Origin of the sequence: Streptomyces sp. NPDC059906 (assembly GCF_042730645.1) — a bacterium.
Lineage (GTDB): Bacteria > Actinomycetota > Actinomycetes > Streptomycetales > Streptomycetaceae > Streptomyces > Streptomyces rubrogriseus.
Genome location: NZ_JBHWKU010000011.1, coordinates 1 through 223,078, shown reverse-complemented (window position 1 = coordinate 223,078; position 223,078 = coordinate 1). Strand labels below are relative to the sequence as shown.

Sequence of the window (223,078 nt, the reverse complement as noted above, 5' to 3'; positions counted from 1 at the left end):
TGACGACCTTGGCGCTGTGGCCGAAGCCGCGGATGACCGCTTCGGTGGGGGGTTTGCCACGGGTGTACTCCTCGCGCATGCGGGAGACGAGGAAGACTTCGTAGTCCATGGCGAGGCCGAACAGGATGCCCACGAGCAGCATGGGCAGGAAGCTCAGGACGGGCCCGGTGTCCGCGATGCCGAGAGGACCGGCCAGCCAGCCCCACTGGAAGACCGCCACCAGGACGCCCAGGGAGGCCCCGAGGGAGAGCAGGAAGCCGAGTGCGGCCTTCAGCGGTACGGCGACGGCCCGGAAGACGACGGTGAGCAGCAACAGGGCCAGGCCCATCACCAGCAGGCAGTAGACGGGCAGGGCGGCGGAGAGCTTGTCGGCCACGTCGATGTTGACCGCGGTGTTGCCGGTGACGTTCAGCTGGGTGCCCGTTTGCCGCTCGATGCCGTCGCGCGCGCTGCGGATCTCGGACAGGACGGTGGCGGTGGCCTGCGTATCGGGGCCGGAGGAAGGGGTGACCTGGATCAGAACGGAGTTGCCCGAGTCTGAGGCGACGGGCGAGGAGACGGAGGCGACGCCGGGGAGGCTTTTGATCCGGTCGGCTGTCTGCTGTGCGGCGGCGGTCGTGGTGGTCTTGTCGGGTCCCTGGGCCAGGACGACCAGGGGGCCGCTGTGACCGGGACCGAAGCTGTCGTCGATCAGTTGCTGGGCGCGGCCGGCGGAGCTGTGCGGGTCAGGGCCGCCGCCGAGCCCGAGTTGCAGATCGGTGACCGGGACGCTGAGGAAGCCCAGGCCCAGGGCACAAAGGATCAGCACCCGCCAGGGCCGACGGGTGGTCGCCGTGGCCCAGCGGCGGGCCGCGGGGGTCCGCCGGGGATCGGCCCGACGCCGTTCGGCGCGTGCGGCGGAGCGGGCCAGCGCCGGAACGCGGCTGGAGGTGATGCGCTGTCCCATGAAGCCCAGGAGGGCGGGTAGCAGGGTGGTGGCGATCAGGACGGACACGACGACGGTGACGGCGGCGCCCAGGCCCATGACGGTGAGGAAGGGGATGTTCACCACGGCGAGGGCGGCCAGGGCGATGACGACGGTGGCTCCGGCGAAGACCACCGCGCCGCCGGCGGTGCCGGTGGCGAGGGCGGCCGACTCCTGCGGATCCATCCCCTGACGGACCTGGGTCTGGTGACGGGAGACGATGAACAGGGCGTAGTCGATGCCCACGGCCAGGCCCAGCATCACCGACAGGGTGATGGAGGTGCTGTCCATGGTGATCACGCTGGTCGTGGCGAGGAGGGACAGCACACCGATGGCCACGCCGACCAGGGCCGTCGCGATCGGGATGAGGGCGGTGCGCAGGGACCGGAAGACGAGGATGAGAACGGCCAGGGCGATCAGAACGCCGACGATCTCCGTCGGACCCATGATCGCGGTCGAGGGGGAGAAGGCGTCCCCGCCGGTCTCGACGGCGAGTCCCGCGGTGCGGGCCCGCTGCGCCGCGTCCTCCAGGGTGAGCAAGGTCGTATCAGGGATGTCGTCGGCCTTTTCGGCGTCGAAGACGATCTCGGTGATGCCGGTGCGGCCGTCGGAGGAGACGGTGCCGCTCTGGGCGGCGGGGCCGGTCACCGAGACCACGCCGGGGGTGCCGTCGGCCGTTTCGGACAGGTCGGCGACCGCCTGCGCGGGGACAGCATCGGTGATCTTCTGTCCGGCGGGCGCCTGTATGACGATCTTGCCGGTGACATGCGACTCGTCGGTCGAGGGGAACTCCTCCTCCATGACGTCGAGGGCGCGTTGGGCTTCGGTGCCCGGGATGGTGGTGGCGGAGGTGAACGGCTTCATCACGCTCAGCGCGGTGATCGCCACCACCGCGAGCAGACCGAGCCAGGCGGCGAGGACGGCCCTTCGGTGCCGGAAGCACCCACGGCCGAGCCGGTAGAGCAATGTGGACACGCAAAAGCCCCCAGATGATGTGCTGACGAGGAGAAGGACGAGGAGGCCCGGTCGGCTCATCCCCTGAACCGACCGGGCGAGGCCCGCTACGAGGCGTCACTCACGCTAGAACGGCGGTTCGGGCGACAGCGCCGGATCGGCGCCCGGACTGCCCTCTTCCCATGAAACTCACATGGAAGACGGTGCGGAGATCGGACACGATCGAAGAGAACACCGATGCTCAGCAGGAAGCGAAGCCCCCGATGCCAGGCGATGCCACAGCACACACCGGCGCCGGCCGTGCTCCCGGCCCGGCAGTCGAAGGAAAGCTGCTCGTGGTCGATGACGAACCGGCGATCCTCGACACGCTCAGCCGGTTCCTGCGCTTCGTCGGCTACGACGTGCGCACCGCGGCGACCGCTCACGAAGCACTCGCCGCCGCGCGGGGCTTCCTCCCCGAGCTGATCCTGCTGGATGTGATGCTGCCCGACGGAGACGGCTTCGAGGTCATGCACCGTCTGCGCCAGGACGGACTGCCGCATGCCGTGGTCTTCCTCACCGCCCGTGACACACGCAAGGATCTGGTCCACGGACTGACAGCGGGAGGCGACGACTACATCACCAAGCCCTTCGGTCTGGACGAGGTCGCCGCCCGTGTCCAAGCCGTGCTGCGCCGCACCCGCCCCCGGGCCGGCACCGATCCGGTCCTGCGCGTCGCGGACCTGGAACTCGACGCCGCGACCTACACCGTCCGCCGGGCGGGCAGCGTCGTCGACCTGTCACCGACGGAGTTCCGCTTGCTGCGCTACCTCATGCTGCACCGCGGGCGCGTCGTCCCCCGCGCTCAGTTGCTCGACCACGTGTGGTCCTACGACTTCAACGGCGACGACACCGTCGTCGCCACGTACGTGAGCTACCTGCGCCGCAAGATCGACAGCCTCGGCCCCGCCCTGATCCACACTCAGCGCGGCGTCGGCTACAGCATCCGGGAACCCCGATGACTCCTGCGGCCCGTCCCTCCCGTACTCCCCCTCACAGGGGGATCGCGCGCCTGCGTGCCGCTGTGGCCGCGGGGCGGGGCAGGCGGCTTCTACGGCAGCGGCCGCTGCGGACCCGGATCGGCGCGCTCGTCACGGCCCTGTGCGCACTCGCCCTCGCCGCCACCGCCCTGGCCTGGCTCGCTACGGCCAACGGGGTCGTCATCGTGGCGACCGAACTGACCGGCCTGTCCATGGTGGCCGTGGTCAGCACCTTGGCGGTCCGGCGGGCGCTGCTGCCTCTGGAGCACGCCGCCGATACCGCGGACACCATCGCCTCCGGCGATCTCACCCGCCGGATCACCGCGGCCGACACCGCCCCCGCCACCGAGGTCGGCCGTCTCGCCCACGCGCTGAACGCCATGCTCGACCAGATCCAAAGCGCCATGGCCGCACGCGAGGCATCCGAAGAACGCATGCGCCGCTTCGTCGCGGACGCCTCCCACGAACTGCGCACCCCGCTGCAGGCCCTGCGCGGCTACACCGAGCTCTACCGGCACGGCGCACTGCCCGACAAGGCCTCCGTCGACGACGCCGTCGACCGCATGCACGGGGAGGTACGGCGCATGGGCAAACTCGTCGAAGCCCTGCTGATGCTCGCCCGCCTCGACGAGGAAGGCGAAGCGCCCCTGGGCCCCGTCAACCTCAGTCGCATCGTCACCGACTCCGTCCGCGACGCCGCGGCCGTCGAACCCGGCCGCTCCTACACCCTGCACATCCAAGACGGCGTCACCGTCCTCGGCGACGAGGCGCAACTGCGCAGCCTGCTCGCCAATCTGCTGAGCAACGTCCGCATGCACACACCGCCCGCCGCACCCTGCACCGTCGAACTGCGCGCCGGAGACAGCCAGGTCACCCTCGCCGTCCAGGACCACGGACCCGGCATCCCCGCCCACGCCGTCGGCCATGTCTTCGACCGCTTCTACCGCGCCGACGAGGGCCGCAGCCGCACCCACGGCGGCACCGGCCTCGGCCTGGCCATCACCGCCGCCATCGTCGAACACCACCACGCCTGCATCGATCTCGACAGCCGGCTGGACCACGGCACGCGCATCAGCGTCGCCTTCCCCGAGCAGCCCGAAGCCGATCACGGCTCCGCGACCTGACCGCGCCCGTGCGCCGGTTCCCGGCCGCTCCCGGCGATGCCTCGTACGTATCCGCCGTACGGGGTCCACCGCGCAGTTGACCATGGCAGCTCCGTGCCGTGTGCTCAGCCGGTGTCCCGGGTGCGCCCGGTCGGTGCCTCGGGCCGGGGGACTGTCCAGCTGGCGAGGAGTCTGAAGTGTTCTTCGGATCGGGTGCCGGGTTCGGCGGTGTAGATGGTCAGGTCGTGCCTCGCCCGGTCGGACAAGGGCAGGTCGAGTGATTGGTAGGTCAGCTCCAGGTCGCCCGCCTCGGGGTGGCGCAGCCGCTTGACGCCGTCGTGGCGGATACGGACGTCGTGGGCGGCCCACTGCTTGCGGAACTCGGGGCTGAGTGTGGAGAGTTCACCGATGAGTTCCCGCAGGGCACGGTCGACTCGCTGGTCGTGGCGCTGTCGAACATCGGCGCGTGGACGGCCCGTGCGAGTGTGTTGTGGGCGATGACGTCCATGCGGCCGTTGCGTACGAAGGCGGAGGACATCGTCATGGAGTCCAGTAGCCACTGAACGCGGGGCGGGACGGGGACGTCCTTGCGTCGTGCGGGGGTGCGGCCTGCGGGCTGGGCGGCGCGGGCCAGGTAGAAGAGGTAGGTGCGTTCGTCCTCGTCGAGCTTCAGGGCTTCGGCGACGGCGGCGAGAACGTCTTCGGAGACACCGCCGATATAGCCCCTTTCCAGCCGGATGTACCACTCGGTACTGACGCCGGCGAGGACGGCGACCTCTTCACGGCGCAGGCCCGGGACGCGGCGTCGGCCGCTGGTGGGCCGGCCGGCCTGTTCGGGGGCGATCCTGGCACGTCGGCCGGCGAGGAAATCCCGGATGTCGGCGCGGTTGTCGGCGCTGTCGCCGGGGGATCGGTCCATGCCTTCAACGGTAGCGACCGGGCGGCTGTGAGGGAGGGAGAGTCTGTCCCCCGTATAGGCCCTGCCTTCCTCACACGCGACGAGGGCGTTTTCGTGGAGTGGCAAGACAGATCGCGAGCCCCGTTGAAGGAGGAAGATGAGCACGCGAGGAGGTGTCCTCGACGCTGCCACGGAGGTGGGTGCCCAAGTGGGCGGGCGGGAGGCTGCTCGGCTTCCGGTCGTCGTCCATGTGCTGGCGCTGGGCACGTTCCTGATGGGAACGACCGAATTCGTCGTGGCGGGCCTTCTGCCGGAGATGGCGGTCGACCTCCACGTCGGCGTGGCCCGCGCCGGACTGCTGATCACCGTCTTCGCGGTCGGCATGATCATCGGGGCGCCGCTGATGGCCATGCTGACGCTGCGCCTGCCCGGGCGACTGACCCTGATGCCGGCCCTGGCGGTGTTCGCTCTCGGTCATGTGGTTGTCGCTCTAGGTTCCGGTTTCGCGCTGCTGCTGGGGGCGCGGTTTCTGACGGCGGTGGCGACCGGGGCGTTCTGCGCGGTGGCCAATGTGGTGGCCGCCCGGGTCGCCGGGTCCGCCGCCGGTTTCCCGGGCCCTGGGGGCCGTGGGGTCCGGCGCGATGCTGGCCAACGTGGTCGGTGTCCCGCTCGGCGCGTTCGCCGGGCAGGCCATGGGCTGGCGCGGTCCGTTCCGGGCTCTCGCCGTCCTGGGCGCGGGCTGCGTCGTCTTCATCGCCCGGCATGTCCCACCGGACGGGCCGAGCCGGCAGACGGTGTCGATCCGCTCCGAACTGACCGCGGTACGCTCCGGCCGGCTCTGGCTGGTCCTGGTCGGGTTCGGCGTCGGCGCCCTGGCGGGCTTCCTGGTCAGAGCAGCACCCGACGATTCCGCCGGGCCGTCCACGATGGAGGGCCCGGCGGATGGAGTGAGGGGGCGGGCTCGGCACGTGGTGAGAAGGTCACGGGTCAGCGCGCCCGAGAGGACGGGGTGTCGGCCTGGGCGTGGGCGCTCAGGAAAGCGAGTAGGCCGCTACTGGGGCCACTTGCGCCGATGGCGCGTACACGCGTGGACGCTTTCTCGCTTCCCGGCGCTGGGCTCAGAGCTGGGAGCCGCCGCCGTCCACGGCGAGTTCCGCGCCGGTGGTGTAGGTGGCGTCGAAGGCCAGGAAGACCACCGCCTGGGCGACTTCGGTGGGGTTTCCCATGCGCAGCATGGGGTTGTCGGCCGCCATCTGTGCCTTGGTCTGTTCGGCCGCCTCCCGGGGCATCGACTTCTCCAGGATCCCGGAGTCGATCGGGCCGGGACTGACCGCGTTGACCCGGATCTTCCGGGTGAGCAGTTCCCGCGCCAGGCTGCGGGTCATCGAGCGGACCGCCGCTTTGCCCGCCGCGTACGCGCTGAGCATCGGGAGTCCCAGCACGTTCGCCACGGATGTGGTGAGCACGACACCGCTGCCTTCCGCCAGTAGCGGAGCGAGCTTCTGCACCGTGAAGTAGGGGCCCTTGGCGTTGATGGCCAGCAGTTGATCGAAGAGCGCCTCGCTGGTGGTCTCGAACGGCGCGAAGCCGTTGACGCCGGCGTTGGCGAACAGGGCGTCGACCGTGCCGAACTCGGTCTTCACCCGGTCGGCCAGGACCTCGATGTCGGGCAGCGAGGCGGCATCGCTGCGGACCGCGATCGCCCTCTCGCCGAGCCGGTCGCGGGCGGCGTCCAGAGTGGTCTGGTTCCGCCCGGTGATCAGCACGTGTGCCCCCTCGTCCACGAGCAGTTGCGCGGTGGCCAGTCCGAAACCGCTGCTGCCTCCGGTGATCACCACACGCTTGCCTGCGTACTTGTCCATTTCGGACACACTCCATCTGTTGCAACGGTGATTGGCTTTCGTCCGAGCGGTCGAACCTCGCTGGACTGGTTCGAGTCAACAACCGTCCGAATCAGGTGTCCAAGACCCGTTCTGCACCCCGTCATGCAGAATCTGCATGACGGGTAGGCTGTCGGTATGTCCGACGAAGTCCTGCCCTCGATCGTGCGCAACCCTGGCCCTGACCTGGATCTGAGACTGGTGCGGTACTTCGCGGTCGTCGCCGAGCATCTGAACTTCGCGCGGGCGGCCGCCGCGCTCCACGTTGCCCAGCCCTCCCTGAGCCGCCAGATCCAGCGACTCGAAGACGCTCTCGGTGTGCGCCTGCTGGAGCGCACAACTCAGGGCAGTCGCCTCACCGCCGCCGGCGCGGCCTTCCTCCCGCAGGCCCAGACCCTCCTGCACACGGCGCACCGGGCAGTGCTCAGCGCACGCGCCGCCGCGCCGCCCCGTACGGTCACCATCGGCTACGTGGAGGACCTCGTCATCACCCCCGCAGTGCGGGACCTGCGCCGCCGTCACCCCGACGCCCACGTCCGCACCCTTCACCTGGACTGGGACGAAGCCCGCGCCCTGCCCGAGGGGCGGGTCGACGCGCTCGTCCTGCGCACGCCGCTGCCGATCCCGGGCGACGGCCTGGACGTGACCGTCCTCTACGACGAGCCCCGGGCGCTGCTCGTGCCCGCCTTCCACCGTCTCGCCCGCAAGAAGTCGGTCACCCCGGACGACTTCACCGACGAGCCCCTCGTCGCCTGCGCCGGTATGGCGGCGCTGTGGACCGGGTTCTGGCGGCTCGACCCGCGTCCGGACGGCAGCTCGGCTCCGCTCGGTCCGATGCTCGTCGACACCTTCGAGGACAAGCTGGAAGTCGTCGCCGACGGCCGGGCCATCGCCCTCGTGCCGGCCGACGACCGGCGCTGCACACTCCGCGACGACCTCTCCACCGTCCCCGTCGAGGGAGTGGAGCCCTGCCAGGTGGTGGTCGCCACTCGACTCGCGGACGCCAACCCGCTCGTCGCCCACTTCCGTGAATCCGCGCACGACCTTCTCGTGCGCGAAGCCTGACGTTCACACCGCGGCGGCCGGTCCGGAGGGACGCGGGCTCTCCTCGGACTGAGCGATGGGGAACTTCACCCCGGTGAGGTCTTCGGAAGCGGCCCAGAGCCGCTGCTGGACGGCTGCCTCGTACGACTCCGCACTGGAGGTGACCGGCTGCGGGTGGCCCTTGACCTCGTAGCGTCCGCCGGGGCCGTAGTACTGCCCGCCGAGCGTGGCGGGGTCGGTGGCGGCGCGCAGGGTCGGCAGCGCGCCCATCGCCGGTGTCTGGGTGATCAGCGGCGCGAGCCAGGTGAGCGGGAGCCTGAGGGCCGCGGGGGTGTTGCGGGCCAGCTCGGTGCTCGACATTCCGGGGTGTGCGGCCACCGCGACGATCGTGCCACGCGTGGCGAGCCGGCGCTGCAGCTCGTAGGTGAACATGAGGTTGGCCAGCTTGGACTGACCATAGGCGGCGACGCGGCTGTATGAGTGCTCCCATTGCAGGTCGTCGAAGTGGATCGTGGCTCGGATGCGGTGGCCGGTGCTGCTGACCGTCACCACGCGCGAGCCGGGCACCGGCAGCATCAGGTCCAGCAGCAGCCCGGTGAGCGCGAAGTGGCCCAGGTGGTTGGTGCCGAACTGCGACTCGAAACCGTCCTGGGTGACCTGCTTGGGGGTGTACATCACGCCGGCGTTGTTGATCAACAGGTCGAGCCGGTCGAGTCGGGACCGCAGCGCCGCCGCGGCGCTGCGGACGGAGTCGAGCGAGGTCAGGTCGAGCGCTTGTACGGTCACGTCGCCGGTCATGCGGGCCGCGGCCTGTTCACCCTTCTCGATACTGCGCACGGCGAGCACCACGGAGGCCCCGCGCTCGGCGAGCGCCTTGGCGGTCTCGTAGCCCAGTCCGGTGTTGGCCCCGGTCACCAGGGCCACGCGCCCGCGTTGGTCCGGGATGTTTGCCGTCGTCCATTTTTCACTCATGCCGGGCTCCCATTGATTACGTACCGGAGGTATCTTGCATAGCGGGAGATCCGCCGACGCGCGATCCTCGACGCGGCCTCGGCGATGCTCGACGAGATGCCTGTGGCCGCGGTCACCTTGAACGAGCTCAGCCGCCGGGTGGGGCTGGCGAAGCCGAACGTGCTCCGCTACTTCGAGTCTCGTGAGGCGGTGCTGCTGGAGCTGCTGGACCGCTTCCTGCAGGAGTGGCTGACGGATCTGGCAGGCGAGTTGGCAGCGGGGGGCGACGAGAACCTTCCCATGGCCGAGCGGGCGACAGCGGTGGCCGAGGTTCTCAGCCGGTCGCTCTCCGACCGAGTGGTGCTGTGCGACCTCTTCGGCGCACAGGGCGGCGTCCTGGAACACAACGTCTCCGTCGAGGTCGTAGCCCGCTACAAGCGCGCCTCCCTGGACCGCCTCACCACCATGACCGGCCTGATCCGGAAGCACCTGCCCGAGCTGGGCGAGAACGCCACGCTGTTCAGCCTGCAAACCATGGTCATGGCCGGCGCGCTGTCGGCATACAGCACACCCCCACCCAGCCTGCAGGCGGCTTACGAGGCCGAGCCCGACCTGGCCCGCTTCCACCTGGAGCTCAAGGACTCCTTGAAGCCGGCCCTGACCGCGACCCTCCTGGGCGTACTCCCCCGCCACTGACCTCCGCGCAGCGGGCACGGACAGCGCACTTCGCCCAGTTCGGAGATCGGGCAGAAGGCCCTCAACGTCCAGGTCTGCACGCCCGGGTCGATCGTGACCATCCTCGGCACCTGGCCGCGCAGCTCGGCCGGGCAGTAGCCCGTGCCGCATCCCAACAGACCGGTGTAGCCGTGGCGGGCGAGGTCGAGGGTGTGGCCCCACCGAGCAATGCAGCGCGCCGGGGCCGGGGTTCAGGCGGCGCGTGTGGCAGGTGGCATCGGCGGAGCCCCGCGCTTCCGGGCCCGCCCGCAAGAGTTGGGAGAGGCATGATCTAGGACGGGCGCCCGCCGAACTGCCAGTTGTGCACCTCGATGTCGGCGTACCGGTCCGGGGTCAGGATGGCGCGTGCGGTGTCCGCGTCGGGCGCTCGGACCAGCGCCGCGGTGCCCAGCCAGGTCTCGCCGTTGTCGGACAGCAGCGGTCCGTAGGCGATCAGCTCGTTCCGGTCCTGCGGCACTTCGAGGTCGGCGGCCTGTCCGGTGCCGAGGCCGATCACCAGGTACCGGTTGCCGCCGGTCCGGCCGCCGGGGAGCTCCCACATGGTGCGTCCCAGCGTGTTGCGCCACCGTCGTAGCAGCACGTCCCGGTAGGCGCCGGCCTGGTAGTTCGGCTCGTCGAAGGCGAACGCGCGGGCGGCGGCGGGATCGGGCAGGTCGAGGATGTGCACGCTCCCGGTGAGTGTCTCGCCGTCGTCCGCGAGAGTCGGGCCCCGGGCGATCATCTCCTTCGCGTACTGGTCCATGTAGGACCAATGCGCTTCCCCCAGCTCGTAGCGCAGTGAGAGGGAGGCGGGCCGGTCGCGGTGGTAGCAGAGGAACTCCATGCCTAAAGATCTCTTCTGGAGGGGACCAGGTCGAGCGAATTTCATGGCTCACCGAGGAGTGGCCGGCCCTGCGTCGGCTCGTCCATGCGGCCGAGTAGGGACAGCCACCCCACGCCTGGCCTGCCCCTACGGGATGGCCGGGCAGGTGGCCACACACCTTCTCCCCGCTCGGTCAGACGGCAGGCTCAGGGAGGTGACCGAGGTACTTGATGACGCGCTGGCGCAGGAGGAGGTACTCCTCCCAGCGCCGGGGCAGAGGCCCCGGCGGGCGCTCGACGACCCGGGCTGCGGTGACGGTCTGGCCGTCCTTGAACTGCTCGCGCGTCAGGTCGAGTTCCACACCGCTGGGCAGCCGGTTCCACCAGTGGAAGCCCTGTTGTTCCCCGCCGCAGTGGACCTCCCCGACCATGAGGTCGCCACCCAAGATGTCGTTCACGATCAGAGCGGTGATGTCACAGTGGCCCCACGCAGGGTTGCCGGGCTCCCAGTTGCGGCGAGCGAGGTCGTCCGGAGAACAGGTGTCGGCGGCCCAACTGGCGCGCAGGCCTTTGTCGATGTCCAGCAGGTTCCAAGGGATCATCCCGCCAGCTTCGCAGCCGCCACTGACAGTGGCAGACCGCCGAGGAGCGCCTCGTCAGCTTTCGGGCCCGGACTGTTGGCAGCCGGATCAGGAGGGGCGGAGTGAGAGGTGGCTGCGTTCGCCGTTGTGGTCGAGGATGACCAGGATCCCGGCGGGGCCGTGGTCGCTGCGGAGGGCGTGCGGGGTCATCGTGGAGAACGAGGCGGCCTGGCCGGTCTCGACGCGCATGACGCGTTCGCCCAGGCATTCGTCTCGACCACGCCCAGGCGGGGCCGTCCGTGAACGCCTACGCCCAGGGGTTCCTGGCCAAGCTGCGCTCCCGGTAATCCGATCCGCGCCACTGACCATTGCCCCGCCCTGAGCAGTCGGACCCCGACACGCTCGCCCGTGCCGGGGTCCGACGCAGCGCACGCCCCGGCAGCCTGCCGGTACGGGGGCCGTCCTCCCGACCCCCGTGGCGGGAGGACGGCCCCGGCTCTTTCCGGTGGCCGCCCGGTCAGTACAGCTTGTTGACGGCCGTGCGCGTGGTCTTCTTGAAGGCGGCCACCGGCGCATCCTGGAAGTCGCCCATCTGTCCCCACTTCACGACGGTGACGGTCCTGCCGTCCCGCCCGACCGACAGCAGAGCGACGTCGGTGGCGCCCCAGGACGTCTCGGTGTGCAGGCCCCGGACGCGGGCGCCCTCCTCGACCGGCAGTGTGCCGTAGTTGCGGCCCTCGGCCTCGACGTCGGGCGAGGACTCCTCGATGCGCTCGGCGCAGGTGCGGATCAGGTCGTCGTAGTGCTGCGCCAGCGCCTTGGCCTGGGCGGATGTGCCCGCGACGACGGTCAACTGCACGGCGCCGGCGTCCAGGTCGGTCCAGAACCGGCGGTGCCGGTAGTCGTGGCCGGGCACGCCCTCCGTGCTCACGCACAGGCCGAGTTCGTCCGGGAAGCCGTCGGTGACCGGCCCGGCGGTCCAGGACGACGTCGGGTGCGGCGGCAGCTGGGACGCCGACAGGAACGCGGGCGTGGCGGCCAACGTGGGAGCAGCGGACAACGTGGGCGCGGCGTCCTTCGGAGTGGCGCCGGCGGCCGGTGCCGTCAGGACCGCGCCCGCCGCGAGGGCGGTGACGGTGAGTGCGCGGAGCGCGCTTGCTGGGAGGTGCAGGGACATGGGTGTTCCCCCCGTGGACGGAAGCATGGAACGTGAGTGCCGCAGGGATGCCTGCTGGGTCGGCCCCGGGCCTGGTCGGTGCGGCACCAAGAGCATCGACGGACACAGGGGGCGGGCGCAACAGCCGACGGCCCGTCCCGCACGGTGGAACCATCCCAGCCCGTCTGACGTGCAGGTACATGGGATGCCTGGGATGCCGTCCCGGGCTGGACAGGGGCCTTACGAGGACGGGGAGACCGGTGCCGACACAGCACGACGGCGACAGCACCGACGAGGTCGCCGAGTTCGCGGCGCTGCTCAGGGAGCTCAAAGAGCACACGGACCGCAGCTACGGCTCGCTGGCACGCCGTCTGGGCATGAACACCTCGACGCTGCACCGCTACTGCGCCGGTGACACGGTGCCGCTCGACTTCGCTCCCGTGGAGCGCTTCGCCGCCCTGTGCGGGGCGACCTCGGGTCAACGCCTCGAACTCCACCGCCGTTGGCTGCTGGCCGTAGCGGCCCGCCACCGGCCCCGCACGGCGGAACCGGGGCAGGGCACGCCCGGCGCCGCCGAAACGGGCTCCACGCCTCCGCCCCCGCGCCACCCCTGGTACCGCCGTAGGCCGCTCGTTGCGGGGACGGCCTGTGTCTGTGCCGTACTCGCAACGCTCGGAGCACTGTCCGCATTGTCCGCAGTGCCGGACGGACAACGGGCGTCCGCCGACGGTCCCGGACACGTCTCCGGCCCGACGGCGTCCGGCACGGCCACGGCCCGAGCGTCCGAGACACGGGACGCGTCGCCCAGTCCGCGCGACTCCCCCACCGCCGACACCTCCGAGCAGCCGCGCGGCCCCGCCGCCCCGAAACAGCAGCCAGGCACCTCCCGTCCGCACGGAACGACCACCGCCCCGTCCCCCGGCGAACAGCCGGCCGGGCTGCCGCTCACCTGGTCCGTCAACTCCCAGGCCTGGAAACTCGGCTGCGGCCACGACTACGTCATCGCCAAGCCACCGAGCCAGGTCCCCCCTCCCCCTGCTCCGCAGGACGCGGCACCCTGGGCGGCGACGCAGAACGCGGTGCACGGCAAAGAGACGCTCGTGCAGTTGTCGGTGCAGGGGCGCAGCGACACCGCCGTCGTACTGGAGGCTCTGCGCGTGCGGGTGACCGGCCGTGCGGCTCCGGTCGAGGGCAACGCCTACGCCATGGACCAGGGCTGCGGCGGCTCGATCACTCCCCGGTCCTTCGCCGTGGACCTGGACAAGGACCGCCCCATCGCCCGCGCGGTCGCCGGGAACGACTCCGGCACGCCGATCCCGGCCGTGCGCATGCCCTACCGCGTCTCGGCGAAGGACCCCGAGGTCCTGCTGGTCACGGCCACGGCCGGCTCGTGCGACTGCCGCTGGTACCTGGAGCTGGACTGGTCCTCCCAGGGCCGTACGGGCACCGTGCGCATCGACGACGACGGCCGCCCGTTCCGCACCACCGCCATCGAGGGCCTGCCGCGGTACATGTACGACACCCTGGGCCGCAGGTGGGGGGCTTACAGCTGACGGGCCTCCCGCCGGCGGACGGCGGCACCGGCCGCGTCCCCGCGCACGAGACGGGCGTTGTCAGTGGGTCCTGGCAGGGTGCGTGCATGACGAACAGTGAGCGTGCCCGCATGACACGGATCCTCAGCGGGTTGCCGGCAGCGGCTCGAGAACTGCTGTTGGAGACGGACTGGGCTTCCCACCGGCACGCCTACGGCTCCGGCGAGGACATACCCGTCTCCCTGTGCTCCCTCGTGGACCAGGATGCCGAGGTGCGGTCCGAGGCGTTGGCCGTGTTGGACATGGGCGTGCTGCATCAGGGCTCTCTGTACACGGTCACCGCGCCGGCGGCGCTGTTCGTCGCCGCGATCCTCGACCATCCCCTGTGCCTCGCCGAGCACGAGGGACACTTCCCGTGGGACGACGGGGCGCCGCGCAGCTTGCGGGCCGCCCTGCTCGACTGGCTGGGCCAGGTGGCCGAGTCGGCTGCCTACGGGGAGGATCCGGCGCGGGACCGAGCCAACTGGGAGTGGCAGCCCTGGCACGAGGACGCGCGAGGCGAGCGCGGCCCCGACGAGCTCGCGGCACTGCGAGCGTGCCGGGACATCCGTCCCGCCCTGTACGACGCCGTCGAGCCGTTCCTCTCCTCCCTCGACCCCCACATCTGTGAGTCCGCGCTCGGCGTCGCGATTCCGCTCCTTTCGGCCCCGGCCCTCGCCGACCGGGTACCGCGCGCCGCCGCGCTGCTGCGGGACCGGCTGGGCACCATGACGGGCCGGCGGGAACGAGCCGCCGTGGCGCGGGCACTGAGCCGTTGGGGAATGGACACCTCCGACCTGCTCGCCGACTCCGACCCGGCCGTGCGGGTCTGCGCCGCGCTCGGTCCCGTCCGAGTCGACCGGCCCCGCGCTCTCGCCGTGCTCCTCGACGCGCTGCGGAACCCCCGAAGGACAGACGGATGGTTCCCCGAGCCGCTGCGTGGGGTCGACGGGCGGTTCCGGTTCACCGTGCTGCGTTCCGCGCTCGATCTGGCCGCGTCGTTCGATGAGGTGGCACCGGTGACCATCGCCATGGTGGCCGCCGGCCGCGGATCCGTCGTCGACCACGAAAGCGGGCCGATCCTGTTCAGGGCCTTCCCCGGTGGCTACGACCCGACCCACTCGCTCACCTCGGCCCAACGCGCGCTGCTGCGGGCGTTCGTGGACACCGACGAGGCGACGGGCAGCATCGGCGGCAATTGGTTGTGGTTCCGCGCGGCCGGGCTGCCGGAGAACCGGGAGGGGGTCGCCGCGTTGCTGCGTAGCTACCCGTGACCCGTGACGCCGTCCCCGGTCAGGCACGGTGCGTGGATCGGCTGCCTGAACTCGCTCTGACCCGCCTGGCGCGGGAGGTCCCCGGTAGCCCAACGGCGATGGGCGGTGGCGGGCGACGTCAGGCCTTGAGTGTGGCGGCCGACCTTGCGGCCTGTTCGATCCTCGCGCGGTGGGCGGCGCGGGCTTCGTCGTCGATCTTCTCCTCGTGTTCGGCGCGCAGGCCGGTCCGGCCGTCGAGGCCCTCGCGCAGGATGTCGGCCTGCCCGGTGTGCCGGACGGACTCGCCGAGGACGTGGACGATGACGGCGAACAGGTTGGTGTTGGACCAGGGCTCCGGCCACCACGGCACGTGGCCGGGGGCGTCGAGGGGAAGCTCGTTGATCGTCGCGTCCGAGTGCTGCCACGTGCGCCGGTAGAACCCGATGATCTGATCGCGGGTCTCGTCCGCGGCCGCCCACTGGTCACTGCCGTCGGAGTCCTGCCACCGGCACAGCGGTTCCGGGCAGGGGCGGCCGAAGACCTCGCCGAAGTACCTGGCCTCGACGGTCGCGACGTGTTTGACGAGGCCGAGGAGGTTGGTCCCGGTCGCCGTCAGGGGTCTGCGGGCGTCGTACTCGGACAGGCCGTCGAGTTTCCACAGCAGCGCCTCGCGGTCCCGCCGCAGTCTCCCGTGCAGGTTGTTCTTCGCGAATTCATCGATCATGCGGCATGAACCTTCCATGAGCTGTTCGTATGCTCAGGATCCCGTACGTGGTCCGGCGACCCGACCCATGACAGTCGATGCGCAGGCGTACCAGGTGTGGATCCAGCCGGCGGTGAGCACCGCCGCGCCGCCCGCCAGGGCCATCGCGCCGCCTGTTCCGATGCCTGCGGCCGCCGAGCCGAAGCAGGCCGGCCCGACGCCCTGCAGCGTCATGCTGCCGGAACCGAGCAGACCGAAGGCCTGGCCCTGGCCGTCCGGCGGCAGGGCGTCCAGGAACGGCCGTTGCAGGCCCAGGCCGTAGGCGAAACCGAAGCCGCAGAGCAGCAGCAGACAGGACGAGACGCCCTCCCCGGGCTCGGTGGCGAAGCCGATCAGCGGCAGTCCCGTCAGCACGGTCAACGGGACCACCAGCCGCTCCCGGGCGGACGGCCGTAGCAGTCGGCCCACCAGCAGGTCACCGACCAGCATGCCGACCGGCAGACAGCCCATCAGCACCGCGTACCAGCCGGGCGCGAAGTGGTGTCCTCCCGCATAGGCGACGATCAGACCTTCCGCTCCCGCGACGAACGCGGGCGGCAGCCACTGGGCCAGCATCAGCCGTCGCACCGCGCGTCCCCGCAGCAGCAGCCCGGCACCGTGCACGCTTGCCCGGACGGCACCGCCGTCGCCCCGAGCCCTGCCGGGCGGGCCGCCGGACACTGCCGGCTCCAGCCGGGGCAGCCGGATGCGGACAGCGAGCGCGCAGCCGAGGTAGAGGGCGGCGCTCAGCGCGAGCGCCCGGTGCGCGCCGAGTACCGCGACGACCGCACCTCCCAGCGCCAGGCCGAACAACTGCGCGCCGGAGGAGGCGACATTGTTCAGTGAACGGCCGAGCACATAGGCGTCGCCCTCCAGCCACTGCGCGACCAGCCGACTCGACGCGCCGCCGAACACCGGTGTGGCGAGGGCGACCAGCGCCATGACACCGAGGCTTGCCGCGATCGGCATCCGCACCAGGGCGAGCAGCAGGGCGGCGGCGCACTCCAGGGCGTAGCCGCCGGCGATGAGCGCGCGGGGCGGCAGCCGGTCGGCCAGTGAGCCCAGCAGGAGCGAGCCGAACAGCTGCGGGAGAAAACCGATACCGAAGGCCAGTGCGCTCAACAGCGCGGAGCCCGTGGCGGCGAAGACCAGCACCGAGAACGTGGTGATCCGCAGTGCGCCCGCAGTGATCGCGACGGTGCGGGTCGAGAACAGCAGCCTGAATCGCGGCTCGGCCAGCACCTCCCGGTAGGTGGCACGGGCGTGGTCCTTCGCGGGCTCGGCGGTCGGGGTCATGACGCCAGCCTCGCCGCGCGCGCAGAGGGCTCACCAATGATTCGTCGCTGGACGAATCGGAGCGACGTCCCGCGGTAGCATGGCCGCGTGCTGCGCTTCGAAGTCTCGGTTGAGGATCTGCTGCGCAGCCGCTTCGCACTGTCGCCCGCGCTGGACCTCTGCCTCCTGCTGCGCTCGCTCGCCGGCCAGGACCGGCCGCTGCCGCGAGCCTGGGCCGCCCGGCTCCGGCCTGCCTTTGAACGCCTTCGCCGCGAGACCGAGCTGAACGCCGCCCTCGCCCTGCAGACCCCGCAGTCCGGACCGAACTTCGTCGCTCCGCCCCCGCGCGGCCTCAACCAGACCTGGGCAGACGACCTGGCCATGATCCGGGCCACGCCTCTGGAGGCGGCCCGGCACGAAATCGCCGCCTCCGCGACCGGCCCGTTTTTCCGCGATCCGCGCGTACGCGCAGTGCTGGAGTCGACGGACGCGGTCGCCAGGATCGCCAGGGTGATGGACCAGGCGTGGCACGAGCTGCTCGCCACGGACTGGCCGCACCTGCGCGCGATCTGCGAGCGCGATGTCGTGCACCGGGTGGGTGTGATCGGCGAACACGGATGGGCCACGACCATCGAGAGCCTGCACCCGGGCATCGCCTGGCAAGCGGGCGGCATCGAGATCGGCTTCTTCCGAGGCGGAACGGTCCGCCTCGCCGGCGACGGGCTACTGCTGATCCCTTCGGCCGTCGTCGGGCACATCGCCGCCCAAACGGAAGACCCCTGGCCCAGGACCCTGGTCTACCCCGCCCGCGGCACCGCCGCCCTGTGGGGCGAACAGGAGGCCGCTCCCCCACCGGACGCGCTGACCGCTCTGGTCGGCCGGGCCCGAGCCCGGCTGCTGTTGGCGCTGGACGCCCCGGCCAGCACCAGTCACCTCGCCCGGAGCCTCGCCATGGCGCCCGGCGCGGTGGGCGACCACCTTGCCATCCTGCGGGGAGCGGGTCTGCTCGTCCGCGCCCGGTCCGGACGGTCGGTACTCTACCGGCGCACCCCCCTCGGCGAGGCCTTGGTCGCCGGCTCGGGCTGACCGGCTACTCCTCGGGCTCCCACGCGATCAGCCGCTCGAACACCTGCTGGTCGCCCTCGGTCTTCAGGTCGCTCAGTGTGAGACGGCCCCAGACGAAGAGGAGCAGTTGCTCGGCCGTGCCCGTGGCCGAAGCGGAGGGGGGCGCGGCGCTGTCCGTGAGGGGTGCGGGCCAGGCGCCGGTGGCGTCCAGCTCGAGGAGCCAGGAGCGGCCCTCGGTGGCGTGGTAGTGGATGGTGGCGGCCTCGTGCGGCCAGGCGGCCGGGGTGGAGTTGCAGGTGTCGAGGAACTCGGCCACGCCGTCGATCGCGACGTCGGGCGGCATCGGCTGCACGGTGCCTGCGGCGAGCTGGGCGTCGTAGGTGTGCACCAGCACCTCGTGCACCCGGCGCCGTGCAACACCCCGGGCATTCGCCGGCGACACACCGGCGCCCCACCATGTCCAGCACTCGCGCTCCGGGCCGGCCTTGCGAAGCGCCCTCAACAGCAGCTCGTTCGACTCGGAGTACCAGGCCAGCAGCGCCTCGGGCTCGCGCGGCACCTCCGCGGCGTGCTTGGCCGGCGGAGCCTCGGCCGGGCCCGCGGCGACGATCTCGGCCCACCAGCGCTGGCCGGTACCCAGGTGCCGCACCAGATCGAACAATGTCCACTCGGGGCAGGACGGCACCGGCGCGTCAAGGTTCGGCCCGGCGGCGACCGCACTCCGGAACGCGGCCGACCGCTCGTCGATCAGTTGCAGCAGGGCTGCGTACTCAAGACTCTCTGTCACATCGCTTACCTATCACCACGGATCAGCCGACCGCGCCCTATTTTCCAGGCCGCTAGTCTCTTCCCGAACGGCGCTAAGAGCCGCTTCGCGCGACTGGGACTGTCACCGTCTGTACCGCTGCGCGACGGCCGTGAAGGCGGCCTTGGGTTCCCATTCCATGTCGGGGCAGGTCTGCCCCCGGCGTCCTTCGAGGAGTTTGACGATGCCCAGGCCGGCCCGGTCCAGGTCGTCCCTGGGGTCGCCGTCCGGGCGGTGCGGGTAGCCGGGCAGGGCGAACAGGAACACGAACGCGCTGTCCACCCCCTCGGTCTCGAAGATCTCCAGCAGTTCGCTCAGATACGCGGCCTGGCCGGCCTCGTCACGCTCGTACACGCCGGTCAGCCGTACCGGGGCCCTGGTCGCCGGGTCGTGCTCGACCACTTCCAGCACCCGGCCGCCACGGTCCCCCGCACCGCGGTATGCGGCGGTGCCGAACCCGGTGATGGCGAGCGGCTTGGAACCCTGGGCCAAGGTGCGCACCGCGTCCCGGAACCGGTCGGCGACCTCCGCGGAGCGGATCAGTTCGTACGTCACCATGTCGAAGGGGGTCCAGTCGATCTGCTCGAACTGGATGGCCGCGTAGGTGAGTTTGCCCCGGAAGTGCTCGCGGACCGTGGCCGCGGCCTCGCGGAGGAATGCGTTGACGCGCACGCCGAGTTCGCGCATCGCTTCGGCTCGCCGCTCGGGGCGGCGCATCAACTGCTCGACCCGCTCCTCGGGGCTGTCCCCCGACAGGAACCCGCGGTTCATCACGCTCAGTTCGACCCCTGCGACGAACACGACGGCGGCCCCCTGCTGCCGGAGCCGTTCCGCTCGCTCGGCGCAGTCGCGGAACAGCGTGAGGATCGGCTCGGGGTCCAGTTCCAGCGGGTAGGGCGAGAACCAGACCTCCAGGCCGAGCTCGGCGGCGGCACCGGCGGCCAGCTCCAGGCGGTCCGGGTCGCCGCCGATGATCTGGACCGCGTTGCAGTGCAGGTCGTCGCGGATGATGGCGAGTTCGCGCCGGACCACCGCGGGGTCGAAGTGCTCGCGGGACGTCTGGCCGTGCACGACGAATCCGGTGTCGTAGGTCATTCCTCTTGCTCGCATGGTGCCGCTGTCCTCTCCGTCGGTCCGGGCGGATCGAGACTGACAGGAAACATGCGTGCACGCAAGTTTACGCCTGGGCAAGTTTACGTGCGCGCAAGTTTGCGGGCACGCAGTCGCGCATGGAAAGCTGACACGGTGACGACACCACCACCAGGGCTGCGGGAGCGGAAGAAGCAGGCCACGCGCGAGGCGCTGCGCGCAGCGGCTCTGCGCCTGGCCGTGGAGCGCGGACCGGACCAGGTGCGGGTCGAGGACATCGCCGAGGCGGCCGGGGTCTCGCCGCGCACCTACAACAACTACTTCGCCAGCCGCGAGCAGGCCATCGTCTCCGCCGTGACCGCGGACCGGGAGGCGCGCATCGCCGCGGCGGTCGCGGCCGGGCCCGCGGGAGTACGCCTGGCCGAGGCCGTCACCGAAGCCGTGGTCGAGCAGTACACGAACACCGGCGAGCGTGAACACCGGGCGCTGCTGCTGATCACCAGCCGGACCGCGCTGCGCGACGCGTTCCTCGACACGACGGCCGGCATCGAACTCCCTCTCACGGCGGTGCTCGCCGAACGGCTGGGAAACGCCGAAGCCCACACGCCCCGCGTCCTCGCGGCAAGCGTGACCGCGGCGGTGCGCATCGCGCTGGAAGGGTGGCTGCGGCCTGCCGGGAGCGCGGAGTCCGACGGGAGCCTCGCCGCCGGAGGACTGCTCGTGCCCTCCGGTTCGCTGGCGGACCGGCTCCGCACGGTGCTGGCCCCGCTCGCGCCCGCGTTCGACGCCGCGGAGCGACGCGCGCAGCCGTGACACCGACACGGCCGCGGTTCGGTCATCCGAGTATGGCGGACGAACCGGCGCCGTTCTCGTGATGTGGGAGAGCGGCTGGAAGACGGCCTCCGGTGTCAAGGCCGCGACCGTCGCCGCGGCCGGCTGGGGCGACAACGACATCGGGTTCGATGTGGACCCCTCGGCCGGCGCGGACGGCATCAGCCCCGCTGAAGGGTGCGGTCGTGCTCGCGGACCGCGATCCGGGCCAGCTTGGTCAGCATCATGCCGTTGCGGACCTCGACCAGGTAGTCCACGGGCAGTCCGTGCATCCGGATGCCCGGGCCCCGCAAGGCGTGCCAGTCGAGTACGAAGAGCGTGGCGTCGCCCCAGGGCACCAGCTTCATGGCGATGCGGGCCGCGCCGAACGGTTCGGCCCGCGCCTCCAGTTCCAGGCGGCGTTCGGGTTCGCAGACGCGGACGACGCAGGTGTCGTCGAGGACCAACGGGCCGGCCCCGACCCGGACGCGCAACCGGGCGCCCACCTGGGGCCAGTGCGGGTCCGCGGCGAGGACCCGCTGGGTTCCGGTCACCCATTCCCCGTAGCGGTGTCCGTCGGACAGCAGGCTCCAGACCTCGGACGGGGTACTCAGGATCAGACGACGGTTCCGGGCCAAGCTGAACGCTCCCTCGGGACGACGGCGACGACAGGGCGACGGGCGACGGGGCGGGGGCACTAGGTGATCCCCGGTCTGCGGCGTGCCCGTCGACACTAGCCCGGTGCTTCGGCGGCCCAGGGGAACGCGCCGACGCATGGGTCCGTCCGGGCGAGGCACCCCCGCGACGGCTGCGGCCGGCGGCATGGTGCGTCAGTTCTTGACCGCGACCCCGCAGACGGACACGTCGGCCGTGGGCTCTTCGTGCCCGCCTGCGTCCGGGCGCCAGGAAGCCGTGGCGACAACCCCGGGCTCCACCAGGTCCAGTCCGGTGAAGAAGGCGGCGATCTCCTGCGGGGAGCGCAGGTGGTAGGTGTTGGCCGACTGGCCGTTGTAGACCTGGACCGCCCTGTTCAGCGCCTCGTTGTCGTCGGTGCCGTCGCTCAGGGCCAGATAGCTGCCCCGGGGCAGCGCCGCCATCAGTGTGTCCAGCAGCTCCGCGGGACGGTCGGCGTCGGAGATCTGCCCCATGATCCCGAGGGTGGTCAGCGCGACGGGGCGGCTGAGGTCCAGGGTTCTGGCGGCTTCGGCCAGGATCCGCTCCGGGTCCCTGACATCGGCGTCGACGTAGGCGCAGGCACCCTCCGGCGCGCTGGTGAGCAGCGCCTGGGCATGCGTGAGGACGAGGGGGTCGTTGTCCACGTACACGATGCGGCTCTCGGGCGCGATGCGCTGGGCCAGCTCGTGCGTGTTGTCGGCGGTGGGCAGTCCGGTGCCGATGTCGAGGAACTGGCGGACACCGGCCTCGCCGGCCAGGAAGCGTACCGCGCGTGCCAGGAACCGCCGTTGCAGGCGGGCGACGGCGGCGAACTCCGGGAACGTCGTCAGGATGACGTCGCCGGCCTCGCTGTCGACGGGATAGTTGTCCTTGCCTCCCAGCAGGTAGTTCCAGACCCGGGCGGAGTGCGGCCGGTCGGTCTGCAGTCGCGCCCTGACTTCTTCACGCGGATCAGTCATAGGCAAAGCTTCACACACCGCCGTACGGCTGGGCGCGCAGTACTGAACTTCCCCGCGCCGCCCGGCTCAGACGGACGGCGTGAGCGGGGGCCGCAGGCCCAGCCACTGCTCGGCGTCCCAGGCCCGGAACCGCTCCACCTCGGTGAAACCCAGCTTCGCCGCCAGGCGCATCGAGGCGGTGTTGGCGGTCTGCGTGTTGAGCACCACCGGCTCGCCCGGAAGGACGCCGTCGAGCCAGTCCAGTGCCGCCGCGCACGCCTCGGCGGCGTACCCGAGTCCCCACGCCCGCGGCAGGAACAGGTAACCGAGGTCGACCTTCCCCACCGCAACCGGGCAGCGGTGCTCCCGCGTTCGCCTGAGCAGGACCTGGCCGATCATCTCCCCGTCGAGGTCGACGACGAAGCTCCCGGGCCATCGCTCGGGGGTCCCGGGCAGCTCACGCTCCAGTTCCGCACGGGGGCGTGGACCGCCGAGGTAAGTGTGCACCTCGGGCGACGCCAGCAGCTCGACGAACGCCGGCCGGTCCGCGGCCCCGGGCTCCCGGAGCACGAGCCTCGCGGTCCTGATCGCTGCGGGCGGCCACGCGACGGGTCCCAGATCTGACATGCGCGCAGACTAACAAGTCCTGGTTCCTGTGCGAGAAGAGATCACTCAGGGGCGATGACTTCGCTCCGGACCGGGAGTCTCCTTCAAGAACGCCTCCGCCGGACGCCAACTGGTCGGGCCAGGGGACACAGAGAGCGACCTTGACAGGAGCCCAGACCACATGACCGATCCGGCACCGACGGCAGACCCTCATCGCGAGACCGGGGTCTGGCCCGCGATCCACACCGAGCGAGCGGCGCTGGCGGCCGATCTCGCAGATCTGACGGACGAGCAGTGGGCCGTGCCGTCGCTCTGCGCCGGTTTGTCGGTGCGTGAGGTGCTGGCGCACCTGACGGCGGGTGCGAGTCTCAACACCGTGCGCTGGCTGGTGGGTGTGATCCGGTGTCGGTTCGACTTCGACAAGCAGGTGGCCGTGCGGCTGGCCGAGCAGCTCGGCGCGACCCCGGGCGAGACCCTTGAACGTTTCCGCCGCGTCGTCCCGAGCACGACCAAGCCTCCCCTGCCCGCCCTCGCCATGCTGGGCGAGACCATCGTGCACGGAGAGGACATCCGGCGCCCGCTGGGCATCCACCGCGACCACCCGATCGGTGTCGCCACCGAGGCGGCCGAGTACTACGAGGGTTCCGACCTCGTCGTCGTCGCCAAGGGACGCATCGGCGGCCTGAAGCTCGTCGCGGACGACGGCCCGTTCGTGACCGGTTCCGGGCCTCTCGTGTCCGGTCGCACCCTGGCCCTGGTGATGGCCATGACGGGGCGCGCGGCCTACTGCGACGATCTCGAGGGCGACGGCGTGGCACTCCTCCGGAGCCGTATGCATCTCTGACCTCGGCGAGTTGTCAACCCCGACGATCGTCAGGGCCCGGGGCTGCCGTTCGGCCCGGGTGTCCGGGTGGGCGTGCTTCTACGTTTCCGCTCATGGAACGAGAACCGCGAAAGAAGGTCCCGGGCGGCCGGTGGCTCGCCGTACCGGCCGTCCTGGGTACGGGAGCAGGAGTGATCGCGTGGCTGTCCCCCGGCGGGCTGGGCCGGCCCGGCCCCGTCGAGGTCACCGGCGGGGCTTCGGCGTCCGCGTACCGGTCGGTCACGGGGGCGTTGGCGGACGCGCCGTCATGGGCGGGGGCCGCTCTGGAAGTCGCCACCGAGGGCACGCTCGTGGTCCTCGGAGCGCTGCTGCTGTGGGCGGCGTGGACGGCAGTGCGCCGCAAGGACGCCCGAGGGGTCGCCGGGGCCGTGCTGACCGGCCTCGGCACCGTCGTGGCCTACGCGGCAAGTGAGGCGCTCAAACTCGTGGTGGACGAGGAGCGCCCCTGCCGTGCGCTCGGTGCCGGGGCCGAGGCGGTCGCGGAGTGCCCGGGCGTCGGGGACTGGTCGTTCCCGAGCAACCACGCCACCCTGGCCGCCGGGCTGGCCGTCGGTCTCGCCGTCCTGCGCCCCCGGCTCGCCGTGGTCACGCTGCCGTTGGCCGGGGCGGCCGCGCTGCTGCGCGTGCTGGTGGGGGTGCACTACCCGCACGACGTGCTCGCCGGTGCGACGCTCGGCGGCGCCGTCGTGGCGGCGGTGCTCCTGATGTTCTGGCCGGCGGCCCAGGGTGCGGCCTCACGGCTGGGGAGTCTGCGGCGCGATGATGCCGGCCTCGTGAGCCACGACCGCGGCGGCGGCCCGGTTGTCGACGCCCAGCCTCGCCAGGAGGGAACTCACGTGGGCCTTGACCGTTCCCTCCACCACATGCAGTCGCCGGGCGATCTGACCGTTGGACAGACCGCCGCCGAGAAGGGCGAGTACGTCTCGTTCCCGGGCGGTGAGGGCCGCGACCCGGTCACGGGCGGCGGAACGCCGGCCGGCCAGGGTGCCGGCACCCGTGGCGGCGAGGTGCGCGACGACCCGGGCCGCGACCCGCGGTGACAGGTAGGCGGCGCCCCCGGCCACCGCACGGACTCCGGTGAGCAGTTCCTCGGGCTCGCCCGACTTGATCAGGAAACCGGCCGCGCCGCCGCCCAGTGCCTGCAGGATGTAGTCGTCCTCGCCGAAGGTCGTGAGCATGATGACGCCGGTGCCCGGCACGGCGGTGCGGATCTCCGCGGCGGCGTCGATGCCGTTGAGGCCCGGCATGCGGATGTCGAGTACGGCAACCGCGGGACGGTGGCGTCGCACCAGTTCCACGGCGTCGTGCCCGTCGGCGGCCTCGGCGACGACGTCTATGTCCGCGGCGGTGGCGAGGACGGCGCGCACCCCGGCACGCATCATCGGCTCGTCGTCGGCGATCAGCACCCGGATCATCGCGCGCTCACGGGACGACCGTACCCAGGGACACCAGGGTGTCCTCCCGGAAGCAGAGCCGGTAGGCGTCGCCGGACCGGTCGTCGAAGCGGTCGGCCGTCATCGCGTAGTACTCGCACGTCGTGCCCTCTCCCGTCGGCTCGTCGGCCGGCGGCCGGTAATCGGTCTGCCGTTCCGGCACGAGTCGCCTCACCTCGGAACGATCTTGCCCCACGTGCAGGCGGGCGTAGTCACGCGGGTCCAGAACCGACTGTGCCGCCGACCGGGTCTCCCAGACCATGAGCGCCCCGCTCAGCAGCGCCGCCGTCACCAGGGGCACCATGGCCGCGGCGACCAGGGCCCGGCCGGCCCTGCGCCGGGCGCGGCGGTGTTCCTGCGGCACCGCGTCGCCGCGGGAGGCCGGGAGCGCGGGCGTCGTGAGCGGGGGTGGCAAGGGGTGCTGCGGGGGCGGCGAGGGGTGGTGCGGGATGCGGGCGACGACCGCGTACCCTCCGTCGCGCGACCCGTGACGGAACGAGCCGCCGGTCAGCCGCACCCGTTCCCCGAGGCCGATCAGGCCGAGCCCCCCGATGCCGGGCCGGGTCCGCACGCGGTCGGCGGACGGCGGCGGGCCGTTCTCCACGACGACGTCCGTCCCGGTTGCCGTATGCGTCACGTGAACGGTGGTCCTCGCGCCCGGTGCGTGTTTGGCCACGTTGGTCAGGGCCTCCTGCACCACCCGGTGCGCCGCCCGCGCCACCACGGGCGGCAGGTCGTCCGCCTCGCCGTCGACGCGCAGCTCCACGGGCAGGCCGGCCTCGGACGCCTCGGAGGTCAGCCGGGTGAGGCCGGGGTCGTCCGGCTCGACCGGCGTCGCGCCGGTCTCCTCCCGCAGGACACCGATCACCTCGCCGAGGCGTTCCACCGCGGCCGCCGCCCTGGCCCGGATGTCGGCCGCCGCCCTCTGGTGGTGTTCCGCGAGGTCCGGCGCGAGCTTGAGCGCGCCGGCCGACAGGGCGATCAGGCTGAGGTCGTGGCCCAGCACGTCGTGCATGTCCTGCGCGATGCGCGTCCGCTCCCGCAACCTCGCCTGGTCGGCGATCAGTTGCTGCTCGCGTTGCAGTTGACCGGCGCGCTCCCACCCGGCCCGGACGAGCTGGCGGTACTGGCACCAGAACCGGCCCGCGAACCAGGGCAGCATCATGGCGGCGACCACCACGGCCACGAACCGGCCGGCCAGCGGGAGCCAGGCGGGAACGACGGACAGGGCCGTCACACCGGCCGCGAGGACCGCGAGCAGGGCGAGCGCCGTCGGGGCCGTCCGCCCGGGCCGGCGTCCCGCGAGGAACGCGGTGACGGCGGCCGGAACCGCCCACCACAGGGTGGTCACGCTCAGGCCGGCGGCCACGGCGGTGGCCGCGTTGAGGAGGGTTCCTGGATCACGTAGCCGCCGCTGGAGCGTGTGCTGGGGCGTTGCTGCCGCCCCGCTGTCGGTCAGTGTGCTGTCCACGGAGGTGACGGTACGGACCTCGGGCGGCGGCCGACCACTGCCGAAAGTCTCATTCCGTCCAGTCGATGATGCCCGTGACCTCGTCGCCGTCGACGAAGACGTGCGCGATCTGCAGGTCGGCGGGCAGGACGCCGTCCGCCACGAGCGACGCGCACTCGTCGTCGAGTTCCGCCGCCGGCGTCCCCGGCAGTGCGGTGATCGCGAGCACGGGCGGCTTGTGCCACAGGACCCGCGGGGTCGGGACCGGCACGCGGGACAGCGCCTCGATCTCCTCGCAGGGTCGCACGCTCGGAATATCCCGGGAGTGATCGCCGGTCCCCCCGGTTTTCCGCGGACCTGCCGACGACTGCCGTTCAGGGGTGAACTCCGACCGACTCCTCGAAGGCGGCAGCCTGTCGGCGTCCGGTGAGGTGGGTCGTCAGGCGGGACAGCAGGGCGACCGACTCGCTCAGCCGCCGTCTTTCGTCCGGGTCGAAGGTCTCGCGGATGGCGGTGCCGAGGGCGCCCGCGCGGAGGGTGCGCTCTCGCCGGAGACGGGAGCGGCCGGCGTCGGTGAGGCGCAGCAGGAGCTTGCGGCCGTCGTCGGGGTGCGGCTCCCCGCGGACCAGGCCGGCGGCGGAGAGGTCCTTGACCGACTTGGCGGCCGACTGGTGTGTGACGCCGCGCAGTCGGGCGAGGTCGGCCGTGGTCAGCGGGCCGTCGCGGTCGAGGAATCCGAGGATGGCGGCTTCGCCGGGGGGCATGGTGTCCACGGCTCTTACCGCCCGGACCAGCTCACCGATCGACCGCCGCAGCTCTTCGGCCAGCGCGTCTTCGTCCATGGAGCCATCCTAGCCGGAGGTATCGCACTTGGTTGTACAGTTAGGTTGTACCTATGGGCAGGAGTGCTGCTCGATGAAGGCGGAAGGACGAAGGACATGGCGGTCGTGGAACTCACCAAGTTCGGTCATGCGTGTGTGCGGCTCGAGAAGGACGGGCGCCGCCTGGTCATCGACCCGGGCGGTCTGACCGGCCCCGAGGCGCTGGACGGCGCCGACGCGGTGCTCGTGACGCACGAGCACTTCGACCACTTTTCGGAGGAGGCGCTGCGCCGGGCGGCCGCGGCGCGTCCGGGTCTGCGCATCTGGACCAACTCCTCCGTCGCGAAGCGGCTGGACGGCCTCGGCGCTCAGGTCTCCACCACCGGGGACGGGGACGCCTTCAGCGTCGCGGGCTTCGACCTCACGGTGCACGGAACCTGGCACGCGGTCATCCACCCGGATGTCCCGCGCATGCCCAACATCGGGTTCCTGGTGGACGAGTCCCTGTTCCACCCCGGCGACGCCCTGACCGTCCCCGGCACTCCGGTCGGCACGCTGCTGCTGCCCGTGCACGCTCCCTGGTCCACGGTCGGCGATCTGATCGACTACGTGCGCGAGGTCGCTCCCCACGACGCCTACGCCGTCCATGACGGCGCCCTCAACGACGTCGGCACCGCGATGGTCGAGGGCTTCCTCGGCGAGCGGGGGCCCGGGGTCCCGGCTCGCTACCGTCGGCTGGCCCCGGGCGCGAGTGTCCGGATCGGGTGAGGTCCGGCGGCGCCGGTCACGGCGTGCCGACGCCTACGTGGTGTCGTCGACGTAGTCGAGGTGGTCGCCGGTCACCGTGTAGCGGCCCGTGTACGCGCTGCGCCGGTCCCCCCGGGCCTCGTCGTAGCGCCCGTCCGGCAGCAGCTCCTGACGGATGTGGCCGTCCGCGGTCACCCACATGCCGACCACGTCGGCGTTCTCACGGTTGCGCCGGTCCCGCGCGTTCGCTGCCTGGGTGCGGCACACCCGGGCGGCGCACCGGAGCACCGCCTAGCCTTGGCGGCATGGACGACAACCACCTCGGGGAGTTCCTGCGCGCGCGCCGCGCCGGTCTGCGGCCGCAGGACGTCAACATGGCGAGCCACGGCCTGCGCAGGGTCGCCGGACTGCGCCGCGAGGAGGTCGCCGTCCTGGCCGGGGTCAACGCCGACTACTACACCCGGCTGGAACAGGGCCGCGAGCGTCACCCGTCCTTGCAGGTACTCGACGCTCTCGGCCGCGCGCTCCACCTGGACCCGGAGGCCCGCGCCCACCTGCACCGCCTGGCCGGGGTGTCACCGGCCGGCCGGGACCTGCTGCACGCGACCGAACGGGTCGGTCCCGCGCTGCGTCAGCTGATGGACGGCTACGCCCACACCCCCGCCTTCGTCATGAGCCGCACCCTCGACGTCCTGGCCGCCAACGCCCTGGCCGACGCGCTCTTCGCCCCCTTCACGCCCGCGGACAACCTGGCCCGCATGATCTTCCTCGACCCGGCGGGCCGGGAGTTCTACCAGGAGTGGGACCGAGCCGCCCAGGCCGTCGTCGCCAACCTGCGCCAGGCACACGGATTTGATCCGGAGCACCCGCGTCTGAGGCGCCTGGTGGACACGCTCACCGAGCACAGCGCCGTGTTCCGGCGCCTGTGGACGGAGCACTTGGTGCGCGGCAAGACCCAGGACGCCAAGCGGCTCCTCCACCCGGACGTCGGCGCCCTCTCGCTGACGTACCAGTCCTTCGACGTCCGTGACGCTCCGGGGCAGCAACTCGTCATCTATCACGCCGAGCCGGGCGGCCCGTCGGCCCATGCCCTGGGCCTTCTCGGCTCGCTGCACGCCGGTGAGCGGCGGCAGGGCGCGTCCGACTCGGCCACGAGCTGAGCGTCGCGAGCGGGATCCGTGAGTGCCTGGTCACGCTTCTGCGCGGCCGGAGCCGAAGAACCCGATCATCTGCTCCAGGCCGTCCGGGCTGAACATGGTGTCCAGGCTTTCGGCGGACTCGACGGCGGACGCTTCACTGCGGGGAAAGAGGCCCTCCTCGTACTGAGTGAGCGCGGCCTCGGTGTCGCCGGGGTGAGCGGCGAGGGCGAGGGCGAGTTCGGCACCGTCGTACATGGCGAGGTTGGCGCCCTCACCGGCGAACGGGGACATCAGGTGGGCCGCGTCACCGAGCAGGGTGACGCCGGGGGTCCGCTTCCAGCGGTGCCCGACGGGCAGAGCGTGGATGCGGCGCGCAGTGATGGTCTCCGCGTGGGCGACCAGGCCGCGCAGGCCCTCGTCCCAGCCGTCGAAGTGGGCGAGGACCGCGGCTTTGGCGGCGCCGTGGTCGGTGAAGTCGATGGTGTCGATCCAGTCCTCGTCGGCCCTGAGCGCGGTGTAGACGTGCAGGCTGCCGTCGGTCTCGCGGTGGGCGAGGAAGCCGCGCCGGTCGGCGAGGCAGATGAAGAAGCCACCGCCGACGAGGGCCGCGCTGCGCGGGTGGCGGGTGTCGGCCTCGTGCAGGTCGGTCTCGACGAAGGAGATGCCGGTGTAGGCGGGCTCGGCGTCCGAGAGCAGCGGCCGGATGCGGGACCATGCGCCGTCGGCACCGACGAGCAGGTCGGTGGTGATGGCCGAGCCGTCGGCGAAGGTGACCTCGTGCCGGCCGTCGTCCAGTGCCCGGGCGCCGCCGGTGGCCTTGCGCCGCCACTGGACCGTGCCGTCGGGGAGGGAGTTCAGCAGCAGGCCGCGCAGGTCTCCTCGGTCGACCTCGGGGCGGCCGCCGTCGCCCTCGTCCCCGGTGGCGACACGGACCGTGCCGTCGGGGCCGACCAGGCGCATCGCCTGGCCTCCCTCGTGGATGATCTCGCGGAACTCGTCGTGGAGGCCGGCGGCCCGGATCGCCTCCTGGCCGTTCTCCTCGTGGATGTCGAGCATGCCGCCCTGCGTGCGGGCCTCCGGGCCCGACTCCAGGTCGAAGACGGCGGATTCGATTCCGTTCACGTGCAGGACCCGGGCGGCGGTGAGGCCGCCCAGGCCGCCGCCGATGATCGCGATGGGGTGGTGGGGGGTGCTCATGGTGGCCTCCAGGGGGCGCGGTGGGACACCTCCAGGGTAACGAACATGTTCGTAGCGAACAAGTTCGCCCGTGCGCTCACAGAGGTGCTGGACAGCGAGCGAGGGGTTCGGCAGCCGGAATGCGGCCCTTCAGCCGGCCGTGCCCGGCGCCTGGCCGGGGACGGGCGTGCGGGTGATCCCGTTGACGAGGACGTCGAACGACCAGCGCAGGCGGTCGCGGGCGGAACCCCCGATGAGCAGGGGCATGTGGGAGGCGATCGCGGGATGGGTGGCCTCGTCCACGTCACGCAGGGCCCGGACGGTGGCGCTCCAGTCCTCGTGGGACGCCGGATCGTGTTCCTGGGTCGCCTGCTCGGCGGCGGTGGCGGTGGCGTCCTGCAAGAGCTTGTCCACGCCCCAGGCGACCTGCGCACCGGGGGCTCCACTGCGGGCGAGCAGTTCGAGGACCCGTTCCACGAGACGCAGGTAGTTCTCCCCGCTGGGGCGGGCGACCAGGGCCGACCGGGCGAGCTGCGGGTGTGCGAACAGTACGAGGGTGTACGAGGTCAGCACGGCCCGGAGCTGCTCGCGCCAGCCCTCCTCGGCGCCCGCACCGGTGAGGTCGACCTCGCCCAGCAGCGCGTCCAGCACGGCCGCGTGCAGTTCGGCGGTGTTCGCCACGTACACGTAGAGGGAGGCGGGGCCGGTGTCCAGCTCCTGCGCCAGGCGGCGCATGGTGACCTTCTCCAGCCCCTCCGCACGCATGAGCGCCACCGCGGTGTCGACGATCCACCGCCGGGACAGTGCGGGCTTCGCCGGACGGTCCCGGCGGCTGATCGGGGCTCTTCTCGCTGCCATGTCCCCGATCGTAACGAACACGTTCGCCCCGTGGTCGGGACCGTGTCAGCGGGGGTCCTGACGGAGATGCCGGTCCTGCCCCGCCCCGTGTCCGGCGACTGCCGTGGCGATCCCGAGGACGGCCAGGACGGTGAGCGGAAGCGTCCAGCTGTCCGTGGTGTCGTGCAGGATGCCGAGCAGGAGGGGGCCGGCCGCCGCCACGAGGTAGCCGATGGACTGGGCCATGCCCGCCAGCGCGGCGGCTTCGCCGGAGCTGCCGGCGCGCTGGCTCTGGAAGGTCAGCGCGAGGACGAGGCAGGCGCCGCCGCCGAGTCCGAGCAGGGTACACGCCAGGACGGACAGCGCGGGAGCGGAGACCAGTACGGTGAAGCCGCCCGCCACGAGGACCGAGGCCCCGGCCGCGGTCCATCGCTGATCGTGCCGGCCGCGGGTGAGCAGGGGCAGTAGGCTGCTGGAAGCCAAGGACACCACCTGGTAGTAGAACAGCATCCACCCGGCCGTGGTGCTGCTCGTGCCGCGGTCGATCAGGATGCTGGGCAGCCACGCGACGGCGGTGTAGAAGGCCAGGGACTGCAGGCCCATGAAGAAGGTGACCTGCCAGGCGAGCCGCGACCGCCAGGGCACCGGGCTGTGCGTCCCACCGGTGGACGCCTGGGGCTTGTCACCTCGCATCCGGGGCAGCCAGGCGAGGAACGCGGCGACGGTGAACGCGACACCCCAGGCGAGCGCCGTGCGCCAGGAACCCGGCACGGTGTGGGCCAGCGGCGCGGACACGCCCGAGGAGACCGCGGCCATGAGGCCCATGACGGTCACGTAGAGGGCGCTGACGCCCTGGATGCGGTGCGCGGGCACGCTTCTTCTGATCAGGGCGGGCAGCAGCACGTTGCCGAAGGCTATGGCGGCGGACAGGATCACCGTTCCGGTGAACAGGAAGACGACGGAGGGAAGGGAGCGGACCACCGTTCCGACGGCCAGCACACCGAGCGACGCCACCAGCAGGCGGGCGCTGCCCCATCGGTGGGAAGCCCGGGCGACCAGCGGCGACGTCGCGGCGAACGTCAGCAGTGGGAGCGTGCTCAGCAGCCCGCCCCAGCTCGATGTGAGACCACTGCCGTGCTCGATCTCCGGCAGCAGTGCGCCGACACCGGTGAGAGTGGTGCGCAGGTTCGCCGCCACGAGACAGATCGCGACGACGAGCCCGACCGACACGGCGGGCCGGGCGGACTGGGCGCGGTCGGCGGCCGGTATTTCGGAGGTGGAGTGCTGGCGGGGGGCCGAAGCCGGCTGCGGACTCACTGTTCCCCCGCAGCTCGCGGCGTGTCGGTCTCGTGGTCGCGGGTGAGCCGGACGATCGCCGCCGCCGCGTCCCGGGCGCCGCCCGCGTCCCGGGCCTCGATGGCGTCGACCAGCCGCCGGTGCAGACGGGCGTGCTCCCCGGCGTGGACGGCGTCCCAGGGCAGGCCCCCGAGGGACGCGGTGAGCGCCGTACCGAGGTGGTCGTACACCTCGATCAGCAGGTCGTTCCCGCTGGCCCGGACCACGGCCCGGTGGAACAGCGCGTCGACGCCCGTGGCCGCGGCCGGATCCTCACCGGCGCAGGCCGCGTCGGCGTCGGCCAGCAGCTCCCGCAGCTGCCGCAACTGACGCTCGCTCCGGCGCAGGGCCGCGGCTCCCGAGGCGTACTCCTCCAGAACGGTCCGCAGTTCCAGCACCTTGTCCCGCTGCGTGGAACTCGCCCGCCGCACCATGACCGACTGCAGCTCGCTCGACGAACAGACATACGTGCCGTCCCCGGCTCGTGGCTCCAGCAGACCCAGGTGCACCAGTGCGCCGATCGCCTCCCGCAGCGTGCTGCGTCCGACCCCGAGCTCCTCGATGAGGGCGTGTTCCGGCGGAATCCGCGTCCCCACGGGCCAGCCCCCCGCCTCGATGTGTGAGCGGAGGCTGTCCACCAGTTGCGCGGACAGGCTGGCTGTCCGTCGCGGTGCGCTGATGCGTTTCATGGCGGCAGCCTACACAAACATCAGACATTTGAACATCATGCTTTTGTCCAGGCGATGCGGCCGCGAACGGGCCGCATCGTGCTGGGACCAGTCGTTCAGTCGGAGTCCGCGTCGCTCACACGCGGTCGGCCGCGATCAGGACGTACTGGAAGGAGCCGTCACGGTAGGACTCGATGAACGCCTTCTCGATTCCGGTGACCAGCGAGGACGTGGCCCGCAGCTCCCAGTAGGGCAGCGTGTCCGGGGTGAGGTCGACGATGGTGTGCGGCACGAGCCGGTTGTCGGCCATGGCGCGCAGGTACTCGCGGCGGGAGTGGATGTTGCACTCGAAGTGGGCGTTGATCTGGGAGACCCACTTCGACGGCTGGCCGTAGCGGGGGTTCCAGCAGCCGGTGATCGTCACGTAGCGGCCGCCGACCTTCAGGAAGCGGGAGTGCTCGCTGAACAGGTCGTGGAGGTCGACGTACATGGTCGACTCGTTGTTCCACGAGGCCGAGATGCCGCCCTTGTCGAAGGGCGTGTCGAGCATGTTGCACACGCGGGAGCGGACGTGGTCGTCGATACGCAGTTCCCGCGCGCGCCGGTTGCCGAAGTCGGCCTGGGCGGCGGACAGGGTCACTCCCTCGACCCGGCTGCCGAAGCGGCGGTGGGCCATGACCATGGAACCGCCGCGTCCGCAGCCGGCGTCGACGAGGGTGTCCTCGGGACCGACCTGGCCGAGGTGGTCCATGAGGAACTCCGCCTGCGCCGACTCCAGCCGGTGCAGCTCCGCGATGACCTTCTTCTCGTACTCGCTGTGCTCCGGGTCGCCGACCGCGGCACGGTCCACGGCGCCGATGCCGTAGTGGTGGTGATAGAGCCCGTCCACGTCACCGAGGCGGAGGTTGACCGGCCGCGCCTCGTTGTTCCAGTAGCGGGCGATGTCCTCCTGGTACGGCGTCGCCGGGGCCGGGATCCTCGCGGTGGCGGTCGCCGTGGCGGGGGTTTGGGTGGCGGTGGTCTCAGTGGTCACAGATACGTCCGTTCTCTACCAGAAGTCGGGCAGGCTGTAGCGGTAGGTGTTGGTGCGGTGCCAGTCGTGGTTGCCGTCGACCCAGGCGGCAACGCCCTTGAGGAAGCGCAGCACGGGGGGCAGGGGGCAGGCCTCCGCGAGATCGGCCGCGGCCGCCTCGAAGGAGTGCTGGAGTTCGTTGTGGACCTCGACGGCTTTGAGGTAGGCGTCGCGTTCGCAGAGCTGCTCGCGCTCGGCGATCACCACCGGAAGGTTCAGGTGGCGGCCTGGGCTGTTGAGTTCCTTGGTGTAGGAGTAGAGGTCGTTGACGATGGTCGTCGCGTTGCCGGCGAGGGCGATGACCCGTTGCATCTCCGGGCGGGCGTGCAGGTCCGCGGGCAGTTCGTAGCCGCCGACGGTGTCGGTGATCGTGGGGCAGGGGCGGAAGTTGTTGAACTGGCGCATCGCCAGGTACTCCCACACCTCCGGGACGTGTCCGGTCTGTGCCCAGGCGCCCTCGGCGAGGTAGCCCAGGTGCAGCCGGGCCATGTCGTGGCGGTAGCGGTCGGACTGGGAGGGCGTCGCCGCCCGGACGAAGTAGCCCATGGCGCTGTCGTACGCCCGGCGCGGGGCGTCCGATGCGAGGGACTCCTGCCACATCGGCGTGTATTCGGCCGTGGAGTGGAAGTGGTCGATCGCGGTGTGCGCGAGCAGGAGGCGTCCGCCCAGACCGACGGGTGAGCCGCCGTGGTCCTCGCAGTAGCAGTCGTCCACCGCGTTCTCCGCGACCATCAGCCGGGTCGCGAGCATCAGGTGGTCGACGGTCGGCGCGTCGGGGTGGCAGGCGACCATGTAGCGGCCGACCGAGAAGCCGTCGAACTGCCCCTCCCATTCCTCGGGGTACAGCTGGACCTCGTCCTCGGCCCAGCGCTTGATGCGGCGGCTCACCTCCTCGACGCGCACGGGGTCGGGTTCCGGGACGGGGTGGTGGTAGAGGCCGGGGACGGCTCGCCCGGCGGCGGGCGGAGCGGACGCCGGGGCCCTTGGATCCGGTTGCCGTCCGTACCTGTCGGCCGGGGTGAGCGAGGTCGTGCCCGGCCCGGTCGGCCCGCGCAGGATCCGCTGGAGGGCGGTGCCGCCCGTGGCCGTGTCGAGCGTGTCCCCTGCGGCGGGGGCGGGCGCCGGGGGTGGTGCCGGTTCGGGCATCGTGACCGGCGGATGCAGCGCGGCCAGGAAGTCCGACGCGGCCGGCGTGACCGAAGCGCTCGGGATCACCGGGGCGGGGACGTCCGGCAGGGTTGTGGGCGGCGTCGGCCCCTGCTCGGGGGGTGGTGTTCCGAGGGTCCCGGAGTCGGGCATCGGCGGCTCCTTGCTGCGGCGGGGTGGGCGTGCTGTTGCGCGTGCGGCGGGTCGGGGCTGGCCCTGTGGACGGTGCGGGGCTTCAGCGCGACACCGGGGCGATCTGGACGTTCTCCATCACTCCGAGGGCGTCGGGCAGGAGCACCGCGGCGGAGTAGTAGGTGCTGACCAGGTAGGAGATGACCGCCTGTTCGTTGATGCCCATGAACCGCACGGAGAGGCCCGGCTCGTACTCGTCCGGCAGTTCTGTCTGACGCAGGCCGATCACGCCCTGGTTCTTCTCGCCGGTGCGCATCGCGATGATGGAGCTGGTCTGCTCCTTGCTGATCGGGATCTTGTTGCACGGCAGGATGGGGACGCCGCGCCAGGCGGGGACGGACTGCCCGCCCAGGTCGACGTGGTCGGGGTAGAGACCGCAGGCGTTGAAGCCGCGTCCGATGGCGGCGATGGTCCTGGGGTGGGCGAGGAACAGTTTCGTGCCACGTCGGCGACAGAGCAGCTCGTCCATGTCGTCCGGGGTCGGCGCGCCGGTGCGGGGTTGGATGCGCTGCTTGAAGTCGGCGTTGTGCAGCAGTCCGAACTCGCGGTTGTTGACGAGTTCGTGTTCCTGGCGCTCGCGCAAGGCCTCGACCGTGAGCCTGAGTTGCTCCTCGCTCTGGTTCATCGGCCCGTTGTAGAGGTCGCCGACCCGGGTGTGGATCCTCAGGACGGTCTGTGCGACGGAGAGCTCGTACTCGCGCGGCCGCAGTTCGTAGTCGACGAAGGTACCGGGCAGTTCGGCCTCGCCGACGTGACCGGCGGACAGGGCGATCTCGGCCTCGCCGTGCTTGGTCTGCCGCTGCCGCGCACGCGTGTGGAAGTCGTCGACGTGGGCCCGCAGCTGCGGCGCGGAGGCCTGGACCGCGGTGAAGTCGGCGCGCGTGAGGGTGAGGAGGGTGCCGGAGGTCTCGGCGGTGAAGGTGCGGTCGTGGCGGGCGTCGGGGTCCGCCAGCGCCTGCTCGCCGAAGTGGCTGCCGTCCGCGAGCACCGCGGTGGTGATCTCTCCTCCGTACTTGCCCTCGGTGGTCTGGCTGACGCGACCGTGGGCGATGAGGTGGATGCGGTCTGCGGGGCCGCCCCGTTCGACGAGGACCTCATCCGCCGCGAAGTCCCGTTGCGTGCAACGGTCGGCGAGGGCGGTGAGGACGCCCGTGTCGGTGAAGCCGCGCAGCAGGGCCAGCTCGGTGAGTTCTCCGGGGATCACCCGGACCCGGGCGCCCTCCTGGACGAACTGGATGCGGCCGTCGCCGAGGGTGTGGCGCAACCGTCGGTTGACCCGGTAGGCGCCGCCTGCGGCCTCGACCCAGGGCAGCATGCGCAGCAGCCAGCGGGAGGTGATCTCCTGCATCTGCGGGACGGACTTGGTGGTGCCGGCGAGGTTGCGGGCAGCCGCGGTACTCAGGGACTGCTGCGGTGCCTCGGGTGGGGTCTGAGCTTCCGGGATGCTGTCGACGGACATCGGGAGGCCTTCTCCTTGCACGACGGGTCGACCGGCGCACACAGCTGCGCCGACGGGCGGACGGGAGGGGTGGACAACGAGCCGGAGGGACCACGTGAATCCGCCCGCTTTTCAGAAAGCTAGCTGCTGGAACGGCCGCATCCACCAAGGTGACGGGAGGCTTACCCCGAAGCAGTGACAATCGGTCGAATGCGGTTTATCGGCCCGTTGGTTGAGATCTCTCCGTGGGAGAAGGGCTGGACCCTCACGTGGCGTCAGGCGGCATAGTCGGGGCCGTGGAAGATCACTGGACCGTGGGACGCGTGGCCGAGTTGGCCCACGTGAGCGTCCGCACGCTGCATCACTATGACGAGATCGGGCTCGTTCGGCCGTCGGGGCGCACCGCGGCCGGGTACCGGGCCTATTCGGCGGACGACGTGGAGCGACTGCGGGAGGTACTCGGCTATCGACGGCTGGGCTTCGGACTGCGGGAGGTCGCGGAACTCGTCGGCGACCCGTCCGCCGACGCCGTCGCGCACCTGCGCCGGCTGCGCGGCCTGCTGCTGGAGCGGCGTGAGCGCGCCGACGCCATGGTGGCGGCCATCGACAGGGAACTCGACGTACGGGCGAAGGGACTGAAGGTGACACCGGAGGAGCAACTGGAAGTGCTCGGTGCACGGTTGTACGACGAGATCGGCGGCGCGTACACGACGACACGGCGTACCGAGCCGCGGATCGCCGCGCGGATCTGGGACGCGCTCGGGGACGCGCGGACGGTGTTGAACGTCGGTGCGGGCACCGGCTCCTACGAGCCCGCCGATCGCGACGTGACCGCGGTGGAGCCGTCGGCGGTCATGCGGGAGCAGCGGCCTGCCGGGGCGGCGCCGTGCGTGGCCGCCGCCGCGGAGAGGCTGCCGTTCGCGGACGGCTCCTTCGACGTCGCGATGGCCGTCTCCACCGTTCACCACTGGGGGGACCCGATGGCGGGGCTGCGCGAGATGCGGCGCGTGGCCCGCCGCGTGGTGGTGCTCACGTTCGACACCGACGAGCCCGGATGGCAGGACCGGTTCTGGCTCACCCGCGACTACCTTCCCGAGTTCGCCGCCGTCCTCGCGGAGTTTCCCTCGCTTGCCGGGATGGCCGACGCGATCGGCGCCCGCGCCGAGCCGGTGCCCGTTCCGTGGGACTGCGCCGACGGTCTGTTCGAGGCGTACTGGCGCCGGCCCGAGGCGTATCTGGAGGAGCGTGTGCGCCGGGCCGCGTCGGTGTGGACGAGGGTCGGGCCCGAGGCCGAGCGGCGGGCGGTGCGCAGTCTCGGCGACGACCTCGGCTCCGGCCGGTGGGCCGAGCGCAACAGTGACCTCGCCGCCCTCGACGCGGCGGATCTCGGCCTCCGCCTGCTCATCGCTTGACCTGGGCGCCGGCCCTGGCCTTCGGGGAGTTGACGGGGGCTACACGCCCTCGTCGTCGCGCAGGGAATGGATCATGCTCTGCAGGATCCGGAACGCGCCCGCCTGCTCGCTCTCCGTCATACCGGCCAGCATTCTGAGCTCGACGGCACGGACCGCCACGGTGGCCTTCTCCAGGCTCCGCCGGCCGCGAGGAGTGAGTCGCGCGGGAAGCGCCTTCCCGACGGGTGCCGCCGCGGGCCGGGTCACGTAGCCGTCCCGTTCCAGGGCCTGGAGCAGCACGTTCATCGACTGGCGGGTCACGAACGCGCCCCGCGCGAGCTCCGAGTTCGACAAGCCCGGCCGTTGGGCCAGCAGTTCGAGGCAGGAGTAGTGCGTCACGCTCATCCCGAGTGGCCGCAGCACCTCCTCCATGGCCGCGCGCAGGGCACTCGAAGCCTCTTTGAGCAGGTAGCCCAGTGATTTGTCCAGGTCGATGCCGGCACCCTTTTGACTCATGTCAGCATTCTGACATACCTTGACCTGTGTCAGGAATCTGACACGAAGGTCCGACATGCCGACATGCAGATCAGGAGCATCACCATGCCCGTCACCGGTCCCGACTTCGTCTCCCTCCAGGTACGCGACCTCGACGCTTCGCGGGCGTTCTACGAGCAGTACCTCGGCCTCGTCCGCTCGCAGGCCGGGCCCGCGCACGCCGTCGTCTTCGAGACGAAGCCGATCGCGTTCGCACTCCGCGACGTCGTTCCCGGCACCGATCTCGCCTCCGTCACCCAGCCCGGCATCGGTGCCGCGATCTGGCTCCACGGCACCGGCGTCCAGGCCATCCACGACGCCCTCGTCGCCGACGGTCACACCATCGTCTCCGCACCGATCGACGGCCCGTTCGGCCGGACGTTCACCTTCGCCGACCCCGACGGCTATCACGTCACCCTCCACGACCGCGCCTGACCGGCGGAACGCCGCAACCATCGACGCCCAGCGGGGGTGCCACCGGAGCGTTTCAGCGCAGCAGGAGACCGACGGCCACCGCCAGGCGTTCGAGGTACGACTCCCTCGACCCGACCTGGTGCTTGAGTCCCGTCGATGCGCTGATCATCGTCTGCGCGATCCGGACGGCCTCCTCCCGTCCCGTCGCGACGGTGATCGCGTCCGTGATCAGCTCCTCGAAACGTCGCGGCAGGACCTCGACGACCTCTCCGAGGATGCCGGGATTGTCCTCGATCACCGTCGCGACGTCGCGCGCCAGCGGGCCGACATAGCGGCCCGCCCAGTGGTCGAACGCTTCGACGAGGCGCTCCGGAAGGGGGCGGTCACCGTCGGCCAGGGCCTGTTCGGCCGCGGTGATGTCGCGATGCAGGGCCTGGGTGGCGGCGGCACGGAACAGACTCTCCTTCGAGGAGAAGAGGAAGTAGAGGCCGGGCCGGGAGATGTGCGCGGCCCGCGCCACCTCCTCCATCGACGTCTTCCGGTAGCCGAAACGCGCGAACGCCGCCATGGCGGACTCCAGAACCATGGTCCGGCGGTCGGCATCCGCGCCTGTCGGGGTGGTCGGGTGGCCCGCGTCGCTCCTGCTCATGCGGCGAGGATACGAACATGAGCCGCACTATACAAATCATGTTCAGTTCGTATAGTTGAGCCATGGATACCCGCCCGCTCATCTCCACGCCGTTCACCGCCTCCAGCACCGCGGGCGAGGTGCTGGAGGACATCGACCTCACCGGTGTCCGTGCGATCGTGACGGGAGCGTCCTCCGGCCTCGGCATCGAGACGGCTCGCGCGCTGACCGCTGCCGGGGCGGAGGTGACGCTCGCCGTGCGCAACACGGCTGCGGGTGCCTCCGCCGCCGAGACCATCGCCGGGTCGACCGGAGCGGTCCCGCCCCGCGTCGTCCGGCTCGACCTCGCCGACCGGGCCGGCGTCACCCGGTTCGTCGACGCGTGGGACGGCCCGCTCCACCTGCTCGTCAACAACGCCGGCGTGGTCACCGGCGGGCTCGAACGGACACCAGAGGGCTGGGAGCTGCACTTCGCGACGAACCATCTCGGCCACTTCGCCCTGGCCACCGGGCTGCACCGGGCCCTGGCCCGCGGTGCGGCCGAGCGCGACGGAGCACGGATCGTCTCGGTGAGTTCGACGGCGCACATGCGGTCCGGCATCGACTTCGACGACCTCCACTTCGAGCGCCGCGGCCACGACCCGCAGACCGCCTACGCACAGTCGAAGACGGCGAACTCCCTCTTCGCCGTCGAGGCGACCCGCCGGTGGGGGTCCGACGGCATCGTCGCCAACGCGGTCAATCCCGGCGGTGTCGCGACGGGTCTGCAGCGGAACTTCACCCCGCGGCAGAAGGCATCGCTCGACGCGGCCGAGGCTGCCGGAGTCTTCACGTACAAAACGGTCGAGCAGGGAGCCGCCACCAGTGTCGTGGCGGCCGTCAGACCCGAGTTCGCCCACTCCGGGGGCCACTACCTCGACGATGGGCAGGAGGCCTACCGGGTGCCGAACGATGCCGACCTCGCGCAGCATCCGCACGGTGTCAAGGAGTGGGCGCTGGATCCCGCCGCCGCCGAGCGCCTGTGGACCGTCTCGACCGATCTGCTGCGCTCCTGACCTCTCGGTACCGAGTGCCGACGGTGAGCCGAACCTACGCGACTTCCCTCCCGACCTCCCCCGAGCACGACCGTGGCAGGGCGCGGTTCCGGTCAGGTGGGGGAGAACCGCAGGTACGGGGCGACGCTGCGGAGTTTCTCGCGGGTCTCCTCGGTCTCCCGCTCGGGGCTGGACTGGGCGGTGACCCCGGCGCCGGCTCGCAGCCACGCCTCGTCGCCCGCGCCGATCAGGGTGCGCAGGACGAGGGCGGCGTCGAGGGTGCCGCCGGTACTCCCCCAAAAGACCGCCCCGCCGTACAGGCCGCGGGGCCCTTCCTCGTGGCGGGCCAGGGCCTGGAGCGCGGCGCGTTTGGAGACGCCGGTGGCGGTGATCGCGGGAAACAGGGAGGCGAAGGCGTCCCAGGGACCGGCGTCCGGCCGGAGCCGGCCCGTCACCCGCGAGGCCAGGTGCTGCACCGATCCTCGTGGGCGGACCGCCATGTACTCCTCGACCACGACGGAGCCGGGGCGGCACACGGCCGCCATCTCGTCCCAGGCGAGACGTACGGACACGGCGTGTTCGTGTATCTCCTTGGGGTCGCTGAGCAGTTCCGCGCGCCGGCGCTCGTTCTCCGCCGGGTCGGCACCCAGGGCGCGCGTGCCCGCGAGCGGCTGGGTGCTGACCCGCCCGTCGTCCCCGACCTCGAGAACGGTCTCGGGGCTGAATCCGGCAGCCCGGTATCCGCCGAGGTCCAGCACGTAGGAGCGGGCCGGTGTGTTGGCCCGGCGGCCTGCGAGGTAGGTCGCGGGAAAGTCGGGGCGCGGCTCGGCGGGCAGCGGGACCCGCCGGGAGACCACGGCCTTCTCCAGCAACCCGGCTCGGATGTCCCGGACCGTACGGGAGACCGCTCGGCCGTAGGCGGCGGTGCCGACGGCGATGACGTCCTCGGTCCGGTCCCGCGCCGGTTCGTCGTGGACGGTCTGCCCGGCCGCGGGCTCCGCGAGCAGGTCGGCGACCTTGCGCGCCCATGCCTCGTCCACCGCGCGGACCACCGTCGTGTCGCCGGTGAGGGTCACTTCGACGGACGGGATCAGGGCGTGCAGCAGCGGCTGGTCTCCGGCCGTCGCGGGGTCCGCGTGCAGGAGGTGGGCGAGTTCGAAGGCCGCCCAGCCGTAGAAGCGGCGCTCTTCGCCGCTCTCGTCGGGCAGAGCGGCTACGGGCGACAGGGCGGCCAGGGCGTCGGCGAACGCCGTCAACGGCCGCCGCTCCGTGCGCGAGGTCCAGGTACGGCCGGCGGCCCGCGCGGTGATGCCGGTGGCGTCCGCGGTGACGCTCGCGTCGGAGCCCGCCGCGAAGTGCCAGACTCCGCCCTCCGACTCGTACACCACGTACTGGCCCGCGAGGCCCGCCCGTGCGAGGCGGGTGGCGGTGGCGGCCGGGTCGTGGCAGGGCTCGCGGGTGCTCGCGCACGCGAGCGGTGGGACGGACCTCGCCCATGCCTCCCAGATGTGCCGGGATCCGGTGCTCATCGTGTCGTGCCTTCTCTCTGCCGCTGGGCCGGGGTGGTCGTGGGTGGTCGGGTCGGGGGTCATGACGGGGCCGACTCCAGTCGCCAGCCGTGGGCCTGCGCTCGCCGTTCCCAGAAGGAGGCGTACGTGCCTGCCGCCGCCACCAGGTCGTCGTGCGTGCCCCGTTCTGTGATCTCGCCGTCCTCCAGGACCAGGATCTGGTCGGCGCTCACGACGGTGCTCAGCCGGTGCGCGATGACCAGGAGGGTCCTGCGGGCCGCCAGGGCCCGCACGGCCCGGGCGAACAGCGCCTCGCTCTCCTGGTCGAGGGCGGCGGTGGCCTCGTCGAGGACGAGGATCGGGGCGTCCTTGAGGAGCGCACGGGCGATGGACACGCGCTGCCGCTGTCCGCCGGACAGTCGCGCGCCGCCCTCGCCCACCTTCGTGGCCCACCCCTCGGGCAGTTCCTCGATCACGCGGTCGAGGCCGGAGAGCGCCGCGGCCTCGGCCAGTCGGCCGGTGTCCGCGTGCGGGTCGGCGATGCGGACGTTCTCCTCGATCGTGCCGTCGAAGAGGTAGACGTCCTGGAAGACGAGGGACAAGTGGGCCGCGAGGTCGTCGGCGCCGATCTCGCGGACGTCGACGCCGCCGATGCGAACGGTGCCCTCGGTGGTGTCCCGGAAGCGGGCGAGCAGCCCGGCGACCGTGGTCTTGCCCGCGCCGGAGGGCCCGACCAGCGCCGTCATGCTGCGCTCGGGCAGGCGGAAGGTCACGTCGTTCAGGACCGGGCGCGCTGCTGCTTGGGCCACCGGGTCGGCGCCGCCGTCGTAGCGGAAGCCGACCTTGTCGAACTCCACGCTCGCGTCGTACGGCGTGCGCGGCTCGGCGGGCTGGGGGAACGGCGGTTCGTCGAGGACCGCGCCGAGGCGTTCCAGGGTGTTGCGGGCGATGCGCATCCCGGCACCGGCCTCGGCGGCCGACGACACGCTGTCGATCAGGCGGACCAGCAGCACCAGGAGTGCCAGCAGGGTGGGCGCGGTGAGGGAGCCGTCGAGGTGCCAGGACACCCCGAGGGCGAGCAGCAGGGCGAACACGAGCCGGGTGGCGAAGGAGAACGAGACCAGTCCGGGCAGCCCCCGCGCGATGAGCCGCCGGTCGGCGCGCGCCTCGGCCACCAGGGCGTCGTCGAGGGCTCCGTATCCCTCGGCGGTCCGGCCGAACGCCCTCAGTACCGGCTGGTTGCGCGCGTACTCCAGGACCCGGTCGGCGGACTCGCCGATCGCGGCGTCGCGGCCCAGGTCGAGCCGGCGCATCACGGCGCTGCTCGCCGCCTGGACGGCGAACAGCACGGGCACGCAGACCAGCAGCACCAGAGCGGTGCGGACGTCGAAGAAGAACGTGGCGGCCACCAGCGTCGCCGGGGTGAGCAGGGAGCTGATGAACGGGCGCAGCAGGTGGGCCGGTGTGCTCATCACCTGGATGACGTTCTGTCCGGCGAGCCTGCTGAACTCGGCCGTGCGGCCGGCGTCGAACCAGCCGAGGGGCAGGCGCAGCGCCTGGTCCGCCATACGGTGGTGCAGCACCCGGGAGAGCCGGGAACCGACGGTGAACCCGCCGCTGACGGCCGCGCCCTGCAGCACGGCGTGCGCGAGCGCGCAGCCGGCGAACGCCGCCAGCCGGGGCCACACGTCGTCGGGATCGGGGCCGAGCAGGGCACGCAGTACGGGCACCAGGAGGGCGAAGGCCACGCCCTGGAGGACGACCGCGCCGCACTGGAGGACGAGCAGCCGGTTCAGCGGACGGGAGCCTTCCGGCCCGAGGACCCGGTAGAGCTGACGGATCATCGTGCACTTCCTTCTCGGATGTCGTCCGTGCTGCTGCTCTGGGCGTCCCAGAGGGCGGCGTAACGGCCCCCCGCGGCGACGAGGTCGTCGTGGCGGCCCTGTTCGGTGACGCGTCCGTCCTCCAGGACCACGATCCGGTCGGCGGAGCGGACGGTCGACAGCCGATGGGCGACGACGAGCAGGGTGCGGCCGGCCGCGAGCGCGGACAGCGCGTCCTGGATCAGTGCCTCGGAGTGCGGGTCGGCGTACGCGGTCGCCTCGTCGAGCACCAGGACGGGTGCGTCGGCGAGCAGGGCTCTCGCGATGGAGAGGCGTTGGGCCTCACCGCCGGAGAGGGTGACGGCCGTGCCGAGTTCGGTCGCGTAGCCGTCGGGCAGTGCCGTGACGCGGTCGTGGATGCGGGCGGCGCGGGCGCACCGCTCGACTTCCTCGTCGGTGGCCTCGGGGCGGCCCAGGCGGATGTTGTCGGTGACGCTCGCCCGCAGCAGCCGTACGTCCTGGAGGACGAAGCCGACCCGGCGGTACAGCTCGGTCGCGGGGATGTCGCGGAGGTCGGCGCCGCCGAGGGTCACCGTGCCGGCGGTGGCGTCGTGGAAGCGGGGCAGGAGCGAGGCCAGGGTGGACTTGCCGGAGCCGGAGGGTCCGACCAGCGCGGTGACCGTGCCGGGCGCGAGATCGAGGTCGATGTCGCGCAGGACGTCGGTGTGCCCGTCGTAGGAGAAGCTGACCCCGCGCAGGCAGACGTGGTGGCCGTCGGGCAGGACGGGGGTGGCGGGCTCGGGGAGGGTCGGGGCGTGCAGCAGCTCCGTGATGCGTACGGCGGCGGCCTGGCCGGCCCGGATCTGCTGGATGCGGGGGCCCACGACGCCCATGGGGGCGGCGACGGCGGGGCCCAGCAGCAGGAAGGGGACGAGTTCGGCGCCGGTCAGCCGGTCCTGGGTGACGAACACGGCGCCCACCACGGTCAGGAGCAGCAGGACCACGGCCGGGGCGACCACCAGCACGGCGGCGGTGGAACCGACCAGGGTGGTGCGGACCCAGCGGGAGAAGAAGTCGGCGAAGCCCTCGGTTGCGTCGACGAATCGCTCGTGGGCCTTGCGGCCGCGGCCGAAGCTCTTGAAGACGGCGATGCCGGAGGCGAATTCCACGGCGGCGGCGGAGATCCGCCCCAGCGCGGCGCCGAACTCGGCCATCCGGGCCGCGGCGCCCGCCATCGCCCGGCTGAACAGGAGTACGCCCAGCAGCAGGGGGACGACACTGACCAGGGCCAGGCGCCGGTCGACGGTGAACAGGTAGGCCAGGGCCAGGACCGGTGCGGTGAGCACGGCGACGACGTCGAGCAGGGTGTGGGCGAACAGCGTGTGCAGTGCGCTCACGTCGTCCTGCACCGCCTGCTTGACCTCGCCCGTGCCCCGGTCGGTGAGCCGGCCCAGTGGCAGCCGTCCGATGTGCCGGGCGAGCCGGCGGCGGAGGGCGAGCTGGAGGTCGTTGTCGGCGAGGTGGGCGAGGGCGCCGGCCGCGGTGCCGCACGCCAGGGCGAGGAGCCCCGCCGCGCAGGCCAGCGCGACCAGCGGCCACAGGGTGTCACCGTCGGCGGGGGTCCCCGTCGTGAGTCGGCCGGCGATCTCGGAGACGGCGATGAACGGCACCGCTGTGGCGAGGGCCGCGAGGGTCTGGAGGCCGACGGAGACGGCCAGTCGGCTCCGGACGGGGTCCGTCAGCTCGCGCAAGGGATGCGGTTGTGACTTCACTTGACGAGTACTCCGATTTCGGGGATGGGCCGGCCGCCCGCCTCGGTGATGCGGCGGCTGGTCATGCCTGCCTCACGGGCCAGGCGGGCGACGTCGAAGGTGTGCCAGTCGTAGCTGTCGGCGACCTCGCGCACGGTGCGGCCGTCGCGCAGGACCTTCCAGGTCGTGGTGAACCGCATGGCGTCGCCCACGGCGGGTTCGCCGCCGATCCACCACTCGTAGCTCTGGCGGCCGATGGTCTCTCTCAGGGACATCACCGGGGGGATCTGGCGGGGCGAGGAGACCCCCATCAGTTCCACGACGATGGGCGCGCCGTCCGGCAGGCGGTCCGCCAGACGCTTCCACAGCGCGACGCGTTCGGGGACGGTGAGGTGCCCGGCCACGCCGAAGATGACGACGGCGGACAGCCGTTCGGGCAGGACGAGGTCCTGCGCGGCGCCGTCGACCACCGTCACCCTGCGCCGCAGGTCCGGGTCGCGGGCGACCCGGGAGGTGAGCATGGCCCGCATGGTGGCCGACGGTTCGGCGGCGAGGATCTCCGCCTCGGGCAGCGCGGCGGCGACGACCTCGGTCACGCGTCCGGTGCCCGCGCCGATCTCCAGGACCGGGCCGTGCGTGACGTCCAGGCCCGTCAGGACGCGGGTCAGCGGGGGGCCGCTGCTGGCGGTGTGCCGGGTGGCGACCAGTTCGTAGAATTCGGCAGAGGCCGAGTAGTAGTCGATCACGGCAGTCTCCTCACGGGGTGCTCGGCCAGGTGCGCCGGGCGTCCGTGGTCAGCGAGGGGTCCATCCTGCGCAGCACGGTGGTGACCACCTCGCGGCGTCGCGGGGTGAGGTAGAAGTGGTCGCCGGGGAAGACCCGGACCTCGGTGCGGGCGTTGGTGAGGTCCGCCCAGCCGCCGGCCCCCGCCCGGCTGCGCCGCTCGCCGAGTTCCGGGTCCGCGTCGCCGGTCAGCACGTGGATCGGGCAGGACAGCGGCGGCCGCGCCCCGGGCCGGTGGGTCTCGATGATCCGGTAGTCGTGGCGGACGGCGGTGAGGACGAGGGAGCGCAGCTCCGGGTCGTCGAGGACCTCACGGCTGGTGCCGCCGAGCCGGGCCAGTTCCGCGCACAGCACGTCGTCGTCCTGGCGGTGCAGTTGCCCGGTCACCGCCGTGCCGGGGGCGGCCCGGCCGGAGGCGAAGAGCCGGCGCGGGCCGGGGGCTTGGCGGCGGTCCAGTTCGTGGGCCAGTTCCCAGGCCACGGCGGAGCCCATGCTGTGTCCGAAGAGGGCGTAGGGCCGGTCGAGCAGCGGCAGTACGGCGTCCGCCACCGCGGTCACCAGCTCGCCCATGCCGGCGCTCTCCGGGTCGTCGAAGCGGTCCTCGCGGCCCGGGTACTGGACGGCGACGAGTTCGACCTCCGGGGGCATCAGTGCCGCCCAGGGCCGGTAGAAGCCCGCGCTGCCGCCGGCGTGCGGCAGGCAGATCAGCGTGAGCCGGGAGGCGGAACCCTCGTTCCACCGTCTGATCCACGGGCTGTCGGCACGCCCGGCGCGGGCGGCGGAGTTCGACGGGGAGGCGGCGGTCACCAGGTCACCATCAGTTCTTCGAGGCCGAAGGTGGCCGAGTCGTGCTTGACGACGACCCGGTCCCGCTCCCCCGCGAGGCGCAGTGTGGGGACGCGGCGGACGAGTGTCTCCAGGGCGACCTCCAGCTCCAGCCGCGCCAGGTGCTGGCCGACGCACTGGTGCACTCCGTAGCCGAAGGCCACGTGGTGGTTGTCCGTGCGGCGGAAGTCGACCCGCTCGGGGTCGTCGAACTGCTCGGGGTCGTGGTTGGCGCCGGCGAGGAGCGCGATGACGCCGTCGTCGGCGGGGACGGTGCGGCCGGACAGCTCGATGTCGGCGGCGGCGACGCGCAGCGGAATGGAGTCGGCGACGGACAGGACGCGCAGGAGTTCGTCGACGGCCGCGGGCATCAAGGAGGGGTCCTTGCGCAGTTCCGCCCACAGCTCCGGCCGGTCCAGGAGGAGCAGGGTGCTCAGGGCGATCATGCTGGTGGTGGTCTCGCGGCCGGCGTTGACGGTGATGCCGAGGGTGGACAGCAGCTGCTCCGTCGTCACGTGCCCGGGGACGAGGTGGTCGGTGACGAGCTTCGAGATCAGGTCGTCGCGGGGTTCCTCCCGGCGCTCGGCGACCAGCCCGGCGAGCAGGCCGAACAGACCGCCGAGGGCCTCGGAGACCTGCTCGGCGGTGCTGTTGCGGGAGCCGGAGATCCTCGTGACGTCCCGGAAGAACTCCAGGTCGTGCCGCGGGATGCCGAGCAGTTCGCAGATCACCGACGTGGAGACGGCGTTGGCGTACCCGCTCACCAGGTCCACCGGACCGCCGGCGGCCAGCATGCCGTCCAGGATCTCGTCCACCCGTGCCTGTACGGCGGGCCGCATCGCGCGGACCCGGCGCACGGTGAACGCGGGCAGGAGCATGCGCCGGTAGCGGGTGTGCTCGGGGGCGTCGGTGCGGATGAAGGGTCGGAACCTGGCCCCGGCCTCCTGCTCGCCCTCTCCGAGGGCGGGGAAGCCCGGGTGGCGGATGTCGGCGCTGACGCGCGGGTCGGAGAGCAGTTCCCGTACGTCGTCGTAGCGGGTCACCACCCAGGCCTCCCGCCGGGTCGGCAGGGTGACGCGGGCGACCGGGTCGTCGGTGCGCAGCGCGGCGTACTCCGCGGGCGCGGCGAAGGGGCAGCCGCGCCGCATCGGGAAGTCGCGGGGCGGGGTGGCGCCGGGGGTGTGGGCGGCCGTCGGGGATTCGGGGGGTGTCATCGTGGTCCTCAGCCGTGGGTGGGGGTGGAAACAGGGACAGGGGTGTTCGGGGTGTCCGGTGCCCGGGTGAGTACGGCCAGCGGGGGTGCTCCGGGGCGGGTGGGCAGGGCGCGGGCGGTCATCCCGGACTCGGCCGCCACGTCCTTCAGCCCGAAGGGCGCCCACCGGTAGGAGTCGTGCACCTCGCGCGCCGCCTCGGTGGCGTCGTCGCGGTAGACGCGCCAGGTGGAGTGCAGGCGCATCACGCCGTCCTCGGTCTCGTCCGGCGCTCCGCCGAACGACCACTCGTAGCGGTGCCGCCCGGCGGTCGCGGTGGCGAGCCTGGTCTCGGGGAGGGTCAACGGCTCCTCGAACTGCATGAGTTCGACGACCACCAGTCCGCCGGGTGCCAGCCGCCGGTTCAGCCGTCGCCAGAGCCTGGCCCGTCCGGCGGCGTCGAGGTGGCCGAGGACACCGCACAGCAGGACGGCGCTCACCCGGTCCGGGAGCTCCAGGTCGGGAGCGGCGTCCGCGGTGACGGTGACGCGGGCGCGCAGGTCCGGGTCGCTGAAGACCCGGCTGGTGAGCACCGCGCGCATGCCGACCGCCGGTTCGCAGGCGAGGATCTCGGCGTCCGGCCGGGCCCGGGCGACGGCCTCGGTCACCAGGCCGGTACCGGCGCCGATGTCGACCACCGGGCCGCCGCTCAGGTCGGCGTCGGCCAGGAGCTCGGCGACGGCGGGTGCGCTCGCGGTCGCGGTGTGCCCGGCGGCGACGAGGTCGAAGAACTCGGCCGACGGGGTGTAGGGCGAGGCACTCGAAGGGACCTGGGCGCGGTGTGGGCCGGCCCCGTCTTCCGGGTCGATGCGGTGCACGTCGGTACGAGCCGGGTCGGTACGAGCCGGGTCCGGGGCGGGGAAGACGTCGCTGACCGCGAGGGGCCGCGGGGTGGCCGGACGGACGATGTCGGGCGGCCCGAGCCGTGCGGCGAGGTCGGTCCAGATGCGGCACACGGCCAGGTCGTACTGCCCCGTGCGCAGGGCGTCGCCGCCCTGCTCGACGGCCGCGCGGAGCCCGTCGAGAGCATGGCCGACCGCTTCCGGCCACAGGTCGGAGAAGACGGTGCGGAAGGTGCCCGTGGTCCCCACGACGGCCGTGGTGCCCAGGCCCAGGCGGCCGGTGCCGGGTCCGTCGAGGACGAAGCGCCGGTCGGCGTCACGTCCGACGTGCAGCCTCGGACTCCACAGCACGGGGCCGTGGGTGTCGGCCAGGGTGAGGACTCCGCCTTCCGTTCCGATCGAGATCCGGTGCCAGTGCAGGGCGTGGTTGTCCCGGTCGGACGGGTCGAGTTGGTGGTGCACGCGCAGGGTGAGGGGTACACCCGCCAGCATGCCGTGCAGGGAGCGGAACGGCTGCGGGCCGATGTCGGCGGGCAGTGGCGCCGGGTCCGCGAAGCGCCAGGGCCGCAGGGTGCCCATCGCCCGTCCGAGGATGTCGATCAGGGGGTGCATCAGGTGGACCGGGGTGGCGGCGTCCACGAAGAGCGGTCGCTGTTGTGCGACGAGCCGGCGGGCGGCCTCGACGAAGTCGCGGACCGGGGCGACGTGCGGGTAGTGGGTGTTGAGGCGGTACTGCACTCCCCGGCGGCGTGCGTGGGTGAGGTTGTCGGTCAACTCGGTGAGGTGGACGGGGTGTTCCTGGAGGACGTGGATGCCCCGGTCCATGAGCGCCCGGGCCAGCTCGGTGCCCTGCCCGCCCGAGATGGCGGAGCTCACCGCCACGCACGCGGCGTCGATGCCGGCCGGGAGGTCGTCGACGTCCGTGTAGTGGGGGACGCCGAGTCGCTCCGCGCAGGCCCGCGAGGCGGCCGAGCCCCGGCTCAGGATGCCGGCCGGCGCGTATCCGGGGCGCCGGTGGGCCGCCTCGGCGTAGAAGCGGCCGAAGTTGGTGCCGCAGACCAGCACCCCGAAGGGCGTCGAGGTGTTCACAGCACGCCCTCTTCCACCCGGTCGGCGCCGGCCGCCGCTCCGGTGAGCCGGAGGTCGGCGACGTTCCCCTCCCGCAGGTGCCGCACCACGGCGTCGGGGTCGAGTACGTCGCGGGCGAAGTGCACGCCCGCCGGTACCCCGGCCCGCAGCACCGCGTCCACCGCGAGCGCGCCCACCGCCGCGGTGAGCCGGTAGCTGCTGGCCGCGCGCAGGGTCAGCCCCGCGGTGGCCGGCCGCCCGGACGCGGTGCCGGACAGCTCGAAGTCCATGACGTACCAGGGCTTGCGTCCGGCCAGGTCCAGGTCGGCGGCGAGGATCAGCCGGCCGGCCGGCTCCGCCGGGTCGCCCCCGGCGGCGAGGCGGCCCGGCAGCTGGTTGAGCAGCGTGCGTACGGCGGGGCCGGGGTGGACGTTGTACCAGTCGAGCCGGTCGAGGCCGAGGACGGTGGCAAGGCGTTCGCTCTCCTGGCTGAGGTAGGGCTGAAGGGCCACCCGGCCGGGGAAGGACCGGTGTTCGGTGTCCTCGGCCGTGCGCAGGGCGCGCGGGACGCGCCGGCCGCCGCGGACGGCGGCGAGGGCCTCGCCGTAGGCCGCGCCGTCCGCGCCTCCGGAGGTGAGGGAGAGCATGAGGTCGTGCGCCACCGTCGGCGAGCAGGTCTCCAGACCGCCGCAGTACGCGGTGAGCGCGGACGCGCCGTCCAGGCCCTGCCCGGCCAGCCAGCGGGGCAGGAGGCTGGACAGGCCGGGCAGGGCTCCGGCGGACAGGACGACCGTGCGGCCGTCGCGGGCCGGATCACCGGCCTTCAGGAGGTCTTCGGCGGCCGGGTCGTCCCCGGCCACGTCGACGCAGTGCGCCGCGGCGGCGAGTGCGGCGGAGGCCACCGTGGCGCGCAGCCGGTAGGTGGGCCCGACGCAGTTGAGGACGATGTCGCAGCCCTCGGTGAAGGCACGCAGGCCGTCCGGTGCGTCGGCGTCCGCCCACACGGTCTCGTCGTGGCCCGCGGGTTCCTCCTCGGCGACCGCGCGCAGGGTGGCGACGGTCCGGCCGCCCAGGCGGAGCCCGGTGTGGCCGAGCGCGCGCAACTCGCGTACGGCGGCGCGGCCCACCGCCCCGGAGGCGCCCAGGACTCCGATCACGGGCTTGGTCATCGGGTGATCGCCCCCTGGGTCAGCTCGCCGAGGGTCTTGAGGATCCCGGGGGCGTGTTCGACGGACAGGCAGCTGTAGTGGTCTCCGCCGATGTCGACGATGTCCAGGTCCCCCAGGGCCAGTTCCTCCCAGTAGGCGGTGACGGCGTCCTTGCTGCCGGGGAAGGGGTAGGCGCCGTCGTGGCGCAGGAAGGTGATGTCACCCGCGTAGGGCTCCGCCCGGTAGCGGGTGATGGCGAAGACGCTCTGGCGGAAGGCGAGGAAGAGCCGTGTCATGTGGTCGGGTTCGTAGGTGCCGGCCGACGCGGGCACCGCCTCGCACATCCGGGCGATACGCGTGGCGCGTGGAACGTCGGCGAGTCGCCGGAAGCAGCTCGCGACGTCCTCGAACTCCTCGGCCGGTGCGGCGAGTCCGCCGTCCGGCAGGACGCCGGGACTGGCGGCCAGGACGGCGTCGGCCGCGGCGGCCACCCGGTACTGGTCGTCGGGGAACCCGAGGTCGGCCGGGTCGATGCCCATCATGACGGCGAAGGAGTACTCGGCGAGGAGTTCGTCGTCCAGGCGGAAGCGGGGGCTGTGGCTGCTGATGACGGTGAGGCTCTCCACCTCCGCGCCCGACTCGGCCAGGTTGCGGGCCACTTCGGTGGCGATCAGGCCGCCCAGGCAGTAGCCGACGACGTGGAAGCGGTGGCGGCCGTCCGCCGTCAGCGCCCGCGCGTAGTCGGCCGCCATCCGCTCGATGAGTCCGTCCGGCGGTGCGGCGAGGAATCCGCTCAGGTCCGGGACCTCCACCCCGACGACCTCGGCGAGGCCCGGCGAGCGGCGCCTGATCTCGGTGATCAGCGCCCGGTACGGCATGATCGTGGCGGTTCCGGCGTGCACCAGCACGGTCGTCGGCTCGTCCTCGGAGCGGGAGCCGTGCAGGTGGATCACCGGGTCCGTGCGTACGGCACCGGACGCGGGCGCGTCCTCGGGACCGGCCAGGCCGCGCAGGAACCCGGCGAGACCCGCGACCGTGGGGCGGCGCAGCAGGTGGCGCAGGACGACCTCCCACTCCAGGTCCGCCGTCTGCGGTACGCGTTCTCGCAGCCGGCCCACCATCCGGGCCACCAGGAGCGAGTCGCCGCCCAGGTCGAAGAAGTCGTCGTTGCGGGTGACGCGTTCGACCGCGAGGAGTTCCGTCCACAGGTCGGCCAGGCTGTTCTCCAGCTCGTCCTTCGGCTGCTCGTCCACGACGACCGGTGCGCTCTCCCGGGGCAGCCAGGACCGCAGGCGCGCGCGGTCGGTCTTGCCGTTCGCCGTGCGGGGCAGGGTGTCGACGACCTGCCACACCGCGGGGAGCATGTACTCCGGGAGCCGGGTGGCCGCTGTTCGGGCCAGTTCCCCCACCGGCACGTGGTGCCGGTCGTCCTTCATCGTGGCGATGAACACCTCCTGCCCGGTGCGGGCCAGGGCGTCCCCGGCGTCGGGCAGCGAGGTGACCCCGGACGCGTCGTGCCCGTCGAGGAGGGCCCGCCACTGGGTGTGGCTGAGCAAGGACTGCCCGGTGTGCTCGCGCACGTCGGTCCAGGTCCGGCCGGCGACCTCCAGGAACTCCATGGAGACCAGCAGCGGGAGGTTCTCGTCGCGGGTGTTCTCCACGAACACGAGCTGTCCGCCCGGTACGAGCAGTTCCCGCAGCCTGCCCACGGCGGCGTCCGCGTCGGCGGCGGCGTGCAGCGTGTTGGCGCAGACCACGACGTCGAAGGTGTTGGGCAGCAGGTGCTGGGCGCGCGGGTCCTCGTCGACGTCGAAGCGCTGGTAGTGGACCCAGGCGTGGTCCGCGAAGCGCTCGCGGGCCTCGTTCAGGAAGAACGCCGAGGGATCGGTGAACAGGTAGTCGACGCCGTACTCGGCGAGGACGGGCACCAGTTCGCCGGTGGTGCCGCCGACGCCGCCGCCGACCTCCAGCACGCGCAGCCGCTCCTCGCCGGTGTGGCCCGCGGCGATCTCGCGCAGCGCGGCGACCACGGCGCGGTTGAGGTGCCGGATGGCGAGGTTGTCCCGGTAGGCGGCGTCCGCGGCCTCCGTCGCCGCGCCCGGGAAGAGCAGGTCCCGGATGCCGACGTCGCCGCAGACCAGCTCGGGCAGCCGCTCGGCGCAGGTGCGCATGACGGTGAGCAGTTCGGTGCTCCACCCGATCTCGTGCTCCAGGTCGGCGGCCCGCCGCCACCGGCGCTCGGCCTCGGGCGCGGGGACGGGGCGCAGGCCGGTGTAGGTCGCGTCGGCGTCCCGGTGGGTGAGCCGGTCCCGGGCGGCGAGGGCGCGCAGCCAGCGGCGCACGATGTGCCGGTGGCGTGGTGTGGCGCGCAGTGCCGTGCCCACCTCCTCCGCCGTGCGTGCCGCGGCCGAGTCGAACACGCCGGAGGCGGCGAGGACCCGGGTCATCTCGGCGACGGCCACGTCGTCGAGGGCGGCGAGGAAGCCGGTGATCCGTGCGGCGTCGACGGCCGCGGCCGCTTCGCGTACCGCCTCGGCGGCTGCCGTGCGCGCCTGTTCGCGGCTCGCCACGGCGGGCCCGCCGTCCTTGCGTGCCGTCTCGACGAACGCGGCCAGGCGCCGCCCGCCCGCCGCCGAGTCGTCCACGACGACCGCGCCCGCCGCGACCGCGGGGTGGGCCTGTACGGCGGCCTCCACCTCGGCGAGCTCGACCCGGTAGCCGCGGATCTTGATCTGGGCGTCCTCCCGGCCCAGGAACTCGATGGTCCCGTCGGGCAGGTAGCGGCCGAGGTCGCCCGTGCGGTAGAGCCGCTGACCGGTGGCGGAGTCGGTGAGGAACCGCTGTGCCGTGCGCTCGCCGTCGCCGAGGTAGCCGAGGGCGACGCCCGCACCGCCGATGTACAGCTCGCCCGGGACCCATTCGGGCCGCGGCCGCAGGTGCCGGTCGAGCACGGCGAACGTCTGGTTGGTCAGGGGCGTGCCGTACGGGATGCTGGGGCGGGCGGTGTCGACCTCGCCGATCGGGTGGGCGATGGACCAGATGGAGCCCTCGGTGGCTCCGCCGAGGGAGACGATCTCCAGTCCGGGCAGGAGTGCACGGGCCTGGTCGGGCAGCGAGACCGGTATCCAGTCGCCCGATATGAGCGCGAGGCGCAGTGAGCCGTCGTCGGTGGGGGGCTCGGAGCGGAGCCAGTCGCACAGCATGTGGAGCTGGCCGGGCACGGAGTTCCACACCGTGACGCCGAAGTCGCGGACGAGTTCGGCCCAGTGGGAGGGGTCGCCGCGCCGGTCGGACCGGGGCAGGACGAGGGTGGCGCCCACGGCGAGCGGTCCGAACAGGTCGTAGACGGACAGGTCGAAGCCGAGTCCGGCGATGCCGAGGACGCGGTCGCGCTCGTCGACGGCGAAGCGGCGGTTGATGTCCTCGACGGTGTTGAGGGCGGCCCGGTGGCTGATCATCACGCCCTTGGGTGTGCCGGTGGAGCCCGAGGTGTAGATGACGTAGGCGAGGTCGTCCGGATCCCGGCGGTCGGCGGGCGGGCGGTCCGCGGTGGCCTCCCCGACGAGGTCCACGGCGACGGGCGACACCGTCGCCGGGAGGTCCTCGAGTTCGGCGAGCCAGGACTGGGTGAGGACGGTGCGGGCGCCCGCGTCCGCGAGGATCGTGTCCCGGCGGGCCGCCGGCTGGGCCGTGTCGACGGGCAGGTAGGCGCCGCCCGCCATGAGGATGCCGAAGACGGCGACGACCTGTTCCCAGCCCTTGTCCATCCAGATGGCCACCGGTTCCCCGGGGCGCAGTCCGCAGGCCGTCAGCTGCTGGGCGAGTCCCGTGGCGCGGGCGGCGAGCTGCCGGTAGGAGAGGGCCAGTTCGGGGGTGCGGACCGCGATCGCGTCCGGTGTGGTCCGTGCCCGGGCGAGTACGGGTTCGTGGAGCAGGGCGTCCGGGAGGGGGCCCTCGGTCGCGTTGACCGCGTCCCGGCGCGCCGCCTGCGCCGCGGGCAGCGGGATGCGGACGGGGGCGTCCCAGGCCTGCTCGCCTGCCTCGCCTTCGGCCGAGAGCGACCGCACGAGCGCCGTGTACGCCTCGAACATGGCGTCGGCGCTCCCGTGGGCGAGCGCGCCCTCGCGGATGTCCCAGGACAGGCTGAGGGTGTCGCCGCGGTGCATGACCTGGCAGTCGAGCCATACCTGCGGTGTCCGGGTCGCGGCGTACTCCACCTCGGGGGGCACGCCCTCGGACGTGGCGCCCGCGCCCAGGGCGCTGGTGAAGACGACCGGCATGAGGACCGGACCGCCGGCCCTGCGGGAGAGTTCGGCGAGCACCTCCGAGCCGGTGAACAGCGGGTGGGCCAGGTCTTCGAGGAGCTGTTCGCCGACGGCCCCGGTCCGTTCGGCGAAGGTGGCCGGGGTGTCGAGTTCGACGGCGAGGAGTTCGAGCGAGGTGAAGTCGCCGACGAGGCGGTCGATGTCCTCGTGCAGGGCGGGCCGGTCGACGGTGGGCACGTTGAGCGTGAACCGGCTGGAGCGCGACCAGGCGCCGACCGTCTCGGCGTACGCGGCGAGCAGGGCCGTCGACACGGTCAGCCCGCGCCGTGCGGCACGTTCGGTGAGCCGGTCCCGGTCGGCCGCGGGCAGCAGCACCTCCAATCGGCGGAACGCCACCGCGTCGCCGCCGGACGCCGGGCCGCGGCCCGCTTGACCCGGGTCGCCCACCGCGGCCTGCCAGGCTTCGGCGAGGGGCAGTTCGGGGGCGGGCGGCAGGGTGTCGAGCCGTTCGGTCCAGTAGGCGCGGTCGCGGGCGTGGCCGTCGGTGTCGGCAAGGGCGCGGCGGGCCAGGACGTAGTCGCGGAAGGTGATCCGCGGCGCGTCGGCGAGGGCGGTGCCGCCGTAGCTCCGCCGGAACTCGGCGAGCAGGATCCGCAGGCTGGCGTGGTCGACGACGAGCATGTCGAAGGAGAGGTGCAGTACGGCCCGCCGGCCGGTCCGGGTCACGTGCACGTCGAAGAGGGGCCACTGGTCGGTGGGCGCCTCGCGGGCGGACAGCCGCGCTCGGGTGTGCCGCATCCGTGCCTCGGCGGTGGCGTCGGGCAGCGCGGTCAGGTCGTCGGCCCCGACGGACAGCGCGGGCACCTCGGGCAGGACCCGCTGGTGGCCGTCCTGGTGGATGACGGCCCGGAGCATGTCGTGCCGCTGGACCAGTTGCCGCCACACGGAGGTGACGCGGTCGACGTCGAGGTCGGGGTATGCCAGCTCCACGTAGGCGTGGCAGCCGACGCCCCCGTAGGCGTAGGCGTCGGTGCGGCCGATGAGGTAGGCGGCCTGGATGTCGGTCAGGGGGAAGGGGTCGTGGCGGTGGCCGGGGTCGGCCCGCAGCGCCGGTTCCGCCGCCTCCAGGTGGCGCAGGACGGCTTCCTTGTGCGTGCGCAGTTCGGCTCGGTGCGTGTCGGTGAGCCGGCCCTGCGGGGCCCGGAACCGCAGTTGTCCGTCCTGGGCCCACAGCGTCACGCCTTCGTCCGCGTATCGGGCCAGCAGTTCAGCGATGTTCACAGCTCTCCGGTCTCGTAGGCGGTCCCGTGGGCCGCGAGCGTTCGGGTGATGTCCGCGGCGAGCGCGGCGATGGTCGGTGCGGCGAAGAAGCGGCGGGCGGGCACGGCGGCCCCGAAGCGGCGCTCGATCGCCGTGAGCAGGCGCAGCGCGGTGAGGCTGTCGCCGCCGGCGGTGAAGAAGTTGGCGTTGCGGTCCGGCGACCCGTGCGGCAGGCATGCGTGCCAGAGGGCGGCGAGGGCCGTCTCGTTCTCGCCCCGTGGCTGCTCGGCGACTGCGGAGACCGCCTCGGGTCCCGCGAGGCCGGTCAGGGCGGCGCGGTCGACCTTGCCGTTCGCGGTGAGGGGCAGGGCGGGCAGGAACAGGATGCGGGACGGGACGGCGTAGACCGGTACCCGCTCGGCCAGCAGGCCGAGGAGGTCCTCGGTGAGTTCGGGGTCCTCGACCGGCTCGGTGGCGGCGGCGGGCGGTGGCTCGTGCGGTACGGCGAACGCCACCAGGCGTCTGGCGGTGCGCTCCCCCACGGCCAGGGCGGCGGCGCGCGCGACGGCCGGGTGGGCCTCCAGCGCGGCCTCGACCTCGCCGGCCTCGATGCGGTGGCCGGCGATCTTCAGCTGGCCGTCGAGCCGGCCGAGGAACTCCAGCAGTCCGTCGTCCCGGAAGCGGCCCAGGTCGCCTGTCCGGTACCAGCGCCGTCCGTCCCGTTCGACGAACTTCTCGGCGGTGCGGGCCGGGTCGGCCAGGTAGCCGCGGGCCAGTCCCGCGCCGCCGATCCACAGTTCGCCGGGCGCCCAGTCGGGGCAGTTGCGGCCGTCCCGGTCGACGACCCGGTAGTGCTGGCCGGTCAGGGGGCGTCCGTAGGGGATGGACACCCACCGGGGGTCGGGTTCCGTGACGGTGAGGGTGTTGGACCAGATGGCGGCTTCCGTGGCTCCGCCCATGGCGACGAAGGCGCAGGGCCGCCCGGTTCGGGCTCGCAGCCGGGCGGGCAGGTCGAGACCGATCCAGTCGCCGGAGACCAGGGCGGTCCGCAGCCCCGCGATCCGGCGGTCCTCCCGCCCCGCCTGTCCGTCGGCGTCGAGCAGCAGGTCGAGCAGGGCGGGGACGGTGTTCCACACGGTCACGCCGTACCGGTGCAGCAGGTCCGGCCAGCGGGCCGGTTCACGGCGTTGGTCCTCGGTGGGCAGCAGGAGGGAGCCGCCCGCGGCGAGCAGGCCGAAGACGTCGTACACGGACAGGTCGAAGTCCAGTGCCGACAGGGCGAAGACGCGGTCGTCGCCCCGGATGCCGTGGCGGGCGTTGATGTCCGCGATGGTGTTCCAGGCGGCGGCGTGGGTGATCTCGACGCCCTTGGGCTCGCCGGTGGAGCCCGACGTGAAGATCACGTAGGCGAGCGCGTCGGGGGCCGTTCCGACCGGCGTGGACAGCGGCTCGCCGCCCTGCGTGCCGGCCGGGGACAGGGTGCGGGGGCCGGTGCCGTCCGTGGCGGGCCAGCCGCCCAGGACGACGTCGAAACCGGCCGTGGCACGCACCCGCTCCAGCCGTGCGGCGGGCTGTTCGAGGCTCAGGGGGACATAGGCGGCACCCGCCGCGAGGGTGCCGAGGACCGCCGCGACCTGTTCCGGGCCCTTGGGCAGGGTGACCGCGACCAGGTCGCCCGGCCGCACCCCCGCGTCGCCGAGCGCGGCGGCGGTGCGCAGCGCCCGTCCGGCGAGGGTTGCGTAGGTCACCTCCTCCCCCGCCGTCGTGACGAGGGCGGTGCGGTCGGGAGTGGCCGCCGCGTGGGCGAAGAACATCTGGTGCAGCGGGCGCGGCGTCACCGGCTCCAGGGCGGCCTCCCGTGCCGCGGCCTCCCGCCGTTCGTACTGGGAGGCGGGCACCGGGTCGGGGAGCGGAGCCTCCCAGTCACCGTCCACGAGGTGCCGCAGCAGCCGTTCGTACGCGGAGAACATGGCGTCCAGCACGCCCTCGGCGAACGGTTCCTCGACGGCGTCCCAGGTGACGACGAGGTTTCCGGACTCCTCGGTGACCTGGTTGTCCAGGCAGACCTGCGGGGACTGGGAGATGCCCCAGACCTTCGGGGGGAGTCCGGTGCCGGGTCCGGCCAGCGTCGCGTCCCCGACGCCGATGGCGCTGGTGAACACCACGGGTGCGGCGGCGTCCACCGTGCCCGTGCGCCGGCCGAACTCCCGCAGCAGCCAGTCGACGGGTACGTCGGCGTGGTCGAGGTCCTCGGCCTGGCGGCGTTGCAGCCCGGCGGCCGCCGCGGACCAGTGGGCGCCCTCGCGCCGGTAGCCGGCGAGGGACAGGGAGGTGAAGTCGCCCAGTACCCGGTGGATGTGGGGGTGGACGTCACGCCGGTTGAAGAGGGTGAGCGTGACGGTCACGGCGTCGGTCCCGCTCCAGGCCGCGAGGACCTCCGCGTACAGGGCGAGCAGGACGGTGGACGGGGTCAGGCCGTGCCGGGCGGCGTCCCGCTTGACGGCCGCCCAGTCCCCGGCGGGCAGGCTCAGCCGGCGCCGGGTGAAGACGGGTGTGTCGATCGTCGCCGGGTCCCGGTCGAAGGGCAGGGCGGGCGGCGGGGGCAGTTCCGGCAGGCGGGCCTGCCAGTGGGCGCGGGCCCGCGCGGTCGTCTCGGGGTCGGCCGGGAGGCGGGTCAGGTAGTCGCGGAACGACACGTCGACGGGGGGAAGTTGGTGTTCCGGGTCGGCGTAGAGCGCGTTCAGTTCGGCGTAGAGCGTGGTGATGGAGAGCGCGTCGAGCACGAGATAGTCCAGGCCGATGCCGATCCGGGTCCGTGTCCCGCCGCCCTTGTCGTCGGTGTCTTCGTCCGCGGGGCGGCGCACCGCCTCGATGGCGAACAGCGGCCAGCGGGCGGGGTCGCGGACCTGCTGGGACAGGCGGGCGCGCAGGCCGGCCAGGGCCTCGGCCGCGCCACCGGCTCGGGCGTCGTGCACGGGTATGCGCACCGGCGCCACGTCGGGCAGGACACGCTGCTGTCCGTCCTCGACGACCGCGCGGAGCATGCCGTGCCGTCGCACCAGGGTGTTCCAGGCGCGCTCCAGCCGGTCCAGGTCGACGTCGGTGCCGTCGAACTCCGTGTAGTGCCAGGTGCCTACGCCGCCGAGGGTGAATCGGGGGTCGCGGCCGGTGTGGTAGGCGGCCTGGACGTCGGTCAGCGGGAACGGCTGGTGCGCGTGGTCGGGATCGGGCACGAGGACGGGAGAGGTGCCCGCGGCGGGCTCCTCGTCGGTGGTCGTCGCGGGGTGCAGCGTCTCGCAGAAGTGCCGGAGTACGGGGCGGGCGAACAGGTCGGCCACGCGGGCGCCCGGGAAGCCCGCGGCACGCAACCGGCCGATCATGCGCGTCGCGACGAGTGAGTCGCCGCCCAGCAGGAAGAAGCCGCTCTCGCGTCCCACCTCGGCCACACCGAGCAGGTCGGCCCATTCGGCCGCGACGGCGGTCTCCACCGGGCCGGCCGGCGCCGACGTGACGGGTCCGGGCCGGCCGGCGGCCTCGGCCTCGGCCTCGGTCAGCGCCTGCCGGACGGCCGTCCGGTCGAGCTTGCCGTTGGCGGTCAGCGGCAGGTCGCGCAGGACGAGGACGCGCTCGGGGACCATGTGGGCGGGGAGGCGTTCCGCCGCGCGCTCGCGGATCTCGTCCGGGTCCGGTGCTCCGGCGGGGGCGGAGACGGCCGCGGCGAGGTGGCGTGCGGGGGTGTCGAGGGCGGTCGCGGCGAGGTGGCGTGCGGGGGTTTCGAGGACGGTCGCGACCGCGTGCAGGACGGCGGGGTCGCCCTCCAGCGCGGATTCGACCTCGCCCAGTTCGATGCGGTGGCCGCCGATCTTCACCTGGTGGTCGGCGCGGCCCAGGAACTCCAGCACGCCGTCGGGCCGGTAGCGGGCCAGGTCGCCGCTGCGGTACCAGCGTTCGCCGTCGTGGTCGACGAAGCGTTCCGCCGTGCGTTCGGGGTCCGCGCGGTAGCCGTTGGCCACGCCGGGGCCGCCGATCCACAGCTCGCCCGGGACGTGATCGGGGCAGTCGCGGCCGCGTCCGTCCACGACCCGGGCCCGCATGTTGCGCAGCGGAACGCCGTAGGGGACGGACTTCCAGGCGGGGTCGGTCTCCGCCACCTCGAACACCGTGGAGTGGACGGCGGCCTCGGTCATGCCGCCGAGCGCCACGAAGCGGCAGCCGGGGACGAGCGCGCGGAGTCTGCGGGGCTGGTCGAGCCCGATCCAGTCGCCGCCGAGCAGCACCATGCGCAGCGAGTCCCCGAGGCCTTCGTCCTCCCCCGCGGCCATCAGCAGGTCCAGCAGGGCGGGCACGCACTGGACCAGCGTCACCCCGTGCGTGCGCACCAGCCCCGCCCAGTGGTGGGCGTCGCGGCGGTGTTCCTGTCCTACGGCCACCACCTGACCGCCGAGGGAGAGCGGGGTGAAGACGTCCCAGGTGGCGAGGTCGAAGTCCAGCGCGGAGATGGCGAGCGTGCGGTCCGCCGGGCCGAGCCCGAACTGCGCCTCCATCGCCTCGACGGTGTTGACGACCGCCCGGTGCGACACCTCGACGGCCTTGGGCCGTCCCGTCGAGCCGGACGTGAACAGCACGTAGGCGGCCAGTCCGGGGTCCGTCCTGACCACCGGCGCGGGACGGAGCCCCGAGGCGTCCGCCACGAGCACCACCGGCGCCGGGGAGACGTCCTCGCACAGGTGGGCGTGGTCCCGGTCGGTGAGTACGGCGCAGGCGCCGGCCACCGCGTGGATGCGTTGCCGGCGCACGGCGGGCTGTTCCACGCCGACGGGGGCGTAGGCCGCGCCCGCGGCCAGCACGCCGAGGACCGCGGTGATCTGGTCCTCGCCCTTGGGCAGGGTGACGGCGACGGTGTCGCCCTCCCGCACGCCGTGGTCGTGCAGCAGTGTGGCGATCCGCCGTGCGGCGTGGGCGAGTTCGCCGTAGGTCAGGGTGTCGCCGGTCGTGCGGACCACCGCGGTGCGGCCCGGCTCGGTCTCGGCGAGCCGGAAGAAGCGGGTGTGCAGGGCGCGGTCCGCGACGGGCGTGGCGGGCAGGGCCGCCACCGCGCGCCGGGGCAGGACGTCGGGGGCGAGCAGGCCGTCCACGGGCCGGTCCCAGGTGCGGGGGTCGGTCACCAGGCGGGTGACGAGTCTGCGGTAGGCGTCGAACGCGGCGTCGGGCACGTCGGTCTCGAACACCCCGTCCCGCACGTCCCAGTTGAGAAGGAGACCGCCGTCGAGTTCGGTGACCTGGGCGTCCAGATACACCTGCGGGCCCTGCGAGATGATCCAGGAGGGGTGGCCGAAGGACTTCTGGACGTCCTGCTCGAAGATCTCCCCCAGTCCGATCGCGCTCGTGTACACGACGGGGGCCAGTACCGGGGATCCCTCGGCGCGGGCGAGGTCGCGCAGTACCTCGACACCGCCGTACGCGCCGTGGGAGATTCCCGCCTGCAGCCGCTCCTGGAGGCCGCGGGCCTGCCGGGAGAAGGGAAGGGGCGCGCTCAGGTCCGCGTCGAGCAGGACCGAGCTGCTGAAGTCGCCGACGAGTGCGGCGACTTCGGGTGCGAACATCTCCCGGTCGAACAGCGGCAGGTTGAGGAGGAAGCGCCGGCTGTCGCTCCAGGCGGCGATCACTTCGGCGAAGGCGGTGGCGAGGGCGGCGGCGGGGGTGACGGCGTGCCGACGGGCGGCGCCGAGGAGGGCGGCCTTGTCGGCGGGGCCGAGCCAGTGGTGCAGGCGGCGGGAGTGGGTCAGCGTGCCGTCGTCCGCGCTGACCGGGGTCAGGGGGTCGACGGTCGTCGGCAGGCGCGGAGCCCGCGGCAGGTCCGGCAGGCGCTCGCGCCACCAGGCGGCGTCCCGCTCACGCTCGGTCCGTCGCCGGGCGTCGTGCTCCGCGAGGTAGCGCCGGTAGTCGAGCCCCAGTTCGCGCGGCGGTTCGTCGGGACACTCGTAGAAGCGGCGCAGGTCGGACAGGAGGACCCGCAGGCTCAGCGCGTCACCCGCCATCATGTCCAGGTCGATCTGGAGGCGGGTCCTGCCGTCGGGGAGCAGGCACAGGGCCGTACGGAAGACGTCACCGGCGCCGATGTCCGGGCGGGAGTGGGTGTTGCGCTCGCGCAGCCGTTCCAGCTCGGACTCGGCCTCGACGGGGGCGAGTTCTCGCAGGTCGTGGACGGTGAGCGGTGCCCCGGCGGCACCGAAGCGCTGACGGCCGTCCTCGTCGAAGACGGCCCTGAGCATGCCGTGCCGCAGCACGAGCGACCGCACGGCGGTGTCCAGCCGGGCCGGGTCGACGCCGTGTCCGTCCAGTTCGACGTAGAAGTGCGCGGCCACGCCGCCGAGGGGCTGTCCGTCCTGGCGTCCGATCCAGTAGGCGTGCTGCATCGTGGCCAGCGGGAAGGAGTCGGTGTCCGGCTCCGCTCCGGTCACCGGCGCGAGCGGCCCGGGCGGGGCGGTGGCGGCCGTGTCGTCCTGCGCGGCGTGCGCGGCGTGCGCGAGCAGGGTCGTCCAGTCCCGCAGGGTCGGCCTGCTCGTGAGGTCCTGGAAGGTGACCGTGCTGCCCTCGCGCCGCCAGGTACCGACCAGGGACATCAAGGCCAGTGAGTCGAGGCCGAGTTCGAAGAGGTCACGGTCGTCGTCCAACTCCTCCGGTGCGATCTCCAGCGCGCCTGCCACGGCCTCCCGCACCGCGGCGGCGGCGTGGCGGTCGCGGCTGCCGACGTCTCCTTCCGCTGTCCGCGCCTGGACGACTGCTTCATCGCTCACTGGTGCTGCCTTCCGGTCGGACGATGCCTAGATAGAAATGATTATCATTTCTATAGTTCACATCGTAATCACACGACGGGGCTCGGCGCCAGAGCCGGAGGCCCGGCAAAGAATGGGAGGCGCAGCCCGTGAGCGAGACTCAACGGACCTGGTCCGAAGCCGAATCGGCGCACTACCGGGCCGCCGGGCACTGGCAGGGGGTGACCTTCGCCGCCCGGCTGCGGGAGAGTGCGGCGGTCCATGGAGGGCGTGTCGCCCTGGTCGACGGCGACCGGCGATGGACCTACGCGGAGCTGGACGCCGAGGCGGACCGTGTCGCCCGCGGGCTGAGGGGACTGGGGATCGGGCGGGGTGACCGGGTGGTGGTCCAGCTCCCCAATCGCGCGGAGTTCGTGCTGGTGTGGTTCGGGCTGCAGCGCGTCGGTGCCGTTCCGGTGCACGCCATGCCGGGCCACCGGCGCCTGGAGATCGGCCACCTGGTGCGCGTGGCGGGCGCCGTGGCCTGCGTGGTGCCGGACCGGCACGCCCGGTTCGACCACCGCGAACTGATGCGCGAGGTACGGGCGGAGCAGGGGCCGGGCGGCTCGCTGCGGCACGTCGTGGTGGTCGGCGATCCCGGGACCGACGAAGGCTTCGTCCCCTTCGAGGCGCTGCGGACGGGCACACCGTCCGCGTCGGTCCCCGGGTCCGGCCCCGCATCCGGCGAGGAGGCGTCGGACGCCGCCGATGTCGCCCTCCTGCTGCTGTCCGGCGGCACCACGGGGCTTCCCAAACTCATCCCGCGCACCCACGACGACTACGCCTACAACGCGCGTGCCTGCGCGGAGGTCTGCGCACTCGACGCACGCACCGTGTACCTCGCGGTGCTGCCCCTCGGGTTCAACTTCGCCTTCGCCTGCCCCGGTGTGCTGGGCACCCTCATGGCCGGGGGAACCGTCGTCGTCGCACCCGACCCCAGCCCGCAGACGGCGTTCGCGCTCATTGAGCGGGAGGGCGTGACCCTGACCTCGCTGACGCCCCCGCTCGTCCCCCACTGGACGGACGAGGCCGCGTCCGGCTCCTGGGACCTCGGCAGCCTCTCGGTGGTGCAGGTCGGCGGGGCGCGACTGCCCGAGGACCACGCCCGCAGGCTCGGACCGGCCCTCGGGGTGACCGTGCAACAGGTCTTCGGCATGGCGGAGGGCCTGATCAACCTCACCCGCCTCGACGACTGTGAGGACCTGGTCTGCGCCACCCAGGGCCGGCCGGTCTCGCCGGACGACGAGGTGCTCGTGGTGGACGCCGACGGCAGGCCCGTGCCGGACGGTGCGGCGGGTGAGCTGCTCACCCGTGGCCCGTACACGTTGCGTGGCTACTACCGCGCCGAGGAGCACAACCGCACCGCGTTCACGCCGGAGGGCTACTACCGCTCCGGGGACGTGGTGCGGCGCCTGCCGTCCGGTCACCTCGTGGTGGTGGGACGGCTCAAGGACCAGATCAACCGTGGCGGCGAGAAGGTCGCGGCGGTGGAGGTGGAGGAGCAGTTGCTGAAGCATCCCGCGATCACGGCGGCGGCGCTGGTCGGGGTGCCGGACGAGCGGTGGGGTGAGCGGTCGGTCGCCTTCGTCGTCTGCACGGGCGCGGCTCCCGGCGTCCGGGCGCTCGCCGCCCATCTGAAGGAGCGCGGGCTGGCCGGCTACAAGGCTCCGGACGACGTGGTGCGGGTTCCCCGGCTTCCGCTCACCGCCGTCGGGAAGGTCGACAAGGCGGCACTGGCACGGCAGTTGCCCCGGCCGTGAGACCCGGCGCGGAGGAGCGCCCGGTGACCGGGGCGCTCCTCCCGCCTGCCGTAAGACGTCCTTCACCGCCGCCGATCCGGTACGGCGAGGACAGCGCCGTCGGCATGGGTGAGCAGTGCCCTGGTGACGGGATGTCCGGGGGCGGTGAGCACCCGGACCGCGGGACCGGCCTCGGCCACCCGGCCCGCGTCCAGGACGACGACCCGCTCCGCGTGATGGGCGGCGGCCGTAAGGTCGTGCGTCACCATCACTACCGTCACTCCCAGCGTCCGGCGCAGCGAGTCCAGCACGGCCAGGATCCCGCTCGCCGTCTCCCGGTCCAACGCGGAGGTGATCTCGTCACAGACCAGGACACGTGGCTGCGCGGCCAACGTCCGGGCCAGTGCGACGCGTTGGCGCTGTCCTCCCGACAGCTCCCCCGGCCGGCGGGCCAGTACGTCGGCGTCCAGCGAGACCAGGCCGAGCAGCCGTGCGGCTTCGCGGGCGGCGTCGGCGGCGGAATGGCGCCGCCCGAGGGGCCGCATGAGCGCGGCGCGCACGGACTCCCGTGGGTTGAGGGCGCCGCGCGCATCCTGCGCGACGAGCTGTACCGGGGCGCCGTGCCCTCCCTCCGCACCGTCCTCCCGCCACTCGACGCTCCCCCGCACGGGCCGGTGCAGCCCCGCGAGGCACCGGGCGAGGGTGGTCTTGCCGGAACCCGAGGGACCCACGACGGCGGTGCAGGAACCTGCCGGGACGGTGAGGGAGATGCCGCGCAGCACTGACACACGCCCGTGGGCCGCGTCCAGCCCGCGCACGGACAGCGCGCCGCCGGAGCCGGTACGCGGCGCTACGCCGGAGCCGGTACGCGACGCGCCTCGGGAGCCGGTACGCGGCACGCCGCCCGGGCCGGGGCCGCCGGCGGTCGGGAAGCCTGCGGACGACCGCGGTGCGGGCACCGGCGCGTCGGTCTTCCCGGCACCGGCGATCCGGCCTCCGTCCAGGCGGACGACTTCATGCGCCACGGACGCGATCCACACCGGGTCGTGGCTGACCAGCAACGCGGCACGGTCCCCGTCGGACAGGACCTCGGCCAGCAGGCCGCGCATCCGGTCCGCCAGGACCGTGTCCAGACCGCTGGTGGGCTCGTCGAGGACCAGCAGGGCGGGCCTGCCCGCCAGGGCGAGGGCGAGGGCGACCCGTTGCGCCTGCCCTCCCGACACCTGACGCGGCAGCCGCCGCCGGAACGCCCGGTCGGCCGGCAGCCGCACGGACAGCAGCAGTTCCTCGACCTGCGCACGGACCTCGTGCGCACGCCTGGCGGGCGAGCGCAGTCGGACCGCTTCGCCGATCTGCGTGCCGATCCGGAGCGCGGGGTTGAGCGCGGAGGCGGGGTCCTGCCCCAGGAACGACACCACGCGGCCCCGCAGCCGGCGGGCGTCCGCGCGGTCGAACGGGTCGAGGCCGGCCACGCGGACGGTTCCGGAGCGCACCTCCAGGCCGGGGCGGACATGCCCGAGCAGGCTGTACGCCAGGCTGCTCTTGCCCGATCCGGACCTGCCGACCACCCCCAGCACCTGTCCGCGCGGCACCGTGAGGCGGGCGTCGTGCAGGACGGGCGGGCCGCCCTGCACCGGTCCGAGGGTCAGCCCTCTGATCTCGGCCGCCGGGTCCGCCCCCGACGGGCGGGCGGTCGCGTCCCCGGTCATGCGGCTCCCTTCCCCACCGTGTCCGCCAGTCGTCCGGCCAGCAGACCTACGCAGACGGACAGCAGTACGAGCAGCAGGGCGGGCGCGAGGAAGGGCGCGGCGGCCAGTGTGGCCCCCGGGGCGTTCTCGCTCACCATGCGTCCCCAGTCGGACTCTGCTCCTCCCCGTCCCAGACCGAGAAAGCCCGCGGTGGCGGTGAGGTGCAGGGAGGCGACCAGGCGCAGCGCGGTGTCCATGAGGGCCGGTCCGGCGATGTTGGGCAGCACGTCGTGGCGCAGCACGGCCCTACGGGTGTCGCCCCGGGCCAGGGCGGCCTCGACGTACCCGCTGTGCAGCACCGTGTCCGCCGCGGCTCGCAGCACCCGGGTGGAGAAGGGGGCGGTGGCCAGGGCGACGGCTGTCACGAGGGCGGCGTCGCTGCCGGGGAAACCGGCGGCCAGCACGAGGACGACCAGGAGGGCGGGGAGCACGGCGAGAGCGTCCACACAGCGGACCGTCAGGTCGCCCAGCCGAGGGGAGACCATGGCCGCCAGGACGCCGGCGGTCATGCCGACGGCGCCGGCCGCCGCCGTTCCCGTCAGCGCGGTGAGGACGATGGCGCGGCCGCCGCCGAGCACCCGGCTCGCCACGTCCCTGCCCAGCACGTCGGTGCCGAGCAGGAACCGCCCGTCCGGCTGCTGGAAGGGCGCGGCGAGCTGCGCGGTGGGGCTGTGCGGCGCGACCAGCGGCCCCAGGAGGGCGAGGAGGAGTACGAGCAGCGTGAGCGCCCCGGTGAGCAGCGGCGGTCGCCGGCGTCCGGCGGTGCGGGCCGGGCGTGCCCGCCTCCGCGGTGGTGTCAGTACCGTCGTCATCGGCCGTGCCCCTCCCGCGCCCCCAGCAGGCGCGCGCAGACGTCGCCCAGGAGCAACACCGCGAGCATGACCGCGACCAGGGCGGTGGCGATGCCCTGCACCATCGGCACGTCCCGGGCCGCGACGGCCAGTTGCAGCTCCCGGCCGATGCCCGGGTAGTCGAAGACGTTCTCCACCACCACCGCGGAGCCGACCAGGGCCCCCGTGGTGAGGGTGAGCGCCTGCACGGCCGGTCCTGCCGCGTTGGGCAGGATGTGGCGTACCGCGAGCCGCACGCCGCGCACGCCGTTGAGCCGTGCGGCTTCGCAGTACGGCGTGGCCGCGATGTCCGCGACGGAGGCCCGCAGCAGCCTGGTGGCCACCGCCAGGCCGACCGCGCCGAGCGTCAGTACGGGCAGCACCAGCGCGTCCGGGACGTCGAGCGGGGTGCCTCCCAGGGGGATGACGGAGACCCGCGGCAGCACCTCCAGCCACACCGCCAGTACCGCGACGAGCAGTGCGGCGACGACGAACTCCGGTACGGCGGCCAGGATCTGGGCGGACGTCGAGACGACCCGGTCGGCGACGCCGCCGCGCAGCCCCGTCCACAGGCCGAGCAGGGTGGCGAGCGGCGCGGTGAGCGCGAGTGTCAGTCCGGCGAGGAGCAGGCTGTTGGGCAGGCGGGTGGCGAGAACGTCGGCGACCGGCCGCTCCCCCACGAAGCCGCGGCCCAGATCCCCCCGGAGCGCGCCCGCCGCCCAGTCGGCGTACCGCTGGACGGCGGGCCGGTCCAGCCCGAGTTCGGCCCGGACCTCGGCGCGTTGCGCCTCGGAGGCGTCCACGCCGGCGACCGCGCTGACGGCGTCTCCGGGGAGGACCGCCGTGGCCGCGAAGACCGCGGCCGACAGCAGGACGAGCAGGACGGCGGCCCCCGCGAGGCGGCGGGCCGCGAAGGCGAGCAGGTTCACGCCAGCGACGCCCGGGAGAAGCCGGGGAACTGTTCGAATAGGTCGTCGGAAATCCCGTCGACCCCCTTGGCCTGGGCGTTCAGGTTCGGCTTGAAGACCGGCACCACCTGGTTGCCCTCGTCCCAACGCGTGCGCTGGGCCCGCGTGCCCAGTTCCCTCGCCCGCTCCGGGTCGCGCTCGGCGCGCGCCTCGGCCACCAGGGCGTCGGTCTCGGACCTCTTCCAGCCGAACGCGGACGGCGATCCGCCCGCCGTGTTCATCTGGTAGGTCGACAGCGCGGGAACGGGCATCTGGTACGAGCCGGCCAGCGGCAGTGCCGCGTACCCGGGGAAGTCGGCGTAGAGCTGGCCCGGGGGCAGCTCACGGACGGACGCCCGCACGCCGATCTTCTTCAGGTCCTCGACGAAGAGGGTGGCCGTCTCCACCATGCCCGGCGTCTCGGGGCCGGTGGTCAGCCGGACCTTCATGCCGTCGGCACCGGCCTCCTCGAGGAGGGCGCGGGCGCGCCCGGGATCGTGGGCGCGCTGGGGGATGGTGTCGGCGTAGTCGGGGAAGCCGAGGGAGGGCAGGTCGTTGCCGATCTCGGCGTTGCCGTAGAACACGGTGTTCACCATGGCCTCGCGGTCGACCGCGAGTTTGAACGCCTCCCTGACCCGCGGGTCGTCGAAGGGCTCGGTGCTCATGTTCAGCTGGAAGGAGAGACCGACCAGGTAGGGGCTCTTCGTGGGCGCCAGTTCGACCTTCGCGTCGTCCGCGAGGGTGCGCGCGGTGACGGGTGAGAGGTCGTGGGCGAAGTCGACCGCGCCGCCGGTGAGCGCCCCCGCCCTGGCCGTCGAGTCCGCGATGGACCGCAGCTCCAGGCCGTCGAGGTGAGGCACGTGGCCGTAGTGGTCGTCGTAGCGCTCGAACGCCGAGCCCTGGCCGGCCGTGAATCCGGTCAGCCGGAAGGGGCCGCAGCTGGGCATGCCCTCGCGGAAGTCCTTGGTGCCGTCCTTGACGACGAGGAAGTTTCCCTGGCAGAGGATCAGGCGGCCGTCGGCGATGGGCCGCAGGGTGGGCAGTACGACCTTCAGGTCGCCGTCGGCCTTGGCGTGCGCGAGGTCGAAGTTGGCGGCGGCCAGCCGGTACACGGGCAGTTTACTCCGGGCCGCGAGCGTGCTGAGCGAGTGCAGGATGTCGGCGGAGGTCAGCCGGGAGCCGTCGGTGAAGCGGACGCCGGACCGCACGTGCAGCGTGTAGGCCGACAGGTCGTCGGCGATGTCGATTCCCGCGAGCACGCCGTAACGCACCCCGTCGGGACCGCCGGGATCGAGGTTGCCCAGCGTGCCGTGCCAGGCCCGGGCCCGTACGAGGTCCAGTGCGGAGGGGCCGTTGAAGAAGTCGAGGGTCTCGGATGCGCCGCCGCCGACGAAGGCGGCGCGGAGCGTGCCGCCGGAGCGGGGCGAGGACCCCGGTCCGGGCTTTCCGGCGGACCCGGGCTCGTCGGTGGAGCACGCCGCCAGCAGGCCGGGCCCCACCGCGAGGGCCGCGGCGCCCGCCGCGCCGCGGCGTAGGAAGGCACGGCGGTCGATCTGTCTGGACATGCTTCTCCTTGACGTTCTGCTGAGCTGAACCGGGCGCCGCGAGACCCCTGCGGCGCGTGAAGTGAGGCGGTAGGACGAGGCGGTAGGACGGGCGGGGGGGCCGGAAGACGGGCGGCCCGCGCGGGCTACCGAAGAGTGAGCGCTCCGGACGGGCAGGACCGCACGGCCACGCGCACGGCGTCCGACTCGGCCGCGGAGGGCCTCTCGGCGAGGACGCGCACGAGCCCGTCCTCCTCGTCCTGGTCGAAGACCCCCGGCGCGGCGAGGACGCACTGCCCCGCCCCGACACACCGATCCCGCTCGGCGCCGACTCTCCAGGCGCCGAACGCCTGGCCTGCCAAGGTCATGAGGGCCCCTCCCCTGCGGCCGCGGGCGCGGCCGACACGCGATGGTCAGACGTTAATCGAAAACGACATTCATCTTCAACCATTGCTGCGCACTACTGCTCTCCCCGCCCGGGGGACGACGGCTTCGGGAGGGTTCCGGCGGCGTGCCCGCGGGCTCCGTGGCCGCGACCGCGTGGGGGCCGTGGCGGCATCCACCTCCGGCGCCATGTGACGCACGATCACGTCCGCCAGGCGCTCGCGGCGCTCCGCCGGCCATCCGGCGCCCGCCGCGAAGACGCGGGCGACGTGGCCGCCGGCCTCCTCGAACGCCACGGTGTGGCTGTCGAACGCCGGGACCAGCCCGATGTCGTGGTGGAGCGCGGCGACCTAGAGGAGTTCCGGGTCGAAGGAGAGGCCGTCCGCCGTGCCGCGGGCGGCGGCCCACGCGTGGGCGCGCAGCGAGTGGTTGAGCGGCGCGGGCGGAAGGTAGGCGGTCGCGACGTCCAGGGCGGCGGCCGATGCCGGGCACGGGCAGGGCGTCGAGCGACATACGGGTCACCGGCGGCCCGCCGCCTCGTCAGGTCACCCGGTCACGACCCGGATGATCGTCCTGCCGTGCCTGCCCCGGCCGGTCGCGAAGGCGGCGGGTGCCTCGGCGAGCGGGCGCACCTCTGCGACGGACACCCGGAGCCGCCCGTCCCTCACCCGCTGCGCGAGGTCGGCGAGCCTGACCCGGTCGGATTCGACGACGAAGAAGACCGCCCGCCCGTTCTCCGGCCTGACGACGGGAGGCGCGGCGATGGTGACGAGGGTTCCGCCGGGACGTACCAGGGCGGCCGAGCGGTCCAGGATCTCGCCGCCGATGACGTCGAACACGACGTCGGCCTCTCCCGCGTCCTCCAGCCGGTCCGACTGGAGGTCCAGGAATACCTCGGCGCCCAGGCCGAGAGCGGTGTCCCGGTCGGCGGCGCGACCGGTGGCGATCACCCGGGCACCGGCCTCGCGGGCGAGTTGGACCGCGATCGAACCGACGCTGCCGGCAGCGCCGTGGACCACGACCGTCTGCCCCGTCGCGAGCCGTCCGTGGTCGAACAGACCTTGCCACGCGGTCAGCCCCGAGACGGGCAGCGCGGCGGCCACGGTGTGGTCGACGTCGGCGGGAAGTGGGGCCAGGTTGCGTGCCTCCACCGCGGTGTACTCGGCCAGCGAACCGTTGCGCGTCCAGTCGGCCAGGCCGAACACCCGCTGGCCGACGGTGAGGCCGGTGGTGCCGTACCCCAGTTCCTCGACCACGCCCGACAGCTCGTGCCCGGGCACACTCGGTGTGCGGTCGCGTCCGGCACGGTCGGTCCAGGTACCCGGCCAGGTGAGTTCCCCGCGGGTGAAACCGGCGGCATGCACACGCACGACGACGTCGTTCTCGGCAGCGTGCGGGGAGGGCATTTCCGTCAGGGCGAGCCCTTCGGCGCCCGCGTCACGGTCATGGACGGAGACGGCTTGCACAGCGGATCCTCGGGTCGAGCGGCGGTCATCACGCACACGGTGCCCACGCACGGCCGCGGGGGCACGCGATGCGCCCTGCCCTCGACCGTATGCTCCTGCCACTGGGCCCAGGTGGGCCACTTCGCCCCCAGGGGACTGAGCCAGTCACCGGATGGCCGCCACCCCGCACACATGAGACTCTGGACCGCATGGCGGACGACTTTTCCGTGGGAGACCACGTGCGCTGGAACTCCGAGGCCGGGTACGTCGAGGGCGTCGTCATCAAGAAGCACACCCGCGACGTGCGGTTCAAGGGCCGTACGCGGCACTGCTCGGCGGACGATCCGCAGTACGAAATCAGGAGCGACAAGACCGACCATGTCGCCATGCACAAGGGTGGAGCGCTGAAGAAGGCGTAGGGGCCGAGGTGAGCCGGGTCCACACGATCGGGCATTCGACGCGTGCCTTCGACGAGGTGCTGGACATGCTGCGCAGCCATGACATCACCTGCCTGGTCGATGTGCGCTCGTACCCGTCGTCGAGAAAACATCCCCAGTGGAATCAGTCCGCTGTCGTGGAGAATCTGCCGCCCGACATCGAGTACCGCTGGATCCCTCGGCTCGGCGGTCGGCGGCACACCCCCAAGGGGGTCCCCAGCGAGAATGGTGCGTGGCGGGTAAAAGCGTTCCGCGATTACGCCGACTACATGGCGGGGGACGAATTCGCGGAGGGCCTGGACGAGCTGATCGGGCTGGCGCGGCACGAGCGGCCCGCGATCATGTGCAGCGAGGCGGTGCCGTGGCGCTGCCACCGCCGGCTGATCACTGACGCGCTGCTGGTCGCCGGGGTGGGGGTCGTGCACATCATGTCGCGGACGGCCACGAAGCCGGCGGTCCTGAACGAGCACGCACGGGTCCGCGACGGCCACCTCACCTACCCACCGCCCGCCGCGGAGGTGCCGTGACCTTCGTCGACGAGGTCCGGGACGCGGTGTGCTCGATCCCCGCGGGTGCCGTGGCCTCCTACGGTGACGTCGGTCAACGGACCGGTGTCGGTGCACGGCAGGTGGGTCGGGCCATGAGTCTGCTGGACGAGGACGTGCCGTGGTGGCGTGTCGTGTACGCGGACGGGACGCCGCCCTCCTGCCACGGCGGGCGGGCGCCGGTCCTTCTGCGGGACGAGGGAACGCCGATGCGCGGGGCACGCGTGGACATGGCCCGAGCCCGCCACCACTGGACGCCGTGACGTCCGAGCCCCCTGATCAGCTCCACGGCCAAGGCGTCCTTCGCCTCCCCTGCGGTTCGGGCAGGCCGAGGTGGGCGAGGGCCGACGAATGCGCCGAGGCGATGTGACCGCACCCGGGTGGCGGTTTCATCGGGTCGCGTCGGCGGGTGCGGCAGTTGTGATCGCCGTGCGGAAGGGGAACGCGACGAGCAGCGCGACGGCGACCAGGAGCCCGCTCGCCCACAGCGGGCCGAGGTTGCCGGTCGTGGTGCCGAGGGTGGTCGCGGCGAGGAACGGTCCGACCGCGGCGCCCACGTTGAGGGCGGCGGTCGCGTACGAACCGGCCATGGTGGGTGCTCCCGCCGCTTCGTAGAGGACCCGCGTGATCAGCGTGCTGCCCAGCGCGAACGACAGGGCGCCCTGGACGAACACCAGGATCAGCAGGGCGACCGGCCGGTCGGCCAGCATCGCCAGCGCGGGCCAGCCGACGAGCAGCAGGGGACCGGCGACGGCGAGGACCTGGGCGGGGCGTCGGTCGGACAGCCGTCCGGCGACGGTGACGCCGACGAAGGAACCGGCGCCGAAGAGCACCAGGGCGGCAGAGATCCACAGTTCGCCCAGCCCCGCGGTGTCGGTCACGACGGGGGCCAGGAAGGTGAAGCTCGCGAAGGTCGCCGCGTTCACCAGCGCGCCCAGCAGCATCGCCAGCAGCAACCGGGGGGTCTTGAGCAGGGCGAGCTCGACTCGCAGCGGCGGCCCACCGGTCGCCGCCGCCGTCGCACGTCCCGCGGGGATTCCCTTCAGCACGCCGAGCGCCGCGGGCAGGCAGCAGACGGCGACGGCCCAGAACGTGGCCCGCCAGCCGAGCCATGTGCCGAGGAGTGACCCGGCGGGCACGCCGACGACCGTGGCCACCGTCGTGCCGGACAGCAGCACGGCCAGCGCGCGTCCCTTCTTGTCGCCAGGGACCAGTGCGGCGGCGGTCGTCAGTGCGACCGCGAGGAATCCCGCGTTCGCGAGCGCGGCCACGACCCGGCAGGCCATCAGGACGGGGAAGCTCGTGGTGCCGGCTCCCACGGCGTGTGCCGCCGCGAAGGCGAGGATGAATCCGAGGAGGCTGGAACGCCTGGGCCAGGTGCGGGCCAGCGCCGCCACAAGGGGAGCGCCGACGATCATGCCGGTCGCGAAGGCCGAGGTGAGTGCGCCTGCGGTCCCGACGGTGATGCCGAGATCCGAGGCGATGTCCGGCACGAGGCCGGCGAGCATGAGCTCCGAGGTGCCCATGGCGCAAACGGCCACGGCGAGCAGGTACAGCGGAAGAGGCATCGAGTGGCTCCGAGGCGAGGAGAAGCACGAGAAGGGTCATCTCGTCACCACGGCCGGCCCCCGTGCGCGCTCGTCCGACCGGCGAAACCGGTACGACGACGCGGGGCTGCGAACTCAGTGATTCAGGGGGCTGACGGGGTGACCGAAAGCCCCCACCCTGTCCGACTCGGGACTCGACATGAGCCGCACGGTACCGGACCCCGGCCCGTCGGGGCACCTCGGTTCCTCCGGCGTCCTAGTAGCTGTCGTAGCGGGGCTCACCGCTCGGCCGGTAGACCCCGACGACGGTGCCGCCCTTCGTCGTCGAGACGCTGACCGGCTGCAGCGCGGTGGGAATCGCTCCGTCGGCGAACAGCCGTTTGCCGGTCCCGATGATCACCGGGTGGATGGTCAGCCGGTACTCGTCGACGAGGCCGTGCCGCATGAGGGTCTGGGCGAGGTCGCCGCTGCCGACGACGTTGATGTTCCCCCCGTCGGACGCCTTCAGCCCGCGTACGGCGTCGACGGTGTCGCCCTCCAGCAGTGTCGAGTTCTGCCAGTCGAGGGACGTCAGGGTCCGGGACGCCACGTACTTGTGCATGCTGTTCATCCGCTGGGTGAACGGGTTGTCGGGGTCGGCGGTCGGCCAGTACGACGCGAAGATGTCGTAGGTCTTGCGGCCGAGCAGCATGGCGTCGGAGTCCTCGTACCAACCGGCGATGGCCGTGCCGACCTCGTCGTCGTCCACCGGCTTCTGCCAGCCGCCGTGCTCGAAGCCGCTCTCGGCGTCCTCGTCCGGGCCGCCCGGCGCCTGCATGACGCCGTCCAGCGTCAGGAACGTGCAAACGATGATCTCGCGCATGGTGCGCTCCCTTCGTCGACGGGTAGACCGCACGACCGCCGCGGACTCATCGGCGGTTGTCGTCGAGCATCCGCTCCAGCCGGTCGAAACGTTCGTGCAGCGCCCGGGTCGCCTCGGTGTACGCCTCCTCGGCGGCCTGCTCGGTGTGGCGCACGAAGTGGCCCTGGCGCTCTTGTTCCCTGCCGACGAACCAGGTGGCCAGCGCGGCGGTCACCAGACCGAAGGAGGTGATCCCGGCGACCATCACCACCACAGCCACGAGCCGGCCCCACAGGGTCACGGGGTACAGGTCGCCGTAGCCGACGGTCGTCGCGGTCTCCACGGACCACCACAGCGCCCGCGGATACGTGATCAGCTGCGCCCCCGGTGCGCCGCGCTCGGCCAGGACGGCCAAGTACGAGCCCACGAGGAGGACGATCACCAGGAGGACCGTCGCGGCACCCGCGGCCCTCCAGTGCAGCGCACTGCCGTGGCGCCCGAGCAGCAGTTTGACCAATCTGGCCAGAAGACCGGACAGCATGGGTGGCATGCTCCGCCACCGGCCGGGACGACGATGCGGCAACGCGCCGGTGCCCGAGGTACTCCGCTACGCTCCGTGACCGATCTTCACTCCTTCGGCACTCCTACGCCGGAGCCGTCATCACCGACTCCGCCGCCGGCAACCCCGACGTCAAGTCCCTCGTCCACATCGCCGGGTTCGCGCCCGACAAGGCAGAGGCCGCGGTGTCGGTGTCATGTCGGCACCGCGTAGGAGCGATGTCGGGGGCTGTCGGTCGGATGTCGGGGGCTCGTCGGCGGCAGCTGGCACCTTCGAGATGCGGCCGGCCGGAGAAGAACCGGACGGCCCGATCCCGAAGGAGCCAGCATGCACACCCCTGTCACGATCATCGGCGCCGGGCTCGGCGGACTCACCCTGGCCCGCGTCCTGCACGTCCACGCGATACCGGTCACCGTCTACGAGGCCGACTCGTCCTCCACGGCGCGCGCCCAGGGCGGACTGCTGGACATCCACGACTACAACGGGCAGCTCGCGGTCGAGGCGGCCGGGCTGACCGACGAGTTCCAGGCCATCGTTCTGGAGGGCCGCCAGGCCATGCGGGTCCTCGACACGGACGGCACCGTCCAGCTCGACCAGCCCGACGACGGGACCGGTGGCCGCCCGGAGGTGCAGCGCGGCGACCTGCGGCAGATTCTGCTCGACTCGCTCCCGGCCGGCACCGTGCGGTGGGGTCACAAGGTCAGCGGTGCCCGTTCGCTCGGCGACGGCCGTCACGAGGTGACGTTCGCCGACGGTGGCACGGCCGTCACCCGTCTGCTGGTCGGGGCGGACGGCGCGTGGTCACGTGTCCGGCCGCTGCTGTCCTCCGCCACACCCGAGTACGTCGGCAAGTCGGTGGTCGAGACCTATCTGTTCGACGCCGGCACCCGCCATCCGGTGGCCGCCAAGACGGTCGGTGGCGGGATGCTGATCGCGCCCGCACCGGGCAAGGAGATCTTCGCCCATCGGGAGAAGGACGACACCCTGCACGCCTACGTGGGGCTGTCCCGGCCGCTGGACTGGTTCACCGGGATCGACTTCACCGATGGCGCCGCGGCAACCGCACGCATCGCCCGGGAGTTCGACGGCTGGGCGCCCGAGCTCACCGCGCTGATCACCGACAGCGATGTCGCACCGGCCCTGCGCGCCCTCCACGCCCTGCCGGCCGGACACCGGTGGGAGCGGGTGCCGGGGGTGACCCTGCTGGGCGATGCGGCCCACCTCACCGCTCCCAACGGGGAGGGCGCCAACCTGGCGATGCTCGACGGGGCGGAACTGGGTACGGCCCTCGCCGCGCACCCGGGCGACGTCGAGGCGGCGCTGGCCGAGTACGAGCGGGCCATGTTCCCCCGCAGCGCCGAGGCGGCGAGCGACGACATGGTCGGCATGGACTCCCCCGACAACACGGCCCAGGGCCTGATCGACCTGATCACCGAGAACGGCTTGTGAGCCGCCGGTAGGCCACTTGCCGCTGCGCAGCCGGCCCTACGCTCCGTCGGCGAGGGAGCCACGGGGGCGATCGCCGCCCGGATCGCGAAGGCGCGCGGCGCTCGCGTGCTCGGCATCGCGGGCGGCGAACTCCTGGAGGCGGTCCTGGACCGCCTCGCGCTGCACACCCGCATCGTGGTGTGCGGCGAAGTCGCCTCCGGCTACCGGGGCGAGTCACCCGCGACCGGCCCCGCAACTACCTCCAACTCGGCCTTCGCCGGGCCCGCATGGAGGGCTTCGTCTTCCTCGACCACGTCGACCGCTTCCCCGAGGCGTTCGGCGCGCTCGCCACCTGGTCCGCGCAGGGCGACATCGTGCGCGAGTGACCGGCGCCTCAAGGGTCGGGACGCGTTCGGTGCGTGGAGCCGACGGCCGCCGCGGATGGCGGCCGTCGGCGCCCCGGGCCGGGTCAGTTCGCGTTCACCAGGTCGTGTGCCGGTACGGTCACGGTCCGGGCGTCCGGCTTGCCGCCGAGCACGATCTTGCGCAGCGCGCTGTTGTTGTCGAGGTTGGTCTCCTTGAGCCGCTTCTCGGGGTTGGCCAGCACCTGGATGTAGTACGTGCCGTTGGGCACGTCCGTGATGTCGAAGGACTGGCCCGGCAGGTCCTGGGAGTAGGTGTCGCCGGAGCCGACGTCGAGCACCTCGCGGACGGAGATGGAGTTCTCCTCACCGCAGGCGGTGGAGAGATCGGTGTTGAACGGGTGCCAGTTGGCGTTCTTCACCGTGTAGTCGATCGCGTCGGTGTTGGCCAGGCAGAAGGCCTCCTTGCCGCTGCGCACGGCCTCCTTCTTGTCCGCCTTCAGCAGCCGGTAGCTGGCGAAGTCGGTGAAGTGCCAGTGCACGTGCCCCGGACGCGGGTCCCATTCCATGGTGCCGGTCGGGGCGTAGCCGACCTGCTTGCCCTTGGCGTCGTAGAAGTACTGGTAGGCGTCCATCTTGGCCTTGCCGGGCGACCGGAAGCCGTCCACCACCAGCTGGGCCGGGCCGGCGTTCCACACGTTGGCGCTGAAGGCCAGGTAGTCCTTGCCGGGGACGTCCTGCTCCCCGTCGCTGACGACGATGCCGTAGGCCGGCAGCGAGCGCAGATCGGGCTTGGGCACGTCCGGCACGGAGGCCTTGCCCGCGGGTCGCTCCGCCAGCGGCTGGAGTGCCGGGGCCTTGCGCGAGCCGTCGGTCTGGCCTCCCTTGTCGCCGACCGGCGCGGAGCGCGCGGCCTGCTGCTTCTTCAGCGCCCACGGCAGGGCGGGCGGCGCGGCCTTGAGGGGCCCGTGGCCCACGTTGTACGAGGCGCCCGCCCCGCTCGTGACCGGCGCGGCGGCCTGTGCGGGGGTCGGCGCGTGCCCCGGCCCGTGGCCCGCGTGTGCGGCCGGAGCCTGGGGGGCGGCCCCGTGACCGGCGTGTTCGCCCGCCGTCGCGGACCGGGACGCGGCCGACCCGGCGGCACCCTGGTCGTCCTCGTAACTCCGTTCCACGACGGTCACCTTGACGGCGGCCGGCTTGTTCGCGATGCCGAAGACGTCGCGGTACTTCTTGGCGACCCCGACCTTGGCGGTGTAGGTCCCGGCCGCCAGTGCGACCGGCTCGGTGTAGGAACCCGCGTAGGTGTTGGCCGCCCAGCCCTGCTCGACGCCCCACACCGAACCGAGGGTGAAGGGGTTGGTGGGGCAGCTCTCCGGATACTTGGAGGTGGCGGGTGCGTCGGGGCGTACCCGGCCGCTAGCGTTGTTCGGGCAGAAGTCCTCGGTCCGGTTCAGGACCTTCTTGCCCGCCTTGTCGGTGACCGTGATCTCCGCGAAGCCGGGCAGTCCGGAGAAGTCCTTCACCGTGCCCTTGGGGAGCGTCTTGGCCTTGGCCTTGCCGCCCTCGTACACGGTCTGGGTGATGGTCACCGGGTCCTTGTAGGACTTCCGGGTCACCTTCAGCTCCAGCGGCCTGCCCTCGGCGGTGAGGTAGGTGCCGAGGTCGAGGTAGACGCCCGGGTCCTCCTTCCAGGAGGTGAGCGTGAGTGAGTTGGTCGCGGCGATGAGGCTCAGCTTGGGCCCTGTCGCCGCTTTCGCCGGCTCCGCGGTGGCGGCCACGAGTCCGGCGGTCACGGCCATGGCGGCGACCGCCGTGGTGCCTGTGAGCAGTGGACGCCGCAGCCGGGTGGTGCGCGTTCTGGTCATCGATCCCTCGTCCTTCAGGTGCTGGGGGGGTGCGGTGGGAAGGAAGCAGGCGGGCACTTGCTGTGCCCGCGCTGTGAGAGGGAGCGCTCTGATGCCCGGTTGTCCAGAAGGTGGGAAAGGGCCGGAGCTTGGCCGGATCGCAGCGCTTTCGAAGCACCCTGATGGGGTGCACCCATGTCAGGTCAAGAATCGGGTGCCAGGGGTTGCCGCTCGCCGCGCCAGTGGCTGAGGGGCAGTTCCGCGAGGCCCCGCCACCCCGTCCGGGCGAGGGTGACCACGTGCAGGGTGCTGACCGCCGTGGTGATCGGCAGGGCGGCGGCGGTACGGCGGGCGATGCCTGCGGCGGCCTGCGGTGCCGCGTCCAGGGCCACGGTGACGTGCACCTGGGGGCGCGGGCCGAACCGGCCGCCGTAGGGCACCTGAGCCGGAAACGCCGTGCGGACCGCGTCGGCCACCTGGCTCAGTCCGGGCACCGGGACACCGACGAACCCGCCGGTTCGTTCGACCGTGGCCAACCTGACGGGGACCGGGCCGACCGGTAGGGCGGCCCGCAGCCGCCGCAGCTCCGGCTCCCCCACCTCGTCGGCGGGCAGCCAGGGATAGAGCAGGGTGGCGTGTGCGGGCAGGCCCGGCCGCACCGCCGACCCGTCCACCGCGGCGGCCGCCCCCAACAGCGGCTCGGCGTCCGGCAACAGCGCCAGCACCGCCGTCGTTCCCGTCCGGGCCACCCCGTTCCTCCCGTCCTCCCGCGCCTCGCCGTCCCCTGTGGCCGCGCCGTCGGTTACGGCACCGTGTAGCCGGCGGCGCGGAACAGTTCGTACCACTCGGGCCGGGTGAGCGGGAGCTCCGAGCCGAGCGCGGCCGCCGCGACCCGCTCCGGCGTGGTGGTGCCGAGCACGACCTGCATCCGCGCGGGGTGGCGGGTGATCCAGGCGACCGCGATCGCCTCGGCCGGCACTCCGTACTTCTCGCTCAGCCGGTCGATCACGGCGTTCAGTTCGGGGTAGCGGGGTGAGCCGAGGAAGGGGCCGTCGAAGAATCCGGCCTGGAAGGGCGACCAGGCCTGCACGGTGATGTCGTGCAGGCGGCAGTAGTCGACGATTCCGTCGTCGCGCACCACCGACTGGTCGAGACCCTGCATGTTCGCGGCGATGCCCTGGGCGATCATCGGCGCGTGTGTGACCGAGAGCTGGAGCTGGTTCGCGACGATCGGTTGCCGCACGTACTTGCGCAGCAGGTCGAGCTGGCGCGGCGTCTGGTTGGAGACGCCGAAGGCACGCACCTTGCCCGCCGCGGACAACTCGTCGAAGGCGCGGGCCACTTCCTCCGGTTCGACCAGCGCGTCGGGACGGTGCAGCAGCAGGATGTCGAGGTACTCCGTGCCCAGTGCCTCCAGCGAGCCGTTCACCGACTCCACGATGTGCTCGTGGGAGAAGTCGAAGTACGGACCGTCCTTGACGATGCCGGCCTTGGTCTGGATGACGAACTGCTCGCGCTCCGAGGGACTGAGTTTCAGCGCCTCGGCGAAACGGCGCTCGCAGCCGTGACTGCCCGTGCCGTACACGTCCGCGTGGTCGAGGAAGGTGATACCGGCGTCGCGTGCCGTGTGCACGAGCGTGCGCACTTCGTCGTCGTTCATGTCCTGGATGCGCATCAGGCCGAGGACGATGTTGGGCACGACCATGTCGGTGCCGGGCAGGGTGAAGGTCTTCATGCGGCTCTTTCGCTGTGGCTCGGGCGGATCGGGAGACGGATCGGGCGGAGAGGATCGGGAGGAGACGGATCAGGCCGACAGGAGCGCGACCTGGTCGCTGGTGAGTTCGAGGTCGGCCGCGGCGGCGGAGTCGCGGATGCTCATGGGGCGAGAGGCGCCGGGGATCGGGATCACCACCGGCGCGAGCGCGAGCTGCCAGGCGAGCGCGACCTGGTGGACGCTGGTGCCGGTCTCGTCGGCGACCTGCTGGAACACGCCGTGCCGCGCCGCCAGTTCCTTGGCGTTGGCGATACCGCCGAGCGGGCTCCACGGCAGGAACGCGATCCCGAGCCCGGCGCAGTGTTCGAGTTCGGACCGGCTGGAGCGGAAGGCGGGCGAGAACTGGTTCTGCACCGACACGAGCCGGCCGCCGAGGACTTCGCGGGCCTCGTCGATCTGCGCGATGCCGGCGTTCGAGATGCCGGCCATCAGGATGACGCCCTCGTCGAGCAGTTCACGCAGCGCACCGACCGAGTCGGCGTACGGGACGGCGGGGTCGGGGCGGTGGAACTGGTAGAGGCCGATCGCGTCGACGCCGAGCCGACGGGCGGACTCCTTGGCCGCACGCTTGAGGTACTCGGGGTCCCCGTTGCGGGTCCATGTGCCGTCACCGGGACGCAGGTGGCCGCCCTTGGTGGCGACGAGGACGTCGGCGGCGTCCGCACCGTACTCGCGCAGCGCGCGGGCGACGAGTTCCTCGTTGTGGCCCACCTCGTTCGCGTCGCGGTGGTAGGAGTCGGCCGTGTCGATGAGGGTGACTCCGGCGTCGAGCGCGGCGTGGACGGTGGCGATCGACCGCTCCGGGTCCGGGCGCCCTTCGATCGACATCGGCATCCCGCCGAGGCCGATCGCGGAGACGGACCGGTCGCCGATGGTGCGCTGCTGCATGGCTCTCCTCGTCCTGGACGCTCTCGTGAGCGCGGGTGCCGCGCGAGTCCCCCGCGCTCACTCTAGGAACCGCTGATCCAGAAATCCAACAGCTCTGGTTTCTTGGATTCAGCAGTACGGGATGTGGATGAGGGACGTCGCGCCCCCTCCTGCTCCCGGGCCGGAAACTCGGATGCGGGGCCGGCGCGGCCACCCCTAGGCTGCGGCCACGGGACGGGCGCACCACGTCATGGATCGAGGTTGCACGGCGTATGACCAGTCAGCTGTTCGCGATCTGCTTCAACACCTCCGTGCCCTCGGACCTGGCGCGATTCTGGTCCGGGGTCCTGGGCTGGGAGCTGTCCGGCGGCGCGGACGACGACCTCGCGGTCCTGCCCCCTGACGGCGCCGGGTACCGCATTCGGTTCCTGCCGAGCCCGGAACCGAAGACCGGACAGAACCGGGCGCACTTCGACCTCACGAGCGCGTCCCGCACGGACCAGCGGGCGACGGTGGCCAGGGCGCTGCGACTGGGCGGACAGCACATCGACGTGGGCCAGCTCCCGGAAGAGGGGCACGTGGTGCTCGCCGACCCGGACGGGAACGAGTTCTGCGTCATCGAGGCGGGCAACAACTTCCTCGCCGGCACCGGTGCCGTCGGAGCGCTGGCCTGCGACGGCACACAGGAGGTCGGCTACTTCTGGAGTGCGGCGCTGCGCTGGCCGCTGGTCTGGGACCAGGACCAGGAGACCGCCATCCAGTCCCCGGCCGGCGGCACGAAGATCACCTGGGGCGGTCCCCCGGTGGCGCCGAAGTCCGGCACCAACCGGCTCCACCTCGAGCTCGCGCTGCCCGCCGACGGCGACCTCGAGGCGGAGACCGCCCGCCTGCTCTCGCTCGGCGCGACCCGCTCCGCAGCCGCTGAGGGGGCCCGCGGCCGGGCGTTCCTGCTCGACCCGGACGGCAACGAGTTCACGGTGACACACGTCGGCTGACGGACCGTGTGTCCAGCACCCCACGGCGCGGGCGGCTTCGCGCGGTCGTCCGCCGTCTGCCCTTTGCGGTCGCCCGCCTACCGTGCCCGTGACCGCCGGTCGGCGGCCAGGATCGCCCAGACCTGCTTGTCGTAACGCACACCCTCGTACGGCCACGCCTCGCGTCGCACTCCTTCCAGTGTCATGCCGAGTCTCTCGGCCACCGCGGCGCTGCGGTCGTTGTCCGCCCGGCAGTGCCATTCGGCCCGGTGCAGGCCTCGGACCGTGAAGGCCCAGTCCAGCAGCAGGTCGCAGGCCCGCGTGATCAGTCCCCGGCCCTCGGCCGACGGCTCCAGCCAGCAGCCGACCTCGCAGTTGCCGAAGGCCGCGTCGAACTGGGTGAACATCACGCCGCCGACCAGTACTTCCTCGCTCCACAGGCCGTACAGACGGGCGCCGTCGGCGGCCTGGCGTGCGGCATACCGCTCGAGCGTGGCCCGCGCTCCGTCCGTGTCGCCGGTGACGAAGCCCGGCCCCACCCAGGGGCGGATGTGCTCACGAGCCCGGTCCAGATGCCCCGCGAACTCCTCGGCCTGCCACACCTCCAGCGGACCGAGTCGGGCAGCTTCACCGAGCGACACCGAGAACATGAGAGCCTCCCCGTTTGCACAACATCTGTTATGTCAATGTACCGTGGCGGCATGCCACGCACCAAGGGAGATCACGAGGCCCGGCGGCAGGACGTCTCCGCTGCGGTCTGGCAGGTCATGGCCACCCGCGGTTTCGCGGGCCTGACCCTGCGTGCCGTGGCCGCCGAACTCGGCGCGACCACTGGGCTGCTCACCCACTACTTCCCCACCAAGCGCGCCCTGGTCGTTTACGCCCTCGACCTGCTCGAACAGCGCACCCTCTCCCGCCCCCGCCGCGGCGCCGGCCGGGGCCCGGCCACCCTCAGGGACGCCCTGCTGGACATCCTGCCGCTGTCCCCCGAGGCGACGGACAGCAACCGCGTCTGGGTCTCCTCCTGGGACGCCGCGCTCTGCGACCCGGCCCTGAGCACCGACTACGCCCGCAAGTACGCCGAGGGCCGTGAAAGGCTGCGCGCCAGGGTGGTCGCGGCGCAGGAACGCGGCGAACTGGCCCCGGGCGACCCCGCGCAGGTCGCGGCGGGCGCGCAGTCCTTCGTACTCGGGCTGGTGGTCCAAGCCCTGTTCGACCCGGTGGCGTTCCCGCCGCAGCGGCAGGTCGAGCTGCTGGACGACTACCTGGCCACCCTGGCCGCCGGGGCGCGGTAGTTCACTCGCTCGGCCCCGCCGCACAGGCGAGGTCCCGCACGGGGCGTTCCCCGGTGGTGAGGAACCTGGTCGCCGCATCGTTGGCGCAGGTGTTGCGACCGTGGCATGGGGTACCTGAGCCGGCCGGCGGCGACGCTGCGCTGGTACTCCCGGACCGTCCCCGGCCGGCGCGAGTCACCGCACACCACGGCGAAGCGCGCGGCCATCAGGTTCTCCAGGCCCGCGAGCGGCTCCGGCAGCAGGCTGTCGAAGGTGCATCCGCGGAACGCGGCCCCGTCCACGTCCTGGTACGGCTTCGCGTACGGCCGGGAGCACACGAACGGGCGGAATTCGCGGGGTCGTTGTATGGAGCGCCGCTGCTCTGGACACGACTTCCGGTCCTCGTCGGTGACGAGCGGCCAAGCGGGGTTCGCCACCAGGCCGCAGCCGCGTCGCGCAGCACGGTGCCCGCACCGCTTGCGGGAAGCGGTGCGGGCACCGTGGTGAACGGCCGATCGAGCGGCGTCAGCCGATGTGCCAGGAGAAGCTGCCGCCATTGTTGGCCGCCACGGCGAACATCACGATCATGAGCAGGATGTCGGCCACTCCGAGGCCGAGTGCCCACTTGGCCATGGTGGATCCGGTCTGCCGCAGCGCCACGGCACCGAAGACGATGGCGAGCGGGCCCAGGACGATCGGCAGGATGAGGAGTCCGACGATGCCGCAGACCAGTCCGGCGATCGCCAGTCCGCTGGTCCTGCCGCCCTTTCGGGTTCCTGTTCTGCTGTAGGTCGCCATGCTTTCTCCCGAACTGTGGTGAGTCAGTGGGTATCTCCTTGGACAACCTTCGAGTTGCCGCTCGGTGTCGATTCACACCTGCGGGTCGTCACTCCGAGACCGCACGGAGGTCACACGCCGGACCTCTGCGACTTCACAACTCCGGTGCGGTCCCGGTCAGTTCGGCGGCGATGCCGTCCAGCAGGGTGTCCAGGACCACATCGGTCAGCCCGGCGCCCCTCAGCAGACCGAGGATCGCCTCGTCCACCGCGATCTCGCGCGGCCGTCCGCTCACCCGGCTGGCGGTGAGCACGGCCGCCTGGGGATGGGCGAGGTACGAGGAGTGCAGGGCGAGACCGAGGGAGCGGAGGTCCGCGCGCCAGTCGCCTCCGCCCTCCACCCGTCCAGGGCCCGCGCGAGGGTCACCGTGCCGGGCGAGGACGGACCGGTGCGGGTCTCCCCGCGTGACGTGGTCGCCGCGTGCCTTCCCGACCCCGCGACCCTGGGCGAGAGGATGACCGGGAAGACCTGCGCGGGCACCTGGGTCAGGGGCACCAAGGGCGGCGAGGCCCGCGAGGTCCACCTGTACCACGTGGTCGACAATCAGTGGTCCATGCGCGAGTACGGGTCGCAGGCCGTCGTGTGGCAGACGGCCGTCAACCCGGTCGTCGCCCTCGAACTGCTCTCCACCGGGGCCTGGTCGGGCGAGGGTGTCCTCGGTCCCGAGGCCCTGCCCGCCCGGCCGTTCCTCGACCTGCTCACCGAGTACGGGTCGCCCTGGGGTCTGCGCGAACAGGGGTGAGCGTCACCGGTCACGGTCCCGAAGGTGTCCGGGGATCGTGCCCCGGACCTTCACCAGGCCGCGGGTGTCGACACCGTCCGTTCAGGAGCTCTCGACGGCAATGAGGTCATTGCCGTCCGGGTTTTGCCTCCACTGCCTCGGCCTTCGTTCACCGGGTAGGACGGAGGCGGGCGGGAAAACTCATCGGTGGCCCGAGGACCGACCGACGTGTCGGTGGTAGGCCTTGTTCGCGATGCGCCAGCCGTCCTCGGCAGCCACCAGCAGGAAGACGTCCGTGAACCGGTCCGCACCGTGCCGCAGTGTCATGGTGGCGGTCGCGACGCTGCCATGGACCTCGACGGCGTCGATACGGCGGGTTCGGGTCGCTTCGTCCGCGGCGGGCCGGCCCCGGAAGAGGGCGCAGTACTCGTCCAGGCCCCAGGAGACGAAGGCGCCGTCCCGGACACCCTCGATGTGGGCGGTGGGCAGGAAGGCGTCACGGAAGTGGCCGGGGTCGCCGGTGGCGTGTCCGCGGACGTAGGCGCGGAGCGGATCGAGTACGGCGCCCTCCACATCGCCCTCCACAACGCCTTCCACATCGCCCTCCACCGTCGGCACGGCGGCGATGGCCACGTCGGCCGCGGGGTCGGCGGCGGGCCCTGCCAGGGCGTCGGCGCTCCGCAAGGGCGTGGTCGAGGCGTCGGCGAGCAGCGCCATGTCCTTGGCCAGCGCGCCGATGGTGAAATCGGCCGTGTGCGGGGCCCGCTCACCGGTGAGGAAGGGACGCTTGCGGGCGACGAGCCCGCCGAGCTGACCGAGTTCGAGGACGTCCAGCACCTGCGTACGCGGCAGGCCGAGCGCGTCCCCTTGCCGCAGTGAGTCGCGCAGCGCCAGGAGGGCTCCGGCAAGGCTGCCGTTGGCGACGAGCTTGAGCGCCGCGGCGGTGGAGGCGTCGTCGACGCGTCGCACGGTACCCAGCGATTCCAGGACCGGCCGGACGCCGTCGAGTGTGTCCTGCTCGGCGGCGGCGAGGATCCGGAGCGTTCCGCCGGCCACGGCCGGGACGGAGCCGATCACGGGCGCGTGCACGTAGGACCGGCCGACCTGCCGCGCGAACCCCGCCGCCTCGGCGGGGGCGACGGTGCTGGTGTTCACCACGACGGCGTCCGTGCGCAGCGAGTCACGGATGTCGCCGAGGACCTGGAGACAGGCGGGTCCGTCGAACAGCGACAGGAACACCAGGTCCGCCTTCGCCACGGCGGTGCCCGGATCGGGGGCCACCTCGACGGTGCCCGAGGTACGGCCGGAGCGGGTCCAGCCGACGACGTCCCGGCCCTGGGCGGTGAGCCGGGCGGCGATCGCTTCTCCCATGCGTCCCAGGCCGAGAACGGCGATGGTGCGTGGCGCGTGTGGTGCGGTCATGACCGCCACAGTGGTGCACCCGGAGGGCTGCGACAAGCGCAGGTTTCGCAGGCCTGCTCTGCGGGTCGCGCATGCCTGAGTGCGTGGATACTGGCGCGATGGATCTCACCGTGTGGCGGGCCTTCGTGACCGTGTGCCGTCTCGGTTCGCTGTCGGCGGCCGCCGACGAGTTGAACCACACCCAGTCGGCGGTCTCCCGTCAGATCGCCGGACTGGAGCGGCAGTTGGGCGTGTCGCTGGTCGAGCGCCATGCGCGGGGCGTGCGTCCCACGCCGGCCGGCGAGGTGTTCCGCAGGCACGCCCTGACCACGCTCGGCGAGGCCGACCGCGCCGTCCGTGCCGCACGGGACGTCCGCGACGGGGGGTCCGGTCGGCCGTTGGCCGTCGGCGCCGTCCCCTCCCTGGCTTCCGGGATCGTTCCGGAAGCGGTCCGCGGCCTGCTGGACAGAACCGGACACATCCGGTGGAGCCTGGTGCCGGGCCTGAGCGGGCAGCTGCACCGGCGTGTCATCGGCGGCGACATCGACCTGGCTGTCGTCACCGACGCACCGCCCGGCCTGCCCCATGCCCCGCAGGTCGAACGGCGGTTCCTGGGGCTCGACCGCATGGTCGTCGTCCTGCCCGTCGACCATCCGCGGGCCGGGACCGGCCCGGTGCACATCCGGACACTCGCCGACGAGACCTGGGCCGAGGACAACGACGGCTCGGCGGCGCTCCTGCGCCGGCACGCCGCCCGAGCCGGAGTCGGGGTCCGCATCGACCTCGGTGCGGCCGATCTGCCCGGCAAGCTCGCCCTGGTCGCCACCGGTCACGCCATCGCGCTGGTGCCCGGGGTGCTGAGGCGCGCGTTGCGGGCCGACGTCGCCACGGTGGGCCTCGTCGACGCTCCGACTCGCGGCATCTACACGATCACCCCGCACCGCGACCCCCACCCTTGTGCGGCCTCTCTCCACGACGAGCTGACCACTGCGTTCGCCGCCGCCGGGGAACCGACGGCCACGTCACCGGCGGCGGCCCGAGAGGCGGTCGCCGCCGGGGAGAGCGCGGGGGCGCAATAGGCGCTGAGAGCACCCAGGGGCGGTGGCCCGGCCACCGGGACGGCGTCAGCGAGTGGCCAGCCGTTCGAGCAGGGCGGCGCTCTCCGCCAGCAACGTCCGCTCCCTGTCCGTGAGTTCGTCCTCAATGGCCTGCGCGAGCCAGCCCACCCTGCGACCGCGTTCCGCGTCGAGCGCGGTGCGGCCCGCGTCCGACAGCTCGACCAGCGACTTGCGGCCGTCCGTGGGGTGCGCCCGTCGGGTGACCAGGTTCTGTTCCATGAGAAGGCCCACCGCCCGCGCCATCGACTGGGGGCGTACGCGCTGGTCGGCGGCGAGTTCGCTGGTGGTCATGGCACCGTCGCGGTCGAGCGCGCCGAGCACGGCGACCTGGCCCAACGGGATGCGGTCCTCGTGCTTGACGCGTCGGGTGAGCTTGCTCATCGCGGTGCGCAGTTCGGCGGCGATGGCGGCGGCTTCCGGGGTGGGCATGGGGCATCTTACCCCCGCTGACCAGCAAAGCTGTTCACCTGGCCGGCACAGCCGATCTGCCCGGCCAATCTACGCAGTAACGCTGTACAGCCAACCCGCACAGGCAGTCTGCACAGGCAGTCTGCACAGCAATACTGCTCAGCAAAACTGAGCAGCATTGCTGTAGAGTCTGCCCTGCCGGGCCCCGCGCCAGCGTTGCCGCAGCCGGGTCACGGCACCGACAAAGGGAAGGAACTCCCATGTCCGCAACAGCAGTCGAACCCGCCACGGCGATCGAGACCGTCACCGCCCGCCGGATCATCGACAGCCGCGGCAACCCCACGGTCGAGGTCGACGTCGTCCTGGAGGACGGGTCCCTGGGACGGGCAGCCGTCCCGTCCGGCGCCTCCACCGGCGCCCGGGAAGCGGTGGAGCTGCGCGACGAGGACCCCACCCGCTGGCACGGCAAGGGCGTCGACCGCGCGGTGGCTCATGTGAACGGGGAGATCGCGGCGTCCGTGCACGGCCGCGACGCGGCGGACCAGGCCGGTCTCGACGCCGCGCTGATCGCCCTCGACGGCACCGCCACGAAGTCCCGGCTCGGCGCCAACGCGCTCCTCGGCGTCTCCCTCGCCGCCGCCAAGGCCGCCGCCACGGCCCGCCGTCAGCCCCTCTACCGTTACCTCGGCGGCACCGACGCGCACCTTCTGCCGCTGCCGATGATGAACATCGTCAACGGCGGTGCCCATGCCGACAATCCGCTGGACTTCCAGGAGTTCATGATCGTGCCGGTGGGCGCGGACACCTTCGCCGAAGCCGTCCGCATGGGCAGCGAGGTCTTCCACACCCTGCGCCGCGATCTGCTGGCCGCCGGGCACTCCACCGGCGTGGGCGACGAGGGCGGCTTCGCGCCCGCGCTGCGCACCGCCGAGGAGGCCCTCGACTTCGTGGTGGCCGCCATCGAGCGCACCGGCTACCGCGCCGGCCCGGACATCGGCCTGGTCATGGACCCGGCGTCGTCGGAGTTCTTCCGCGACGGCGTGTACGACTACGCGGGCGAGGGGGTGCGCCGGTCCCCCGCCGAACACGCCGACCACCTGGCCGGGCTCATCGACGCCTACCCGGTCGTCTCCGTCGAGGACCCGATGGCCGAGGACGATCTGGACGGCTGGCGCGAGCTGACCGGCCGCGTAGGCGACCGGTGCCAGCTCACCGGCGACGACGTGTTCTGCACCAACGAGACACTCGTGCGCGAGGGCATCCGTACCGGCGTCGGCAACTCGGTCCTGGTCAAGGTCAATCAGATCGGAACCCTCACCGAGGCGCTGGCGACCGTGGCCACGGCGCACGAGGCGGGCTGGACCGTTGTCATGTCGCACCGCTCCGGCGAGACGGAGGACACCACCATCGCGGATCTCGCGGTGGCGACCGGCTGCGGTCAGATCAAGACCGGCTCGCTCTCCCGCTCCGACCGAACGGCCAAGTACAACCGACTCATCCGGATCGAGGAGGAACTGGGCGCCTCGGCACGGTTCGCGGGCCGCTCCGCGCTGCGCCGGGTCTGAGCCGCGACCGGCCCTCCGCCGTCAGCCACCGTCGGAGAACGCCTGCCCGCCGGCCCCGGGACCGTAGTACAGCCGGAGGAACTCCTCCATCGCCGAGTCGACTCCGGCGCGGTCGCCGGTGGCGAGCAGGTCGAACAGCAGACCGCGGACGGTGGCGAGCCCCAGTCTGGCGCGACTTCGGGCCTCGTCCGGGGACGCACCGGCCTCGGCCTCGGCCCGCACGAGCGGCTCCAGCCAGTCCCCCACGAGCCCTTCGAGGACCGGGGCGGCCTCGGGTCGGCCGCGCAGCGCCTGCCCGCAGATCTCGAAGAACAGCCGCTCCTGACCGGCCAGTCCGGGGTCCGTCAACTGCCGCCACAGCCGCCGCGCGACATCGGCGGGCGAGACACCGGGCTCGGCACGAAGCCGCGACAGCAACGCGCGCTGGCGTCGCTCCGACGCCCGGACGATCTCGACGAGCAGCTGTTCCTTGGAGCCGAAGTAGTGGATCAGCATGCGGTGGCTCACGCCGATCGCGGAACCCAGCCGACGGAGGCTGAGGTCGGCCATACCGTGCGCCGCGACGTGGTCGACGGCGGCCTCCACCAGCCGCGCGCGCCGGTCACCCTGCGCGCCCCGGCCGGGGCCCGACGCCGACGGCGGATCGTCCCTCGTCACCATGGCGCGAGCGTACCAAGTGGTACATCCCACGTGTACCGTGTGGTACATGAAACCTGTCACTGTGCGTGTCGCCGTGCCCCAGGCGCCCGAGCAGGTCTACGACTTTCTCGACGTCATGGCGCACCACGAGCGATTCACGGATCACTACCTCTCAGACTGGCGCTGCGGCGGCCCTGCCCGCGGCATCGGTTCGCGCGCCGCCGTCACCGCCACGCTGGGCGGCAGGAGGACCGACGTCGACATCGAGGTCGTCGAGGCCGAGGCGCCACGGCGCATCGTGGAACGGAACATCAGCGCCGCGGGTCGCCGCGTGGCCCACGGAACCTACGAGGTCGAAGCGCCGCGCACCGGCGGGGCCCGTGTCTCGTTCACCTACTCCTGGGTACGCGCCCCGCTCGCCGACCGGCTGCTCGCACCCGTCGTACGGATGACGATGCGGCGCGCCAACCGCACGGTCATGCGGCGCCTGGCCGACGAGCTGGCCCGCCACGTGTCCGCCACCGGCACCTGACGGCAGCAGGGGCCGATCCCGCCCCAGGGGCGAGGAGTTCGGCGTTCCGACACCCTGTCGCGGACCGGCGTGCGGGTGTACGGTCTCGGGCCGATGGGCTTTGGGAGCGCTCCCATCGCGTTGTGTCCGCTTCGCACGAGGAGGAACGCTTTGAAACGCCTTTTGGCCCTGCTCGCGACCGGCGTGTCGGTCGTCGGCCTGACAGCGCTCGCCGGCCCCCCGGCGCAGGCCGCCACCGGCTGCAAGGCCGAGTACACGATCACCAGCCAGTGGGAGGGCGGCTTCCAGGCCGGGGTGAAGATCACCAACCTGGGTGATCCCGTCAGTGGCTGGACGCTCGGGTTCACGATGCCGGACGCCGGGCAGCGGGTCGTCCAGGGCTGGAACGCGACCTGGTCGCAGTCCGGCTCCGCGGTCACCGCCGACGGCGTCGACTGGAACCGCACCCTGTCCACCGGCGCGTCGGCCGACCTGGGGTTCGTGGGCTCCTTCACGGGTGCCAATCCCGCGCCCACGTCCTTCACGCTCAATGGCGCGACCTGCAGTGGGTCCGTCACCGATCCGCCGACGGACCCGCCGACCGACCCGCCCGCGACCGGGACACCGGCCGCCGTCAACGGCCAACTGCACGTCTGCGGCGTGCATCTGTGCAATCAGTACGACCGCCCGATACAACTGCGCGGCATGAGCACGCACGGCATCCAGTGGTTCGGCCCGTGCTACGGCGACGCGTCCCTGGACGCCTTGGCGCAGGACTGGAAGTCGGACCTGCTCCGCGTCGCCATGTACGTCCAGGAGGACGGCTACGAAACCGACCCGGCCGGCTTCACCAGCCGGGTGAACGGCCTGGTCGACATGGCCGAGGCCCGCGGCATGTACGCGGTGATCGACTTCCACACGCTGACGCCGGGCGACCCGAACTACAACCTCGACCGCGCCAAGACGTTCTTCTCCTCCGTCGCCGCCCGCAACGCGGACAAGAAGAACGTGATCTACGAGATCGCCAACGAGCCCAACGGGGTGAGCTGGACGGCCGTGAAGAGCTACGCCGAGCAGGTCATCCCGGTGATCCGGGCCGCCGACCCGGACGCCGTCGTCATCGTGGGCACCCGGGGCTGGTCCTCGCTGGGCGTCTCGGACGGCGCGAACGAGAGCGAGGTGGTCAACAACCCGGTGAACGCGACCAACATCATGTACGCGTTCCACTTCTACGCCGCCAGCCACAAGGACAACTACCGGGCGGCGCTGAGCCGAGCGGCCACCCGGCTTCCCCTGTTCGTGTCGGAGTTCGGCACGGTGAGCGCCACCGGCGGTGGTGCGGTGGACCGGTCGAGCAGCATCGCCTGGCTGGATCTGCTCGACCAACTCAAGATCAGTTATGCGAACTGGACGTACTCCGACGCCGACGAGGGCAGCGCCGCGTTCAAGCCGGGCACCTGTGAGGGCTCCGACTACAGCAGCAGCGGCGTGCTGACCGAGTCCGGCGCCCTGCTGAAGAGCCGCATCAGCACCACCGACGACTTCCCGACGAGCTGACCCCGGCGAGACAGGAGGAGTAGACGCGCAACGAGGTGGGCCGCGGCTCCGGTTCCGCGGCTCACCGACCGCCCCCGAAGTGGTCCCGGAGTGCCTCGTCGCAGTCGCCCGCGGCACCGCCCTCGACCCGCGAGAACGTCAGCACCCCGTCCTCGCCTTCCCGCCTGGCCTTGGCCAGTTGCTTCTCGATGTCCGCGATGCGCTCGGCGCACACGGCGCTGACGGGCTCCTCGGGCCGGGGGCCCGGAGTCGAGGAGGCGTTCAGCACCGCGGTGGCGACGAGGCCGACCGCGCCCGTCACCGCCCACGCGGCAACCCACCTGCGGCGGCTCATGCGCAACGACTCGGACATCCGGGCATCGTACGTGCAGGCGCCCGGCCGTGCTCGGCCTCCTGGTCACGGACGGCCAGGAGCTGCCCACGAATTGACTGATTGACAGCGCCGTCCTCTGGGCAGGGAGCCAGGTGATGTCATGAGCACGACTCCTCTCCCCCACAAGGAGGTCGAGCATGCACGTCCGCACACTGACCGGATGTCTCGCGGCGGCGCTGCTGTCGCTGCCGCTGCTGAGCGGCCAGGCCGTGGCCGCGGGATCACCGGCCGCGGCCCGGGTACTCACCTACGACGCAAGCGGCTCCGCGGAGTTCCGGTCCGCGGTCGACCAGGGCGCGGCCATCTGGAACGAGAGCGTCGAGGGCGCCGAGCTGCGTCCGGTCCCGGCCGGACAGCGGGCCGACATCCGGATCCTGGCCGACGACGGCTGGCCGCGCGCCCTCCCCACGTCCTTGGGCAAGGGCACCGTCTGGATCGGTCGTCAGGCGGTGAACGAGGGCTACAACACGGTACGCATCTCGTCCCACGAACTCGGTCACATCCTGGGACTGCCGGACCGCAAACCCGGCCCGTGCTCCAGTCTGATGTCGGGATCGAGCGCGGGTGTCCCGTGCACCAATCCGTACCCGAACGCCGCGGAGAAGGCAGAGGTCGAGGACAACTTCGCCGGTGCGGCCGGTTCGCCGTCGGCGGTCTCGGGACCGGTGCCCGTCCTCATCGCGGACTGAGCCTCGGCGACGATCGGCACGGTCAGCGCATGTGCACGCGGACTTCCAGGTAGCTCTCCCCGTCCCTCGGTGGACGGGTCCAGGAGCGACTGGTGCAGGTGTGCAGCCTCCCGTGCACGAGGGCCTGCCGGGGCAGGTGGACACCGAACTCCCCGCCCACCGCCGCCAGCAGCGCCCGTTCCACGTCGTCGGCGCCGTCGCCCGGGTCACCGAAGTACTGGTCCGGGCGCAGCGTCCGCGGTATCCGGCCGCTCTCCCGGATCTCCCCCTCGCCGTACGTGAAGGCGTACTGCTCGACGCCGTCCCGGGCCACCGAGAGGTGGAAGAAGGGTTCTCCGTGCCGCGTTCTCAGTCCGCTCCACACCACCACCGCCCGAGCACCCGCGCAGGCTGCGGCCGCGGGCGAGACGAACCGCCGCGGGTCGAAGGGGGCGGGGGCGCCGTCGAAGGCGAAACTCCAGCCGGCGCCCGCCCGGCCGACCGCGAGGAGCGCCCGGTCCTCGTACGACGGGAACTCCCCGCGGCCCCGCGACGAGCCGTGCCGCGCCTGCCAGGAGGTCATGGGGTCGTTGAGCGCGGGGCCGCCCGCGCCCCCGTCCGCGAGCCGCGCCGGCAAGTCCGCGGGCTCGACCCCTTCGACCAGTACGAACCGGTAGCACGTGCGCCTGCCGCCCGGGTCCTGTTCGGCGAGCCATGCCAGGCCGGGCGGGTCCAGCGGCGGCGTCGGCCCGGGTGCCTCACCGGCCTGACCGCCCCTTGGCGTGGAGAGCAGCTCGCGTCCCCGCTCCGCGGTCAGCAGCGACCCGAGCAGCGGGTCCGCGATCCAGCCCACCGGTGCCAGGTGGTCCGGCCCCAGCGGCTCCCACGAGGGCAGGGCGCTCGTCAGCTCCCGCCAGGCCGCGTCCGTGTCTCCCCACCGGGCCAGCTCCCTCGCCCGCTGCACCGCCTCTCCGAACGCTCCTGGCGCCGTGTACGCGTACGTGCCCTTCCCCGTCCGGTCGGGCATCTCGGCGGTCAGCAGCGGCAACAGCTCGGGCGCGTACCGCGGATCCGTGGCCAGGCCGCCGAAGTCCACCATGTAGGTCTTGCCGAGCAGACGGCGTATCTGGTCGCCGAGTCCGGCGGCTCGCGGTCTGCCGTAGGCCCCGGCCTCGTCCAGCAGTCGCAGGGCTCCTTCCCAGTCGCCCCGCAGCGCCGCCTGCCGGGCCTCCTCGACGAGCCCGTCGAGCCGGCGCGTCTTGTCATTGACGAACTCCGGCTCTCCTTCCCCCGGGCGGGCGCGCAGGCGGTGGAACTCGCGGTGCATCTCCCGCATGAACGCACGGAAGTTCGCGTGCCGTTCGGGCGGTGCGGCCCGCCAGCCCGCCCAGGTGTACACGGCCCACTCACCGTCCTCGTCCACGTCCTCCGGGTCCATGAGGACGTAGGTGGCGTCGGACTCGACGTCGAGCTGCAGTCCGCGCCGCCAGATACCCGCCTCCCGTCGCTCCTGCGGCCCGGCGTCCTCGTCCAGGTTCTCCTCGAACGTGTCCGCCAGGCCCGACGCGTCGTCGTGCCAGCGCGCGTCCGCGGTGCCCGCGAGCAACCACACGAATCCGCCCGCGTGCAACCACCCGTCACTGACCATCAGGAAGTCCCGGTACGACGGGGGCAGGCGGCGGCCCAGGCGCGCCTCCGCCGCCGCGACCCGCGCCTCGTCGGCGGGCGGGAATCCCAGCCAGCGAGACCACCGGGCGGATGTGTCGTCCGCGCTCCGCGTCTCCCCCTCGGGCAGGGAGTCCGCCCACTCCCCGCTCCACTCGATCAGGAAGGGCCGCCAGTCGAACCCCGTTGTGTCTGTCATGGGTCCAGCCTGTCATCACCCACTGACAGCGCCGTCCGGGTCGGGAAGACTCGGAGGGCTTCACTCGGCCGCTGGTGAGACAGCCGGCGCCGATCACGAGATGGGAGAACGATCAATGAAGTTCACTCCGGTACGGAGCAGGGTGCGCACGGCCGCGCTCGCGCTCTCGGCCGTCGCGGCCCTCACCTTCGGCACGACCGCGACGGCCGCCACGACCGGCGCGGCGGCCGCCCCCGCTCCCGCGAAACAGGGACCGACCTCGGTGGCCTACATCGAGGTGAACAACAACAGCATGCTCAACGCGGGCAAGTACACCCTCGCCGACGGCGGCGGCAACGTCTTCGACGTCGCCGTGATCTTCGCGGCGAACATCAACTACGACACGGGCACGAAGTCGGCGTACCTGCACTTCAACGAGAACGTGCAGCGCGTCCTCGACAACGCCGCCACGCAGATACGGCCGTTGCAGCAGAAGGGCATCAAGGTCGTCCTGTCGGTACTCGGCAACCACCAGGGGGCCGGGTTCGCCAACTTCCCGTCCCAGCAGGCTGCTTCGGCGTTCGCGAAGCAACTCTCCGACGCCGTCGCCGAGTACGGGCTCGACGGCATCGACTTCGACGACGAGTACGCCGAGTACGGCAACAACGGCACCGCGCAGCCCAACGACAGCTCGTTCGTGCATCTGGTGACGGCGCTGCGCGCGAACATGCCCGACAAGATCATCAGCCTGTACAACATCGGCCCGGCCGCCTCGCGCCTCTCCTACGGCGGCGTGGACGTCTCCACCGACTTCGACTACGCCTGGAACCCGTACTACGGCACCTGGCAGGTGCCCGGGATCGCGCTGCCCAAGTCGAAGCTGTCACCGGCGGCCGTGGAGATCGGCCGGACCCCGCAGAGCACGTCCGCCGACCTCGCCCGGCGCACCGTCGACGAGGGGTACGGCGTCTATCTGACGTACAACCTCGACGGCGGCGACCGCAGCTCCGACGTCTCCGCGTTCACCAGGGAGCTGTACGGCAGCGAGGCCGTCCACACGCCGTAGGGTCCCGCGCCGCGCTGCGGCCGGACAACGATGTCATGGATGTCCTGCGGCCCACGGGCCAAAGGGCGGCGGGCCGCAGGGCGGCGGGTCAGCGCAGCCCGGCGAAGAGGTCGTTCTCCGGTACGGCCGCGCCGGTGGTGTCCCGGACGCGTACGAAGGTCTCCATGCCCATCAGCTCGCCGAACCTCTCCTTGCCCATCCTGAGGAAGAAGATGTTCTCGCCCTGGCTGGCGTGGGCGGCCAGGGCGTCGAACTTCTGGCCGCTGAAGGCGGTGGTGTCCACCCAGGTGGTGATCTCCTCGTCGGGGAGGCCGATCTCGGCCATCGCGGCGGCCTCGGCGGGGTCCGGCTCCGGCATGTCCGGATGGAACTCGCGCATGATCTCGCCGAACCGCCGCATCATCGAGCGGGGCGCCGTGGTCCAGTACACCTTCGGCGTCAGCGTCGTCATCTCCAGTGCCGCCATGGTAATGCGGTGGGCCTGGATGTGGTCGGGGTGACCGTAGAAGCCGTTCTCGTCGTAGGTGACGACCACGTCGGGCCGGTAGTGCCGCATGAGTTCCGCGAGGCGGGCGGCCCCTTCCTCCACCGGGGTACGCCAGAAGGAACCGGGGGCGTCGTTGCTCGGCCAGCCCATCATTCCGGAGTCGGCGTAGTCCAGCGTCTCCAGATCGCTGATCTTCAGGACGTCACGGCTCTCCTCGAGTTCCCGCCGGCGCATCAGGGCGACGGCCGCCGGATCGTGCCCGGGGTCCCCCGGCTTGACGCCTCCCGGTCCGTCACCGCAACCGCCGTCGGTACATGTCACGAGCACCGTGCGGACGCCCTCCGCCGCGTACCGCGCCAGGATCCCGCCCGTGCCCGTGGCCTCGTCGTCGGGGTGGGCGTGCACGGCCATCAGCGTCAAGGGTCGGTCGGTCATGTAACAGTCCTCCTGCTGGGATACGTCATGCTCCGGACACGGCGGGCGCGGATGCGGCGCCGGTCCCTCCGCCGATGCAACAGCGTGTGACGGCTCCCCTGTTCCCGACCCGCCGCCGCAGGTTGTCGCCACGGGCCGTCGTCGACCGGGCGGGCGGTGTTCAGCTCGGCGCCATCGGACGGTCGGCGCGGGTGAGCAGCATGCGCACTGATCGCCATCCGTCACCCGGTCCGTGGAGCCCAGATGAGCACAGAGGAACAGAGCAGTGACCGCCGTCACCCCGACAGACGCGTCCTGTTGCGTGCGGCGGTGGCCGTACCGGCGGCCGGTGCCGCGGTCGCCGGTACGGCCGCCGTCCCGGCACAGGCCGCCGTCCCGGCACAGGCGGCCGACGCGGCCGGCTCGTCCGGCGGCCGCTTCGACGCCGGCAGTCCGCGGTTCGCCCTGGCGGTGCTGCCCGACACCCAGTACCTGTTCGACGCCGACAGCGCCGATCCGACCCCGCTGCGGGCGACGTTCCGCCACCTCGTCACCGAGCGGGCCGCGGCCAACATCGCGTTCATGACGCACCTCGGCGACGTCACCGAGCACGGCACCGAGGCCGAGATCGATCTCGCGGCCGACACCTTCCGCGTCCTGCACGGCCGGGTCCCGTACAGCGTTCTGGCGGGCAACCACGACATCCGCTCGTCCACGGACGACCAGCGGGGCGACTCCGCCTACCTCTCGGCCTTCGGGCCCGACCGCTACCGGTCCATGCCGACGTTCGGCGGTGCCTCGCCCGACGGCTACAACAGCTACCACGTCCTGCGGGCCGGCGGACGGCAGTGGCTCGTCCTCGCCCTGGACTGGCGGGTCTCCGACCAGGGGCTGGCGTGGGCCCGGCAGGTGCTCGCCCGGCATGCCACCCTGCCGGCGGTGCTGACCACGCACGACATCGCCTGGTCCGGCGACGACGGCGAGGCCCGCCTGTCCGACCACGGCCAACGTCTGTGGGACGGTCTGATCAAGGGGAACGACCAGATCTTCCTGGCGCTGGGCGGGCACTACTGGCCGCCGGGCCGCACCGTCCTGACCAACGACGCCGGGCACGACGTCCACGTCCACATCACCAACTACCAGGACCGCTACTACGGCGGCGCGGGCATGATCCGCACCTACGGCTTCGACCTGGTGCGCGGGGTCGTCGACGTGGAGACGTTCTCGCCCTGGTTCCTCGCCCGGGACCCCGCGGCGCGCTCCCCGCTGGCAGCCGAGACGCTCGAACTCACCGGTCCGGCCGACCGGTTCACACTCGACATCGACTTCGACGAGCGGTTCGCCGGCTTCGCCCCCGTGCCCGCGCCGAAGCCCCGGCCGGCCCGGGCCGTGATGCCCCGCGGCACCCTCGCCTACTGGCGCTTCGACGCCTCGGGAACCGGCGCGGCCCAGCGGCCGGGTGCGCCCCTGCCCGACGGCACCGTGGTCAGGGACCTCACCGGCCGGGGCAACGACCTGACGGTGCGCCGGCTGCACGCCTCCGGCGCCGAGGCGCTCACCTGGTCGCGGGACCACCACCGCGGCCAGCCCGCGCACGCCAGCCTCCGCTTCGACGGCGGCCAGGGCCCCGACCGCGGCGCCGTCCTCACCACCGCGGACGGGGCGGCCCTGAACAGTGAGAAGTTCCTGCGCGGGTACACCATCGAGACCTTCGTCCGGCTGCCCGAGCCGTTCGAGGGCAACCACGACTGGATGGGCATCCTCAGCTGGGAGGGCCGCAACGGCGACGCGGGCAAGACGACGGGCTGGTCCCCGCTGGAACCGACGTGCAGCCTGAACATCTCCCCCGAGCGGTTTCTCCAGTTCGTCGTCTACCCGCACCGGCAGGACGCCGACCCCACGTCGTGGAGCCATGCCGTCCCGGTCGGGCGCTGGACGCACATCGCCGTCGTCAACGACGGCCGTCGTACGGTGATGTACGTGGACGGATCGAGGATCGCGCGCAATCCCGCACAGCCGTCGACCGGGATCGCCACCCTCGGCAAGCCCTTCGTCCTCGGCGGCACGCAGTTCGACGAACGGTTCGGGCAGGGCTTCTACGGCTGGCTGGGCGACACCCGGATCGTCGGGCGCCCCCTGCCGGTACGGGAGTTCCTCACTCCTTCGGGCTGAGCGGCGTCACGGTGGCTCCCGTGGGGTCGTTCGGGCCCGGCGTGAGGGGAACCGGCCCCAGGGACTCGCCCTCCCAAAGCAGCGCTCGCCATCCCCGACCGGGCGAACCGGAGAGGATGACGATTCCGGTGTTCGCCAGGGGGTGCCCCGCGGCGTGGTCGACGTCCACGTTGTCGGCCCGGGCCGCCACCCACATGCGGATGGCGGCGCCGTGGCTGACCATGGCCACGGTCTCCGCGCCGCCCCGGTGGGCCTCGGCCACGACGGCGTCGAAGCGGGCCAGTGCCTCCACCCCGTTCTCGCCGCCGGGCATACGGAGCTGCACGTCACCCGCGGACCAGGAGAACGCGGTGTGCATGTAGGTGTGTGCCGCCTCGTCGTCGCCGCGCATCTCCAGGTCGCCGGCGGTCAGCTCCCGGATCCCCGCCCGGACCCGGACCTCCAGTCCCCTCGCCGAGGCCAGGGGTGCGGCGGTCAGCTGCGTGCGGACCAGCGTCGACGCGTACAGGGCGTCGATCTTCTCCGACGCCAGGGCCTCGGGCAGCGCCGCCGCCTGTTCCTGGCCGAGGGCGGTCAGACCGGGGCCCGGCTCGGCCGTGTCCAGGAGGTGCTTGAGGTTGGACGGGGTCTGGCCGTGCCTGATGAGCAGGAGACGCATACGACGGGGACTTTCTGCGGGACGACGGGAGACGGGGCATCTCCACTGTGCCACGCGCCGCCGGTGTCCCGGGCCTCACCAGTCGTGGACGGTGCCGTCGCCGAGGCGGTTCACGGGCAGGTAGGCGGGCTCGTAGGGGAAGCGTGCCGCGGCCCCGTCGTCGAGTTCGACGCCGAGGCCGGGGGCGTCGCCGGGGTGCAGGAGGCCGTCCTCGAAGCGGTAGGAGGTGCGGAACACCTCAAGGGTGTCCGGGGCGTGGCGCATGTACTCCTGGATGCCGAAGTTGTGCACGGCGAGGTCGAGGTGGAGGGCGGCCGCCATGCCCACGGGTGAGATGTCGGTCGGACCGTGCATGCCGGACTTGATGCCGTACACGGCGGCCATGTCGAGCAGTTTGCGTACGGCGGTGATGCCGCCGGTGTGCGTCACCGCCGAGCGGACGTAGTCGATCAGCCGTTCCTGGAGCAGCGTGGTGTAGTCGTGGACGGAGTTGAAGACCTCCCCGATGGCCAGCGGCGTGGTGGTGTGCTCCCGGATCAGCCGCAGTGCCCCCTGGTCCTCGCCCGGGGTCGCGTCCTCCAGCCAGAAGAGGTCGTAGGGTTCGAGGTCCTTGCCGAGCCGCGCCGCCTGGATGGGCGTCATGCGGTGGTGGCCGTCGTGCAGCAGTGGGAGTTCGGGGCCGAAGGTGTGCCGTACGGCTTCGAAGACCGTGGGCATGTGGCGCAGGTAGGCGCGGGTGTCCCAGGTCTCCTCGGTGGGGCGCGGGTGCGCGGCGCCGGTGCGGCGGGCGGGTTCGTAGTCGTAGCGGTCCCCGTCCCCGGCGGCGGAGGCGGCGACGCCGTACACGGAGTCCAGACCGGGGATGCCGCTCTGGACGCGGACGGCCCGGAAGCCGTCCGCCAGGTGTTCGCGCACCGAGTCGAGCAGTTCGGGTATGTCCCGGCCGGAGGCGTGGCCGTAGGCCAGGGCGCCCGTGCGGCAGGCGCCGCCGAGGAGTTGGTACACCGGCATGCCCGCCGCCTTGCCCTTGATGTCCCACAGCGCCATGTCCACGGCGGCGACGGCCGCCATGGTGACCGGGCCCCGGCGCCAGTACGCGCCCCGGTACAGGTACTGCCAGGTGTCCTCGATGGCATGCGCGTCCCGTCCGAGCAGCAGCGGGGCCACGTGCTCGCGCAGGTAGGCCTCGACGGCCAGTTCGCGCCCGTTGAGGGTGGCGTCGCCGAGGCCGGTGAGCCCGTCCTCGGTGGTGATGCGCAGGGTGACGAAGTTGCGTCCCGGGCTGGTGACGACGACGTCGGCGGCGGTGATCTTCACAGGGTCGTTCCTCCTCGGCGACGCGCGCCCGGTGGTCGGGCCCGTGCCGGGGTCACGCCGGGTCGACGCGGGAAACCGTACCTCCGATGGCGAGGACGTACAGCTCCCCGTCGCCGTCCTGGGCGAAGGACACGACCTCGCCGCCGTTCACCCCGAGGTCGTGCTCGGCGGTCACCCGGCCGTCCTCGATCTCCAGGGAGCGCAGGGTGCCGTCGCAGTAGTCGCTGTAGACGTACTGTCCCGCGAGGCCGGGGACCGCCCGGCCCCGGTAGACGTAGCCGCCGGTGACGGAGCAGCCGAGGCCGGTACGGTCGTACTCGTGGATCGGCGGAACGTGGTTCGCGGGCTCGGTGCCGCCGCGGAAGGGGTGCGTGCCCTCCATCTGCGACCAGCCGTAGTTCTCGCCGCCAGGGCTGCTCGCGGGCGCCCAGTCGATCTCCTCCCAGTCGCTCTGGCCGACGTCGCCGATGAGCAGGTCGCCCGAGGCGGCGTCGAAGGAGAACCGCCAGGGGTTGCGCAGCCCGTACGCCCAGATCTCGCCCCTGGCGTCCGGGTCGTCGGCGAAGGGGTTGTCCTCCGGAATCGCGTACGGGTCGCCGCCCTGCGGGTCGATCCGCAGCAGCTTGCCCAGCAGGGTGTCGAGCTTCTGGCCGTTGCCCTGGGGGTCGCCGCCGCCCCCTCCGTCGCCGAGCGCGATGTAGAGGTGGCCGTCGGGGCCGAACGCGATGGCGCCGCCGTTGTGGTTGGACTCGGGCTGCTCCTGGGTCAGGACGGTGCGCCGGGTGTTCTCCCGGACCGTACCGTCCTGGACCGCGAACTCGTCGACGGTGCTGGTGCCTTCGAGGTCGGTGTAGGAGACGTAGAGGTGCGCGAACCGCTCGTCGAAGGCCAGACCGAGCAGGCCGCGTTCGCCGTCGGTGGTGGTCTCGTCGGAGATGTCGAGCACGGGTTCGCCGAGTCCGTCGTCGTCGAGGACCCGGACGGTGCCGGCGCGTTCGGCGATCCAGACCGTGTCCTGCGGGCCCGCGGCACCGGCCGTCGGGTTCTGGGCCCGGGCCACCTCGGTCAGCGCGACCTGCGCCGCGGATCCGGGTGTGCGGGACTCGTCGGCGGACGCCGTGGCCAGGGCCAGGGATCCGACGAGACCCAGTGTTGCGACGATCGCCGACATTCTGGTGCGCGTGTTCACCATGGCCTCCCGGAGGCGGTGAGTGGGGGGTGCACCTGACTGCCCGGTCCGGACCTGGGGTCGTCCGGGCCGGCCGACGACTGGGGTGGGGGGTGTCGTCGGCCACCGCCGAGAATAGGGGGTCGGGCGTTTCAGGCCCAGACCAATACGCGCTACTTTCCCTGCCGGCCTTCCCGGTGATCACCGGGAAGACGACCACACGGAAGCGGTCGACCAGACCGGCCCGGAGCAGCGAGCGGCACGGGGTGAGGCTTTGGTCGAGGAGTCATCGGACTCGCCGAAAAGGATTGGACGGGCCGAGCGCCGCACTTGTAGCCTGCACGCGACCGTGACACCGCCCGAGGAGGTGAGACCCATGAACGCTGTATCGACGTGGGTGCTCCCCCTTCCCGTCATGGCCGGCGACTGACACAGGTGTCGCCGGGAGCGCCTCGACCACAAGGCACTCCCGAAAGGCAACACCCATGAACTCTGGGCAGTTCACCGCCGAGCCGTCGTCCGAGGACACGGCCGAGCGCGACTTCGACGTGATCATCGCCGGCTGCGGGCCGACCGGCGCGATGCTGGCCGCCGAGCTGCGGCTGCACGATGTGCGGGTACTCGTTCTGGAGAAGGAGACCGAGCCCGCGTCGTTCGTCCGGATCGTCGCCCTGCACATGCGCAGCATCGAGCTGATGGCCATGCGCGGACTGCTGGACCGCCTCCTGCGGCACGGCAGGCAGCGCCCGGTCGGCGGAGTCTTCGCCGCCATCCCCAAGCCCGCGCCCAAGGACCTGGACTCCGAGTACGCCTATCTGCTGGGCATCCCGCAGCCGGTCGTCGTCCGGCTCCTCGAGGAACACGCGGTCGACCTGGGCGCGCGCGTCCTGCACGGAGGCGCGGTCGCCCGTTTCGAGCAGGACGGCGAGGGGGTGACCGTGGAGTTGGCCGACGGGCGACGGCTGCGTTCGCGCTACCTCGTCGGCTGCGACGGCGGCCGCAGCACGGTGCGCAAACTGCTGGGCGTCCCCTTTCCCGGCGAGCCCTCGCGGAACGGGACGCTGATGGGCGAGATGGAAGTGGGGGTGCCCGCGGAGGAGGTCTCCGCCGGGGTGGCCCGAGTCCGTGAGACCCAGCAGCGGTTCTGGCTGCGGCCCTTCGGCGCGGGCGTCTACAGCGTCGTGGTCCCCGCCGCGGAAGTCGGTGACCGCGCGCAACCGCCCACCCTGGAGGACTTCCGGCGGCAGTTGCGCGCCGTCGCCGGAACCGACTTCGGCGTGCACTCGCCGCGCTGGCTGTCCAGGTTCGGGGATGCCACCCGGCTGGCCGAGCGCTACCGGGTCGGGCGGGTACTGCTGGCCGGTGACGCGGCACACATCCATCCGCCCACCGGTGGGCAGGGACTCAACCTGGGCCTCCAGGACGCGTTCAACCTCGGCTGGAAGCTGGCCGCGCGGATCCGCGGCTGGGCGCCGCAGCCACTGCTGGACACCTACCAGGCCGAGCGCCGTCCGGTCGCCGAGGACGTACTGGACAACACCCGCGCCCAGATGGAACTGCACTCCACCGAACCGGGCGCGCGGGCCGTGCGCCGGCTGCTCACCGAACTGATGGACTTCGACGAGGTGAACCGCCGGCTCATCGAGAAGGTCACCGCGACCGGCATCCGCTACGACCTCGGTGCGGGCCCCGACCTGCTCGGCCGCCGGATGCCGGACATCGGCGTCGAGCAGGGCAACCTCTACGGTCTGCTGCGTCGCGGTCGCGGCCTGCTGCTGGACCGCACCGGACGCCTGACCGTCGGCGGCCGGTCGGACCGGGTCGATCAGCTCGCGGACCCCACCGCGGAGCTGGACGTACCGTGCGTCCTGCTGCGCCCGGACGGCCACGTCGCCTGGATCGGCGACGACCAGCGGGACCTGGACGAGCACCTCTCCCGCTGGTTCGGCGAGCCCACCGGCTGACCCGGCGGCCGACGGGGCGGCCGCTCAACGGGACGGCTGGACCTGGTCGAAGACGGCGAGGGCCGCGGCGGGATCCGGGCTCACGAGGCGATCCAGACCCGCCGCCGTGATCTTCGCCCACCGTCCGGCCCGTGCCCACATCCGTTCCTCGAAGGCGCGGACGGCGTCGTCCGGATCCGCGGGGCCGTCGGCGAGGGACTCGGCCAGCTCGGCGCCTTCCAGCAGCGCGAGGTTGGCGCCCGCCCCCAGGGGAGGCATCAGATGGGCGGCGTCGCCCAGAAGCGTCACTCCGGGGACGTGGGCCCAGGTGTGGGACACGGGCAGGACGTACAGGGGGCGGTGGACGAACGCGGTGCCGTGGCGGAGGAGGTCGAGGACGGGAGCGGTCCAGCCGTCGAACAGCGCCAGAAGACGCGACCGCACTGCCTCCGGGTCCCCGGGGTCGAGGTGCGCGTGCCAGTCGAGTGGCGCGCGGAACTGGGCGTGCACCTTGACGTGGCCGCCGCTGTTGCGCTGGGCGACGACGGCGCGGTTCACGCCGTACACGGCCACCGAGCCGTCGCCGACCAGCGTGGCGAGGTCGGGGTGACGGGTGTCGACGTCGTCCAGTGAGGTCTCGACCATGGTGACGCCGGTGTAGTGCGGCGTCACCGGGGAGAGCGCCGGGCGGGTGCGGGACCAGGCGCCGTCCGCGCCGATGACCAGGTCGAACGCCTCCTGGCGCCCGTCCTCGAAATGGACCAGTACGCCGTCCCGGGCCCCCGGCACCACCTTCGTCACACGCTCGCCCCACCGGACGTCGAGCGGGCCGAGCAGCAGGTCACGGAGTTGCCCGCGGTCGATCTCCGGATTGGCCCGTTCCGCCGGATCCGGTCGCCAGTCGCGCAGTACGGTCCCGTCCGTGTCCAGGATGCGCATGGCCTGGCCCTCGGGCCGGGACAGCGCCTGGAACTCGGCCAGCAGTCCCGCCTTGGCCATGGCGAGCTGGCCCAGCCCTTCGTGCAGGTCCAGGGTGCCGCCCGGGGGGCGGGCGTCGGGGGCGGGATCGCGTTCGAGGACGGAGACGGGGCGGTCGTGGCGGTGCATGACACGGGCGAAGGCAAGGCCCGCGGGGCCGCCGCCGACCACGGCGATACGCCGCCTCATATAGGTACGTTGTCTCATGTCGATACACTGTATTTTCGGTCTACGACGTATCGCAACAGTACGGTGGGAGCATGACTGTCTGGGACCGGCCGGAGCCGCCGCACCGCCCCGTGCCGCTCGACCGCGAGCGGATCGTCGCCGCCGCGGTCGCGCTCGCCGACGAGGGCGGCCTGACGGCGGTGTCCGTGCGCAAGGTGGCGGCCCGGCTGGACGCCGGGCCGATGCGGCTGTACGGATTCATCTCCACCAAGGACGAGCTGTTCGACCTCATGGTGGACGCGGTGTACGCCGAGATCCTCCCCGAGGAACGGGCCGGTGACTGGCGGGAGGCATTGCGCGTCCTGGCCCACCGGACCCGGCAGGCCGCTCTGCGGCATCCATGGCTGGCCGACCTGCTCGGCGGCCGCCCGGCCCTCGGGCCCAACGGTCTCGCCGTGGCCGAGGCGACCCTGGCCGCGCTCGACGGCCTGGCCGACGTCGACACCGTCATGCGCGCCGTGGAGACGGTCAGTTCCTACTTCACCGGAGCCGTCCGGCGCGAGATCGCGGACCTGCGGGCGGAGCGCGCCACGGGCCTGTCCAAGCCCGAGTGGCAGCGCGCCCACGGTCCGCACCTGACCCGGATGCTGGCCACGGGCCGTTTCCCGGCGCTGGCCAAGGCCGTGCACGACGGCACGCACGTGGATGCCGAGGAGTCCTTCGCCACCGGCCTGGACTGGGTCCTCGACGCCGTTGCCGTCAGACTCACCCGGACGCCGGGAAGCTGACGTCCGCGCCTGCTCACCGCGGGTGGCGGGCACCGCGGGATTCCCCGGACCGGTCCCCGACCGGGCGCGTTCAAGAACGACGGCCGTCTCTCGGTGCCGCGTCGCCCTCCGGTGGGTACGGAACCGGTCAACAACGCCTCGACGAGAGACTGGACATGACTGGACACCAATCCGCTCACCACCCGCCTCGGCGCGTCGGCGTCGTCGCCGAGTCCTTGCCCGGGGAGACGCGCGTCGCCGCGACGCCTTCGACGGTTCGCCTGCTCCTCGGCCTCGGCTACGAGGTCGTCGTCGAGTCGGGGGCCGGCGCGGCCTCCGGCTTCGCCGACGGGGCCTACGCCGAGGCGGGGGCGAGCGTCGGCGAGGCCTGGGCCGCGGACGTCGTACTCAAGGTCAACGCGCCGACCGCCGACGAGACCGCCGCACTGCGCGAAGGTACGACGCTGGTGGCCCTCCTGGCACCGGCGCAGCGGCCCGAACTGCTCGAGGCGCTCTCCGCGCGGGGCGTCACGGCGCTCGCCCTGGACGCGGTGCCGCGCATGTCGCGGGCGCAGTCGATGGACGTGCTCAGCTCCATGGCGAACATCGCCGGGTACCGGGCCGTGATCGAGGCCGCGCACGTCTTCGGCCGCTTCTTCACCGGGCAGGTCACCGCGGCGGGCAAGGTGCCGCCGGCGAAGGTCCTCGTCGCCGGGGCCGGGGTCGCGGGGCTCGCCGCCGTCGGGGCCGCCTCCAGCCTCGGCGCGATCGTCCGCGCCACCGACCCCAGGCCGGAAGTCGCGGACCAGGTGCGGTCCCTGGGCGGCGAGTACCTCGCGGTGGACGTGGCGCAGGAGGAGAGCGCCGACGGCTACGCGAAGGCCACATCGGCCGACTACGACCGTGCCGCGGCCCGGCTCTACCACGAACAGGCCCGTGACGTGGACGTCGTCATCACCACCGCGCTGATCCCCGGACGGCCCGCCCCGCGCCTGCTGACCGCCGCCGACGTGGCGGCGATGCGGCCCGGCAGTGTCGTCGTCGACATGGCCGCCGCCCAGGGCGGCAACGTCGAGGGGACCGTCGCGGGCCGGACCGTGGTGACCGGCAACGGTGTGACCCTCATCGGCTACACGGACCTGGCGGCCCGGCTGCCCGCCCAGGCCTCGCAGCTGTTCGGCACCAATCTGGTCAACCTGCTCCGGCTGCTCACCCCGGGCAAGGACGGCCGGATCGTCATCGACTTCGACGACGTGGTGCAGCGGACCGTGACCGTGGTCCGAGCGGGCGCGGTCACCTGGCCTCCCCCACCGGTCGCCGTGTCGGCGGCCCCGCCCGCCACCGCGCCCCCGGCGGCGTCGCCCGCCGCGCCGGTGGGCGGGAGACCGCGCCGGCTCACCCCGGCGGGGCGCTTCGGCCTGATCGGCCTCGGCATGCTGGCGACCTTTCTGCTGGTCGCCTTCGCTCCCGCCCAACTGGCGCAGAACTTCACGGTGTTCGCGCTGGCGGTGGTCATCGGCTACTACGTGATCGGCAAGGTCCACCACTCCCTGCACACCCCGCTGATGTCGGTGACCAACGCCATCTCGGGGATCGTGGTGATCGGCGCCCTCGTGCAGATCGGGCACGAGAGCACGCTCGTCACCGTGCTGTCCTTCGTGGCGATCCTGCTGACGAGCGTGAACATATTCGGAGGTTTCGCCGTCACCCGCCGCATGCTGTCCATGTTCTCGAGAGGCGAGTCCCGATGACGTCCATGACCGCCTCCCGCGCCGCCGACCTGGTGGCCGCCCTGCTGTTCGTCCTGAGCCTCGCCGGCCTGTCCCAGCACCGGACGTCACGCGCCGGTGTCGTGTACGGCATCGCGGGGATGGCCCTCGCCCTCGCGGCCACCGTCGTGGTCTCGGCGCGGAGCGTGTCCGCCGGGCCCGTCGCGCTGATCCTGCTCGCCATGGTGATCGGCGCCGCGATCGGCCTGTGGCGGGCGCGGCGCGTGGAGATGACGCAGATGCCCGAGCTGATCGCGGTGCTGCACAGCTTCGTCGGTCTCGCGGCCGTCCTGGTCGGCTGGAACAGCTATCTCGAGGTCGAGGCGCACGGCTCGCGGGGCCGGATCGCCGCCGATCTGATCGGCATCCACCACGCCGAGGTGTTCATCGGCGTCTTCATCGGCGCGGTCACCTTCACCGGCTCCGTGGTCGCGTACCTGAAGCTCTCCGCGCGGATCAAGTCCCGGCCGCTGACGCTGCCCGGCAAGAACGCCCTCAATCTGGGTGCGCTGGCCCTGTTCGCGGTGCTGACCGTCTGGTTCACCGTCAGCCCGGGCCTGCCTTTGATGGTGGCGGTCACGGTCCTGGCGCTCGCCCTGGGCTGGCACCTGGTGGCCTCCATCGGCGGCGGCGACATGCCCGTCGTCGTCTCGATGCTCAACAGCTACTCCGGCTGGGCCGCGGCGGCGGCCGGCTTCCTGCTCGACAACAACCTGCTCATCGTCACCGGTGCGCTGGTCGGCTCCTCGGGTGCGTATCTGAGCTACATCATGTGCCAGGCGATGAACCGTTCCTTCCTCTCCGTCATCGCGGGCGGCTTCGGCATCGAGGCTCCGCCCGGCGAGGCGCGGGAGCAGGGCGAACACCGTGAGGTACGGGCGCCCGAGGCGGCGGAACTGCTCGCTCGGGCGCGGTCCGTGGTGATCACCCCCGGTTACGGCATGGCCGTGGCGCAGGCCCAGCATCCGGTCGCGGAGCTGACCCGGCGGCTGCGGGAGCGCGGCGTCGAGGTGCGCTTCGGCGTTCATCCCGTCGCGGGGCGGCTGCCCGGGCACATGAACGTACTGCTGGCCGAGGCCAAGGTGCCCTACGACATCGTCCTGGAGATGGACGAGATCAACGACGACTTCGCGGACACCTCGGTCGTGCTGGTCATCGGCGCGAACGACACGGTCAATCCGTCGGCGACCGACGACCCCGCCAGTCCGATCGCGGGTATGCCCGTGCTGCGGGTCTGGGAGGCGGAGCAGGTCGTCGTGTTCAAGCGCTCGATGGCCTCCGGCTACGCGGGCGTGCAGAACCCGCTCTTCTTCCGGGACAACACCAGCATGCTCTTCGGCGACGCCAAGCAGAGCGTCGAGGCGATCCTGGAGGCTCTCGGGTCCGGAACCGGACGAGACTCTCGGGCCGCCGCGCAGGGGGTGACGGCGGTGCGGTGACGGCGGTGCGACGCCGGCGGTGCCGGCCCCGTGGGCGCCGCGCGGAGGCCTCACGCGTGGTCCGTCTCGAACGCTTGCGCGACTGCGAGGCTGTCCTCGTACACGTGGTGGCGGGTGACGAGGCCGTTCTCGACCGTCAGGTGGAGGGCGAACCGGGCGCGGTACGCGCGTCCGGTGGGGCGGGCGGTCTGGCGGATCTCGCCGAACACGACCGCGTCGTTCCCGTCGACGAGGATGCGCTCCACCTCGGTGTCCGCCTGCTCCGGCAGGTGGTGCTCGGCGAGCTCCCGGTAGTGGGCCGCCGCGTCCGCCCGGGTGGACCGGTGACGGATCCACGGCGTGGCCGGACGACCGTGCTCGGCCTCCGGCCAGTCGAGCCTCCAGTCGCCCCGGTCGGCGTACAGCCCGGCGATGTGCTCGGGGTCGCCCGTGCCGATCCTGCGCAGCAGGTCCTCCACCACGGAGCGGGTGTTCGTCGATGCGGGCGCGGACATGACAGGCCTCCTCCTGGTCCGCGTCCCGTCGACGCGGAGCCACCGCCCATCCTGTCGGCCCGTGCGCGGCGGGGCGATTACCTCCGGGGTAGGGCGGGCGGGGGCTTCCTCAGGGCCCCTCCAGCCACTGGGCGAGCGCGGCCGCCTCGCTGTGGTCCACATCCTTGGTGGCCGTGAGCAGGGTCACCTTGGCCCCGGCCACCAGGTCGCGCAGGCGCTCCAGCGCGGCCTGGTGGCCGGGGTCCTCCAGTTCGGCGAAGTAGCGGCGCCGGAACTCGTCGTAGCGCTGCGGATCGTGGTGGTACCAGCGCCGCAGATCGGCCGACGGTGCGACGTCGCGCAGCCACGCGTCCAGATCGGCCTTCTCCTTGCTCACACCGCGGGGCCACAGCCGGTCGACGAGCACGCGCTTGCCGTCCCCGGGCGTGGGATTCTCGTAGATTCTGCGGTATCCGACCCGTGCCGTCATGATCCACCTTCCCGAGAGGACCCGGGCAGCGACTTCCGTTCAAGTGAACCGCCGCGGGCGGGCCCAAACACGGGGGGGGGCGTGCGGTGACGGCGGCGTCAGTCGCGCACGTACGGCCAGCCGGCCAGTCCCTCCGCGCCGGGAGGCTGCGCGACGGCCTGGTCCACGGAGTCGTGGAAGGAGTAGACCGCGCCCAGGCCGCCGAGCGCGAAGACGTGCAGGAGCCGCCGGTCCGCACAGGCGATCCGCAACGACCCGTGATGAGTCCGGATGAGCTTGGTCACGGCCACGATCATGCCGAGGCCCATGGAGTCGATGAAGGGCGTGTCGCACAGGTCCAGTACGAAGTGCCGGTGGCCCTCGGCGAGGCGCCGGCCGACCTCGGCCCGGACGAGCGGCGCGAAGGCGATGTCGATCTCGTCGTCCGCCCGGACGACCGTCCAGCCGTTCGCCACCTGACAGCCGACCTGCCCGTACGGCCCTGCGACGCCCTGCTCACTCACGTTCCGGTTCTCCTTGCGACCGTGCCCGATTTGCCCGTCTCATCCAGGAAACGCGGTGCGGCCGCGATGCCACAAGAGCCCGGTTTTCAGATGGTGAGCGAGAGCCCCCGGGACACCCGTTCCGCGGTGGCGAGCAGCGTCGTCACGGCGTCGTCCAGGCAGGCCGTGCGGTTGATGTCCAGGGAGATGCCGAGCGATCCGATGGTGTCGCCCCGGCGGACGGGAACCGCGACGCAGGCGGTGCCCAGACGGTACTCCTCCAGGTCGGTCACGGCCGGGCCCCGCGGGGAGGCGTCGAGGCTCCGCAGCAGCTGGGCGCGGTAGGTGATGGTGCGCGGCGTGAGATCGTTCATCGCGTGGCGGGAGAGGTAGTCGGCGCGGGCCTCGGCGTCCAGCTCGCGCAGCACGCTCTTGCCGAGCGCCGTGGCGTGTCCCGCGTCCTCGAAGCCGACCCAGAGATCCACCCGGGGCGCCTTCGGGCCGTCCACGATCTCCGCGACCCTGATCTCGCCGTCCTCGTAGAGGGTCAGGTACGCCGCGGCCGACAGGTCGTCGCGCAGCTCGGTGAGCGTGGGACGGACCCTGCTGAGCGCCGTCTGGTCGCGGCTTCCCGCGTGCAGCGCGCCCAGCCGCTCCCCCAGGACGAACGTGCCGTCCTCGAGTTTGCGCACATAACCGTCGTGGACCATGGTGCGCAGCAGGTGGTAGGTGGTGCCCAGGGCCAGACCCGTCTCGCGCGCCAGCTGCTTGGCCGGTACGCCGCTCTCGTGGGCGCCCACGGCTTCCATCAGGCGAAAGGCTCGCCGCACCGAGGAGATGAGCGTGGGGCCCTCCTGACCGCTCACCCCTCCACACTGCGCCCCACCGCAGGGGTCCGGCAAGTGCGCGCTACGGCTTGATGCCGACCCCGGCCCACAGGCTGACCTGGGCGTCGGTCGGGGCGTCGGGGCCGGCGGGCAGGTCCGGTCGCCAGCGGTGACCGACGGTGACGCCGGGGGTGAGGAGGTCGAGCCCGTCGAAGAAGCGGGCGACGTCCTTCTGCGAGCGGAACCGCACCGGCGTGCCCGCGCCGGTGTAGATGTCGGTGACCTTCTCCCAGGTGGGCGGGTCGAAGTCGGGCGTGCAGTGGCTCAGCGCGAGCGCGCTGCCCGCCGGGAGGGCCGCCATCAGCCGGTCGACGATGCCGTACGGGTCGCCGGCGTCGGTGATGAAGTGCATCAGGGCGTTCAGCGACAGGGCGACCGGCCGGGACAGGTCCAGCACCTCGGCCAGTTCGGGCGCGTTCAGCAGGGCGCCGGGGTCGTTGACGTCGGCCTCGATGTAGGTGGTGCGGCCCTGCGGGGTGCTGCGCATGAGGCGCTCGGCGTACTTCAGGACGAGCGGGTCGTTGTCGGCGTAGACCACGCGGGCCTCGGGGACCACGGACTGTGCCACCTGGTGCACGTTCGGCTCGGTGGGGATGCCCGTGCCGATGTCCAGCCACTGCCGGATGCCGTGCTCCTGTGCCAGTACCCGAGTGGCACGGTGCATGAAGGCGCGGTTCTCCCGGGCGCAGGTGAAGATGCCCGGGTAGGCCTCGGCGACCGCTTCCGCCGCCTGCTTGTCGACCGGGAAGTGGTCCTTGCCGCCGAGGTAGAAGTCGTACATGCGGGCCGAGTGCGGCCTGCTGGTGTCGAGGCCCCGCGCGCCCCGGGTGCTGCTCATCGCGTTTCCTTCCCGCGGCCGGCCGTCAGGTGGTCGGCCATGCCCTGCTTGACTCCTCGGACGAACGCGCCGATCTCCTCGCGCGTGTAGATGAGTGCGGGGCCGGCCGGGTCCGTCGACTGACGCACGGCGATGCGGCCGTCGTCGAGTTGCTTGGTCTCCACGCACTGGCCGCCGTTGGGGCCGCTCCACGGGCGCTCCCAGCCGCTTTCGCCGAGGTCGCGGGCGGGCATCCCGTTGTGGACGGGGACATCGGTGGTGCTCATGAGTACTCCTTGCGCATGCGGTTCAGGAGTGCCGTGCTGGCCCGGGTCGAGGTGAGCAGCGACATCCTGTTGTGCGCCTCCAGGTGCGCGACGACGTCGGCCCGTTCGTCCAGGTACATCGACGCGGAGAGGATCTCGCTGTAGACGACGTCGGGCAGCTCCGGCTCCTCGAACCGGAAGTAGGTGAAGGGGGCGCAGGCCCCGACGTGGGCGCCGACGGCGAAGGGCAGGATGTCGATGCTGACGTGCTCCAGCTCGGACGCCTCCAGGAGCCGGTCGATCTGCTCGCGCATCACTTCCGGACCGCCGACGACCCGGTGCAGGACCGCTTCCTCCATGACCACCCAGAGGGTCGGCGCGTTCTCCCGCTCCAGCAGGCTCTGCCGGCGCAGCCGCAGGCCGACGCGGCGCTCCAGCTCCTCGTCGGAGCCGTTCGGAAAGCCTCCGCCCAGGACGCCGCGGGCGTAGGCGGGGGTCTGGAGCAGCCCGGTGACGTAGTGGGGTTCGTAGGTGCGCAGCGTGCCGGCACCGGTCTCCAGACTGACGTACGCGGTGAACCAGTTGGGCAGCACGTCGCGGTAGGCGTGCCACCAGCCCGGTTTGTTGGCCTGCTCGGCGAGTGCGACGAACTCGTCGATCTCCTGCTGTCCGGTGCCGTAGGTCTGCAGGAGCTTCTCGACGTACAGGGGTTTGAGGGCGACTTCGGCCTTCTCCAGCCGGCGGATCGTCAGGGGTGTCACCCGGAGTGCCTTGGCGGCGTCGGCCAATGAGGCACCCGCGCTCTGCCGCATGTCATGGAGCCGGCGCCCCAGGATCATGCGCAGCACCGTCGGGGCGCTGGTGCCCGCGCCGGACCGAGCTTCACTCACGCCCCCACCTCCTGATGGGCTGTCACCGGCGCCATTGTGACAGCGACTTGATGACGACACCAGACTGAACGGGTCTTTCTGAAATTATCAGGGATCCGGTTGCAGGCTGAACTCGACGGCGAGCATAGTTGCGTTCGTGAGCATCGCGCCCGTCCTCACTGGAAGGCGATCACCGTGACCCCCCACACGAGCCCTTCACCCGGACTGTTACCACCGGCGCGCCCCGGCCTGGAACACTGGTTCGGCCTTCCCTCGCTCCGGATCAGCGTGCGGACGGCGCGCGACACGGTCCGCCGGCAGCTTCGCACCTGGCGGCTCCCCGGCGACGTGTGCACCGACGCGGTGCTGCTCGTCTCGGAACTGGCGACCAACGCCGTGCTCCACTCGGGCAGCGACCACATGCTGTGCGGCCTGTCGCTGACCCCGCACGAGCAGCTGCGGATCGAGATGCACGACGACGGGCGGACCTCGGCCCGCCCGGCCGGTTGCGGCTCCGGCCCGCAGGACGAGAGCGGCCGGGGGTTGTTGATCGTGCAGCAGCTCGCCGACTCGTGGGGGACGGCCCGGTCCGGCCGCACCGGGGGCAACACCGTCTGGGCGGTTCTGCGGGTCGACTTCTGACCCGCACCGGGGCACCGCGCCCCTGAGTACGAGCTGAGTATGCGCGCTCATGTCCCGACGCGTGTCGAGGACCACACTCCGAGGCATGACGAATCTTCCGCCCCCGGCCGAGGAGCTGCGGTTCCTGGACGCCGAGCTGCGGCAACTCGACCTGCGCCGCGCCGCCCTGCTGCGGCGCCGGGCGTGGCTGGTCCACACGCTGCGGGCGAGCGCCGCCCGGCAGCCCGCCCTCGGTCCCGGGGCGGCGCCGGTGGGACCGTCCGCAGGCACCGGTACCGCCGCACGCCGTCCGGAGGCCACCGCGCCCGGCGTGCAGAACGTGCTGCTGGTGCTCGGTGGCGTACTGCTGACGATCGCGGCGATCGCGTTCACCCTCGTCAGCTGGGGTCACCTGGGGATCGCGGGCCGCGCTCTGGTGCTCGGTGCGCTGACCGCGGGGGCGCTCGGTGTGCCGGTGGCGCTGCTGCGGCGCGGGCTGAGGTCGACGGCCGAGGCGGTGGCCGCTCTCGGGACCGCCCTGACCGTCCTCGACGCCTACGCGCTCCACGAGGTGGCGTTCACCGGCACGGACGGTGTCGGGTACACGGCCACCGCGTCCGCCGTCCTGGCGACGCTGTGGGCCGTGTACGGCGTGTGCCTCGGGCTCCGGCATCCCCTCCCGCTCGCCGTGGCGACCGCCCATCTGCCCCTGCTCCTGTGGGCGGTCGCCGTCGGAGCGGGTCCGTACACGCTCACGGCGGTGTCGCTGGTGACCGCCGCCGGCGGCACCGCTGTCGCGCTGCGCGCCGCGCCGCTGCCGGTGCGGATCGTCGCCGTCACCGGCGCGCTGGGCACGGGCGCCGCCGGTGTGCTGTCGGCCGGGTGGCTCTGCTGGAGCGCGTCCGGCCCGGGCCCGGCCGCACGGGCGGCGGCGCTCCTGCTCGTGGCGGCGGCGCTCGCGCTGGTGGCCGGCCGCTTCGTTCCCCGTCCGGAAGTCTCCATGGGCGCCGCCCTCGCGGCCGGCCTGTGCGTGGTCGCCGGGGCCGGTGGGGTGCTGCGGGCGACGGTGCCCGGCGAGTGGACGGTGCCGGGGTGCCTGGCCTGCGCGATCGCCCTGCTGGCGGCGGAGCGAACGCCCCTTCACCGGCCCTTGCGGCAGGGACTGGTGCGCGCTTCGGCGGCGGTTCAGGGCCTCGCGGTGCTGTGGACGCTCCCCCTGGTCACCGGATGCGTCCTCGGTCCGGCGGTCCGGGTTGCGCGGCCCTGGTCCGGTACGCCGCAGGATTTCCGGGACGCCGTGTTCGCGGGCCTGCCCCGGCCGCCGTACGCGGGCACCGCGCCGCTGGTCCTCGCCGTGGTGGCCGCGGTGCTGGTGGTGGCCGGACGCCGCGGGGCCCGGCGCCCGGCGTTCACGGTGGGGGCGCTGGTCCTCGGCTGGGCGGCCCTCCTCGTCCTCCCGGCGGTACTCCAACTGCCTTACGCGGCCGGTCTGGTGACGCATGCGGTCGTGGTCGCGGCGGCCCTGTCCTTCGCGGTGCGGTCCGGCCGCGCCGACGAGCGGCTGTCGCCGCCGGCCCTCACGGCCCTCCTGCTGGCGCTCGTCGCCTCGGTGAGCCTCGCCCTCGCCTCGGCGGCCTCCGAGCCCGCGACGATCGCCGTACTCGCGACCCTGACGGTCCTGTTCGCCGCCGCCGGGCTCCGCCCGGGGCCCGCGCCCTTCACGGCGCCCGCCGCCCTCTGCCACGCCACGGCTCTGGCCTGCGCGATCGGTGCGTCGGCGGGCCGGCCGCCGCACCACACGGCGCTGCTGGTCCTCGTCGTGCCCGCCGTCGCCGCCCTGATCGCGTCGCGGACGGGTCGGTCGCGCGCCACCGTACCGGTCGAGGTGGCGGGTGCGGCCGCGGGGCTGCTCGCGCTCGCGCTCGCCGTGCCGGAGCCGACGATGCTCGCCCTGGTGCTCTCCCTCTGCGGTGCCGTCGCGGCGGCCACCGCGCTGCGCCCGGAGCGGCGGGCGGCCGGTTGGGCGGCGGCCGCGCTGTTCCTGCTGGCCACCTGGGTGCGCCTGGCGGCGTGGGACGTCGCCGCTCCGGAGGCCTACACCCTGCCGGTGACCGGACCCGTGCTGGTCCTCGGACTTCTGCGCCGGCGCCGGGATGCCGCGGTGTCGTCGTGGGCGGCGTACGGCTCCGGGCTGGCCGTCACCCTGGTGCCGAGTCTGCTCGCCGCCTGGGACGACCAGCACTGGCTGCGTCCGCTGGCGCTCGGCGTCGCCGCGCTCGCGGTGACGCTGGCGGGCGCCCGGCACCGGCTCCAGGCGCCACTGGTCCTCGGCCCGGCTGTGCTCGCGCTGGTGGCGCTGCACGAACTGGCCCCGTACCTCACCCAGGTCGTCGGCGCGCTCCCCCGCTGGGCTCCTCCCGCCCTCGCCGGTCTCGTGCTGCTGGTCCTCGGCGCCACCTACGAGCAACGGCTGCGGGACGCCCGGCGCCTGAGGGAGGCACTGGGGCGGCTCGGCTAGGACCTGTCCGGCGGACCAGGTCGCCGGGTCTGCGTGTGCGCGAGCGAGGGGCCTCGTGTCCGACCCGTGCAGCTTTGCGGCCGGGGTCATGGAACCCGGACGAGGCCACCCATCTTGCCGTGGGCCATTGACCGGCTTCGTGGTAACACGAAGTGATCGCATTCGAAAGGGCCGACTCATGGGTATCTTCAGCCGCCGCCAGACCGCCACCGTCGAGCAGCCGTCGGCCGCCGGGCAGGACCCGTTCGCCGCGCGGTCCGCGACAGCGGTCGCCACGCCCGACCCGGCCCTTCGCGCGCTGACCGGGCGATGGACCATCGACCGCCCGCACAGCCGGATCGGGTTCTCCGTGCGGCACGCGATGGTCACCACGGTCCGCGGGGCGTTCACCGACTACGACAGCACGCTCCACTTCGACGGAGCCCGCCCCTCGGAGTCCCGGGCCGACCTCGTCATCCGCGTGGCCAGCGTCGACACCGGCGTGGAACAACGGGACGCCCACCTCGTCGGCAAGGACTTCTTCGACGCGCGGCGCCACCCGGAGATGACCTTCCGCTCCACCTCCACCGCCCAGGAGTCCGCGGAGAGCTTCCGCATGACGGGGGACCTCACCATCCGGGACACGACCCGCCCCGTCGAACTCCAACTGGACTACCTCGGCTCGGTCGTGGACCCCTTCGGCTACGAGCGGGCGGGTTTCGACGGAACCACCACCATCGACCGCAGGGACTGGGGCCTGGTCTACAACCAGCGGCTCGAGGCAGGCGGCAGCATGGTGAGCGAGAAGGTCCGCCTGCAGTTCGACATCTCCGCGATCCGCTCCTCCTGAACCCTACGACCGGGGCGCGGCGCACGGGCGCAGGACCATGAGCGAGTCCTCCTCAGCCGCGACCATGGCGAAGGGGAACCGGTCGAGTTCGAGGCAGAGGGCGACGTCATCGGCGTGGGCGCCCTGCCGCACGCCCCGCGCCAGCTCGGTGGCGGCGCGCGAGGCGGCGGCACGGCGAAGGAACCCGGCGGCGTCCGCACCGCGCCCGGTTGCCCTGCGCGCGATGTACTGGGCGCACGCCAGGTCTTCCTCGGCCCGGCCGTCCTCGCCGGTGACCACGAACGTGACGTGCTCGGCGGCGCGTGTCCCGAGCACCCGGGCCGTCGCCTCCGCGACCACGAAGCCGGCGCACAGCACCAGCGACGCGTCCTTGACCGCGAGGGCGCCGACGGTCCCCGCCGTGGTCTTCTGCACGACGGTCCGTCCGGCGAGGTCGGCGGAGCGCAGCAGGCCCGGCGAGTTGACCAGGTCGAAACCGGGCGTGAGCGGCCCGTCCTTGAGCGCCACGCGGTCCGGGTCGCGCTCCTTGAGGGCCAGGGCCTCGTCCAGCGACTCGGCGAGAACGATCTTTTCCGCCCCTTGGGCGAAGGCCCACGCTGCCACGGTGAACGCGCGCATGACGTCGACGACGACCGCCACGGACGGAGTCTCGACCACCTCGGGTATGCCAACGAAACGAGTGTCCATTCCGGTCATGATCGCGCATGCCCGGCAGCACTGTCACCGGGCACGGCCCGCCGAGTCGTGGTCCGTCACCGCCGCGGTGAAACGCTCCGCGAGGGCGGCAGCAGCAGCACGCAGTTCCTTTCCGCCTTCGATGCGGAAGGCGAAGGGCACCCTCGCGAGCCAGTCCTGCGCGTACATGTCCGGGTTGCGGGTGCTGCCGAGAAGGACACAGCCGTCTCCCAGCGGTTCGAGCCGTCCCATGGGCGGGCGGATCCAGGGGGCGACCTCGGCCGGCGGGACGTCGAAGACCACGCGGGTGGCGAACTCCCATCCGGTGCCCAGGTTCTCCTCCAGCACCGCCACCGGGTCGAAGTCCACCGGCGCGTCGAATCCGCGGCCGGTGCTCCGGACCTCGCCGATCCGGTCGACCCGGTAGGTGCGGACGGCGTCGGCGCGGTGGGAGTGGCACAGCAGGTACCAGCGCCCGTGGCGGACGACGAGGGACCAGGGGTCCGCCTCCTCCTCCCACGCGTTGCCGGCCTCACTGCGGTACGCGAGCAGCACGCGGCGCCGGTGCGCGACGGCCTCGACGAGGGAACTGGTGACGGCCGGATCCGGGTGGGCCGCCAACGGGTCGGGGGCGGCGGCCGCGTACTCCCGCAGCAGTGCCGCCTGCCGGCCGACGCTCTCCGGCAGTGCCTTGACGACCTTGCCCAGCGCGGTACCGACGAGATCGTCGGCGTCGGCCAGGGCGGGCCTGCCGCCGAGTGCCGCCATGACGAGGCCGAGGGCCTCGGCCTGCGTGAAGTGCACGGGCGGCAGTCTCGTCCCGCGTCCCAGCCGGTATCCGCCGTGCGGTCCGCGGGCCGACTCCACGGGGATGCCCGCCTCCTTGAGGATTCCGACGTACCGGCGCGCCGCCCGCTCCGTCACGCCCAGCCGCACGGCGAGTTCGTCGGCCGTCGTGGTGGGGCGGGTCCGGAGGATCTCCAGGGCGCGCAGCGCTCGCGCGGTGGGGCCGGGGTCGTTGGGCACGGGAGCAGGGTAGTCGGCGCGGCGTGGCGCGGCGCGGGCGCGGGCGCGGGGGAGGTCCGGCGGCGGTGGTCGGCGGTCGGTGGTTGGTGGTCGGCGGTCGGCGGTCGGCGGTCGGCGGTCGGTGAGGCAATCCGGCAGTGGATCGTCCGGATCTCCTCCTACGGTGGGGCCACGCAGACGAAGGGAACCGATCATGGACATCGTGCTCATCGGCGGCCTGTGGCTGAACGGATCCGTGTGGGAGGGCGTCGCGTCCGCGCTGGAGTCGCTCGGCCACCGTCCGGTGCCGCTCACGCTTCCGGGGCAGGGAGACGGTGCGGGGACCGCCACGCTGGACGATCAGGTGGCCGCGGTGCTGGCCGCGGTGGACGCGGCGCCCGGCAGGCCCCTGGTGGTGGGGCACTCCGCGGCCTGTGCGCTGGCCTGGCTGGCGGCCGACCGGCGGCCCGAGCGGGTGGCCAAGGTCGCGCTCATCGGCGGCATCCCGACCCCCGACGGCCGGCCGTACGCGGACTTCTTCGAGGTCAGGGACGGTGTGATGCCCTTTCCGGGCTGGGAGCCCTTCCAGGGGCCCGATGCCGCCGACCTCGACGAGGCGGCGCGGCGCGAGCTGGCGGCGGCCGCGATCCCGGTGCCCGAGGCCGTGGCCCGGGGTGTGGTGCGACTGTCCGACGAGCGCCGCTACGACGTGCCGGTCGTGGTCGTGTGCCCCGAGTTCACGCCCGCGCAGGCGCGGGAGTGGATCAGCGCGGGCGACGTTCCGGAACTGGCCCGGGCCAAGCGCGTCGACTACGCGGACATCGACTCGGGCCACTGGCCCATGATCACCCAGCCTGCCGAGCTGGCCCGGATCCTTGCCGCGGCGGCCGAGGGGAACTGACGGTCGCCGCGTCCCGGTGGGCCAAGGTCCGGGCTCAGTGGAGGCAGAGGCAGAACGGATGGCCGGCCGGGTCCGCGTAGACCCGCCAGTTGGCGCCCGGGCGGAGCTGGTCGGTCCGCTCCAGCACGGTCGCGCCCAGTGCGAGGGCCCGTTTCTCCTCGCCTTCGAGGTCGTCGACGTCGAAGTCCAGATGGAGCTGCTGGGGGTGGTCCTGGCCGGGCCATTCGGGCGCCCGGTAGCCGTCCACCCGTTGGAAGGCCAGCGGCGTCCCCTCGAAGTCGTGCACCTCCAGCCAGTCGGAGTCGTCCGGATCCGCGACCACCCGCCCGCCGAGCAGCTCCGCGTAGAACGACGCGAGCCGTACCGGATCCGCGCAGTCCAGCGCGACCGCCTGCAGCTTTCGAATCACGTCCGACACTCCTCGCTCTTCGTTCCCTCGCGTTACGCCCTTGTACCGGAACGTCCTACCCGGGGCGGCGGCGGGCATGCGCGACGGCGTGCCGCACCGGACTCCCCCTTCGCTCCACTCATGCACTTGGCGTTGCACGCACTGCGTGCATAATGGGTTCAAGAGTATGTCGCAGAGCCGCCGTGGAACCGGGGAGAGGACACCTGCCGTGAGTGACGCACTGGATCCCGAGGTACTGAACGCAGCCGTCGAGAACGTCCACCGCGCCGGGATGCCGGGCCTGTTCGCCGAGGTGCGGCACGGCGAACAGGTCTGGCGGGGCGCCGCGGGGGTCGCCGATGCCGACACCGGCCGCCCGGTCACCGCCGGCCTGCGCCACCGGGTCGGCAGCATCACGAAGACCTTCACCGCCGCCGCGGTCCTGCAGCAGGTCGAGCAGGGGCGGATCGGTCTCGACGCGCCGATCGGCCGGTATCTTCCGGGGCTCCTTCCCGACGGACGCGGCGAGGCCGTCACGGTCCGCATGCTGATGAACCACACCAGCGGTCTCGCCGAGTACCTGCCCCACGCCTACGCGTCCCTCAAGGCGTTCCCCGCCTTCGCGGACACCGGGCCCCAGAGCCTGGACGACCACCGGTTCACCCGGTTCGACCCCGCCGAACTGATCGCACTCGGCCTCGCCGCACCCGCCGTCGGCCCCCCGGGCGGCACTCCGGGCCTGTACTCGAACACCAACTACCTGCTCCTGGGCAAGCTCCTGGAAGAGGTGACCGGCAGCAGCGCCGAGCGCTGCATCACCCGGAACGTCATCGAGCGCGCCGGGCTCCGGGACACCGAGCTGCCCACCGGACCGTACGTGGGCGAGCCGCACTCGCGTCTCTACGAGTCCTGGTTCGGCATGATCGACCCACCGCGCGACTACAGCGTGTACGACATGTCGTTCGTGGGTCCGTCGGCGTCGCTGATCTCCACCGTCTCGGACCTCAACCGCTTCTTCGGGATGCTGCTGGCCGGCGAGATCGTGAGCCCGTCGTCGCTGGCGCAGATGGGGCGTACCGTGCCGGTCGTCTCCCAGGAAGGGCGGACGATCGAGTACGGTCTCGGCCTGTACCCGACACGAGCGCCCGGTCAGGACACCTTCTGGGGCCACGGCGGCACGGCTTGGGGCGCCGGGGCGCTGGCCGTGATCAGCGCCGACGGCAGCCGCCGCATGGCCGTCGCGGTGAACCTCCAGAGGTGGAACGCTCTCGACTCGGCGGGCAGGCCGCGGCCCCATCCCATCGACGACGCGCTCGCGGCCTTCCACCGCGTGGCGATGTACGGCTGACCGGAGCGCGCCGGTCCGAGGCGTCAGCCCGTGTGCAGGACCCGCAGGCGGCCGGGTTCCGCCGGATCCCGGTCCACGACCTGCACCGGCGCCCAGACCCATTGCCACACGCCGATGTCCGGCGTCCGGGAGAACCGGATCCGCCCCCGGGTGCCCTCGACCGAGACGTTCGCCCAGGATTCGGGGGTCCACGCCCGGTCCGGGCCGTGCGAACGCAGCATGTCGGCGAGGACCGTCACCGTGTCGTAGCCCTCGAAGGCGACGAAGGAGGGCGCTTCGGCCAGCCGCTCGCGCAGGGCCGTTGCGGCCCGTTCGCCGAGCGGGCCCAGGCGTTCGGGCAGGTAGCGCAGGAAGGGCACCGCGGCGCCGTCCGCGCCCAGCGACGTCGCCCATCCGGTGAACTCCGGCTGCCCGGCCGGGGCACCGATCATGATCCCGGCCAGGCGCCGGTCCCGGCGCACGGAGCGGACGATCGGCACGGCCGGTTCGGGGTGACTGACCAGGAGGAGGAGGGCGGTCGCGTGCCGGTCGACGAGCGTGTCGCACACCGACGCGGTGGTCGAGTCGCGCACGTCGATGTCGACGACGGTGCCGTCGTGCGGCGCGAGGCGGTCCCGCAGGATGCGGGCGCCGCGCGCCCAGTACACGCTGCTCGGGTCGATGGCCGCGGCGATGCGGCGGTGGCCCGCGGCGAGGAGGAAGTCCGCGTAGATCCGCCAGCCGTGGGACTGCGCCGGGGCGAGGCGCGCGACCCACGGCGTCGGCTGTTCGGTGAGCGCGTCGAGCACGGCCGACGCGCACAGGAACGGCACGCCCAGGGCATCGGCCCTGGCGGCAGCGGCACGCGCGACGACGCTGTGGTACTCCCCGGCCAGCGCGGCCACGCCCAGCCCGGCCAGTTCCTCCACGGCCGCCGCGGCCCGGTGGGGATCGGCCGCGGTGTCCCGCACCACCAGCTCCACCGGTCTGCCCATGATGCCACCGGCGTCGTTGACTTCCCCTACGGCCAGTTCCATTCCGGCGAGCAGGTGCCGGCCCGCCTCGTCCCAGCCCGGCCGGGTCAGCGGCACGAGAGCCCCGATCCGGACGTGCCCGTTCGTCTCGTCCCGCCCCGGCGGAGCCTCTTGGGTGACCATGCCGGTCATTGCATCCGCCCCCGCCGTCGACGGCAACCGATTATGCGCTCCGCGAGCCCGTCTTCCCCGACCCCAGTGACGTCGGTGAAGTCGTGTCGGTCGGCGGGGAGTTGTGGCAGTATCCGCTGTCATGTCACCGGTTGGCACGTCCCTGCCCGCCCCGTGGTCGCACCGGGCCGGGCGTCGTCTGTTCGTGGTGTTGCTCGTGCTGCTCCTCGCGGTGGGCACGTCGGCGGGTGAGGCCGGTGCGGCAGCCGGGGCCGGCGGGGCCGCGGCGACGCCCGATCGCGCCCGCTACGACGTGGACCTGCGCTCCGACGCCGACGGCGGCCACTGGACCGGGCGGCAGCGGGTGTCCTTCCGCAACGCGTCCGACCGGCCGCTGCGCGAGGTGTACCTGCGCCTGTGGGGCAACGGCGAGGACGGGTGCGGCACACCCGGCGGGCCCGGTGCGGCCGGCGTGCCCTCGCCCGTCGTCGTGTCGGGTCTGCGCGGTGGGACGGCGGACCCGCTCACGGTGAACTGCACGGCCCTGCGCATCGCCCTGCCGAAGCCGCTCGCGCACGGGGAGCGGGCGTCCGTGGCCTTCGACGTCTCGATCACGGTGCCCGGCCGCAATGCCCGCTTCGGCCGCGAGGGTGCCTTCCGCTTCCTCGGCAACGCCCTGCCGGTGCTGGCCGTGCACGACGCCGAGGGGTGGCACCTCGACCCGTACGTGGCCGTCGGCGAGAGCTTCTACGCCCTCGCCGGTGACTTCAGGGTCCGCCTCGACCACCCGTCGGACATGGCGGTGCCCGCGACGGGCCGCACCAGGACCCGCCCAGGGGCCCCGGGACGTTCGGTGACCCTCAGCCTCGCGGAGCGCGTGCGGGACTTCGCCTGGGCCGCGGGACCGTTCCGCACGGCGGCCCAGACCACGCCCGGGGGTATGCGCGTGAAGTCGTTCTGGGCACCCGACACCCCCGCCGCGGGCGTCCGCCTCGGCCGTGCGGAAGCCGTCGCCGCCGTCGACCGGTTCGGCCGCGAGTTCGGCCGCTATCCCTACGGCGAGGTCGATCTCGTGATGACCAGCGGGTTCGGTGGCGGTATGGAGTATCCCGGCCTCGTCCTGCTCGGCACCACCGAGGAGGGCAACGCCGTCGTCCACGAGCTGGCGCACCAGTGGTGGTACGGCATCGTCGGCAACGACGAGTACGGCTCGCCGTGGCTGGACGAGAGCTTCGCCCAGTACGCCAACTTCCGCTTCTACGGCCTGGAGACCCGCGACTGCTGGTCGGACGTCTACTGGCCCGACGAGGGCACCGAACTGACCGCCTCCATGGACTACTGGTCGCGGCACCGCGGCGAGTACCACCTCGTCTACACGGCCGGCCCCTGCGCCCTGGCCGACCTGGAACGCACCCTCGGCGCCGACACCATGGCCCGGCTCCTCAAGCGCTACGCCCGGGACCACTGGTACGGCGTCTCCACCACCGAGGACTTCAAGCGGGCCGCGCAGTCCATGACGGACGAGGACCTCGGCCCCTTCTGGGAGAGCCACCGCATCCGGTGACGGGGCCTCAGGTGACGTCCAGGTCGGCGTACAGCATGTCGTGGTCCGAGTGCGCCGTACGGGCCACGCGGTGCTCGCGCGGGGCGACGCCGCGCAGGAATACGTAGTCGAACTTGCTCTGCCAGTCCGTGGTCGGCTCGCAGGTGCCGACGGGCGCGGGGTGGCACTGCGGATCGGCGTCCGTGGCCAGGGACCACATGGGGTCGAGTTCGGAGGCTTCCGGTACGGCGTTGAAGTCGCCGACGACTACGGCGCGTTCGTGCCGGGCGACTTCCTTGGCGAGTACGCGGACCTGGTCCGTCCTGAACTCCTCCTGACGGCGCTGGGCGAGGTGCGTGTTGAACACCCGGACGGACCGGCCGCCCACCTCCGTGGTGACCGCGAGGTATCCGCGGTCCTCGGAGCCGCCGTCGGGGTACTCGACGTCGACCGCGTCCGTGATGGGTGCCGCCGAGAGGATGGCCTGGCCGAAGCCCCCGGGATTCCACGGCGCTCCCCCGCAACGGCCCCAGTCCTGCAGGACCGATCCGTGTGCGACGTGGTAGACGAGCCCGTGGAAGGCCTCCAGGTAGTCCCGGATCCTGTCGACGTCACGCGCGCAGGCCTCCTGCATGCCGATGACCTGGGGCGCGTGCGCGGCTATCTCCGCGGCCCGGTCGAGGTTGCTCGCGTCGCAGGGGTTGCACAGGTTCCACGTCATGACCCGGTCGGGTACGACGTCCTTGACGGCCTCGACGGGCAGCGACCTGCCGGACAGGGCACCGCCGGGGGCGCTGGGCCCCACCAGTGCCACGCAGGCCAGCGCCACCGCGCAGACGAGCAATCGCGAGCCGCCCCATTTGAGCACCGCCGCCTCCTCGGTGTGGACACACATGGCAACCGCCGTTCCCACGGACGAGGTTATGGCACCGCGGGGCGGGCCCGGGCACCGCCCGGCACACGCCTCGTCCGGCGGCCCGGGAGCGGCCGACGCCACGCCTGAGCCCTGAGCCACAACCACGGGTTGGGCAGCCCTATGCTCGCCCCCATGGATACCGAGGCGGTGCGATCGTTCGTCCGCGCGGCCGAGCTGGGGCAGCTGCGGCACGCGGCCGACGAACTCGGCGTGACGCAGCAGGCCGTCTCGAAACGGATCGCGGCCCTGGAGCGCGCACTGGACGTCCGGTTGTTCACCCGCACCCCCCGAGGGGTCGAGCTGACGCTCGACGGGCAGGCCTTCCTGCCGCACGCCCGGAACATCGTCGTGCACGTCGACCGTGCCGTCACCGCGATCCGACGAGGCTCGCGGGCGCTGCGCGTCGACGTCCTCGGCCTGCGGTCCGCGCAGGCCGTCGTCCTGCACGACTACTGGCGCTCACATCCCGGAACGGCACTCGACGTGGTGACGCTCAAGGTCGACGACCCGCGTCTGGCGGTGGCCGCCGTGCGGGCGGGCGACGTCGACGCCTCCTTCCGCTCGGTCACCGACCCGGCCGCGCTGCCGCCCGAGGTGCGGATGATCCACGCCTTCCACTCCCCGCTGGAACTCGTCGTCGGCCCGAGGCACCCGCTCGCCTCCGCACGCACCGTGACACCGGCCCGGCTGCGCGGGCACCGGATCTGGGTGCCCGGTATCGCGCCGGGCAGCGAATGGGCGGAGTTCTACGAGCAGCTGACCGCCGAGTTCGGCCTCCGGGTGGACGCCGCGGGCCCCAACTTCGGCAACGAGGTACTCCTCGACATCCTCGCCGACTCCGACGACGTGGCCACCCTCGTGGGCTCGCGCGACCGGTACGTCTGGCCGACCGGCCACGATCTGCGCCGCATCCCGATCGCGGGTCCCACCCTCGCCTACCCGCTCTCACTCCTCCTCCCCCGGGAGAATCCGCACCCGGGACTCCGGGCGGTCGTCAACCACTTCGCGAACCTGGCCCCGCTGCCCGAGGACACCTGGCTGCCCTCCTGGGCGACGGACCGGCCGGAGTAGAACCCACCGGACCACCGGCCCACCGGCCAAAGGCCCGCGGCACCGGCACGATCCGGCTGGGCCCGTGCTACTGGTCCACGATCGCCTCGACGATGCGCATCAACCGCTCCCCCGCCCGGTCGATGCTGCCGTTCTGCGTGCTGACCTGCGCCCCTTCGAGGACGAAGGTGATCTGGGCCGCGACCTGCTCGGCATCGGGCATCCCCGCCTCGGCACACATGCCGACCAGCCTGCGGGTCTGGCGGGCCTTGTGCTCCTCGATCACCCGTCGCGCGGGGTGGGAGCGGTCGGGCAGCTCGGCGAGGGAGTTGATGAAGGGGCAGCCCCGGTGCGAGAGTCCCGGCAGCCCGTCGGCGATGAAGCGGGCGAGGCCCAGGATCTGCTCCCTGGGCCGGCCGGGATGTTCGGCCTCGACGCGGTCGAAGGCCGCCTGGTACTCGGCGGCCAGGATCCGCAGCCATTCGGCGACGAGTGCGTCCTTGGTCTCGAAGTGCCGGTAGATCGCCATCTTGGTGGTCTCGGCCCGCTCGGCGATCGCCTGGACCCCCACGCGTCGGATGCCCTCGCTCTGGAAGAGCTCCTCGGCCGCGTCGAGGATGCGCTCGCGGGGCGGCAGCTTCGCCACTCTGCCCGGCCTTGCGGCGGTCGATGTCATGCCTGCTCCGTGATGTCCGGTCGATGGGGCCCTTCGCTCCTCTGCTACGGTACCAGCCCGTCCCACTCGATACCGCTCGGTATCATGTGGGACTCACAGGTACCTTCCGATCTCCCCAGGAGTGACAGTGAAAGTGTCCGAGTATGTGCGCCACGACGCGGTGGGTCTCGCGGAACTGGTGGCCAAGGGCGAGGTGACCCCCGCCGAGGTGGAGGCCGCCGCACACGAGGCGGTGCGGCGGGTCAATCCGCGGATCAACGCCGTCGTGGAGACCTGGCCGGCCGACGACCGGCCCGCCCCGGGCAGCACGCCGCTGGCCGGCGCGCCCTTCCTGATCAAGGACTTCGGGGTCGCCATGGCGGGCCGGCGCACGGAGTTGGGCAGCCGTCTCGCGGCCGGGCACGTCGCCCGTTCCGACTCCTTCCTGATGCGGCGCTTCCGCCGCGCGGGCCTCGTGACCCTCGGGCGCACCGCGACACCGGAGCTGGCCTACAGCATCACCACGGAGCCGGTGCTGTACGGCCCGACGCGCAATCCGTGGGATCCCCGGCGCGGCGCCGGGGGATCCAGCGGCGGCGCGGCCGCGGCCGTGGCGGCCGGAGCGGTCCCCCTCGCCCACGCGACCGATGCCGCCGGCTCGCTGCGCATCCCCGCCGCGTACAACGGCCTCTTCGGGCTCAAGCCCACCCGCGGCCGGGTCTCCATGGGCCCCGCTCTCGACGAGGGATTCAACGGCCTGGCCGTCCAGGGCGGTGTCAGCCGCACCGTACGGGACAGCGCGGCGCTACTCGACCTGATACGCGGCCCGGAGCCGGGCGACCCCTACTTCGCCGAGCAGCCGTCCCGCCCCTACGCGGAGGAAGTCGCGCGCCCGCCGGGCTCGCTGCGGATCGGGGTCCTCGCACGGGCCTGGGGCGGGCGCCCCACCGCCGCCCCGGTGGCCGAGGCGCTGGAGCGCACCGTGCGGCTGCTCGAATCCCTCGGACACCGCACGGAGGAGGTCGCGGTCGGCCTCGGCGTCGGCTGGGAGGAGTTCGTGCTGGCCAACGCCCGTCTGTCGACCGCGAATGTCGCGGCCTCGGTCGACGAACTGTCGGCGGCGCTGGGCCGGCCCGTCGACTCCTCGTCCCTCGAACCGGCGACGCTGGCCGCCCACCGCTACGGGCAACGGGTCAGCGGCCCCCAGTTCGTCACCGCCCTCGCGATCCGCAACCGCGTCGCCCGCGGCCTGGCGCGGTACTTCGGCACCTACGACCTGCTGCTCACCCCCACCCTGCCGGAGGCGCCCCCAACGCTGGGCGCCTACGGCGAGGGCGCGGAGGCGCTCGACGGCCTCGGCTGGATCGAACGGCTCAACGACCACTCCCCGTTCACCATGGCGTTCAACGTGGCGGGCACACCCGCCATGTCCGTCCCGGTGACGGCCGACACCGGCACCGGACTCCCGATCGGAATGCAGTTCGCCGCCGGTTACGGACTCGAAGGGCTCCTCTTCCGCCTCGCCGGCCAGCTCGAACAGGCACAGCCGTGGTCCGACCGCATCCCCGCCGTATGGGCGGGATAGAAGTCGGGCAGACGGGGCGGCGCGGGTGCGGAAAATCCAGGTGCCCGCCCGCGCCCGGGGCGTTATCCTCAACGCATGAACGTCATCGGCAGGAACATCTTCGCGACCGCGCGAGCGACCAGCTCGCCGGTTGCCGCCGCCTGACCTTCCCCCTTTCCCACCGGCGACCGGAAACGGTTCGTCGGTGGTTCACGTGGCGCTCCGCCACCTTCGCCCAGGTGCGAGGACCGCACGGTTCCGTTCTCCGGTGCCTCTCCCGCCTCGAAGCGAAGGAGCCACCCCATGGACACCGAGCGAGTCCTGAGCACGTTCGTCGAGTACTACGAGGATCAGGGCCATCGCCGGATCACCGGCTCGACACTGCTGCCCGAGCCGGGCGATCCCGTGCTGTTCACCAGCGCCGGTATGCATCCGCTCACCCCGTACCTGGAGGGCCGCCCCCACCCGCTGGGCCGGCGGCTGGTCAACGTACAGCGCTGTCTGCGCACCACGGACCTGGACGAGGTCGGGGACAGCACGCATCTGACGGTCTTCGAGATGCTCGGCACGTGGTCGCTGGGCGACTACGAGGGCTCGCTGAGCCTCGACTGGGCCCACCGGCTGCTCACCGAGGGCTTCGGGGTCGACCCGGGGCTGCTGCACGCCACCGTGTACGGGGGCGGCGAACAGGTCGGGCCGGACACCGAGTCACTGCGGCTGTGGCAGGAGCGCGGCGTTCCCGTGGAGCCGACGGTGGACGACAACTGGTGGTCCAACGGGCCGGTGGGCCCGTGCGGACCCGACTCGGAGATCTTCCTGTGGAACGGTGACACCCCGCCCCGGTCCACGCCCACCGGCGACGACCGCTGGGTGGAGGTGTGGAACCACGTGATGATGCGCCACCGCCGGCTGGACGACGGCCGCCTCGTGCCGCTTGGGCAGCGCAATGTCGACACCGGCCTGGGCCTGGAGCGCCTCGCCACCCTCCTGCAGGGCAAGTCGTCGGTGTTCGAGTGCGACGTCTTCGAGCCGTGGCGACGGCTGCTGCCCGCCCTGTGGCCGCTGGACGAACCGTCGTTCCGGGTGGTCTGCGACCACCTCCGGTCGGCCGTCGTGGTCGTCGGCGACGGTGTCCGCCCGTCCAACACCGGCCAGGGTTACGTGCTGCGGCGCCTGGTGCGGCGGCTGCTCACCGTGCTGTGGCGGGACGACCCCTCGCGCGGGCTCGGCGACCTGCCGGACGAGTTGATCACGCACACCCTGGACCACTTCCGGCAGGACGGCGACCCCGGCCTCCCCGGCCTCGTGCGGCGCCTGCTGGTGGAGGAGGAGCGCCGGTTCCGGCGGCTCCTGGAACGCGGCCGGAAGGTGCTCTCCCGGCCCCGCTTCCGGGGCCCGCTGGGAGAGGAGGACTTCCACTACCTCCATGACACCCACGGTCTGCCGCGCGAGCTGGTCACGAGCCTGCGCGAGGGCGAGTATCCGCGATCGGGAGGCGTGGGGGCCGTCGGGTCGTGACGTGCCGTCACCCGGTGCGGCGCGTGGGGCGCGTGGGGCGCCGACGGCGCTGGACGGCTCCGTAGGTCTCTTCGAGGGCGGTGGTCGCCGCGTCGTAGGAGCGCTGGGCGACGCCGACGAAGAGGCAGTCGATGACCGCCAGTTGGGCGATGCGGCTGACGGTCGCGCCGGAGCGGAAGGGGGTTTCCCGCGCGCAGGTCGTCAGCACCAGGTCGGCGCCGGTCGCGAGCGTGGAGCCCGGGTCGTTGGTCAGGGCGATGGTGGTGGCTCCGCGTTCGGCCGCGGCCTGGAGGGGCTCGGTGGTGTCCTCGGTCTCCCCGGAGTGGGAGACGGCCAGGGCCACGTCGCCGGGCCCCAGCAGGGCCGTCGCGGTGAGCGCCGCGTGCCGGTCGCTCCAGATGAAGGCCATCCGGCCTATGCGGTGCAGCTTCTGGTGCAGGTCCTGGCCGACGAACGCGCTGGCCCCCACGCCGAAGATGTCGACCCTGCGGGCGTTGGCCACCGCGTCCACCGCCCGGCCCAGCGCGTCGACGTCGAGTGCGGCGCCCGAGTCCTCCAGGGCCCGGACCTCGTTGTAGATGATCTTGCTGACTATCCGGTCCAGCGAGTCCGTCGGACTGATGTCGGTGCCACCCTGCGCCGCCCGCTCGCCGCCCAGGGCGTGCTCCCGCGCGGCGGCGGCCGCCAGCGCCAGGCGCAACTGGGGGTAGTTGCCCGTGCCGATCGTGCGGCAGAACCGCATCACGGTGGCCGCCGAGGTGCTTGCCCGCTCCGCCAGCGCGTGGATGGACAGCTCCGCGACCTGTCCCGGGTCGGCGAGGACCGCGTCGGCCACCCGCCGTTCCGAGGGGGCCAGGGAGGGCCGGGCGGCGCGGACGCGCGTGAGGATGTCGGCAAGCGGGGCGTCCTGGGCGGACGGCTCCGGCACGCGGGACGAGGACTGGCGGACCATGGCCCCTCCTGGAAGTGGTGAGCACAGGGTAATGGGGTAGCCCGGGTGGGTCAAAAAGTTACGCACTGACCAACAGGATGTTACTTATTGACATCCGGAGGGCGGCGTTCCCATACTCGGACGGCGATCCGCACCGGTCACCGACGACCTGGTGGCTCTCGACGTGCCGGGTCACTCGGGCAAAGGGCGAGCCGTATGACTTCAGTAGTGGCGGTAGATCTCGGGAAGACCGGTTGCCGCGCCATGCTGTGGAACGGCGCCGGCCCGTCACGGACCGTCAGCTCCGTGGCAGGTGCTCCCGGTCTGGCGACGCCCGACGGCGTGGCCGCGGCGCGTGCGGCCGCCCGGTCCCTGGTGGGCGCCCTTCTGGAGGACCTGCCCGTCCGGGAGGCGGCTGTCACCGGCGTCGACGGCTGGGGCCCGCTGCTCGGTGACGACGGCGGTGGCGCCCGGATCGGCACGGCCGGGTTGCGCGCGGCCCTGCGGGCCCACGACGGGCGAGGCCCGGACACCGTGCTGCTGGACGCCGCCGCCGGTCTCTTCGGTGACCTCGAACGGCTGCCGACGACCGTCGGACGGGACGGCAGTCCCGGACTCCCCGTGCGGCTCACGTCCGCGCTCGGCGACCCCCTGGAGGGGGCCCGCCTGCCGGCGCTGGACCGCGCGACCCCTCGCACCTCCCTCGTCGTCCGCGTCCGCCGGACGGCCGCCAACCCCCCTCTCCCCGCGCCGGCGACCCCACCGGCCAGTGTCTAGGAGCAAGCGTGCGCCAGCTCGACCTCGTGGTGATCGTGGTCTATCTGATCGGGATCGCCTGGATCGGCCTGCGGAAGGCAGGCCGGCAGAAGTCGGCGAAGGACTACTTCGTCGGTGAGGGCCACATGCCGTGGTGGACGGTCTCCTTCTCCGTCGTCGCCACGGAGACGAGTGTGCTGACGGTGATCAGCGTCCCCGGCGGCGCCTACAGCGGCCAGGGATTCGGCAACGTCGAACTCGCCCTGGGCTACGTCGTCGGACGCGTCGTCGTGGCCACGGTGCTGATCCCCCTCTACAAGCGCGGCGGCTTCGTCAGCGCCTACCAGTACCTGGGCGACCGGTTCGGGCTGAAGCTGCAGGGGCTCGCCTCGGTGGCCTTCGTGTTCACCCGGCTCCTGGCCGAGGGCGTGCGGCTGTTCGCCTCCGCCATCCCGATCAAGCTGCTGCTCGACGAGTTCGGCGTGCACGCGAGCTACCGCGCGATCATCATCGTGATCACCCTCATCACCGTGGTCTACACGTACCTGGGCGGCATCAAGGCGGTCATCTGGACCGACGCCATCCAGATGGTCCTCTACCTCGGCGGCGCGGTCCTCGCCGTGGCCGTGCTCTCCGCCCACGTCGGCGGTGACGGTTACGCGCGTGCCCTGGACGCCGGGAAGTTCGCGCTCTTCGACACCGATTTCGACCTCGCCCACATCCTCACCAGTCCGTTCGCCCTGCCCACGGCCATCGTCGGCGGCGCCATCTTCGCCATGGCCTCGCACGGCTCCGACCAGCTGATCGTCCAGCGTGTGCTGGCGACGCGGACGCTGCGCGAGGGCCAGAAGGCCATGATCGCCTCGGGTGTCTTCGTCACCGTCCAGTTCGCCGCGTTCTCCCTCGTCGGCGCGCTGCTGTGGTCGTACAACGAGGGCAGGTCCTTCGCGGAGCTGGGCCTGTCCAGCTCGGACAACCTCTACCCCGAGTTCATCCTGCACGGGCTGCCCGTGGTGGTCTCGGGCCTGCTGGTGGCCGGCATCCTGGGCGCCGCGATGGGCTCGCTGTCCTCGGCGCTGAACTCCATGTCGAACTCGACGGTCGCCGACATCATCCACAGCTTCTTCCGCAGTACACCGTCCGAGGAGGCGCTGCTCAGGCTCGCCCGCTGGATGACGCTGGTGTGGGCGACGCTCATGGCCGTCTTCGCCTGCGCGTTCAGCGCGAGCACGGGCAACGTGTACCTGACCGGTCTGACCATCGCGGGCTACACCTACGGCGCGCTGCTCGGCGCCTTCCTGCTGGGGCGGCTGGTCAAACGGGCCAACGAGGTCGACTCCGTCGTGGCCTTCCTGGTCACCATCGGCGTGATGACGTACATCGTGCGCGGGGTGAAGATCGACGTCACCACCGGCGGGACCACGGTGTCCCAGGCGATCGCGGCCCAGTGGCTGGTGCCGATCGGCGTACTGATCACCCTGCTCGTGGGCGGTGTGCTGAGCCTGTTCCACCGGGCGCCGGAGCCCTCGGCGGGCCCGGCACTCGACGAGGAGCCCGGTGCCGGACCCGACCAGCTGACCACGACGGCCGGCCGGAACTGACCTCGTCCCGCCCGCTCAACCCTCGCAGGAGTACATCGTGCGTGTGATCGGCCTGATGTCAGGCACGTCCTACGACGCCATCGAGGCGGCCGCCGCGGACCTCGAACTGCGGGGCGAGGCCCTGGTGCTGCGCCCGCTCGGCCATCTCTCCGCCCCCTACCCGGACCGGCTGCGGGACCTGATCGCGGACAGCCTGCCCCCGGCGGCGGCGACGGTCGGGACCGTGGCCCGGCTCGACACCGGCATCGGGCAGGCCTTCGCCGACGTGGCCGTGCGGGCGGTGCGCGAGCTGTGCCGCGGCGCCGCCGATCTGGTGGTCTCGCACGGACAGACCGTGTACCACTGGGTGGAGGACGGCGCCGTGCGCGGCACCCTCCAGCTCGGCCAGCCTGCCTGGATCGCCGAGGCGACCGGTCTGCCCGTCGTGTCCGACCTGCGCGGCAGGGACGTCGCGGCCGGCGGTCAGGGGGCGCCGCTGGTGGCCATGACCGACGTCCTGGCCATGGCGGCGCTGCCCGGCGTCCCCGCCGCCCTCAACCTCGGGGGGATCGCCAACGTCACCGTCGTCGCCCCCGGCGCCGGGCCGCTGGCCTTCGACACCGGCCCGGCCAACGCGCTGATGGACGCCGCCGTACGGCACTTCACCGGCGGTGCGGCCGCCTACGACGAGGACGGGCGCCGGGCCGGGGCCGGCCGGGTGGATCCGGGGCTGCTGCGGGTGCTGCTTGACGACCCGTACTACGGCAGGCCGGCTCCGAAGAGCACCGGCAAGGAGCGGTTCCACCTCCCCTATCTGCTGGAGGCGCTCGCGGCGGCTCCCTTGGCGGAACCCGACGACGTCCTGGCGACCCTGGCCCGGCTCACCGCCGTCACGGTGGCCGACGCCTGCCGGGCGCACGGCGTGACGCGGCTCGTCGTGTCCGGCGGTGGCGCGCGCAACCCCGTGCTGATGGGCATGATCGCCGAGGAGCTGCCCGGGGTGGCCCTCGGTTCCAGCGACGCGCTCGGGCTGCCGTCCGACGCCAAGGAGGCACTTGCCTTCGCCCTCCTGGGCTTCCTGACCGTCAACGGCCTGCCCGGCGCGATCCCCTCGGGGACGGGTGCGCGCCGGGCGTCACTGCTCGGCAGCATCACGCCCGGGCGGGAGCCCCTGCGGCTGCCCGAGCCCGCCGGCGAGCCGCCCCGGGTGCTGCGCGTCGTCGGCGGGCCCTGAGCACTTCTGGGGGCAGGGACAGGGGACGCCTCAGCCGAGGTCGCCGGTGCGGGCCCGCCGCCACAGGTCGACGTCACCGTCGACGACCGCGTACTTGTCGATCTCGGCCAGTTCGTCGTCGCCGAAGGACAGGTTGGCCAGGGCGGCGACGTTCTCCTCCAGCTGCTCGGGCCGGGAGGCGCCGATCACCAGCGAGGTGACGCGCGGGTCGCGCAGCGCCCAGGCGAGCGCCATCTGCGCCAGGCTCTGGCCCCGGCGGGCGGCGATGTCGTTCAGGGCGCGCAGCCGCCGGACGGTGTCCTCGGTGAGCCAGCCGGTCGCGAAGGACTTGCCCTGGGTGGCGCGGGACCCCGCGGGCACGCCGTCGAGATAGCGGCCGGTGAGCAGCCCCTGGGCCAGCGCGGTGAACCCGATGACGCCGAAGCCCTCGTCGGCGGCCGCGTCGAGCAGGCCCTCGGTCTCGATCCACCGGTTGAGCATGTTGTACGACGGCTGGTGGATCAGCAGCGGTGTGCCCAGGTCGCGGAGGATCGCGGCGGCCTGCCGGGAGCGCTCGGCGTCGTAGGAGGAGATGCCGACGTAGAGCGCCTTGCCCTGCCGCACCGCCGTGTCCAGCGCCGTCATGGTCTCCTCCAGCGGGGTGGAGGCGTCCAGGCGGTGGGAGTAGAAGATGTCCACGTAGTCGAGACCCGTCCGCTTCAGTGACTGGTCGAGCGAGGCGAGCACGTACTTGCGGGAGCCGCCGCCCTGGCCGTACGGGCCGGGCCACATGTCCCACCCGGCCTTGGTGGACACCACCAGCTCGTCGCGGTACGGCGCCAGGTCCTGCCGCATGATCCGGCCGAAGTTGATCTCGGCGGACCCGTAGGGCGGACCGTAGTTGTTGGCGAGGTCGTGGTGGGTGATACCGAGGTCGAAGGCGCGCAGGGCGATCCGCCGCTGGGTCTCGAACGGCTTGTCGTCGCCGAAGTTGTGCCAGTAGCCCAGGGAGAGCGCGGGCAGGTCGAGCCCGGAGCGTCCGGTGCGGCGGTAGTGCATGGTGCCGTCGTAGCGGCTGGGGTCCGCGACGTGGTTCATGGGGGTTCTCCGGTGGGGAAGCGGGTCGGGCGGGGCCCGCGCCGCGCGACCGTCCGGCCGCGGCGGCATCGCGGGCGCCGTCAGTTTCTCAGGTGGAGATGGTGGTGACCGCTTCGACTCCGTAGGTGCGCGCGTAACCGTTCTCCGTGCCCACCAGGAGGTCGACGACCTCGAAGTACCGGTCCCAGAAGGGCGTCTCGCGCAGGGCGTCGACGAGGAGCTGGTAGGCGTGGTGGTCGTCGGCCTCCCAGACCCACACGTCGGTGACGCGGGCGGAGTAGAACTCCGTGTCGTAGAAGCGTGACCGGACGCCGGTGGTCCTGGCCCTGACGACGGGGACGACCTCCGTGGTGAAGGCGTGCACCCGCTCCTCGACGGTCAGGGCGAGCCACTCGGGTGTGGTCTTGACGAGCATGAACGCGGTGACCGGGGTGTGGGCCGTCTCTTCGGGCATGGTTGCTCCCTGTTTCGGGGTGAGAGTGAGAGTGAGTGTGCGCGGGTGGGGGCGGGGGTGGGTCGAGAGTGGGGGCGAGGAGTCAGGGCAGGACCACGGGCCGGAGGGTCCGGGCGACCCAGTCCTCGAAGGTGGTCGGGGTGGCCGTGTCCGGGGTGCGGGTGACGCCCGCGTCGAGGCCGTCGTCCTTGGCCCGCTTCATGTCGACGACGCCGTCCACGAACTCCCGGTCCAGGCCGTGGCCGACGAGGGTGGCGCGCAGGTCGTCGAACGCCTGGCGTTCGTAGCGGACGGGGCGGCCGAGCTGTTCGGTCATGATGCGGGCCAGGTCGTTGGGTGACAGGTCCCGCGGTCCGAGCACCGGGACGCTGCCGGTGCCGGTCCACGACCGGTCGAGCAGGAGGCCGGCGGCCACGGCGGCGATGTCGGCGACGGCCACGAGAGGGGCCTTGCGCTCGGCGTCGACGACGTCGGTGAAGCAGCCGCGCTCCCGGATCGAACCGGCCTCCTCCAGGAGGTTCTCGAAGAACGACGGGTTGGCCAGGGCCCGGTAGGCGACGCCGGTTTCCGCGATGAGGTCGTCCACGGCGAGGGACGCGGTGACGAGCCCCGCCCGGGCCGCGACCGGGGTGCCGCGGCCGAGCGCGGAGACGCCGACGACGTGGCCGACGCGGTGCGCGGCGAGCGCCTTCGCGGCGGGCCGGGTGAAGCCCCGGTAGGCGTCGTCCGGGGCGCGGGAGGCGTCCGGCGGGACGAGCCAGAAGACGGCGTCGGCGCCGTCGAAGGCACGGTCGACGACGGCGGGGTCGCCGTGCGAGCCGGTGACCACCTCGACGCGCTCGCGCACCGGGGCGGCCAGCCGTGCGGGGTCGCGCACGATCACGCGCAGTTCCTCGCCCCGGGCGGGGGCGGACTCCAGGAGCAGGGGCAGCAGCCGGCGCCCGATGTTCCCGGTGGGGGCAGTGATGACGATCATGAAAACCTCGTGGGTCGTTCCGTTCGGGTACGCCCACATCCTGCGGAGCCACGCGGTGTTGCCACAATGGGAACTTCAGCAAGGGATTGTTGCCCGGAACGGAATGACACTGGTGAACAGCACAGACCGGATCGCCCCGGTCATCGACGCCAACCTCGCCGTGGCGCTCGACGCCCTGCTGGCCGAGCAGAGCGTCACCCGCGCCGCCGCCCGCATGGGCACCTCCCCCGCGGCCATGAGCCGCACCCTCGGCCGCCTCCGCCGGCTCCTCCAGGACCCCCTACTGGTCCGGGCGGGGCAGACCATGGTGCCGACCCCGGGGGCGCTGGCCCTGCGGGACGAGGCCGCCACCGTCGTACGCCGGCTCGGCGCGCTGCTGACCCCGGCCACCGGCGTCGACCCGGCCACCCTGCGCCGCACCTTCAGCCTCCAGGCCGCCGACCTGGTCGGCGCGGCCCTCGCCGCCGGTCTGCTGACGCTGGCCGGACAGGAGGCGCCGGGGATCTCGCTGCGGTTTCGGGCCGAGGAACTGGAGGCCGGACCGGCCCTGCGCGACGGCCGGGTGGACCTGGAGGTCGGGGCGATCGACCACGTGGATCCCGAGACGCAGGTCGAGGAACTGGTCACCCTGCGGATGACGGCCGCCGTCCGGCCCGGCCACCCGCTCGCCGAGGGGCCCCTGACCCCGGCGCGGTTCGCCGCCGCCGAGCACGTCGCGGTCAGCCGCCGGGGCCGGTTCGACGGTCCGGTCGACGCCGCCCTCGCCGAGCACGGCCTCAGCCGCCGGGTCGCCGTCGTCCTGCCGGGGCATCTGGCCGCACTCTCCCTCGCCGCCCGCACCGACGTCGTCGCGCTGGTGCCCGCCACGCCGGATGACGACTCCTCACCCGGCCCGCTCACCGAACAGGCCTCGGTCCTCGGACTGCGCCTCCTCGACATCCCGCTGCCCCTGCCGCCGGTGACCATCGGCATGGCCTGGCATCCCCGGCACACGGCCGACGGGGCGCACCACTGGCTGCGCGCCGCGGTCCGCCGGGTGCTGCATGCCGGGCCGTCCGGCGGGCGCGGGTAGCCGGGGGAACGGGCGGGACAGGGTGCCGATCCGTCTTCCCCACCGCCGCACCCGCCGGCCCACCGCGCCGCCTCACCCGTCGCCCGCCCCGCCCGCTCCGCTTGCGGGGCCCGGGCGGCGGCGGAGACTGATACGGACGACGGCACTCCGGAAGGCCTGGACGGATGGGCGAGCACGCGGTGCGTCCCGGCGCCGGGACGCGGCACGGCCGACGCGCCGACGGGATCCGCCCCTCCTCCCTCCTGCCCGGCCCGCCCCGGCACCCGCACCCGCACCCGATTGGCGCGGCCGCTCCTGGGCACACGTGCCGCGGGAACCACGCGGGCCGGGCACCGGGCACGGCCCGGGCGTCGGCGGGACCGCTCTGCCGGGCAGGGCGAAGGGGGTCCCGCACCCCGTGTTCGAGTCGCGCGGCTCCTGGGCGTAGCCACTCCCCGACGAAAGGCAGTCTCATGACGGACACCCCGCCCGCCACCACCACGGACTCCGGCGCACCGGCGGAGAGCGACGAACACTCGCTCACCGCGGGCCCGGCGGGTCCGGTCCTCCTCCAGGACGCCTACCTCATCGAGCAGATGGCGCAGTTCAACCGGGAGCGCATCCCGGAACGCCAGCCGCACGCCAAGGGCAGCGGCGCCTTCGGCCACTTCGAGGTGACGCACGACGTGAGCGCCTACACCAAGGCGGCCGTCTTCCAGCCGGGCACGCGGACCGACCTGGTCGCCCGGTTCTCGACCGTCGCCGGCGAGCGCGGCAGCCCGGACACCTGGCGCGACCCGCGGGGCTTCGCGGTGAAGTTCTACACCAGCCAGGGCAACTACGACATGGTCGGCAACAACACTCCGGTGTTCTTCGTCAAGGACCCGATGAAGTTCCAGCACTTCATCCGGTCGCAGAAGCGCCGGGCGGACAGCAACCTGCGCGACCACGACATGCAGTGGGACTTCTGGACGCTCTCGCCGGAGTCCGCGCACCAGGTCACCTGGCTCATGGGAGACCGCGGCATCCCGCGCAGCTGGCGCCACATGAACGGCTACACCTCCCACACCTACATGTGGATCAACGCCTCGGGTGAGCGCTTCTGGGTGAAGTACCACTTCAAGACGGACCAGGGCATCGAGTACTTCACCCAGCACGAGGCCGACCAGATGGCGGCGGCCGACACCGACTACCACACGCGGGACCTCTTCGAGCACATCCGCGACGGGGACTTCCCGAGCTGGACGCTGCACGTGCAGGTCATGCCGTACGAGGAAGCCGCGGGCTACCGGTTCAACCCGTTCGACCTGACGAAGGTGTGGCCGCACGGCGACTACCCCCTCATCCCGGTCGGCCGCATGACGCTGGACCGGAACCCGACGGACAACCACGCCGAGATCGAGCAGGCGGCCTTCCAGCCCAACAACCTGGTCCCCGGCATCGGACCGAGCCCGGACCGCATGCTGCTGGCCCGGCTCTTCTCCTACGCCGACGCCCACCGCTACCGGATCGGCGCGAACTACCAGCAGCTTCCCGTGAACGCCCCGGTCGTCGACGTCCGCACCTACTCCAAGGACGGCGCGATGGCGTACCGGAAGACCACCGATCCGGTCTACGCGCCGAACTCCAAGGGCGGCCCGGCCGCCGACACCGAGCACTTCGGCACACCGCCCAGCTGGGAGACGGACGGGTCCATCACCCGCACGGCCTACGTCAGCCACGCCGAGGACGACGACTGGGGGCAGCCGGGCACCCTGGTTCGCGAGGTGATGGACGACGCGGCCCGGGACCGGCTGGTCGACAACGTGGTGGGCCACCTCCTCAACGAGGTGACCGAGCCCGTGCTGCAACGGGCCTTCGAGTACTGGTCGAACATCGACAGGACCATCGGCGACCGCATCGCCAAGGAGGTGCGGGCGAAGGCGGGCGAGAAGGACTTCAAGGCCGCCGAGCAGCGCAATCCGGCCCGGGACTCCATGCAGGACAAGGCCTGAGTCCTCCCGCGGTTCTCCGCTCCGGCGGGGCGTGTGCCGTCCGGCGCACGCCCCGTTTTCTCGCGCTGCTACCATCCGGGCGTGCGTTGATCTGCGGTGCGGTGGCCTCGGCCGCCGCGGACGGAGTGACCGCCCTCTCGTCGACCGGACTTCGAGGGCGGCTCGGCATGTCTCCCCGTCAAGCAGTCCGGAGGTCCGCACGTGTCCGCACCGCATCCGATGACCTATGAGGCGTTCCTCGCGCGCGCCACCGCCGACCCCGACGTCGTCGGTCTGGTCCTCAAGGGTTCCCACGCCCACGACGGCATGCCCACCCGGCACTCCGACCACGACGTGTACGTCGTGGTCACCGACGAGGCGCGGACCGGCCTGAGGGGACTCGACGGTTTCCGCTCCGCCAGGCTGGACCTGGTCGTGCTGACGGTGACGGAGTTCGACCGGCTGGGCGACTGGGAGCGCTACGCGATCGCGCGGGCCCGGGTCCTGCTCGACCGGCTCGGCGGGCGCATCGCGAGGATGGTGGCCGCCAAGGGACGGCTCGGCGTCGCCGAGGCCTCGCGGATCGCGGCCGCCCGGCTGGACGCCTACGCCAACTCTCACTACCGGTCGCTCAAGAACGCCCGGGACGGGCATCCGCTCGCCGCGCGGCTCGACGCGGCGGACAGTGTCGGCTTCCTGCTGGAGCTGCTGTTCGCCCTCGACCGTCGTCCGCGCCCCTACAACAAGTACCTGGAGTGGGAACTGGACCGGTTCCCGCTCCCGGGGTGGAACGCGCGCGAACTCCTGGCCACGCTCGGACGGATCACCGGGGCCGGTGGCACGGACGTGCAGCGAGAGCTGTTCGGCAGGGTCGAGGCCGCGGCGCGCGAGGCGGGGCACGCGGCGACGCTGGACGCCTGGGGCGACGACCTCGCGCTGATGCGCCCCGCGGCCCCGCGGCGCGTTCCCTGACGGCCGGCTATGACAGTCCGCTACGACAGTCCGCTATGACACTCCGCTATGACAGTCACTGACATCGCGTGTTACCTTCGATGACAGTGGCTGTCATCGAAGATTCCGGTGCCGCGCTCGACCCCGGACGGACAGTCGCCGCATACCGACATATCTGGAGGAATCTCATGCGTGTTTTCGTCACCGGCGCCTCCGGCTGGATCGGCTCAGCCGTCGTTCCCGAGCTCATCGGGGCCGGACATCAGGTCGTGGGACTCGCCCGTTCGGACGCCTCGGCCGAGGCGCTCACCGCGGCCGGGGCCGGCGTGGTCCGGGGCACCCTGGACGACCTCGACGTCCTGCGGCGGGCCGCCGCCGACTCGGACGGGGTCGTCCACCTGGCCTTCAAGCACGACATCGCGTTCTCGGGCGACTTCAAGGGCGCCGGCGAGGCCGACCGGCGGGCCGTCGAGGTGATCGGCGAGGCGCTCGCCGGGTCCGACCGGCCGTTCACGATCGCGTCCGGGACGCCCGCGATCCCCGGGCACGTGGCGACCGAACACGACGGCCACGACGCGGACCGGGCCGCGGCCGCCCGGGGCGACGGCCAGCATATCCGGGCCGTCACCGCCGAACTGGCCCTCTCCCTCTCGGCCCGCGGTGTCCGCTCCTCCGTGGTGCGGCTGGCGCCGACCAATCACGGCGAGGGGGACAAGGGGTTCGTACCGGCCCTCATCGCGATCGCCCGCGGCAAGGGCGTCTCCGGGTACATCGCCGACGGCACCAACCGCTGGTCGGCCGCGCACCGTCTCGACTCCGCGCGCCTGTTCCGCCTCGCGCTGGAGAAGGCCCCCGCGGGCTCGACGCTGCACGCCGTCGCGGAGGAGGGCCTGCCGGTGCGGGACCTCGCCGAGGTGGTCGGCCGGCAGCTGGGCCTGCCGGTGGTGTCGGTCCCGGCCGCGGACGCGGACGCCCACTTCGGCTGGCTGGCGGGCCCCCTCGCCGCCAACCGCGCGGCCTCCAGCGTCCTGACCCGCGAGCTGCTGGGGTGGGAGCCCGTCCAGCCCGGGCTCGTCGAGGACCTGGAGCAGGGCCACTACTTCAAGTAGCCCGGTCGCCTCACACGGCCCCGCTTGCCGCGAGGAGCCCCGGCCCGGACCTCAGACCAGCTCGGGCTGCGGTTCCGCGGGGCGCGGCGGTTGCGGCTGCCGCGCCGGCACGGCTTTCGCCTCCCACCGCCGGGTGGTCCGCAGGTACCCGAGGACCACGGAGGCCGTCGCGAGGAGCAGCAGCGGCCCGGCGGCCCACGGGTGCTCGGCCATCTCCACCGGCAGGTACCGGTAGGCCGCCAGCAGCACCGCGAACACCGTCGTGCCGTACGCGACCAGCCGGACGGCCGCGCTTTCCCAGCCCCGCGCGGAGGCCCGCATCGCGGCCTCGACCGTGAGCGCGAAGACCACGCCGGCCAGGAGGTCGGTGCCGTAGTGGTAGCCGAAGCCCAGGGTCGCGGTGAGGGTGGCGACCAGCCAGAACGTGCCCGCGAAGCGCATGCCCCGTGAGCCCCTTCGGGAGTGGATGAACAGGGTCGTGGCCCACGCCGTGTGCAGGCTGGGCATGCAGTTGCGCGGGGTGATGTCGTCGAACGGGATCGGGTGCGGCGCACCGGCCGGCGGCAGGGTGCCCGGCCACAGGTTGGCCACCGCCCACTGACCGCCGTCGGCGCCGTAGGCGAAGACCGGTCCGACGACCGGGAAGATCATGTAGACGGCGGGCCCGAGCAGGCCGATGACGAGGAAGGTGCGCACGAGGTGGTGGCTCGGGAACCGTCGCTCGGCCGCCACGTGGCGCAGCTGGTACAGCCCGACGAGGGCGGCGGCCAGGGGCAGCTGGCCGTAGACGAGGTGGAGTACGTGGCCGCCGACCGGCTCGGTGGCCTCGACGAACCGGCCGACCAGCCACGAGGGGTTGCCCAGTGCCTGGTCGGCGGTGGCCACGTACGGGTCGAGCACCGTCTCGCGGGTCTCCGAGGTGATGAGCAGCCAGGTGTCGCCCGTCTTGTGCCCGGCCACAAGGAGCAGGCCCAGCCCGGCGCCTTTGAGCAGCAGGGCCCGTTCGCTGCCCGTGCGGCGCGTCACGGCGACGACCGCGCAGCCGAGGACCACCCACAGCGCGCCGTTGCCGAAGTTCGGGTCGGCGCCGACCGCCCAGCGCACCAGCAGGAAGACAACGTCGATGCCGATCGCCGCGCCGGCCGCGACGAGGCGCTGGCGCCAGGTGAGCACCACCATCGTCAGGGCGAGACCGGCGTACAGCAGGGGCCCGGAGCGCGGGGAGAAGACTACCTCCCGCGCCTGGTTGGTGATCGGGCCCCGCACGCCGTAGTGGCGCGCGACGATCTCCAGCGCGACGAGGAAACCGAGGGTCACCACACCGGCCGCGGTCCACAGCACGGCCCGGGGCCGGCGCCACGCGGCGAACAGGGTGCCGAGGTCTCTTCGCGAGGGTATTCGTGTCGGTGTGGTCTTCACTTGTTGGCCCGTTTGCTAGGGGTCGGACAAATCGGTAGCTCGTACGGATCGTCACGAGCTCGAACATGCTAACGGCACCGCTTCGCCGGCCCCCGGGCCCGCCGTCAGGCCGTGTGCTGGTACGCCGGGTAGGTCAGATAGCCCGCGTCACCGCCCTGGTAGTACGTGGACTCGTCCACCGGTGCCACCGGCAGGCTCGTGCGCAGCCGCTCGACCAGGTCCGGGTTGGCGATGAAGCCGCGGCCGAAGCTGATGAGGTCGGCCCCGAGCCCGAGCCAGTGGTCGGCGTCCTCGCGACCGGCCTGCTTGGGCCCCATCGGCAGCACCGGGTTCATGACGAGCGTGCCCGGCCACACCCGGCGCAGGGCGACCAGCAGGTCCTCGTCGGCGGTGGCCTCGAGGTGGACGTAGGCGATCCCGAGGCGCGACAGCTCGGTCAGCAGCTCGGTGTAGAGGTGGAGCACGTCGGTCTCCTCTACGCCCCAGAACGTGCCCGCCGGGGAGAGGCGGATACCGGTCCGGTCGGCGCCGACGGCCTCGACGGTCGCGGACACGGCCTCGACGGCGAAGCGGATCCGGTGGGCCACCGGGCCGCCGTAGCGGTCGGTGCGCAGGTTCGCGTTCGAGGAGAGGAACTGCGAGATGAGGTAGCCGTTGGCGCCGTGCAGCTCGACGCCGTCGAAGCCGGCGTCGACGGCGCGGCGGGCCGCTTCGGCGTAGGACCGGGCCTGCTCCGGCACTTCGGCACTCTCCAGGGCGCGCGGCATCGGCACGGGCTGCGGGCCGGTCGGCGTGAACACCTCCCCGACAGCCGGGACGGCCGAGGGGCCGACCGGCTGCATGCCCGTCGTGTCGGGGTGCGAGACGCGGCCGCCGTGCATGATCTGGGCGAAGATCCGTCCGCCGTTGGTGTGCACGGCGGCGGTGACCGGGCGCCACGCGGCCACCTGCTCGTCGGTGTGCAGCCCGGGGGTTCCCGGATTGGACTGGCCGACCTCGTTCGGCTGCACTCCCTCGGAGACGATCAGTCCGGCGGTGGCGCGCTGGGCGTAGTACGTGGCCATCGACGGCGTGGCCAGGCCGCCCCCGGCGGCACGCACCCGCGACATCGGGGCCATGACCGTCCGGTTGGGCAGCGTCAGGCCGCCGAGCCGGTAACTGTCGAAGAGGGACGTCATGTCAGGACTCCTTGGTCGTCCGCGGGCCCGGAACTCGGGCACGACGGCTACGCTAGAACCTGACACTGACGTCAGAGGCAAGTAAGTGTGCCGCGGATCACAGCAGGGAGCAGGTCATGCGGATCGGGGAAGTGGCGTCGCGGGCCGGGGTCAGCGTCCGGTCGGTGCGCTACTACGAGGACCAGGGGCTGCTGGCGAGCACGCGCAGCGCCGGGGGCCAGCGCCAGTACACGGAGCACGAGGTCGAGCGGGTCAGGTTCCTCCAGCGGCTGTACGCCGCGGGCCTGTCCAGCCGGACCATCGCCGAACTGCTGCCCTGCGTGGACGCGCCCAGCGAGGCCCATTCCGACGCGGCGCTGGAGCGCATGGCGCAGGAGCGGGACCGGCTGAGCGAGCACATCGCCGACCTCATCCGCACCAGGGACGCGCTCAATGGCCTGATGACGGCGGCCCGTGAGTACCGGGACGCCCAGTTTGCCTAATCATGTTAGGCAAGCTCATAATCTTGCCGGTTGCCGGGTGAGCGATGCGGAGGACGGGTGTGGCTCGGGTAGGGCTGACGACCGAGGGCCTGATCAGGGCCGGGGCCGAGACGGCCGACGAGATCGGCTTCGAGCGCACCACGCCGACGGAGTTGGCCCGGCGGTTCGGCGTCCGCACGGCGAGCCTGTACTCGCATGTGAAAAACGCCCACGAGCTCAAGACCGGGATCGCGCTGTTCGCCCTGGAGGAGCTGGCCGACCTGGCCTCCGAGGCGGTGGCCGGGCGGGCCGGCAAGGACGCGCTGACCGCGTTCGCGAACGTCTACCGCGACTACGCCCGTGAACACCCGGGCCGCTTCGCCGCCACGCAGTTCCCGCTCGACGCCCGGGCGGCGGCCTCCAGTGCCGGGGGGCGGCACTCCCAGATGTCACGGGCGATCCTGCGCGGATACCGCCTGGCGGAACCGCACCAGACCCATGCCGTGCGGCTGTTGGGCAGCGTCTTCAGCGGCTTCGTCGGGCTGGAGGCCTCGGGAGGCTTCAGCCACAGCGCCCCCGACTCGCAGGAGAGCTGGACGGAGATCCTCGACGCGCTGGACGTCCTGCTGCGGACCTGGCCGACCACGTCCTGACCCGGCGCCGGGCACGTGCGGTGTCCCCCTTCGCGTCAGGACCGCGCGGCGGTCAGGGAGAGTGCGTACAGCGCCGTCGAGGTGAAGTCGTCCGCCGGTTCCACCGTCTGCCAGGCCCGCACGTCGTCGACGTAGCCGGCGCCGTGACCGTCGTACCGCGACCACGGCCCGCCCTCCGGGGCGAAGGAACAGGGACGGCTCCCCTCGAAGGCGTCCTGCTCCTTCAGCAGGTCCGCGTCGTTGGGCCCGTTGACGACGGTGCCGCGCAGGATGTCGCCGCGGCCGGTGCGGCTCATGGCCAGGTTGGCGACCTGGTTGACGCGGATGGCCGCCGGCGCCTCGCCGCCGTTTCCGGAGCACGCGGTGAGGCAGCAGGCCGCCAGGACGGAAGCGGTCACGGCCGACACGGAGCGGGCCGACGGCGAGAAGAAGTGGTTCATGGCGGACAGTCTGGACGACGGCACCACCGCGGCGCGGGCCGAGGTGCCGACCGGGGGGGCGGGGCGGGGAAGTGGACGTTTGCGCGGGATAGGCTCTGATCCGCCAGCCCACCCGGACCGCCACAGGAGGAGTCGGCCATGGGCCAGAAGGACCCGCAGGAGGCACCGGCCGCCCAGGACACGGCCGAGCGGCTCCGGGCGATCGGCGACGAGTTGTCGGACCGCTTCTACGAACGGGCCGACGTCGTACGGACGCTGCTGGTGACGCTGCTGGCCGGCCGGCACTCGCTGATCCTCGGCCCGCCGGGAACCGCCAAGTCCGAGCTGGCCAGGGAACTCACGGGCCGGATCGTGGGGGCGTCCTACTGGGAGATCCTGCTCTCCAAGTTCACCGCACCGACGAGGATGTTCGGGCCCGTCGACGTCGCCGCGCTGGCACGCGGGGAGTACCGCCAGGTCTACGAAGGGCGCGCCACCACCGCACACGTCGCGTTCATCGACGAGATCTTCAAGTGCTCCACGGCGGCGCTGAACGAGACGCTGGGCTACCTCAACGAGCGGATCTACCACCCCGAGAGCGGCGGTGAGCCCGTCCGCTGCCCCCTCATCGGCGCCATCACGGCGAGCAACGAGCTGCCCGACGGCGAGGACTCGGCCGCGATCTACGACCGGCTCCTGGTGCGGATCGAGGTCACGTACCTGGAGGATCCCTCGAACTTCGCCGCTCTGGTCCGCTCCGCCGTCAGCCGCCCGGCCACGCCGAAGCGGACCACCGTGGACCTGGCCGCGCTGCGGCACGCCGTGGCCGAGGCCGTCCCCGCCGTGGAGGTGCCCGACGGGATCGTGGACGCCGTGTGCACGCTGCGGGCCGCCCTGCGCCGCAAGGAGCTGATCGCCTCCGACCGCCGCTGGCGGCAGGCGGTGGGCCTGCTCCAGGCGTCCGCGTACCTCGACGGACGTCCCACGGTCGCGGAGAGCGATCTGTCGGTGCTGACCCACGTGCTGTGGAACTCCCCCGCCGAACGCCCGACGGTCGAGCGCGAAGTACTGCACCTGGTCAATCCGGACGCCAAGGAGGCGCTCGACCTCGCCGACACCATCGAGGAGCTGGAGACCCAGCTCGACGCCATGGCCGGGCAGTCCCGCGAGGCCCTGAGCGAGTGGGTCATCAAGAAGGCCCACAACCAGCTGGCCATGGCGGGCAAGCGACTGGAGCGACTGCGCGCGGAGGCGGTGGGCGCGGGCCGCTCCACCACCGCCATCGACCGGGTCACCGGCCGCCAGCGCGCCGTCCGGGCCCGGGTGCTCACCGAGGCCCTCGGGGTGGACGCGAGCACGGTCCAGGCCCAGCTCTGAGCACCGCGGCGGACGGCACCATGGACGAGGACACGGGCACGGGCACGGGCACGGGCACAGGCACAGAAGCGGACGCGGACACGGACGCGCGCGGGGGCGGAACGGCGAGCCGGCTCGACGTGCTGGCGGACCGCGCCGGGACCTGGCTGGCCCGGTCGGGCGCCGCCCCCGCGCGGCACACCGGGGCCGTGGCCGCGGACCGTTTCGACCGCATGGCCTGGCGCGACACCTACGAGCAGTCGCCCGCGCTGCGCGAGCTGGCGGGTGACCTGGGCGAGCACCACGCGCACACGGCCGATCTGCTCACCGACGTCTTCCTGGCCGCCTACAAGACCGCCCCTCGCCTGCGCGAGCCGGCCGAGCTGGAACCCTCCCGGCTGGTCAACCACCGCCTCGTCGCCGCGCTGCTGGAGTCACCGGACTTCGCCGAGCTGCACCGGGAGACGGTCGGCGACCCGTACGCCGCGGCCATGGCCGTGCTCGCCCAGGGCAGCGCGCTGCGCCGGATGCTGGAGGACTCCCGGCCCGCCCGGGACCGGGACGAGCGGGCGGAGCGGGCCCGGCGGGAGGCCGAGGACGCGGCGGACGCCGTCGCCGAGGCGCTCCGGCAGGCCGCCGACGAGGCAGGCGAGGACGGCACCGTGCCGAAACCGGCGGCCGACGCCGTACGGCGGGCGGTCCAGGAGGCGGACGCCGCCAGGCGGCGGGCCGCTTCCGACGCGGCCCGGTCGCTCGCCGCGGCGGTTCCCGGCGTCCGTGCCGCCGCGCGCGGTGCGGTGGCGAAGTCGGCGGCGGCCGCGCGGGCGGAGACCGCGCTCATGCGGGCCTGGGGTGTCGGTTCCGGCGAGCTGGAGCGGATGGCGTTCGACGAGCGCGCCCGGCTGGCCGAGCGGCTGCGCACCGGACGGCTGGCCGAGTGGGCCGAACTGATCGGCCGTTTCCGGCAGATGGCCGAGGGCGAGCGCGCACGCAAGGTGGAGAACGCCACCGGGGAGCTGATCGGGGTCACGCTCGGCGACGACCTCTCCCGGGTCCTCCCGTCCGAGCTGGCGAATCTCGGACTGCCGGAACTGCGCGCGGTGTTCGCCGCACGCTACGCCGCCGGGGAGCTGATGCTCTACGACAGCCAGGGGGAACAGGCCACCGGCCGGGGTGCCGTCATCGCCTGCGTGGACACCTCGCACTCCATGTACGAGGCGGGGCCCGGCGGCATCACCCGGGAGGCCTGGGCGAAGGCGTGCGCGCTGGCCCTGCTGGACCAGGCCCGTCACGCGGGGCGGGACTTCGTCGGCATCGTGTTCTCCGCCGCCGACCGGCTCCGGGTCTTCCGCTTCCCGGCCGACCGGCCCGCGGGTCTCGCCCGTACCCTCGACTTCGCGGAGACCTTCCTCGGCGGCGGCACCAGTTACGAGCGGCCTCTGTCGGCGGCGGGCGAACTGCTCGCGGCGGAGTTCGACGACGCCGCCCGCACGCGCGGCGACATCGTGATGCTCACCGACGACGACTGCGGTGTCACCGAGGCGTGGATGCGGGGCTGGAACGAGGCCAAGCGCCGGCTGGGCTTCCGGGTCTTCGGCGTGGGCGTCGGCTCGCCGCGCGTCGCGGCGGCCGGCTCGGTCCTCGAGGCCCTGTGCGACAACCTCCGTTCCGTCGAGGACTTCACCGACGTGCACGCCGCCGCCGACCTGTTCCGCGTCATCTGAGCGGGCCTCACGGCATGCGGGCCTCGCGGCAGGCGTGCCTCACGGCTTGCGGGCCACCGCCCCGTACATCGCGATGTCCTCGTCCCGGATGCCCTGCTCGCCGGTGCCGTCCGGATGCCACTGGTGGACCTGGACGATGCCCGGTGCGACCAGTTCCAGCCCCTCGAAGAACTCGTGCGCCTCGTCGATGGTCCGCAGCCGCATCGGCATGTCGCGCGCCGCGTACTCGCGCGCGACCCGGCCCACCTCCTCGGGGGCGAACTCGGCGGTGCCGATGGTCATGGCCAGGTAGCTTCCCGCGGGCAGGGGCTCCAGAAGGCGGCGGACGATGCCGACCGCGTCGTCCTCGTCCAGGACGAAGTGGACGATCGCGATCACGGTGAGCGCGACGGGCCTGCCCAGGTCCAGTGTCCTGCGGAACTCGTCGGATTCGAGGACGGCTTCGGGACGCTGGAAGTCCGCCTCGATGTACGTCGTCCGGCCCTCGGGCGTACTGGACAGCAGCCCCTGGGACAGGGTGAGGACGATGGGGTCGTTGTCCACGTAGACCACGCGCGACTCGGGGGCCACCGACTGCGCTATCTCGTGCAGGTTGGGCGAGGTGGGGATGCCGGTGCCGATGTCGAGGAACTGGCGGATCCCCGCCTCCTCGGCCAGCCATCGCACCGCTCGGTTCATCCAGTCCCGGTTGGCGCGCATGTGCACGGGCAGGGCGGGCCATTCCCCGGCCATCGCGTCACCCGCCTCCCGGTCGGCGGGGTAGTAGTCCTTGCCTCCCAGGATGTAGTCGTAGATCCGCGCCGAGTGCGCGTGCTCGGTGTCGATCCGGTCGGCCGGCCATCCGCTGTCGGACATCGTTCGCCTTTCTCCGTGGGGTGGTGCGGTACGGGTGGAAGTCCTCACAGCTCCTTGCGCAGCGCGCCGAGGAGTTCCTCGGTGCCTCGGGCCGGCACCGCCTGGGCGCCCAGGCGGTCCAGGGCCTCGCGGTAGACCACCACGTCGTCGCCCTTGTCCAGGTAGACGGCGCCCACGAGGCCGCCGAGGTAGACGATGTCGGGAAGTTCGGGGGCCCGGAACCGGAAGAGGTCGAACGCGCCGGCCCGCATGGCGGGGTGCGGGCCCGCGGCGAACGGCATGATCTGGAGCGTCACGTGGGGCAGTCTGCCCACCTCGATCAGCTGGTCCACCTGCTGCCGCATCACCTCGGCGCCTCCGACCGGCCAGCGCAGGACCGTTTCGTCCATCACGACCCACAGGCGGGGCGGAGAGGGGCGGGTGAGGATCTCCTGGCGCCGCATGCGCAGGGCCACCCGCCGCTCGGTGTCGGCCGGGGAGGCGTGCGGGTTGCCGGCGCTCAGCAGGGCCCGCGCGTAGGCCGGGGTCTGCAGCAGGCCGTGCACGAACCCGGCCTCGTAGGCGCGGATGTGCAGGGCCGCCTGCTCCAGGCTCAGGTACGCCGCGAACCAGTCCGGCATGACGTCGCGGTAGGTGTGCCACCAGCCGCGCTTGTTCGCCTCCCGCGCCGATTTCAGGAAGGTGTCGATCTCCTGCTGGTCGCGGACACCGTAGATCTGGAGCAGCTTCTCGACGTCCGGGAGGCGCAGCCGGGCCACCTTGGCCGCCTCGAGCCGGCGGATCGTGGAGTGGCTCACCCCGATCGCCTCGCCGGCCTGCTCGAAGGTGAGACCGGCGCGGGTGCGCAGCTCCTCCAGCTGCCGGCCGAGGATCATCCGCAGCACGGAGGGAGCTCCGCCCCAGTCGGTCTCCGCGGTCACACCGTCTCCCCTTCGCCGTCCCGCGCCCGGGCCCGGACACGCCAGTCTGTCACGGGCTCAGCCCCGCCGCAGGAGCATGCATCCAGTCAGCTGCAAATTTCAACTTGCCGGTTGCGCAGTGTTGTTGACGGATGACACAGTGGCTCCACCGCCCCCTGCGATTCCCGACCCCTCACCCGGACCGTCCTGCTGGAGACCTGACACCCACCCATGGGGCGATCTCGCATGACAACGTTCTCCTGCCGTCCGTAGCGGCCAAAGGACCACCCCCCATGGACCTGCAGCACACCCGTGACCCACGTCCGTCCGCAGCCACCGTCCGTGACCGCCCGTGCTCGTCCGGCGCCGCCGCCCGCCCGCCCCGCCGACGGCGTCCGGGCCCTGCCCCGCTCAGCCTCCCCGCCGGTCTCCGCGCCGACCTGGGGCACGACGCCGTGGGCACCTCGGCGTCCCACGGCGAACACATCCTGGCCCGTCTCCCCCGTGCGGGCTGCGTGTTCGCCGACGAGGGGCGCTGGTGGTGGATCGTGCCCTCCGGATCCGACATCGGGATCGCGTGGCCGTCCGGCACCCACTACGTCGTCGGCGACCCGTCCTGGACCCGGCCGCGGCCGGGCGGCGGCCGCCCGGCCGGCCCGCGCCTGGTCCACGGCCCCGACGGCGACTCGCCCTACACCGCGCCCCTCCCGCTGTACTTCCTCGTCTGCGGGCTCGTCTCAGTGGCGCCGCGCTGGTCCCTGGCGCCCTGAGCGGGTCCACACCGCGGTCCGGCGCGAGGTCCCTACTCGGGCCCTTGACGGGCTCGGGGCCCTCGTTGATGAACGGGTCGCCATCCGAACCATCGCTGCCCCTGGAAGGTGAACAGGGTGCCGTCGATGGCCCACTTGTCGTCCGGCAGGGCCAGCTCGCTCTCGGCCGTGTAGCCGCCGTCCCGGACGATCTCGGGCGCCCACACCTCGCGGGCGGGCGCCGGCGCGGCCGTGGACGCGGCCTGGCGTACTGCGATGCCGCCCCCGGTGGACTGCACCGAGACGTAGGTAGCAGGAGGGCGACGAGGGCACCGGTCAGGGGCGGCATGTCCCTCCGCTTCCACGGGCCGGGATGTACATCGATGGAAGGTGGCAGCGGCTCCAGGATCGTAATTGACGGCGGACATGTCAATGAGCGGACCGCAACACCCCCGGCACGCACGGCATCCGGCGGGCGCCGCCTTCCCCCCGCTTCACCTTCCGAACCTGGAGCGCCTTCTTCCGATTGATCTCGTTCAACTAGTTGACATGCACAGGGAAGGACTACAACGCTGCAAGTCCCCCCACACCAAGGAGGACCGTGTGCTTTCCCCACGCAAGCTGACGGCATCCCTGGCCGTCGCGGCGTCGATCGGCGCCGTGGCCGTCGTCGTCGGGCCGGCCGAACCGGCGTCGGCGGTGCCGGACACCATCCCGCTCACCCTGAAGAACGACTCGGGCAGCGCCGAACAGGTCTACGTCTACGTGATCGGCACCGAACTCGCCTCGGGGCAGCAGGGGTACGCCGACGAGAGCGGCGCCTTCCACGCCTGGCCGGCCGGTGGCGCCCCGCCCGTCCCGGCGCCCGACGCCTCGTTCGCCGGCCCCGCAAACGGCGGGTCAAAGACCGTTCAGCTTCCGAAGTTCTCCGGCCGGGTCTACTTCTCGTACGGCAAGAAGCTCGACTTCCGGCTCGCCGACGGCGGTCTCGTGCAGCCCGCCGTCCAGAACGCCGACGACCCCAACCACGACACTCTGTTCAACTGGACCGAGTACACGCTCAACGACTCCGGGCTGTGGATCAACTCGACCCAGGTGGACATGTTCTCGGCCCCCTACTCCGTCGGTCTCACCGCGGGCGACGGCTCCACTAAGCAGACCGGTTCGCTGAAGCCCGGCGGGTACAAGGCGGTCGCCGACGGGCTCGCCCAGCAGGGCGGCGGCTGGGAAGGGCTGGTCCAGACCCGTGACGACGGCTCGCCGCTGCGGGTCCTGGCCCCCGGACACGGCGTCGGCTCCGGCGACCTGCCCGCCGGCGTGCTGGACGACTACATCGATCGCGTCTGGAGCAAGTACGCCTCCGAGACGCTGACGGTGACGCCGTTCAAGGAGCAGCCGGACACGAAGTTCTTCGGCAGGGTGAACGGCGACAGGATGGACTTCACCGACGGCAGCGGCGCGGTGGTGACCTCCTTCGAGAAGCCGGACTCCGACTCGGTCTTCGGCTGCTACAACAAGCTCGACGCCCCCAACGACCAAGTGCGCGGCCCCATCTCGCGGACCCTGTGCGCCGCGTACAACCGCTCCACGCTGCTCACCAACTCCGAGCAGCCCGACGCCGACGCCTCCGGCTTCTACCGGGACGACGTGACCAACCACTACGCCCGACTCGTGCACGCGCAGATGCGGGACGGCCAGGCGTACGCCTTCGCCTTCGACGACGTCGGCAACCACGAGTCGCTGGTGCACGACGGCGACCCCAAGGACGCGGCGATCACGCTGGAGTCCTTCGACTGACCGGGCCGGCCCCATCCGCGCCCGAACCGACGCACCACCTTCCCCCCACCCCCGCGCCCGCTGCCGCCCCGTGGGAGCGGGCCCACGAAAGGGAGAGACATGGCCTCCCCACGACTGCTCCGCAGTTGCCTGCTCGCCACCCTGTCCGCCACGCTCGTCGCCGCCGCCGCGGTGAGCCCCGCCCAGGCGGAACGCGGCCCGGAGACCGCCGCGGCGGTGACGTTCTCCGACACCTTCGACGGACCCGCCGGATCGGGCGTCGACACCTCCAAGTGGCAGCTGGAGACCGGCGACAACGTCAGCAACCACGAGCGGCAGTACTACACGCCCGGCACCGACAACGCGAAGCTCGACGGCCAGGGCAACCTGGTCATCGAGGCCCGCCGCGAGAACCCGGGCAACTACCAGTGCTGGTACGGCACGTGCGAGTACACCTCCGCGCGGCTGAACACCTCCGGCAGGTTCACCGCGACCTACGGTCACGTCGAGGCCCGGATGAAGATCCCGCGCGGACAGGGCATCTGGCCCGCCTTCTGGATGCTCGGCCAGGACATCGGCGAGGTCGGCTGGCCCGACTCGGGCGAGATCGACGTCATGGAGAACGTCGGCTTCGAGCCGTCCACGGTCCACGGCACCATCCACGGCCCCGGCTACTCCGGCTCGGGCGGCATCGGCGCGGCCTACACGCTGCCGAACGGCGAGGCGTTCGCCGACGCCTTCCACACCTTCGCCGTGGACTGGGCCCCGGACCGGATCACCTGGTCGGTCGACGGCAACGTCTACCAGACCCGTACACCGGCCGACCTGGGCGGCGACGCGTGGGTCTTCGACAAGCCGTTCTTCCTCATCCTGAACCTCGCGGTCGGCGGCTACTGGCCCGGTGACCCCGACGGCTCGACCAGCTTCCCGCAGCAACTGGTTGTCGACGAGGTGAAGGTGACCACCAGCGACGGCTGACGGCCCCGGGCCCGGCGTACCCGGAACCCGCCGCGGACCGCGGTCTCCCCCAGGCCGCGGTCCGCGGGCGGCCCCCCTCAGGGGGACGTCGTCCGGGCGATGTCCGCGGCCGGGGCGTCCTCGTCCGGGGCCGCCGGGGGCGGGAAGACCAGATCCTCGAGCGCGTCCGCGGCGAAGAGGAAGGCCATCATCACGACTGGTAGAAGCAGCGCGAGCAGAATCACAGGACCTCCCGGTGGGTCGGTCTGTGGGCTTCGTGGCCCGGCTTCAAGGATGGGCCCGAATGGCCGAACCCGCACGGCGGGAGCCGACGGAGCCGCCAGGTCGCGGGCAGCACCCCGGGTGATCCTCTGGCCAGTCGTTCACGCATATGCAGAACGAATGTGCGGCACTACCTCTGCCCACGGCATGCCGTTGAGTACGTATGGAACCTCCCATCGAGATCAACCACAGCGCCGTCGGAGACTGGACCATCGTGGAGATCCGCGGAGAGGTGGACGTGTACACCGTGCCCACGATCAAGCAGTACATGATCGAGCGACTCGCGGACGGTCACCGTCGGTTCGTCGTCGACCTGCGCGCGGTGGCGTTCATCGACTCCATGGGCCTGGGCGTGCTGGTCGGCGCCCTCAAACGGGTCCAGTCGGTGCACGGCGAGCTGAAGCTCGTCATCACGGACGCCAACACCAAGCAGCTCTTCGCCCTGACCGGCCTGCGGCACGTCTTCCCGATCTACGACTCGGTGTACCAGGCGCGCCGCACGTCCTAGGTACCGACCGCCTGCCTCGATCCGGCCGGCCGGACCGGCCGGGTCGCCCGGTCCAGCTCGATGAGGACCGAGTGGTACGCGCGGCCGGTCGCGCGGTCCATGCCGATCTCGCACATGCGGTTGGCGGACAGGTGGGCGTCGTAGGCGCGCGAGGTCACCTCCGCGGCCTCCTTCGCCGTCGCCGACGCCGTCAGCTCCTTGTGCAGCATGCCCCGGTCCCCGGCGAAGGCGCAGCACCCGGCGTCGTCGGGGACGACGACCTCGTCGGCGACCGCCTCGGCGACCGCGCGGAGCTGGTCGACGTCGTTCAGGTGCTGCATCGAGCAGGTCGGGTGCAGTACGGCCGAACCGGTCGTACGGAGGATCGTCAGCCGCGGCAGGAGCTCCTCGGCGGCCCACACGACGGAGTCGATCACCTGCAGGCGCCCGTGCAGTTCCCGGTTGGCGTGGGTGAGGTGGGGGACGACCTCGTGCTGGATGCCGAGCGTGCAGGAGGAGGCGTCGACGACGAGCGGGAGCCGTCCGCCGTCGGTCCAGGCCCAGGCGGCCTCGACGACGCGGTTGGCCATCACGGTGTTGCCGTCCGCGTAGCCCTTGGAGTGCCAGATCGTCGAGCAGCAGGTGCCCGCCACGTCGTCCGGGATCCACACCGGCCGGCCGGCGCGGGCCGAGACGTCGACCACGGCCTGCTGGAGCGACGGGATGCCGTCGCCGTCCGGGCCGCCGAAGATCCGGTTGACGCAGGCCGGGTAGTAGACGGCGCTCGCGCCCGCCCTGGAGGTGGGCGGCGCGGTGCGGGCGGCGGCGCCCGGGATCTCCGGCAGCCACTCGGGCACCAGATCGGGGCGCAGGGCCTTGCGGGCCAGGCCGGTGGCGGCCTCCAGCAGCCGGTCGCCGATCTTCTCGGCCGCGCCGACCGCGAGACGGGCGGACGCCTCGACGGTCGTGAACCGCTTGGCGGTGAGTGCGGCTATCCGCTCCTCGCGCGGCGAGTGCCTGCGGTGGCGGAAGTCCTTCATCAGGGCGCCGGTGTCGATGCCGACCGGGCAGGCGATCGCGCAGGTGGAGTCGCCCGCGCAGGTGTCGACGGCGTCGTAGCCGTAGGAGGCGAGGAGTTGTTCCTCCACCGGCGAGCCGTCCGGCTGCCGCAGCATCTCCCGGCGCAGCACGATGCGTTGGCGCGGGGTCGTCGTCAGGTCGTGGCTCGGGCAGGTGGGTTCGCAGAAGCCGCACTCGATGCAGGGGTCGGCGAGCGGCTCGATGCCGGGGATCGTCTTCAGTCCGCGCAGATGGGCCCTCGGGTCCCGGTCGAGGACGACCCGGGGGGCCAGCACGCCCTCGGGGTCGATCAGCCGCTTGAGCCGCCACATCAACTCGGTGGCCCGGGGCCCCCATTCCAGCTCCAGGAAGGGCGCGATGTTGCGTCCGGTGGCGTGCTCCGCCTTCAGCGACCCGTCGAAACGCTCCACGGTCATCCGGCAGAAGTCGTCCATGAACGCGGCGTACCGGTCGACGTCGGAGGGCTTCGAGGCGTCGAAGGCGAGCAGGAAGTGCAGGTTGCCGTGGGCGGCGTGACCGGCGACGGCGGCGTCGAAGCCGTGCTCCGCCTGGAGGCCGAGCAGGTCCTCGCAGGCGTCGGCCAGCCGGGACGGCGGGACCGCGAAGTCCTCCGTGATCAGGGTGGTGCCCGCCGGGCGGGAGCCGCCGACCGCCGTGACGAAGGCCTTGCGGGCCTTCCAGTAGCCGGAGATCGCCTTGGCGTCGCGGGTGAACGCGTTGGTCACCGAGGCGACCGGCGCGACCAGTTCGAGGCGTTCCACGACCCGGGCCGCCGCCCGTTCGAAGGCCGCCTGCCCCGCTTCGTCGGGCGCCCGGAACTCCACCAGCAGCGCCGCCGTCTCCCGCGGCAGGCCGGCCCAGTCGGCCGGTACCCCCCGCACGCTCACCGAGGCGCGCAGTGTGTTGCCGTCCATCAGCTCGACGGCGAGCGCCCCGGCCTCGTTGAACAGGGGTACGGCCGCCGCGGCGGCGGTCAGCGAGGGGAAGAAGAGCAGGCCGCTGGAGACCTGGCGGTCCAGCGGCAGGGTGTCGAAGACGACGTCGGAGATGAAGCCGAAGGTGCCCTCGGAGCCGACCATGAGTCCGCGCAGGATCTCGACCGGTGTGGCGCCGTCCAGGAAGGCGTCCAGCCGGTAGCCGTTGGTGTTCTTGATCTCGTACTTGGCCCGGATGCGGGCGGTGAGGGCCTCGTCCGCCTCGATCTCCGCCTTGAGGGCCAGCAGCCCCGCGCACAGCTCCGGCTCGGTCCGCGCCAGCGTCTCGTCCGCGTGCGGGTCGGCGGTGTCGACGACGGTGCCGCTCGGCAGCACGAAGGTCAGTGAGGCGAGAGTGCGGTACGAGTTGCGGGTGGTGCCCGCGGTCATTCCGGAGGCGTTGTTGGCGACCACCCCGCCGACGGTGCAGGCGATGGCGCTGGCCGGGTCGGGCCCGAGGATCCTGCCGTACCGGGCCAGGGTCGCGTTGGCCCGCACGACCGTGGTGCCGGGCCGGATGCGGGCCCGCGCGCCGTCGTCCAGGACCTCGATGCCCGTGAAGTGCCGCCGCACGTCGACCAGGATGTCCTCGCCCTGGGCCTGGCCGTTGAGGCTGGTGCCGGCGGCCCGGAAGACGGCCTGGCGACCGTGGTCGCGCGCGTACGCCAGCACCGCGGCCACGTCCTCGATGTTCTCGGGAAGTACGACGACCTGCGGCACGAACCGGTAGGGGCTCGCGTCGGACGCGTACTTCACCAGGTCGGAGACCTTCCACAGGACCTTGCCGGGGCCCAGCAGAGCGGTCAGGCCGGCCCGCAGCGGCTCGGGGGTACCCGTGGCCCCGGCGTCGGGCACCCGGTCGGCGGAGGCGGCACGGTGCGTGCCGGGACGGAGGGTTTCCGGCTTGGGCTCCAGCAGGGGCATGACGTTCGACTCCCACACGATCTCGGTCGGTGCTGATCAGCGTACGACTGGGGTGCCCGCCGGCCCCGGCGGGACCGGCGAGCGCCGAAGGATCACCCGGCCAGGTCCGGGTCCAGGTCCGGGTCCGGGCCCGGGCCCGGGCCCGGCAGCAGGGCCACCACGTCGATCTCCACGAGGATGTCCATCAGGTCGGACCCGACCGTGGTGCGCACCGGGCAGGGTTCCTCGAAGAACTCGCGGTAGGCCGCGTCGTACGCGGCGAAGTCCCGCCTCAGGTGCTGCAGGTGCGCCGTGACCTTCACGACGTCCCGCGGGGACAGGCCCCGCGCGGCCAGGACCGCGCCGACGTTGCGCAGCACCTGCGCGGTCTGCGCTCCGACGCCCTCCGGTACGGCGCCGGTGACCGGGTCCTGGGGGCCGAAACCGGCCGTGAACAGGAACCCGCCCGCCGCCACACCCTGGGAGTAGGCACCCGCGGGACGGGGCGCCCCGTCCGTGCGCACCGCCTGCTTGCCGTTCGGCTCGCTCATCCGGTCAGGTCACCGTCCCGCTCGTTGACGCCCGCGTAGTGGCGGAGCCTGTCCTCGTCCACGCTCACGCCCAGACCCGGTCCCGAGGGCACCCGCAGCCGGCCGTTCTCCAGGTGCAGCGGCTCGATGATGTCGTCCGCGTGCAGGTAGTACATGCTGTCGATGGCCCGCGACAGGACGGGTGTGCTCGACACGACGGCCAGGTGCGCGGCCGTGGCGATGCCGAGTTCGCCGCCGCTGTGCAGGTTCATGCCCAGGCCGAAGGTCTCGCAGTGCGCGGCGAGCGCCTTCGTCGCGGCGATGCCGCCCCACTTGTAGACGTCACCGTGGATGACGTCGACCGCGTTCAGGCGCATGGCCGGGGCGAAGTCCTCGAAGCGGACGACGCACATGTTGGTGCACAGCGGAATGCGTACCTTGGCCTTCACCTGGGCCATGCCCTCGATGCCGACGCAGGGGTCCTCCAGGTACTCCAGGTCGAGTTCCTCCAGGGCGATACCGGCCCGCACCGAGTCGGGGACCGACCAGGCCGCGTTCGGGTCGACCCGCAGGTTCACACCGGGCAGCGCCTCACGGACCGCGCGCAGGATGGCGACGTCGCCCGCGCAGTCCTTGGTGCCCTTGAGCTTGACGGCGTCGAAACCGCCCTCCTCGACGACCCGCACCGCGTGCTCGGCCATGGCCTTCGGCAGCTCGGCCGGGGTCGCGCCCGGCGCGTCGGCGCGGGTGATCAGCGCGGTGATCGGGACCTCGTCGCGGACGGCGCCGCCCAGCAGGTCGGTGACGGACTGGCCGGTGGCCTTGCCCATCGCGTCCCAGCAGGCGACGTCGACGGCGGCGATCGCCGCGTAGCCGAGGTAGCCGTAGAAGAAGGGCACCATGTGCTGCTTGCGGTGGAAGCCCTCCAGTGCGAACGGGCTGGTCCCGATCAGGTCCGGCACCATCCGGCGCACGATCGCGGCGACCGGCGCGCCCCACATCGTCTCGCCCCAGCCCTCGACGCCCGCGTCGGTGCGCACCCGCACGACGGTGCGGGTCTCCCCGGTCTTGGTCTCGAAGGAACTGGTGAAGGGGTTGACGAGTGGGAGGTTGACGACCCACACGTCGACGTCGGTGATCTTCATTTCTTCTCCTCGCATCATCGGGGTCACCGGCTCGCCGCGTCGAAGGCCCGGATCGCGCGGGCCAGTCCCCGGGCCCGGTCGTCCAGGAGCAGGCCGCCCCGGTCGGCGTCGGCGCCGGAGGCGTCGTCGGTGGAGCCGTCGACCCGCTCCCACTCGCCGTGCCGCTCGACGGTCAGGCCGGGGTGGGGCGGGTGGTCGAACAGTGGGGGCGGTTCGACGGGGGTACGGGCCGGCACGGGGGTGCGCACCAGGCCGGGGTGGGCGGCGAGCATGAGGGACGTCTCGAACCAGCCGGCGTGCCCCGGGGTGACGTCCGGCCGCCCGGCCCCGTCCTCGCCGGCGGTGAGGGTCCAGTAGGAGCAGGCGGCGACCGTGACCCGGGCGCGCAGCGCGAAGCGCTTCACGGCGAGCCGCATGATCTCGTCGTTGCCACCGTGGCCGTTGACGACCATGATCCGGTGGTAGCCGCTGGTCACGAGCGAGTCGAGGACGTCGTCGAGGACGGCGCCCAGGGTCGCCGCGGAGAGCGAGACGGCAGCCGCGAACAGGTGGTGCGGACTGTGCCCGAAGGGCAGCGCGGGCAGCCTCACGATCTCCGGCACGGGGAGTTCGGGGGACTCGGGAGAATCGCAGGCCTCGCGGTCCAGGAGGTCCAGTGCCCGGTCCACCACCTCCTCGACCAGGAGGGTGTCGGTCCCCATCGGCAGGTGGCCGGCGTGCTGCTCCTGGGACCCGATGGGCAGCAGGGCGATGCCCCGCTCGCCGGCCCGGCGCACCTGTCGCCAGGTGAGTTCGGTCAGTCTCGATTGGCTCACGGTGCTACCTCTCCGAAACGGGGCCATGGCAGAGTCGGCGCATGGTCCACGAAAGTTCTCCGTTGCGACTGGTCCCCGAGACCGCGCGGCAACCGGCCGCTCCCGCGGCACCGCGCCGGCTGGGAGCCGTCGAGCTGGTGCCCGGACGGGTCACGGCGGCCGTGCTGTCCATGGGCGGCCGGGTGCTCGACCGCACCGAGGCGTCGTACGACGCGGCCACCGCGACCCCCGCGGACATCTACGGGGCGCTGGCCGGGGTGGCCGGTGTCTTCGCCGCCCACGAGGTCCAGGGGATCGGCGTGGCCGCCGCGGGGCTGGTGGACCCCGGCACCGGACTGATCCTGGAGGTCAACGACGTGCCGGCGCTGCACGGCTTTCCGGTGACGGAGCGGCTGGGCGCCCTCACCGGCGTCGGGGTCCGGGTGGAGCACCGGGCGCGGCTCCAGGTGCTCGGCGACCGCTGGTTCGGCGCGGGCCGGGGGCGGCGCACCTTCGCCTCGGTCTCGACCGGCGAGGTGCTCGGGGTGGGTGTCCTCTACGACGGTGAGGTGATGGCTCCGCCCGGCGGGCGCAGCGGCGCGCACATGACCGTCTCGGCCAGCGGCGAGCGCTGCACCTGCGGGAACCGGGGCTGCTGGAAGACGCTGGCCACGACCGGGTGGCTGCGGACTCGGGCGCGGGCCGCGGGGCTCGGGGCGGCGGTGTCGCTGGCCGAGCTGGTCGGCAGCGGGGACCCGGCCGCCGGGCGGGTGGTGGAGGAGTACGCGCACAACCTCGCCCTGGGGCTGGTGAACGTGCAGCAGCTCTTCGCGCCGGGCCTGTTCATCCTGCACGGTGAGGCCCGCGAGGGCGGTGAGCGCTTGCGCACCGTGGTGGAGGAGCGGCTGCGGGACGCGGTCGCCTTCGCGGGGGCCGAGCAGCCGCGGGTGCTGGTCGGCACCGCCGCGGTCGACGACGTGGCGCTGCTCGGCGGGGCGGGTCTGGTGCTGTCGCACCTCTAGCGTGGGGCGGTTCATCGGCTCGCTTCGTCCGTCGGTTCGTCCGTCGTGTCGTCCGTCGGTTCGCCCGTCGTGTCGTCCGTCGGTTCGCCCGTCGTGTCGTCCGTCGGGGTGGACGCGCGTGCCGCCGCCCGTCGGCCCCGGCGCGGGTCGAGGACCGGTACGGCGTCGAGGAGCTGCCGGGTGTAGGGATGGCGCGGGGTGCGCAGTACCGCCGCCGCCTCGCCGACCTCGACCAGGCTCCCCCGGCTCATCACCGCGACCCGGTCGGCCACCTGCGCCACCACGGCGAGGTTGTGCGAGACGAAGACGTAGGTGAGGCCCAGCCGCTGTTGCAGGTCCGCCAGGAGGTCGAGGACGGTCGCCTGCACGGAGACGTCCAGGGCGCTGGTCGGCTCGTCGAGCACCAGCAGCCGGGGATGGAGCGCCAGGGCCCGCGCGATCGAGACGCGCTGGCGCTGGCCGCCGGAGAACTCGTGCGGGTAGCGGTCCTGGATGCCGGCGTCCAGGCCGACGGCCTCCAGGAGTTCCCCGACCCGTTGCCGGTTACGGGCCCGTGCGCGCCGTCCGCGTGCCTCGGGGTCGTGGGTGACCAGCGGCTCGGCGACGATGTCGGTGATGTGCATGCGCGGGTTCATGCTGGAGTAGGGGTCCTGGAGGACGACCTGCATCTGCCGTCGTACGCCGCGCAGTTGGGAGGCGGTGAGGGTGGCGAGGTCCTGTCCGTCGAAGCGCACGCTGCCGGCGGTGGGTTCGAGGAGTCCGAGGAGCAGCCGGGTGAGGGTGGTCTTGCCGCAGCCGGACTCGCCGACCAGGGCCATGGTCTCGCCCTCGCGGACTTCGAGCGACACGTCGTCGACGGCGACGTTCGGGCGCCGCCCGCCGAACTCCTTGCGCAGGCCGTCAAGTTCGAGGAGGGGCCCGGCGTGGGTGGGAGTGGGCGCGGGGGCGGGGGTGGTGTCGGTCGCGTCGGTGCTCATGCCGCCTCCAGTCGAGGGGTGGCCGCCAGGAGCCTGCGGGTGTAGTCGTCGGCCGGGCGGTCGAACACGTCGAGGACATCGCCGGTCTCGACGACCTTGCCCTGGTTCATGACCACGACCCGGTCGGCGGTCTCCGCGACGACCGCGAGGTCGTGGGTGATGAGTACGACGGCCATGTCGTGCTTGTGCTGGAGGGTGACCAGGAGGTCGAGGATCTGGCGCTGCACGGTGACGTCCAGGGCGGTGGTCGGTTCGTCGGCGATGAGGACGCGGGGGCGGGCCACCAGCGCCGTCGCGATCATCACGCGCTGGCGCAGGCCGCCGGAGAGTTCGTGCGGGTACTGGCGGTAGCGCAGGGCCGGGTCGGGGATGCCGACCTCGTCGAGGGCCGCCAGCGCGGCCTGTCCGGCCTCGGCGCGGGACATCCCGGTGTGGTGCCTGAGGACCTCGGTCACCTGGGCGCCGACGCGCTGGAGCGGGTCGAGGCAGGTCATCGGGTCCTGGAAGACCATGGCGATGTCGCGGCCCCGGACCCGGCCGAGTTCCTTCTCGGACAGCCGCAGCAGGTCGCGTCCGTCGAAGCGGATCTCGCCGCTCGCGTAGACGCACGGCGGGCTCGGGTTGAGACGCAGGACGGAGAGCGCGGTGGCGCTCTTGCCGCTGCCGGACTCCCCCACCACGGCGAGGGTCTCGCCGGCGCGGACGTGGAGGGAGACGTCCCGGACGGCGTGGACGACGGAGCCCTCCAGGCGGAAGTCGACGCCGAGGCCGTCGATCTCGAGGAGCGGTCGCTGGTCGGCGGGCCGCCGGGGCGTGTCCCCGGTGGGCCGGCCGGGGCCGGTTGTCGGTCCGGTTGTCGGCCCGGTTGTCGGTCGGTCGTTGGTCATCGGCGGTAGGCCTTCGGGTCCGCGACGTCCCGCAGGGCGTCGCCGGTGATGTTGATGGCGAGGGAGGTCAGCATCAGCGCGATGCCGGGGAAGACGGCGACCCACCAGGAGGTGCCCAGGTAGAGCTGGCCGTCGGCGAGCATGCCGCCCCAGGTGACCGTCTCCTTGGGGACGCCCAGGCCGAGGTAGCTGAGGGAGGCCTCGGCGACGATGGCGGCGGCGACGTGCAGGGTGCCGATGGTGGCCAGCGGCGCCATCACGTTGGGCAGCAGGTGGCGGCGCATGATGGTGACGTCGGTGACGCCGATCGCGCGGGCCTCGGTGACGAAGTCGCGGGTGCGCAGCGACATCACCTCGGAGCGCACGACGCGGGCGTAGGAGACCCAGCCGGTGAAGCCGAGCACCACGATCACGACCCACAGGCCGGAGCCGAGGAAGCCGACGACGGCGAGGGCCAGCAGGAGGGAGGGGAAGGCGAGCTGGACGTCGGCGAGCCGCATGAGGGTGCGGTCGGCCCAGCCTCCGAAGTATCCGGAGGCGAGGCCCACGACGGTGCCGATGACGCCGGCGAGCAGCGCGGCGCCGGCGCCGACGAGCAGGGAGACCCGGGTGCCGTGGACGAACCGCGAGAGCATGTCGCGGCCGAGATGGTCGGTGCCGAGGAGGTGGGCGCCGCTGCCGCCGTCCTGCCAGGCAGGGGGGCGCAGCCGCAGCAGGAGGTTCTGCGCGTTGGGGTCGTAGGGGGCGATCAGGGGGGCGAACAGGGCGGCGAACAGCAGCAGTACGAGCACGGCGAGGGCCAGTACGGCGAGCTTGTTGCGCAGCAGGCCGCGCAGGACGACGGATCCGGAGCCGCCGGACGGCTTCCTGTCCGGGGTCGCGTCGGTCGCGGCCGGTGACATGACGGTCATCGGGACGTCCTCACCCTCGGGTCGAGGAAGCTGTAGGAGAGGTCGACGAGCAGGTTCACCACGACGAAGGTGGCGGCGAAGAACAGGACGGTGGCCTGGACGAGCGGGAAGTCGCGGTTGGAGATCGCCTCGACGGTCAGCTGGCCCACTCCCGGCCAGGAGAAGACCCGTTCGGTGAGGATCGCCCCGCCGAGCAGGTTGCCGACCTCCAGGCCGACGACGGTCACCACCGGCAGCGAGGCGTTGCGCAGTCCGTGCCTGAGCACCACCTTCAGCGGCCCGAATCCCTTGGCGCGGGCGCTGCGGATGTGGTCGGAGGTCAGGACGTCGATCAGCGAGGAGCGCAGCAGGCGGGCGACGACGGCAACGGAGTACACGGCGAGGGTGACGGCGGGCAGGACCAGGTTGGCGAGGGTGCCGTAGCCGGAGGCGGGCAGGGCGCGCAGCCAGACGGCGAAGACCAGGATGAGCAGGATGCCGACCCAGAACGGCGGGGTGGACTGGCCGAGCAGGACGCCGGTCATCACGGTCTTGTCGGTGCCGCGGCCGCGGCGCATGGCGGCGACGATGCCCGCCGGGATCGCGACGACGAGGGTCACCGCGAGCGCGGCGGCGGCCAGTTCGATCGTGGCGGGCAGCCGGTCGGCGAGGATCTCGCTCACCGGCTGGCCGTAGACGAGGGAGTCGCCGAAGTCGAGGTGGAGCAGTCCCCAGAGGTAGTCGAGGTACTGGGCGAACAGGGACTGGTCCAGGCCCAGCGAGTGGCGCAGCACCTGTTCCTGTTCGGCCGTGGCGTCCGGCGGCAGCAGGATCTTCACCGGGTCGCCGGACAGGCGGACGAGGAAGAAGGCGACGGTCGCCGTGCAGAACAGCACGAACAGGGCGGTGAGCAGGCGCTTGAGCACCCCCAGCAGCGGGCCCGTCCGGTCCGTGCGGCGGGTCGGGGCGGCCGCCGGGGCGGGTGGTTCGTCGAGGGTGAGGGCGCTCATCGGGACACCTCCGCGCTCTCCATCGAGAGGACGCCCGCGGCTCCCGGCGTCCACTGGGGCCGGTCGTTGCGGGCGATGATGTTGTCGATCTGGTAGAGGAAGACGAAGGGTGCTTCCCGGCGCATCAGCCGTTGCAGGTCCGAGAAGGCCGCTTCGCGCCTGCGGGGGTCCTCGGAGAGTTCCTCGGCGTCGATGAGGCGGTCGGCCTCGGCGGAGTGCCAGCGGCTCTGGCGGCGGTCGCTGCGCACGTTGGACTGGACGATGCTCGCGCCGTCCATCGTCCACACGGTGCTGGCCGCGAGGTAGATCGGGCCGAGCGCACCGCGGTTGTCGGAGGTGAGGCGGGCCGAGTAGGTGCCGGGATCGAGCAGGTCGACGCGGGCCTCCACCCCGGCCCTGGCGAGGAGTCCGGACAGGGCCTCGGCGACGTTGGCGTCGACGTTGGAGGCGGTGAGCGTGGTGGAGAAGCCGTGCGGGTGACCGGCCTCGGCGAGCAGCCGCCGCGCGGTGTCGACGGAGCGGGTGAAGGGCTTGACGGTCGGGTCGAAGCCGAAGGAGCCGCGCGGGACGAGTGCGGGCGTCTCGGTGGCCTTGCCGCCGAGCACGGCCTTGATGAGCAGCGGGACGTCGATCGCGTGGTTGAGCGCCTGGCGTACCCGGCGGTCCTGGAGCGGGCCGCTTTGCAGGGTGTTCAGGGTCAGGTAGGCGGTGCGGATCCCCGTGTAGCCGTCGATGGTGATGCCGCCGTAGCCGTCGAGCTGCTGGGCGGCGTCCGGGGTGAGTCCGGCGACGAGGTCGACGCCGCCGCTCTGCAGGGCGGCCAGGGAGGACGAGGCGTTGGGGGCGGGGCTGAAGACGAGCCCGTCGACGGCCGGGCGTCCGTTCCAGTGGCCGTCGTAGGCCCGCATCCGCAGTTCGTGGTCGCGCTGCCAGCTCGTGAAGGTGAAGGGGCCGGTGCCGACGGGGTGGTCGGCGAAGGCCGCGTCGCCCACGTCGGCGAGGTGGCGGGGCGGTACGACGACGCCGCCGAACAGGGAGAGCTTGGCGGGCAGGATGGGGTCGTGCACGGTGGTGTGGATGTCGACGGTGAGCCGGTCGACGACGGTGACGCCCTTGACGAAGCGCAGCTCGACGATCGGTGACTTGGTCGCCGGGTCGAGCAGTCGCTCGATGCTGAAGGCCACGGCGCGCGCGTCGCACACCTCGCCGTTGTGGAAGGTCACCCCGGGGCGGAGGACGAAGCGCCAGGTGCGCGCGTCGGTGGCCTTCCAGGAGAGGGCGAGCCTCGGGTGGAGCCGGTTGTCCCGGCCGCGGGTGGTGAGGGTGTCGAACATGTTGATCAGGACGTTCATCGACACCATGTCGCCCTGCTTCTGCGGGTCCAGCGTCTTCGGGTCGCCCGTCTGGGAGACCCGCAGGACGTTGCCGGCCCGGTCCGCGGCGGCGGTCGTGCCGCACGCGCTCAGGAGCGCGGGAGCGCTGAGCGCTCCGAGCAGCAGACCACCGGTCCGCAGGACCCGGCGTCGGCTGGGACGGCCGCGGTCCACCGTGCGCCCCTGAAAATTTCGTTCCATTGAACAACACCTCCGTTCCGTCAGATGGAATGCGGTTGGGTTAAGCTAAGCGACATGGTGAAAGCGGTCAACACCCGGTCGGTCGACCAGGAACTCGTGAAGGGCCCCGTCGACAAGGCGATGGAGGTGCTCGATGCGCTCGTCCAGCCGGGCGGACCTCACCGGCTGGGAGAGATCGCGCGCCGCACGGGACTGACCAAGCCGACCGTCCACCGGCATCTGCGGACCATGGCGGAGTACGGCTTCGCCGAGCCCGCCGAGGGCGGCAGCTACCGCCCGGGGCCCCGGCTGCTGGGTCTGGCGGCGGCGGCCCTGAGCGACAGCCGGGTGCTGGAGCTGACCAGGCCGGCCCTCGCCGACCTGCGCCGGCGCACCGGCCATGTCGCGTTCTACGCGGTGCGTCACGCGTCGGACGCCGTGTACCTGGAGCAGTCGGAGCCGGCCCGTGAGTACCGGATGGGCACCCGGCCCGGCCACCGGTCGCCGCTCCACACCTGCGGCGTGGGGCTCGCCATGCTCTCCGCGCTGCCCGCCGTGGAGGCCGAGGCGGTCGTGGACGCACCGGACCTGGAGGCGCGCACGCCGGGCACGCCCACCGACCCCGCCGCGCTGCGGGCGGTGCTCGCGCGGGCCGCGCTGTGCGGCTACGCCGTGGACGACGAGTACGACGAGCCGGACGTGCGGTCGGTGGCGGCTCCCGTGCTGGACGCGCAGGGCCGGGCCGTGGGTGCCATCGGCATCGCGGGACTGACCTTCACCCTCGACCCCGGCAGTGCGGAGGTGTTCGGGCCGATGGTGCGGGCCGCCGCGCGCACGGTGTCCGCCGGCCTCGGCGCGCGCACCCCCGCACTCGGCGTGGTGGACACGGTCCGGGGAGGCGAGGAGGCGTGAGCGCCCTGGCCGGACTGCTCGCCGAAGGACGGGAACAGCGGATCTGCTCCGGCGCCGCCTGGTCCGTCGGGGGCCCCCAGGGGCCGCTGGACCGGGGCTGGACCGGTACCCGCTGCTGGGACGGACCGCCGCTGGACGGCGACGACGTGTGGGACCTCGCCTCGGTCACCAAGCCGATCGCCGGACTCGTGGTCATGGCGCTCGTCGAACGCGGCGCGCTCGGCCTCGACGACACCGTGGGCGGGTACCTTCCGGACTACCGGGGCGGCGACAAGGCGCAGCTGACCGTGCGTCAACTCCTCACGCACTCCTCGGGGATACCGGGCCAGGTGCCGCTGTACCGCGACCACCCCACCCGTGTGGCGCTGCTGGAGGCGGTGCGGCTGCTGCCGCCGACCGCGAAGCCCGGCACCCGGGTCCAGTACTCCTCGCAGGGCTTCATCGTCCTCGGCCTGATCGCCGAGGCGGCGGCCGGGGAGCGGCTGGACGCGCTGGTGGAGCGGCTGGTGTGCGCGCCGCTCGGCCTGCGCGACACCGTCTTCCGGCCGGACGCCGGGCGCCGGGCGCGGGCGGTGGCCACCGAGGACTGCCCCTGGCGCGGCCGCCGGGTGGTGGGCGAGGTCCACGACGAGAACGCGGTGGTGCTCGGCGGGGTCGGCGGGCACGCGGGCCTGTTCTCCACCCTCGCGGACATGGAACGGCTGGGCGCCGCCCTCGCTGCCGGGGGCCGGGGCCTCCTGCGCCCCGACACCTTCGCCCTGATGACGGCCGCCCACACCGACCACCTGGCGCTGCGGCGCGCTCTGGCCTGGCAGGGCCGCGACCCGGTCGGCTCCCCCGCCGGGGAGGTGTTCGGGCCGCAGTCGTACGGCCACACGGGCTTCACCGGCACCAGCCTGTGGGTCGACCCGGCCACGCGACGGTACGCCGTGCTGCTCACCAACCGGGTGCACCCGACACGGACGGGCGACGGGATCGTCGCCCTGCGCCGGGCGTTCCACGACGCGGCCGCCGTGCTGCCCCCGGTGGCTGCCGGGGGTCACCACGGTGTGGAATGAGCCGGTGAACTCTTCCGCACCGGGCGCCGAGCGCCCCGAACGCGCCCGCCCCGCCGCCCAGAGCCTCACCGGTGTCGGCCTCGCCGTCCTCGACCCCGCCGGACGGGTGCTGCTGGGTCTCGGTCACGACGGACGCTGGGAGCTGCCCGGCGGCAAGGTCGACGCGGGCGAGGACTTCGAGACGGCCGCCGCCCGGGAGTTGGCGGAGGAGACCGGGCTCGTGGCGGCCCCCGGGGACGTGCGGGTGCTGGCCGTGCTCGTCGACGGTGCGGCCGGGCTGATCCGGGTGACGGCGGCGGCCGTCACCGGGCGGGCGTCCGGTACGCCCCGGGTCACCGAGCCCGGCAAGATCGAGCGCTGGGAGTGGTTCGCCCGCGAGTCGGTCCCGGCCGCACTGTTCCCGCCGTCCGCCTCGGTCCTGGACTGCCTGTGGCCGGGGGCGGAGCGGCGGGGTGCGGACAACTTCCGGCGCTACGCGGTGGCCGGTCCCGCCGTGAAGGGCAGCACGAGCCGGGACGGGTGCGCAGCGTCGCGGTAGATCTTGTGGGTGACGGGGCGGCCCACCGGCAGGTGGAAGGCGTCCGGCGGCAGGAGCGCGTTGTGCGCGTCGGCGAGCGGCTCGTCGTTGGAGAGTTCCGCGACCAGCCGGTGCCCCGGCAGGAAGGTCGCCGCGAACGGGTAGACGCGCAGCACGTACTCCTCGATCCGCCCCGGCTCCACGGGCACCGCGCGGGTGTGCGGGTGGTGCGGGTCGCCCACGGTGGTGCGCTCCTCGTCCAGCTCGCGGTGCGAGGCCTTGAGGTAGGCGGTGGTGACGAGTTGCCGCTTCCCGTCCGGTGCCTGGTCCCATAGGCGCAGGATGAAGTTGGTGTCGCTCTGGTCGATCTCGGCGAAGAGGTGCGCGGCACCCTGGCCGATCATCTCGGTGGCCTCGGTGAACGCGGCGGTGCTCCAGCTGAGGATCTCCACCTTGTCGGTCACGGTCAGCGGCGCCTGGTAGAAGCCGTCGGGGGCGGCGTGCTCGGCTCCCATCGGCTCCGGTTCGAAGGACAGCGCCCGGCGCGGCCGGAGGTAGAGGGAGCGGTGCTCGGTCTCCTTCGGCGGCCACTGCGCGCCGGTCGCGTACTCGCGCGAGCCCTCGACGTGGACGGTGACGGCGGGCTCGTTCATGATCCCGTTGTCGACGCCCTTGAGCCAGTACTCGTACCAGCGGAACATCTTGTCGTGCTCCTCGACGAAGGGGCGCGACTGCATCGGCGGGTAGGGGCCGATGTCCAGCTTCTTCGGGCCCTTCAGCGCCTTGTACAGCTCGATGGTGCCGTCCATCGTCCAGCCGCGGCCCTGGTCGATCTGGAGCCAGACCGGGATGTCGATGTCCGGTGCGAGCGTGACCGGGTTGCGCTCCTCGTACCAGTCGCCGTCGACCTCGTTCATCACGATGTCGAACCAGGCCTCGTGGTTCTTGGGGTAGTTGAGCACATGGACCAGGTTGGGCCAGGCGGCCACGTCCGGGTCCCGCAGCCGCTCGGCGACCTTCGCCTCGATCTCCTCGGGCGAGAAGGTCTCCAGCATGCGGGACTTGACGCCGTCGGTGAAGGCCCAGCCGGAGTCGCCGCCGCGGCCCTCGCGGGCGGCCCGCGGCATGAACCACATGACGCCGCCGTGGTAGGTGGTCTCGTAGAAGTCGTAGTGGCCGCCGCTGACGAAGACCGCCTTGAGGCTCGGTGGGCGTTCGGCCGCCGCCAGCACCTGCATCGAGCCGAAGTAGGAGATGCCGATCATGCCGACGTTGCCGTCGCACCACGGCTGGGCGGCGACCCACTCGATGAAGTCGTACGCGTCCTCGCCGAGCGGCACGCCGCCCGCGTTGTAGTTGCCGATGTGCTCGCCCTCGGAGGCGCCGGAGCCGCGCAGGTCGCCGATGACGTGGACGTAGCCCTCCCGCACGACGCGTGCGACGTCGCCCGCCTCGATGCAGCCGTCCCACATCGGGCTCGGCCGGCGCTGCGGCGGGGTGGTGAGGGCGAGGGCCTGCAGTTCCTTGCCGTACGGGCTGAGGGCCACCAGCGCGGGGCGCGGCTCGTCGGCGACGCCGCTGTAGGTGTCGGCGGCCAGCGTGACGCCGTCGCGCATCGGCACACGGAGGTCCTTGCGGACGGCGATGGACTGCTCGCCCGCGCGGATCGTACGAAGGTCGGTCATGAGGGGTGGCTCCTGTGCTCCTGTGTCTGCACGTGCGGTTCGTAGTGCGTGCGGTAGCCGGCCATGGTGGTGAAGAACGGCGACGGCTCCAGTGCGGGATCGCCGGTGTAGCCGAGCTCCTCGGCCACGCGGGCGAACGGGGAGTACGGCGACTCCGTCCGGCGTGGGCCCGCCTCCAGGCAGCCGCGGGCGGCCGAGGCGACGCGCGCCTCGATGTCGAGGCTCTGGGTGATGGCCTCCTGGGCCTGCGCCTCGTCCAGTTCGACGCCGTACGGTGTGCCGTCGGCGCGGCGGTAGGGGTGGCCCAGGTAGAGGCGGCGCGGGCGGATCTCGTCGCGCAGGCGCTTGAGGCTCGCGCGGTAGGCGACCGGGTCCGTGTACCCCGGGAAGTGGTTGGCGGCCCCGTGGACCTGGACGGAGTCCCCGACGAACGCCGAGCGCTGCCCGTCCACGACGTAGGCGACCGACCCGGGGGTGTGGCCCGGTATCGCGTGCACCGAGACGGTGACGCCGCCGCCGAGGGAGAGGGTCTCGCCGCCGCGGACGAGCAGGGTGGGTTCCATCTCGCCGGAGATGACGGCGTTCGCGGCGCCGGTCACCTTGGCCTCGCCCTCGGGATCGCCCACGTACCGGCCCCTGCCGTCGAGGTACTCCCGCACATGGGCCCGGCGGGAGCGGAGCATCGGCGCGTCGGCCTCGTGGATCACGATGTGTGCGCGGCGGCCGGTCAGCTCCCACAGGGCGTGCGCCCCGCCGACGTGGTCGATGTGACCGTGGGTCAGCAGGATCCAGCGCACGTCCTCGACGCGGCGCCCGATCGCCTCCAGCGCGGGCACCATCCCCTCGCGGGGAGAGGTGGCGATGCCCGTGTCGACGATCGCCGGCTCGGGGGCGTCGACGAAGAAGCTGTAGAGACCGAACCGGCCCCAGGGCGAGAAGAGGGGGTGGACGTCGACTGCGTGTGTCATGGCCTACTTCCCCCGGTCCGCCCGGTCCGCCCGGTCCGCCCGGTCCGCCCGGTCCGCCGGGTCCGCCGGGTCGAGGAAGTCGCGCGTCTCCTCGAAGACCCGGTGGTACTCCGGCAGCCAGGAGAAGTGCTGGACGAATCCGTGGCCGGCGCCGTCGTAGCGGCTCACCGCGGTCCGCACCCCGGCCTCGCGCAGCCGCCGGCCGTACAGCTCGCCCTCGTCGCGCATCGGGTCGTACTGCCCGGTGACGACGAGCGCCGGCGGGAGTCCGGTGAGGTCTCTCCGCTTGACCGGCGAGACGAGCGGGTCGGCGGGGTCGGCTCCGCTGTCCAGGTAGAAGGCGTTGAACGGCTTGAGCCCCGCCGTCTCCAGGCCGTAGCCCACCGCGTTCTCCCGCAGCGAGGGGTAGCGGTCGACGTCGAAGTCCAGGTCGAGCGAGGGGTAGTAGAGGATCTGGTGGGTGATCCGGTCGAAGCCGTCGTCGTGCGCCCGGGCGGCGACCGCGGCGGCGAAGGTGCCGCCGGAGCTGTCACCGGCGACGGCCAGGGTCGTGCCGTCCCAGCCCAGGCTCCGCCCTTGCTCGGCGACCCGGCGCACGACGGCGTAGCAGTCGTCGAGACCGGCCGGGAAGGCGGCCTCGGGGGCCAGCCGGTAGCCGACGGAGACGACCTTGAGTCCGGTCTCCTTCGCCAGCGCACGCGCGACGTGGTCGTGCGTCTCCAGGCTGCCGAGGAAGAAGGCGCCACCGTGGAAGTAGACCAGCACGCCGTGGGCGTCGGCCTCGTCCGGTGTGTAGACGCGTACGGGCACGTCGCCGGACGGGGTGCGCACGGTCATGTCCTCGACCGCGTGGAGCGGCAGGCGCTCGTGCACGGGGGCGACGTGCGCCTCGTCCGCGGCGCGCATCGCGACCGGGTCGAGCGGGCCCTCGGCGGGGGCGGGCAGACCGGCGAGGAACTTGGCGATCTCCGGGTGCAGGGGCATGGTCGTCACTCCTGGGGTGCGGCGGTGGCGGCGGCCTTCTGACCGGGGAAGACCGACTCGATCTCCTCCGCGGACCAGCCCTGGCGGGAGATGGCCTGGAGCTTGTCGGTCACCGGCTTGCGGGTGGCCTGGTAGCGGGCCAGCGCCTGGGGCACCGTGTCCGCGGCCCGCAGGGCGTCGGCGAGCGCTCCGGCGTCCTCGATGGCGGAGTTGGCGCCCTGTCCCTGGTGGTGCAGCATCGAGTGGGCGGCGTCGCCCACCAGGACCACCGAGTCCGAGTGCCAGGTGTCGATCGGGTCGATGTCGTACACGGCGCGGATGTTCACCACGTCCATGTCCAGGTCGCGGGTGATGGCGACCAGGCGTGCGTCGAAGCCCTCCACCGTGGCCAGCATGTCGTCCTTGGTGTTCGGCGGGTTCCACGTGCTGTCCGCGCACAGTGCGGTGATGTCGAACGACACCTGGTCCCGGTGGCGCAGCGGCAGCAGGTAGATCTTGGTGCCCTTGCCGACGTACATCCGCAGGTTGTCGTCGGTGACCATGCCGTGGGCGTCGTCGACGGAGATGACCGCGCGGTAGGCGTGCTCGCCGGAGAACACCGGCTCCTTGTCGCTGAACAGCTCCTTGCGGACGACCGACTTGATGCCGTCGGCACCGACGACGAGGTCGGCCTCGGCCTTCTCGCCGCCCGCGAAGGTGAGGACCGAGCGGTCACCCAGGTCCTGGATGCTCTCCAGCCGGTGGCCGAGGCGCACCATGCCCTCGGGCAGCACGCCCAGCAGGGCCTCGATGAAGTCGCCCCGGTGGATCAGATGGGTGTGGGCCTGCTCGCCGTCGGCCGGCCAGGCCTCCTTCATGATCGGCTCACCGGTCGCGGTGAGGATCTCGAAGTACTCGCTCGGCGAGCTGACCTTCGCGATCTCGTCGAAGATCCCCCAATCGCGGAACCTGTTCACGGTGGACGGGCGCAGTCCGATCCCGGCACCGACCTCGCGGATCCGGGCCGCCTGCTCGTAGACGGCGACGTCCGCGCCGAGCAGGCTCAGTGCCTTGGCCGCCGCGGCGCCGCCGTATCCCGCGCCGACGACGGCGATCTTCAGTTTCTTCAGGTCCGAGGACTGCATGCTGGTCTCTCTCTACTTCTGAACGGCGAGGAACTCGGCGGGGTTGTCGACGAAGACCGTCCTGATGGCGGCGTCGTCGAGTCCGGCTGCGCGCAGGTCCGGGATGAGGTCCTCGAAGATGTAGTTGACGGTGTGGCCCTTGACGCCGGGCCAGCCGAGCGGGCTGCAGTTGGCGTCGGCGGAGGCGAGGACCTGCTTGATCCGGCGGCCGCCGTCGACGAACCGCAGGAAGTGGTCGAGGCGTTCCTGGCGGGGCCGGGCCCAGAACGGCGGGTCGGGCAGCTCGGTCTCGTAGCCGAAGGTGTCGAAGCCGATGCGCCCGCCCTGCTCCGCGATCCACACGTCGCGCGTCTTGTCGGCGTTGACGCCGTCGTCGACGTGCCCGAACAGGACGCGGTCCAGGGGCAGTCCCTCCTCCTCGAAGATCGCGATCGCGTTCTCGGCGTCGATCGCGAGGTGGGTGAGGATCGGGACGCCGGTGGCGAGCGCGGCGCGGGCCGCGGCCCGGTAGATGCGCTTGTCCAGGTCCGTCATCCGGCCGCCGCGGCTCACCCCGACCTTGATGACCCCGGCGAGGCCGCCGCTGGCGCCGATGCCGACGGTGATCTCGTGGACGAACTGCCGCATCAGGTAGTCGACGTCGGCGTTCGCGAAGTGCGGCAGGGCGGTGTCGCCGCCGACGAAGCCGGTGCAGGCGACGATGTGGACGCCGGTCTTCGCGGAGAGGGACTTGTAGTAGTCGACGTCGCGGCCGTTGCAGATGCCGGTCGCGTCGACGAAGGTGCCGCCGCCGTACTCGTGGAAGGCCCGCAGCTTCGGGACGGTCTCCTCGTAGCGCCGCTCGGGGGTCTTCCACCACTTCGTGTCCAGCTCGGAGCCGGGCATGCCGTAACCGATGTGCTCGTGGACGGCCACGAGACCCAGTTCCTCGGCGGGGACCGGCCCGAGGACCGTGTTCACTCTCGACACAACACTCACCTTCGGGGACTTCGGAGAAAGGGGGCTTGACGGTCGTCCGGGCCGGTGCGCTCAGCGCACCGACAGCAGGGCGCGCGGGTTGTCCACGAGGATCCGCCGCGTGTCCTCGTCGCCGAGGCCCCGGTCCTTCAGGAGCGGGACGAAGGCGGTCAGGACGTGGCTGTACGGCAGGTCGTTGCCCGCGTGGCCCTTGGCGACCCCGGTCGCGCCGCCGGAGAGCAGGACGCGGTCGCCGTGGCCGGCCCGTACGAGGTCGGCGACCAGGTCGGCGCGCTCCGCGTCGGTGACGTGGTCGCCGTCCTCCACGCCGACGTGGTCGAGCACGGCGTAGGCGCCGCGCCGGGCGACCTCGCGGGCCGCGTCCGCGGCGACGGCGTCCCGGCGGTCGAGGCCGCCGACGGCGACGCGGTCGGCGGGCAGCTTCTCGTCCAGGACGATGCCGAGGTCGTGGAGGGCGTCGGCGCCGTGGCGGACGGAGACCGCGACGCCGGTGGCCAGGGCGGTGCGGGCCGCGCCCCGGAACAGGCTCTCGTCGGTCGCGGTCGTGCCGGTGCGGGTCGCGGCGATGGCGACCAGGCCCGCCGGACCCCGGCGCTCCACCCGCGGGACGACCATGCCCTCGGTGACCTCCTTGGTGAAGAGGTCGGCGAACCGGTCGGCGGGCCACGGCGTCGGCGGATTGGTCTGCGGGGTGAGGAAGTAGCCGCCGAGCAGTTCCTCCGGGCCCTGCCCCGTCGAGGCGACGATGTGGACGCCGGTCGTGCGGGAGAGGGTCTCGTACAGCCGGACGTCCCGGCCGTGGAACATGCCGGTGCCGTCGACGATCGTGCCGCCGCCGTGGGCGCGGAAGTCCGTCAGCTTCGCGGCCAGGGTCTCGAAGACCTCGGCGCGGTCGATGGTGACGTCGAAGGCGTACTCCGCGCCCGGCACCACCGACAGCAGCGCCTCGTGGACCGAGACGACGCCCAGTTCTCCGGCGGGCACCGGCCCCAGGACGGTGTTCACGCTGTTGCTCTTGACGCTCATGACCCGCAGGTTAGCCATTCGCTTTACATAGCGTCAATGAAATGAACGGTACGAAAAAACATTGCACACCGCGCTCACGGCACAAACGACGACTCCCCGGCCGTCGCACAAGGACGGCCGGGGAGTCGGCGGGATTCCGCGCTGAGCGCCCGGGTCGGCCGGGCAGGGGCGGGCCGGGTCAGGTCAGCAGGCCCACCCAGCTCGCACTCAGCTCTTCGACCATCTGGTCCCGGGTGAGCTTCCAGTCGGCCCGGTCCCAGTTCTGCGCGACGTAGTCGAGCTGGGCCATGGCGAGCACGCCGCGGAAGTGGCGCTGGTGCGGCTCGAAGCGCCCGGCCCGGGCCAGGCCGTCCTCGATGTCGCCGACGGCCTCCTCCATCCACCGTTCGACCAGGTCGGTCAGGTCGGGTTCGATCACCGCGGCGTCGCGGCCGAGGCGGATGATCGGCCGGATCTCGGGCCAGCTGTCGGTCGTCCGCCGCAGCCACGCCGTGATCGCCTCCGGCGTCCCGTCGGCGACGGTGGCGACGAGGTCGCGCGCCGTGGAGCCGTGCTCGGGGGAACGGACGCGTTGCAGCGCCTCGTTGAGCTGCTCGTCGATCAGGGCCTTCATCAGCTCGCCGCGCGAGGGAAAGTACGCGTAGAAGGTCACCCGCGTGGTGCCGGCCGCGGTCGCGATGTCGTCGACCGTGGTGGCGGCGTACCCCTTCGCCTTGAAGAGCTCGAGTCCCGACTCCAGCAGCAGCCGGCGCGTCATCCGCTTCTGCGCCTCACGAAGGTTCGCCATGACCGGATCCTAACGTGCCGCCCCACATCGAGCGTACAGAGCGACTCCACACAAGACATCCTGTACATACCCTTGACGCCTAGTAAAGCGAATGCCATTCTCCACGGCATCACGCCCGGCTCCCGTCGCGCCCCTCTCCCCCACCGCGCACGCGGCTCCGAGGCCTTCCACACTCCCGGGCCGCCCCGTCCACGGGGATGCCCCGTCCTTTCCCAGCCAGGGAGAACAGCAATGACGCTCAACAACGGGACGACGACGTCCCAGGGCCCAACCGCGGGGGCCGCCCGGACACCGGGCTACGCGGGAACACTGGCTGCCGCCTGCGCCGCGGTCTTCGTGGCCCAGGTCGCGAACGCGCTGCCCGCCTCACTGAACGGGCTGCTCCAGGAGGACCTCCACACCCACGGCTCCCAGCTCACGTGGATCACCGCCGCGTTCATGATCGCCGTGGTCTGCTTCGAGTTCACCTTCGGTGTCCTCGGCGACCTGTTCGGCCGGCGCAGGCTCGTCGTGGCCGGTACCGCCCTGGTCGCGGTGGGCAGCGGCGTGGCCGCGCTCGCGCCCACCGTCCAGGTGCTCTGGGTCGGCGCCGCCCTCAACGGACTGGGCGCCGGCGCCATGTTCCCCGGCTCCCTCACCGCGATCACCTCGGTCACCCGCACCGCGCGGGAGCGGGCGCACGCGGTGGCCGTCTGGAGCGGATTCCTGTCCGCCGGCGCCGCCGTCTCCCCCCTGCTCGGCGGCATGTTCGCCAAGATCGGCTCGTGGCGCGGTTCCTTCTGGGTGCTCGTCGCACTCGCTCTGGTCAGCGCGGTGCTCACCCTCGTCCTGGCCGCCGAGTCGAAGGCTCCCGAGGGGCGCAGGTTCGACGTGCCGGGTCAGATCACCTTCGCCGCGGGTCTGATCCTGGTCCTGTACGGCGCCGTCGAGGGGCCCGAGTCGGGCTGGACCACCCTTCCCGTCCTGCTCGGCTTCGGCGTCGGCGCCTGCTTCCTCGCCGCGTTCGTCCTGGTGGAGCTGGGTGCCGAGTCCCCCATCCTCGACCTGAGGCTGTTCCGCAATCGGGCGTTCACCGTGTCGTCCGTCGCCGCGGTCGTCGGCATGCTCGCCTTCCTCGGCGCCTGCTTCGCGACGAGCATGTGGCTCGGGCCGGTGCAGCACCAGGACCCGATCCGGGTCGCGATCCCCTTCCTGCTCCTCCAGGGGCCCGCGTTCCTGCTCATCCCGGTCGTCTCCCGGCTGCTGCACCGGGTCGCCGCGTCGTGGCTGCTCACCTCGGGGTTCGTGCTGATGGCGATCGGCTGCCTGCTGTGCACCCGGCTGGACGTCGGCGACCCGCACCTCGGCCCCTTCGTGGTGCCCGCCCTGCTGATCGGCGTCGGGTTCGCCCTGACGGTCAGCTCGGTGACGGCCGTGGCACTCGACAGCGTGCCCCGGCAGCTGGCGGGGATGGCGAGCGCCACCACCAACATGCTGCGCGACCTCGGTTTCGCCCTGGGACCCGTCGTCGTCGGCGCGGTCGCGCTGAGCAACGCGGGGTCGGCCTTCGCGGAGAACCTCGCCGGCGCGGCACTCCCCGGCGACCAGGCGGCCGCCGCCCGCGCCGTCGCCGACGCCGGAGGGCCCGTCGCCGTGAACAGCCTGCCGCCCGGGGCCCCGGGCTCGGCGGCACACGGACTGGCCCTGGACGCCCTGGGCAGCGGCTTCGGCACCGCGTTCCTGGTGTGCGCGGTGGCGGCGGCGGTCGCCGCCGCGCTGACCGCCTTCGGCATGATCGGCGTCCGCTCCCACCGTTTCGCCGTGGAGGCGCAGGCCGCGCCGCTGCCGCCGGGTCACGACGGCAGCCCGGAGTCCGCCCTCGCCGGGTAGGCGGGGCGGCCACGGGGAGTCTTCGGGCAGAGCCGCGCGGGCGGGCACCGGTCACCACGACGACCGGTGCCCGCCCGCGGTCCCGGCGCGGGACGGGAACCCGCGCCGTTCCGCCTCGTCCATTGACATGAACGCGCAGCGGCGCAACTCTGAGAGCGCTCTCAGAATCGGTACGGACCAATTCCCCCACACCCGCACGGAGGTGGAGAGTGCTCTCCCGACTCAGACACCGTCTGCTCGCCGTGGCCGCGGCCGCAGGCCTGACCGGCGCCCTGCTCTCGTTCGGCGCCGCACCGCCCGCGGACGCCGCGGTGCCGGCCACCATCCCCCTGAAGATCACCAACAACTCCGCCCGTGGCGACGCCGTCCACATCTACAACCTGGGCACCTCGCTGACGACCGGTCAGCAGGGCTGGGCGGACGCGAACGGCACCTTCCACGCCTGGCCCGCCGGCGGCAATCCCCCCACTCCCGCACCGGACGCGTCCATCCCGGGACCGGCCGCGGGGCAGACCAAGACCATCCGGATCCCGAAGCTGTCGGGACGCATCTACTTCTCCTACGGCCAGAAGCTGGACTTCCGGCTGACCACGGGCGGCCTGGTCCAGCCCGCCGTGCAGAACCCGAGCGACCCCAACCGCAACATCCTCTTCAACTGGTCCGAGTACACGCTGGGCGACGGCGGGCTGTGGCTGAACAGCACCCAGGTCGACATGTTCTCCGCGCCCTACACGGTCGGCGTGCAGCGCGCCGACGGCGGCGTGAGCAGCGCAGGACAGCTCAAGGCCGGTGGCTACCGCGGGGTGTTCGACGCGCTGCGGGCCCAGCCGGGCTGGGGCGGGCTGGTCCAGACCCGGCCCGACGGCACCGTACTGCGGGCGCTGGCGCCGCTGTACGGGGTGGAGACGGGGGCGCTGCCCGCGTCGGTCATGGACGACTACATCAACCGGGTCTGGCAGAAGTACGCGACGGCCACCCTCACCGTCACGCCCTTCGGGGACCGTCCGGACACCAAGTACTTCGGACGGGTCTCGGGCAACGTCATGAACTTCACCAACACCTCCGGCGCGGTCGTCACCAGCTTCCAGAAGCCCGACGCCTCCAGCGTCTTCGGCTGCCACCGGCTGCTGGACGCGCCCAACGACCAGGTGCGCGGGCCGATCTCCCGCACGCTGTGCGCCGGTTTCAACCGCTCGACACTGCTGAGCAACCCCAACCAGCCCGACCCGTCGGCGGCGAACTTCTACCGGGACTCGGTGACCAACCACTACGCCCGGATCATCCACGAGCGCATGGCCGACGGGAAGGCGTACGCGTTCGCCTTCGACGACGTCGGCAACCACGAGTCGCTGGTGCACGACGGCAACCCGGCCGAGGCCAGGCTCACGCTCGCCCCGTTCGACTGAGCCGGCGGCGGGCACGCGTCCGCCCCCGCCCTCGGCCGGTGCGGTGGAGGGCGGGGGCGGAACATGGGTGCGGCACCCGGCGGGGCGGGCGGTCGGGTACCGCACCGGCCCGGTCAGGCGCCGGGCAGTACGCCGGTGCGGGCGACCTCGGAGTACCAGCGGGCGCTCGCCTTGGGGATGCGGGTGCCGGTCGGGTAGTCGACGTAGACCGCGCCGAAGCGCTTGCTGTAGCCGTGGGCCCACTCGAAGTTGTCCAGCAGGGACCACAGGAAGTAGCCGCGCACGTCCGCGCCGTCCAGGATGGCCTGGTGGACGGCGGCCAGGTGACCGCGGACGTAGGCGATCCGGGCGGGGTCGTTGACCTGCCCCTCGGGATCGGCGTAGTCGTCGAAGGCGGCGCCGTTCTCGGTGATGACCAGCGGCAGCCTCGGGAAGTCGGCGGACAGCCGGCCCAGCAGGTCGTACAGGCCGGTGGGGTCGACGGCCCAGCCCATGGCGGTGGTGTCGCCGGGCGGCTGGTGGAAGGCGACCCGGTCGGCTCCCGGCCAGGGGCTGTGGGAGCTGTTGCCGTGCCCGTCGGACGTGTGGGCGCCGCTGCCGTCGGTCTCGGAGACGACGGTGGGCGTGTAGTAGTTGACGCCGAGGAAGTCCAGCTCCTGGTGGGCCCGGCGCAGGTCGCCGTCCTGGACGAAGGACCAGTCGGTCAGCTCGGCGGTGTCCTTGAGGAGGTCCTCCGGGTAGGCGCCGTTCAGCATGGGGCCGGTGAAGACCCGGTTGGCGAGCGCGTCGATCCGGCGGGCCGCGTCGGCGTCGCCCTCGCTGCCGGTGAGCGGGCGGACGTGGTGGACGTTGAGGGTGACGGAGATCTGGGCGTCGGCGCGGACCCGTTCGCGCAGCGCCTGGACGGCCAGGCCGTGCGCCAGGTTGAGGTGGTGGGCGGCGCGCAGCGCGGCGACCGGGTCGGTGCGGCCCGGCGCGTGCACGCCGGAGCCGTAGCCGAGGAAGGCGCTGCACCAGGGCTCGTTGAGGGTGGTCCAGGTCTTCACCCGGTCGCCCAGGGCGTCGGCGGCCAGGGCCGCGTACTCGGCGAACCGCTCGGCAGTGGCGCGCTCGGGCCAGCCGCCGGCGTCCTCCAGTTCCTGGGGCAGGTCCCAGTGGTAGAGGGTGGCGACGGGCTGGATGCCCTTCTCCAGCAGCTCGTCCACCAGCCGCCGGTAGAAGTCCAGGCCCTTCTGTACGGCGGGGCCGCGGCCGGTGGGCTGGATCCGGGGCCAGGCGAGGGAGAAGCGGTAGGCGCCCAGACCGAGTTCGGCCATGAGGGCGACGTCCTCGCTCCGGTGGTGGTAGTGGTCGGTGGCGACGTCACCGGTGTCACCGTTGCGGACCCGGCCGGGGGTGCGGGCGTAGGTGTCCCAGATGGACGGCGTGCGGCCGTCCTCCGCCGCGGCCCCCTCGATCTGGTAGGAGGCGGTCGCCGAACCCCAGAGGAAGCCCTTGGGGAAGGTGCGGGCGGCGTCCGGGGCGGAGGCGGTCTGGTGTGCTGCGGTGACCACGTAAGTCCTTTCGGGTGGGGGTGCTTGGTACGGCGGAGGTGGTGGGTCAGCCCTTGACGGCGCCGGCCATGATGCCGCTGACGATCTGGCGGCCGAAGACGATGAACATCGCCAGCAGCGGCAGCGTGCCGAGCAGCGCGCCGGCCATGATGAGCGACTGGTCACGGACGTAGCCCGCGCTGAGCTGGGTGAGCGCGACGGGGACCGTCGGGTTGGTCATGTCGAGGACCACGAACGGCCAGAAGAAGTCGTTCCACGCGTGCACGAACGTGATCATGAACAGGACGGCCATCGCGGGCCGCGCGATGGGCAGCACGATGCTGAAGAAGATCCTGAGCGAGTGCGCCCCGTCCACGCGTCCGGCCTCGACCAGCTCGTCCGGCAGCGCCTCCGTCAGGTACTGCCGCATGAAGAACACGCCGACCGCGCTCACCAGAGTCGGGAAGATGACGGCGGGCAGCTGCTGCGACCAGCCCAGGTCGGCCATCATCATGAACAGCGGCACGACGGCGAGCTGCGGCGGCACCATCATGGTGCCGATCACCAGCATGAGCAGGGCGCCTCGCCCCTTGAACCGCAGCTTGGCGAAGGCGAACCCGGCGAGCGTCGCGAACAGCACCGTGGACAGGGCGATCACCCCGGCCACGATGAGGCTGTTGACCATGGCCTTGCCCATCGCGGCCTCGTCCCAGGCCCGGGCGAGGTTGCTGAACAGGTTGGGACCGGGCAGGAACGGGGGCGGCGTCTGGCTGACCCGGGTGTTGTCGGTGGACGCGGCCACCATGGTCCAGTACAGCGGGAAGATGGACAGGATCGCCATGACGGCGAGCAGCACGTAGGCGAGGGGGCCGGCGTGGTGCTGGCGGCCGGCGCGCTGGCGCAGCAGCCGGCGGCCACCGCGGCCGGCCGGTTTCGCGGCGGAGGTCCGGGCCGGGGCGTCGGTCCGGGCCGGGAGACTTTGGGTGGTCATCGCGACTCCAGGTCAGGACGTGCGGGAGCGCAGGCGCTTGATGACGCGCTGCACGACGAAGACGAGGACCAGCAGCATGAACATCGCCCAGGCGACGGTCGCCGAGCGGCCCATCTGGTAGTTCTTCCAGCCCTCCTCGTACAGGAGCAGGCCCAGCGTCTGGTACTGGTTGTCCGCGCCGCCGGTGACACCGTTGGGCCCCTGGCCGAAGATCAGCGGCTCGCCGAAGAGCTGGGTGGCGCCGATCGTGGAGAGCACGATGGTGAAGACGATGGTGGAGCGGATCCCGGGAATGGTGACGTGGATGAACTGCTTCCACCGCGAGGCGCCGTCGAGGGAGGCCGCCTCGTAGCGGTCGGCGGGGATGGCCTGCATCGCGGCCAGGTAGAGCAGCGCGTTGTAGCCGGTCCAGCGCCAGATGACGATGGTGGAGATCGCGATCTGGGCGGGCCACTTGTCGGCCTCCCAGTCCACCGGGTCGATCCCGACCGAGCCGAGCGCCCAGTTGATCACGCCGAAGTCGCGCTCGAAGATCATGGTGAAGACGAGGGCGGCCGCGGCGACCGAGGTGGCGTACGGGACCAGGGAGGCGACCCGGAAGAACAGCGAGGCGCGCATCCGGTAGTTGAGCAGGTGCGCCATGCCGAGCGCCATCATCAACTGCGGCACCGTGGAGATGACGCCGATGGTGATCGTGTTCTGCACCGCGTTCCAGAACCGCGAATCGCCCCACAGCTCGACGTAGTTGTCGAACGCCACCCACTCCATGACATCGAGGGTGGCCAGCTCCACGTCGTGCAGGGAGATCCACGAGGTGTAGATCAGGGGGTAGAAGCTGAACGCGGCGAAGATGATGAAGAACGGCGCGACGAACGCGTACGGGGCGCCCTTGATGTCGAGCCGGTGCCAGAGCGCGCCGCGCCGCCGGGCGGTGCCCTCGCCGCCCGGGCGGGGAGAGGGCCGCGGAGGCTCGTCCCCGGCCAGGGCCTTGGTGGTGGAGGTGGCCACCGGACTTCCTTCCTGAGTGCGGTTGGGTGAGCCGGGCGCCGGGCCCGCCGGCCAGGACCTGTTCCTGGACGCGGCCGGGCCCGGTCGGCCTCGGGAGCGGAGAGTCAGCCGACCGCCTTCTCGATGCGCTCCCCGGTGGTCTTCCACGCCTCGTCACGCGTGGCGTCGCCCTGCTCGATCAGGGCCAGGCCCTGGGAGAAGGTGTCCTTGATCGTGCCGTCCTTGCGGCCGAGGACCTGCTTGTCCGGGATCTCCTGGGCGGCCGCTCCGAAGATCTGGCCGATCGGCGCGCCGCTGAAGTACTCGGACTTGGCGTTCTTCACCTCGGGGCTGTCCAGCGCCGTGCGGGAGGAGGGGATGTTGCCGATCTCCTTGAAGATGTGCGCCTGCTGCTCGGGCGCGGTCAGCCAGGCGACGAGCTTCTTGGCCTCCTCCTTCACCGGGCTCTGCTCGACCACGCCGAGGAAGGAACCGCCCCAGTTCGCGCCCTTGGGGGCCTTGGCGACGTCCCACTTGCCCTTGTTCGCGTCACCGGCCTTCTCACTGATGTGGCTGAGCATCCACGCCGGGCACACCGCGGTGGCGAAGGTGCCGTTGGCCAGGCCCGGGTCCCAACCCGGCTGGAACTGGCGGAGCTTGGCCGTCAGACCGTCCTCCGCGGCGTCGGCGGCGAGGTTCCACGCCTCCTTGACGGCGGGGTTGGTCTCGTAGATCAACTCGCCGTTCTCGTCGTAGTACTGCTCGGGGTAGCCGTAGACCATGGCGTTGAACAGGCCGCTGGCCGCGTCCATGTAGGCCACGTCCCCGCCCTTGAAGCCCTTCTTGAAGTCGCGGCCGACCTCGACGTACTTGTTCCAGTCGCCCGCCCACAGCTTGGCGACCTCCTCGCGGTCGGTGGGCAGCCCCGCCTTCTCGAAGTAGTCCTTGCGGTAGCAGACGGCCATCGGGCCGATGTCGGTGCCCAGGCCCAGCACCTTGCCGTCCTTGGTGCTGATCTGGGACTCCTTCCACGGCAGGAAGTGGTCGGTGCCGGGCACGTCGGAGAAGTCCGCGAACTTGTCGGCCTGGGTCTCGGTGATCTCCTTGGCCCGGCCGATCTCGATGCCCTGGATGTCCTTCAGGCCCTTGCCCGCGGCGAGCCTGGTCTGCAGGGCGGTGTAGTACGTCTGCTCGTCACCGGCGATCTCGGCCTTGATGTCGACGTTGGGGTTCTCCTTCTCGTACTGCTCGAGAAGGCCGGTCTCCTTGATGCCCATCACCCCGTACATGCCCATGGTGATGGTGACCTTGCCGTCCTTCTTGCCACCGCCGGTGGCCGAGTCGTCACCGCTGCTGCAGCCGACGACGAGCGCGAGCGCGCCGACGGCCGCGGCCGTCGCCACCGCCTTTCTGCGCAACGAACCGAGAGTGCCCATGGATCTCCTCCTAGCGACGGCGCTGACACATCGGAGTGACGAGTTCTGCGATGACTACTGCGATGGCTACAGCGGCTACAGCGATGAAAGACAGCGGCTCGAACAAGGGGTGGGAACGTGCCCAAACTTGGTGGGCACGTTCCCACCGGCGACTCGAAGACTCGTGGGAAGGGGGCCGGTCTGTCAATAACTTGAAAGCAACTTGTCGCAACCGTCCCCGCGCCGCGTTCGCCTCCCGGAGACCGGGGGGTGCTCCGCCGACCGCGGCGTCTGTCAGAATTGCCGCAGGTCACCTCCGCGGCAGGCAGCGCCGCCGCGGCCGCCGAGGGGGGAGTACATGACCGGCAACCGCCGTCCAACGATCAAAACGGTCGCCGCCCGCGCCGGCGTGGGCCGCACCACGGTCTCCCGTGTCGTCAACGGCTCGGAGTTGGTCAGTGCCGATGCCCGGGAGAGGGTGCTTGCGGCGATCAAGGAACTGAACTACGTTCCCAACTCGGTCGCCCGCGGCCTGGTGACCAACCGCACCAACGCCGTGGCCCTGGTGATCCCGGAGTCGGAGAGCCGGCTCGGCTCGGAGCCGTTCTTCGCCGCGCTCATCCGCGGGGTCAGCGGCGCCCTCGCCGAGAGCCGCACCCAGTTGCAGCTCATGCTCGTCCGCGACCAGGCCGAGCGGGACCAGTTGACCGAGTCGGTCGCGACCCGCCGGGTGGACGGCGTGCTGCTGGTCTCGGTGCACTCCGAGGACCGGCTGCCCGGCATGCTCGAGGAGATGGGCCTGCCCACGGTGCTCGCCGGCCGCCGCGACGCGGGCGAGCGGCTGAGCTACGTCAACTCCGACAACGCCGGCGGGGCGGCCGCCGCGGTGCGGCATCTGCTGGGCGGCGGACGGCGCCGGGTCGCCACCATCACCGGGCCGCTGGACATGGACGTCGGCCGCAGCAGGCTCGCCGGCTGGCGCGCCGCGCACCTGGAGGCGGAGGTGCCCGCGGAGGAACTCCTCGTCGAGGCGGGCGACTTCACCGAGGAGGGCGGCGCGAGCGCCATGCGTTTGCTTCTTGAACGCGTCCCGGACCTGGACGCGGTCTTCGCCGCGTCCGACCTCATGGCGGTCGGCGCCCTGGCCGAACTGCGCCGGCAGAAGCGGCAGGTGCCCGGGGACGTCGCCGTCGTCGGCTTCGAGGACTCCGTCCTGGCCCGCCACACCAACCCACCGCTGACGACGGTGCGTCAACCGGTGGAGGAGCTGGGCCGGACCATGGCCCGCATCCTCACCGACATCACGCAACACGGAGCGCCGCGGCAGCAGCTGACGCTGCCGACGGAGCTGGTGGTGCGCGAGTCGTCGTAGGCCCTGGCGCCCACCGCGGGAGCACGCCGGGCCCCCGGCCGACCGGAGCCCCGGCACCTGTCGACGCTCCCGCTGCCGCGGGCGGCGCGACATGCCGTCGGTGCCCAACGGGGCACGGCACGGGGCGGGCGTACCGGCCGCGCGGTGGGATCATGGGTGCCGGGCGTGACACGTGCGGGACCGAGGAAGTGGCGGGTGGCCATGGGGGCCGGCTGGGAGTGGGACGAGACGCTGTTCGCCGGTACCGCCGCCTTCTACCGGCGCGGGAGACTCCCGTACGCCCCCGGCCTGGCGGACGTGCTCGCCCGGGTGCTGGACCTGGACGGGCGTGGCCGGCTGATCGATCTGGGGTGCGGGCCGGGGACGGTCGCCCTGCGCCTGGCCGGCCTCTTCGACGAGGTGGTCGGGGTGGATCCGGACGCGGAGATGCTCGCGGAGGCGGCACGTGAGGCCGCGACGCGGGAAGTGACCGGAAAGGTGCGGTGGGTGCGGGCGCGGGCGGAGGAACTGCCCGCGGGACTCGGCGACTTCACGGTCGCGACCCTCGCCCAGTCGTTCCACTGGATGGACCGCGAACGGGTGGCGGCAACCCTCCGGGGCATGCTCCGGCCGGGCGGTGCGCTCGTGCACGTCTCGGATCTCAAGGGAGAGAGCCGGACCACCAACGGACTGCCGCATCCCCCGGTCCCGCACGCGGCGATCGACGCGCTGGTCAGGCGCTATCTGGGACCGGTCCGCCGGGCCGGCCGGGGGCTGCTGCCGCGCGGGACACCGGCCGGTGAGGCCGCGGTGCTCGCCGGTGCGGGGTTCGCCGGCCCCTACCGGCACGTCGTGCCCGGTGGGCAGCCGATGGTGCGCACGGCGGACGACGTCGTCGCGGGGGTGTTCTCCATGTCGTTCTCGGCCCCCCACCTGTTCGGCGCCCGGCTCGCCGTGTTCGAGGGGGATCTCCGCCGGCTGCTGGGGGAGGTCTCGCCGTCGGGGCGCTTTTCCGTGTGCCGGCCGGGTACCGAGGTGTTCGTCTGGCCGCGTGGGGAGGGGTGAGCGAGGTCGCCGGGTGCGGCCGGGGGTTACGGGGTCAGCACGATGCGTCCGAAGACCTCGCCCGCGTCCATCTTCCGGTGCGCCGAGGCCGCCTGGTCCAGGGGCAGCACCTCGTGCACGACGGTCTCGATCTCCCCGCGGCCCGCGGCGGCGAACTGTTCGGCCCGCACGGCCCGCAGGCCGGCTGGCGGGACGGTGGCGGCACTGAAGGTGGCGAACGACATCGACTTCTGGAAGGACGCCATCAGATGCGTGCCGAAGTCCGCCGGCGGCTGCCCCGCGACGGCGCCGACGACCACCATCCTGCCGTTCGGCGCGAGCCTGGTGAGGAAGGCGGGCAGGTCGGCTCCGGCGACGATGTCCACGATGACGTCGAAGGCGCGGGGAGCGTCCGCGCCGCCCTCGCCCGAGCGGTCCAGGACGTGGGTCGCGCCCAGCCCGCGCAGCCGCTCGCCGCGGGCGGCCGACGACGTGGTGACCGCCACCGCGGCGGCACCGGCGCGTGCCGCGAGCTGGACCGTCATGATGCCGATGCTGCCGGCCGCACCGCGCACCAGCACGCGCTCGCCCGCGGTGAAGCGGGCGTGGGCGAGCCCGAAGTGCGCCACCACCCCGGCACTGCCGAGCGTCACCGCGTCCCGTGCGGACAACCCCGCGGGGAGCGGGAGGATGTCGTCGGCAGGGGCGGTCGCCTGTTCGGCGTAGCCTCCGCCCACGCCGGTCTGCGCCCACACGCGCCGGCCGGTCCAGGCGGCGTCGACGCCCGCGCCGACCGCCGTCACGGTGCCCACCACCTCGCCGCCGGGCACGTGCCCCTCCTGGAATCCGTAGGCGGCGAGCGCACCGCTGCGGATGGCTGCGTCGGCACCGCTCACGCCGATCGCCTCGGTCGCGACCAGCACCTGTCCCGCGGCGGGCGCGGGGGCGGGAAGGTCGACGACCTCCAGTCCCCCGGGGCCGCCGAACGTCCGGATCGCCACTGCCCTCATTCGCCGCTCCTTGCTCGCCGAGGCCGTGCCCTACGCACCGAAGCCCTGCTCGCCGGACGTTAACGGACGCCACCGTCCGCTTCGCTAAAGTGAGAGTGGTGACCGACCATTTGCCTCACTCGCTGCGCTCCGACGCCCGGGACAACCGCGAGCGCATCCTCGAGGCGGCCCGCGCGCTGTTCGCCACCGAGGGGTTGCAGGTGCCGATGCGGGAGGTGGCCTGGCGGGCCGGTGTCGGGCCGGCCACGCTCTACCGGCGCTTCCCGACCAAGCGGGAGCTGGTCACCGAGGCGTTCACGGACCAGTTGCGGGCCTGCCGCACGATCGTCGACGAGGGCCTGGCCCACCCGGACCCCTGGGCCGGCTTCTGCCTCGTCGTCGAGAAGACCTGCGAGCTGCACGCGCGGCACCTCGGCTTCAACGAGGCGTTCATGGCGGCCTACCCGGAGGCGATGGACTTCGCCGCCGCCCGCGCGTACTCGCTGAAGTCCGCCGGTGAACTGGCCCGTCGGGCCAGGGAGGCCGGCGGTCTGCGCCCCGATTTCGTCCTGGACGACCTCATGCTCATGATCATGGCGAACCGGGGCATCCACGCCCTGTCGACGGCCGCCCGCGTCGCGGCCTCCCGGCGTTTCGCCGCGCTGGTGATCCAGGCGTTCCGGGCCTCCCCGGAGCACACGCCGCTTCCCCCGGTGCCACGGCCGGCGCCGGTGTGAACCCGACTGGCCCAGTACGCGTCCGGTGAGCGTTTCCCCCCGGGCCTCCGTTCGTTGGGACGGACATGATCAAGAAGCTCGCCTGTGTCTCCGTCATGGCCACCGCTCTGCTGGTCTCCGCTCCCCTCGCCGAGGCGGCCCCCGTGCCCGGCCCGTCCACCGGTGTTCCGGGTGGTCCGCTCCTGGACGGTCTCCTCGGTTCGCTGGAGGTGGGGCATCCGGCCACCTCTGGGCAGTCGCTGCTCCCCCAGGGCATCCTCGGCAGGTGAAACGCGCGGGGCGGGAGGGGGCGGTCGCGCACTGCCGCCCCCTCCGCCTCCGGCGACCGGTTCGGCGTCCCGCTCCACCGGCCGCCCCTTCCGGGCCCGCCGGACCGCGGCAGGCTTCGCTTTCCGTGCCCCGCCGGCTCGTCACCGTCGACGAGATCGTCCGGCACGTCCGGCACGCCCGTACCGGGCTGCTCGCGGTAGCGGGCCCGCTTCGGGGAACCCGGTGTCCACACACCCCAGGAAAGCGGCACACGACATGTACGACCAGACGCGCGCACAGCAGCCCGCGGACCAGGACCAGCGCCGCGCCGGGCGCCGTCCCGCGGCCCCGGAGACGCTCCTGCCGCCGGCGGAACGGGACGCGGTCCTGGACCGTCTCCGCAAGGCCATCAACACCTTCGCCGACGCTCCGCACGAGGCGCTCAAGGAGGCGGAGGGCGCCTTCGACGACGCCGCCGCCCAGCTCGCGAGCGCTCTGGCGCAGCGGCGTCGTGCCCTGCGCGAGAGGTGGCGGGAGCAGGACCCCGAGACGCATGCCGAGGAACTCCGGCTCGCCCTGCGGCAGTACCGGGAGATCACTCAGCGGCTGATCCGCACCTGACGGCCACGTCGTTGGCGCAGCGGAAGCCGAGGTTGCCGGACGAGGAGTCCGGGGTGTTGGAGGAGCGGGCAGCGACCCGGTAGCGGTTGCAGTAGGAGTCGTGGCACAGGTAGGAGCCGCCCCGCAGGACCCGTGCCGTCCCGGCCTCGGGACCGTGCGGGTCCGCGGCAGGTGCGTCGGCGTAGTAGGTGGGCGAGAACCAGTCGGAGCACCATTCCCACACGTTGCCCGCGGTGTTCCACAGGCCGTGGCCGTTGGGCCGGTAGGACTTGACCGGTGCGGTGGTCAGGTGCCCGTCCTCGGCCGTGTTGACGTGGGGGAAGCGGCCCTGCCAGATGTTGCAGCGCCACCGGCCGCCCGGGGTCAGCTCGTCGCCCCAGGCGTAGCGGCGGCCGGCCAGTCCCCCGCGAGCGGCGTACTCCCATTCCGCCTCGGTGGGCAGGCGCTTGCCGGCCCACCGAGCGTAGGCGGTGGCGTCGTTCCAGGAGACGTGGACGACGGGATGGTTCGGCCGGCCGGTGATGTCGGAGCGGGCGCCCTCGGGGCGGCGCCAGTGGGCGCCCCGCACGTTGATCCACCAGGGGGCGCCGGCGGCGTTGCCGAGGACGTCGGCGTCCGGGGCGGCGACGACCAGGTGGAAGACCGCCGAGGAGCCGAAGCGTTCGGCGTCGGTCACGTGGCCGGTCGCCTTGACGAAGGCGGCGAACCGGGCGTTGGTGACGGCGGTCTCGTCGATGTGGAAGGGCCGCAGACGCACCGTGTGCACGGGTGTCTCGCCGTCGGCCGGATATCCCTCCCCGAAGGCGTCCCCCATCGCGAACTCACCGCCCGGCAGGCGCACCTGTCCGCGGGTCGAGCGCGGGCGGGCGGCGGGCCCCGGCTCCGCGGCGACCGCGGGGGACGGGGCGGCCACGGCCACGGGTGCCGTCGCGGGGGCGCAGCACGGGCGGTGAGTACGGGTCATGGGTCCTCGAATCGATCGCGTGCGTGCGCCTGCTAGGCCTGGTACGTGGACTCGTCGAGCCCGCTCAGGGTCGGGTCGTGGCCCACCTCGCCGACGTCGTACATCGATGTCATCCAGTGGTAGAAGTTGTCGCCGCGTTCGCGCAGGACGTCGTAGAGCCGGCGCATCATGCGGCCGCGGACCTCCGCCTGTTCCGGGTGGGCGTAGACGTTCTGCAGTTCGTCCGGGTCGGTGTGCAGGTCGTACAGCTCGTTGACGGAGTCGGGGTTGACGACGAGTTTGTAGCGGTCCTCGCGCAGCATGCGCTGGGGGTAGGGGAAGTGGTGGCCGTGGAACTCGCAGACGATGTCCTCGTCCCACTCCACCGTCTCGCCCCGCGCCAGGGGCAGCAGGCTGCGCGAGTCGACGGCGGGTTTCGGGTCCAGGCCCGCCAGTTCGAGGATCGTGGCGGTGCAGTCGAGGAGGCTGACGAACTCGTCGCGCACCTGGCCGCCGGGCGCGCCCGGGACCCGGAGCAGGCCGGGGGTGCGGTAGATGTCCTCGTACATCGCGGGGCCCTTGTCGTGCAGCCGGTGCGAGCCGGTGAACTCCCCGTGGTCGCAGGTGAAGAACACCGCCGTGTCGTCCACGAGGCCGAGCCGTTCCATGGCCGCCACGACGCGGCCGATCTGCCGGTCGATGAGGGCCACGTAGCCCCAGTAGACGGCGATGAGCTTGCGGGTGGTCTCGATGGGCATCGTGTCGAAGGTCCAGTGCGCGCTGTAGTTGCGCTGGACCGGGGGTTTGCCCTCGAAGGTCTCGGACACCGACCGCGGCAGTTCCACGTCCGCGGGGTCGACCAGGTCGAAGTACTCGTCCGGAAGGATGTACGGCAGGTGCGGTCCGAAGAAGTGCAGGGCCAGGAAGAAGGGCTGGTCGTGGTCGTGCGCGTCGGCGGCGTAGCGTTCCAGCCGCTCGATGGCGCGGGTGGCCAGGTAGTGCTCGAAGGTGGCCTCGACCGGCTGGTGCAGGCGGGCGGCGAGCAGGTTGCCGGGGCCGCCGTTCGGGAGGGTGCCGCGGACACGGTCGCTGATCTCGTACGGCGGCAGTCCGCGTTCGTCGAGGTAGGCGAGGTAGTCCGGGTGGTCGACGGGGTTGTGCCAGCCGGGCAGTTCGGGGCCGTCGAAGCCGTAGTCGGCCGCGGTGCGGCGGTTTCCGGCGTGCCACTTGCCGAACAGGCCGCAGTTGTAGCCGTGTTCGCGCAGCGCCCGGGAGAAGGCGAACTGGTCCTCGGCCAGGTCTTCCAGATAGCCGACGTTGCGTTCGTGGTTGGCGAGGAGCTTGTGCCGGAAGGGTGCCTGGCCGGTCAGGAGGCTGGCGCGGGCCGGGGTGCAGATGGCGGTGGGGGTGTACCAGCGGTCGAAGCGGGTTCCCGTGGCGGCCAGTTCGTCGAGTGCGGGGGTGTGGGCCAGCGGGTTGCCGTAGGCGCCGAGCGTGTCCGTGCGGTGCTGGTCGGTCATGAGGAAGAGGATGTTCTTCCGGGACGCCCCGGGCTCGTTCGCTCGCGTCACTTGCCCGCTCCCGTGAAGAGGTCGCCGGTGTAGTAGGTCTTCGGGTCGGCTGGCTTCTTGAGTTTGCCGGCGTTGACGAAGTAGTCGTTCATGCCCTCGAGCCACTTGACGACGGTGCCGTCCCGGGTCAGCTTGTCCAGCTCCGCCACGCTGAGCACCTTGTTGTTCGCGGCGTCCGCCTGCACCTGGTCGACGGGGATCTTCAGCTTGTCGGCGGTCAGCTTGATCGCCTCGTCGGTGTGCTCGGAGCGGAAGGTCATCGCCTCGCGCAGCACGGCGAGGACCTTCTTGGTCTTCTCCGGCTGGTCGGCCACCACCTTGTTGCCCGCGACGAACGCCGTGGGGAAGGAGACGTCGTCCGCGAAGTCGCCGTTCTTGGCGAGTTCGACCAGGTCGGGGACCTGCTTCTTGATCGTCGCCGCGGCCGGGTACCAGAAGCCGGCGCCGTCGACCTGCTGGGAGGAGAAGGCGGAGACGATGGTGGACGGGTCCATGGGCACGACCTTGAGGTCGTCCTTGGTCATCCCGGCCTTCTCCAGGGCGAGGGTGAGGATCATGTCGCCGGAGGTGCCCTCGGGCACCGCCACGGTCTTGCCCTTGAGCTGCTGCATCGAGGTGATGCCCGGCTGGGCGAGGACGCGGTCGGAGTTGCCGAGGGTGTTGATGGCGACGACCTTGGCCTGGCCGGAGGCGGGGAGCCACATGGCGCCGGGGCCTATGTAGCCGAAGTCGAGGTTGTCCGTGCCCAGGGCCTGGATCTGGAGCGGCCCGTTGGTGAAGACCTTGGCGTCGGCCGACAGCCCGTGCTTCTTCCACAGGCCCTTGGCCTCGGCGATGGCGATCAGGCTGGCGCCGTTGAAGTCGTTGATGTATCCGAAGCGCACCTTGTCCGACGAGCCGCCGGCGGACGAGCCGCCGCCGCATGCGGCGAGCAGCGCCATGGCGGCCACGCCGGCGAGGGTGGTGGTGAGGCTTCTGCGGGTGAGGACGGGTGACATGGCGGTGGGTCCCTTCCGGGTCATGACGTCGGGGAGTGGGAACCGGAAAGGGCGGCGGTGCGGCCTTCCTGGTGGTAGACGGAGTGCCACACGCGGTTGCGCAGTGCGGCGAACTCGGGGCTGAGCCGGAAGGCCTCGTCGCGCTCGATGGCGGGGTCGACGTCGACGACGTCGTAGACGCGCCCGGGGCGGGCGGCCATCACGACGACGCGGCCCGCCAGGAACACGGCCTCGTCGACGTCGTGGGTGATGAACAGGACGGTGCGCCTGTCCTGGCTCCAGGTCTTCAGGAGTTGCTCCTGGAGCTTGACCCGGGTGAGCGCGTCGAGGGCGCCGAAGGGTTCGTCCATCAGCAGGATCGAGGGGTCGACGGCGTAGGCGCGGGCGATGGCGCAGCGCTGGCGCATGCCGCCGGAGAGGGTCTTGGGGAGCGCGTCGGCGAAGCGTTCCAGGCCGACCAGTTCGATGAAGTGCTCGGCCCTGGCGCGGCGTTCGCGCTTGGGCACTCCCGTGGTCCTGAGACCGAACTCGACGTTCTGACGTACGGTCAGCCAGGGGAAGAGGGCGTACTGCTGGAAGATGACGCCGCGCTCGGGTCCGGGCCCGGCGACGGGCGTTCCGTCCACCAGGGCGCGGCCGGAGGTGGGGGTCTCCAGGCCGGCGAGGATGTTCATCAGGGTGCTCTTGCCGCAGCCCGAGGGGCCGACGACGGTGACGAACTCGTGGTTCGCGATGTCGAGGCTCACGTCGTCCAGGGCGGTGAAGGTCTCCCTGCCCAGTGAGAAGGTCTTGGTGACGTGCTGGACGGAGATCTTGGCGGGTGTGCTGGTCATCGGCGTTCCTGCCATCGGGTGAGCCGGCGTTCGGCGAGGAGGAGGACGCGGTCCATGAGGAGACCGAGGATTCCGATCGAGATGAGCCCGACGAAGATGGTCGGGAGGTCGTAGTAGAGCTGGGCGTTCTGCATGCGGTAGCCGAGGCCCTCCTGGGCGGCGATCAGCTCCGCGGCGACCAGGGTGGCCCAGGCCGAGCCGAGGCCGACCCGCATGCCGACGAGGATGAAGGGGGTGGACGCCGGCACCACGACGCGGGCGAAGATCGTGGCGTCGCCCGCGCCCAGCACCCGGGCGGCGTTGATCAGGGTGCGGTCGACGTTCACCACGCCCTGGAAGGTGGAGATCACACAGGCCAGGAACGCGGCCAGGAAGATGACGAAGATCTTCGGGGTCTCGTCGATGCCCATGGCGACCACGGCCAGCGGGATGATCGCCAGCGGCGGGATGGTGCGGAAGAACTGGATCCAGGGCTCGATCAGGCCGCGCAGGATGCCGTACCAGCCCATCAGGAAGCCCACCGGGACGGCCACGGCCGTGCCGAGCGCGAAGCCGATGAGGACCCGGGTCAGGCTGGCGAGGGCGTCGTCGGCGAGGGTCCCGTCGCTGATCAGGGTGGAGGCGCGGTCGACGACCTCCGGCGGTGTCGGCAGTTTGAAACCGGCGGACGCGAGGGCCCACCAGATGGCGATGCCGAGCGCGACGGACACGGCGTTCAGGGCGAGGGGCAGCCCGCGCCCGCCGGAACGGGAGCGCTCCGGCGCGGACTTGGCGGCGCCCGCCGAGGTGTCTGCCGCCATGGTGCCTCCCGCCGTGCTGTCGTCCGTTTCGGCCCCGGGCGAGGACCCGGGCCCGTTCTCGGGCCGCGGGTGCCGCCGGTCGGCACTCCGCTTGTCAAGGACGGACATGGGCGGCTCCTTCGGTGGCGGAGTGGGGTGCATCGGAACGGCCCTTCACGTCGGCGGTTTCGGGATACCTCGCCAGGAGGGGTGAGCTGTGGAAGACCGCGGCGAGCGCGCCGATGGCGCCGTCGTCGTCGGAGAGCCGGGCGGCGGCGACGGCGGGTCCCGCCGACGCGGTCGGGAAGATCTCGGCGGCGAGGGTGGCGGCGACCTGTTCCACCAGGACGGGCGCCAGCCGGGTGATCTCGCCGCCGATGACCACCTTCGCCGGGTTCAGCATCATGGTCGCGGCGCCGACCACCCGGCCCAGCGCCCCCGCGGCCTCCCGCAGTACCCGGTCCACGACGGGGTGGGCGCGGCGCACGGCGGCGGCGAGGTCGTCGAGGCTCTCCAGGCGCAGACCGAACTCCCAGCAGGCTGCGAGGATTCCGGGCACCGAGGCGACGGTCTCCAGACAGCCCCGCTTGCCGCAGCGACAGGGGCGGCCCGCCGGTTCGACGGTCACGTGCCCCAGCTCGCCGGCCAGCCCGGACGAACCCGTCACCAGTTGGCCCCCGACGACGAGTCCGCCGCCGACGCCGTCCGACAGGCGTACGTAGACCAGGTCGGCGACGCTGTCGGCGCCGCTGATCGCCTCGGCGAGGGCGGCCAGCCGGGTGTTGTTGTCGACGATGACCGGTGCGTCGAAGCGTTCGGCGAAGGCCACGTCGACGCCCTCGGGTGCCGGGCGCAGCACGGTGGTGCCCGCGGTGGCGCGCGGCCAGGCCGCCCCCTGAGGGGCCGGGTAGGGACCGGGTACGCCGATGCCGATGCCCTGCAGCGCCCCGTAGTGGACCCCGGCCTCGCCGCTGAGCCGGTCGACCAGTGCCAGGGCCAGTTCCGTGCGGGTCGCCCAGGTCGCGGTGTCCTCGTACCGGACGGAGCCGGAGACCATGATCTCGTGCGAGGCGTCGGCGACGACGACGTGGACGCGCCGGTGTCCGAAGTCGACGCCCATGAACTGCGCCGACGCCGGGTCCAGCGCCAGCCGTTCGGCCGGCCGCCCGCTGCCCTCTCGGCGGGAGGCGTCGGTGTCGACGACCACGATGGCACCGCGTTGCAGGAGGTTGCCGGTGATCTCGGACAGCGTGGTGCGGGACAGGCCCACGACCCGGGCGATCTCGCCGCGGCTCATGGCGCCGTTCTCCTGCAGCGCACGCATGACGCGCTCTTCGTGGGTCCGCCTGACCAGTGCGTGCACTCCGCTGGGCATCTGCATGCCGGTCAAGGTAGGGAGGCTCGATTATTCCGTCAACACTCCGACAGAAAGACGCAATGAAGTGTTCACAATGCCAGGTGGGTGGCGCCCTGGTTCTGCGGGCCAAGCCCGATTATTCGTCCGCCCTGTTGACGTAAATGTGCGGGCGTTCGCATGCTGTGCGCCATGCCCCCGTCATGCGGCCGGTGTGCCGCGCCTCGGTTCCCGGACGGGGACGACGAAGGAGAACCCGACTGATGACCGATGCCGAGTACGGACTCCCCCGACGATCCCTGCTGGCCGGTGCCGCCGGTGCGGGAGCGGCGTTCGCCCTGCCCGCGAGCGCCGCGCAGGCGGCTCCCGCGGCGGCGCCTGCGGCCTCCCCGCGGGCCGGGGCGGAGCGGCGGCACCCGCGCAACTGGCCCGACCCCGAGCCGTACGGCGCCGCGGACACCCGGGCCGACCTGTGGCCGCGCGAGGACAACTCGTTCGTCCTCCCGCTGGAGTTGCGCCCTCGTGACGAGGAGCACGGCACCGTCTGGATGCGCGACACCTACGTCAACTGCTTCGTCGTCGACGGCCGCCCGCTGTACGTCGCCACGGGAACCACCCGGGTGCCCGGGCTCGAAGCCGCCGGCCCCTGGAACGACGGCATCTTCGTGTGGCTGGCCCCCTCTCTGGAGGGCCCATGGCGGCTGGCCGACACCACCGGCATCCGGCCCGGGGCGGAGCGCGGCAAGGTGTGGTCGCCCGAGTTCGCCGGGGAGAACCGGCCCGGCCGCACGGTCGTCGCGCCCTGGCAGGAGTACTGGCACGACGAGCAGTTCGGCAAGCGCGGCCAGGCCTGGGCGCCGGAGCTGCACTACTTCCGTGACACCTGGTACCTCGTCGCGTGCATGGGCGACCACTCCCGCAAGGTCGGCTCGTTCATGCTGGTGAGCGAGGGCGGCGTCGAGGGCCCGTACCGGCTGGTCGAGGGCAACCTGGACAAGCCCTTCGGCGACTCGTTCATCGGCGGTCCGAAGTTCATCGAGCCGGGCGCCTACCACCACATCGACGGCGGTCTCTTCTCCGAGGGCGACGACGCGTGGCTCGTGCTGCACAACGACCTGTACGCGAAGTTCCGGGACGACATGGAGGACATCGTCACGACGACGGACCTGCCCCGGTTCCGGCAGACGCCCTACTCCCCGGAGCCGTATCTCGAGGGCGCCTACGTGTTCAAGTACCGGGGCAAGTACCACCTCGTCCACGCCGCCTGGGACCGTACGTCCGTCCAGGCCGACGGCACCGTCCGCCAGGCCTACGACGTGCCCGCCGCGGGGCGCGTGCAGTACCAGTACGACGCGGTCGTCGCCGTGGCCGACCGGTTCGAGGGGCCGTACTCGAAGCGGTACACGGCGGGTGTCGGCGCCGGTCACAACAACTTCTTCGTCGATCACCGGGGCGGCCTGTGGGCGACGTACTTCCTGAACCCGGCCGCCGGCTACTGGTCGGGGGCCTCGCGCGTCGATCGGTCCGCGGTGCCCGGTGTCGTACGGCTGGAGTGGACCGGTCCGGCGGACGGCCGGCTGTATGTGAAGCGGGGGTCGGAGAAGCCCGGCAACGGGCACTGAGCGGCGGTCCCCGTCCCGGCACGCCCTCGTATGCCGTCGCGGCGGGACGGGCGTAGTGTCCAGATATGGGTGATGTTCGGGGCGGACGGCGTCGGGCGGCCCTGTCGGCGCGGACGTGGGCGGACGGCTGATGGACTCCGCCATGGCGGCCGTCGTGCGGGCGAGTGGTGCGTTCGGAGGGATCCTCTACGCACTGCCGCCGGGCGAGGACGCCGTGTGGCAGGTCCTGATCACCGGGGTCCCCCAGGAGATGGCGGCACCGTGGCGGCGGGTCGGGCTGAAGGACCCGATGCCCGTGGCGGACGCCGTCCGCGAGCACCGCCTGGTGTGGGCGGGCGGCCGGGAGGAGATGGCGCGGGAGTATCCGCGGCTGGCGCTCGTCCTGCCGTACGACTTCTCGCTGGCGGCCGCACCGCTGGTCTCGGGCACCGCACTCAGGGGCGGGCTGGTGCTGCTGTGGCCCGGGAACCACCCGGCGCGGCTGAGCGCCGGGGAGCAGGACGTCATCCGGGCGGGCTGCCACCGCCTGGGTGACAGCCTGCAGCGGGCCATCGACCGCGGCGAACCGCTGCGGCCGCCGGAGCGGCCCCGGACCCTGCCGCCGGCCGCCCCGCGCACCCCCTCCCCCGCCGAGGCGACCGCGCTGTCCGCCTTCGTGGACCGCCTGCCCGGCGGCTCCTGCGCGCTGGACCTGGAGGGGCATCTGACCCTCGTCACCCCGGGGGCGGCCGAACTGCTCGGCGTCGACCGGTCCCTGCTGGTGGGCGCCCTGCCGTGGGAGGCGCTGCCCTGGATGGACGTGCCGCACGTCGAGGACCGCTACCGGGCCGCGCTGGTCAGCCGCAGGCCGCAGGGCTTCACGGTCCTGCGCCCGCCGAAGACGTGGCTGACCTTCGAGCTGTACCCGGACGCCACCGGACTGAGCGTGCGCATCACCCCCGGCAGTCCGGACGCGGACACACCCCCGTCCCGGTCGGTACAGGCCTCGGGCCCCAGCCGTGCCACCGTCCTGTACCACCTGATGCACCTGGCCTCCACCCTGACCGAGGCCGTCAGCGTGCAGGACGTGGTCGAGCAGACCGCCGACCAGCTGATGCCCGCGCTCGGAGCGCAGGCCATGGTGGTGATGGCCCCGGCGGACGGCCGGCTGAAGATCGTCGGCCAGCGCGGCTACCGCCCGGAGCTGCTGAGGCGCTTCGACGGGGCGCCGCTCACCACGGCCCTCCCCGGAGCCGATGTCATGGCCACGGGTGTCCCGGGGTTCTGGACCACCTTCGAGGAACTCCACCATGCCTACCCCGTCATGACGCACGAGGACGGGATGGCCGCCTGGGCCCTGCTGCCGCTGATCGCCTCCGGCCGCCCCATCGGCTCGCTGCTGCTCTCCTACCGGCGGCCCCACGTCTTCCCGCCCGGCGAACGGGCCGCCCTCACCTCGCTGGCCGGTCTGGTCGGGCAGGCCCTGGACCGCGCCCGCCTCTACGACGCCAAGCACCACCTCGCCCACCGCCTGCAGTCCGCCCTGCTGCCCCACACCCTCCCCGACGTACCCGGTCTGAACGTCGCCGCCCGCTACCTCCCGGCCGCCCGGGGCCTGGGCATCGGCGGCGACTTCTACGACGTCATCCGCCTGGACGAGCACACCGCGAGCGTCACCATCGGCGACGTGCAGGGGCACAACGTGGACGCCGCGGCGCTCATGGGGCAGGTCCGCACCGCCGTGCACGCCAACGCCACCGTGGGGGCACCCCCCGACGACGTGCTGGCCCGCACCAACCGTCTGCTCACCGATCTGGACCCCGGCCTGTTCACCAGCTGCGCCTACGTGCACCTCGACCTGGCCACGCACCGCGCCTGTGTGGCGCTCGCCGGGCACCCGCCCCCTCTGGTGCGCCACGCCGACGGGCGCGTCGAGGCCCTGCGGGTGCCGCCGGGCCTGCTGCTGGGCATCGAGCCGGACACCGTGTACCCCTCGCTGGAGTTCCCGCTGCCGCCGGGCAGCGTGCTCGTCCTGTACACCGACGGACTGGTCGAGGCGCCCGGGGTGGACCTGGACGACGCGATCGCGGCCCTCGCCGGTCTCGTGGAACACGGCGACCCCGGCGACCTCGACGCCATCGCCGACACCCTCATCCGGCACGCGCCCGCCCCGGGCGACGACATCGCCCTGGTCCTCGTCGGTCCCCGCGCTTCGGCGCCGGGGCACTCCCGGGGCCGATCGATCGTTTTCAGGGACAAGAAGGACGAACGCCGGTCGACGCGGGCCGGCAGCGGAGGAGAAGACCCTTAATGAAACACCAGAGGGTGCGCGATCTGATGAGCGACGCCGTGGTCCGCGTGCAGCGGGGCACACCGTTCAAGGAGATCGCCCACCTGCTGCTGGAGTACGACATCACGGCGGTACCGGTCGTCGACGAGGAGAACCGCCCCGTGGGGGTGGTGTCGGAGGCCGACCTCCTGCAGAAGATGTGGGGCGGGGAGCCCGACGGTTCCCCCGAGCACGCCGAGTGGTCCCGGGCCTCGGCGGACAAGGCGGACGCCACGGACGCGGCCGGGCTCATGACCTCGCCCCCGCTGTGCGCCCTGGAGGGCTGGAGCGTCGTGGACGCCGCCCGGGTGATGGCACGCCACCGCATCAAACGGCTGCTGGTGGTCGACGGGGACGGGCGGCTGGCCGGGGTGGTCAGCAGAAGCGACCTGCTGCGGGTGTTCCTGCGCACGGACCGCGCGATCCGCACCGAGATCATCGAGGAGGCCCTGGTCAAGGCGCTGGGCCTGGCTCCCTCGTCGGTGCAGGTGGACGTGGCGCACGGCCATGTCGTGCTCAGTGGCCGGCTCCCGGCCCATGTGTCCGCCCCGCTGCTGGAAGAGCACTGCCGGAGCGTGGACGGCGTCGTCGCCGTGGAGTTCAGACCGGCCGGCGAGGCCGACGCCGAGGGCCCCGCGGCCGTCGGTTCCTGAGATCCCGCCGGCGGACGCCCGCCCGTGCCCGCTTCCCCGGGGAAGGGGAGGCGGACACGGGGGCGGCGCACTTGGGGCGACGCACTTGGGGCGACACACTTTGGGCGACGCACTTTGGCGGCATGAGATCTGCCTAACAGTGTTCGGCTTCTTGATGGACCATCAGCCCACGGCGCCCTAGGCTCGCCGCATGCCCACTGAGCGACACACCACCACCGCTCCCGTCTCCCTGCGTGAGCGGCGCCGGACCGCCGCGGCCCGGGAGATACTCGACGCCGCCGAGCAGCACATCGGCGAACACGGTCCCGCCGCCCTGTCGCTGCGCGCGGTCGCCCGCGGTCTCGGCATGACCGTGCAGGCGCTCTACCACTACTTCCCGAACCGCGACGCCCTCGTCACCGCCCTCATCACCAAGGCGTACGGCGAGCTGTCCGACGCGTTGCAGGCCGCCGCCGAGAGCGTGCGCGCGGACCCGGCCACACCCCGTCTGGTCGCGGTGGCCGAGGCCTACCGCGGCTGGGGCGTCGCCCGTCCGGAGCACTTCCAGCTCCTCTACGGGACGCCGCTGCGCTACTACGCGGCACCCGCCGAGGGCCCGACCACGCAGGCGGTCCGCCGGATGGCCGCGATCTTCCAGCGCGAGCTGTTCGCCGGCTTCACCCCGGCACAGCTCGCCGCGGCCGAGGTCCCCGCGCTCTCGCCGCCCTACCGGGAGCATCTGGAACAGCTGCCCCTGCACGCCCAGGGCGAGCTGCCGCCCGCCGCGGCCTCCCTCTTCCTGAGCGCGTGGGGGCACGTGCACGGCCTGGTCGTCCTGGAGGTGTTCGGGCACACCGCGTTCCTGGGCGACCATCAGGCGGAGGTCTTCCGCTCGTCGGTCCGGATGATGCTGGAGGACATCCACCGCCGGATCCCCGCCGTCTGAGCGAGCGCGGCCGTCAGGGGCGCGGGGCTGCCTTCCGGTCCTCACGCGAGGCGTCGGGGGCGGACAGGGCCTCGATCTCGGGGTGGTCGCGCAGGGCGGCGATGACCGCGTTCACCGCGGCGCGCTGCGGGGCGCCGCGCCGGACCACGACGGCGACGTTGCGGTGCACCGGCGGGCTCAGCCGCCGGGTGACGACGGCGTGGTCCGCCGTGACGGCCAGGGCGGGCAGCAGGGCGATCGAACCGGTCGTCTCCACGTGCCGCAGCAGCATGAGGTAGTTGCTGAACCGGCAGGCCACCCTGGGTTCGAACCCGGACTCGCGGCACAGCCGCACGGTCAGGTCGGCCATGTAGGACTGCGGCCGGTCGCAGGCCCAGGTCTCCTCCTTGCACGCCGCGAGGTCCACCGCGGCGCGGGCGGCCAGGGGGTGGCCGTTCGGCAGCACCAGGAGGACCGGATCGCTGCCGAGCGAGATGACGTCGAGGTCCGCGCCCCACGTCAGGCCCGAGTAGTCGGTGGTGGTGACGATGACGTCGGCCTCGCCCGAGCGCAGGGCGGGACCGCTCTCGTGCGGTTCCATCTCGACGAGTTCCAGGCGCAGGTGCGGATGGGTGGTGGCCAGCCGGTTCGCCGCCGGGACGGCGAGGCTGTAGATCGCGCTCTGGAACACGGCGAGCCGGACGGTGCCGATGGGCTCGTCGTTCAGGGCGCGCAGTTCGGCCTCGGCGTCGGCCATCCGGTCGAGGATCTCCCGGGCCCGGCGGGCCAGCAGGAGTCCGGCCGGGGTCAGCCGCACCCGCCGCCCGGTCCGCTCGATGAGCCGGCACCGGGTCTCGGTCTCCAGCACCGCCAGTTGCTGGGAGACCGTCGACGCGCTCAGGTGCAGCGTGTCGGCGACCGCGCGGACGGTCCCGAGCGTGTCGAGCTGGCTGAGCAGGTGCAGTCGTCCGGAGTTGAGCACGGAGCCGATGGTACGGCGGGCCTCGGCCCTCTGTACGGTTCTGGCGTACAGCAGCGTCGAATCTGTGCGATGGACACGCGCAGCGGCCCGTCCCTACCGTCGGTCGCATGCCTTCCGAGACTTCCGGCGCCGACCTGGGGCGCCACCTGATCCGCTACTCCGGCCACGCGCCCTTCTCCCCGGAGGTCGTCGTGCGCGCCGCGGGCACCTCCGTCTTCACGGAGAGCGGCCGTGAGCTGCTGGACTTCACGTCCGGCCAGATGAGTGCCATCCTCGGGCACTCCCATCCGGCGATCGTCTCGACGGTGCGCGAGCAGGTCGCGCACCTCGACCACCTGCACAGCGGCATGCTCAGCCGCCCGGTCGTCGAGCTGGCCCGCCGGCTCGCCGGCACCCTGCCCGCGCCGCTGGAGAAGGCGCTGCTGCTGACCACCGGGGCGGAGGCGAACGAGGCCGCGGTGCGGATGGCGAAGCTCGTCACCGGCCGCCACGAGATCGTCTCCTTCGCCCGGTCCTGGCACGGCATGACCCAGGCCGCCGCGAACGCCACCTACAGCGCCGGGCGCAAGGGCTACGGCCCCGCCGCGCCGGGCAACTTCGCACTGCCGGTGCCGGACCGCTACCGGCCCTCCGTCGTCGGCGCGGACGGCGAGCTGGACTGGCGCCGCCAGCTGGACCTCGGCTTCGAGATGATCGACGCCCAGTCGGTCGGCAGTCTGGCCGCCTGCCTGGTCGAGCCGATCCTCTCCTCGGGCGGCGTCGTCGAGCTTCCGCCGGGCTATCTCGCCGCCCTGGCGGACAAGTGCCGTGAGCGCGGGATGCTGCTGATCCTGGACGAGGCCCAGACGGGGCTGTGCCGGACCGGCGACTGGTACGCCTTCGAGCACGAGGGTGTCGTCCCGGACATCCTCACGCTGTCCAAGACGCTGGGCGCGGGGCTGCCGCTGGCCGCCGTGCTGACCAGCCCCGAGATCGAGCAGCGGGCGCACGAGCGCGGGTTCCTGTTCTTCACCACCCATGTCAACGACCCGCTGCCCGCCGCGGTGGGCAACACCGTCCTCGACGTCCTGGTCCGCGACCGGCTCGACGAGCGCGCCCGCAGGCTCGGTGCGGCGCTGCGGGAGGGCCTCGACAAGCTCGCCGCCCGCCACGAGGTGGTCGGCGACGTCCGGGGCCGGGGACTGCTGCTGGGCATGGAACTGGTCGGCGACCAGGTGCTGGGCGAGGGCGGCGCGGACCGTCTCGGCGCCGCCGTCACCCGGCGCTGCTTCGAGCTGGGGCTGCACATGAACATCGTCCAGCTCCCGGGGATGGGCGGGATCTTCCGTATCGCGCCCCCGCTGACCGCGAGCGACGACGAGATCGCCCGCGGGGTGGCCGTCCTCGACCAGGCACTCACCGACGCCGCCGGAGCCCTGTAGCCCGAAGGCCCCGGTGTCCCTGGGAGTACCAGGACACCGGGGCCGTGTGCGCGTGGGTCAGACTCCGGCCGTCTCCGGCTCGCGGGCGGGCTCCGTGGGCGCGGCGGTGTCGCCGAGTTCCCGGTGCAGCTTCTCGCCCTCGACGTCGACGTTCGGCAGGACGCGGTCCAGCCACTTGGGCAGCCACCACGCCTTGGTGCCGAGCAGTGCGAGCACCGCGGGCACGATGGCCATGCGGACCACGAAGGCGTCGAAGAGCACCGCGATCGCGAGTCCGAAGCCCATCATCTTGATCATGGCGTCGTTCTCCAGGATGAAGCCGGAGAAGACGCTGATCATGATGATCGCGGCGGCCGCGACCACCCGGCCGCCGTGGGTGAAGCCCGTGGTGACGGACTCGGCGGCGGACTGTCCGTGGACGTACGCCTCCCGCATGCGGGTGACGAGGAAGACCTCGTAGTCCATGGCGAGGCCGAAGACCACGCCGATCATGAAGATCGGCATCATCGACATGATCGGGCCCGGCTGGTCCACTCCGAACACGTCGGCGAGCCAGCCCCACTGGAAGACCGCGACCACCGCGCCGAGCGCCGCGGCCACCGAGAGCAGGAAGCCCAGGGCCGCCTTCAGCGGGACGAGCACCGAGCGGAACACCAGCATCAGGAGCAGGAAGGCGAGCCCGACGACCAGCGCCAGGTAGGGGATCAGCGCGTCGTCCAGGGTCTGCGAGAAGTCGATGGTCATCGCGGTCGCACCGGTGACCAGCATGGTCGCGCCGGTGTCCGCCCTGATGTCGCCGGACAGCGAGCGGATGTCGTGCACCAGCGACTCGGTGGCGACGTCGCTCGGGCCGGTCTTGGGCATCACGGTGAGGACGGCGGTGTCGCCCTTGTCGTTGAAACTGGCCGGGGTGACCGCCGCGGCCTTCCCCAGTCCGGTGATCTTCTCGCCCACGGTGTCCGCGGCGGCCTGCGGGTCGTCCGCGCCGCGTGCGTCGATGGTGACCATCAGCGGGCCGTTGAATCCGGCCCCGAAAGACTCGGACAGCATGTCGTAGGCCTTGCGCTGGGTGGTGTCGGGGGCCGAGCTGCCCTCGTCGGGCAGGCCCAGCTCCATCCCGGCGGCCGGTACGGCGATCACGCCGAGGCCGAGGACCGCGGTCAGCAGGACGGTGACCGGGCGCCGCTGTACGAAGCGGGCCCACCGGGTGCCGAGCTTCGGCTTGCCGGAGGCGGCCCGCGCCCCGGCGGGAGCCTTGCGGTCCTTGCGGCTGAGCGCCTTCTTGCCGGCGAAGCCGAGCAGCGCCGGGGTGAGGGTGAGGGCGATCAGCACGGCGATGCCGACGGTGCCCGCGGCGGCCAGGCCCATCTTGGTGAGGATCGGGATGTTGACGATCGCGAGACCGGCCAGGGCCACGACGACGGTCAGTCCGGCGAAGACGACCGCGGAGCCCGCGGTGCCCACCGCTCGTCCGGCCGCCTCCTCCGGGGCACGGCCCTCGGCGATCTCCGCCCGGTAGCGCGAGACGATGAACAGGGCGTAGTCGATGGCGACCGCGAGGCCGATCATCATGGCGAGGGTGGAGGTCGTGGCGGACAGCTCCAGCGTGCTGCCGAGCGCCCCGATGGCGGAGATGCCGATGCCGACCCCGATGATCGCCGAGAGCAGCGGCATGCCCGCCGCGACCAGGGAGCCGAAGGTCAGCAGGAGCACGATCGCGGCGACTCCGATGCCGATCAGCTCGGCGGTGCCGCCCATCTCCTGCTCGGCCACGACCGCGTCGCCGCCGGTCTCGACCGTGTACCCGCCCTCGCGCACCCCGTCGGTGGCGGCCGTGAGCGCGTCGCGGGCCTCGTCGGTCAGCTCCATCGCGTTGACCTTGTAGGTCACCGAGGAGTAGGCGGTGGTGCCGTCCTCGCTGACGGCGTTCGCCTCGAACGGGTCGTCCACCGAGGAGACCTGTGGGCCGGCCTTGAGGTCGGCGACCAGGTCCTTCACCCGGTCCTTGCCGGCCGCGTCGGATATCTTCGCGCCCTCGGGGGCACGGATCACGACGCGGGCCGTGGCGCCCTCGGCGCTGGCGGCCGGGAACTGCTCGTCGAGCAGGTCGAACGCCTTCTGGGACTCGGTGCCCGGCATGGAGAAGGAGTCTTCGGGCGGGGCCGGCGCGGCGGACGAGGCGACGCCGGCGCCCACGAGTATGGCCACCCACAACAGGGCGACCAGGCCGCGGCGCCGGAACGCCCTCCGGCCGAGTCGATAGAGAAACGTAGCCACCTTTTGGACCAATCCGTCGGGTTACGGGCAGGACGAAGACCCGGCACATGGGGGGAAGGCGGAGGCGCTGACCGGGGTACACATCCATGCTCGCCCGGGGTTCACGGCGTTTGATCCGACCCTGGGTCTGGACTGGCGTACTGCGTCGGGTGTAGTGGGGTCCCGCGCTCCTCTCCCCTCGGTGTAGATCACGAAGGTGGGTGTACTCCGCATTTCGTTGCCGCGGGCAGCCGACTCCGCTCAGCCGGTGACGGGCGTGGCGTTGCCGCCCGCCCCGCAGCGCAGGGTCCAGGGCGTGGCGGCGCGGGTGCCGCTCTCGTGGATGCGGACGTCGACCTGCTCGGCGGCCAGGCCCCCCGGGACGTCGGCGTGGGCCGCGGTGCAGACCAGCTGGCTGACCGCGGTCACGTCGAGTTCGCCGGCGCTGACCCGGAGGGGGACGACGACGTCGACGGCGCCTTCGCCCGTGGTCGCGGTGAGCCGTCCGGCCGCTCTCGACTCGACGTGGGTGGTCATGCCGCGCTCGCGCTCGGCCGGGGTGGGGCCGTCCAGGAGCAGGTCGAGGGCCTGCTGGGGGGCCAGGGGGCCGTCCGTCCGCCGGGTGACGGGGCGGGTGCCGTAGGGGCCGGCGAAGTACAGGCGCACGGTGCCGGCCCCGTCGCCGGGCCGCTGGACGCCGGAGGCGGGTGCGCCGGCCTGCACCGGGCCGGTGGTGCCGATGCCGCAGCCGGCGCTGCCGGCGGCGAGCAGCACGGTGAGGGCGAGGGCGGCCCGATTCGGACGCGGGAAGTGGCGGGATGTCATGTCGTTCCCGGGGTGGAGGCGGCCCGCGGCAGGGTGAGGGTGAAGACGGCACCGCCGCCGGGGCGGTTGGCCGCGGTGAGGGTGCCGCCGTGCAGGGCCGCGTTCTCGTGGGCGATGGCGAGTCCGAGGCCGCTGCCGCCGGAGCGGGGGCGTGCCGCGTCGGCCTTGTAGAAGCGGTCGAAGACGTACGGGAGCGCGTCGTCCGGGATGCCGGGCCCCCGGTCGGTGACGGTGACCCGGACCCGGTCCTCGCGCGTGCGGACCGCCACCGTCACGGGCGGGCCTCCGTGGTGCAGCGCGTTGGCGACCAGGTTGCCGAGGACGACGTCGATCCGGCGGGGGTCGACGCGTACGGGTGCCGGTTCGGGCAGGTCGGCCCGGACCCGCTCGTCAAAGGCCCAGCCGCGCAGTTGCAGGGTCTTGGTCACGAGGGTGCGCAGGTCGACGTCCTCCCGGTGGACGGGGGCGGCCTTGGCGTCGAAGCGGGAGACCTCCATGAGGTCCTCCACCATGCGGGCCAGGGTGCGCACCTCCTGGCTGATCAGCCGGACGGCGTCCTCGGTGTCGGCGGGCAGCACACCCGAGGCGGCGTCCTCGTCGAGGACCTCGGTGACCGCGGCCATGGCGGCCAGCGGGGTGCGCAGTTCGTGGGCGACGTCGGCGGCGAAGCGGCGGGCGCCGGCCTCGAGCCGGCGCAGTTCGGCGGCGTCCCGCTCCAGGGTCTCGGCCATGGTGTTGAACGAGCGGGTCAGGTCGGCGAGTTCGTCGTGGCCCGCGGTGTCCAGGCGCGTGTCCAGCTCCCCGGCCGCGATGCGTTCGGCGCCGTGGCGCAGCCGTCGGACGGGCCGCAGGACGCTGCGCGCCGCCACCAGGGCCGGGACCAGGGCGAGGGCGAGCGCGGGGACGGCACCGGCCTGGGCGGCGGTGACCAGGGCGTCGATGTCGGCCCGGTCGTCGTCGAGGGGGAAGACGGCGTACACGGTGAGTCCGGAGAGCGGGTCCTGGTCCGGGTCCCCGTTCCCGGCTTCGTCGGGGGTGTAGGCGACGGGCATGCCGAGCGCCAGCCACGGGCGGCCGTCGTGTTCGGTCCGCTGGTGGACGGCCCGGCCGGTGTCCCGCACGGTCTCCCGCAGCTCGTCGGGGACGGGTGGCGCGCCCGGGGAGGCCGAGACCGGTTCGGCGCCCCGGTAGGAGGCGGACGCGTGCCAGCCCCGGGCCCCGCCGGCCTGGTCGATCTGTCCGGTGAGCCCGCGCAGGTCCCCGGCGGTGGGCGGGACGACCAGGTCGGGGGCGAGGGAGTCGAGCTGGGTGCGCAGATCGGCGACGGCACTCTCCGCGGCGCGGTCGAGGATGGCCGCGCGGGCCCGATGGAAGGTGAAGCCGGCGGTGAGCAGGGCGCCGAAGGCAGCGGCCAGGAGAAAGGCGACGACCAGCCGGGCCCGCAGCCCGCGGGGCGTGTGCCGCCGCAGCCTGCTTGCGGCGAGCCGGAGCGGTGGCCGCAGCCGGCTCACAGCGGACCGAACCGGTAGCCGAAGCCGCGCACGGTCTGCACGTACACCGGTCTGCGCGGGTCGTCCTCGATACGGGCACGCAGCCGCATCACACAGGCGTCGACGAGGCGGACGTCGCCGTAGAAGGAGTGTTCCCAGACCTGCTCCAGCAGTTGCTGGCGCGAGTACACCTGACCGGGGGTGGCGGTGAGGAACAGCAGGAGCTTCAGTTCCGAGGGTGCCAGGGGCAGCTCGGTGCCGTGCTTGGCCACGACCAGGGTGGTGCGGTCCACCGTGAGGTCCGCGTGCCGCTCGGGGCCGGCGTCGGCCGGATTCCGGGTGCCGCCGTCCTGGGCGGGCGCGACCCGGCGCAGGACCGCCCGGATCCGCGCCTCCAGCAGCTCGGCGCCCGCCGGTTTGACGACGTAGTCGTCGGCGCCCGCCTCCAGGCCGACGACCATGTCGATCTCGTCGCCCCGCGCGGAGAGGATGATGATCGGGATCTGCTTGCTCTCCCGGATCCGGCGGCACACCTCCAGACCGCTCATGTTCGGCAGCATCAGGTCCAGGAGCACCAGGTCGGGCCGGTACCGCTCCAGGGTCAGCAGACCGGTCTCCCCGCTGCCCGCGACGGCCACCTCGTGCCCCCGGCGTTTCAGCGCGAGCGAGACGCCTCTCTGCACCGCGGGGTCGTCTTCGATGAGCAGGACTCGTGCCATGGGGGTGCGCTCTTCTCCGGTTTCCTCGGCTCGGCTTCCGCGACCCGGTTTCCCCGGCCCGGCGGCGGCCGTCTTCTGCCAGCGTGCTCGAAGCGTATGACGCCGGGTTCCGCGTCGTGTGAGGAAACGATGACAGCCCTCCCGGGGCCGGGAGCGTGGGGGCTGTGCTGGGGGCATGGACAACGAGATCAACTCCGGCGGGCGCTCACTGCCCGCCCGCCGCGCCTACGGTTACGCCCTCGTGGCCGCGGCCGCGGCACTTTTCCTGACCGGTTGCCAGGACTCCGGCACCGGCGTCGAGGTCTCCGCGAGCGACGGCACGGCGGGCGTCACCACGGACGGTGGGAAGGACTCCTCCGAAGGAAAGCAGGACGACGGGCCGCGACGCCTGCTGTGGATGGGTGACTCCATCGGCGAGGCCCAGGCGCCGGCCCTCGGCGCGGCCATGAAGGCCGGGGGCGTCGCCTTCAAGTCGGTGGCCGCCGCCGGCGGCGGCGGTGTCGTCGGCGAGATCGCGGCGCCCACCTGGGACCGCCTGCCGAAGACGCTGAAGTCCTTCGCGCCGGACGTCGTCGCCTACCAGGTCACCACCTACGACTGGGGCACCCCGGCCGAACAGCGCGCGGCCTACGAACGCCTGGTGAAGACCGTGAACGAGGCTGGGGCCGACCTCCTCCTCGTCTCCGCCCCGCCCTTCAAGATCGACGACTTCTACCAGCCGCACGAGGCGGAGATCGCATCCGCGCCGCGGTCCGCGAAGAGCGTGGCCGAGAAGCACCCGGACACGGCCGGCTTCCTCGACGCCGCCGCCCTGTGGGGCGACGACAGCGCTTCCGAGCAGGCGCAGCGCAGCGAGGACGGCATCCACTCCTGCCAGCAGGGCTCGGCGGCGTTCGCCGTCTGGTTCGGCGAGCAGTTGGAGAAGCGGTACGGCTTCGACCCGGCCGCCGCCGGCACCTGGGCCACCGGTGACTGGACCGGCGCGAAGGTCTACAGCCGGCTCGGCTGCGCGTAGCCCCCGCGGCGTCCCCGGCCCGCCCATCCGCTCACCCGCCCACCGCGAGGCGGTCGCGGGCCGGGGACGCCTCGCCGCCTCGCCCCTTCGACGGAGACCAGCCCATGCCCCTGCCGGCCACACCCTCCCCCGCCCCCCGCCGCGCCCGCGCCGCCCCCTCCCCCGTGCCGCGGCCGTCGCGGCGGCACATCGCCCCGCTCGACGGCCTGCGCGGCGTCGCCGTCCTGGGCGTGCTGTTCTTCCACGCCGGTCATTTCGACGGCGGGTTCCTCGGCGTCGACCTCTTCTTCGTCCTGTCCGGCTTCCTCATCACGGGCCTGCTGCTGAAGGAGGCGGCCCGTGACGGCCGGATCGACCTGCTCGCCTTCTGGGGCCGGCGCGCCCGGCGGCTGCTGCCGGCGCTCGCGGTCGTACTCGCCGGGACCCTGCTCCTGGTGTGGGCCCTCGGCCCGCCGAACCTGCTCCGGTACGCCCTCGACGACGGGCCGTGGGTGGCCGCGAACCTCGCCAACTGGCACTTCGTGGCCGACCGGGTCGGCTACTGGGACTCGGCCGGCACCAGGGTCTTCAGCCATCTGTGGAGCATCGCGGTCGAGGAGCAGTTCTACGTGGTGTGGCCGCTGGTGCTATGTCTGCTGGCCCGGGGCCGGGGCGCCGGACGGCGGGTGGCCGCCGTGGCCGCGGCCGGCGCCGTCGCGTCCCTGGTCCTGATGGTCGTCCTGACCACTGCGGCCGACACCACCCGGGTCTACGAGGGCACCGACACCCGCGCCTTCTCGCTCCTCCTCGGAGCGCTGGCGGCCACCGAACCCGCCGCGCGTCTGGTCTCCCGCCTCGGCGAACGCGCCGCCGGCCGGTGGAGCCTCGCCCTGGCCGCGGGCATCGGGGCGTACTGGATCGCGGCCGACGGCCAGAACTCCCCGTCTCTCTTCCGGGGCGGGCTGTTCCTCCACGCCCTGGCCGCCGCCCTGCTCATCGCGTGCCTGGCCCGGGCTCCCCGCACACCGGCCGGGCGCTTTTTCGCCGCCGCGCCGCTGCGCCGGCTCGGCACGGTCTCCTACAGTCTGTATCTCTGGCACTGGCCCGTGTACCTGCTGCTGAGCGAGGAACGGCTCGGCCTCGTGGGGGCTTCCCGTACGGCGGTGCTGCTCGCCGTGTCGGTGGCGCTCGCCGTGCTCTCCAAGGTCCTGGTGGAGGACCCGGTCCGGTTCCGGGCCCGCTGGGCGAAGGGCCGCACCGGGGCGGTCGCCCTCGTCGCCGCCTTCGCCGCGCTGGCCGCGCTGTGGGCGGCGGTCCCCCAGCCGCGAACCGGGGAGGGCTCGGTCGACGTCACACGTCTCGGGTCGGGCGGCGGTTGACCTTCACCTTGGGGCAGGCCGCAGCATCGGTGTCACCGGGCGAAGCGCCCGGTACGAGGAGGGGTGGGCACGTGGGCGTGGAGTTGCTGACCATAGGGGCGTTCGCGAAGGCGGCCCGGCTGTCGCCGAAGGCGCTGCGGCTCTACGACGAGCTGGGCCTGCTGCCGCCCGCCCGCGTCGACCCGGTCACCGGCTACCGCCGCTACGCCCCGGAACAGGTGGAACGGGCCCGGCTCGTGGCCTGGCTGCGCCGCCTGGGGATGCCGTTGGCCCGCATCCGGCACGTGTGCTCGCTGGACGCGGGAGCGGCGGCCGGGGAGGTCCGCGCCTTCTGGGCACGGGCCGAGGCCGAGACCGCCGCCCGACGGGACCTGGCCGCCTTCCTCGTCGACCACCTGAACCGGAAGGACCCCGCCATGTCTCCCACCACTCCTGCCCTGAGCATGCGCTACGCCGCCGCCTCCGACACCGGCCTGGTCCGCGAGAGCAACCAGGACACCGCCTACGCCGGTTCCCGCCTGCTGGCCGTCGCCGACGGCTTCGGCGACGGGGGCGCTCCGGCGAGCGCCGCCGCCGTCGAGTCGCTGCGGCGGCTGGAGAGCGGCGGTGTCCCTGCGGACGGTCTCCTCAACGTCCTCGCGGACGCGGTGGAGGAGGCCGAACGGGCCGTGCACGACGCCGTGGGATCCGGTTCCGCGCCGCAGGAGGCCGGTACGACCCTCACCGCGATGCTCTGGACGGGGTCCCAGCTGGGCCTCGTCCACATCGGCGACTCGCGCGTGTACCTGCTGCGCGACGGGGAGCTGTTCCAGATCACGCACGACCACACCGTGGTGCAGTCGATGGTCGACGAGGGCCGCATCACACCGGAGGAGGCCGCGTCCCACCCCCAGCGGTCGCTGCTGGTGCGGGCCCTGGGCCGGGGAGCCGACGCCACCGCCGAGATGCGCCTGCAGGACGCCCGGCCCGGGGACCGCTATCTGCTCTGCTCCGACGGCCTGTCGACGGTGGTGCCGGGCGACGAGATCCACCGGGTGCTGGCCGCCCCGGGCGAGCCCGGGGCGGCCGTCCGGGAACTGGTGGCCCTCGCCAACGGGTCCGGCGGTCCCGACAACGTCAGCTGCGTCGTCGCCGACGTCGTGTCCGGGGCGTGACGCCGCCGGGCGCCGGGCCCCGCCCGGGTCGGCCGCCCCTCAGGGCGGTGCCGCCCCGACCGTGACCCGGTCGCTTCCGCCCTCGGAGAAGAAGGACGCGAGGGCCTGCCCCTCCTCAGCGACCTCGGCGCGCTCCGGCCGGGTGAGCCGGCGCAGCGGGGTGACGGTCACCGTGCCGTCCTCGACGGTCCAGGTCGCCGAGACCCTCCCGTCGACGAGGACGAAGCGGGCGCCGGTGACCGACAGGCCGCGGTGCGGGTCGTCGATGATCCGGCCGCGGTCCTGGTAGCCGAGGACCGCGTTGTCGAAGGCGGGCAGGAACCGCGCCGGCGCCGGGGTGCCGGGATCGGGCCGCGGGGCGTCGGGCAGGTCCAGCAGTTCCCGGCCCCGCTCGTCGCGGAAGGAGACCAGTTCCCCGCGCACCGCCGCGACCGCGGCCGGCAGCCCCGCGAGCCCGCACCAGGCACGCAGGTCCGCCGAGGCGGCCGGCCCGAAGGCGGCCAGGTAGCGCCGTACCAGCTCCTCCCCGACCGGATCGGTGCCCGGCGGGGCGGGCGGGTCCACCTCGCGGCCCAGCCAGTGGGCCACCGGGGCGTTGCGCACCCCGGCCCTGGTGCGCCACAGGCCGCGCGGCGGCAACTGCACCGTCGGGATCAGCGCGGCGACCAGCAGCTCCCCCAGCGGCCGGGGTCCCGCGTCCGGCCACCGCGCGGCCACGGCGCGGGCGAGGTCGCCCATCGAGCGGGGCTCGCCGTCGGCCAGGACCGCGCGGCCCGCCGCCGCAAGCTCGTCGAGGTCGACCCCGGCGAGCTCGCGGCGGTAGGTGCCGAGGACGCGGCCGCGCAGCATGGCGTCGTGGCGCGATCGCCAGGCCAGCACGTCCTCGGCGGTGACGAGATGGACGGTGCGGCGCATCAGGTGGGTCCGCACCACCCGACGCCCGGTCAGCAGGTCGTCGAGCGCCCGTGGGGCGAAGTCGCGCAGCCGCGACCACAGCCCGACGAACGGTTCCTGCGGCTCCTGTGCCTGCATGCCGCCGAGGTGCGCGACGGCGCCGAGCACCGGGTGGTCCGCGCGGTCGAGCAGCAGCTGCCGGGCGAGCGCCGCCCGGTTCAGCGACCGGGCGTCGAGCACGCTCACGCGTTGTACTCGCTCACGACGTCCAGGACCCAGGTGACGCCGAAGCGGTCCCGCAGCATGCCGTACAGGGGCGCCCACTGGGCCGTCCCGAGCGGCCGCAGGACGGTCGCGTCCTCGGCGAGCTTCTCCCAGTACGCGGTGATCTCCTCGGTGGTCTCGCCGCGGACGGAGACGAAGAACGCGTTCTCCCCCTGGTGGTAGGGCAGGTCGGACGGCACGTCGTAGGCCATCACGGCCAGGCCGTCGGCGGTGGACACCTGGCCGAACATCACCTGGTCGGCCGCGGCGGGGTCCTGGACGTTGCCGGCGTCCTTGTACGTCACCAGGGTCAGGTCCCCGCCGAACGCGGCCCGGTAGAAGGTGAGGGCTGCGCGGGCGTCGCCACGGAAGTTGAGGTGGGTCACGGCTTTGGCGGTCATGTCGGGCTCCTTGCCTCGGAGGGAAAGCCGGGCCGGTCCGGCCCCGCGGTGCCCACTCTGCTTCAGGTAGCGGTCAGGTTGTGGCCGCTATGTGCGGCAGCATGGTGGCCATGCAGAAGACCTCGGCCCGGCTGCTGTCCCTGCTCTCGCTGCTCCAGGCCCGCCGGGACTGGCCCGGTGCGGTGCTGGCCGAGCGGCTGGACGTCAGTGCGCGCACGCTGCGCCGCGACGTCGACCGGCTCCGGGAGCTGGGCTACCCGGTCCGGGCGGTGAAGGGCCCCGACGGCGGCTACCGCCTGGACGCCGGGACGCGGTTGCCCCCGCTGCTCTTCGACGACGAGCAGGCGGTGGCCCTCGCGGTCGCGCTGCGGACCGCCGCGGCCACCGGCGCCGGGATCGAGGACGGGGCCGAGCGCGCCCTGGCCACGCTGCGCCAGGTCATGCCCGCCCGGCTGCGGCACCGGATCGACGCCCTCCAGGTCACTTCCGTCGCACGGTCCGCGCCCCGGCCGCAGCCCCAGGCGGACACCGGCGTCCTGATGGCGCTCAGCGCCGCCGTCCAGGCACGCGAGGTGCTGCGCTTCGACCATGCCCCGGCCCACTTCGCGGACCCCGCAGCCGAGGAGGTGCCGCCCCCGCGCCGGGTGGAGCCGCACCATCTGGTCACCCGGGGCGAGCGCTGGTACCTGGTCGCCTGGGACCTGGACCGCGAGGACTGGCGGGTCTTCCGCGCCGACCGGATCACCCCGCGCACGCCCACCGGCCCGCGCTTCACGCCCCGGGACCTGCCCGGCGGGGACGTGGCCGCCTTCCTGACCGGCAGGTTCCGCGGCTCGGACGGCTCCCCGGACTGGCCCTGCCGCGGCACGGCCGTACTCCACCTGCCCGCCTCCGCGGTGTCCCCGCACGCCGCCGACGGGACGGTCGAGGAGCTGGGTCCCGACCGCTGCCGGCTCACGACGGGCTCCTGGTCGTGGGCTTCGCTGGCGGCCTCCTTCTGCCTCTACGACGCCGACATCGAGGTGGTCGGCCCGCCCGCGCTCGAGGAGGCGTTCGCCGGGCTGGCCGACCGCTGTGCCGGGGCCGTCGCGGAGCGGCCCCGGCGACGGTGAGCGCCGGGGCCCGCCTCACACCCGCTGGGCCCGCTCCAGGCTCGCGGTCTCGGTGGCCGGGCCGCCGCCCGTCACGACGCGTGAGCGGCTGTTCAGCCGCAGGGAGACGGCGACGAAGGCGATCGCGACCAGGGTCATCGCCCCGCCCGCCCAGGCGGTGGCCGCGTAGCCGAGGTCCGCGTCGATCACCGTGCCGCCGAGCCAGGGGCCGCCGGTGTTGCCCAGGTTGAACGCGGCGGTCGTCGTCGCGCCCGCGAGGGTGGGCGCGGCACCGGCGACGTTGAACATGCGGGCGTTGAGCGCGGGCGCCGTGTAGAACGCGGAGAAACCGAGCAGCAGCGACAGGACGATCACGGCGGCGGGGCTGGAGGCGAACAGCGCGAGGGCGGCCAGCAGCACCGTCGAGGCGGTGATGCCGGAGAGCAGTACGCCGAACAGGTGGGCGTCGGCGACCCGGCCGCCGATCGTCGTGCCGATGAGCGCGCCGACGCCGAACAGCGCCAGCACGGTCGGCACCCATCCGTCCGCCAGTCCGGCGGCGTCGGTGAGCAGCGGGGCGAGGTAGGAGAAGGCGCAGAAGACGCCGCCGGCGGCGAGCGCGGTCACGACGATGGACAGCCAGACCTGGCGGTCCCGGTAGATCGCCAGCTCGCCCCGCAGCCGGGGCCGCCGCTCGGGCAGCGGGATACGGGGGATCAGGGTCACCACGCCGACGAGTGCGACGGCGGAGGCGCCGCCCACGGCCCAGAACGCGGACCGCCAGCCCAGGTGCTCGCCGAGGAAGGCGCCCGCCGGGACGCCGAGGACGTTGGCGATGGACAGTCCGCCGATCATCACGGCCATCGCGCGGGCCCGCGCGGTCACCGGCACCATCGCGATGGCCACGGCCGCGCCCACCGCCCAGAAGCCGGCGCAGGCGAGCGCGCTGACGACCCGCGAGACGAACAGGACCTCGTAGCTCGTCGCGAGCGCGCCCGCGACCTGGCCGACGCCGAACACCGAGATCAGCGCGACCAGCGTGGTCTTGCGGGGCAGGCGCAGGGTCGCCACGGCCAGCAGCGGCGCGCCGACCACCATGCCGATCGCGAACGCCGATATCAGCAGCCCGGCTCGCGGGATCGACACGTCCATGTCGTCGGCGATGGGCGGCAGCAGTCCGGAGAGCATGAACTCGCTGGTGCCGAGGGCGAAGACGGACAGGCCGAGGATGTAGACGGCGAGCGGCATGCGTCCGGCCGTGGGCCGTGGGGAAGAGTCGGGCATGAAAGGTGTCAACGGGGCCCCGCTTCCCGCCATTCCCGCGGCGGGGCCCGTCTCACGATGCGGCTACGGTGTCACGCGCTCCAGCCGGACGACGATCCCCTTCGAGGTGGGCTGGTTGCTGATGTCGGCGACGCTGTCCAGCGGGACCAGGACCTGGGTCTCCGGGTAGTACGCGGCGGCGGACCCGCGGGCGGTGGGGTACGGGACCACCTCGAAGCCCTCGGCGCGGCGCTCGGTGTCGTCGTGCCAGACGCCGACGACGTCGACGCGGTCGCCTCCGGCCAGGGACAGGGCGCTCAGGTCGTCCGGGTTGACCATGACCACCCGGCGGCTGCCGTGGATGCCCCGGTAGCGGTCGTTCAGGGTGTAGGGGATGGTGTTCCACTGGTCGTGGGAGCGCAGGGTCTGCAGCAGCAGGTGGCCCTCGGGCAGGTCGGGCGTGCGCCAGGTGTTGCGGGTGAACACGGCCTTGCCGGTGGCGGTGCGGTAGACGCCCTCGTTGACGGGGTTGGGCAGCCGGATGCCGCCGGGGCGTGCCACCCGCCGGTTGAAGTCGTGCAGGCCCGGCACGATCCGGGAGATCCGGTCGCGGATCGCGCTGTAGTCGGCCTCGAACTCCTCCCAGGGCACGTCGCCGGGGCCGGTGCCCAGGGTGCGGCGGGCGAGCCGGCACAGGATGGCGACCTCGCTGAGCAGCAGGGGTGAGGCGGGCTTGAGGCGTCCCCGGGAGGTGTGCACCTCGCTCATGGAGTTCTCCACCGTGACGAACTGCTCGCCGCCCGACTGCTGGTCGCGTTCGGTCCGGCCGAGGGTGGGCAGGATCAGCGCCGTCCGCCCGCAGACGGTGTGGGAACCGTTGAGCTTGGTGGAGACGTGGGCGGTCAGGCGGCAGCTCCGCATGGCCTCCTCGGTGACCGCGCTGTCGGGGGCGGCCCGGACGAAGTTGCCCGCGACGCCGAGGAAGACCTTGATCCGGCCCTCCCGCATCGCCTTGATCGAGTCGACCGAGTCGAGGCCGTGGGCGCGCGGCGGGTCGAAGCCGAACTCGTCGCGCAGGGCGTCCAGGAAGGAGTCCGGCATCTGCTCCCAGATGCCCATCGTGCGGTCGCCCTGGACGTTGCTGTGGCCGCGCACGGGGCAGGCGCCGGCTCCGGCCCGGCCGAGGTTGCCGCGCAGCAGCAGGAAGTTGACGATCTCCCGGATGGTGGGCACGCCGTGCTTGTGCTGGGTGACGCCCATCGCCCAGCAGACGACGACCCTTTTGCTGCGCAGTACCTCGTCGCGGACCCGCTCGATCTCCTCGCGGGTCAGACCGGTGGTGGCGACCACGTCGTCCCAGGAGGCCTGCCGGGCGTGCTCGGCGAACTCCTCGAAGCCGCTGGTGCTGTCGCGGATGAACGCGTGGTCCAGGACCGTGCCGGGCCGGGCGTCCTCGGCTTCGAGCAGCAGCCGGTTCAGCGCCTGGAACAGGGCGAGGTCGCCGCCGGGCCGGATGTGCAGGAACCGGTCGGCGATGCGGACGCCCTGGCCGATCACGCCGCTGGCCTTCTGCGGGTTCCTGAACCTCAGCAGCCCCGCCTCCGGGAGCGGGTTGACGGCGACGATGCGGGCGCCGTTGCGCTTGGCCTGTTCCAGCGCGGACAGCTGCCGCGGGTGGTTGGTGCCGGGGTTCTGTCCCACCAGGAAGATCAGGTCGGCGTGGTGGAGGTCGTCGAGGCTGACGGTGCCCTTGCCGGTGCCGAGGGTCTCGTGCAGGGCGAAGCCGCTCGACTCGTGGCACATGTTGCTGCAGTCGGGCAGGTTGTTGGTGCCGTAGGCGCGGGCGAAGAGCTGCAGCACGAAGGCGGCTTCGTTGCTGACCCGGCCCGAGGTGTAGAAGACCGCCTCGTCGGGGCTGTCGAGCGCCTTCAGTTCCCCGGCGAGCAGGTCGAGGGCGTCGCGCCAGCTGATCGGCTCGTAGTGGTCGGAGCCGGGCCGCTTGACCATCGGCTCGGTCAGGCGCCCCTGCTGGTTCAGCCACAGGTCGGAGCGCCCGGCCAGGTCGGAGACGGAGTGCTCGCGGAAGAAGTCCGCGGTGATCCGCCGCGTCGTCGCCTCGTCGTTGATGTGCTTGGCGCCGTTCTCGCAGTACTCGTTGCGGTGCCGGTGGCCGGGTGCGGGGTCCGCCCAGGCGCAGCCCGGGCAGTCGATCCCGTCGACCTGGTTCATGGTCAGCAGGTCCACCGCGGTTTCCTTCGGGGACGTCTGCGCCAGGGAGTACTCCAGTGCGTGCACCACCGCGGGCACGCCCGCGGCCCAGGTCTTGGGCGGGGTGACGGTCAGGTCGTCCCGGGGTTCGTCCCTGGGCGGCTTCTTCATCGGGGGGTTCGCCTCTCGTTCGCTGTGTTCAGGTACGGGCCCGTCAGCCCACGGGCCAGACCGCCACCCGGCTGCGCGGCGGCTCCGGCTCTTCCGGCCGCACCTGGCCGTCCCGGATGGTCCCCCGCCAGCCGCCGCTCGCCTCCCCGTGTCCTTCGATGTACGCCTTGAAGTGCGCGAGTTCGCGCCGCACCACGCGGCCGGCCGCCCCGGGGACCAGGGCGAGTACGCCCGTGAGTCCGCGCGGCTCGGCCGACATCCGCACGGTCACCGAGGTGTGTTCCCCTTCGCTCGGCCGGAACGTGACCTCGCCCCGGTGGCCGTGGCGTTGCCCGAGGCTGCGCCAGGTCAGGTGCGAGTCGGGCACCTGGTCGACGATCTCGGTCGCGAACTCTTTGCGGAGGGGGCCGAGTCCGACGACCCACAGGGTCACCGCGGGCCTGATCTGTTCGACGCGCCTGACGGTGGTCATGAACCGCGGGAAGCACTCGAACTGGGTCCACTGGTCGTACGCGGTGCGCACCGGTACGGCGATCTCGACGGTCTCCTCGACGGTGTTCATGTGCCGCTCGCCTCCGCGGGTCGTGCGGTGCCGGACTTGTCGACCGTGCAGTGCAGGGAGTCGTCGACCACGTCGGCGACGATGGTGTCGCCGGGGTCGGCCTCGCCGCCGAGGAGCAGGTCGGCGACGCG

Annotated in this window: 198 protein-coding genes and 11 pseudogenes (1 of these 209 cut by a window edge); 81 read left to right on the top strand and 128 right to left on the bottom strand. The window is 72.5% G+C overall.

The window, feature by feature from the left end; translation table 11 throughout:
• A protein-coding gene (locus ACFV9J_RS19450; RefSeq protein ID WP_385355860.1) for an MMPL family transporter crosses the window boundary here: on the bottom strand, nt 1–1,939 show its 5' portion. It extends 353 nt beyond the left edge of the window; only the first 1,939 of its 2,292 coding nucleotides appear in the window; its start codon is at nt 1,937–1,939; its stop codon lies beyond the left edge, outside the window.
• Between the two features lie 242 nt (nt 1,940–2,181).
• On the opposite strand from ACFV9J_RS19450, the gene ACFV9J_RS19445 reads away from it, so the two are divergent.
• Both ACFV9J_RS19445 and ACFV9J_RS19440 read left to right on the top strand, forming a co-directional pair.
• Nucleotides 2,182–2,919, top strand: coding sequence for a response regulator transcription factor (locus tag ACFV9J_RS19445; RefSeq protein WP_385355859.1), 738 nt, complete (start codon nt 2,182–2,184; stop codon nt 2,917–2,919).
• A 62-nt stretch (nt 2,920–2,981) separates the two neighbouring features.
• Nucleotides 2,982–4,061 (top strand): sensor histidine kinase, encoded by a 1,080-nt coding sequence (locus ACFV9J_RS19440; protein WP_385355858.1) that lies wholly within the window; start codon nt 2,982–2,984, stop codon nt 4,059–4,061.
• 104 nt (nt 4,062–4,165) lie between these two features.
• Here ACFV9J_RS19440 and ACFV9J_RS19435 read toward each other — a convergent pair.
• Nucleotides 4,166–4,959 (bottom strand): annotated as a pseudogene (locus tag ACFV9J_RS19435) (helix-turn-helix transcriptional regulator).
• Nucleotides 4,960–5,095: 136 nt separating this feature from the next.
• Between ACFV9J_RS19435 and ACFV9J_RS19430 the strand changes: the two are divergent.
• A pseudogene (locus ACFV9J_RS19430) lies at nt 5,096–5,470 on the top strand (MFS transporter); the annotation flags it as partial.
• A 37-nt stretch (nt 5,471–5,507) separates the two neighbouring features.
• Nucleotides 5,508–5,756 (top strand): annotated as a pseudogene (locus ACFV9J_RS19425) (MFS transporter); the annotation flags it as partial.
• A 300-nt stretch (nt 5,757–6,056) separates the two neighbouring features.
• Here the strand turns inward: ACFV9J_RS19425 and ACFV9J_RS19420 are convergent.
• Nucleotides 6,057–6,800 (bottom strand): SDR family oxidoreductase, encoded by a 744-nt coding sequence (locus ACFV9J_RS19420; RefSeq protein ID WP_385355857.1) that lies wholly within the window; start codon nt 6,798–6,800, stop codon nt 6,057–6,059.
• A 156-nt stretch (nt 6,801–6,956) separates the two neighbouring features.
• On the opposite strand from ACFV9J_RS19420, the gene ACFV9J_RS19415 reads away from it, so the two are divergent.
• The gene (locus ACFV9J_RS19415) at nt 6,957–7,883 is read left to right on the top strand and encodes a LysR family transcriptional regulator (protein ID WP_385355856.1); all 927 of its coding nucleotides are present in this window, start codon (nt 6,957–6,959) and stop codon (nt 7,881–7,883) included.
• A gap of 3 nt (nt 7,884–7,886) precedes the next feature.
• Here ACFV9J_RS19415 and ACFV9J_RS19410 read toward each other — a convergent pair whose 3' ends face one another.
• Complete coding sequence (locus ACFV9J_RS19410; protein ID WP_385355855.1) at nt 7,887–8,834, bottom strand: SDR family NAD(P)-dependent oxidoreductase; 948 nt, start codon at nt 8,832–8,834, stop codon at nt 7,887–7,889.
• Nucleotides 8,835–8,882: 48 nt separating this feature from the next.
• Here ACFV9J_RS19410 and ACFV9J_RS19405 point away from each other — a divergent pair, with 48 nt between their 5' ends.
• The gene (locus tag ACFV9J_RS19405) at nt 8,883–9,509 is read left to right on the top strand and encodes a TetR family transcriptional regulator (protein ID WP_385355895.1); all 627 of its coding nucleotides are present in this window, start codon (nt 8,883–8,885) and stop codon (nt 9,507–9,509) included.
• A 310-nt stretch (nt 9,510–9,819) separates the two neighbouring features.
• Here ACFV9J_RS19405 and ACFV9J_RS19400 read toward each other — a convergent pair whose 3' ends face one another.
• The 4 genes from ACFV9J_RS19400 to ACFV9J_RS19385 all read right to left on the bottom strand — a co-directional run bounded on the left by ACFV9J_RS19400 (nt 9,820) and on the right by ACFV9J_RS19385 (nt 12,107).
• A complete protein-coding gene (locus ACFV9J_RS19400) occupies nt 9,820–10,371 on the bottom strand; it encodes a YciI family protein (RefSeq protein WP_385355853.1) in 552 nt (183 codons plus the stop codon).
• A gap of 172 nt (nt 10,372–10,543) precedes the next feature.
• The gene (locus tag ACFV9J_RS19395; protein WP_385355852.1) at nt 10,544–10,951 is read right to left on the bottom strand and encodes a hypothetical protein; all 408 of its coding nucleotides are present in this window, start codon (nt 10,949–10,951) and stop codon (nt 10,544–10,546) included.
• A gap of 87 nt (nt 10,952–11,038) precedes the next feature.
• Entirely contained in the window at nt 11,039–11,179 is a 141-nt protein-coding gene (locus ACFV9J_RS19390; RefSeq protein ID WP_385355851.1) for a hypothetical protein, read from the bottom strand.
• Nucleotides 11,180–11,447: 268 nt separating this feature from the next.
• On the bottom strand, nt 11,448–12,107 hold the full coding sequence (locus ACFV9J_RS19385; RefSeq protein ID WP_385355850.1) for a hypothetical protein: 660 nt from the start codon (nt 12,105–12,107) through the stop codon (nt 11,448–11,450).
• Nucleotides 12,108–12,286: 179 nt separating this feature from the next.
• Here ACFV9J_RS19385 and ACFV9J_RS19380 point away from each other — a divergent pair, with 179 nt between their 5' ends.
• The gene (locus ACFV9J_RS19380) at nt 12,287–13,639 is read left to right on the top strand and encodes a helix-turn-helix domain-containing protein (RefSeq protein WP_385355849.1); all 1,353 of its coding nucleotides are present in this window, start codon (nt 12,287–12,289) and stop codon (nt 13,637–13,639) included.
• 86 nt (nt 13,640–13,725) lie between these two features.
• The gene (locus ACFV9J_RS19375) at nt 13,726–14,931 is read left to right on the top strand and encodes a hypothetical protein (protein ID WP_385355848.1); all 1,206 of its coding nucleotides are present in this window, start codon (nt 13,726–13,728) and stop codon (nt 14,929–14,931) included.
• Nucleotides 14,932–15,049: 118 nt separating this feature from the next.
• Here ACFV9J_RS19375 and ACFV9J_RS19370 read toward each other — a convergent pair whose 3' ends face one another.
• Nucleotides 15,050–15,634 carry a DinB family protein gene (locus ACFV9J_RS19370; RefSeq protein ID WP_385355847.1) on the bottom strand — a complete coding sequence of 195 codons (585 nt, stop codon included), beginning with the start codon at nt 15,632–15,634 and terminating at the stop codon, nt 15,050–15,052.
• 33 nt (nt 15,635–15,667) lie between these two features.
• On the bottom strand, nt 15,668–16,948 hold the full coding sequence (locus tag ACFV9J_RS19365; RefSeq protein ID WP_385355846.1) for an MFS transporter: 1,281 nt from the start codon (nt 16,946–16,948) through the stop codon (nt 15,668–15,670).
• A gap of 87 nt (nt 16,949–17,035) precedes the next feature.
• On the opposite strand from ACFV9J_RS19365, the gene ACFV9J_RS19360 reads away from it, so the two are divergent.
• The gene (locus ACFV9J_RS19360; RefSeq protein ID WP_385355845.1) at nt 17,036–18,013 is read left to right on the top strand and encodes a winged helix-turn-helix domain-containing protein; all 978 of its coding nucleotides are present in this window, start codon (nt 17,036–17,038) and stop codon (nt 18,011–18,013) included.
• A 4-nt stretch (nt 18,014–18,017) separates the two neighbouring features.
• Here the strand turns inward: ACFV9J_RS19360 and ACFV9J_RS19355 are convergent, their stop codons facing one another.
• Together ACFV9J_RS19355 and ACFV9J_RS19350 are read right to left on the bottom strand one after the other, a co-directional pair.
• Nucleotides 18,018–18,779, bottom strand: coding sequence for a maleylpyruvate isomerase family mycothiol-dependent enzyme (locus ACFV9J_RS19355; protein ID WP_385355844.1), 762 nt, complete (start codon nt 18,777–18,779; stop codon nt 18,018–18,020).
• Nucleotides 18,780–18,881: 102 nt separating this feature from the next.
• Nucleotides 18,882–19,892, bottom strand: coding sequence for a hypothetical protein (locus tag ACFV9J_RS19350; protein WP_385355893.1), 1,011 nt, complete (start codon nt 19,890–19,892; stop codon nt 18,882–18,884).
• Nucleotides 19,893–20,042: 150 nt separating this feature from the next.
• On the opposite strand from ACFV9J_RS19350, the gene ACFV9J_RS19345 reads away from it, so the two are divergent.
• Nucleotides 20,043–20,699 (top strand): TetR/AcrR family transcriptional regulator, encoded by a 657-nt coding sequence (locus tag ACFV9J_RS19345; RefSeq protein WP_385355843.1) that lies wholly within the window; start codon nt 20,043–20,045, stop codon nt 20,697–20,699.
• 179 nt (nt 20,700–20,878) lie between these two features.
• Here ACFV9J_RS19345 and ACFV9J_RS19340 read toward each other — a convergent pair whose 3' ends face one another.
• The 3 genes from ACFV9J_RS19340 to ACFV9J_RS19330 form a co-directional block, all read right to left on the bottom strand.
• A complete protein-coding gene (locus ACFV9J_RS19340; protein WP_385355842.1) occupies nt 20,879–21,334 on the bottom strand; it encodes an SRPBCC family protein in 456 nt (151 codons plus the stop codon).
• 192 nt (nt 21,335–21,526) lie between these two features.
• The gene (locus ACFV9J_RS19335; RefSeq protein ID WP_385355841.1) at nt 21,527–22,330 is read right to left on the bottom strand and encodes an SAM-dependent methyltransferase; all 804 of its coding nucleotides are present in this window, start codon (nt 22,328–22,330) and stop codon (nt 21,527–21,529) included.
• Nucleotides 22,331–22,396: 66 nt separating this feature from the next.
• Nucleotides 22,397–22,936, bottom strand: coding sequence for a GNAT family N-acetyltransferase (locus ACFV9J_RS19330; RefSeq protein WP_385355840.1), 540 nt, complete (start codon nt 22,934–22,936; stop codon nt 22,397–22,399).
• A 160-nt stretch (nt 22,937–23,096) separates the two neighbouring features.
• Between ACFV9J_RS19330 and ACFV9J_RS19325 the strand changes: the two genes are divergently transcribed.
• Together ACFV9J_RS19325 and ACFV9J_RS19320 are read left to right on the top strand one after the other, a co-directional pair.
• Complete coding sequence (locus ACFV9J_RS19325; protein WP_385355839.1) at nt 23,097–23,759, top strand: maleylpyruvate isomerase family mycothiol-dependent enzyme; 663 nt, start codon at nt 23,097–23,099, stop codon at nt 23,757–23,759.
• A gap of 92 nt (nt 23,760–23,851) precedes the next feature.
• A pseudogene (locus tag ACFV9J_RS19320) lies at nt 23,852–24,499 on the top strand (phosphatase PAP2 family protein); the annotation flags it as partial.
• A 33-nt stretch (nt 24,500–24,532) separates the two neighbouring features.
• On the opposite strand, the gene ACFV9J_RS19315 reads toward ACFV9J_RS19320, so the two are convergent.
• The 4 genes and pseudogenes from ACFV9J_RS19315 to ACFV9J_RS19300 all read right to left on the bottom strand — a co-directional run bounded on the left by ACFV9J_RS19315 (nt 24,533) and on the right by ACFV9J_RS19300 (nt 27,523).
• Nucleotides 24,533–25,213, bottom strand: coding sequence for a response regulator (locus tag ACFV9J_RS19315; protein WP_385355838.1), 681 nt, complete (start codon nt 25,211–25,213; stop codon nt 24,533–24,535).
• Between the two features lie 7 nt (nt 25,214–25,220).
• Complete coding sequence (locus tag ACFV9J_RS19310) at nt 25,221–26,702, bottom strand: sensor histidine kinase (protein WP_385355837.1); 1,482 nt, start codon at nt 26,700–26,702, stop codon at nt 25,221–25,223.
• Between the two features lie 52 nt (nt 26,703–26,754).
• Nucleotides 26,755–27,000: pseudogene (locus ACFV9J_RS19305) on the bottom strand (aminoglycoside phosphotransferase family protein); the annotation flags it as partial.
• Between the two features lie 55 nt (nt 27,001–27,055).
• Entirely contained in the window at nt 27,056–27,523 is a 468-nt protein-coding gene (locus tag ACFV9J_RS19300; RefSeq protein ID WP_385355836.1) for a MarR family winged helix-turn-helix transcriptional regulator, read from the bottom strand.
• 96 nt (nt 27,524–27,619) lie between these two features.
• Here ACFV9J_RS19300 and ACFV9J_RS19295 point away from each other — a divergent pair, with 96 nt between their 5' ends.
• A complete protein-coding gene (locus ACFV9J_RS19295; RefSeq protein WP_385355835.1) occupies nt 27,620–28,270 on the top strand; it encodes an MBL fold metallo-hydrolase in 651 nt (216 codons plus the stop codon).
• 39 nt (nt 28,271–28,309) lie between these two features.
• Here ACFV9J_RS19295 and ACFV9J_RS19290 read toward each other — a convergent pair.
• Nucleotides 28,310–28,450 (bottom strand): annotated as a pseudogene (locus ACFV9J_RS19290) (Atu4866 domain-containing protein); the annotation flags it as partial.
• A 104-nt stretch (nt 28,451–28,554) separates the two neighbouring features.
• Here ACFV9J_RS19290 and ACFV9J_RS19285 point away from each other — a divergent pair.
• Nucleotides 28,555–29,409, top strand: a complete 855-nt coding sequence (locus ACFV9J_RS19285; protein WP_385355834.1) for a helix-turn-helix transcriptional regulator — start codon at nt 28,555–28,557, stop codon at nt 29,407–29,409.
• 30 nt (nt 29,410–29,439) lie between these two features.
• Here the strand turns inward: ACFV9J_RS19285 and ACFV9J_RS19280 are convergent, their stop codons facing one another.
• The 7 genes from ACFV9J_RS19280 to ACFV9J_RS19250 form a co-directional block, all read right to left on the bottom strand.
• Nucleotides 29,440–30,585, bottom strand: coding sequence for an FAD-dependent oxidoreductase (locus ACFV9J_RS19280; RefSeq protein WP_385355832.1), 1,146 nt, complete (start codon nt 30,583–30,585; stop codon nt 29,440–29,442).
• Nucleotides 30,586–30,714: 129 nt separating this feature from the next.
• The gene (locus tag ACFV9J_RS19275) at nt 30,715–31,422 is read right to left on the bottom strand and encodes a TetR/AcrR family transcriptional regulator (protein ID WP_385355831.1); all 708 of its coding nucleotides are present in this window, start codon (nt 31,420–31,422) and stop codon (nt 30,715–30,717) included.
• Between the two features lie 45 nt (nt 31,423–31,467).
• Nucleotides 31,468–32,718 (bottom strand): CynX/NimT family MFS transporter, encoded by a 1,251-nt coding sequence (locus ACFV9J_RS19270; RefSeq protein ID WP_385355830.1) that lies wholly within the window; start codon nt 32,716–32,718, stop codon nt 31,468–31,470.
• Nucleotides 32,715–33,425, bottom strand: a complete 711-nt coding sequence (locus ACFV9J_RS19265; RefSeq protein ID WP_385355828.1) for a FadR/GntR family transcriptional regulator — start codon at nt 33,423–33,425, stop codon at nt 32,715–32,717. Before ACFV9J_RS19265 ends, ACFV9J_RS19270 begins: the two co-directional genes overlap by 4 nt.
• 115 nt (nt 33,426–33,540) lie before the next feature.
• Nucleotides 33,541–34,437: a geranyl diphosphate 2-C-methyltransferase gene (locus ACFV9J_RS19260; protein WP_385355826.1), complete on the bottom strand. Its 897-nt coding sequence runs from the start codon at nt 34,435–34,437 to the stop codon at nt 33,541–33,543.
• A gap of 15 nt (nt 34,438–34,452) precedes the next feature.
• Nucleotides 34,453–35,775, bottom strand: a complete 1,323-nt coding sequence (locus ACFV9J_RS19255; protein WP_385355825.1) for a family 2 encapsulin nanocompartment cargo protein terpene cyclase — start codon at nt 35,773–35,775, stop codon at nt 34,453–34,455.
• A gap of 82 nt (nt 35,776–35,857) precedes the next feature.
• A complete protein-coding gene (locus ACFV9J_RS19250) occupies nt 35,858–37,273 on the bottom strand; it encodes a family 2B encapsulin nanocompartment shell protein (protein WP_385355824.1) in 1,416 nt (471 codons plus the stop codon).
• A 293-nt stretch (nt 37,274–37,566) separates the two neighbouring features.
• Between ACFV9J_RS19250 and ACFV9J_RS19245 the strand changes: the two genes are divergently transcribed.
• Nucleotides 37,567–38,664 (top strand): methyltransferase domain-containing protein, encoded by a 1,098-nt coding sequence (locus ACFV9J_RS19245; protein WP_385355892.1) that lies wholly within the window; start codon nt 37,567–37,569, stop codon nt 38,662–38,664.
• A gap of 39 nt (nt 38,665–38,703) precedes the next feature.
• Here ACFV9J_RS19245 and ACFV9J_RS19240 read toward each other — a convergent pair whose 3' ends face one another.
• Nucleotides 38,704–39,159, bottom strand: coding sequence for a MarR family winged helix-turn-helix transcriptional regulator (locus tag ACFV9J_RS19240; protein WP_385355823.1), 456 nt, complete (start codon nt 39,157–39,159; stop codon nt 38,704–38,706).
• A gap of 84 nt (nt 39,160–39,243) precedes the next feature.
• On the opposite strand from ACFV9J_RS19240, the gene ACFV9J_RS19235 reads away from it, so the two are divergent.
• Nucleotides 39,244–39,612, top strand: coding sequence for a VOC family protein (locus ACFV9J_RS19235; RefSeq protein WP_385355890.1), 369 nt, complete (start codon nt 39,244–39,246; stop codon nt 39,610–39,612).
• A 52-nt stretch (nt 39,613–39,664) separates the two neighbouring features.
• Here ACFV9J_RS19235 and ACFV9J_RS19230 read toward each other — a convergent pair whose 3' ends face one another.
• Nucleotides 39,665–40,240, bottom strand: coding sequence for a TetR/AcrR family transcriptional regulator (locus ACFV9J_RS19230; protein ID WP_385355822.1), 576 nt, complete (start codon nt 40,238–40,240; stop codon nt 39,665–39,667).
• Nucleotides 40,241–40,302: 62 nt separating this feature from the next.
• On the opposite strand from ACFV9J_RS19230, the gene ACFV9J_RS19225 reads away from it, so the two are divergent.
• On the top strand, nt 40,303–41,274 hold the full coding sequence (locus tag ACFV9J_RS19225) for an SDR family NAD(P)-dependent oxidoreductase (RefSeq protein WP_385355821.1): 972 nt from the start codon (nt 40,303–40,305) through the stop codon (nt 41,272–41,274).
• Nucleotides 41,275–41,366: 92 nt separating this feature from the next.
• Here the strand turns inward: ACFV9J_RS19225 and ACFV9J_RS19220 are convergent, their stop codons facing one another.
• Genes ACFV9J_RS19220 through ACFV9J_RS19175 form a run of 10 tightly spaced genes read right to left on the bottom strand, consistent with a single transcriptional unit; the run spans nt 41,367 to nt 64,573 of the window.
• On the bottom strand, nt 41,367–42,782 hold the full coding sequence (locus tag ACFV9J_RS19220; RefSeq protein ID WP_385355820.1) for a salicylate synthase: 1,416 nt from the start codon (nt 42,780–42,782) through the stop codon (nt 41,367–41,369).
• Between the two features lie 59 nt (nt 42,783–42,841).
• Nucleotides 42,842–44,605, bottom strand: coding sequence for an ABC transporter ATP-binding protein (locus tag ACFV9J_RS19215; RefSeq protein WP_385355819.1), 1,764 nt, complete (start codon nt 44,603–44,605; stop codon nt 42,842–42,844).
• Nucleotides 44,602–46,356 carry an ABC transporter ATP-binding protein gene (locus tag ACFV9J_RS19210; protein WP_385355817.1) on the bottom strand — a complete coding sequence of 585 codons (1,755 nt, stop codon included), beginning with the start codon at nt 46,354–46,356 and terminating at the stop codon, nt 44,602–44,604. Before ACFV9J_RS19210 ends, ACFV9J_RS19215 begins: the two co-directional genes overlap by 4 nt.
• Nucleotides 46,353–47,081, bottom strand: a complete 729-nt coding sequence (locus ACFV9J_RS19205; RefSeq protein ID WP_385355816.1) for a class I SAM-dependent methyltransferase — start codon at nt 47,079–47,081, stop codon at nt 46,353–46,355. Before ACFV9J_RS19205 ends, ACFV9J_RS19210 begins: the two co-directional genes overlap by 4 nt.
• A gap of 10 nt (nt 47,082–47,091) precedes the next feature.
• Nucleotides 47,092–47,925, bottom strand: coding sequence for a thioesterase II family protein (locus ACFV9J_RS19200; protein WP_385355815.1), 834 nt, complete (start codon nt 47,923–47,925; stop codon nt 47,092–47,094).
• The gene (locus ACFV9J_RS19195; RefSeq protein WP_385355814.1) at nt 47,922–49,157 is read right to left on the bottom strand and encodes a cytochrome P450; all 1,236 of its coding nucleotides are present in this window, start codon (nt 49,155–49,157) and stop codon (nt 47,922–47,924) included. Before ACFV9J_RS19195 ends, ACFV9J_RS19200 begins: the two co-directional genes overlap by 4 nt.
• An 8-nt stretch (nt 49,158–49,165) precedes the next feature.
• Complete coding sequence (locus ACFV9J_RS19190; RefSeq protein ID WP_385355813.1) at nt 49,166–51,124, bottom strand: Gfo/Idh/MocA family oxidoreductase; 1,959 nt, start codon at nt 51,122–51,124, stop codon at nt 49,166–49,168.
• Complete coding sequence (locus ACFV9J_RS19185; RefSeq protein ID WP_385355812.1) at nt 51,121–52,272, bottom strand: saccharopine dehydrogenase NADP-binding domain-containing protein; 1,152 nt, start codon at nt 52,270–52,272, stop codon at nt 51,121–51,123. Before ACFV9J_RS19185 ends, ACFV9J_RS19190 begins: the two co-directional genes overlap by 4 nt.
• Nucleotides 52,269–57,797 (bottom strand): amino acid adenylation domain-containing protein, encoded by a 5,529-nt coding sequence (locus ACFV9J_RS19180; protein ID WP_385355811.1) that lies wholly within the window; start codon nt 57,795–57,797, stop codon nt 52,269–52,271. Before ACFV9J_RS19180 ends, ACFV9J_RS19185 begins: the two co-directional genes overlap by 4 nt.
• Nucleotides 57,794–64,573: an amino acid adenylation domain-containing protein gene (locus tag ACFV9J_RS19175; protein WP_385355810.1), complete on the bottom strand. Its 6,780-nt coding sequence runs from the start codon at nt 64,571–64,573 to the stop codon at nt 57,794–57,796. Before ACFV9J_RS19175 ends, ACFV9J_RS19180 begins: the two co-directional genes overlap by 4 nt.
• Nucleotides 64,574–64,701: 128 nt before the next feature.
• On the opposite strand from ACFV9J_RS19175, the gene ACFV9J_RS19170 reads away from it, so the two are divergent.
• A complete protein-coding gene (locus ACFV9J_RS19170; protein WP_385355809.1) occupies nt 64,702–66,351 on the top strand; it encodes a (2,3-dihydroxybenzoyl)adenylate synthase in 1,650 nt (549 codons plus the stop codon).
• 62 nt (nt 66,352–66,413) lie between these two features.
• On the opposite strand, the gene ACFV9J_RS19165 is transcribed toward ACFV9J_RS19170, so the two are convergent.
• The 6 genes from ACFV9J_RS19165 to ACFV9J_RS19140 all read right to left on the bottom strand — a co-directional run bounded on the left by ACFV9J_RS19165 (nt 66,414) and on the right by ACFV9J_RS19140 (nt 73,249).
• The gene (locus tag ACFV9J_RS19165; RefSeq protein WP_385355808.1) at nt 66,414–68,039 is read right to left on the bottom strand and encodes an ABC transporter ATP-binding protein; all 1,626 of its coding nucleotides are present in this window, start codon (nt 68,037–68,039) and stop codon (nt 66,414–66,416) included.
• Entirely contained in the window at nt 68,036–68,890 is an 855-nt protein-coding gene (locus tag ACFV9J_RS19160; protein WP_385355807.1) for an ABC transporter permease subunit, read from the bottom strand. The genes ACFV9J_RS19165 and ACFV9J_RS19160 overlap by 4 nt, the downstream gene beginning before the upstream one ends.
• Nucleotides 68,887–69,837, bottom strand: a complete 951-nt coding sequence (locus tag ACFV9J_RS19155; protein WP_385355806.1) for an ABC transporter permease — start codon at nt 69,835–69,837, stop codon at nt 68,887–68,889. The genes ACFV9J_RS19160 and ACFV9J_RS19155 overlap by 4 nt, the downstream gene beginning before the upstream one ends.
• Nucleotides 69,834–71,420, bottom strand: a complete 1,587-nt coding sequence (locus tag ACFV9J_RS19150) for an ABC transporter substrate-binding protein (protein WP_385355804.1) — start codon at nt 71,418–71,420, stop codon at nt 69,834–69,836. The genes ACFV9J_RS19155 and ACFV9J_RS19150 overlap by 4 nt, the downstream gene beginning before the upstream one ends.
• Nucleotides 71,421–71,545: 125 nt before the next feature.
• Nucleotides 71,546–71,767: a ferredoxin gene (locus ACFV9J_RS19145; protein ID WP_385355803.1), complete on the bottom strand. Its 222-nt coding sequence runs from the start codon at nt 71,765–71,767 to the stop codon at nt 71,546–71,548.
• Between the two features lie 561 nt (nt 71,768–72,328).
• Entirely contained in the window at nt 72,329–73,249 is a 921-nt protein-coding gene (locus ACFV9J_RS19140) for an NADP-dependent oxidoreductase (protein WP_385355802.1), read from the bottom strand.
• Between the two features lie 188 nt (nt 73,250–73,437).
• On the opposite strand from ACFV9J_RS19140, the gene ACFV9J_RS19135 reads away from it, so the two are divergent.
• Genes ACFV9J_RS19135 through ACFV9J_RS19125 form a run of 3 tightly spaced genes read left to right on the top strand, consistent with a single transcriptional unit; the run spans nt 73,438 to nt 74,473 of the window.
• Nucleotides 73,438–73,647, top strand: a complete 210-nt coding sequence (locus ACFV9J_RS19135; RefSeq protein WP_385355801.1) for a DUF2945 domain-containing protein — start codon at nt 73,438–73,440, stop codon at nt 73,645–73,647.
• Nucleotides 73,648–73,655: 8 nt separating this feature from the next.
• On the top strand, nt 73,656–74,192 hold the full coding sequence (locus ACFV9J_RS19130; RefSeq protein WP_385355800.1) for a DUF488 family protein: 537 nt from the start codon (nt 73,656–73,658) through the stop codon (nt 74,190–74,192).
• Nucleotides 74,189–74,473 (top strand): MGMT family protein, encoded by a 285-nt coding sequence (locus ACFV9J_RS19125; RefSeq protein ID WP_385355799.1) that lies wholly within the window; start codon nt 74,189–74,191, stop codon nt 74,471–74,473. The genes ACFV9J_RS19130 and ACFV9J_RS19125 overlap by 4 nt, the downstream gene beginning before the upstream one ends.
• A 126-nt stretch (nt 74,474–74,599) precedes the next feature.
• Here the strand turns inward: ACFV9J_RS19125 and ACFV9J_RS19120 are convergent, their stop codons facing one another.
• The 3 genes from ACFV9J_RS19120 to kcsA form a co-directional block, all read right to left on the bottom strand.
• Nucleotides 74,600–75,778: a Cmx/CmrA family chloramphenicol efflux MFS transporter gene (locus ACFV9J_RS19120; protein WP_385355797.1), complete on the bottom strand. Its 1,179-nt coding sequence runs from the start codon at nt 75,776–75,778 to the stop codon at nt 74,600–74,602.
• Nucleotides 75,779–76,013: 235 nt separating this feature from the next.
• The gene (locus ACFV9J_RS19115) at nt 76,014–76,619 is read right to left on the bottom strand and encodes a dihydrofolate reductase family protein (protein WP_385355796.1); all 606 of its coding nucleotides are present in this window, start codon (nt 76,617–76,619) and stop codon (nt 76,014–76,016) included.
• 46 nt (nt 76,620–76,665) lie between these two features.
• On the bottom strand, nt 76,666–77,148 hold the full coding sequence (gene kcsA / locus ACFV9J_RS19110) for a pH-gated potassium channel KcsA (RefSeq protein ID WP_385355795.1): 483 nt from the start codon (nt 77,146–77,148) through the stop codon (nt 76,666–76,668).
• Nucleotides 77,149–77,484: 336 nt separating this feature from the next.
• On the opposite strand from kcsA, the gene ACFV9J_RS19105 reads away from it, so the two are divergent.
• Nucleotides 77,485–78,606 carry an FAD-dependent oxidoreductase gene (locus ACFV9J_RS19105; RefSeq protein ID WP_385355794.1) on the top strand — a complete coding sequence of 374 codons (1,122 nt, stop codon included), beginning with the start codon at nt 77,485–77,487 and terminating at the stop codon, nt 78,604–78,606.
• Nucleotides 78,607–78,785: 179 nt separating this feature from the next.
• Nucleotides 78,786–78,971 carry a hypothetical protein gene (locus ACFV9J_RS19100; protein WP_385355793.1) on the top strand — a complete coding sequence of 62 codons (186 nt, stop codon included), beginning with the start codon at nt 78,786–78,788 and terminating at the stop codon, nt 78,969–78,971.
• Nucleotides 78,972–79,054: 83 nt separating this feature from the next.
• Here ACFV9J_RS19100 and ACFV9J_RS19095 read toward each other — a convergent pair whose 3' ends face one another.
• From ACFV9J_RS19095 to ACFV9J_RS19080, 4 genes are all read right to left on the bottom strand, one after another.
• Nucleotides 79,055–80,812: a lysyl oxidase family protein gene (locus ACFV9J_RS19095; protein ID WP_385355792.1), complete on the bottom strand. Its 1,758-nt coding sequence runs from the start codon at nt 80,810–80,812 to the stop codon at nt 79,055–79,057.
• A 182-nt stretch (nt 80,813–80,994) separates the two neighbouring features.
• Complete coding sequence (locus tag ACFV9J_RS19090) at nt 80,995–81,540, bottom strand: 2'-5' RNA ligase family protein (protein ID WP_385355791.1); 546 nt, start codon at nt 81,538–81,540, stop codon at nt 80,995–80,997.
• 53 nt (nt 81,541–81,593) lie between these two features.
• The gene (locus ACFV9J_RS19085) at nt 81,594–82,526 is read right to left on the bottom strand and encodes an aldo/keto reductase family oxidoreductase (protein ID WP_385355790.1); all 933 of its coding nucleotides are present in this window, start codon (nt 82,524–82,526) and stop codon (nt 81,594–81,596) included.
• 69 nt (nt 82,527–82,595) lie between these two features.
• The gene (locus tag ACFV9J_RS19080) at nt 82,596–83,453 is read right to left on the bottom strand and encodes an aldo/keto reductase (RefSeq protein ID WP_385355789.1); all 858 of its coding nucleotides are present in this window, start codon (nt 83,451–83,453) and stop codon (nt 82,596–82,598) included.
• 251 nt (nt 83,454–83,704) lie between these two features.
• On the opposite strand from ACFV9J_RS19080, the gene ACFV9J_RS19075 reads away from it, so the two are divergent.
• Nucleotides 83,705–84,427: a VOC family protein gene (locus ACFV9J_RS19075; protein WP_385355788.1), complete on the top strand. Its 723-nt coding sequence runs from the start codon at nt 83,705–83,707 to the stop codon at nt 84,425–84,427.
• A 77-nt stretch (nt 84,428–84,504) separates the two neighbouring features.
• Here ACFV9J_RS19075 and ACFV9J_RS19070 read toward each other — a convergent pair whose 3' ends face one another.
• Nucleotides 84,505–85,056 (bottom strand): GNAT family N-acetyltransferase, encoded by a 552-nt coding sequence (locus ACFV9J_RS19070; RefSeq protein WP_385355787.1) that lies wholly within the window; start codon nt 85,054–85,056, stop codon nt 84,505–84,507.
• A 51-nt stretch (nt 85,057–85,107) separates the two neighbouring features.
• Between ACFV9J_RS19070 and ACFV9J_RS19065 the strand changes: the two genes are divergently transcribed.
• Entirely contained in the window at nt 85,108–85,701 is a 594-nt protein-coding gene (locus ACFV9J_RS19065) for a TetR/AcrR family transcriptional regulator (RefSeq protein WP_385355785.1), read from the top strand.
• A gap of 1 nt (nt 85,702) precedes the next feature.
• On the opposite strand, the gene ACFV9J_RS19060 is transcribed toward ACFV9J_RS19065, so the two are convergent.
• The 3 genes and pseudogenes from ACFV9J_RS19060 to ACFV9J_RS19050 form a co-directional block, all read right to left on the bottom strand.
• Nucleotides 85,703–85,879: an alpha/beta hydrolase gene (locus tag ACFV9J_RS19060; RefSeq protein WP_385355783.1), complete on the bottom strand. Its 177-nt coding sequence runs from the start codon at nt 85,877–85,879 to the stop codon at nt 85,703–85,705.
• A 326-nt stretch (nt 85,880–86,205) separates the two neighbouring features.
• The gene (locus tag ACFV9J_RS19055) at nt 86,206–86,478 is read right to left on the bottom strand and encodes a DUF4190 domain-containing protein (protein ID WP_385355782.1); all 273 of its coding nucleotides are present in this window, start codon (nt 86,476–86,478) and stop codon (nt 86,206–86,208) included.
• Between the two features lie 199 nt (nt 86,479–86,677).
• Nucleotides 86,678–86,874 (bottom strand): annotated as a pseudogene (locus ACFV9J_RS19050) (TetR/AcrR family transcriptional regulator C-terminal domain-containing protein); the annotation flags it as partial.
• Between the two features lie 4 nt (nt 86,875–86,878).
• Between ACFV9J_RS19050 and ACFV9J_RS19045 the strand changes: the two are divergent.
• Nucleotides 86,879–87,259 (top strand): annotated as a pseudogene (locus ACFV9J_RS19045) (saccharopine dehydrogenase family protein); the annotation flags it as partial.
• Nucleotides 87,260–87,439: 180 nt separating this feature from the next.
• Here ACFV9J_RS19045 and ACFV9J_RS19040 read toward each other — a convergent pair.
• On the bottom strand, nt 87,440–88,660 hold the full coding sequence (locus tag ACFV9J_RS19040) for a nuclear transport factor 2 family protein (protein WP_385355780.1): 1,221 nt from the start codon (nt 88,658–88,660) through the stop codon (nt 87,440–87,442).
• A 98-nt stretch (nt 88,661–88,758) separates the two neighbouring features.
• Between ACFV9J_RS19040 and ACFV9J_RS19035 the strand changes: the two genes are divergently transcribed.
• Nucleotides 88,759–89,718, top strand: coding sequence for a LysR family transcriptional regulator (locus ACFV9J_RS19035; RefSeq protein ID WP_385355779.1), 960 nt, complete (start codon nt 88,759–88,761; stop codon nt 89,716–89,718).
• A 45-nt stretch (nt 89,719–89,763) separates the two neighbouring features.
• On the opposite strand, the gene ACFV9J_RS19030 is transcribed toward ACFV9J_RS19035, so the two are convergent.
• Nucleotides 89,764–90,186, bottom strand: coding sequence for a MarR family winged helix-turn-helix transcriptional regulator (locus ACFV9J_RS19030; protein WP_385355777.1), 423 nt, complete (start codon nt 90,184–90,186; stop codon nt 89,764–89,766).
• A 239-nt stretch (nt 90,187–90,425) separates the two neighbouring features.
• Between ACFV9J_RS19030 and eno the strand changes: the two genes are divergently transcribed.
• Nucleotides 90,426–91,730 carry a phosphopyruvate hydratase gene (eno, locus tag ACFV9J_RS19025; protein ID WP_385355776.1) on the top strand — a complete coding sequence of 435 codons (1,305 nt, stop codon included), beginning with the start codon at nt 90,426–90,428 and terminating at the stop codon, nt 91,728–91,730.
• 21 nt (nt 91,731–91,751) lie between these two features.
• On the opposite strand, the gene ACFV9J_RS19020 is transcribed toward eno, so the two are convergent.
• Complete coding sequence (locus ACFV9J_RS19020; RefSeq protein ID WP_385355774.1) at nt 91,752–92,390, bottom strand: TetR/AcrR family transcriptional regulator; 639 nt, start codon at nt 92,388–92,390, stop codon at nt 91,752–91,754.
• A gap of 46 nt (nt 92,391–92,436) precedes the next feature.
• Here ACFV9J_RS19020 and ACFV9J_RS19015 point away from each other — a divergent pair, with 46 nt between their 5' ends.
• Nucleotides 92,437–92,901, top strand: a complete 465-nt coding sequence (locus ACFV9J_RS19015) for an SRPBCC family protein (protein WP_385355772.1) — start codon at nt 92,437–92,439, stop codon at nt 92,899–92,901.
• 150 nt (nt 92,902–93,051) lie between these two features.
• Entirely contained in the window at nt 93,052–94,437 is a 1,386-nt protein-coding gene (locus tag ACFV9J_RS19010) for a cellulase family glycosylhydrolase (RefSeq protein WP_385355770.1), read from the top strand.
• A 61-nt stretch (nt 94,438–94,498) separates the two neighbouring features.
• Here ACFV9J_RS19010 and ACFV9J_RS19005 read toward each other — a convergent pair whose 3' ends face one another.
• Complete coding sequence (locus ACFV9J_RS19005; RefSeq protein ID WP_385355769.1) at nt 94,499–94,789, bottom strand: hypothetical protein; 291 nt, start codon at nt 94,787–94,789, stop codon at nt 94,499–94,501.
• 158 nt (nt 94,790–94,947) lie between these two features.
• Between ACFV9J_RS19005 and ACFV9J_RS19000 the strand changes: the two genes are divergently transcribed.
• Nucleotides 94,948–95,499 carry a snapalysin family zinc-dependent metalloprotease gene (locus ACFV9J_RS19000; protein WP_385355768.1) on the top strand — a complete coding sequence of 184 codons (552 nt, stop codon included), beginning with the start codon at nt 94,948–94,950 and terminating at the stop codon, nt 95,497–95,499.
• A gap of 22 nt (nt 95,500–95,521) precedes the next feature.
• Here ACFV9J_RS19000 and ACFV9J_RS18995 read toward each other — a convergent pair whose 3' ends face one another.
• The gene (locus ACFV9J_RS18995) at nt 95,522–97,342 is read right to left on the bottom strand and encodes an SMI1/KNR4 family protein (protein WP_385355766.1); all 1,821 of its coding nucleotides are present in this window, start codon (nt 97,340–97,342) and stop codon (nt 95,522–95,524) included.
• 115 nt (nt 97,343–97,457) lie between these two features.
• Between ACFV9J_RS18995 and ACFV9J_RS18990 the strand changes: the two genes are divergently transcribed.
• On the top strand, nt 97,458–98,387 hold the full coding sequence (locus tag ACFV9J_RS18990) for an endo-beta-N-acetylglucosaminidase H (RefSeq protein ID WP_385355765.1): 930 nt from the start codon (nt 97,458–97,460) through the stop codon (nt 98,385–98,387).
• A gap of 88 nt (nt 98,388–98,475) precedes the next feature.
• Here the strand turns inward: ACFV9J_RS18990 and ACFV9J_RS18985 are convergent, their stop codons facing one another.
• Nucleotides 98,476–99,309: a PIG-L family deacetylase gene (locus tag ACFV9J_RS18985; protein ID WP_385355764.1), complete on the bottom strand. Its 834-nt coding sequence runs from the start codon at nt 99,307–99,309 to the stop codon at nt 98,476–98,478.
• A 243-nt stretch (nt 99,310–99,552) separates the two neighbouring features.
• Here ACFV9J_RS18985 and ACFV9J_RS18980 point away from each other — a divergent pair, with 243 nt between their 5' ends.
• Nucleotides 99,553–101,460 (top strand): LamG-like jellyroll fold domain-containing protein, encoded by a 1,908-nt coding sequence (locus ACFV9J_RS18980; RefSeq protein ID WP_385355762.1) that lies wholly within the window; start codon nt 99,553–99,555, stop codon nt 101,458–101,460.
• On the opposite strand, the gene ACFV9J_RS18975 is transcribed toward ACFV9J_RS18980, so the two are convergent.
• From ACFV9J_RS18975 to ACFV9J_RS18960, 4 genes and pseudogenes are all read right to left on the bottom strand, one after another.
• Nucleotides 101,444–102,118, bottom strand: coding sequence for a histidine phosphatase family protein (locus ACFV9J_RS18975; protein WP_385355761.1), 675 nt, complete (start codon nt 102,116–102,118; stop codon nt 101,444–101,446). The genes ACFV9J_RS18980 and ACFV9J_RS18975 overlap by 17 nt on opposite strands.
• 75 nt (nt 102,119–102,193) lie before the next feature.
• Entirely contained in the window at nt 102,194–103,435 is a 1,242-nt protein-coding gene (gene manD, locus ACFV9J_RS18970) for a D-mannonate dehydratase ManD (protein ID WP_385355759.1), read from the bottom strand.
• A 52-nt stretch (nt 103,436–103,487) separates the two neighbouring features.
• The gene (locus tag ACFV9J_RS18965; RefSeq protein ID WP_385355888.1) at nt 103,488–104,624 is read right to left on the bottom strand and encodes a PQQ-dependent sugar dehydrogenase; all 1,137 of its coding nucleotides are present in this window, start codon (nt 104,622–104,624) and stop codon (nt 103,488–103,490) included.
• Between the two features lie 157 nt (nt 104,625–104,781).
• A pseudogene (locus ACFV9J_RS18960) lies at nt 104,782–104,877 on the bottom strand (dihydrofolate reductase family protein); the annotation flags it as partial.
• Between the two features lie 211 nt (nt 104,878–105,088).
• Here ACFV9J_RS18960 and ACFV9J_RS18955 point away from each other — a divergent pair.
• Nucleotides 105,089–106,567, top strand: a complete 1,479-nt coding sequence (locus tag ACFV9J_RS18955; protein ID WP_385355758.1) for an FAD-dependent monooxygenase — start codon at nt 105,089–105,091, stop codon at nt 106,565–106,567.
• 24 nt (nt 106,568–106,591) lie between these two features.
• Here ACFV9J_RS18955 and ACFV9J_RS18950 read toward each other — a convergent pair whose 3' ends face one another.
• Nucleotides 106,592–107,713, bottom strand: a complete 1,122-nt coding sequence (locus ACFV9J_RS18950; protein ID WP_385355887.1) for an FAD-dependent oxidoreductase — start codon at nt 107,711–107,713, stop codon at nt 106,592–106,594.
• A gap of 71 nt (nt 107,714–107,784) precedes the next feature.
• Here ACFV9J_RS18950 and ACFV9J_RS18945 point away from each other — a divergent pair, with 71 nt between their 5' ends.
• The 3 genes from ACFV9J_RS18945 to pntB all read left to right on the top strand — a co-directional run bounded on the left by ACFV9J_RS18945 (nt 107,785) and on the right by pntB (nt 111,667).
• Entirely contained in the window at nt 107,785–108,480 is a 696-nt protein-coding gene (locus ACFV9J_RS18945; RefSeq protein WP_385355757.1) for a TetR/AcrR family transcriptional regulator, read from the top strand.
• 155 nt (nt 108,481–108,635) lie between these two features.
• Nucleotides 108,636–110,210 (top strand): Re/Si-specific NAD(P)(+) transhydrogenase subunit alpha, encoded by a 1,575-nt coding sequence (locus tag ACFV9J_RS18940; protein ID WP_385355756.1) that lies wholly within the window; start codon nt 108,636–108,638, stop codon nt 110,208–110,210.
• Entirely contained in the window at nt 110,207–111,667 is a 1,461-nt protein-coding gene (gene pntB / locus ACFV9J_RS18935; protein ID WP_385355755.1) for a Re/Si-specific NAD(P)(+) transhydrogenase subunit beta, read from the top strand. Before ACFV9J_RS18940 ends, pntB begins: the two co-directional genes overlap by 4 nt.
• A 50-nt stretch (nt 111,668–111,717) precedes the next feature.
• On the opposite strand, the gene ACFV9J_RS18930 is transcribed toward pntB, so the two are convergent.
• The 7 genes from ACFV9J_RS18930 to ACFV9J_RS18900 all read right to left on the bottom strand — a co-directional run bounded on the left by ACFV9J_RS18930 (nt 111,718) and on the right by ACFV9J_RS18900 (nt 115,972).
• Nucleotides 111,718–112,161, bottom strand: a complete 444-nt coding sequence (locus ACFV9J_RS18930; RefSeq protein ID WP_385355754.1) for a nuclear transport factor 2 family protein — start codon at nt 112,159–112,161, stop codon at nt 111,718–111,720.
• Between the two features lie 109 nt (nt 112,162–112,270).
• Nucleotides 112,271–112,630, bottom strand: coding sequence for a DUF488 domain-containing protein (locus ACFV9J_RS18925; protein ID WP_385355752.1), 360 nt, complete (start codon nt 112,628–112,630; stop codon nt 112,271–112,273).
• Nucleotides 112,631–112,728: 98 nt separating this feature from the next.
• Entirely contained in the window at nt 112,729–113,133 is a 405-nt protein-coding gene (locus tag ACFV9J_RS18920) for an STAS domain-containing protein (RefSeq protein WP_385355751.1), read from the bottom strand.
• Between the two features lie 86 nt (nt 113,134–113,219).
• On the bottom strand, nt 113,220–113,978 hold the full coding sequence (locus ACFV9J_RS18915) for an IclR family transcriptional regulator (protein WP_385355749.1): 759 nt from the start codon (nt 113,976–113,978) through the stop codon (nt 113,220–113,222).
• Between the two features lie 43 nt (nt 113,979–114,021).
• The gene (locus ACFV9J_RS18910) at nt 114,022–114,837 is read right to left on the bottom strand and encodes an SAM-dependent methyltransferase (RefSeq protein ID WP_385355748.1); all 816 of its coding nucleotides are present in this window, start codon (nt 114,835–114,837) and stop codon (nt 114,022–114,024) included.
• The gene (locus tag ACFV9J_RS18905; protein WP_385355747.1) at nt 114,834–115,103 is read right to left on the bottom strand and encodes a DUF397 domain-containing protein; all 270 of its coding nucleotides are present in this window, start codon (nt 115,101–115,103) and stop codon (nt 114,834–114,836) included. The genes ACFV9J_RS18910 and ACFV9J_RS18905 overlap by 4 nt, the downstream gene beginning before the upstream one ends.
• Nucleotides 115,100–115,972, bottom strand: a complete 873-nt coding sequence (locus tag ACFV9J_RS18900; protein WP_109032366.1) for a helix-turn-helix transcriptional regulator — start codon at nt 115,970–115,972, stop codon at nt 115,100–115,102. Before ACFV9J_RS18900 ends, ACFV9J_RS18905 begins: the two co-directional genes overlap by 4 nt.
• Nucleotides 115,973–116,239: 267 nt before the next feature.
• On the opposite strand from ACFV9J_RS18900, the gene ACFV9J_RS18895 reads away from it, so the two are divergent.
• From ACFV9J_RS18895 to ACFV9J_RS18885, 3 genes are all read left to right on the top strand, one after another.
• Nucleotides 116,240–116,593: an ATP-binding protein gene (locus tag ACFV9J_RS18895; protein WP_385355746.1), complete on the top strand. Its 354-nt coding sequence runs from the start codon at nt 116,240–116,242 to the stop codon at nt 116,591–116,593.
• An 85-nt stretch (nt 116,594–116,678) separates the two neighbouring features.
• A complete protein-coding gene (locus ACFV9J_RS18890) occupies nt 116,679–119,090 on the top strand; it encodes an SCO7613 C-terminal domain-containing membrane protein (protein WP_385355744.1) in 2,412 nt (803 codons plus the stop codon).
• A 178-nt stretch (nt 119,091–119,268) separates the two neighbouring features.
• A complete protein-coding gene (locus ACFV9J_RS18885) occupies nt 119,269–119,919 on the top strand; it encodes a YceI family protein (protein ID WP_385355742.1) in 651 nt (216 codons plus the stop codon).
• Between the two features lie 3 nt (nt 119,920–119,922).
• On the opposite strand, the gene ACFV9J_RS18880 is transcribed toward ACFV9J_RS18885, so the two are convergent.
• Entirely contained in the window at nt 119,923–120,606 is a 684-nt protein-coding gene (locus ACFV9J_RS18880) for a 2-phosphosulfolactate phosphatase (RefSeq protein WP_385355739.1), read from the bottom strand.
• A 33-nt stretch (nt 120,607–120,639) separates the two neighbouring features.
• Nucleotides 120,640–121,620: a helix-turn-helix transcriptional regulator gene (locus tag ACFV9J_RS18875; protein WP_385355736.1), complete on the bottom strand. Its 981-nt coding sequence runs from the start codon at nt 121,618–121,620 to the stop codon at nt 120,640–120,642.
• Between the two features lie 193 nt (nt 121,621–121,813).
• On the opposite strand from ACFV9J_RS18875, the gene ACFV9J_RS18870 reads away from it, so the two are divergent.
• Nucleotides 121,814–122,500, top strand: coding sequence for an alpha/beta fold hydrolase (locus ACFV9J_RS18870; protein WP_385355734.1), 687 nt, complete (start codon nt 121,814–121,816; stop codon nt 122,498–122,500).
• Between the two features lie 34 nt (nt 122,501–122,534).
• Here ACFV9J_RS18870 and ACFV9J_RS18865 read toward each other — a convergent pair whose 3' ends face one another.
• Nucleotides 122,535–122,909, bottom strand: coding sequence for a VOC family protein (locus ACFV9J_RS18865; protein ID WP_385355731.1), 375 nt, complete (start codon nt 122,907–122,909; stop codon nt 122,535–122,537).
• A gap of 166 nt (nt 122,910–123,075) precedes the next feature.
• On the opposite strand from ACFV9J_RS18865, the gene ACFV9J_RS18860 reads away from it, so the two are divergent.
• Nucleotides 123,076–124,236, top strand: coding sequence for a serine hydrolase domain-containing protein (locus ACFV9J_RS18860; RefSeq protein ID WP_385355728.1), 1,161 nt, complete (start codon nt 123,076–123,078; stop codon nt 124,234–124,236).
• Nucleotides 124,237–124,259: 23 nt separating this feature from the next.
• On the opposite strand, the gene ACFV9J_RS18855 is transcribed toward ACFV9J_RS18860, so the two are convergent.
• Nucleotides 124,260–125,381: an ABC transporter substrate-binding protein gene (locus ACFV9J_RS18855; protein WP_385355726.1), complete on the bottom strand. Its 1,122-nt coding sequence runs from the start codon at nt 125,379–125,381 to the stop codon at nt 124,260–124,262.
• 121 nt (nt 125,382–125,502) lie between these two features.
• On the opposite strand from ACFV9J_RS18855, the gene ACFV9J_RS18850 reads away from it, so the two are divergent.
• Complete coding sequence (locus ACFV9J_RS18850; RefSeq protein WP_385355723.1) at nt 125,503–126,924, top strand: M1 family metallopeptidase; 1,422 nt, start codon at nt 125,503–125,505, stop codon at nt 126,922–126,924.
• 7 nt (nt 126,925–126,931) lie between these two features.
• Here the strand turns inward: ACFV9J_RS18850 and ACFV9J_RS18845 are convergent, their stop codons facing one another.
• Complete coding sequence (locus ACFV9J_RS18845; protein WP_385355721.1) at nt 126,932–127,798, bottom strand: endonuclease/exonuclease/phosphatase family protein; 867 nt, start codon at nt 127,796–127,798, stop codon at nt 126,932–126,934.
• Nucleotides 127,799–127,951: 153 nt separating this feature from the next.
• On the opposite strand from ACFV9J_RS18845, the gene ACFV9J_RS18840 reads away from it, so the two are divergent.
• Nucleotides 127,952–128,890, top strand: coding sequence for a LysR family transcriptional regulator (locus ACFV9J_RS18840; RefSeq protein WP_385355719.1), 939 nt, complete (start codon nt 127,952–127,954; stop codon nt 128,888–128,890).
• A 67-nt stretch (nt 128,891–128,957) separates the two neighbouring features.
• Here ACFV9J_RS18840 and ACFV9J_RS18835 read toward each other — a convergent pair whose 3' ends face one another.
• Nucleotides 128,958–129,545 carry a TetR/AcrR family transcriptional regulator gene (locus ACFV9J_RS18835; protein ID WP_385355717.1) on the bottom strand — a complete coding sequence of 196 codons (588 nt, stop codon included), beginning with the start codon at nt 129,543–129,545 and terminating at the stop codon, nt 128,958–128,960.
• 127 nt (nt 129,546–129,672) lie between these two features.
• On the opposite strand from ACFV9J_RS18835, the gene ACFV9J_RS18830 reads away from it, so the two are divergent.
• Together ACFV9J_RS18830 and ACFV9J_RS18825 are read left to right on the top strand one after the other, a co-directional pair.
• The gene (locus tag ACFV9J_RS18830; RefSeq protein ID WP_385355715.1) at nt 129,673–131,109 is read left to right on the top strand and encodes an amidase; all 1,437 of its coding nucleotides are present in this window, start codon (nt 129,673–129,675) and stop codon (nt 131,107–131,109) included.
• 282 nt (nt 131,110–131,391) lie between these two features.
• Nucleotides 131,392–132,606, top strand: coding sequence for an alanine--tRNA ligase-related protein (locus tag ACFV9J_RS18825; protein WP_385355713.1), 1,215 nt, complete (start codon nt 131,392–131,394; stop codon nt 132,604–132,606).
• 7 nt (nt 132,607–132,613) lie between these two features.
• Here ACFV9J_RS18825 and ACFV9J_RS18820 read toward each other — a convergent pair whose 3' ends face one another.
• Entirely contained in the window at nt 132,614–133,558 is a 945-nt protein-coding gene (locus tag ACFV9J_RS18820) for a MurR/RpiR family transcriptional regulator (RefSeq protein ID WP_385355710.1), read from the bottom strand.
• A gap of 285 nt (nt 133,559–133,843) precedes the next feature.
• Between ACFV9J_RS18820 and ACFV9J_RS18815 the strand changes: the two genes are divergently transcribed.
• The 3 genes from ACFV9J_RS18815 to ACFV9J_RS18805 are packed head-to-tail and all read left to right on the top strand — an operon-like array spanning nt 133,844 to nt 137,107.
• Nucleotides 133,844–134,314 carry a hypothetical protein gene (locus tag ACFV9J_RS18815; RefSeq protein WP_385355708.1) on the top strand — a complete coding sequence of 157 codons (471 nt, stop codon included), beginning with the start codon at nt 133,844–133,846 and terminating at the stop codon, nt 134,312–134,314.
• Nucleotides 134,315–134,322: 8 nt separating this feature from the next.
• Nucleotides 134,323–135,894 (top strand): sodium:solute symporter, encoded by a 1,572-nt coding sequence (locus ACFV9J_RS18810; protein ID WP_385355706.1) that lies wholly within the window; start codon nt 134,323–134,325, stop codon nt 135,892–135,894.
• 37 nt (nt 135,895–135,931) lie between these two features.
• Entirely contained in the window at nt 135,932–137,107 is a 1,176-nt protein-coding gene (locus ACFV9J_RS18805) for an anhydro-N-acetylmuramic acid kinase (RefSeq protein ID WP_385355704.1), read from the top strand.
• Between the two features lie 30 nt (nt 137,108–137,137).
• On the opposite strand, the gene mgrA is transcribed toward ACFV9J_RS18805, so the two are convergent.
• From mgrA to ACFV9J_RS18790, 3 genes are all read right to left on the bottom strand, one after another.
• Entirely contained in the window at nt 137,138–138,184 is a 1,047-nt protein-coding gene (gene mgrA, locus ACFV9J_RS18800) for an L-glyceraldehyde 3-phosphate reductase (RefSeq protein WP_385355702.1), read from the bottom strand.
• 88 nt (nt 138,185–138,272) lie between these two features.
• Entirely contained in the window at nt 138,273–138,638 is a 366-nt protein-coding gene (locus tag ACFV9J_RS18795) for a darcynin family protein (protein ID WP_109032344.1), read from the bottom strand.
• A gap of 82 nt (nt 138,639–138,720) precedes the next feature.
• A complete protein-coding gene (locus ACFV9J_RS18790; protein ID WP_385355698.1) occupies nt 138,721–139,614 on the bottom strand; it encodes an NAD(P)H-binding protein in 894 nt (297 codons plus the stop codon).
• Between the two features lie 103 nt (nt 139,615–139,717).
• On the opposite strand from ACFV9J_RS18790, the gene ACFV9J_RS18785 reads away from it, so the two are divergent.
• The 4 genes from ACFV9J_RS18785 to ACFV9J_RS18770 all read left to right on the top strand — a co-directional run bounded on the left by ACFV9J_RS18785 (nt 139,718) and on the right by ACFV9J_RS18770 (nt 144,698).
• The gene (locus ACFV9J_RS18785; protein ID WP_385355695.1) at nt 139,718–140,686 is read left to right on the top strand and encodes a LysR substrate-binding domain-containing protein; all 969 of its coding nucleotides are present in this window, start codon (nt 139,718–139,720) and stop codon (nt 140,684–140,686) included.
• Nucleotides 140,687–141,138: 452 nt separating this feature from the next.
• The gene (locus ACFV9J_RS18780) at nt 141,139–142,659 is read left to right on the top strand and encodes a catalase (protein WP_385355692.1); all 1,521 of its coding nucleotides are present in this window, start codon (nt 141,139–141,141) and stop codon (nt 142,657–142,659) included.
• Between the two features lie 201 nt (nt 142,660–142,860).
• Nucleotides 142,861–143,610, top strand: coding sequence for a hypothetical protein (locus ACFV9J_RS18775; protein ID WP_385355689.1), 750 nt, complete (start codon nt 142,861–142,863; stop codon nt 143,608–143,610).
• A 167-nt stretch (nt 143,611–143,777) separates the two neighbouring features.
• Nucleotides 143,778–144,698 carry an SDR family oxidoreductase gene (locus ACFV9J_RS18770; protein WP_385355687.1) on the top strand — a complete coding sequence of 307 codons (921 nt, stop codon included), beginning with the start codon at nt 143,778–143,780 and terminating at the stop codon, nt 144,696–144,698.
• Nucleotides 144,699–144,749: 51 nt separating this feature from the next.
• On the opposite strand, the gene ACFV9J_RS18765 is transcribed toward ACFV9J_RS18770, so the two are convergent.
• Both ACFV9J_RS18765 and ACFV9J_RS18760 read right to left on the bottom strand, forming a co-directional pair.
• The gene (locus tag ACFV9J_RS18765) at nt 144,750–146,117 is read right to left on the bottom strand and encodes a phosphatase PAP2 family protein (protein ID WP_385355685.1); all 1,368 of its coding nucleotides are present in this window, start codon (nt 146,115–146,117) and stop codon (nt 144,750–144,752) included.
• Between the two features lie 104 nt (nt 146,118–146,221).
• Complete coding sequence (locus ACFV9J_RS18760) at nt 146,222–147,295, bottom strand: alkene reductase (protein ID WP_385355682.1); 1,074 nt, start codon at nt 147,293–147,295, stop codon at nt 146,222–146,224.
• Nucleotides 147,296–147,411: 116 nt separating this feature from the next.
• Between ACFV9J_RS18760 and ACFV9J_RS18755 the strand changes: the two genes are divergently transcribed.
• Both ACFV9J_RS18755 and ACFV9J_RS18750 read left to right on the top strand, forming a co-directional pair.
• Nucleotides 147,412–147,777, top strand: a complete 366-nt coding sequence (locus ACFV9J_RS18755; RefSeq protein WP_385355680.1) for a MerR family transcriptional regulator — start codon at nt 147,412–147,414, stop codon at nt 147,775–147,777.
• 59 nt (nt 147,778–147,836) lie between these two features.
• Nucleotides 147,837–148,409, top strand: coding sequence for a TetR/AcrR family transcriptional regulator (locus tag ACFV9J_RS18750; protein ID WP_385355677.1), 573 nt, complete (start codon nt 147,837–147,839; stop codon nt 148,407–148,409).
• A gap of 35 nt (nt 148,410–148,444) precedes the next feature.
• Here ACFV9J_RS18750 and ACFV9J_RS18745 read toward each other — a convergent pair whose 3' ends face one another.
• Nucleotides 148,445–148,849 carry a hypothetical protein gene (locus tag ACFV9J_RS18745; protein ID WP_385355675.1) on the bottom strand — a complete coding sequence of 135 codons (405 nt, stop codon included), beginning with the start codon at nt 148,847–148,849 and terminating at the stop codon, nt 148,445–148,447.
• A gap of 138 nt (nt 148,850–148,987) precedes the next feature.
• On the opposite strand from ACFV9J_RS18745, the gene ACFV9J_RS18740 reads away from it, so the two are divergent.
• Together ACFV9J_RS18740 and ACFV9J_RS18735 are read left to right on the top strand one after the other, a co-directional pair.
• The gene (locus tag ACFV9J_RS18740) at nt 148,988–150,205 is read left to right on the top strand and encodes an AAA family ATPase (RefSeq protein ID WP_385355673.1); all 1,218 of its coding nucleotides are present in this window, start codon (nt 148,988–148,990) and stop codon (nt 150,203–150,205) included.
• 20 nt (nt 150,206–150,225) lie between these two features.
• A complete protein-coding gene (locus ACFV9J_RS18735) occupies nt 150,226–151,908 on the top strand; it encodes a vWA domain-containing protein (RefSeq protein ID WP_385355670.1) in 1,683 nt (560 codons plus the stop codon).
• Between the two features lie 39 nt (nt 151,909–151,947).
• Here the strand turns inward: ACFV9J_RS18735 and ACFV9J_RS18730 are convergent, their stop codons facing one another.
• Together ACFV9J_RS18730 and ACFV9J_RS18725 are read right to left on the bottom strand one after the other, a co-directional pair.
• A complete protein-coding gene (locus tag ACFV9J_RS18730; protein ID WP_385355668.1) occupies nt 151,948–152,763 on the bottom strand; it encodes an SAM-dependent methyltransferase in 816 nt (271 codons plus the stop codon).
• A gap of 44 nt (nt 152,764–152,807) precedes the next feature.
• Nucleotides 152,808–153,683 carry a helix-turn-helix domain-containing protein gene (locus ACFV9J_RS18725; protein ID WP_385355666.1) on the bottom strand — a complete coding sequence of 292 codons (876 nt, stop codon included), beginning with the start codon at nt 153,681–153,683 and terminating at the stop codon, nt 152,808–152,810.
• Between the two features lie 272 nt (nt 153,684–153,955).
• Between ACFV9J_RS18725 and ACFV9J_RS18720 the strand changes: the two genes are divergently transcribed.
• Nucleotides 153,956–154,432 carry a hypothetical protein gene (locus ACFV9J_RS18720; protein ID WP_385355664.1) on the top strand — a complete coding sequence of 159 codons (477 nt, stop codon included), beginning with the start codon at nt 153,956–153,958 and terminating at the stop codon, nt 154,430–154,432.
• Nucleotides 154,433–154,512: 80 nt separating this feature from the next.
• On the opposite strand, the pseudogene ACFV9J_RS18715 reads toward ACFV9J_RS18720, so the two are convergent.
• A pseudogene (locus ACFV9J_RS18715) lies at nt 154,513–154,839 on the bottom strand (hydrolase); the annotation flags it as partial.
• A gap of 175 nt (nt 154,840–155,014) precedes the next feature.
• Here ACFV9J_RS18715 and ACFV9J_RS18710 point away from each other — a divergent pair.
• The gene (locus ACFV9J_RS18710) at nt 155,015–156,208 is read left to right on the top strand and encodes a glycoside hydrolase family 64 protein (RefSeq protein WP_385355662.1); all 1,194 of its coding nucleotides are present in this window, start codon (nt 155,015–155,017) and stop codon (nt 156,206–156,208) included.
• A 99-nt stretch (nt 156,209–156,307) separates the two neighbouring features.
• Nucleotides 156,308–157,159 (top strand): annotated as a pseudogene (locus ACFV9J_RS18705) (family 16 glycosylhydrolase); the annotation flags it as partial.
• An 83-nt stretch (nt 157,160–157,242) separates the two neighbouring features.
• Here the strand turns inward: ACFV9J_RS18705 and ACFV9J_RS18700 are convergent.
• Nucleotides 157,243–157,389: a hypothetical protein gene (locus tag ACFV9J_RS18700; protein WP_385355659.1), complete on the bottom strand. Its 147-nt coding sequence runs from the start codon at nt 157,387–157,389 to the stop codon at nt 157,243–157,245.
• 200 nt (nt 157,390–157,589) lie between these two features.
• On the opposite strand from ACFV9J_RS18700, the gene ACFV9J_RS18695 reads away from it, so the two are divergent.
• Nucleotides 157,590–157,934, top strand: coding sequence for an STAS domain-containing protein (locus ACFV9J_RS18695; protein ID WP_361009065.1), 345 nt, complete (start codon nt 157,590–157,592; stop codon nt 157,932–157,934).
• Here ACFV9J_RS18695 and ACFV9J_RS18690 read toward each other — a convergent pair.
• The 4 genes from ACFV9J_RS18690 to ACFV9J_RS18675 all read right to left on the bottom strand — a co-directional run bounded on the left by ACFV9J_RS18690 (nt 157,931) and on the right by ACFV9J_RS18675 (nt 163,360).
• Nucleotides 157,931–160,891 (bottom strand): FAD-binding and (Fe-S)-binding domain-containing protein, encoded by a 2,961-nt coding sequence (locus ACFV9J_RS18690; protein WP_385355656.1) that lies wholly within the window; start codon nt 160,889–160,891, stop codon nt 157,931–157,933. The genes ACFV9J_RS18695 and ACFV9J_RS18690 overlap by 4 nt on opposite strands.
• 92 nt (nt 160,892–160,983) lie before the next feature.
• A complete protein-coding gene (locus ACFV9J_RS18685) occupies nt 160,984–161,421 on the bottom strand; it encodes a RidA family protein (RefSeq protein WP_385355654.1) in 438 nt (145 codons plus the stop codon).
• Entirely contained in the window at nt 161,418–162,545 is a 1,128-nt protein-coding gene (locus tag ACFV9J_RS18680; RefSeq protein ID WP_385355651.1) for a mandelate racemase/muconate lactonizing enzyme family protein, read from the bottom strand. The genes ACFV9J_RS18685 and ACFV9J_RS18680 overlap by 4 nt, the downstream gene beginning before the upstream one ends.
• A 23-nt stretch (nt 162,546–162,568) precedes the next feature.
• A complete protein-coding gene (locus ACFV9J_RS18675) occupies nt 162,569–163,360 on the bottom strand; it encodes a creatininase family protein (protein ID WP_385355648.1) in 792 nt (263 codons plus the stop codon).
• Nucleotides 163,361–163,401: 41 nt separating this feature from the next.
• On the opposite strand from ACFV9J_RS18675, the gene ACFV9J_RS18670 reads away from it, so the two are divergent.
• Entirely contained in the window at nt 163,402–164,361 is a 960-nt protein-coding gene (locus ACFV9J_RS18670) for an ROK family protein (protein ID WP_385355645.1), read from the top strand.
• Between the two features lie 11 nt (nt 164,362–164,372).
• Here the strand turns inward: ACFV9J_RS18670 and ACFV9J_RS18665 are convergent, their stop codons facing one another.
• From ACFV9J_RS18665 to ACFV9J_RS18645, 5 genes are read right to left on the bottom strand one after another with little or no spacing between them, the layout of a single operon-like run.
• Nucleotides 164,373–165,338, bottom strand: coding sequence for an ATP-binding cassette domain-containing protein (locus ACFV9J_RS18665; protein ID WP_385355642.1), 966 nt, complete (start codon nt 165,336–165,338; stop codon nt 164,373–164,375).
• Nucleotides 165,335–166,225, bottom strand: coding sequence for an ATP-binding cassette domain-containing protein (locus ACFV9J_RS18660; protein WP_385355639.1), 891 nt, complete (start codon nt 166,223–166,225; stop codon nt 165,335–165,337). The genes ACFV9J_RS18665 and ACFV9J_RS18660 overlap by 4 nt, the downstream gene beginning before the upstream one ends.
• Nucleotides 166,222–167,136, bottom strand: coding sequence for an ABC transporter permease (locus tag ACFV9J_RS18655; protein WP_385355636.1), 915 nt, complete (start codon nt 167,134–167,136; stop codon nt 166,222–166,224). Before ACFV9J_RS18655 ends, ACFV9J_RS18660 begins: the two co-directional genes overlap by 4 nt.
• The gene (locus tag ACFV9J_RS18650; protein WP_385355634.1) at nt 167,133–168,125 is read right to left on the bottom strand and encodes an ABC transporter permease; all 993 of its coding nucleotides are present in this window, start codon (nt 168,123–168,125) and stop codon (nt 167,133–167,135) included. Before ACFV9J_RS18650 ends, ACFV9J_RS18655 begins: the two co-directional genes overlap by 4 nt.
• Nucleotides 168,122–169,699 carry an ABC transporter substrate-binding protein gene (locus ACFV9J_RS18645; RefSeq protein ID WP_385355632.1) on the bottom strand — a complete coding sequence of 526 codons (1,578 nt, stop codon included), beginning with the start codon at nt 169,697–169,699 and terminating at the stop codon, nt 168,122–168,124. The genes ACFV9J_RS18650 and ACFV9J_RS18645 overlap by 4 nt, the downstream gene beginning before the upstream one ends.
• A gap of 54 nt (nt 169,700–169,753) precedes the next feature.
• Between ACFV9J_RS18645 and ACFV9J_RS18640 the strand changes: the two genes are divergently transcribed.
• The 3 genes from ACFV9J_RS18640 to ACFV9J_RS18630 are packed head-to-tail and all read left to right on the top strand — an operon-like array spanning nt 169,754 to nt 172,186.
• Nucleotides 169,754–170,590, top strand: coding sequence for an IclR family transcriptional regulator (locus tag ACFV9J_RS18640; RefSeq protein ID WP_385355628.1), 837 nt, complete (start codon nt 169,754–169,756; stop codon nt 170,588–170,590).
• Nucleotides 170,587–171,648, top strand: a complete 1,062-nt coding sequence (locus tag ACFV9J_RS18635; protein ID WP_385355625.1) for a serine hydrolase domain-containing protein — start codon at nt 170,587–170,589, stop codon at nt 171,646–171,648. Before ACFV9J_RS18640 ends, ACFV9J_RS18635 begins: the two co-directional genes overlap by 4 nt.
• A 4-nt stretch (nt 171,649–171,652) precedes the next feature.
• Nucleotides 171,653–172,186, top strand: coding sequence for an NUDIX hydrolase (locus ACFV9J_RS18630; RefSeq protein ID WP_385355623.1), 534 nt, complete (start codon nt 171,653–171,655; stop codon nt 172,184–172,186).
• Here ACFV9J_RS18630 and ACFV9J_RS18625 read toward each other — a convergent pair.
• The 7 genes from ACFV9J_RS18625 to ACFV9J_RS18595 form a co-directional block, all read right to left on the bottom strand.
• The gene (locus tag ACFV9J_RS18625) at nt 172,120–173,850 is read right to left on the bottom strand and encodes a CocE/NonD family hydrolase (RefSeq protein WP_385355621.1); all 1,731 of its coding nucleotides are present in this window, start codon (nt 173,848–173,850) and stop codon (nt 172,120–172,122) included. The genes ACFV9J_RS18630 and ACFV9J_RS18625 overlap by 67 nt on opposite strands.
• Nucleotides 173,847–174,818 carry an MBL fold metallo-hydrolase gene (locus ACFV9J_RS18620; RefSeq protein ID WP_385355618.1) on the bottom strand — a complete coding sequence of 324 codons (972 nt, stop codon included), beginning with the start codon at nt 174,816–174,818 and terminating at the stop codon, nt 173,847–173,849. The genes ACFV9J_RS18625 and ACFV9J_RS18620 overlap by 4 nt, the downstream gene beginning before the upstream one ends.
• A 3-nt stretch (nt 174,819–174,821) precedes the next feature.
• Nucleotides 174,822–175,802, bottom strand: a complete 981-nt coding sequence (locus ACFV9J_RS18615; RefSeq protein WP_385355615.1) for an alpha/beta hydrolase — start codon at nt 175,800–175,802, stop codon at nt 174,822–174,824.
• 5 nt (nt 175,803–175,807) lie between these two features.
• Nucleotides 175,808–176,926 (bottom strand): FAD-dependent oxidoreductase, encoded by a 1,119-nt coding sequence (locus ACFV9J_RS18610; RefSeq protein ID WP_385355613.1) that lies wholly within the window; start codon nt 176,924–176,926, stop codon nt 175,808–175,810.
• Nucleotides 176,927–176,938: 12 nt separating this feature from the next.
• The gene (locus tag ACFV9J_RS18605; RefSeq protein ID WP_385355610.1) at nt 176,939–177,895 is read right to left on the bottom strand and encodes a phosphotriesterase; all 957 of its coding nucleotides are present in this window, start codon (nt 177,893–177,895) and stop codon (nt 176,939–176,941) included.
• A 60-nt stretch (nt 177,896–177,955) separates the two neighbouring features.
• Complete coding sequence (locus ACFV9J_RS18600) at nt 177,956–178,930, bottom strand: phosphotriesterase (RefSeq protein ID WP_385355608.1); 975 nt, start codon at nt 178,928–178,930, stop codon at nt 177,956–177,958.
• Nucleotides 178,931–179,108: 178 nt separating this feature from the next.
• The gene (locus tag ACFV9J_RS18595; protein ID WP_385355606.1) at nt 179,109–179,717 is read right to left on the bottom strand and encodes a TetR/AcrR family transcriptional regulator; all 609 of its coding nucleotides are present in this window, start codon (nt 179,715–179,717) and stop codon (nt 179,109–179,111) included.
• A gap of 231 nt (nt 179,718–179,948) precedes the next feature.
• Here ACFV9J_RS18595 and ACFV9J_RS18590 point away from each other — a divergent pair, with 231 nt between their 5' ends.
• Both ACFV9J_RS18590 and ACFV9J_RS18585 read left to right on the top strand, forming a co-directional pair.
• On the top strand, nt 179,949–181,586 hold the full coding sequence (locus tag ACFV9J_RS18590; protein WP_385355603.1) for an MFS transporter: 1,638 nt from the start codon (nt 179,949–179,951) through the stop codon (nt 181,584–181,586).
• Between the two features lie 209 nt (nt 181,587–181,795).
• On the top strand, nt 181,796–182,992 hold the full coding sequence (locus ACFV9J_RS18585) for a glycoside hydrolase family 64 protein (RefSeq protein WP_385355600.1): 1,197 nt from the start codon (nt 181,796–181,798) through the stop codon (nt 182,990–182,992).
• 113 nt (nt 182,993–183,105) lie between these two features.
• Here the strand turns inward: ACFV9J_RS18585 and ACFV9J_RS18580 are convergent, their stop codons facing one another.
• The 4 genes from ACFV9J_RS18580 to ACFV9J_RS18565 form a co-directional block, all read right to left on the bottom strand.
• Nucleotides 183,106–184,545 carry a GH1 family beta-glucosidase gene (locus tag ACFV9J_RS18580; protein ID WP_385355597.1) on the bottom strand — a complete coding sequence of 480 codons (1,440 nt, stop codon included), beginning with the start codon at nt 184,543–184,545 and terminating at the stop codon, nt 183,106–183,108.
• Nucleotides 184,546–184,591: 46 nt separating this feature from the next.
• Nucleotides 184,592–185,515 (bottom strand): carbohydrate ABC transporter permease, encoded by a 924-nt coding sequence (locus tag ACFV9J_RS18575; RefSeq protein WP_385355594.1) that lies wholly within the window; start codon nt 185,513–185,515, stop codon nt 184,592–184,594.
• Between the two features lie 12 nt (nt 185,516–185,527).
• On the bottom strand, nt 185,528–186,523 hold the full coding sequence (locus ACFV9J_RS18570; protein WP_385355592.1) for a carbohydrate ABC transporter permease: 996 nt from the start codon (nt 186,521–186,523) through the stop codon (nt 185,528–185,530).
• A gap of 104 nt (nt 186,524–186,627) precedes the next feature.
• Nucleotides 186,628–187,938, bottom strand: coding sequence for an ABC transporter substrate-binding protein (locus tag ACFV9J_RS18565; RefSeq protein ID WP_385355590.1), 1,311 nt, complete (start codon nt 187,936–187,938; stop codon nt 186,628–186,630).
• Between the two features lie 337 nt (nt 187,939–188,275).
• Between ACFV9J_RS18565 and ACFV9J_RS18560 the strand changes: the two genes are divergently transcribed.
• Nucleotides 188,276–189,289 (top strand): LacI family DNA-binding transcriptional regulator, encoded by a 1,014-nt coding sequence (locus ACFV9J_RS18560; RefSeq protein ID WP_385355588.1) that lies wholly within the window; start codon nt 188,276–188,278, stop codon nt 189,287–189,289.
• A 201-nt stretch (nt 189,290–189,490) separates the two neighbouring features.
• Nucleotides 189,491–190,333, top strand: coding sequence for a class I SAM-dependent methyltransferase (locus ACFV9J_RS18555; RefSeq protein WP_385355885.1), 843 nt, complete (start codon nt 189,491–189,493; stop codon nt 190,331–190,333).
• A 26-nt stretch (nt 190,334–190,359) separates the two neighbouring features.
• Here ACFV9J_RS18555 and ACFV9J_RS18550 read toward each other — a convergent pair whose 3' ends face one another.
• Complete coding sequence (locus tag ACFV9J_RS18550) at nt 190,360–191,322, bottom strand: zinc-binding dehydrogenase (protein ID WP_385355586.1); 963 nt, start codon at nt 191,320–191,322, stop codon at nt 190,360–190,362.
• Between the two features lie 98 nt (nt 191,323–191,420).
• Here ACFV9J_RS18550 and ACFV9J_RS18545 point away from each other — a divergent pair, with 98 nt between their 5' ends.
• From ACFV9J_RS18545 to ACFV9J_RS18535, 3 genes are all read left to right on the top strand, one after another.
• Nucleotides 191,421–192,038, top strand: a complete 618-nt coding sequence (locus ACFV9J_RS18545; protein ID WP_385355583.1) for a TetR/AcrR family transcriptional regulator — start codon at nt 191,421–191,423, stop codon at nt 192,036–192,038.
• A 65-nt stretch (nt 192,039–192,103) separates the two neighbouring features.
• Nucleotides 192,104–192,307: a hypothetical protein gene (locus ACFV9J_RS18540; protein WP_385355581.1), complete on the top strand. Its 204-nt coding sequence runs from the start codon at nt 192,104–192,106 to the stop codon at nt 192,305–192,307.
• A gap of 256 nt (nt 192,308–192,563) precedes the next feature.
• Nucleotides 192,564–192,908 (top strand): hypothetical protein, encoded by a 345-nt coding sequence (locus ACFV9J_RS18535; RefSeq protein WP_385355578.1) that lies wholly within the window; start codon nt 192,564–192,566, stop codon nt 192,906–192,908.
• Here the strand turns inward: ACFV9J_RS18535 and ACFV9J_RS18530 are convergent.
• The 6 genes from ACFV9J_RS18530 to ACFV9J_RS18505 all read right to left on the bottom strand — a co-directional run bounded on the left by ACFV9J_RS18530 (nt 192,883) and on the right by ACFV9J_RS18505 (nt 199,413).
• Nucleotides 192,883–193,872 carry a formylglycine-generating enzyme family protein gene (locus ACFV9J_RS18530; RefSeq protein WP_385355575.1) on the bottom strand — a complete coding sequence of 330 codons (990 nt, stop codon included), beginning with the start codon at nt 193,870–193,872 and terminating at the stop codon, nt 192,883–192,885. The two genes, ACFV9J_RS18535 and ACFV9J_RS18530, sit on opposite strands and share 26 nt — an antisense overlap.
• Nucleotides 193,873–193,904: 32 nt before the next feature.
• The gene (locus ACFV9J_RS18525) at nt 193,905–195,422 is read right to left on the bottom strand and encodes a sulfatase-like hydrolase/transferase (RefSeq protein WP_385355572.1); all 1,518 of its coding nucleotides are present in this window, start codon (nt 195,420–195,422) and stop codon (nt 193,905–193,907) included.
• Nucleotides 195,419–196,420: an aliphatic sulfonate ABC transporter substrate-binding protein gene (locus ACFV9J_RS18520; protein WP_385355570.1), complete on the bottom strand. Its 1,002-nt coding sequence runs from the start codon at nt 196,418–196,420 to the stop codon at nt 195,419–195,421. The genes ACFV9J_RS18525 and ACFV9J_RS18520 overlap by 4 nt, the downstream gene beginning before the upstream one ends.
• A gap of 20 nt (nt 196,421–196,440) precedes the next feature.
• Complete coding sequence (locus ACFV9J_RS18515; RefSeq protein ID WP_385355567.1) at nt 196,441–197,253, bottom strand: ABC transporter ATP-binding protein; 813 nt, start codon at nt 197,251–197,253, stop codon at nt 196,441–196,443.
• A complete protein-coding gene (locus ACFV9J_RS18510; protein WP_385355884.1) occupies nt 197,250–198,053 on the bottom strand; it encodes an ABC transporter permease in 804 nt (267 codons plus the stop codon). The genes ACFV9J_RS18515 and ACFV9J_RS18510 overlap by 4 nt, the downstream gene beginning before the upstream one ends.
• 94 nt (nt 198,054–198,147) lie before the next feature.
• Nucleotides 198,148–199,413, bottom strand: coding sequence for an ROK family transcriptional regulator (locus ACFV9J_RS18505; RefSeq protein ID WP_385355565.1), 1,266 nt, complete (start codon nt 199,411–199,413; stop codon nt 198,148–198,150).
• 236 nt (nt 199,414–199,649) lie between these two features.
• On the opposite strand from ACFV9J_RS18505, the gene ACFV9J_RS18500 reads away from it, so the two are divergent.
• The 4 genes from ACFV9J_RS18500 to ACFV9J_RS18485 all read left to right on the top strand — a co-directional run bounded on the left by ACFV9J_RS18500 (nt 199,650) and on the right by ACFV9J_RS18485 (nt 204,894).
• Nucleotides 199,650–201,008: a family 43 glycosylhydrolase gene (locus ACFV9J_RS18500; RefSeq protein ID WP_385355562.1), complete on the top strand. Its 1,359-nt coding sequence runs from the start codon at nt 199,650–199,652 to the stop codon at nt 201,006–201,008.
• 130 nt (nt 201,009–201,138) lie between these two features.
• On the top strand, nt 201,139–203,298 hold the full coding sequence (locus ACFV9J_RS18495; protein WP_385355560.1) for a SpoIIE family protein phosphatase: 2,160 nt from the start codon (nt 201,139–201,141) through the stop codon (nt 203,296–203,298).
• On the top strand, nt 203,298–203,969 hold the full coding sequence (locus ACFV9J_RS18490; RefSeq protein ID WP_385355558.1) for a CBS domain-containing protein: 672 nt from the start codon (nt 203,298–203,300) through the stop codon (nt 203,967–203,969). The genes ACFV9J_RS18495 and ACFV9J_RS18490 overlap by 1 nt, the downstream gene beginning before the upstream one ends.
• A 190-nt stretch (nt 203,970–204,159) precedes the next feature.
• Nucleotides 204,160–204,894 (top strand): TetR/AcrR family transcriptional regulator, encoded by a 735-nt coding sequence (locus ACFV9J_RS18485; protein ID WP_385355555.1) that lies wholly within the window; start codon nt 204,160–204,162, stop codon nt 204,892–204,894.
• 13 nt (nt 204,895–204,907) lie between these two features.
• On the opposite strand, the gene ACFV9J_RS18480 is transcribed toward ACFV9J_RS18485, so the two are convergent.
• Complete coding sequence (locus ACFV9J_RS18480) at nt 204,908–205,855, bottom strand: LysR family transcriptional regulator (protein WP_385355553.1); 948 nt, start codon at nt 205,853–205,855, stop codon at nt 204,908–204,910.
• A gap of 107 nt (nt 205,856–205,962) precedes the next feature.
• Between ACFV9J_RS18480 and ACFV9J_RS18475 the strand changes: the two genes are divergently transcribed.
• Entirely contained in the window at nt 205,963–207,276 is a 1,314-nt protein-coding gene (locus ACFV9J_RS18475; protein ID WP_385355551.1) for an aspartate aminotransferase family protein, read from the top strand.
• Nucleotides 207,277–207,333: 57 nt separating this feature from the next.
• Here ACFV9J_RS18475 and ACFV9J_RS18470 read toward each other — a convergent pair whose 3' ends face one another.
• From ACFV9J_RS18470 to ACFV9J_RS18455, 4 genes are all read right to left on the bottom strand, one after another.
• Nucleotides 207,334–209,553 (bottom strand): MMPL family transporter, encoded by a 2,220-nt coding sequence (locus tag ACFV9J_RS18470; protein ID WP_385355549.1) that lies wholly within the window; start codon nt 209,551–209,553, stop codon nt 207,334–207,336.
• 240 nt (nt 209,554–209,793) lie between these two features.
• A complete protein-coding gene (locus ACFV9J_RS18465; protein ID WP_385355547.1) occupies nt 209,794–210,357 on the bottom strand; it encodes a hypothetical protein in 564 nt (187 codons plus the stop codon).
• On the bottom strand, nt 210,354–211,868 hold the full coding sequence (locus tag ACFV9J_RS18460; RefSeq protein WP_385355545.1) for an ATP-binding protein: 1,515 nt from the start codon (nt 211,866–211,868) through the stop codon (nt 210,354–210,356). Before ACFV9J_RS18460 ends, ACFV9J_RS18465 begins: the two co-directional genes overlap by 4 nt.
• Nucleotides 211,865–212,566 (bottom strand): response regulator, encoded by a 702-nt coding sequence (locus ACFV9J_RS18455; RefSeq protein ID WP_385355542.1) that lies wholly within the window; start codon nt 212,564–212,566, stop codon nt 211,865–211,867. The genes ACFV9J_RS18460 and ACFV9J_RS18455 overlap by 4 nt, the downstream gene beginning before the upstream one ends.
• Before the next feature lie 175 nt (nt 212,567–212,741).
• On the opposite strand from ACFV9J_RS18455, the gene ACFV9J_RS18450 reads away from it, so the two are divergent.
• The 3 genes from ACFV9J_RS18450 to ACFV9J_RS18440 all read left to right on the top strand — a co-directional run bounded on the left by ACFV9J_RS18450 (nt 212,742) and on the right by ACFV9J_RS18440 (nt 216,093).
• Nucleotides 212,742–213,581 carry an SGNH/GDSL hydrolase family protein gene (locus tag ACFV9J_RS18450; RefSeq protein ID WP_385355540.1) on the top strand — a complete coding sequence of 280 codons (840 nt, stop codon included), beginning with the start codon at nt 212,742–212,744 and terminating at the stop codon, nt 213,579–213,581.
• A 104-nt stretch (nt 213,582–213,685) separates the two neighbouring features.
• Nucleotides 213,686–214,939, top strand: a complete 1,254-nt coding sequence (locus tag ACFV9J_RS18445) for an acyltransferase family protein (protein WP_385355538.1) — start codon at nt 213,686–213,688, stop codon at nt 214,937–214,939.
• 77 nt (nt 214,940–215,016) lie between these two features.
• Nucleotides 215,017–216,093: a MerR family transcriptional regulator gene (locus ACFV9J_RS18440; RefSeq protein WP_385355883.1), complete on the top strand. Its 1,077-nt coding sequence runs from the start codon at nt 215,017–215,019 to the stop codon at nt 216,091–216,093.
• Between the two features lie 39 nt (nt 216,094–216,132).
• Here ACFV9J_RS18440 and ACFV9J_RS18435 read toward each other — a convergent pair whose 3' ends face one another.
• Together ACFV9J_RS18435 and ACFV9J_RS18430 are read right to left on the bottom strand one after the other, a co-directional pair.
• A complete protein-coding gene (locus ACFV9J_RS18435; RefSeq protein WP_385355536.1) occupies nt 216,133–217,233 on the bottom strand; it encodes a winged helix DNA-binding domain-containing protein in 1,101 nt (366 codons plus the stop codon).
• Nucleotides 217,230–217,652: a VOC family protein gene (locus tag ACFV9J_RS18430; protein ID WP_385355534.1), complete on the bottom strand. Its 423-nt coding sequence runs from the start codon at nt 217,650–217,652 to the stop codon at nt 217,230–217,232. Before ACFV9J_RS18430 ends, ACFV9J_RS18435 begins: the two co-directional genes overlap by 4 nt.
• 110 nt (nt 217,653–217,762) lie before the next feature.
• On the opposite strand from ACFV9J_RS18430, the gene ACFV9J_RS18425 reads away from it, so the two are divergent.
• Nucleotides 217,763–218,764, top strand: coding sequence for a helix-turn-helix transcriptional regulator (locus ACFV9J_RS18425; RefSeq protein WP_385355532.1), 1,002 nt, complete (start codon nt 217,763–217,765; stop codon nt 218,762–218,764).
• A 15-nt stretch (nt 218,765–218,779) separates the two neighbouring features.
• On the opposite strand, the gene ACFV9J_RS18420 is transcribed toward ACFV9J_RS18425, so the two are convergent.
• From ACFV9J_RS18420 to ACFV9J_RS18410, 3 genes are all read right to left on the bottom strand, one after another.
• Complete coding sequence (locus ACFV9J_RS18420; RefSeq protein WP_385355881.1) at nt 218,780–219,991, bottom strand: Cmx/CmrA family chloramphenicol efflux MFS transporter; 1,212 nt, start codon at nt 219,989–219,991, stop codon at nt 218,780–218,782.
• Nucleotides 219,992–220,090: 99 nt separating this feature from the next.
• Complete coding sequence (locus ACFV9J_RS18415) at nt 220,091–222,385, bottom strand: FdhF/YdeP family oxidoreductase (protein ID WP_385355529.1); 2,295 nt, start codon at nt 222,383–222,385, stop codon at nt 220,091–220,093.
• Nucleotides 222,386–222,428: 43 nt separating this feature from the next.
• A complete protein-coding gene (locus ACFV9J_RS18410) occupies nt 222,429–222,947 on the bottom strand; it encodes an SRPBCC family protein (RefSeq protein ID WP_385355526.1) in 519 nt (172 codons plus the stop codon).
• Nucleotides 222,948–223,078: the final 131 nt, after the last annotated feature.

What these genes read in the sequence shown, in the direction of transcription:
- ACFV9J_RS18410 (WP_385355526.1), bottom strand. Translation starts at nt 222,947, where the DNA reads ATGAACACCGTCGAGGAGACCGTCGAGATCGCCGTACCGGTGCGCACC.
- ACFV9J_RS19135 (WP_385355801.1), top strand. Translation starts at nt 73,438, where the DNA reads ATGGCGGACGACTTTTCCGTGGGAGACCACGTGCGCTGGAACTCCGAG.
- ACFV9J_RS19225 (WP_385355821.1), top strand. Translation starts at nt 40,303, where the DNA reads ATGGATACCCGCCCGCTCATCTCCACGCCGTTCACCGCCTCCAGCACC.
- ACFV9J_RS19235 (WP_385355890.1), top strand. Translation starts at nt 39,244, where the DNA reads ATGCCCGTCACCGGTCCCGACTTCGTCTCCCTCCAGGTACGCGACCTC.
- ACFV9J_RS19000 (WP_385355768.1), top strand. Translation starts at nt 94,948, where the DNA reads ATGCACGTCCGCACACTGACCGGATGTCTCGCGGCGGCGCTGCTGTCG.
- ACFV9J_RS18530 (WP_385355575.1), bottom strand. Translation starts at nt 193,872, where the DNA reads ATGACCCGTACTCACCGCCCGTGCTGCGCCCCCGCGACGGCACCCGTG.
- ACFV9J_RS19295 (WP_385355835.1), top strand. Translation starts at nt 27,620, where the DNA reads ATGGCGGTCGTGGAACTCACCAAGTTCGGTCATGCGTGTGTGCGGCTC.
- ACFV9J_RS19195 (WP_385355814.1), bottom strand. Translation starts at nt 49,157, where the DNA reads ATGACACCCCCCGAATCCCCGACGGCCGCCCACACCCCCGGCGCCACC.
- ACFV9J_RS18595 (WP_385355606.1), bottom strand. Translation starts at nt 179,717, where the DNA reads ATGGCGAACCTTCGTGAGGCGCAGAAGCGGATGACGCGCCGGCTGCTG.
- ACFV9J_RS18665 (WP_385355642.1), bottom strand. Translation starts at nt 165,338, where the DNA reads ATGAGCACCGACGCGACCGACACCACCCCCGCCCCCGCGCCCACTCCC.
- ACFV9J_RS19385 (WP_385355850.1), bottom strand. Translation starts at nt 12,107, where the DNA reads ATGTCCCTGCACCTCCCAGCAAGCGCGCTCCGCGCACTCACCGTCACC.
- ACFV9J_RS19145 (WP_385355803.1), bottom strand. Translation starts at nt 71,767, where the DNA reads ATGACCTTGGCAGGCCAGGCGTTCGGCGCCTGGAGAGTCGGCGCCGAG.
- ACFV9J_RS18885 (WP_385355742.1), top strand. Translation starts at nt 119,269, where the DNA reads ATGGGTATCTTCAGCCGCCGCCAGACCGCCACCGTCGAGCAGCCGTCG.
- ACFV9J_RS18515 (WP_385355567.1), bottom strand. Translation starts at nt 197,253, where the DNA reads ATGACCAGCACACCCGCCAAGATCTCCGTCCAGCACGTCACCAAGACC.
- ACFV9J_RS18855 (WP_385355726.1), bottom strand. Translation starts at nt 125,381, where the DNA reads ATGACCGGCATGGTCACCCAAGAGGCTCCGCCGGGGCGGGACGAGACG.
- ACFV9J_RS18840 (WP_385355719.1), top strand. Translation starts at nt 127,952, where the DNA reads ATGGATACCGAGGCGGTGCGATCGTTCGTCCGCGCGGCCGAGCTGGGG.
- ACFV9J_RS19055 (WP_385355782.1), bottom strand. Translation starts at nt 86,478, where the DNA reads ATGGCGACCTACAGCAGAACAGGAACCCGAAAGGGCGGCAGGACCAGC.
- ACFV9J_RS18925 (WP_385355752.1), bottom strand. Translation starts at nt 112,630, where the DNA reads ATGACGGCACGGGTCGGATACCGCAGAATCTACGAGAATCCCACGCCC.
- ACFV9J_RS19410 (WP_385355855.1), bottom strand. Translation starts at nt 8,834, where the DNA reads ATGAGTGAAAAATGGACGACGGCAAACATCCCGGACCAACGCGGGCGC.
- ACFV9J_RS18420 (WP_385355881.1), bottom strand. Translation starts at nt 219,991, where the DNA reads ATGCCGCTCGCCGTCTACATCCTCGGCCTGTCCGTCTTCGCCCTCGGC.
- ACFV9J_RS18680 (WP_385355651.1), bottom strand. Translation starts at nt 162,545, where the DNA reads ATGAAGATCACCGACGTCGACGTGTGGGTCGTCAACCTCCCACTCGTC.
- ACFV9J_RS18590 (WP_385355603.1), top strand. Translation starts at nt 179,949, where the DNA reads ATGACGCTCAACAACGGGACGACGACGTCCCAGGGCCCAACCGCGGGG.
- ACFV9J_RS19230 (WP_385355822.1), bottom strand. Translation starts at nt 40,240, where the DNA reads ATGAGCAGGAGCGACGCGGGCCACCCGACCACCCCGACAGGCGCGGAT.
- ACFV9J_RS18930 (WP_385355754.1), bottom strand. Translation starts at nt 112,161, where the DNA reads ATGTCCGCGCCCGCATCGACGAACACCCGCTCCGTGGTGGAGGACCTG.
- ACFV9J_RS18500 (WP_385355562.1), top strand. Translation starts at nt 199,650, where the DNA reads ATGACCGATGCCGAGTACGGACTCCCCCGACGATCCCTGCTGGCCGGT.
- mgrA (WP_385355702.1), bottom strand. Translation starts at nt 138,184, where the DNA reads ATGAACCACGTCGCGGACCCCAGCCGCTACGACGGCACCATGCACTAC.
- ACFV9J_RS18620 (WP_385355618.1), bottom strand. Translation starts at nt 174,818, where the DNA reads ATGACACACGCAGTCGACGTCCACCCCCTCTTCTCGCCCTGGGGCCGG.
- ACFV9J_RS18820 (WP_385355710.1), bottom strand. Translation starts at nt 133,558, where the DNA reads ATGGTCCGCCAGTCCTCGTCCCGCGTGCCGGAGCCGTCCGCCCAGGAC.
- ACFV9J_RS19240 (WP_385355823.1), bottom strand. Translation starts at nt 39,159, where the DNA reads ATGAGTCAAAAGGGTGCCGGCATCGACCTGGACAAATCACTGGGCTAC.
- ACFV9J_RS18485 (WP_385355555.1), top strand. Translation starts at nt 204,160, where the DNA reads ATGCCCACTGAGCGACACACCACCACCGCTCCCGTCTCCCTGCGTGAG.
- ACFV9J_RS18905 (WP_385355747.1), bottom strand. Translation starts at nt 115,103, where the DNA reads ATGAGCACCACCGATGTCCCCGTCCACAACGGGATGCCCGCCCGCGAC.
- ACFV9J_RS18880 (WP_385355739.1), bottom strand. Translation starts at nt 120,606, where the DNA reads ATGGACACTCGTTTCGTTGGCATACCCGAGGTGGTCGAGACTCCGTCC.
- ACFV9J_RS18760 (WP_385355682.1), bottom strand. Translation starts at nt 147,295, where the DNA reads ATGACGTCCCTCTTCGACAGTTACCGGCTCGGCGGCCTGACGCTGCCC.
- ACFV9J_RS18445 (WP_385355538.1), top strand. Translation starts at nt 213,686, where the DNA reads ATGCCCCTGCCGGCCACACCCTCCCCCGCCCCCCGCCGCGCCCGCGCC.
- ACFV9J_RS18790 (WP_385355698.1), bottom strand. Translation starts at nt 139,614, where the DNA reads ATGATCGTCATCACTGCCCCCACCGGGAACATCGGGCGCCGGCTGCTG.
- ACFV9J_RS19150 (WP_385355804.1), bottom strand. Translation starts at nt 71,420, where the DNA reads ATGTCCAGACAGATCGACCGCCGTGCCTTCCTACGCCGCGGCGCGGCG.
- ACFV9J_RS18980 (WP_385355762.1), top strand. Translation starts at nt 99,553, where the DNA reads ATGAGCACAGAGGAACAGAGCAGTGACCGCCGTCACCCCGACAGACGC.
- ACFV9J_RS18755 (WP_385355680.1), top strand. Translation starts at nt 147,412, where the DNA reads ATGCGGATCGGGGAAGTGGCGTCGCGGGCCGGGGTCAGCGTCCGGTCG.
- ACFV9J_RS19330 (WP_385355840.1), bottom strand. Translation starts at nt 22,936, where the DNA reads ATGTCAGATCTGGGACCCGTCGCGTGGCCGCCCGCAGCGATCAGGACC.
- ACFV9J_RS18520 (WP_385355570.1), bottom strand. Translation starts at nt 196,420, where the DNA reads ATGTCACCCGTCCTCACCCGCAGAAGCCTCACCACCACCCTCGCCGGC.
- ACFV9J_RS18505 (WP_385355565.1), bottom strand. Translation starts at nt 199,413, where the DNA reads ATGCAGATGCCCAGCGGAGTGCACGCACTGGTCAGGCGGACCCACGAA.
- ACFV9J_RS19185 (WP_385355812.1), bottom strand. Translation starts at nt 52,272, where the DNA reads ATGACCAAGCCCGTGATCGGAGTCCTGGGCGCCTCCGGGGCGGTGGGC.
- ACFV9J_RS18575 (WP_385355594.1), bottom strand. Translation starts at nt 185,515, where the DNA reads ATGACCACCCAAAGTCTCCCGGCCCGGACCGACGCCCCGGCCCGGACC.
- ACFV9J_RS18950 (WP_385355887.1), bottom strand. Translation starts at nt 107,713, where the DNA reads ATGAGGCGGCGTATCGCCGTGGTCGGCGGCGGCCCCGCGGGCCTTGCC.
- ACFV9J_RS18490 (WP_385355558.1), top strand. Translation starts at nt 203,298, where the DNA reads ATGAAACACCAGAGGGTGCGCGATCTGATGAGCGACGCCGTGGTCCGC.
- ACFV9J_RS19085 (WP_385355790.1), bottom strand. Translation starts at nt 82,526, where the DNA reads ATGAAGACCTTCACCCTGCCCGGCACCGACATGGTCGTGCCCAACATC.
- ACFV9J_RS18770 (WP_385355687.1), top strand. Translation starts at nt 143,778, where the DNA reads ATGCGTGTTTTCGTCACCGGCGCCTCCGGCTGGATCGGCTCAGCCGTC.
- ACFV9J_RS18655 (WP_385355636.1), bottom strand. Translation starts at nt 167,136, where the DNA reads ATGACCGTCATGTCACCGGCCGCGACCGACGCGACCCCGGACAGGAAG.
- ACFV9J_RS19220 (WP_385355820.1), bottom strand. Translation starts at nt 42,782, where the DNA reads ATGAGCACCGGATCCCGGCACATCTGGGAGGCATGGGCGAGGTCCGTC.
- ACFV9J_RS18670 (WP_385355645.1), top strand. Translation starts at nt 163,402, where the DNA reads ATGGTCCACGAAAGTTCTCCGTTGCGACTGGTCCCCGAGACCGCGCGG.
- ACFV9J_RS19160 (WP_385355807.1), bottom strand. Translation starts at nt 68,890, where the DNA reads ATGACGACGGTACTGACACCACCGCGGAGGCGGGCACGCCCGGCCCGC.
- ACFV9J_RS18910 (WP_385355748.1), bottom strand. Translation starts at nt 114,837, where the DNA reads ATGAGCAGCACCCGGGGCGCGCGGGGCCTCGACACCAGCAGGCCGCAC.
- ACFV9J_RS18780 (WP_385355692.1), top strand. Translation starts at nt 141,139, where the DNA reads ATGACGGACACCCCGCCCGCCACCACCACGGACTCCGGCGCACCGGCG.
- ACFV9J_RS18495 (WP_385355560.1), top strand. Translation starts at nt 201,139, where the DNA reads ATGGACTCCGCCATGGCGGCCGTCGTGCGGGCGAGTGGTGCGTTCGGA.
- ACFV9J_RS19250 (WP_385355824.1), bottom strand. Translation starts at nt 37,273, where the DNA reads ATGTCCGTCGACAGCATCCCGGAAGCTCAGACCCCACCCGAGGCACCG.
- ACFV9J_RS19365 (WP_385355846.1), bottom strand. Translation starts at nt 16,948, where the DNA reads ATGACCCCGACCGCCGAGCCCGCGAAGGACCACGCCCGTGCCACCTAC.
- ACFV9J_RS19115 (WP_385355796.1), bottom strand. Translation starts at nt 76,619, where the DNA reads ATGCGCGAGATCATCGTTTGCACGTTCCTGACGCTGGACGGCGTCATG.
- ACFV9J_RS18660 (WP_385355639.1), bottom strand. Translation starts at nt 166,225, where the DNA reads ATGACCAACGACCGACCGACAACCGGGCCGACAACCGGACCGACAACC.
- ACFV9J_RS18890 (WP_385355744.1), top strand. Translation starts at nt 116,679, where the DNA reads ATGACGAATCTTCCGCCCCCGGCCGAGGAGCTGCGGTTCCTGGACGCC.
- ACFV9J_RS18475 (WP_385355551.1), top strand. Translation starts at nt 205,963, where the DNA reads ATGCCTTCCGAGACTTCCGGCGCCGACCTGGGGCGCCACCTGATCCGC.
- ACFV9J_RS18845 (WP_385355721.1), bottom strand. Translation starts at nt 127,798, where the DNA reads ATGTGTGTCCACACCGAGGAGGCGGCGGTGCTCAAATGGGGCGGCTCG.
- ACFV9J_RS18565 (WP_385355590.1), bottom strand. Translation starts at nt 187,938, where the DNA reads ATGGGCACTCTCGGTTCGTTGCGCAGAAAGGCGGTGGCGACGGCCGCG.
- ACFV9J_RS18940 (WP_385355756.1), top strand. Translation starts at nt 108,636, where the DNA reads ATGACTGGACACCAATCCGCTCACCACCCGCCTCGGCGCGTCGGCGTC.
- ACFV9J_RS19105 (WP_385355794.1), top strand. Translation starts at nt 77,485, where the DNA reads ATGCACACCCCTGTCACGATCATCGGCGCCGGGCTCGGCGGACTCACC.
- ACFV9J_RS18640 (WP_385355628.1), top strand. Translation starts at nt 169,754, where the DNA reads ATGGTGAAAGCGGTCAACACCCGGTCGGTCGACCAGGAACTCGTGAAG.
- ACFV9J_RS18695 (WP_361009065.1), top strand. Translation starts at nt 157,590, where the DNA reads ATGGAACCTCCCATCGAGATCAACCACAGCGCCGTCGGAGACTGGACC.
- ACFV9J_RS18850 (WP_385355723.1), top strand. Translation starts at nt 125,503, where the DNA reads ATGTCACCGGTTGGCACGTCCCTGCCCGCCCCGTGGTCGCACCGGGCC.
- ACFV9J_RS18610 (WP_385355613.1), bottom strand. Translation starts at nt 176,926, where the DNA reads ATGCAGTCCTCGGACCTGAAGAAACTGAAGATCGCCGTCGTCGGCGCG.
- ACFV9J_RS19075 (WP_385355788.1), top strand. Translation starts at nt 83,705, where the DNA reads ATGACCAGTCAGCTGTTCGCGATCTGCTTCAACACCTCCGTGCCCTCG.
- ACFV9J_RS18625 (WP_385355621.1), bottom strand. Translation starts at nt 173,850, where the DNA reads ATGACCGACCTTCGTACGATCCGCGCGGGCGAGCAGTCCATCGCCGTC.
- ACFV9J_RS19350 (WP_385355893.1), bottom strand. Translation starts at nt 19,892, where the DNA reads ATGACCTACGACACCGGATTCGTCGTGCACGGCCAGACGTCCCGCGAG.
- ACFV9J_RS19395 (WP_385355852.1), bottom strand. Translation starts at nt 10,951, where the DNA reads ATGATCCCTTGGAACCTGCTGGACATCGACAAAGGCCTGCGCGCCAGT.
- ACFV9J_RS18615 (WP_385355615.1), bottom strand. Translation starts at nt 175,802, where the DNA reads ATGCCCCTGCACCCGGAGATCGCCAAGTTCCTCGCCGGTCTGCCCGCC.
- eno (WP_385355776.1), top strand. Translation starts at nt 90,426, where the DNA reads ATGTCCGCAACAGCAGTCGAACCCGCCACGGCGATCGAGACCGTCACC.
- ACFV9J_RS18785 (WP_385355695.1), top strand. Translation starts at nt 139,718, where the DNA reads ATGACACTGGTGAACAGCACAGACCGGATCGCCCCGGTCATCGACGCC.
- ACFV9J_RS18795 (WP_109032344.1), bottom strand. Translation starts at nt 138,638, where the DNA reads ATGCCCGAAGAGACGGCCCACACCCCGGTCACCGCGTTCATGCTCGTC.
- ACFV9J_RS19275 (WP_385355831.1), bottom strand. Translation starts at nt 31,422, where the DNA reads ATGGCAGCGAGAAGAGCCCCGATCAGCCGCCGGGACCGTCCGGCGAAG.
- ACFV9J_RS19165 (WP_385355808.1), bottom strand. Translation starts at nt 68,039, where the DNA reads ATGACCGGGGACGCGACCGCCCGCCCGTCGGGGGCGGACCCGGCGGCC.
- ACFV9J_RS18720 (WP_385355664.1), top strand. Translation starts at nt 153,956, where the DNA reads ATGGACCTGCAGCACACCCGTGACCCACGTCCGTCCGCAGCCACCGTC.
- ACFV9J_RS19445 (WP_385355859.1), top strand. Translation starts at nt 2,182, where the DNA reads ATGCCAGGCGATGCCACAGCACACACCGGCGCCGGCCGTGCTCCCGGC.
- ACFV9J_RS18535 (WP_385355578.1), top strand. Translation starts at nt 192,564, where the DNA reads ATGTACGACCAGACGCGCGCACAGCAGCCCGCGGACCAGGACCAGCGC.
- ACFV9J_RS19265 (WP_385355828.1), bottom strand. Translation starts at nt 33,425, where the DNA reads ATGAAACGCATCAGCGCACCGCGACGGACAGCCAGCCTGTCCGCGCAA.
- ACFV9J_RS19400 (WP_385355853.1), bottom strand. Translation starts at nt 10,371, where the DNA reads ATGGAGTTCCTCTGCTACCACCGCGACCGGCCCGCCTCCCTCTCACTG.
- ACFV9J_RS18860 (WP_385355728.1), top strand. Translation starts at nt 123,076, where the DNA reads ATGTCGCAGAGCCGCCGTGGAACCGGGGAGAGGACACCTGCCGTGAGT.
- ACFV9J_RS18955 (WP_385355758.1), top strand. Translation starts at nt 105,089, where the DNA reads ATGAACTCTGGGCAGTTCACCGCCGAGCCGTCGTCCGAGGACACGGCC.
- ACFV9J_RS18555 (WP_385355885.1), top strand. Translation starts at nt 189,491, where the DNA reads ATGGGGGCCGGCTGGGAGTGGGACGAGACGCTGTTCGCCGGTACCGCC.
- ACFV9J_RS19030 (WP_385355777.1), bottom strand. Translation starts at nt 90,186, where the DNA reads ATGCCCACCCCGGAAGCCGCCGCCATCGCCGCCGAACTGCGCACCGCG.
- ACFV9J_RS18450 (WP_385355540.1), top strand. Translation starts at nt 212,742, where the DNA reads ATGGACAACGAGATCAACTCCGGCGGGCGCTCACTGCCCGCCCGCCGC.
- ACFV9J_RS18645 (WP_385355632.1), bottom strand. Translation starts at nt 169,699, where the DNA reads ATGGAACGAAATTTTCAGGGGCGCACGGTGGACCGCGGCCGTCCCAGC.
- ACFV9J_RS18945 (WP_385355757.1), top strand. Translation starts at nt 107,785, where the DNA reads ATGACTGTCTGGGACCGGCCGGAGCCGCCGCACCGCCCCGTGCCGCTC.
- ACFV9J_RS18465 (WP_385355547.1), bottom strand. Translation starts at nt 210,357, where the DNA reads ATGACATCCCGCCACTTCCCGCGTCCGAATCGGGCCGCCCTCGCCCTC.
- kcsA (WP_385355795.1), bottom strand. Translation starts at nt 77,148, where the DNA reads ATGCCACCCATGCTGTCCGGTCTTCTGGCCAGATTGGTCAAACTGCTG.
- ACFV9J_RS19300 (WP_385355836.1), bottom strand. Translation starts at nt 27,523, where the DNA reads ATGGACGAAGACGCGCTGGCCGAAGAGCTGCGGCGGTCGATCGGTGAG.
- ACFV9J_RS19335 (WP_385355841.1), bottom strand. Translation starts at nt 22,330, where the DNA reads ATGACTGATCCGCGTGAAGAAGTCAGGGCGCGACTGCAGACCGACCGG.
- ACFV9J_RS18995 (WP_385355766.1), bottom strand. Translation starts at nt 97,342, where the DNA reads ATGACAGACACAACGGGGTTCGACTGGCGGCCCTTCCTGATCGAGTGG.
- pntB (WP_385355755.1), top strand. Translation starts at nt 110,207, where the DNA reads ATGACGTCCATGACCGCCTCCCGCGCCGCCGACCTGGTGGCCGCCCTG.
- ACFV9J_RS19415 (WP_385355856.1), top strand. Translation starts at nt 6,957, where the DNA reads ATGTCCGACGAAGTCCTGCCCTCGATCGTGCGCAACCCTGGCCCTGAC.
- ACFV9J_RS19370 (WP_385355847.1), bottom strand. Translation starts at nt 15,634, where the DNA reads ATGATCGATGAATTCGCGAAGAACAACCTGCACGGGAGACTGCGGCGG.
- ACFV9J_RS19015 (WP_385355772.1), top strand. Translation starts at nt 92,437, where the DNA reads ATGAAACCTGTCACTGTGCGTGTCGCCGTGCCCCAGGCGCCCGAGCAG.
- ACFV9J_RS19120 (WP_385355797.1), bottom strand. Translation starts at nt 75,778, where the DNA reads ATGCCTCTTCCGCTGTACCTGCTCGCCGTGGCCGTTTGCGCCATGGGC.
- ACFV9J_RS18990 (WP_385355765.1), top strand. Translation starts at nt 97,458, where the DNA reads ATGAAGTTCACTCCGGTACGGAGCAGGGTGCGCACGGCCGCGCTCGCG.
- ACFV9J_RS19080 (WP_385355789.1), bottom strand. Translation starts at nt 83,453, where the DNA reads ATGCAGCAGCGCACCATCGGCGACCGGTCCGTCTCCGCGATCGGCCTC.
- ACFV9J_RS18550 (WP_385355586.1), bottom strand. Translation starts at nt 191,322, where the DNA reads ATGAGGGCAGTGGCGATCCGGACGTTCGGCGGCCCCGGGGGACTGGAG.
- ACFV9J_RS18430 (WP_385355534.1), bottom strand. Translation starts at nt 217,652, where the DNA reads ATGACCGCCAAAGCCGTGACCCACCTCAACTTCCGTGGCGACGCCCGC.
- ACFV9J_RS19040 (WP_385355780.1), bottom strand. Translation starts at nt 88,660, where the DNA reads ATGACCGCACCACACGCGCCACGCACCATCGCCGTTCTCGGCCTGGGA.
- ACFV9J_RS18540 (WP_385355581.1), top strand. Translation starts at nt 192,104, where the DNA reads ATGATCAAGAAGCTCGCCTGTGTCTCCGTCATGGCCACCGCTCTGCTG.
- ACFV9J_RS18455 (WP_385355542.1), bottom strand. Translation starts at nt 212,566, where the DNA reads ATGGCACGAGTCCTGCTCATCGAAGACGACCCCGCGGTGCAGAGAGGC.
- ACFV9J_RS18690 (WP_385355656.1), bottom strand. Translation starts at nt 160,891, where the DNA reads ATGCCCCTGCTGGAGCCCAAGCCGGAAACCCTCCGTCCCGGCACGCAC.
- ACFV9J_RS18870 (WP_385355734.1), top strand. Translation starts at nt 121,814, where the DNA reads ATGGACATCGTGCTCATCGGCGGCCTGTGGCTGAACGGATCCGTGTGG.
- ACFV9J_RS19020 (WP_385355774.1), bottom strand. Translation starts at nt 92,390, where the DNA reads ATGGTGACGAGGGACGATCCGCCGTCGGCGTCGGGCCCCGGCCGGGGC.
- ACFV9J_RS19065 (WP_385355785.1), top strand. Translation starts at nt 85,108, where the DNA reads ATGCCACGCACCAAGGGAGATCACGAGGCCCGGCGGCAGGACGTCTCC.
- ACFV9J_RS19375 (WP_385355848.1), top strand. Translation starts at nt 13,726, where the DNA reads ATGACGAACAGTGAGCGTGCCCGCATGACACGGATCCTCAGCGGGTTG.
- ACFV9J_RS18835 (WP_385355717.1), bottom strand. Translation starts at nt 129,545, where the DNA reads ATGACATCGACCGCCGCAAGGCCGGGCAGAGTGGCGAAGCTGCCGCCC.
- ACFV9J_RS19325 (WP_385355839.1), top strand. Translation starts at nt 23,097, where the DNA reads ATGACCGATCCGGCACCGACGGCAGACCCTCATCGCGAGACCGGGGTC.
- ACFV9J_RS19005 (WP_385355769.1), bottom strand. Translation starts at nt 94,789, where the DNA reads ATGTCCGAGTCGTTGCGCATGAGCCGCCGCAGGTGGGTTGCCGCGTGG.
- ACFV9J_RS18740 (WP_385355673.1), top strand. Translation starts at nt 148,988, where the DNA reads ATGGGCCAGAAGGACCCGCAGGAGGCACCGGCCGCCCAGGACACGGCC.
- ACFV9J_RS19070 (WP_385355787.1), bottom strand. Translation starts at nt 85,056, where the DNA reads ATGTTCTCGGTGTCGCTCGGTGAAGCTGCCCGACTCGGTCCGCTGGAG.
- ACFV9J_RS19255 (WP_385355825.1), bottom strand. Translation starts at nt 35,775, where the DNA reads ATGCCCGACTCCGGGACCCTCGGAACACCACCCCCCGAGCAGGGGCCG.
- ACFV9J_RS19315 (WP_385355838.1), bottom strand. Translation starts at nt 25,213, where the DNA reads ATGATCCGGGTGCTGATCGCCGACGACGAGCCGATGATGCGTGCCGGG.
- ACFV9J_RS18560 (WP_385355588.1), top strand. Translation starts at nt 188,276, where the DNA reads ATGACCGGCAACCGCCGTCCAACGATCAAAACGGTCGCCGCCCGCGCC.
- ACFV9J_RS19380 (WP_385355849.1), top strand. Translation starts at nt 12,287, where the DNA reads ATGGGATGCCTGGGATGCCGTCCCGGGCTGGACAGGGGCCTTACGAGG.
- ACFV9J_RS18825 (WP_385355713.1), top strand. Translation starts at nt 131,392, where the DNA reads ATGGACACCGAGCGAGTCCTGAGCACGTTCGTCGAGTACTACGAGGAT.
- ACFV9J_RS18985 (WP_385355764.1), bottom strand. Translation starts at nt 99,309, where the DNA reads ATGACCGACCGACCCTTGACGCTGATGGCCGTGCACGCCCACCCCGAC.
- ACFV9J_RS19390 (WP_385355851.1), bottom strand. Translation starts at nt 11,179, where the DNA reads ATGCGCGTCGAGACCGGCCAGGCCGCCTCGTTCTCCACGATGACCCCG.
- ACFV9J_RS19095 (WP_385355792.1), bottom strand. Translation starts at nt 80,812, where the DNA reads ATGACCAGAACGCGCACCACCCGGCTGCGGCGTCCACTGCTCACAGGC.
- ACFV9J_RS18745 (WP_385355675.1), bottom strand. Translation starts at nt 148,849, where the DNA reads ATGAACCACTTCTTCTCGCCGTCGGCCCGCTCCGTGTCGGCCGTGACC.
- ACFV9J_RS18650 (WP_385355634.1), bottom strand. Translation starts at nt 168,125, where the DNA reads ATGAGCGCCCTCACCCTCGACGAACCACCCGCCCCGGCGGCCGCCCCG.
- ACFV9J_RS19420 (WP_385355857.1), bottom strand. Translation starts at nt 6,800, where the DNA reads ATGGACAAGTACGCAGGCAAGCGTGTGGTGATCACCGGAGGCAGCAGC.
- ACFV9J_RS18415 (WP_385355529.1), bottom strand. Translation starts at nt 222,385, where the DNA reads ATGAAGAAGCCGCCCAGGGACGAACCCCGGGACGACCTGACCGTCACC.
- ACFV9J_RS18685 (WP_385355654.1), bottom strand. Translation starts at nt 161,421, where the DNA reads ATGAGCGAGCCGAACGGCAAGCAGGCGGTGCGCACGGACGGGGCGCCC.
- ACFV9J_RS18510 (WP_385355884.1), bottom strand. Translation starts at nt 198,053, where the DNA reads ATGGCGGCAGACACCTCGGCGGGCGCCGCCAAGTCCGCGCCGGAGCGC.
- ACFV9J_RS19215 (WP_385355819.1), bottom strand. Translation starts at nt 44,605, where the DNA reads ATGATCCGTCAGCTCTACCGGGTCCTCGGGCCGGAAGGCTCCCGTCCG.
- ACFV9J_RS19280 (WP_385355832.1), bottom strand. Translation starts at nt 30,585, where the DNA reads ATGAGCACCCCCCACCACCCCATCGCGATCATCGGCGGCGGCCTGGGC.
- ACFV9J_RS19285 (WP_385355834.1), top strand. Translation starts at nt 28,555, where the DNA reads ATGGACGACAACCACCTCGGGGAGTTCCTGCGCGCGCGCCGCGCCGGT.
- ACFV9J_RS18735 (WP_385355670.1), top strand. Translation starts at nt 150,226, where the DNA reads ATGGACGAGGACACGGGCACGGGCACGGGCACGGGCACAGGCACAGAA.
- ACFV9J_RS18730 (WP_385355668.1), bottom strand. Translation starts at nt 152,763, where the DNA reads ATGTCCGACAGCGGATGGCCGGCCGACCGGATCGACACCGAGCACGCG.
- ACFV9J_RS19035 (WP_385355779.1), top strand. Translation starts at nt 88,759, where the DNA reads ATGGATCTCACCGTGTGGCGGGCCTTCGTGACCGTGTGCCGTCTCGGT.
- ACFV9J_RS18975 (WP_385355761.1), bottom strand. Translation starts at nt 102,118, where the DNA reads ATGCGTCTCCTGCTCATCAGGCACGGCCAGACCCCGTCCAACCTCAAG.
- ACFV9J_RS18600 (WP_385355608.1), bottom strand. Translation starts at nt 178,930, where the DNA reads ATGAGCGTCAAGAGCAACAGCGTGAACACCGTCCTGGGGCCGGTGCCC.
- ACFV9J_RS18425 (WP_385355532.1), top strand. Translation starts at nt 217,763, where the DNA reads ATGCAGAAGACCTCGGCCCGGCTGCTGTCCCTGCTCTCGCTGCTCCAG.